The 230,686-nt window shown below is 73.4% G+C and carries 189 protein-coding genes and 4 pseudogenes (1 of these 193 cut by a window edge); 104 read left to right on the top strand and 89 right to left on the bottom strand.

Annotated elements, in window-relative coordinates:
* Together rfaE2 and PV343_RS09055 are read left to right on the top strand one after the other, a co-directional pair.
* Positions 1 to 539, top strand: a 539-nt coding sequence (gene rfaE2 / locus PV343_RS09050) for a D-glycero-beta-D-manno-heptose 1-phosphate adenylyltransferase (RefSeq protein ID WP_319146293.1), incomplete at its 5' end; no start/stop codon positions are given.
* Positions 536 to 1,528, top strand: coding sequence for a glycosyltransferase family 9 protein (locus PV343_RS09055; protein WP_319146294.1), 993 nt, complete (start codon positions 536 to 538; stop codon positions 1,526 to 1,528). The genes rfaE2 and PV343_RS09055, both read left to right, overlap by 4 nt.
* Before the next feature lie 271 nt (positions 1,529 to 1,799).
* Here the strand turns inward: PV343_RS09055 and PV343_RS40365 are convergent, their stop codons facing one another.
* Positions 1,800 to 2,165, bottom strand: coding sequence for a hypothetical protein (locus PV343_RS40365; RefSeq protein WP_415923471.1), 366 nt, complete (start codon positions 2,163 to 2,165; stop codon positions 1,800 to 1,802).
* 651 nt (positions 2,166 to 2,816) lie between these two features.
* Here PV343_RS40365 and PV343_RS09065 point away from each other — a divergent pair.
* Both PV343_RS09065 and PV343_RS09070 read left to right on the top strand, forming a co-directional pair.
* On the top strand, positions 2,817 to 4,073 hold the full coding sequence (locus PV343_RS09065; protein ID WP_319146295.1) for a GAF and ANTAR domain-containing protein: 1,257 nt from the start codon (positions 2,817 to 2,819) through the stop codon (positions 4,071 to 4,073).
* Between the two features lie 127 nt (positions 4,074 to 4,200).
* Entirely contained in the window at positions 4,201 to 4,656 is a 456-nt protein-coding gene (locus PV343_RS09070) for an RpiB/LacA/LacB family sugar-phosphate isomerase (protein ID WP_319146296.1), read from the top strand.
* 133 nt (positions 4,657 to 4,789) lie between these two features.
* Here the strand turns inward: PV343_RS09070 and PV343_RS09075 are convergent, their stop codons facing one another.
* Complete coding sequence (locus PV343_RS09075; protein ID WP_319146297.1) at positions 4,790 to 5,155, bottom strand: DUF6479 family protein; 366 nt, start codon at positions 5,153 to 5,155, stop codon at positions 4,790 to 4,792.
* A gap of 146 nt (positions 5,156 to 5,301) precedes the next feature.
* Here PV343_RS09075 and PV343_RS09080 point away from each other — a divergent pair, with 146 nt between their 5' ends.
* Positions 5,302 to 5,676, top strand: coding sequence for a ferredoxin (locus PV343_RS09080; RefSeq protein ID WP_319146298.1), 375 nt, complete (start codon positions 5,302 to 5,304; stop codon positions 5,674 to 5,676).
* Positions 5,677 to 5,801: 125 nt separating this feature from the next.
* Positions 5,802 to 6,980 (top strand): acyl-CoA dehydrogenase family protein, encoded by a 1,179-nt coding sequence (locus tag PV343_RS09085; RefSeq protein WP_319146300.1) that lies wholly within the window; start codon positions 5,802 to 5,804, stop codon positions 6,978 to 6,980.
* Between the two features lie 78 nt (positions 6,981 to 7,058).
* Here PV343_RS09085 and PV343_RS09090 read toward each other — a convergent pair whose 3' ends face one another.
* From PV343_RS09090 to PV343_RS09100, 3 genes are all read right to left on the bottom strand, one after another.
* Positions 7,059 to 9,236 (bottom strand): FUSC family protein, encoded by a 2,178-nt coding sequence (locus PV343_RS09090; RefSeq protein ID WP_319146301.1) that lies wholly within the window; start codon positions 9,234 to 9,236, stop codon positions 7,059 to 7,061.
* Between the two features lie 316 nt (positions 9,237 to 9,552).
* Positions 9,553 to 10,728 carry a glutathione-independent formaldehyde dehydrogenase gene (locus PV343_RS09095; RefSeq protein ID WP_319146303.1) on the bottom strand — a complete coding sequence of 392 codons (1,176 nt, stop codon included), beginning with the start codon at positions 10,726 to 10,728 and terminating at the stop codon, positions 9,553 to 9,555.
* Positions 10,729 to 11,024: 296 nt separating this feature from the next.
* Positions 11,025 to 12,116 (bottom strand): hypothetical protein, encoded by a 1,092-nt coding sequence (locus PV343_RS09100; RefSeq protein WP_319146510.1) that lies wholly within the window; start codon positions 12,114 to 12,116, stop codon positions 11,025 to 11,027.
* A 299-nt stretch (positions 12,117 to 12,415) separates the two neighbouring features.
* Between PV343_RS09100 and uvrA the strand changes: the two genes are divergently transcribed.
* The gene (uvrA, locus tag PV343_RS09105; protein ID WP_319146304.1) at positions 12,416 to 14,884 is read left to right on the top strand and encodes an excinuclease ABC subunit UvrA; all 2,469 of its coding nucleotides are present in this window, start codon (positions 12,416 to 12,418) and stop codon (positions 14,882 to 14,884) included.
* Between the two features lie 60 nt (positions 14,885 to 14,944).
* Here the strand turns inward: uvrA and PV343_RS09110 are convergent, their stop codons facing one another.
* The 4 genes from PV343_RS09110 to PV343_RS09125 all read right to left on the bottom strand — a co-directional run bounded on the left by PV343_RS09110 (position 14,945) and on the right by PV343_RS09125 (position 18,377).
* The gene (locus tag PV343_RS09110; RefSeq protein WP_319146305.1) at positions 14,945 to 15,511 is read right to left on the bottom strand and encodes a type 1 glutamine amidotransferase domain-containing protein; all 567 of its coding nucleotides are present in this window, start codon (positions 15,509 to 15,511) and stop codon (positions 14,945 to 14,947) included.
* 192 nt (positions 15,512 to 15,703) lie between these two features.
* Positions 15,704 to 16,051, bottom strand: coding sequence for a DUF1931 family protein (locus PV343_RS09115; protein ID WP_319146306.1), 348 nt, complete (start codon positions 16,049 to 16,051; stop codon positions 15,704 to 15,706).
* A 190-nt stretch (positions 16,052 to 16,241) separates the two neighbouring features.
* Complete coding sequence (locus PV343_RS09120; RefSeq protein WP_319146307.1) at positions 16,242 to 17,087, bottom strand: aldo/keto reductase; 846 nt, start codon at positions 17,085 to 17,087, stop codon at positions 16,242 to 16,244.
* A gap of 102 nt (positions 17,088 to 17,189) precedes the next feature.
* Positions 17,190 to 18,377 (bottom strand): MFS transporter, encoded by a 1,188-nt coding sequence (locus tag PV343_RS09125; RefSeq protein WP_319146308.1) that lies wholly within the window; start codon positions 18,375 to 18,377, stop codon positions 17,190 to 17,192.
* 266 nt (positions 18,378 to 18,643) lie between these two features.
* Here PV343_RS09125 and PV343_RS09130 point away from each other — a divergent pair, with 266 nt between their 5' ends.
* Positions 18,644 to 19,534, top strand: coding sequence for a LysR family transcriptional regulator (locus PV343_RS09130; RefSeq protein WP_319146309.1), 891 nt, complete (start codon positions 18,644 to 18,646; stop codon positions 19,532 to 19,534).
* Between the two features lie 30 nt (positions 19,535 to 19,564).
* Here the strand turns inward: PV343_RS09130 and PV343_RS09135 are convergent, their stop codons facing one another.
* Positions 19,565 to 21,346, bottom strand: a complete 1,782-nt coding sequence (locus PV343_RS09135) for a helix-turn-helix domain-containing protein (RefSeq protein ID WP_319146310.1) — start codon at positions 21,344 to 21,346, stop codon at positions 19,565 to 19,567.
* A gap of 286 nt (positions 21,347 to 21,632) precedes the next feature.
* Between PV343_RS09135 and dnaK the strand changes: the two genes are divergently transcribed.
* The 16 genes from dnaK (at position 21,633) to PV343_RS09215 (ending at position 41,926) form a co-directional block, all read left to right on the top strand.
* Complete coding sequence (dnaK, locus tag PV343_RS09140) at positions 21,633 to 23,543, top strand: molecular chaperone DnaK (RefSeq protein ID WP_319146311.1); 1,911 nt, start codon at positions 21,633 to 21,635, stop codon at positions 23,541 to 23,543.
* 8 nt (positions 23,544 to 23,551) lie between these two features.
* Positions 23,552 to 24,160: a nucleotide exchange factor GrpE gene (locus PV343_RS09145; RefSeq protein WP_319146312.1), complete on the top strand. Its 609-nt coding sequence runs from the start codon at positions 23,552 to 23,554 to the stop codon at positions 24,158 to 24,160.
* Between the two features lie 6 nt (positions 24,161 to 24,166).
* Positions 24,167 to 25,120: a J domain-containing protein gene (locus PV343_RS09150; RefSeq protein WP_319146313.1), complete on the top strand. Its 954-nt coding sequence runs from the start codon at positions 24,167 to 24,169 to the stop codon at positions 25,118 to 25,120.
* Entirely contained in the window at positions 25,117 to 25,524 is a 408-nt protein-coding gene (locus PV343_RS09155; RefSeq protein WP_319146314.1) for a chaperone modulator CbpM, read from the top strand. Before PV343_RS09150 ends, PV343_RS09155 begins: the two co-directional genes overlap by 4 nt.
* Positions 25,515 to 28,154 (top strand): ATP-dependent chaperone ClpB, encoded by a 2,640-nt coding sequence (clpB, locus tag PV343_RS09160; RefSeq protein ID WP_319146315.1) that lies wholly within the window; start codon positions 25,515 to 25,517, stop codon positions 28,152 to 28,154. Before PV343_RS09155 ends, clpB begins: the two co-directional genes overlap by 10 nt.
* Positions 28,151 to 28,597 carry a thioredoxin gene (trxA, locus tag PV343_RS09165; RefSeq protein ID WP_319146316.1) on the top strand — a complete coding sequence of 149 codons (447 nt, stop codon included), beginning with the start codon at positions 28,151 to 28,153 and terminating at the stop codon, positions 28,595 to 28,597. Before clpB ends, trxA begins: the two co-directional genes overlap by 4 nt.
* A gap of 5 nt (positions 28,598 to 28,602) precedes the next feature.
* On the top strand, positions 28,603 to 28,866 hold the full coding sequence (locus PV343_RS09170; protein WP_319146317.1) for a UBP-type zinc finger domain-containing protein: 264 nt from the start codon (positions 28,603 to 28,605) through the stop codon (positions 28,864 to 28,866).
* Positions 28,866 to 30,680: an FAD-dependent oxidoreductase gene (locus PV343_RS09175; protein WP_319146318.1), complete on the top strand. Its 1,815-nt coding sequence runs from the start codon at positions 28,866 to 28,868 to the stop codon at positions 30,678 to 30,680. Before PV343_RS09170 ends, PV343_RS09175 begins: the two co-directional genes overlap by 1 nt.
* 209 nt (positions 30,681 to 30,889) lie before the next feature.
* A complete protein-coding gene (locus tag PV343_RS09180) occupies positions 30,890 to 31,738 on the top strand; it encodes an oxygenase MpaB family protein (RefSeq protein ID WP_319146319.1) in 849 nt (282 codons plus the stop codon).
* Between the two features lie 121 nt (positions 31,739 to 31,859).
* Positions 31,860 to 34,079, top strand: coding sequence for a serine/threonine-protein kinase (locus PV343_RS09185; protein ID WP_319146320.1), 2,220 nt, complete (start codon positions 31,860 to 31,862; stop codon positions 34,077 to 34,079).
* Positions 34,080 to 34,359: 280 nt separating this feature from the next.
* On the top strand, positions 34,360 to 35,697 hold the full coding sequence (locus tag PV343_RS09190) for a S8 family serine peptidase (RefSeq protein ID WP_319146321.1): 1,338 nt from the start codon (positions 34,360 to 34,362) through the stop codon (positions 35,695 to 35,697).
* 9 nt (positions 35,698 to 35,706) lie between these two features.
* Positions 35,707 to 35,988 carry a hypothetical protein gene (locus tag PV343_RS09195; protein ID WP_319146322.1) on the top strand — a complete coding sequence of 94 codons (282 nt, stop codon included), beginning with the start codon at positions 35,707 to 35,709 and terminating at the stop codon, positions 35,986 to 35,988.
* 94 nt (positions 35,989 to 36,082) lie between these two features.
* Positions 36,083 to 37,666, top strand: a complete 1,584-nt coding sequence (locus PV343_RS09200; RefSeq protein WP_319146323.1) for an NAD(P)/FAD-dependent oxidoreductase — start codon at positions 36,083 to 36,085, stop codon at positions 37,664 to 37,666.
* Positions 37,667 to 37,720: 54 nt separating this feature from the next.
* Complete coding sequence (locus tag PV343_RS09205) at positions 37,721 to 38,833, top strand: nitronate monooxygenase (protein ID WP_319146325.1); 1,113 nt, start codon at positions 37,721 to 37,723, stop codon at positions 38,831 to 38,833.
* Positions 38,830 to 40,380 carry an acyl-CoA synthetase gene (locus PV343_RS09210; protein ID WP_319146326.1) on the top strand — a complete coding sequence of 517 codons (1,551 nt, stop codon included), beginning with the start codon at positions 38,830 to 38,832 and terminating at the stop codon, positions 40,378 to 40,380. The genes PV343_RS09205 and PV343_RS09210 overlap by 4 nt, the downstream gene beginning before the upstream one ends.
* Positions 40,381 to 40,423: 43 nt before the next feature.
* Complete coding sequence (locus tag PV343_RS09215; protein ID WP_319146327.1) at positions 40,424 to 41,926, top strand: acyl-CoA synthetase; 1,503 nt, start codon at positions 40,424 to 40,426, stop codon at positions 41,924 to 41,926.
* On the opposite strand, the gene paaK is transcribed toward PV343_RS09215, so the two are convergent.
* Positions 41,923 to 43,218, bottom strand: coding sequence for a phenylacetate--CoA ligase PaaK (gene paaK, locus PV343_RS09220; RefSeq protein ID WP_319146328.1), 1,296 nt, complete (start codon positions 43,216 to 43,218; stop codon positions 41,923 to 41,925). The two genes, PV343_RS09215 and paaK, sit on opposite strands and share 4 nt — an antisense overlap.
* Positions 43,219 to 43,469: 251 nt before the next feature.
* Here paaK and PV343_RS09225 point away from each other — a divergent pair, with 251 nt between their 5' ends.
* Positions 43,470 to 44,381, top strand: coding sequence for an alpha/beta hydrolase (locus PV343_RS09225; protein WP_319146329.1), 912 nt, complete (start codon positions 43,470 to 43,472; stop codon positions 44,379 to 44,381).
* Here PV343_RS09225 and PV343_RS09230 read toward each other — a convergent pair.
* A complete protein-coding gene (locus PV343_RS09230) occupies positions 44,350 to 46,158 on the bottom strand; it encodes a sulfatase (RefSeq protein ID WP_319146330.1) in 1,809 nt (602 codons plus the stop codon). The two genes, PV343_RS09225 and PV343_RS09230, sit on opposite strands and share 32 nt — an antisense overlap.
* Before the next feature lie 167 nt (positions 46,159 to 46,325).
* Entirely contained in the window at positions 46,326 to 47,945 is a 1,620-nt protein-coding gene (locus PV343_RS09235) for an acyl-CoA synthetase (protein ID WP_319146331.1), read from the bottom strand.
* Between the two features lie 198 nt (positions 47,946 to 48,143).
* Here PV343_RS09235 and PV343_RS09240 point away from each other — a divergent pair, with 198 nt between their 5' ends.
* The 6 genes from PV343_RS09240 (at position 48,144) to PV343_RS09265 (ending at position 53,175) form a co-directional block, all read left to right on the top strand.
* Positions 48,144 to 48,944, top strand: coding sequence for a crotonase/enoyl-CoA hydratase family protein (locus PV343_RS09240; RefSeq protein WP_319146332.1), 801 nt, complete (start codon positions 48,144 to 48,146; stop codon positions 48,942 to 48,944).
* 22 nt (positions 48,945 to 48,966) lie between these two features.
* Entirely contained in the window at positions 48,967 to 49,908 is a 942-nt protein-coding gene (locus PV343_RS09245; protein ID WP_319146333.1) for a Zn-ribbon domain-containing OB-fold protein, read from the top strand.
* Positions 49,905 to 50,954 (top strand): thiolase domain-containing protein, encoded by a 1,050-nt coding sequence (locus PV343_RS09250; RefSeq protein ID WP_319146334.1) that lies wholly within the window; start codon positions 49,905 to 49,907, stop codon positions 50,952 to 50,954. Before PV343_RS09245 ends, PV343_RS09250 begins: the two co-directional genes overlap by 4 nt.
* Positions 50,951 to 52,117: a thiolase domain-containing protein gene (locus PV343_RS09255; RefSeq protein WP_319146335.1), complete on the top strand. Its 1,167-nt coding sequence runs from the start codon at positions 50,951 to 50,953 to the stop codon at positions 52,115 to 52,117. Before PV343_RS09250 ends, PV343_RS09255 begins: the two co-directional genes overlap by 4 nt.
* 93 nt (positions 52,118 to 52,210) lie before the next feature.
* The gene (locus PV343_RS09260) at positions 52,211 to 52,453 is read left to right on the top strand and encodes a DUF397 domain-containing protein (protein WP_319146336.1); all 243 of its coding nucleotides are present in this window, start codon (positions 52,211 to 52,213) and stop codon (positions 52,451 to 52,453) included.
* 224 nt (positions 52,454 to 52,677) lie between these two features.
* Positions 52,678 to 53,175: a hypothetical protein gene (locus tag PV343_RS09265; protein ID WP_020938251.1), complete on the top strand. Its 498-nt coding sequence runs from the start codon at positions 52,678 to 52,680 to the stop codon at positions 53,173 to 53,175.
* A gap of 17 nt (positions 53,176 to 53,192) precedes the next feature.
* On the opposite strand, the gene PV343_RS09270 is transcribed toward PV343_RS09265, so the two are convergent.
* Together PV343_RS09270 and PV343_RS09275 are read right to left on the bottom strand one after the other, a co-directional pair.
* Positions 53,193 to 55,163 carry an N-acetylmuramoyl-L-alanine amidase gene (locus PV343_RS09270; protein ID WP_319146337.1) on the bottom strand — a complete coding sequence of 657 codons (1,971 nt, stop codon included), beginning with the start codon at positions 55,161 to 55,163 and terminating at the stop codon, positions 53,193 to 53,195.
* Positions 55,164 to 55,434: 271 nt separating this feature from the next.
* Positions 55,435 to 56,580, bottom strand: coding sequence for an aminoglycoside phosphotransferase family protein (locus tag PV343_RS09275; RefSeq protein ID WP_319146338.1), 1,146 nt, complete (start codon positions 56,578 to 56,580; stop codon positions 55,435 to 55,437).
* Between the two features lie 293 nt (positions 56,581 to 56,873).
* Between PV343_RS09275 and PV343_RS09280 the strand changes: the two genes are divergently transcribed.
* Complete coding sequence (locus tag PV343_RS09280; RefSeq protein WP_319146339.1) at positions 56,874 to 58,367, top strand: hypothetical protein; 1,494 nt, start codon at positions 56,874 to 56,876, stop codon at positions 58,365 to 58,367.
* A 45-nt stretch (positions 58,368 to 58,412) separates the two neighbouring features.
* Here PV343_RS09280 and PV343_RS09285 read toward each other — a convergent pair whose 3' ends face one another.
* Positions 58,413 to 59,849, bottom strand: a complete 1,437-nt coding sequence (locus PV343_RS09285) for a PP2C family protein-serine/threonine phosphatase (RefSeq protein ID WP_319146340.1) — start codon at positions 59,847 to 59,849, stop codon at positions 58,413 to 58,415.
* A gap of 345 nt (positions 59,850 to 60,194) precedes the next feature.
* On the opposite strand from PV343_RS09285, the gene PV343_RS09290 reads away from it, so the two are divergent.
* Positions 60,195 to 60,608, top strand: coding sequence for an SsgA family sporulation/cell division regulator (locus PV343_RS09290; RefSeq protein ID WP_319146341.1), 414 nt, complete (start codon positions 60,195 to 60,197; stop codon positions 60,606 to 60,608).
* A gap of 70 nt (positions 60,609 to 60,678) precedes the next feature.
* On the opposite strand, the gene PV343_RS09295 is transcribed toward PV343_RS09290, so the two are convergent.
* Complete coding sequence (locus tag PV343_RS09295) at positions 60,679 to 61,692, bottom strand: Gfo/Idh/MocA family protein (RefSeq protein WP_319146342.1); 1,014 nt, start codon at positions 61,690 to 61,692, stop codon at positions 60,679 to 60,681.
* A gap of 144 nt (positions 61,693 to 61,836) precedes the next feature.
* A complete protein-coding gene (locus PV343_RS09300) occupies positions 61,837 to 62,931 on the bottom strand; it encodes a chemotaxis protein (protein ID WP_319146343.1) in 1,095 nt (364 codons plus the stop codon).
* A 356-nt stretch (positions 62,932 to 63,287) separates the two neighbouring features.
* Here PV343_RS09300 and PV343_RS09305 point away from each other — a divergent pair, with 356 nt between their 5' ends.
* The 6 genes from PV343_RS09305 to asnB all read left to right on the top strand — a co-directional run bounded on the left by PV343_RS09305 (position 63,288) and on the right by asnB (position 85,905).
* A complete protein-coding gene (locus PV343_RS09305; protein ID WP_319146344.1) occupies positions 63,288 to 65,012 on the top strand; it encodes a fatty acyl-AMP ligase in 1,725 nt (574 codons plus the stop codon).
* 182 nt (positions 65,013 to 65,194) lie between these two features.
* On the top strand, positions 65,195 to 79,216 hold the full coding sequence (locus PV343_RS09310; protein ID WP_319146345.1) for an SDR family NAD(P)-dependent oxidoreductase: 14,022 nt from the start codon (positions 65,195 to 65,197) through the stop codon (positions 79,214 to 79,216).
* A gap of 33 nt (positions 79,217 to 79,249) precedes the next feature.
* The gene (locus PV343_RS09315; protein ID WP_319146346.1) at positions 79,250 to 81,808 is read left to right on the top strand and encodes a thioester reductase domain-containing protein; all 2,559 of its coding nucleotides are present in this window, start codon (positions 79,250 to 79,252) and stop codon (positions 81,806 to 81,808) included.
* Positions 81,805 to 82,944, top strand: coding sequence for an alpha/beta hydrolase (locus PV343_RS09320; RefSeq protein ID WP_319146347.1), 1,140 nt, complete (start codon positions 81,805 to 81,807; stop codon positions 82,942 to 82,944). The genes PV343_RS09315 and PV343_RS09320 overlap by 4 nt, the downstream gene beginning before the upstream one ends.
* A 62-nt stretch (positions 82,945 to 83,006) precedes the next feature.
* On the top strand, positions 83,007 to 83,786 hold the full coding sequence (locus PV343_RS09325) for an alpha/beta fold hydrolase (protein WP_319146348.1): 780 nt from the start codon (positions 83,007 to 83,009) through the stop codon (positions 83,784 to 83,786).
* A 277-nt stretch (positions 83,787 to 84,063) separates the two neighbouring features.
* Positions 84,064 to 85,905, top strand: coding sequence for an asparagine synthase (glutamine-hydrolyzing) (gene asnB, locus PV343_RS09330; RefSeq protein ID WP_319146349.1), 1,842 nt, complete (start codon positions 84,064 to 84,066; stop codon positions 85,903 to 85,905).
* Here the strand turns inward: asnB and PV343_RS09335 are convergent.
* Positions 85,898 to 86,437 (bottom strand): DUF4232 domain-containing protein, encoded by a 540-nt coding sequence (locus PV343_RS09335; RefSeq protein ID WP_319146350.1) that lies wholly within the window; start codon positions 86,435 to 86,437, stop codon positions 85,898 to 85,900. The two genes, asnB and PV343_RS09335, sit on opposite strands and share 8 nt — an antisense overlap.
* A gap of 129 nt (positions 86,438 to 86,566) precedes the next feature.
* Complete coding sequence (locus PV343_RS09340) at positions 86,567 to 88,201, bottom strand: alpha/beta hydrolase (RefSeq protein ID WP_319146351.1); 1,635 nt, start codon at positions 88,199 to 88,201, stop codon at positions 86,567 to 86,569.
* Positions 88,202 to 88,508: 307 nt separating this feature from the next.
* Between PV343_RS09340 and PV343_RS09345 the strand changes: the two genes are divergently transcribed.
* Together PV343_RS09345 and PV343_RS09350 are read left to right on the top strand one after the other, a co-directional pair.
* Entirely contained in the window at positions 88,509 to 89,198 is a 690-nt protein-coding gene (locus PV343_RS09345; RefSeq protein ID WP_319146352.1) for a chaplin, read from the top strand.
* A 195-nt stretch (positions 89,199 to 89,393) separates the two neighbouring features.
* On the top strand, positions 89,394 to 89,879 hold the full coding sequence (locus tag PV343_RS09350) for a DUF427 domain-containing protein (protein ID WP_319146353.1): 486 nt from the start codon (positions 89,394 to 89,396) through the stop codon (positions 89,877 to 89,879).
* 19 nt (positions 89,880 to 89,898) lie between these two features.
* Here PV343_RS09350 and PV343_RS40370 read toward each other — a convergent pair whose 3' ends face one another.
* Both PV343_RS40370 and PV343_RS09360 read right to left on the bottom strand, forming a co-directional pair.
* Positions 89,899 to 90,126 carry an acyl-CoA dehydrogenase family protein gene (locus PV343_RS40370; protein ID WP_387950512.1) on the bottom strand — a complete coding sequence of 76 codons (228 nt, stop codon included), beginning with the start codon at positions 90,124 to 90,126 and terminating at the stop codon, positions 89,899 to 89,901.
* A 35-nt stretch (positions 90,127 to 90,161) separates the two neighbouring features.
* On the bottom strand, positions 90,162 to 90,962 hold the full coding sequence (locus PV343_RS09360) for a crotonase/enoyl-CoA hydratase family protein (protein ID WP_319146354.1): 801 nt from the start codon (positions 90,960 to 90,962) through the stop codon (positions 90,162 to 90,164).
* 101 nt (positions 90,963 to 91,063) lie between these two features.
* Here PV343_RS09360 and PV343_RS09365 point away from each other — a divergent pair, with 101 nt between their 5' ends.
* Positions 91,064 to 91,576: a winged helix-turn-helix transcriptional regulator gene (locus PV343_RS09365; RefSeq protein ID WP_319146355.1), complete on the top strand. Its 513-nt coding sequence runs from the start codon at positions 91,064 to 91,066 to the stop codon at positions 91,574 to 91,576.
* A gap of 36 nt (positions 91,577 to 91,612) precedes the next feature.
* Here PV343_RS09365 and PV343_RS09370 read toward each other — a convergent pair whose 3' ends face one another.
* On the bottom strand, positions 91,613 to 91,867 hold the full coding sequence (locus PV343_RS09370) for a hypothetical protein (protein ID WP_319146356.1): 255 nt from the start codon (positions 91,865 to 91,867) through the stop codon (positions 91,613 to 91,615).
* A gap of 291 nt (positions 91,868 to 92,158) precedes the next feature.
* On the opposite strand from PV343_RS09370, the gene PV343_RS09375 reads away from it, so the two are divergent.
* On the top strand, positions 92,159 to 93,013 hold the full coding sequence (locus PV343_RS09375; protein ID WP_319146357.1) for a GNAT family N-acetyltransferase: 855 nt from the start codon (positions 92,159 to 92,161) through the stop codon (positions 93,011 to 93,013).
* A gap of 20 nt (positions 93,014 to 93,033) precedes the next feature.
* Here the strand turns inward: PV343_RS09375 and PV343_RS09380 are convergent, their stop codons facing one another.
* Positions 93,034 to 93,516, bottom strand: a complete 483-nt coding sequence (locus PV343_RS09380) for a nucleoside deaminase (RefSeq protein ID WP_319146358.1) — start codon at positions 93,514 to 93,516, stop codon at positions 93,034 to 93,036.
* Between the two features lie 147 nt (positions 93,517 to 93,663).
* Between PV343_RS09380 and PV343_RS09385 the strand changes: the two genes are divergently transcribed.
* Both PV343_RS09385 and PV343_RS09390 read left to right on the top strand, forming a co-directional pair.
* A complete protein-coding gene (locus PV343_RS09385) occupies positions 93,664 to 94,449 on the top strand; it encodes a GNAT family N-acetyltransferase (RefSeq protein WP_319146359.1) in 786 nt (261 codons plus the stop codon).
* A 198-nt stretch (positions 94,450 to 94,647) separates the two neighbouring features.
* Positions 94,648 to 96,102, top strand: coding sequence for a hydrolase (locus tag PV343_RS09390; protein WP_319146360.1), 1,455 nt, complete (start codon positions 94,648 to 94,650; stop codon positions 96,100 to 96,102).
* Positions 96,103 to 96,141: 39 nt separating this feature from the next.
* On the opposite strand, the gene PV343_RS09395 is transcribed toward PV343_RS09390, so the two are convergent.
* Both PV343_RS09395 and PV343_RS09400 read right to left on the bottom strand, forming a co-directional pair.
* The gene (locus tag PV343_RS09395) at positions 96,142 to 98,877 is read right to left on the bottom strand and encodes a glycoside hydrolase family 2 protein (RefSeq protein WP_319146361.1); all 2,736 of its coding nucleotides are present in this window, start codon (positions 98,875 to 98,877) and stop codon (positions 96,142 to 96,144) included.
* A gap of 148 nt (positions 98,878 to 99,025) precedes the next feature.
* Positions 99,026 to 100,210, bottom strand: a complete 1,185-nt coding sequence (locus tag PV343_RS09400) for an ROK family transcriptional regulator (protein WP_319146362.1) — start codon at positions 100,208 to 100,210, stop codon at positions 99,026 to 99,028.
* Positions 100,211 to 100,347: 137 nt separating this feature from the next.
* Here PV343_RS09400 and PV343_RS09405 point away from each other — a divergent pair, with 137 nt between their 5' ends.
* The gene (locus tag PV343_RS09405) at positions 100,348 to 101,805 is read left to right on the top strand and encodes an APC family permease (RefSeq protein WP_319146363.1); all 1,458 of its coding nucleotides are present in this window, start codon (positions 100,348 to 100,350) and stop codon (positions 101,803 to 101,805) included.
* A 96-nt stretch (positions 101,806 to 101,901) separates the two neighbouring features.
* Complete coding sequence (locus PV343_RS09410; RefSeq protein ID WP_319146364.1) at positions 101,902 to 102,669, top strand: metalloregulator ArsR/SmtB family transcription factor; 768 nt, start codon at positions 101,902 to 101,904, stop codon at positions 102,667 to 102,669.
* 306 nt (positions 102,670 to 102,975) lie between these two features.
* Here PV343_RS09410 and PV343_RS09415 read toward each other — a convergent pair whose 3' ends face one another.
* Positions 102,976 to 103,650, bottom strand: coding sequence for a sigma-70 family RNA polymerase sigma factor (locus PV343_RS09415; RefSeq protein ID WP_319146365.1), 675 nt, complete (start codon positions 103,648 to 103,650; stop codon positions 102,976 to 102,978).
* A gap of 93 nt (positions 103,651 to 103,743) precedes the next feature.
* Here PV343_RS09415 and PV343_RS09420 point away from each other — a divergent pair, with 93 nt between their 5' ends.
* Positions 103,744 to 104,913 (top strand): MerR family transcriptional regulator, encoded by a 1,170-nt coding sequence (locus tag PV343_RS09420; protein ID WP_319146366.1) that lies wholly within the window; start codon positions 103,744 to 103,746, stop codon positions 104,911 to 104,913.
* Positions 104,914 to 104,925: 12 nt separating this feature from the next.
* On the opposite strand, the gene PV343_RS09425 is transcribed toward PV343_RS09420, so the two are convergent.
* Both PV343_RS09425 and PV343_RS09430 read right to left on the bottom strand, forming a co-directional pair.
* The gene (locus PV343_RS09425) at positions 104,926 to 106,302 is read right to left on the bottom strand and encodes a deoxyribodipyrimidine photo-lyase (RefSeq protein ID WP_319146367.1); all 1,377 of its coding nucleotides are present in this window, start codon (positions 106,300 to 106,302) and stop codon (positions 104,926 to 104,928) included.
* A 105-nt stretch (positions 106,303 to 106,407) separates the two neighbouring features.
* The gene (locus PV343_RS09430; RefSeq protein WP_319146368.1) at positions 106,408 to 107,931 is read right to left on the bottom strand and encodes an SDR family oxidoreductase; all 1,524 of its coding nucleotides are present in this window, start codon (positions 107,929 to 107,931) and stop codon (positions 106,408 to 106,410) included.
* A gap of 195 nt (positions 107,932 to 108,126) precedes the next feature.
* On the opposite strand from PV343_RS09430, the gene PV343_RS09435 reads away from it, so the two are divergent.
* Entirely contained in the window at positions 108,127 to 108,303 is a 177-nt protein-coding gene (locus PV343_RS09435) for a hypothetical protein (RefSeq protein ID WP_020938223.1), read from the top strand.
* 44 nt (positions 108,304 to 108,347) lie between these two features.
* A complete protein-coding gene (locus tag PV343_RS09440; RefSeq protein WP_319146369.1) occupies positions 108,348 to 108,881 on the top strand; it encodes an HXXEE domain-containing protein in 534 nt (177 codons plus the stop codon).
* 272 nt (positions 108,882 to 109,153) lie between these two features.
* Here PV343_RS09440 and PV343_RS09445 read toward each other — a convergent pair whose 3' ends face one another.
* On the bottom strand, positions 109,154 to 110,254 hold the full coding sequence (locus tag PV343_RS09445) for an acyl-CoA dehydrogenase family protein (protein ID WP_319146370.1): 1,101 nt from the start codon (positions 110,252 to 110,254) through the stop codon (positions 109,154 to 109,156).
* 216 nt (positions 110,255 to 110,470) lie between these two features.
* On the opposite strand from PV343_RS09445, the gene PV343_RS09450 reads away from it, so the two are divergent.
* From PV343_RS09450 to PV343_RS09480, 7 genes are all read left to right on the top strand, one after another.
* Entirely contained in the window at positions 110,471 to 110,821 is a 351-nt protein-coding gene (locus tag PV343_RS09450) for a YciI family protein (RefSeq protein ID WP_319146511.1), read from the top strand.
* Positions 110,821 to 112,032, top strand: a complete 1,212-nt coding sequence (locus PV343_RS09455) for an RNA polymerase sigma factor (protein WP_319146371.1) — start codon at positions 110,821 to 110,823, stop codon at positions 112,030 to 112,032. The genes PV343_RS09450 and PV343_RS09455 overlap by 1 nt, the downstream gene beginning before the upstream one ends.
* 108 nt (positions 112,033 to 112,140) lie before the next feature.
* Entirely contained in the window at positions 112,141 to 113,046 is a 906-nt protein-coding gene (locus PV343_RS09460; protein WP_319146372.1) for an aldo/keto reductase, read from the top strand.
* Positions 113,047 to 113,259: 213 nt separating this feature from the next.
* A complete protein-coding gene (locus PV343_RS09465; protein ID WP_319146373.1) occupies positions 113,260 to 113,634 on the top strand; it encodes a BlaI/MecI/CopY family transcriptional regulator in 375 nt (124 codons plus the stop codon).
* Positions 113,631 to 114,557 (top strand): M56 family metallopeptidase, encoded by a 927-nt coding sequence (locus tag PV343_RS09470; protein WP_319146374.1) that lies wholly within the window; start codon positions 113,631 to 113,633, stop codon positions 114,555 to 114,557. The genes PV343_RS09465 and PV343_RS09470 overlap by 4 nt, the downstream gene beginning before the upstream one ends.
* Positions 114,558 to 114,656: 99 nt before the next feature.
* Positions 114,657 to 115,052 (top strand): VOC family protein, encoded by a 396-nt coding sequence (locus PV343_RS09475; RefSeq protein ID WP_319146375.1) that lies wholly within the window; start codon positions 114,657 to 114,659, stop codon positions 115,050 to 115,052.
* A 116-nt stretch (positions 115,053 to 115,168) separates the two neighbouring features.
* Positions 115,169 to 116,248 (top strand): adenosine deaminase, encoded by a 1,080-nt coding sequence (locus PV343_RS09480; RefSeq protein WP_319146376.1) that lies wholly within the window; start codon positions 115,169 to 115,171, stop codon positions 116,246 to 116,248.
* Here the strand turns inward: PV343_RS09480 and PV343_RS09485 are convergent.
* Both PV343_RS09485 and PV343_RS09490 read right to left on the bottom strand, forming a co-directional pair.
* The gene (locus PV343_RS09485; RefSeq protein ID WP_319146377.1) at positions 116,230 to 116,745 is read right to left on the bottom strand and encodes a mycothiol transferase; all 516 of its coding nucleotides are present in this window, start codon (positions 116,743 to 116,745) and stop codon (positions 116,230 to 116,232) included. The two genes, PV343_RS09480 and PV343_RS09485, sit on opposite strands and share 19 nt — an antisense overlap.
* Positions 116,746 to 116,801: 56 nt before the next feature.
* Positions 116,802 to 117,701, bottom strand: a complete 900-nt coding sequence (locus PV343_RS09490; protein ID WP_319146378.1) for a LysR family transcriptional regulator — start codon at positions 117,699 to 117,701, stop codon at positions 116,802 to 116,804.
* Between the two features lie 111 nt (positions 117,702 to 117,812).
* On the opposite strand from PV343_RS09490, the gene mgrA reads away from it, so the two are divergent.
* Complete coding sequence (gene mgrA, locus PV343_RS09495; protein ID WP_319146379.1) at positions 117,813 to 118,805, top strand: L-glyceraldehyde 3-phosphate reductase; 993 nt, start codon at positions 117,813 to 117,815, stop codon at positions 118,803 to 118,805.
* 229 nt (positions 118,806 to 119,034) lie between these two features.
* Here the strand turns inward: mgrA and PV343_RS09500 are convergent, their stop codons facing one another.
* On the bottom strand, positions 119,035 to 119,418 hold the full coding sequence (locus PV343_RS09500; RefSeq protein ID WP_319146380.1) for a nuclear transport factor 2 family protein: 384 nt from the start codon (positions 119,416 to 119,418) through the stop codon (positions 119,035 to 119,037).
* A 313-nt stretch (positions 119,419 to 119,731) separates the two neighbouring features.
* On the opposite strand from PV343_RS09500, the gene PV343_RS09505 reads away from it, so the two are divergent.
* From PV343_RS09505 to PV343_RS09520, 4 genes are all read left to right on the top strand, one after another.
* Entirely contained in the window at positions 119,732 to 120,142 is a 411-nt protein-coding gene (locus PV343_RS09505; protein ID WP_319146381.1) for a hypothetical protein, read from the top strand.
* A gap of 81 nt (positions 120,143 to 120,223) precedes the next feature.
* On the top strand, positions 120,224 to 122,560 hold the full coding sequence (locus PV343_RS09510; protein ID WP_319146382.1) for an FHA domain-containing protein: 2,337 nt from the start codon (positions 120,224 to 120,226) through the stop codon (positions 122,558 to 122,560).
* 8 nt (positions 122,561 to 122,568) lie between these two features.
* Complete coding sequence (locus PV343_RS09515) at positions 122,569 to 123,171, top strand: hypothetical protein (protein ID WP_319146383.1); 603 nt, start codon at positions 122,569 to 122,571, stop codon at positions 123,169 to 123,171.
* A complete protein-coding gene (locus PV343_RS09520; RefSeq protein ID WP_319146384.1) occupies positions 123,168 to 124,187 on the top strand; it encodes a serine/threonine-protein kinase in 1,020 nt (339 codons plus the stop codon). The genes PV343_RS09515 and PV343_RS09520 overlap by 4 nt, the downstream gene beginning before the upstream one ends.
* Before the next feature lie 69 nt (positions 124,188 to 124,256).
* Here PV343_RS09520 and PV343_RS09525 read toward each other — a convergent pair whose 3' ends face one another.
* Complete coding sequence (locus tag PV343_RS09525; RefSeq protein ID WP_415923472.1) at positions 124,257 to 125,537, bottom strand: streptophobe family protein; 1,281 nt, start codon at positions 125,535 to 125,537, stop codon at positions 124,257 to 124,259.
* Positions 125,538 to 125,705: 168 nt separating this feature from the next.
* Here PV343_RS09525 and PV343_RS09530 point away from each other — a divergent pair, with 168 nt between their 5' ends.
* Positions 125,706 to 127,235, top strand: a complete 1,530-nt coding sequence (locus tag PV343_RS09530; RefSeq protein ID WP_319146386.1) for a DUF6777 domain-containing protein — start codon at positions 125,706 to 125,708, stop codon at positions 127,233 to 127,235.
* Positions 127,236 to 127,359: 124 nt separating this feature from the next.
* Positions 127,360 to 127,809, top strand: a complete 450-nt coding sequence (locus PV343_RS09535; protein ID WP_319146387.1) for an ATP-binding protein — start codon at positions 127,360 to 127,362, stop codon at positions 127,807 to 127,809.
* A 47-nt stretch (positions 127,810 to 127,856) separates the two neighbouring features.
* On the opposite strand, the gene PV343_RS09540 is transcribed toward PV343_RS09535, so the two are convergent.
* Positions 127,857 to 128,744, bottom strand: a complete 888-nt coding sequence (locus tag PV343_RS09540) for an RNA polymerase sigma factor SigF (protein WP_319146388.1) — start codon at positions 128,742 to 128,744, stop codon at positions 127,857 to 127,859.
* Between the two features lie 235 nt (positions 128,745 to 128,979).
* Here PV343_RS09540 and PV343_RS09545 point away from each other — a divergent pair, with 235 nt between their 5' ends.
* Positions 128,980 to 129,375: a helix-turn-helix domain-containing protein gene (locus tag PV343_RS09545; protein ID WP_319146390.1), complete on the top strand. Its 396-nt coding sequence runs from the start codon at positions 128,980 to 128,982 to the stop codon at positions 129,373 to 129,375.
* Positions 129,376 to 129,447: 72 nt separating this feature from the next.
* Here PV343_RS09545 and PV343_RS09550 read toward each other — a convergent pair whose 3' ends face one another.
* The gene (locus tag PV343_RS09550; RefSeq protein WP_319146391.1) at positions 129,448 to 130,653 is read right to left on the bottom strand and encodes an epoxide hydrolase; all 1,206 of its coding nucleotides are present in this window, start codon (positions 130,651 to 130,653) and stop codon (positions 129,448 to 129,450) included.
* A gap of 122 nt (positions 130,654 to 130,775) precedes the next feature.
* On the opposite strand from PV343_RS09550, the gene PV343_RS09555 reads away from it, so the two are divergent.
* Positions 130,776 to 131,258, top strand: a complete 483-nt coding sequence (locus PV343_RS09555) for a VOC family protein (protein ID WP_319146392.1) — start codon at positions 130,776 to 130,778, stop codon at positions 131,256 to 131,258.
* A gap of 116 nt (positions 131,259 to 131,374) precedes the next feature.
* Here the strand turns inward: PV343_RS09555 and PV343_RS09560 are convergent, their stop codons facing one another.
* Genes PV343_RS09560 through PV343_RS09570 form a run of 3 tightly spaced genes read right to left on the bottom strand, consistent with a single transcriptional unit; the run spans position 131,375 to position 134,828 of the window.
* On the bottom strand, positions 131,375 to 132,274 hold the full coding sequence (locus tag PV343_RS09560; RefSeq protein WP_319146393.1) for a geranyl diphosphate 2-C-methyltransferase: 900 nt from the start codon (positions 132,272 to 132,274) through the stop codon (positions 131,375 to 131,377).
* Positions 132,275 to 132,316: 42 nt separating this feature from the next.
* A complete protein-coding gene (locus PV343_RS09565; RefSeq protein ID WP_319146394.1) occupies positions 132,317 to 133,369 on the bottom strand; it encodes a family 2 encapsulin nanocompartment cargo protein terpene cyclase in 1,053 nt (350 codons plus the stop codon).
* A 16-nt stretch (positions 133,370 to 133,385) separates the two neighbouring features.
* Positions 133,386 to 134,828, bottom strand: coding sequence for a family 2B encapsulin nanocompartment shell protein (locus tag PV343_RS09570; RefSeq protein ID WP_319146395.1), 1,443 nt, complete (start codon positions 134,826 to 134,828; stop codon positions 133,386 to 133,388).
* Positions 134,829 to 135,142: 314 nt separating this feature from the next.
* On the opposite strand from PV343_RS09570, the gene PV343_RS09575 reads away from it, so the two are divergent.
* Together PV343_RS09575 and PV343_RS09580 are read left to right on the top strand one after the other, a co-directional pair.
* Complete coding sequence (locus PV343_RS09575; protein WP_319146396.1) at positions 135,143 to 135,937, top strand: VOC family protein; 795 nt, start codon at positions 135,143 to 135,145, stop codon at positions 135,935 to 135,937.
* 79 nt (positions 135,938 to 136,016) lie between these two features.
* Positions 136,017 to 136,709: a ribonuclease H family protein gene (locus tag PV343_RS09580; protein WP_319146397.1), complete on the top strand. Its 693-nt coding sequence runs from the start codon at positions 136,017 to 136,019 to the stop codon at positions 136,707 to 136,709.
* 22 nt (positions 136,710 to 136,731) lie between these two features.
* Here the strand turns inward: PV343_RS09580 and melC2 are convergent, their stop codons facing one another.
* Both melC2 and melC1 read right to left on the bottom strand, forming a co-directional pair.
* Positions 136,732 to 137,553 (bottom strand): tyrosinase MelC2, encoded by an 822-nt coding sequence (melC2, locus tag PV343_RS09585; protein ID WP_319146398.1) that lies wholly within the window; start codon positions 137,551 to 137,553, stop codon positions 136,732 to 136,734.
* Between the two features lie 34 nt (positions 137,554 to 137,587).
* Positions 137,588 to 137,962, bottom strand: a complete 375-nt coding sequence (gene melC1, locus PV343_RS09590; protein WP_319146399.1) for an apotyrosinase chaperone MelC1 — start codon at positions 137,960 to 137,962, stop codon at positions 137,588 to 137,590.
* Positions 137,963 to 138,314: 352 nt separating this feature from the next.
* Here melC1 and PV343_RS09595 point away from each other — a divergent pair, with 352 nt between their 5' ends.
* From PV343_RS09595 to PV343_RS09615, 5 genes are all read left to right on the top strand, one after another.
* A complete protein-coding gene (locus PV343_RS09595) occupies positions 138,315 to 139,559 on the top strand; it encodes an FAD-dependent monooxygenase (RefSeq protein ID WP_319146400.1) in 1,245 nt (414 codons plus the stop codon).
* A 66-nt stretch (positions 139,560 to 139,625) separates the two neighbouring features.
* Positions 139,626 to 141,122 carry an MDR family MFS transporter gene (locus PV343_RS09600; RefSeq protein ID WP_319146401.1) on the top strand — a complete coding sequence of 499 codons (1,497 nt, stop codon included), beginning with the start codon at positions 139,626 to 139,628 and terminating at the stop codon, positions 141,120 to 141,122.
* Positions 141,119 to 141,709 (top strand): TetR family transcriptional regulator, encoded by a 591-nt coding sequence (locus tag PV343_RS09605; protein WP_319146402.1) that lies wholly within the window; start codon positions 141,119 to 141,121, stop codon positions 141,707 to 141,709. Before PV343_RS09600 ends, PV343_RS09605 begins: the two co-directional genes overlap by 4 nt.
* A gap of 211 nt (positions 141,710 to 141,920) precedes the next feature.
* On the top strand, positions 141,921 to 142,904 hold the full coding sequence (locus tag PV343_RS09610) for an aldo/keto reductase (RefSeq protein ID WP_319146403.1): 984 nt from the start codon (positions 141,921 to 141,923) through the stop codon (positions 142,902 to 142,904).
* Positions 142,905 to 142,956: 52 nt separating this feature from the next.
* A complete protein-coding gene (locus PV343_RS09615) occupies positions 142,957 to 143,490 on the top strand; it encodes a DUF6328 family protein (protein WP_319146404.1) in 534 nt (177 codons plus the stop codon).
* Here PV343_RS09615 and PV343_RS09620 read toward each other — a convergent pair.
* The 9 genes from PV343_RS09620 to PV343_RS09660 form a co-directional block, all read right to left on the bottom strand.
* Positions 143,487 to 144,155, bottom strand: a complete 669-nt coding sequence (locus PV343_RS09620) for a DUF2238 domain-containing protein (RefSeq protein ID WP_319146405.1) — start codon at positions 144,153 to 144,155, stop codon at positions 143,487 to 143,489. The two genes, PV343_RS09615 and PV343_RS09620, sit on opposite strands and share 4 nt — an antisense overlap.
* 74 nt (positions 144,156 to 144,229) lie before the next feature.
* Positions 144,230 to 144,658, bottom strand: a complete 429-nt coding sequence (locus PV343_RS09625; RefSeq protein WP_319146406.1) for an SsgA family sporulation/cell division regulator — start codon at positions 144,656 to 144,658, stop codon at positions 144,230 to 144,232.
* Positions 144,659 to 144,771: 113 nt separating this feature from the next.
* The gene (locus PV343_RS09630; protein WP_319146407.1) at positions 144,772 to 145,743 is read right to left on the bottom strand and encodes an LLM class F420-dependent oxidoreductase; all 972 of its coding nucleotides are present in this window, start codon (positions 145,741 to 145,743) and stop codon (positions 144,772 to 144,774) included.
* 49 nt (positions 145,744 to 145,792) lie between these two features.
* Complete coding sequence (locus PV343_RS09635) at positions 145,793 to 147,631, bottom strand: protein kinase domain-containing protein (protein WP_319146408.1); 1,839 nt, start codon at positions 147,629 to 147,631, stop codon at positions 145,793 to 145,795.
* A 198-nt stretch (positions 147,632 to 147,829) separates the two neighbouring features.
* Entirely contained in the window at positions 147,830 to 148,798 is a 969-nt protein-coding gene (locus PV343_RS09640) for a threonine/serine dehydratase (protein WP_319146409.1), read from the bottom strand.
* 82 nt (positions 148,799 to 148,880) lie between these two features.
* Positions 148,881 to 149,912 (bottom strand): polyprenyl synthetase family protein, encoded by a 1,032-nt coding sequence (locus PV343_RS09645; RefSeq protein ID WP_319146410.1) that lies wholly within the window; start codon positions 149,910 to 149,912, stop codon positions 148,881 to 148,883.
* The gene (locus PV343_RS09650) at positions 149,909 to 150,949 is read right to left on the bottom strand and encodes a tetratricopeptide repeat protein (protein ID WP_319146411.1); all 1,041 of its coding nucleotides are present in this window, start codon (positions 150,947 to 150,949) and stop codon (positions 149,909 to 149,911) included. The genes PV343_RS09645 and PV343_RS09650 overlap by 4 nt, the downstream gene beginning before the upstream one ends.
* Positions 150,950 to 151,100: 151 nt before the next feature.
* Positions 151,101 to 151,778, bottom strand: a complete 678-nt coding sequence (locus PV343_RS09655) for an AIM24 family protein (protein WP_319146412.1) — start codon at positions 151,776 to 151,778, stop codon at positions 151,101 to 151,103.
* Positions 151,779 to 151,871: 93 nt separating this feature from the next.
* Positions 151,872 to 153,071 carry a serine hydrolase domain-containing protein gene (locus PV343_RS09660; RefSeq protein WP_415923473.1) on the bottom strand — a complete coding sequence of 400 codons (1,200 nt, stop codon included), beginning with the start codon at positions 153,069 to 153,071 and terminating at the stop codon, positions 151,872 to 151,874.
* 337 nt (positions 153,072 to 153,408) lie between these two features.
* Here PV343_RS09660 and PV343_RS09665 point away from each other — a divergent pair, with 337 nt between their 5' ends.
* Entirely contained in the window at positions 153,409 to 155,172 is a 1,764-nt protein-coding gene (locus PV343_RS09665; RefSeq protein ID WP_319146414.1) for a M4 family metallopeptidase, read from the top strand.
* 200 nt (positions 155,173 to 155,372) lie between these two features.
* Positions 155,373 to 156,611: an SGNH/GDSL hydrolase family protein gene (locus PV343_RS09670; RefSeq protein ID WP_319146415.1), complete on the top strand. Its 1,239-nt coding sequence runs from the start codon at positions 155,373 to 155,375 to the stop codon at positions 156,609 to 156,611.
* A gap of 9 nt (positions 156,612 to 156,620) precedes the next feature.
* On the opposite strand, the gene PV343_RS09675 is transcribed toward PV343_RS09670, so the two are convergent.
* Genes PV343_RS09675 through PV343_RS09685 form a run of 3 tightly spaced genes read right to left on the bottom strand, consistent with a single transcriptional unit; the run spans position 156,621 to position 160,128 of the window.
* Positions 156,621 to 156,971 (bottom strand): UBP-type zinc finger domain-containing protein, encoded by a 351-nt coding sequence (locus PV343_RS09675; RefSeq protein ID WP_133920494.1) that lies wholly within the window; start codon positions 156,969 to 156,971, stop codon positions 156,621 to 156,623.
* Positions 156,968 to 158,452 (bottom strand): ATP-binding protein, encoded by a 1,485-nt coding sequence (locus PV343_RS09680; RefSeq protein ID WP_319146416.1) that lies wholly within the window; start codon positions 158,450 to 158,452, stop codon positions 156,968 to 156,970. The genes PV343_RS09675 and PV343_RS09680 overlap by 4 nt, the downstream gene beginning before the upstream one ends.
* Positions 158,449 to 160,128, bottom strand: a complete 1,680-nt coding sequence (locus tag PV343_RS09685; RefSeq protein WP_319146417.1) for an FAD-dependent oxidoreductase — start codon at positions 160,126 to 160,128, stop codon at positions 158,449 to 158,451. Before PV343_RS09685 ends, PV343_RS09680 begins: the two co-directional genes overlap by 4 nt.
* Before the next feature lie 190 nt (positions 160,129 to 160,318).
* Between PV343_RS09685 and PV343_RS09690 the strand changes: the two genes are divergently transcribed.
* Positions 160,319 to 161,185, top strand: a complete 867-nt coding sequence (locus PV343_RS09690) for a universal stress protein (protein WP_319146418.1) — start codon at positions 160,319 to 160,321, stop codon at positions 161,183 to 161,185.
* Positions 161,186 to 161,207: 22 nt separating this feature from the next.
* Here PV343_RS09690 and PV343_RS09695 read toward each other — a convergent pair whose 3' ends face one another.
* Positions 161,208 to 162,443, bottom strand: coding sequence for a DUF4032 domain-containing protein (locus tag PV343_RS09695; RefSeq protein ID WP_319146419.1), 1,236 nt, complete (start codon positions 162,441 to 162,443; stop codon positions 161,208 to 161,210).
* Positions 162,444 to 162,469: 26 nt separating this feature from the next.
* On the bottom strand, positions 162,470 to 163,099 hold the full coding sequence (locus PV343_RS09700; RefSeq protein ID WP_319146420.1) for an alpha-ketoglutarate-dependent dioxygenase AlkB: 630 nt from the start codon (positions 163,097 to 163,099) through the stop codon (positions 162,470 to 162,472).
* Between the two features lie 121 nt (positions 163,100 to 163,220).
* Here PV343_RS09700 and PV343_RS09705 point away from each other — a divergent pair, with 121 nt between their 5' ends.
* Both PV343_RS09705 and PV343_RS09710 read left to right on the top strand, forming a co-directional pair.
* Positions 163,221 to 163,847 carry a TetR/AcrR family transcriptional regulator gene (locus tag PV343_RS09705; RefSeq protein WP_319146421.1) on the top strand — a complete coding sequence of 209 codons (627 nt, stop codon included), beginning with the start codon at positions 163,221 to 163,223 and terminating at the stop codon, positions 163,845 to 163,847.
* 26 nt (positions 163,848 to 163,873) lie between these two features.
* Positions 163,874 to 165,556: an FAD-binding dehydrogenase gene (locus tag PV343_RS09710; protein ID WP_319146422.1), complete on the top strand. Its 1,683-nt coding sequence runs from the start codon at positions 163,874 to 163,876 to the stop codon at positions 165,554 to 165,556.
* A gap of 57 nt (positions 165,557 to 165,613) precedes the next feature.
* On the opposite strand, the gene PV343_RS09715 is transcribed toward PV343_RS09710, so the two are convergent.
* Positions 165,614 to 165,964 carry a DUF488 domain-containing protein gene (locus PV343_RS09715; protein WP_319146423.1) on the bottom strand — a complete coding sequence of 117 codons (351 nt, stop codon included), beginning with the start codon at positions 165,962 to 165,964 and terminating at the stop codon, positions 165,614 to 165,616.
* Positions 165,965 to 166,134: 170 nt separating this feature from the next.
* Between PV343_RS09715 and PV343_RS09720 the strand changes: the two genes are divergently transcribed.
* From PV343_RS09720 to PV343_RS09735, 4 genes are read left to right on the top strand one after another with little or no spacing between them, the layout of a single operon-like run.
* A complete protein-coding gene (locus PV343_RS09720; protein WP_319146424.1) occupies positions 166,135 to 167,562 on the top strand; it encodes a M1 family metallopeptidase in 1,428 nt (475 codons plus the stop codon).
* A 40-nt stretch (positions 167,563 to 167,602) separates the two neighbouring features.
* Positions 167,603 to 168,367: a L,D-transpeptidase family protein gene (locus tag PV343_RS09725; protein ID WP_319146425.1), complete on the top strand. Its 765-nt coding sequence runs from the start codon at positions 167,603 to 167,605 to the stop codon at positions 168,365 to 168,367.
* Positions 168,368 to 168,387: 20 nt separating this feature from the next.
* Positions 168,388 to 169,095, top strand: a complete 708-nt coding sequence (locus PV343_RS09730) for a response regulator transcription factor (RefSeq protein ID WP_319146426.1) — start codon at positions 168,388 to 168,390, stop codon at positions 169,093 to 169,095.
* Positions 169,092 to 170,939 (top strand): sensor histidine kinase, encoded by a 1,848-nt coding sequence (locus PV343_RS09735; RefSeq protein WP_319146427.1) that lies wholly within the window; start codon positions 169,092 to 169,094, stop codon positions 170,937 to 170,939. Before PV343_RS09730 ends, PV343_RS09735 begins: the two co-directional genes overlap by 4 nt.
* A 125-nt stretch (positions 170,940 to 171,064) precedes the next feature.
* On the opposite strand, the gene PV343_RS09740 is transcribed toward PV343_RS09735, so the two are convergent.
* Together PV343_RS09740 and PV343_RS09745 are read right to left on the bottom strand one after the other, a co-directional pair.
* Positions 171,065 to 171,316, bottom strand: coding sequence for a WhiB family transcriptional regulator (locus PV343_RS09740; RefSeq protein WP_319146428.1), 252 nt, complete (start codon positions 171,314 to 171,316; stop codon positions 171,065 to 171,067).
* A gap of 122 nt (positions 171,317 to 171,438) precedes the next feature.
* Positions 171,439 to 172,659 carry a saccharopine dehydrogenase family protein gene (locus tag PV343_RS09745; RefSeq protein WP_319146429.1) on the bottom strand — a complete coding sequence of 407 codons (1,221 nt, stop codon included), beginning with the start codon at positions 172,657 to 172,659 and terminating at the stop codon, positions 171,439 to 171,441.
* 146 nt (positions 172,660 to 172,805) lie between these two features.
* Here PV343_RS09745 and PV343_RS09750 point away from each other — a divergent pair, with 146 nt between their 5' ends.
* On the top strand, positions 172,806 to 173,519 hold the full coding sequence (locus tag PV343_RS09750) for a TetR/AcrR family transcriptional regulator (RefSeq protein ID WP_319146430.1): 714 nt from the start codon (positions 172,806 to 172,808) through the stop codon (positions 173,517 to 173,519).
* A 10-nt stretch (positions 173,520 to 173,529) separates the two neighbouring features.
* Here PV343_RS09750 and PV343_RS09755 read toward each other — a convergent pair whose 3' ends face one another.
* Entirely contained in the window at positions 173,530 to 174,414 is an 885-nt protein-coding gene (locus PV343_RS09755) for a LysR family transcriptional regulator ArgP (RefSeq protein ID WP_319146431.1), read from the bottom strand.
* A gap of 66 nt (positions 174,415 to 174,480) precedes the next feature.
* On the opposite strand from PV343_RS09755, the gene PV343_RS09760 reads away from it, so the two are divergent.
* Entirely contained in the window at positions 174,481 to 175,101 is a 621-nt protein-coding gene (locus PV343_RS09760; protein WP_319146432.1) for a LysE/ArgO family amino acid transporter, read from the top strand.
* Between the two features lie 138 nt (positions 175,102 to 175,239).
* A complete protein-coding gene (locus PV343_RS09765) occupies positions 175,240 to 176,547 on the top strand; it encodes an MFS transporter (protein ID WP_319146433.1) in 1,308 nt (435 codons plus the stop codon).
* A 61-nt stretch (positions 176,548 to 176,608) separates the two neighbouring features.
* Here PV343_RS09765 and PV343_RS09770 read toward each other — a convergent pair whose 3' ends face one another.
* Both PV343_RS09770 and PV343_RS09775 read right to left on the bottom strand, forming a co-directional pair.
* Positions 176,609 to 177,067, bottom strand: coding sequence for a cyclic nucleotide-binding domain-containing protein (locus PV343_RS09770; protein WP_319146434.1), 459 nt, complete (start codon positions 177,065 to 177,067; stop codon positions 176,609 to 176,611).
* A 258-nt stretch (positions 177,068 to 177,325) separates the two neighbouring features.
* The gene (locus PV343_RS09775; protein WP_319146435.1) at positions 177,326 to 177,583 is read right to left on the bottom strand and encodes a hypothetical protein; all 258 of its coding nucleotides are present in this window, start codon (positions 177,581 to 177,583) and stop codon (positions 177,326 to 177,328) included.
* A 124-nt stretch (positions 177,584 to 177,707) separates the two neighbouring features.
* Between PV343_RS09775 and PV343_RS09780 the strand changes: the two genes are divergently transcribed.
* The 3 genes and pseudogenes from PV343_RS09780 (at position 177,708) to PV343_RS09790 (ending at position 180,093) form a co-directional block, all read left to right on the top strand.
* Positions 177,708 to 178,142, top strand: coding sequence for an ATP-binding protein (locus tag PV343_RS09780; protein ID WP_319146436.1), 435 nt, complete (start codon positions 177,708 to 177,710; stop codon positions 178,140 to 178,142).
* Positions 178,143 to 178,379: 237 nt separating this feature from the next.
* Positions 178,380 to 179,228 carry an RNA polymerase sigma factor SigF gene (locus PV343_RS09785; protein WP_319146437.1) on the top strand — a complete coding sequence of 283 codons (849 nt, stop codon included), beginning with the start codon at positions 178,380 to 178,382 and terminating at the stop codon, positions 179,226 to 179,228.
* A 28-nt stretch (positions 179,229 to 179,256) separates the two neighbouring features.
* Positions 179,257 to 180,093 (top strand): annotated as a pseudogene (locus PV343_RS09790) (DUF1206 domain-containing protein).
* Positions 180,094 to 180,135: 42 nt separating this feature from the next.
* On the opposite strand, the gene PV343_RS09795 reads toward PV343_RS09790, so the two are convergent.
* The 4 genes from PV343_RS09795 to PV343_RS09810 form a co-directional block, all read right to left on the bottom strand.
* Complete coding sequence (locus tag PV343_RS09795; RefSeq protein ID WP_319146438.1) at positions 180,136 to 182,391, bottom strand: FUSC family protein; 2,256 nt, start codon at positions 182,389 to 182,391, stop codon at positions 180,136 to 180,138.
* A 60-nt stretch (positions 182,392 to 182,451) separates the two neighbouring features.
* Positions 182,452 to 183,831: an NAD(P)/FAD-dependent oxidoreductase gene (locus PV343_RS09800; RefSeq protein ID WP_319146439.1), complete on the bottom strand. Its 1,380-nt coding sequence runs from the start codon at positions 183,829 to 183,831 to the stop codon at positions 182,452 to 182,454.
* A gap of 239 nt (positions 183,832 to 184,070) precedes the next feature.
* Positions 184,071 to 184,505, bottom strand: a complete 435-nt coding sequence (locus PV343_RS09805; protein WP_133920470.1) for an ATP-binding protein — start codon at positions 184,503 to 184,505, stop codon at positions 184,071 to 184,073.
* A 132-nt stretch (positions 184,506 to 184,637) separates the two neighbouring features.
* Positions 184,638 to 186,542, bottom strand: a complete 1,905-nt coding sequence (locus PV343_RS09810) for an AMP-dependent synthetase/ligase (protein ID WP_319146440.1) — start codon at positions 186,540 to 186,542, stop codon at positions 184,638 to 184,640.
* Positions 186,543 to 186,693: 151 nt separating this feature from the next.
* On the opposite strand from PV343_RS09810, the gene PV343_RS09815 reads away from it, so the two are divergent.
* Positions 186,694 to 186,927 carry a DUF6480 family protein gene (locus PV343_RS09815; protein WP_319146441.1) on the top strand — a complete coding sequence of 78 codons (234 nt, stop codon included), beginning with the start codon at positions 186,694 to 186,696 and terminating at the stop codon, positions 186,925 to 186,927.
* Positions 186,928 to 186,939: 12 nt separating this feature from the next.
* Here the strand turns inward: PV343_RS09815 and PV343_RS09820 are convergent, their stop codons facing one another.
* The 6 genes from PV343_RS09820 to PV343_RS09845 all read right to left on the bottom strand — a co-directional run bounded on the left by PV343_RS09820 (position 186,940) and on the right by PV343_RS09845 (position 195,841).
* Positions 186,940 to 188,028: a glutamate--cysteine ligase gene (locus tag PV343_RS09820; RefSeq protein ID WP_319146442.1), complete on the bottom strand. Its 1,089-nt coding sequence runs from the start codon at positions 188,026 to 188,028 to the stop codon at positions 186,940 to 186,942.
* Positions 188,029 to 188,120: 92 nt separating this feature from the next.
* Positions 188,121 to 190,325: a 1,4-alpha-glucan branching enzyme gene (gene glgB, locus PV343_RS09825; protein ID WP_319146443.1), complete on the bottom strand. Its 2,205-nt coding sequence runs from the start codon at positions 190,323 to 190,325 to the stop codon at positions 188,121 to 188,123.
* A gap of 4 nt (positions 190,326 to 190,329) precedes the next feature.
* Positions 190,330 to 191,694 (bottom strand): maltokinase N-terminal cap-like domain-containing protein, encoded by a 1,365-nt coding sequence (locus tag PV343_RS09830; RefSeq protein WP_319146444.1) that lies wholly within the window; start codon positions 191,692 to 191,694, stop codon positions 190,330 to 190,332.
* A gap of 31 nt (positions 191,695 to 191,725) precedes the next feature.
* The gene (treS, locus tag PV343_RS09835; RefSeq protein ID WP_319146445.1) at positions 191,726 to 193,444 is read right to left on the bottom strand and encodes a maltose alpha-D-glucosyltransferase; all 1,719 of its coding nucleotides are present in this window, start codon (positions 193,442 to 193,444) and stop codon (positions 191,726 to 191,728) included.
* Positions 193,441 to 195,432, bottom strand: a complete 1,992-nt coding sequence (locus PV343_RS09840; protein WP_319146446.1) for an alpha-1,4-glucan--maltose-1-phosphate maltosyltransferase — start codon at positions 195,430 to 195,432, stop codon at positions 193,441 to 193,443. The genes treS and PV343_RS09840 overlap by 4 nt, the downstream gene beginning before the upstream one ends.
* A 109-nt stretch (positions 195,433 to 195,541) precedes the next feature.
* Entirely contained in the window at positions 195,542 to 195,841 is a 300-nt protein-coding gene (locus PV343_RS09845; protein ID WP_317441568.1) for a DUF5133 domain-containing protein, read from the bottom strand.
* A 303-nt stretch (positions 195,842 to 196,144) separates the two neighbouring features.
* Here PV343_RS09845 and PV343_RS09850 point away from each other — a divergent pair, with 303 nt between their 5' ends.
* Both PV343_RS09850 and glgX read left to right on the top strand, forming a co-directional pair.
* Complete coding sequence (locus tag PV343_RS09850) at positions 196,145 to 196,657, top strand: pep a2 (RefSeq protein WP_319146447.1); 513 nt, start codon at positions 196,145 to 196,147, stop codon at positions 196,655 to 196,657.
* Positions 196,654 to 198,798, top strand: coding sequence for a glycogen debranching protein GlgX (glgX, locus tag PV343_RS09855; protein ID WP_319146448.1), 2,145 nt, complete (start codon positions 196,654 to 196,656; stop codon positions 198,796 to 198,798). The genes PV343_RS09850 and glgX overlap by 4 nt, the downstream gene beginning before the upstream one ends.
* A gap of 160 nt (positions 198,799 to 198,958) precedes the next feature.
* On the opposite strand, the gene PV343_RS09860 is transcribed toward glgX, so the two are convergent.
* Positions 198,959 to 199,768 carry a VOC family protein gene (locus tag PV343_RS09860; protein WP_319146449.1) on the bottom strand — a complete coding sequence of 270 codons (810 nt, stop codon included), beginning with the start codon at positions 199,766 to 199,768 and terminating at the stop codon, positions 198,959 to 198,961.
* A 365-nt stretch (positions 199,769 to 200,133) separates the two neighbouring features.
* Entirely contained in the window at positions 200,134 to 200,925 is a 792-nt protein-coding gene (locus PV343_RS09865; protein ID WP_319146450.1) for an RNA polymerase sigma factor SigF, read from the bottom strand.
* A 242-nt stretch (positions 200,926 to 201,167) separates the two neighbouring features.
* Between PV343_RS09865 and PV343_RS09870 the strand changes: the two genes are divergently transcribed.
* The 4 genes from PV343_RS09870 to PV343_RS09885 all read left to right on the top strand — a co-directional run bounded on the left by PV343_RS09870 (position 201,168) and on the right by PV343_RS09885 (position 204,020).
* Entirely contained in the window at positions 201,168 to 201,638 is a 471-nt protein-coding gene (locus PV343_RS09870; RefSeq protein ID WP_319146451.1) for a MarR family winged helix-turn-helix transcriptional regulator, read from the top strand.
* Complete coding sequence (locus PV343_RS09875) at positions 201,635 to 202,480, top strand: ABC transporter ATP-binding protein (RefSeq protein WP_319146452.1); 846 nt, start codon at positions 201,635 to 201,637, stop codon at positions 202,478 to 202,480. Before PV343_RS09870 ends, PV343_RS09875 begins: the two co-directional genes overlap by 4 nt.
* Positions 202,440 to 203,297 carry an ABC transporter permease gene (locus PV343_RS09880; protein WP_319146453.1) on the top strand — a complete coding sequence of 286 codons (858 nt, stop codon included), beginning with the start codon at positions 202,440 to 202,442 and terminating at the stop codon, positions 203,295 to 203,297. The genes PV343_RS09875 and PV343_RS09880 overlap by 41 nt, the downstream gene beginning before the upstream one ends.
* Positions 203,298 to 203,486: 189 nt before the next feature.
* Entirely contained in the window at positions 203,487 to 204,020 is a 534-nt protein-coding gene (locus PV343_RS09885) for a hypothetical protein (protein WP_319146454.1), read from the top strand.
* Between the two features lie 76 nt (positions 204,021 to 204,096).
* Here PV343_RS09885 and hemC read toward each other — a convergent pair whose 3' ends face one another.
* Complete coding sequence (gene hemC / locus PV343_RS09890; protein ID WP_319146455.1) at positions 204,097 to 205,032, bottom strand: hydroxymethylbilane synthase; 936 nt, start codon at positions 205,030 to 205,032, stop codon at positions 204,097 to 204,099.
* Positions 205,033 to 205,098: 66 nt separating this feature from the next.
* Complete coding sequence (locus PV343_RS09895) at positions 205,099 to 206,073, bottom strand: ATP-dependent DNA ligase (protein ID WP_319146512.1); 975 nt, start codon at positions 206,071 to 206,073, stop codon at positions 205,099 to 205,101.
* A gap of 293 nt (positions 206,074 to 206,366) precedes the next feature.
* On the opposite strand from PV343_RS09895, the pseudogene PV343_RS09900 reads away from it, so the two are divergent.
* Positions 206,367 to 207,018, top strand: a pseudogene (locus PV343_RS09900) (TetR/AcrR family transcriptional regulator).
* Positions 207,019 to 207,112: 94 nt separating this feature from the next.
* On the opposite strand, the pseudogene PV343_RS09905 reads toward PV343_RS09900, so the two are convergent.
* Positions 207,113 to 207,700 (bottom strand): annotated as a pseudogene (locus PV343_RS09905) (EamA family transporter); the annotation flags it as partial.
* Between PV343_RS09905 and PV343_RS09910 the strand changes: the two are divergent.
* Positions 207,691 to 208,065, top strand: a pseudogene (locus PV343_RS09910) (LysR substrate-binding domain-containing protein); the annotation flags it as partial. The pseudogenes PV343_RS09905 and PV343_RS09910 sit on opposite strands and share 10 nt — an antisense overlap.
* A 678-nt stretch (positions 208,066 to 208,743) precedes the next feature.
* Here PV343_RS09910 and PV343_RS09915 read toward each other — a convergent pair.
* Together PV343_RS09915 and PV343_RS09920 are read right to left on the bottom strand one after the other, a co-directional pair.
* Complete coding sequence (locus PV343_RS09915) at positions 208,744 to 209,508, bottom strand: helix-turn-helix domain-containing protein (RefSeq protein ID WP_319146456.1); 765 nt, start codon at positions 209,506 to 209,508, stop codon at positions 208,744 to 208,746.
* Positions 209,509 to 209,696: 188 nt separating this feature from the next.
* A complete protein-coding gene (locus PV343_RS09920; RefSeq protein ID WP_319146457.1) occupies positions 209,697 to 210,107 on the bottom strand; it encodes an SH3 domain-containing protein in 411 nt (136 codons plus the stop codon).
* 256 nt (positions 210,108 to 210,363) lie between these two features.
* On the opposite strand from PV343_RS09920, the gene PV343_RS09925 reads away from it, so the two are divergent.
* The 3 genes from PV343_RS09925 to PV343_RS09935 are packed head-to-tail and all read left to right on the top strand — an operon-like array spanning position 210,364 to position 213,588.
* The gene (locus PV343_RS09925; protein ID WP_319146458.1) at positions 210,364 to 210,744 is read left to right on the top strand and encodes a hypothetical protein; all 381 of its coding nucleotides are present in this window, start codon (positions 210,364 to 210,366) and stop codon (positions 210,742 to 210,744) included.
* Entirely contained in the window at positions 210,741 to 211,208 is a 468-nt protein-coding gene (locus PV343_RS09930) for a peroxiredoxin (protein WP_319146459.1), read from the top strand. Before PV343_RS09925 ends, PV343_RS09930 begins: the two co-directional genes overlap by 4 nt.
* Positions 211,209 to 211,260: 52 nt before the next feature.
* The gene (locus PV343_RS09935; protein ID WP_319146460.1) at positions 211,261 to 213,588 is read left to right on the top strand and encodes a SpoIIE family protein phosphatase; all 2,328 of its coding nucleotides are present in this window, start codon (positions 211,261 to 211,263) and stop codon (positions 213,586 to 213,588) included.
* Here the strand turns inward: PV343_RS09935 and PV343_RS09940 are convergent, their stop codons facing one another.
* From PV343_RS09940 to PV343_RS09950, 3 genes are all read right to left on the bottom strand, one after another.
* A complete protein-coding gene (locus PV343_RS09940) occupies positions 213,589 to 214,023 on the bottom strand; it encodes a cupin domain-containing protein (protein ID WP_319146461.1) in 435 nt (144 codons plus the stop codon).
* Positions 214,024 to 214,162: 139 nt separating this feature from the next.
* Positions 214,163 to 214,774 carry a DNA polymerase ligase N-terminal domain-containing protein gene (locus PV343_RS09945; protein WP_319146462.1) on the bottom strand — a complete coding sequence of 204 codons (612 nt, stop codon included), beginning with the start codon at positions 214,772 to 214,774 and terminating at the stop codon, positions 214,163 to 214,165.
* 57 nt (positions 214,775 to 214,831) lie between these two features.
* Entirely contained in the window at positions 214,832 to 215,695 is an 864-nt protein-coding gene (locus tag PV343_RS09950) for an oxidoreductase (protein WP_319146463.1), read from the bottom strand.
* Positions 215,696 to 215,858: 163 nt separating this feature from the next.
* Between PV343_RS09950 and PV343_RS09955 the strand changes: the two genes are divergently transcribed.
* Complete coding sequence (locus PV343_RS09955; protein ID WP_319146464.1) at positions 215,859 to 216,734, top strand: helix-turn-helix transcriptional regulator; 876 nt, start codon at positions 215,859 to 215,861, stop codon at positions 216,732 to 216,734.
* A gap of 65 nt (positions 216,735 to 216,799) precedes the next feature.
* Here the strand turns inward: PV343_RS09955 and PV343_RS09960 are convergent, their stop codons facing one another.
* Entirely contained in the window at positions 216,800 to 217,291 is a 492-nt protein-coding gene (locus tag PV343_RS09960) for a hypothetical protein (RefSeq protein ID WP_319146465.1), read from the bottom strand.
* 161 nt (positions 217,292 to 217,452) lie between these two features.
* Here PV343_RS09960 and PV343_RS09965 point away from each other — a divergent pair, with 161 nt between their 5' ends.
* Positions 217,453 to 218,412 (top strand): TauD/TfdA dioxygenase family protein, encoded by a 960-nt coding sequence (locus PV343_RS09965; RefSeq protein WP_319146513.1) that lies wholly within the window; start codon positions 217,453 to 217,455, stop codon positions 218,410 to 218,412.
* A 1-nt stretch (position 218,413) separates the two neighbouring features.
* Here PV343_RS09965 and PV343_RS09970 read toward each other — a convergent pair whose 3' ends face one another.
* Entirely contained in the window at positions 218,414 to 219,451 is a 1,038-nt protein-coding gene (locus PV343_RS09970) for an LLM class flavin-dependent oxidoreductase (RefSeq protein WP_319146467.1), read from the bottom strand.
* 86 nt (positions 219,452 to 219,537) lie between these two features.
* On the bottom strand, positions 219,538 to 221,040 hold the full coding sequence (locus tag PV343_RS09975; protein ID WP_319146468.1) for a metallophosphoesterase family protein: 1,503 nt from the start codon (positions 221,038 to 221,040) through the stop codon (positions 219,538 to 219,540).
* Between the two features lie 306 nt (positions 221,041 to 221,346).
* Here PV343_RS09975 and PV343_RS09980 point away from each other — a divergent pair, with 306 nt between their 5' ends.
* Complete coding sequence (locus PV343_RS09980; RefSeq protein ID WP_319146514.1) at positions 221,347 to 223,713, top strand: M4 family metallopeptidase; 2,367 nt, start codon at positions 221,347 to 221,349, stop codon at positions 223,711 to 223,713.
* A gap of 74 nt (positions 223,714 to 223,787) precedes the next feature.
* Here PV343_RS09980 and PV343_RS09985 read toward each other — a convergent pair whose 3' ends face one another.
* The 3 genes from PV343_RS09985 to PV343_RS09995 all read right to left on the bottom strand — a co-directional run bounded on the left by PV343_RS09985 (position 223,788) and on the right by PV343_RS09995 (position 226,696).
* The gene (locus tag PV343_RS09985; protein ID WP_319146469.1) at positions 223,788 to 224,987 is read right to left on the bottom strand and encodes a glycoside hydrolase family 64 protein; all 1,200 of its coding nucleotides are present in this window, start codon (positions 224,985 to 224,987) and stop codon (positions 223,788 to 223,790) included.
* A 199-nt stretch (positions 224,988 to 225,186) separates the two neighbouring features.
* Positions 225,187 to 225,942, bottom strand: coding sequence for a dienelactone hydrolase family protein (locus PV343_RS09990; protein WP_319146470.1), 756 nt, complete (start codon positions 225,940 to 225,942; stop codon positions 225,187 to 225,189).
* A gap of 133 nt (positions 225,943 to 226,075) precedes the next feature.
* Positions 226,076 to 226,696 carry an L-threonylcarbamoyladenylate synthase gene (locus tag PV343_RS09995; protein WP_166662872.1) on the bottom strand — a complete coding sequence of 207 codons (621 nt, stop codon included), beginning with the start codon at positions 226,694 to 226,696 and terminating at the stop codon, positions 226,076 to 226,078.
* 333 nt (positions 226,697 to 227,029) lie between these two features.
* Between PV343_RS09995 and PV343_RS10000 the strand changes: the two genes are divergently transcribed.
* Positions 227,030 to 228,538 carry a helix-turn-helix domain-containing protein gene (locus tag PV343_RS10000; protein ID WP_319146471.1) on the top strand — a complete coding sequence of 503 codons (1,509 nt, stop codon included), beginning with the start codon at positions 227,030 to 227,032 and terminating at the stop codon, positions 228,536 to 228,538.
* Positions 228,539 to 228,773: 235 nt separating this feature from the next.
* Here the strand turns inward: PV343_RS10000 and PV343_RS10005 are convergent, their stop codons facing one another.
* A complete protein-coding gene (locus PV343_RS10005) occupies positions 228,774 to 230,024 on the bottom strand; it encodes a serine hydrolase domain-containing protein (protein WP_319146472.1) in 1,251 nt (416 codons plus the stop codon).
* 273 nt (positions 230,025 to 230,297) lie between these two features.
* On the bottom strand, positions 230,298 to 230,686 hold the 3' portion of the coding sequence (locus tag PV343_RS10010; RefSeq protein ID WP_319146473.1) for a hypothetical protein. Its footprint extends 79 nt past the window's final position; 389 of the gene's 468 nt are visible here — the last part of the coding sequence; its start codon lies beyond the right edge, outside the window; it ends in the stop codon at positions 230,298 to 230,300.

Consider the following 230,686-nt stretch of genomic DNA (forward strand, 5'->3'; position numbering starts at 1 on the left):
CACCGGAACCGCACCCCGAGCCGGCCGCAGGCCCGGACCCGGCGGGCGACCGGGACCCGACCGCCGACGCCCGCCGCACGGCCGCCCGGGTACGGGCGGCGGGCGGCACCGTCGTCGCCGCGGGCGGCTGCTTCGACCTGCTGCACGCCGGTCACGTCGCCCTGCTGCAGGCCGCGCGCCGGGCCGGTGACTGCCTGGTCGTCTGCGTCAACTCCGACGCCTCGGTACGCCGGCGCAAGGGCGACGGCCGCCCCCTCGTCCCGGTCGCCGACCGCGTACGCGTCCTGCGTGCGCTGGAGTGCGTCGACGCGGTCGCCGTCTTCGACGAGGACACCCCCGAACGCGTCCTCGGCGAACTGCGCCCGCACATCTGGGCCAAGGGCGGCGACTACGCCCGCACCCGGCTGCCCGAACAGCCGCTCGTGGAGAGCTGGGGCGGACAGGTCCTGCTGCTGCCCTACCTGGACGGCCGTTCCACCACCGGCCTGGCCCGCCGCGCCGCCCTGGCACCCGCACCCGCCGGGGGACCGGCCCGGTGACCCCCGCCCCGGACCTCCCGCGCGTGCTGGTGCTGCGCGCGCTCGGCCTCGGCGACCTGCTGGCCGGTGTGCCCGCGCTGCGCGGCGTCCGCCGCGCCTTTCCCGGCCACCGGATCCACCTCGCGCTGCCGCCGGGACTCGCCGAGGCCGCCCGGTCCACCGGGGCGGTCGACGCCGTGTTCGCGGCCGAGGCCCCCGGCCGGGCGGTGCCCTCCCTCACGCACTGGCCGGGGCCGCCGCCCGACGTGGCGATCGACCTGCACGGCAACGGCCCCGAGAGCCGCGACGCGCTGGCCGCCCTGCGCCCGCGCCGCCTGCTCGCCCACGCCCTCCCGGACGGCCCGCCCTGGCCGCCCCACGCCCACGAACGGGACCGCTGGTGCCGTTTCCTGCACGCCTACGGCATCCCGGCCGACCCCCTCGACCTGCGCATTCCGCGGCCCACCACGCCGTCCCCGGCACCGGGCGCCGTGGTGGTGCACCCGGGGGCCGCCTCGGGCGCCCGCCGCTGGCCCGGCGAGCGGTTCGCCGCGGTCGTCCGCTGCCTGCGCGCGACCGGGCACCGCGTGGTGCTCACCGGCGGCCCCGGCGAGGACGCCCTGGTGCGCTCGGTCGCCGAACGCGCCGGGCAGCCCGCCTCCGGCGTGCTCACCGGCGGCCTGCCGTACGCGGAGCTTTCGGCCCTGGTGGCCGGGGCGTCCCTGGTGCTCAGCGGGGACACCGGGCTCGCCCACCTCGCGGTGGCCCACGGCACCCCCTCGGTCACCCTCTTCGGACCGGTCTCGCCCCGGCTGTGGGGACCGCCGCCCTTCCCCGAACACCTGGCCCTGTGGAAACCCGGCCCGCCCGGCGACCCGCACGGCCGCACCCCCGACGCCCGGCTGCTGCGCCTGCGCACCGGCGAGGTCGCGGCCGCCTGTCTGACCCAGCTCCGCCGGCCGCGCACCCGGCCCCCGCGCGCCGCCGCCGAGGCAGCGCATGTCCACTGACCGGGCGCCCCGCACCGCCCGCGCGCCCACCACCGGACCCGACCCCCGGATCACGGTCGCCGTCATCACCCGCGACCGCTGCGCCTGCTGCGCACCCTCGACGCGCTGGCCGCGCTGCCCGAGCGGCCGCCCGTCATCGTCGTCGACAACTCCAGCTCCGACACGACCCGGCTGGCCGTCCAGGGCCACCCCGTGGTCACCAGGCTGCTGCGCCCCGGCACCAACACCGGCACCCTCGGCCGCAACCTCGCCGTCCGGCACGCACGCACCCCTACGTCGCCTTCAGCGACGACGACTCCCGGTGGACCCCGGGCTCTCCGCGCCGGGCGCCGACCTCCTCGACTGCCACCCACGGCTCGGCCTGCTCGCCGCCCGCACCCTCGTCGGCGAGGAGGCCGCCGACGACCCGCTGAACGCCGTGCTCGCCTCCTCGCCGCTGCCCCGCGAGCCCGACCTGCCCGGACGCCCGGTCCTCGGCTTCCTCGCCTGCGCCTCCGTGGTGCGCCGCGCGGCCTTCCTGGGCGCGGGCGGCTACCACCCGCTGCTTTTCTTCGGTGGCGAGGAGACCCTGCTCGCCTACGACCTCGCCGCCCGCGGCTGGGGCCTCGCCTACGAGCCCGCCCTCAGCGCCCGCCACCAGCCCGGGGTGCAGGGCCGTACCGGCCGCTCCAGCCTGGTCCGGCGCAACCGCGTGCTCACGGCCTGCCTGCGGCCGCCCCTGGCCCGTCGCCCTGCGCGCGGCCGCCGACCTGGCCTGGGCCGCCGCCACCGGTCGTCCCGGCGCCCGCCGCGCCCTGCGCGAGACCGTCGAACGCCTGCCCGCGGCCCTGGCCCGGCGCCACACCCTGCCCCCGCACGTCGAACAGGCCGCCCGGCTGCTGGACCGACGGGCGGCCCCGGGAGCCACGCGCTGAGCCGAGGTCACCCGGACGGCCGAACCACCGCCGTCCTCGTCACCCACCACCGCCGCGCCGCCCCGCACTGCTGCGGCGGCTGCCCGCGCGCCCGCGCGTCCCCGTCACCGACAACGCCCCGGCGGACGGCACGACCGAGGCGGTCGCCCGCGACTTCCCCGAAAGACCCTGCTCCGCCCGACCGCAACCTCGACGCCGTCGGCCGCGACCCGAGCGAACGGCCTGAGCGCAGCACGCTCACCGCCAGGCCGCCGGGGGCCCGGACCGCCGCGCGGTCACGTCCGGTTGAGAGACGGCCACGGAGCGTGCAAGGTGGTGCGACGGTCGGGAAGAGGCCGAACCGGTTCCGTGCGACATCCTCCTGTGGTGGTGCGATGAGATGCTCTTCCGGCCGCCAGGCCGCTCTGGCCCCCCTCGTCATCGAGTCGTCCGTCGTCGAGGCCGAGGGCCTGCCCGCCCAAGGCGCCGTGCTGCTGCGCATGTCCGGCAGCCTCGACCCGCTGGGGGCCGAGGCGTGGTCGGGCGAACTGGCCGGCCACCTGGAACGGGCCGACCTGGCGGGTCTGCGCCCCGTCCTCGACATGGGCCATGTACAACTGGGCGGCGCCGCCGTACTGCGCACGCTCAGGGAGACCACCCGGGCCCGCACCGGACGCCCGGACCTGATCGTCGTCCGGGCCCGCCCCGGCGTCCGCGAGGCGGTGCACCTCGCCCGGCTCGACGGTGTACGGCTCTTCGCCACCCTCGACGAGGCGCTCGGTGCCCTGGCCCGCACCGAGTCCCCGGCCGAGGAACTGCCCGTCTGGCGCTCCCAGATCGAGGACCCGCTGCGGCCCACGTACGAGGACCTGCACAGGGAGGTCCGGGCCCTGCGCGCCCGGGTGCGCACCGCGCCGGTGATCGGCATGGCCCAGGGCATGCTCATGGCCCGCTACGGACTGCCCGACTCCGGCACCGCCTTCCGCGAGCTGCGCGCGGTCTCGCAGCGGTGCAACGTGCCGCTGCGCGTCCTGGTCTCCGCTGTCGTCGCGGCCCGCCCGCCGGACGGGGCCGAGTGGTTCCCCGGGCGCCGGGCCCTGCCGGTGCCCGCGCTGCGCGTGCTCGGCCGCGGCGACCGCGACCCGCGCTGCCGCCGGCCGATGATCGACGCCGTGCTGCACGAGGCACTGGCCGCCGGGCGGGCCGCCGGCGGCTGGGTGCGGCTCGCCGACCCCGCGGTGAACGCCCTGGTGCCGGAGAGCCACCACGGCTGCGACGACGCGCTCCTGGACCATCTGCTGCGCGGCCGGGCCTCCGACACGGCCGACGGGACCGCGCGGAGCACCGGACGCCGGGTGGGCGTGCCCGACGTGGCCGGGGACCCGCGGCTGGGCGACGACGGCCGGCGCGCCCTGCTGGCCGCCGGCGTCAGCGCCCTGGTCACGCTGCCCGTCGTCTCCGCGGCCGGCTCCTGCGCCGGCGTGATCACCTTGCACTGGCCGGACGCCGGGCACCGGCCGACCGCCGCGCAGACGCGGGCCCTGGACGCACTGGCCGCCGAGACGGCGGCCTGGCTCGGCTGGTACCACCGCTCGGTGGTCATGGCCGCGCTGGAGGACCTGCACGGCACGCTGACCGGCGCGCCTGGCTGACCCGCGCCCGTACCACCCCCGACCCGGCCCGGACGGGTGCGCGAGGGGCCCGGCCCGGCCCCGGGAGGCGGCACCAGCCGCCTCCGGGGCCGCGTCGCGCCGTCCCGGGGGCGGCTAGGCTCGGGACATGCGGATCTCCGTCTCCTCCGACATGGACGAACCCGTCGCCCGTCTCCTCGTCGAGGAACTGCGCCGGCGCGGCCACGAGGTGAGCGCGCACGGCGCGTTGCGGCCGGGTGCCGACCCGCAGTGGGCGGTCTGCTCGGAGGCGGCCGCCCGTGAGGTCGCCGAGGGCGCGGCCGAGCAGGCCGTCGTGTGCTGCTGGACGGGTACCGGCGCCTCCATCGCGGCGAACAAGGTCAGGGGCGTGCGGGCCGCCCTGTGCACCGACGCCGCCACGGCGGAGGGCGCCCGCCGCTGGAACGACGCCAACGTGCTGGCGCTCAGCCTGCGGCTCACCTCGGCGCCGGTGCTGACGGAGATCCTCGACGCCTGGTTCGCGGCCGAGCCCAGCCGGGATCCGGAGGACCTGCGCAACGTGGCCCGCGTCGGCCGCCTCGACGCCGCCAGGGAGGACTCCTAGGGCGTGGGGCGGCCGACGCGGGCCGTACTAGGCACCGGCCGTTCGCCGGGTGCCGGTGCGTTGGGTGCGGATGTGTCGGATCTGTGGGCTGGTGGGTCGGTCGGTGGGCCGGTGGCTCGTGCGGTGGTGCCGGTCAGTGGGCGCCGAGTCCGCCGCCGCCGAACGAGCCGCTCGACCCCTTGCTCCAGCGCGGGCGCTTCTGGTTCTCGCTCGTTCTGGTGTGCATGTTGGTCAGCTCGTACGGGGTGAGGGCGCGGCCGCCCTTGGGCACCTGCGGAACCTCGTCGGGTTCTCTGTTCTCCTGTACCTCGTGCACCGCACCGTCCGGTGGCAGGTGCGGCTGCTCATCGGGGCGCGGGCGGGGGGGCTCGCGGTACTTGATGCGGGAGTTCATCCAGAAGCCACCGGCGAGCGTGGCCAGGAGCAACACCGCTATCAGGAAGAGCACGAGGCTCATCAGACCGCTCGCCGCGGCCAGCTGCGTCTGTGCGGTACTCATGACTCAGGGATACCCCGCCCAGACCGGGACGAACCGGACACCTTGTGTGACCGGGGGTCACACGCCGGCTCCGGCCCGCAGGGGGCCCGCTTCCAGTGCCTCGTCCGAACGCGTTTGCGGTGCCGCCGTCCGGCTACCCGGCGGGTGTGACCCCGTCGACTTCACCGCAGCAGCTCTACAGGTTCCTGGAGGACCGGTTCACCTGCGCCCAGGCCTGCACCGAGTGCGCCAGGGCCTGCGCGGTGCGCGCCAGCCTCCTGGATCCGGACGGCACCGAGCAGCAGGAGCGTGTCCGCCGCATGGGCATCATGTGTGCCGAGGTGTGCGACGCCACCTGCCGGATGCTGTCCGAACAGGACCGTCAGGACGAGGAGGGGATCAGAGTCCAGCTGGAGTGGTGCCGCTCGGTCTCGATGGACTGCGCGCACGCCTTCGACGGGCAGTCCGGCGCCGAGTCGGCCGCCGACGCCTGCCGAGTCTGCGCGGACGCGTGCACGGACTTCATGGTCACCCTCGGCTGACCGGCTGAGCCGATCCTTCCCGGCCGCGAGGAACCGATCCGACCCCCGGCTCGCCATTCCCTATTTCTGTAACACGTTCTACGGTGTGCGCCGTCAGGACCGCCCTTGGGGACCCTGGAGGCGCCGTGCACCTCGACCACACGCCCGAACAGCAGCGACTGCGCAGCGACCTGCGTGCGTACTTCGCCGAGCTGGTGCCCGAACACGCTTACGCGCGCTACGCCGACCGCGTCGCGCAGAAGCGGTTCTACCGCGAGACCATCCGCCGCCTCGGCGCCGACGGCTGGCTCGGCGTCGGCTGGCCGGAGGAGTACGGCGGGCGCGGCATGACGGCGATGGAGCAGTTCATCTTCTTCGACGAGGCCGCCCAGGCCGGCGTGCCGCTGCCGCTGATGGCGCTGAACACGGTCGGCCCGACGATCATGCGGTACGGCACCGAGGAGCAGAAGGCGTACTTCCTGCCCCGTGTCCTGTCCGGCGAGATCGACTTCGCGATCGGCTACAGCGAGCCCGAGGCCGGCACAGACCTGGCGTCCCTGAAGACACGCGCCGTACGGGAGGGCGACGAGTACGTCGTGAACGGGCAGAAGATCTGGACCACCAACGGCGACACCGCGGACTGGGTCTGGCTGGCCGTGCGCACCGACCCGGCGGCACCGCCGCACCAGGGCATCACCATGCTCCTGGTCCCGACCTCCGACCCGGGCTACTCGTGCACCGTCATCAACACCCTCGCCTCCCACGACACCACCGCCAGCTATTACGAGAACATCCGCGTCCCCGTCTCCCGGCGGGTCGGCGAGGAGAACCGGGGCTGGCGGCTGATCACCAACCAGCTCAACCACGAACGCGTCACCCTCGCCGCCCACGGCACCATGGCCATCCGCGCCCTGCACGACGTGCAGCGCTGGGCGATGGACACCAAGCTGGCCGACGGCCGGCGGGTGGCCGACCTGCCCTGGGTGCGCCGCCTGCTCGCCCGGACCCACACCCGGCTCGACGCGATGAAGCTCCTCAACTGGCAGATGGTCTCGGCGGTCCAGGAGGGCACGCTCACCCCGCAGGACGCCTCCGCCGTCAAGGTCTACGGCTCCGAGGCCCGTCGCGACGCCTATGCCTGGCTCATGGAGATCACCGCCGCCGCGGGCCCGCTGAAGGAAGGCTCGGCGGGAGCGGTCCTGCACGGCGAACTGGAGCGCGGCTACCGCTCAGCGGTGATCTTCACCTTCGGCGGCGGCAACAACGAGATCCAGCGCGAGATCATCTCCTGGATCGGCCTCGGCATGCCCCGGGTGCGGCGGTGAGCGTCCGTGACTGAGCACTTGACTTGACACGAAAGCGGGCTAGTAGGCGCCAAGATCACCGGTTGTCTCCTACGGCCGTCACCCACCCCGGTGCTCGGGTCCTGATCCGTCACCTTCCGTCGCCACGGCGGCCCGCACCCGCTGCTCCTCGCGAGCAGAGCCGACGTCCCGTTCCAGGGGGGTGCGGCTCACGGCCGTCGCGAGGTCCTCCAAGGCCCGTTTCTGCAGTTCCGCCTCGCGCCGCACGACCGGGCTCCCGGTGCCGGCGGCGGCGTCCTCCCACGCGTGGAGCGCCTCCTCCACGCGTCCCCAGACCGGATTCCTGTGCTCGCGCACGGCGACTGCCGCCTTCGCGGTGTCCGTCTCCAGGGCCTCGGCGAATCGCTCCGCCTCGGGGACGAAACGGCTGTCGGCCCGCGGGACGTGGCTCTCCATGAGCATCGCCGCCCGACCGAACCCCTTGAGCGCCTCCTGCGCCTCCTGCGCCTCGCGCGACGTCAGACCCCTGGGGCGGACCGGTTCCTGCCTTGCCCGGTCGTATGCCTCCTGCCAGGCGGCACGTGCCTCCCTGCTCTCCAGCAGTGCCCTGCGCATGCCGGCGTGATGCTCGCGGGTCGGTTCGGCGTAGTTGCGGAGCACCGCGGCCGCATAGCGGCCGTTGGCGGCGAGCCAGTCCGCAAGCCGACTCGGCAGTCGGGGTGTCTCCCATGCGGGGAACACCACGTACGCCAGCATGGCCAGGGCCCCGCCGAGCACGGTGAGCACCACCCGCTCCGGGACCGTCTGCTCCCATGCCTGGCCGCCCATGCCGAGCAGGAAGACGACGTACGCGGCGGTGAAGCACTGGGAGTAGGCGTAGCCGGTACGGTTCAGCGTGTACGACAGGCCCGCCGAGACCACCGCCAGCGCGCCGGACACATGGGCGTCCGGGCCCAGGGCCCGCACCGTGCCGGTGGCGAGCGCGACCCCCGCCAGGGTCCCGGCGAGACGGGCCACCGCACGCGCGTACGTCCGGTGGAAGTCCGGCCGCATCACCATCACCGAGGCGATGGGCGCCCAGTAGCCGTGGCCCAGGGGTAGCCGGGCGGCGATCAGATAGCCGAGCGTGGCCACCGCCGCCAGGCGGACGGCGTGCCGGAACACGGGCGAGTCCCGGCGGAGCTCACGGCGGACCGCCCGGACGACGACCGGGACCAGCCGGAGCATGGTCGGGCGCACCAGGAACTGGACGCCGGCGGGGCCGGGCCGCGTGACCGTCCTCCCGCGCGCGCAGCCGCTCCCGGCGATCTCCAACGCCTCGCCGAGCAGTTCCACGAGTCGCTCGGCGGTTTGCCGCGCGGGGCCCTCCAGCACCTCGTGCTCCTCGTCGACGCGCAGGACGTCCGTGCTCTCGCGCCGCACCTCGGCGGGAGTGCCGCGTCGGATCGAACGGGCGGCCGCGTCCAGGACGTCGGCGGCCGCGTCGAGCAACTCCCGCGCTCGGTCCCGCCCGGGTCCCTCCGCCGGGGCGCCCACGTCCGGGTCGGCGAGCGCCGCGACCACCGGCCGAATGCGCTCGGCGAGTCCCCGGGGGCCGTGCAGGACGGGGGGACGGGTGCGGGCCTGTGACGGCGTCACGGCGGCCGCGTCCCGGGCCGTCATCAACGGCTCCGGGTCGAACGGGGCGGTCGGGTCGTGCCGCAGCCGACGGGCGTAGTCCGCCACGGCGGCCAGGGCGTCGGCGAGTGCGTCACGATGCGCTCCCCAACGCCGGACCGGGAACAGCAAGATCAGCACGGCCTGCGTCACGCCCCCGAGCGCGATGACCCCGGCGTGCTCCAGTGCTCGCCCGACGCTCGTGGGCAAGGTGATGGTCACCAGCATGCTGCCCACGGTCGTCGCTGCGACGATCCCAGCGGTCGATCCGATGGCCCACGCCATTCCCGCGGCGAAGGCCCATACGGCCAGCAGCGGCAGGAACGTCACGAGTCGCCCCGCCGCCAGGTAGCCCACGAAGGTGCTGAGCGCCAGACCCGCGCCCGCGCCGAGCGCGACCACCTTGCGCGGACGCCAGCTGCGCTGGAAGGTGGCCCCACCCGCGGAGTAGGCGCCGAGGGCGGCGGACGCGGCATACGCAGGGGAGACCAGCCACAGCGTCGGCCCGATGACGATCGCCACCCCAGCGGCCGTGCGCAGCGCGAGCAGGGGCTCCAGCCGCGTCTCCTCGATCGTGAGCCCGGATCGTACGACCTCCCCGAAGGTCCGCAGCCACGTCACGGGTGTCCGCCTGGCCGAAACGCCCTGCCGGGTCGCGTCGGCCTGGTTGGGGTGCGGCAGCCGTCGGGCAAGGAAAGCCTCCCACGCGGCCCGCGAACCGGCCGGCGGCCGCAGCCGCTGAACGGGCTGCTGCCACTGCGGACACTGCTGAGCGTCCGCAGTCCGGCCTCCGGGCCGGAGCGCGGGCAATCGCTGTTGGTTCAAGTCCGGCCGGAGCGGCGATTGCCCCCAGCCCCGTCCGGCGGACGGGTAGATCGCCACCCGTCCCCCCGGGGCCGGTCCGGGGGAAACAGGTGGCACGGCGGCCCCGAGTCTCTTACCGCTTGTGGCCGTTCCCGTGTCCGTCGGGATGCAGGACCACCTTGGTCCAGCCTTCGTCACGGGCGTCGAAGTGCTCGTAGGCGGTGGGGGCCTCGTCCAGGCTGAGTTCGTGGGAGACGACGAAGCTCGGCTTCGCCTTCCCGCCGGCGATCAGATCCCGCAGCGCCCGGTTGTACCTCTTCACCGGCGCCTGCCCGGTGCCCATGCGCTGGCCCTTGAACCACATCATGCCGAAGTCGATCGGGACCTTGCCCTGAGCCTCCAGCTCCCCCTGGGCCTCGGCGCCGCCGGGGTCCTGGGGCAGGAACACGCCCACCACGCCGATGTTGCCCGTGAACCTGACCGAGTCGATCAGTCCGTTGAGCGTGAGGCTGGCGTCCTCGTGTCCCTGGGGGTCGTGCGCCTGGTAGCCGACGCACTCACAGCCGTTGTCGGCGCCCAGACCGAGGGTGGCCTCCTTGACGACCTCCGCCGGGTCCTGCTCGGCGGTGTTGATCGGGATGGCCCCGATCTCCTCCGCCTTGCGCAGCCGGTCGGGCTGGTGGTCGGCCGTCCAGACGCGGCCGGCGCCCTTGAGGAGGGCGGAGTAGGTCGCCATCAGCCCGACGGGACCGGCCCCGAAGACGATGGTCTGGTCACCCGGTTTGACGCCGGCCATCTCCGTGGCGTGATAGCCGGTGGGGAAGATGTCGGCGAGCATCACGTAGTCGGTCTGCCGCTCGGCGGCGTCCTCGCCCAGACGCAGCGCGTTGAAGTCGCCGTAGGGCACGCGCAGCAGCTCCGCCTGGCCGCCCTGGTAGGGGCCCATGTCGGCGAATCCGTAGGCGGCTCCGGCGAGGGCCGGTTCCGGCTGCATGGTCAGGCAGTAGTTGGTCAGGCCCTGCTCGCACTGCTTGCAGAAGCCGCAGGCGATGTTGAAGGGCAGGACCACGTACTCGCCGACCTGGACCTTGCGGACGGCCGAGCCGACCTCCACCACCTGGCCCATGTTCTCGTGTCCCAGGGTGCGGCCGGACTCGAACGAGGTGCGGCCCTCGTACATGTGCAGGTCCGAACCGCAGATGTTGGTGGTGGTGATCTTGACGATGATGTCGCAGGGGTGTTCGATCTTCGCGTCCGGTACGTCCTTCACTGTGACCGTTCGCGGTCCTTCGTATACCGCTGCTTTCATGGTGACTTCCCTCGATGTCGCGGCATGGCGGTGATGGAAAGGGCGCAAAAGAGCCTGACTCTCGGAAGTACTGCGACGGGGTCCGGGCTCCGGCACACCCTGAGGGCCGTTCACCTGGATCAGATGGAACGGTCATGTGCCGCCGGCCCGCCAGGCGGAGCTTCGGCGCTCCGGCGGCGTTGCGTCCGGGTCCCCGTCGGCCCCCGAGGCCAAACGATTACGCACTGACCGATCAGCGGAATCTCCGGACCCGGACGACCGCCGACCGACGGCACATCTCCGACTGAGGTCACCGGCTAGTCACCGGGGTCGTCCTGCAGCGCGCTGCGACGCTCCTGTTCGCGCTTGGAGTAGGCGGCTGCCCGGATCGCCTCGTCGCTCTCCAAGCCCGATCCCAGCGCGCCGCCCACCGTGGCGACCGAGGCGACGAACCAGGACAACGTCCAGTACTCCGTACCGTGCAGCGGGGTCCGTGTCATGGAAGCGAACACTCGGTCGTTGAGGATGAACAGCGCCCACACCAAGTTGACGAGCATCAGACCCACGTAGCAGACGAGCACCCCGATACCCACGGTCACGACCGTTGAGGTGTTGTAGAGAGCCGCCCTCTTCCTCGCCTCCGGCGATGCCTCATCCGTTCGATGCCACAGGTTCGCGTCCACGATCAACCAGCCGATCATGAGCGCGACGGACCCGACCATGGCGATCACGAGGCGCGGGGTGCTCAGGGACGCGGCCAGGCTCCAGATGGTGGAGTTCACGGTGGCGACCGCTCCCGTGGCGAGCGCGGCCGCCAGGGCTTTCGACAAGCCCGGCACCAAACGCCACGGCCGGTTGGCGCGGACCATACCGAGGAGCACCCTCAGGTAACCGCGCGGCCCGGTGACGACGTACCGAAGATCGGCGATCTCCTCCTCACTCACCTGGCCCGGACGGATGGGCGCGAGACGGCCGATGAAGGGCCCCCGCAGCGGCTGACTCCCCGCAGGCCCCTCAGCCTCAGGGGCCTGCGGGCCCACCAGACTGAGCACGGCTTCTTCCACGGCCTGCCGGGCCCTGGTCTGCAGCCGGAAGCCCCCCAGCGGGGGAAGAGACAGCAGCGCCAAGCCGTGTCCGTGACTCAGGTCCACCACGAGCTTGCGCCCATGTGAGTGCAGCGGAAGGTCGGTGAGGGCCACGACGATGTCCCAGTTCCCCTCACTTCCGCGGTCCATGATCCGCTGCATCAAGGTGGCCGGGTCCTCGGTCCCTGCGGTGAAGGGCTCACTGACCACCTCGACGTCGAACCGTCGCCCCTGGCCCGACTTGGCGGCGAGCCGATCAGGAAGTGTCAGGGCCATGCGCTGCGCGATCTCCGTCGGCGCATCCGGATCCGCCAGGAGAGTCACGACCGTCACGCCCTGAGACGACACCCGTGTGACTCCTTCTCGTCGGCTGCCCCCGCGCTCGCACGTGCCCACAGGATGCCCCCGAGGTAACGCCGAGGCCGCGTGACACGCTGGCCCCTGCCGGCAGGTGCGGGCGGTACGGTCAGATCTCCGCGTCCTCCCCGTGCGGGAGCTGCTCCACCGTGGGCGGTGCTGGGGCCGTTGTCGCCGAAGCCGGGATTCGCTGGACGCTCGTGTGAGCGAGGCCCGGTGACGGCGCCTGTCGCGCGGTTCCCGGCACGATCAGGTAATCAGGAACGGTGAACGAGGACACGACCGACCCCTTCGTGCATGTCCGGGGCGCCAGTGAGAACAACCTGCGGAACATCGATGTCGACGTTCCGCGGGACGCGATGGTCGCCTTCACCGGCGTCTCCGGTTCGGGCAAGTCCTCGCTCGCGTTCGGCACCCTCTACGCGGAGGCCCAGCGGCGCTACTTCGAGTCCGTGGCGCCGTACGCCCGAAGGCTGTTGCAACAGGTCGGCGCACCGCACGTGCAGGAAATCACCGGACTGCCACCGGCCGTGGCCCTGCAGCAGCGACGCGGGTCGCCCAGCTCACGCTCGACGGTCGGCACCCTCACCACACTGTCCAATCTGCTGCGCATCCTGTACTCCCGCGCCGGCACCTATCCGCCCGGGGCCGCACGGCTGGACGCCGAGTCGTTCTCACCCAACACCGCGGCCGGCGCCTGCCCGGAGTGCCACGGACTGGGCGTCGTGCACGACGTCGCCGAGGACCTGCTCGTCCCGGACCCCTCGCTGAGCATCCGCGAGGGAGCGATCGCCGCATGGCCGGGCGCCTGGCAGGGCGCCAACCTGCGCAGTGTCGTGAACGGCCTGGGGATCGACATCGACCGGCCGTGGCGCAGGCTCAGGAAGAAGGACCGGGACTGGCTGCTGTACACGGACGAACAGCCCTCCGTGTACATCGAGCCGGAGGAGGACCGCGTCGACTACGGCTACCAGGGCAAGTTCTGGAGCGCCCGCGCGCACGTCATGCACGTCCTCGCCGACTCCAAGAGCGAGAAGATGCGCGAACGGGCGCTCCGGTTCGTCAGGAGCGTGCCCTGCCCCGCCTGTCACGGCAGCGGACTGCGGCCCGAGGCGCTCGCCGTGACCTTCGCCGGACGCTCCATCGCCGAGCTCAACGCGATGCCGCTCACCGAGGTCGTGGCGCTGCTGCGGCCCGTCGCGGGGCGGTCCGAGGCCGACGCCACCACGTCGACCGCCCGATCCGGGGAGACGACCGAGGTCGCGGTCCGGATCTGCGGCGATCTGGTCGCGCGGATCGACGTACTGCTCGACCTGGGCCTCGGATATCTCAGCCTCGGGCGCCGCTCGACGACCCTGTCGCCGGGCGAGGCGCAGCGCCTGCGGATCGCCACCCAGCTCCGCTCGGGGCTGTTCGGCGTCGTCTACGTCCTCGACGAACCCTCCGCGGGCCTGCACCCGGCTGACGCCGAACCGCTGCTGGACGTGCTGGACCGCCTCAAGGCGGCGGGCAACTCGCTGTTCGTCGTGGAGCACGACATGGACGTCGTACGGCGGGCGGACTGGGTGGTCGACATCGGCCCCGCTGCGGGCGAGGGCGGCGGACGCGTGCTGTACAGCGGCCCGGTCGCCGGTCTTGAGCGGGTCGGGGAGTCGGCCACCAGCCGGTACCTGTTCGGGCGCGCCCAGCCGCTCGATCACCGCCCGCGCGCACCGCACGGCTGGCTGCACCTGCGCGGCGTCTCCCGCCACAACCTGCACGACGTGTCCGTCGACGTACCGCTCTGCGTACTGACGGCGGTGACGGGCGTGTCCGGTTCCGGGAAGTCGACGCTGGTGACGCAGGTCCTCGCCGAGGTCGTCCGCGGCCACCTCGGACTCGTACCCGAGGAGCCCGACGAGGCGCAGTTGGAGGTCGACGTCCAGGACGCGTCGGGGGTCGAGTCGTTCGACCGGCTGGTCCGGGTCGACCAACGGCCCATCGGCCGAACGCCCCGGTCCAACCTGGCCACGTACACCGGGATGTTCGACGCGGTGCGCAAGCTGTACGCGGCGACGGACGAAGCCAGGGCGCGCGGCTACTCGGCCGGGCGGTTCTCCTTCAACGTGCCCGAAGGGCGGTGCGAGACCTGCCAGGGTGAAGGATTCGTCGCGGTCGAACTGCTGTTCCTGCCCGGCACCTACGCGCCGTGCCCGACCTGCGAAGGCGCCCGGTACAACGCCGAAACGCTGGAAGTCACCTACCGCGGCATGAACATCGCGGACGTACTGGCGCTGTCCGTCGACGCCGCCGCCGAGTTCCTGTCCGCCGTCCCGGCGGCCTCCCGCAGTCTGGAGACGTTGCGCGAGGTGGGACTGGGGTACCTGCGGCTGGGCCAGCCCGCGACGGAACTCAGCGGCGGTGAGGCCCAACGCATCAAACTGGCCACCGAACTGCAGCGAGCCCGCCGCGGGCACGCGCTTTACCTGCTCGACGAGCCGACGGCGGGCCTGCACCCCTCGGACATCGCGCTGCTGCTGCGACAGCTGCACCGGCTCGTCGACGCCGGCAACACGGTCGTCCTCGTCGAGCACGATCTGGACACGATCGCCACCGCCGACTGGGTCATCGACCTCGGTCCGGGCGGCGGCGACGCGGGCGGGCGGGTGGTCGCGGCGGGCTCGCCGGCCAGGGTGGCGAGGGCCCGCCGCAGCGCCACCGCGCCCTATCTCGCGGCCCGGCTCGCGCGCTCCTGACGACGCCGCGAGGGGCTGAGCACCGGTGGTCGGGTTCGGCGCGCAGGGGCGCGCGCCGGGTCAGCCGGGCATGGGGTGGTGCGCCCGGGCGAACTGCTCCACGACGGCGGCGCAGAAGGCGGGCAGGTCGGACGGACCGCGGCTGGTGACCAGCTGCCCGTCGACGACCACCTCCTGGTCGGTGACCACCTCCGCGCCGGCGTTGCGCAGGTCGGTACGGATGCTGGGCCAGGACGTCAGGCGGCGGCCGCGCACGGCGTCGGCTTCCACCAGGGTCCACGGGCCGTGGCAGATCGATGCGACCGGTTTCCCGCTGGCCATGAAGTCCTTGACGAACTGCACCGCGTCGCGGTCCATGCGCAGCTGGTCAGGGTTCATGGTGCCGCCGGGTAGGAGCAGGGCGTGGTAGTCGTCGACGGAGGCGTCGGCGACCAGGCGGTCCACGGGGAAGGTTCCGGCCGCGTTGAGGTCGAACTGGCGGGCCTGGATCTCGCCGGGGTGGAGCGAGACGATCTCGGTCTTCGCCCCTGCGCCCTGCAACGCACCGCGCGGCTGGTCGAGTTCCACGCGCTCGACGCCGTCGGTGGCCAGAATGCACACCCGTATCTCCCGGAGTTCCTGTGTCATGGTGTGGCTTCCTTCACGAGTCGCTGGTTGTACGACGCGAGTGGTAGGGACACCCGGCAGAGCCTGAGCTTCGTCCAGCCTTCGTCGCAGGCGTCGAAGTGACTGGGCCTCGGTGAAGGTTCCCGGTCTCCACCTTCCGCCCCCCGTCCGGCATGCCAGTTCAGTCCGGCGACATGCACCGGGGCGCGACTGCTACAGCAGCCGGTCGAACACCGCGGTCACGCCCTCCCAGCGGCTGGTCCGCGGGTTCTTGACGTCCCGATACATGATTTTGAGCGTCCCGGCGAGGGCGACGCTGAGACCGCCGATGATCTCGGGATAGCGGTGGACGCTCTCCTGGAGGCCCTTGGTGATCGGTAGATCCCACGGTTCGACGCTGTCCCTGCCACTGGCCTTGGCCGACGCCCGGCCGACGACCAGGAGGTCGTAGAGCTTGGCGCCGACGAAGTCGCCGTACCGCTTCAGGTCGTTCTTGTCGACGTCGAGGCTTGCGGCGGCGCGGAAGAACCTCGCGAACTTCGACACACCCATCACGGTCACGCCTCCTCACCGGGAACGGACGGCTTCGTCCGCTCCCGCCCGCGCCGCCATCGGCTGCTACCCGGACGAGATTCGCAGAGCCCCCTGCCGAGCGCCTCCGCACCCCAGGCCGAAAAAGGGCGCTCCCTCTTCCCCTGGCAGAGCAGCACGAAGCGCCCAGACATCCCTCGGCCAGCCGTGCGGCCTTCCGTCAGAGCATTTCCAGGGGCGTGGGCCCGCTGGGCGGCGGGAACGCCTCGTCGAGAGCGTCGAGCGCCTCGGTGGGAAGGTGGAGGTCCACCGCGCCGCGGTTCTCCCGAACGTGGTGGGGTGATCCGGAACGCGGGATCGCGGCCACCCCCTGTGCCAGCACCCAGGCGAGTGCCACCTGGGTCGGCGTGGCTCCGAGGGCCCGGGCCACGGCACCCAGCGCCTCGACCTTCAGGAGCCGCCCCTGCTCGATCGGGGAGTAGGCCATGACCTTCACCCCGGCCTCGCGACACCAGGGTTGCAGATCCCACTCGGTGCCGCGCCGGGTCAAGTTGTACAACACCTGGTCGACGGCCACGGCGTCGCCGCCGGGGAGGGCGGTCAGCTCGGCCATGTCGGCTACGTCCAGATTGCTCACGCCCCAGTAACGGATCTTCTCGGCCTCCATCAGGTCGGTGAATCCCGCAAGGGTCTCCTCGAGTGGCCACCGTCCCCGCCAGTGCAGCAGGTAGAGGTCCAGCCGTTCCGCACGGAGCCGCCGCAGGCTGCCCTCGCAGGCGGCGACGGTGCCCTTCCGGTCGGCGTGGCCGGGCAGCACCTTGCTGACGAGGAAGATCTCCTCCCGGCGTCCCCGCAGGGCCTCCCCGACGAGCTCCTCGGCCGCGCCGTCGCCGTACATCTCCGCCGTGTCGACTACGGTCATGCCCAGGTCCACGCCCAGCCGCAGCGCGGTTATCTCCTGTTCACGCCGGGCCGGGTCCTCGCCCAGGTACCAGGTGCCCTGTCCGAGCGCCGCGATCTCCTCGCCGGAGGGGAGCGCGATCGTTCTGGCCGACTCCGCAGACATCTCGGGCCTCCCGTCCGCCGCGGATCCGTGTCACGCGTACCCGCACCGAGTGCCCGGGGCCGCGCCTCCCAGACAACCGGTGTCGCATGCGCCGCAGGGAGGTCAGTAGGGGCGAGCGGACTGCGCCGAGAGTTCGCCGGGACCGGGTGCGCGGTCGCGCAACGCGACGGCGACCGACACAACGGCGCCGCAGGAGAGGACCGCCGCGAATCCGATCATCGCGGTCTGCACGGCGAAGTGCCGCAGGGCGATGCTGAACAGGACGGAGGGCAGGCCCATTCCCAAGTACGCGACGACGAAGAACACGGCGAGGACCCCCGCGCGTGAGGCGGGCTCGGCCACTGAAACGGCACGTTCGACGCCTCCCTTGAACAGCAGCCCGGAGCCGGCTCCCGACAGGGACACGGCGACCAGGTAGAGCCAGAGCGCCGGGTGGTAGAGGGCGACGGCGCACAGGACCAGGCCGACCGGGAAGGCCACTGCTCCCACGGTCAGGAGCCGGGGCAGTGGGAGGCGGCCCAGCACCAGTTGGGCGGCCGCCGCGGAGCCGAACATGAGGAAGGCCGCCAGGCCGACCACGAGGTGCGAGTCGGTGTGCAGGGTGCCGTGGAGCACGCTCGCCCCGAGGGAGGAGATCAGGCCGAGGATCGCGAAGGCGGAGGCGCCCAGCGCGCCGGCCGCGCCGAACGCCCGCCGGCCGCCGGGGCGCAGGACGAACCTGGTGGGCGGTCGAGCCGCGGGCAACTCCAGGTCCACGGTCTCCGGGGTGCACAGCACCAGCGCCAGGCACACTGCCATGGCGAGCGTGAAGATCGCCTGGGTGGTGATCAGGGGCGCGGGAAGCCACTCGGCGGCGGCTCCGGCGACCAGGGGCCCTGAAGCCAGGCCGCCGAGGTTGGCGGCGGTGGCCACGATGCCGGGCAGCACCGAACCCGTCCGTTCCGGACGGACCTCGTGGTGCAGGTCGTGCAGGTACGTCGTCGCGGTCGAGGCCATCAGCCCCAGTCCGACACCGTTCAGGATCCTGCCCGCGATCAGCCCCGGCAGGTCCCGCCACACGATCAGTACGACCGACGCGACGATGCCGACCAGCAGCGCGGGGACGATGATGCGCCGCCGGCCGAGCCGGTCCGACAGATGGCCCAGTCCGAGGAAGGCGGCCGCTGCGCCCACGACCATCGAGGCGTACGCCACCGTGACCGTGGTCGCGCCGAAGTGGTCCCGGGCCTCGTACAGCGGCCACAGCGGAGTCGGCGCGGTGCCGAAGGCCATCAGCACGGTGAAGGCCACCGCCACGAACCAGAAGCCGGTCGCGTGTGAGGTACGGCGCCGGGCGGGGGCGCGGGGCGGCAGAGCGGCGGGAGCGGGTGCTGGGATCCGGTGGGTCGGGTCGCCGGCAGCGTCGGCTGTGGGACGGCTCAGCGGCGTCGGTACGGCAGGCAGGGGTACCCCTCCTCGGGCGGAAGCGGATGGCTCTTGCCATCTTCCTCACCAGCGAGGATCAGCGCCAACGAATGTTTTTGCTGGGGTCGAGCAATGCGAGTGATACTTCTCGGGTGGAGCTACGTCAGCTGGAGCACTTCGTCGCGGTCGCCGAGGAGCTGAGTTTCACGCGTGCCGCCCGTCGGCTGCACGTGGTGCAGTCGGGGGTGTCCGCCGCGATCCGCTCCCTGGAGCGCGAGCTCGGCTGCGCGCTGTTCGAGCGCACGTCGCAGCAGGTCCGGCTCACCGGGGCGGGCGCGGCGCTGCTGCCGGAGGCTCGGGCGACCCTGCACGCCGCCCAGGCGGCCCAGGACGCCGCACGCGCCGCACAGGGCACGCTGCGCGGCACGGTGAACGTGGGCGCCATGGCCTCGGTCGAGGTGGTGGACCTGCCTGCGCTCCTCGGGCAGCTCCACGCGCGGCATCCGGCGATCGACGTCCGGCTGCGGCTGGCGACGACCGGATCGGCGGGACTGGCGCACGCGCTGCTGAGCGGGGACCTGGACGTGGCCTTCCTGTCGCTGCCCGAGCACAAGCCCGCCGGGATCGACGCACGGGAGCTGGCCACCGTGCCGCTCGTCCTCGTGGTGAGCGCCGCCCATCCGCTCGCGCAGCGGGGGAAGGTGGCACTCGCGGACCTCGCGGGGGAGCCCTTCGTGGACTTCCCGCCGGGCTACGGCAACCGCGAGGTGGTCGACCGGGCGTTCGCGGCGGCGGGCGTCGTGCGCCGGGTGGCACTGGAAGTGCCCGACATCGACATGGGGGCGGCACTGGTCCGGCACGGTCTGGGCATCGCCTTCCTGCCGGCGTTCGCCGTTGCCCGCACCCCCGGCCTGCACGTCCTGGACGTCGACGGCACCACGCTCCGCTGGAGCATGCATCTCGGCACGTCGTCGACCCGGCGGCCCAGCTCGGCCCTGGGGGCGCTGCTCGACCTGGTCGGCCTCCACGTCATCGCCCTGTGACGTCCGGCCCCCCTGCGCTGCAGTGAGGCGTCAGCCCGGTCCGCCCAGCACGATCTTCCACACTCGGGTCGCCACCTGGAGGTTCAGCCGGTCCTCGACGTTCGCGAGGTCGTGGCCGCTGATCTCGCGGATGCGCTGGAGCCGATAGCGCAGCGTGCTGCGGTGGATCGCGAGGGAGTCGGCGGTCTCGTCGTAGTTGCCGCCGCTGTCGAAGTACCGGGACAGGGTCTCCACCATGGCCGCGTGGTGCCGCGAGTCGTAGTCGATGAGCTGCCCGAGCCACTCGTGGACGAACGTCTCCAGTTCCCGGTAATCGTTGCCGGGTCCCAGGATGCGGTAGAGGCCGAGCTCGTCGAAGAACGTCGTGCCGTAGCGCTCGCGGGAGTGGCGGCGCACGTCCAGGGCGCGCTGCGCCTCCCGATAGCGGTGGGGGATGTCGTCCAGGGAGTAGGAAGGGGCGCTCACCCCGATCGTCCCGGACCGTGTTCCGGTCTCCCGGGCGAGCGCCTCGTACAGCGCGCGAGCGTGCGGCCGGTCGTCGGCGATCAGGACCACGTGGTCGGAGCGTCGGGTCAGCATCGAGCGCATGCCCACCGCAGAGGCCACCCGCCCCACGGTCTGCGCGAAGGAATCGTCGGCGCTCCGGTTCGACCACTGCACCACGACGACGTAGTGGCTGCGGTGCAGATCGTGTCCGACCGCCTCGGACCGGGCGTAGGCGCTCGCAGCGCCCGTCCCTGCCAGGAGGTCGTCGACCAGCTCGCGGTGCAGCCTGAGCTCGACTTCGGCCAGATTACGCAGGTGCACCAGCTCCAGGGCGAGCGAGGTGGCGGCGTGCGCCAGCGCGAGCACGGTGTGCTCGTCGGCCTCGCCCCGGGCATCGACCAGGGCCAGCACGCCCAGGGTCTCACCGTGCGGGCGGACCAGACTGATCAGCCGGTCCTTTATCCGCACCGGGCCGACCTCCCGGGCGACGGTGTGCAGCATCTCCTCCTGGCGCACGGGATCCGGTTCCGGATAGGGGTCGGGACGGCTGGGGCCGGTCCAGGACCTCAGCCGACCGAAGCGGTCCTCGACCAGCGCGGGAAGTCCAGTGAGCCGGTGCAGTGCGCGGGTGATGGCTTCCTCGCCGCCGCCCGAGGCGGCGACGTCGGCCATGAGCGCGTGCACGGCCCGCTGGTACCCCAGCTCCGCCATGACGGAGATCAGCTGCCGCTGGAGGGCTGTGCGTTCCTCCCTCAGCCGGTGCAGCTCCAGCGCGTCCTCGCGTTGGCGACGGTGTGCGAAGGCGACCGACAGCGCGGCGGCGGTGTGCCGGACGAGCGTGGCGAGCTGGGATCGCTCGGCCGCGGTGGGCCGGGAGCGGGACGTCACCACGAGGTAGCCGTGGAGTCTCTCGAGCCCGCGCAACCCCAGGGCCCGGCCCCAGGGCGTTCCGGGTACGGTCACGGGGCCGTCCTGCCCGGCCAGCTCCCGCAGCCTTCGGCCCACGGCCGAGGCGTGCGTCTGCCTGTTCCTCGGGCTGGGGACCAGGTCGCCGTCCACCGTGAGGTATCCGGCCTCGGCGCGATATGGACCCGCGGCGGCTACGTGGTCCATGGCCAGGCGCAGGATCTCGCCTTCGTCCGGAATGTCGAACAGGGCGCGGGAGAGCGCCGGCAGGCCGCGGAGGGCATGGCGCCCCGGGGTGCGAGCGGGCGGGCGGGACCTTCTGAGCGCAGCCGTGCGGCGCCGCCCGGCGCTGCCCCGCGGAAGGCTGCCCTCCCGGTCGGAGCCGCGGTGGTACAGGTGGTGCGCCCGACTGCCGGCCATGGGATCACTCCGTTCTCCCCAAGCCCTCGGGGAGGCGAGCGGTACCTCGTGTACCCGCTCCTGGCCCGCTTATCTGAGATGTTCGGATTCTTTCTCTCGTACTCGTGGGGCGACCGGACCCGTGCATTCCTGACTCGCCAGGCGCAGGCGTGGAGCCACCCGGTTCGTCACCCTGGGGAGTGCTCGAGCTCGAGACCCTCCGTGCGCACCGGCGGAGGTCCCACCCCTGTCTGCACGAACGTGATCCGGAGAGTCGACGCAGGCGCCGCACCGGGAGGAGTTCCTCATGGCCAAGGCAGTGGGCATCGACCTGGGCACCACCAACTCGGTGATCGCCGTGTGGGAGGGCGGCGAGCCGTCCGTCGTGCCCAACAGCGAGGGCAACCGCACGACACCGTCCGTGGTGGCCTTCACCGACACCGGGGAACGTCTGGTGGGCCAGCTGGCCCGGCGCCAGGCGATCCTCAACCCCAAGGGCACCATCTACTCGGCGAAGCGGTTCATCGGCCGGCACTTCGACGAGATCTCCGACGAGGCCAGGGCTGTGGCGTACGACGTCGTCGAGGGCGACGGCGGGGCGGCCCGCTTCAAGGTGCGCGACAAGCTGTACGCGCCTGAGGAGATCAGCGCGCAGGTGCTGCGCAAACTCGCCGACGACGCGTCCAAGCAGCTGGGGGAGCGGGTCACGGAGGCGGTCATCACGGTGCCCGCCTACTTCAACGACGCGCAGCGCACCGCCACCAAGGACGCCGGACGGATCGCGGGACTGGAGGTGCTGCGGATCATCAACGAGCCGACGGCGGCCGCCCTCGCGTACGGCATGGACAAGAAGGAGCACGAGACCGTCCTCGTCTTCGACCTGGGCGGCGGCACCTTCGACGTGAGCATCCTCGACGTCGGCGACGGCGTGGTGGAGGTGCGCTCCACCGCCGGTGACAGCCACCTGGGCGGCGACGACTTCGACCGGCGGCTGGTGGACTACCTCGCGGATGACTTCCAGAAGGAGAACGGCATCGACCTGCGCAAGGACCCGCAGGCGCTGCAACGACTGTTCGAGGCGGCGGAGAAGGCCAAGACCGAGCTCAGTTCTGTGACGCAGACGCAGGTCAGTCTGCCGTTCATCACCGCCGACGCCTCGGGCCCCAAGCATCTCACCGACTCGATCATGCGGTCCACCTTCGAGCAGATCACCGGCGACCTGGTGGAGCGTTGCCTGGGACCGGTGCAGCAGGCGATGGCCGACGCCAAGGTCGGCGAGAGCGACATCGACGAGGTCATCCTCGTCGGCGGCTCCACCCGCATCCCCGCCGTCCAGGCGCTGGTGCGCCGGCTGACCGGCGGCAAGGACCCCAACATGAGCGTCAACCCCGACGAGGTCGTGGCGCTGGGCGCCGCGATCCAGGCCGGGGTGCTCAAGGGCGAGGTCAAGGACGTCCTGCTGCTCGACGTGACACCCTTGTCGCTGGGCGTGGAGACGCGCGGCGGAGTGATGACGAAGATCGTCGAGCGGAACACCACCATCCCGGTGCGCCGCAGCGAGACCTTCTCCACCGCCGAGGACAACCAGCCGGCCGTCGACGTGGTGGTCCTCCAGGGCGAGCGAGAGCGGGCCGCCGACAACCGGGTGCTCGGCCGGTTCCAGCTCACCGACATCCGGCCGGCGCCGCGGGGCGAACCACAGGTCGATGTCACCTTCGACGTCGACGCCAACGGCATCCTCAACGTCAGCGCGCGCGACAAGGACACCGGCAAGGAACAGGGCATCACCATCAGCGAGAGCTCCAACCTCGACCGGAGCGAGGTCGAACGCATGGTCCAGGAGGCCGAGCGCAACCAGGGCCAGGACCAGGCACTCCGCGAGGCCGTCGACGCACGCAACGAACTCGACGCCGTCGCGTACCAGGTCGAGAAGCGCCTCGCCGAACTGGGCGACGCAGCGCCCGCGCACGAGAAGGCACGCGCCGAGATGCTCGTGTCCGACGCCCGGGCGGCGGTCAAGGAGGAGGCGGGAGTGGAGCGCGTGCGGCCCCTGACCTCCGAACTCCAGCAGGTGCTCGCCGGGCTGGCGGCTCATCAGGGCGCGGCCGCCACCGGCGGTCCCGGCCAGGACACCACCGGGGGCGGCGCGACCGGTGACGGCCCGAGCGGCGGTGGCGGTGACGATGATGTCATCGACGCCGAGTTCGACAAGGGCTGAGGCGCGCCATGCCCACCCACCCCCAGGAACCCGACCGGGCCGCGTCGGATCCGGGCGCACGGGTCCCGGAAGGCGCCGGACCCGCTCCTCGCGGGGATCTGCCCCAGCCGGGCCCGCCCCGGCCCGAAGCGGCGAACGGCGAACCGGGGCCCGATGCCGCCGGCCCCGCGCTTGCCGAGGACGAGTACACGACCGCGATCCAGGAACTGGAGGACCGCTGGCGGCGCGCGCTCGCCGACCTCGACAACCTTCGCAAGCGTCACGCCAGGGAGCTGGAGCGCGAACGGGCGGCCGAGCGGTCCCGCACGGCGGCCGCCTTCCTGCCCGTCCTCGACAACCTCGAACTCGCCCTGACCCACGCCGGCGCCGATCCGGGCGCGATCGTGGAGGGCGTCCGGGCCGTACGCGACCAGGCGGTGAACGTCGTCGAACTGCTCGGCTACCCGCGGCATGCGGAGACCGGCGTCGCCTTCGACCCGGCCCGGCACGAGGTGGTCGGTGTCGTCCAGGACCCCGACGCGCCACCGGGCACGGTCGTCGAGGTGCTGCGCCCCGGCTACGGGGACGGCGAACGGCAACTCAGGCCCGCCGCCGTGACGGTCGCGAAGCGGGAGTGACCGGTCATGGCACGGGACTACTACGAGGTGTTGGGCGTGTCGCGGAGCGCGAGCCAGGACGAGATCCAACAGGCGTATCGCAAACTCGCCCGCAGGTTGCACCCCGACGTCAACAAGGACCCCGGTGCGGAGGAGCGTTTCAAGGACCTCAACGAAGCACACAGCGTCCTGTCCGATCCCAAGACCCGGGCCCGCTACGACCGCTTCGGCGAGGACTTCCGCAAGATCCCCGAGGACTTCGACGAACGGGTCGCGGCCGCAGCGGGCGGCGGCTTCCGCGGCCGGAGGACCGCGGGCGGGGGCGGTCCTCGCGTCCGGTACACCACTGGCTTCGGTGACGACTTCGGCGCGGAGGGCATCGACATCGAGGACCTGTTCGGCTCCATGTTCGGAGCCGGCGCCGCCCGAGGCGGCGTCCCGGGAGCGGACCAGGAGGCCGAACTGCCGCTCACTGTCGAGGAGGCGTACCGAGGCGGCCGTCGCACCGTCACACTGGCCGGCCCCACCGGGCAGCCGCGGCGGTACGAGGTCGACGTGCCGCCGGGCGTCACCGACGGGCAGCGCATCCGGCTGGCGGGCGAGGGCGGCCGGGGCAGTGGTGACGCCGCCGCGGGCGACCTGTACCTGCGGGTGCGTATCCAGCCCCACCCCCGGTTCCGGCTGGACGGCCGTGACGTGCACGTCCAGGTTCCGGTCGCCCCGTGGGAGGCGGCCCTGGGCGCGACCGTGCCGGTGCCCACGCCGGGCGGCGGCACGGCCAAGGTCACGGTGCCCGCGGGCTCGTCCAGCGGCCGGCGGCTGCGGCTGCGTGGCGAGGGCATGCCGAACCCACGCGGGGCGAACGGCGACCTGTACGCCGAACTCCGCATCATGGTGCCGCCCACCCTCGGCGACCGGGAGCGCGAACTGTTCGAGGAGCTCGCCGCCACTTCCTCGTTCGACCCCAGGAGGACGCGATGAACGACCGACCCGCGGGAACGGGAGGCTTCGGCCAGGCCGGGGTGGGTGGCCGTCCGGTACGAACGGGCGCCGACATCACCGCCTCGACGGCCGTCCGATACGCGCTCGTGCCCGCCCCCATGCTCTCCCTCGACGCCGTGGCCCGTCGCTCGGGCCTCCACCCCGATCTGATCCGCCGGTTCGTCGCCCTCGGCCTGGTCGACGCCGAACGCGACGGCGCAGGGCGCCTGGTGTTCGACCCCACGGCTCCGGCGGTCCTTGCCCGCATCCAGCGGCTGCGCACCGGGCTCTGCCTCAACTACGCATCCATCGGCCTGGTGCTCGACCTGCTCGACCGCATCAGCCTGCTCGAAGCCGCCCTGCGCGGCCGCGGCACGAGGAGTGAAACACCCCCATGGACATGAACCGTCTCACCCAGAAGTCCCAGGAAGCCCTCCAGGAGGCCCAGACCGCGGCCGTCGGCATGGGGCACACCGAGGTCGACGGGGAACACCTGCTGCTCGCACTTCTCGATCAGGAGGACGGTCTGATCCCGCGGTTGCTGCAACAGGCCGGTACCGAACCGAAGGAACTGCGCGCAGCCGTGCGGGAGGAACTCTCCCGCCGCCCGAAGGTCACCGGCCCCGGCGCGGCACCCGGTCAGGTCTTCGTCACTCAGCGCCTGTCCCGCCTGCTCGATGCCGCCGAGCGGGAGGCCAAACGCCTCAAGGACGAGTACGTGTCCGTGGAGCACCTCCTGCTCGCCTTGGCCGAGGAGGGGTCGGCGACCGCCGCCGGACGCCTGTTCAAGGAGCACGGCGTGACCCGGGATTCGTTCCTGAGCGCGCTCACCCAGGTCCGCGGCAACCAGCGGGTCACCTCCGCCAACCCTGAAGTGGCCTACGAGGCGCTGGAGAAGTACGGCCGCGACCTGGTCCTCGAGGCTCGGTCCGGGCGGCTGGACCCGGTCATCGGCCGTGACGCGGAGATCCGCCGCGTCACCCAGATCCTCAGCCGCAAGACCAAGAACAACCCCGTCCTCATCGGCGATCCCGGCGTCGGCAAGACCGCCATCGTCGAGGGCCTGGCCCAGCGCATCGTTCGCGGCGACGTCCCCGAGGGCCTGCGCGACAAGACGGTGTTCGCTCTCGACATGGGCTCCCTGGTCGCGGGCGCCAAGTACCGCGGCGAGTTCGAGGAACGCCTCAAGGCCGTGCTGTCCGAGGTGAAGGCCGCCCAGGGCCGCATCCTGCTCTTCGTCGACGAACTCCACACCGTCGTAGGAGCGGGCGCCGCCGAAGGGGCCATGGACGCGGGCAACATGCTCAAGCCGATGCTCGCCCGCGGCGAACTCCACATGATCGGCGCCACCACCCTCGACGAGTACCGCAAGCACATCGAGAAGGACGCCGCCCTCGAACGCCGCTTCCAGCAGGTCCTGGTCGACGAGCCGAGCGTGGAGGACACCATCTCCATCCTGCGCGGACTGCGCGAACGCCTGGAGGTCTTCCACGGCGTGAAGATCCAGGACACCGCGCTGGTCTCCGCGGCCACCCTCAGCCACCGCTACATCACCGACCGGTTCCTGCCCGACAAGGCCATCGACCTCGTCGACGAGGCGTGCGCCCGGCTGCGTACCGAGATCGACTCGATGCCCGCCGAACTCGACGAGATCACCCGCCGTGTCACCCGCCTGGAGATCGAGGAGGCGGCCCTGTCCAAGGAGACCGACCCCGCCAGCAAAGCCCGTCTGGAGGAGCTGCGCAGGGAACTGGCCGACCTGCGCGGCGAGGCCGACGCCAAACGCGCCCAGTGGGAGGCCGAACGGCAGGCCATCCGCCGCGTGCAGGAACTGCGGCAGGAACTCGAGCAGGTCCGCCACGAGGCGGAGGAGGCCGAACGCGCCTACGACCTCAACCGCGCCGCCGAACTCCGCTACGGCCGCCTCCAGGACCTGGAGCGCCGGCTGAAGGCCGAGGAGGAGCAACTGGCCGCCAAACAGGGGCAGAACCGGCTGCTGCGCGAGGTCGTCACCGAGGAGGAGATCGCCGAGATCGTCGCCGCCTGGACCGGCGTCCCCGTCGCCCGTCTCCAGGAGGGCGAACGCGAGAAACTGCTGCGCCTCGACGAGATCCTGCGCGAGCGCGTCATCGGCCAGGACGAGGCCGTCAAACTCGTCGCCGACGCCATCATCCGCGCCCGCTCCGGCATCCGCGACCCGCGCCGCCCCATCGGCTCGTTCATCTTCCTCGGCCCCACCGGCGTCGGGAAGACCGAGCTGGCCAAGACCCTCGCGGCGGCCCTGTTCGACTCCGAGGAGAACATGGTCCGCCTCGACATGAGTGAGTACCAGGAGCGGCACACCGTCAGCCGGCTCATGGGCGCACCACCCGGATACGTCGGCTACGAGGAAGGCGGCCAGCTCACCGAGGCCGTACGCCGCAAGCCGTACTCGGTCGTGCTGTTCGACGAGATCGAGAAGGCGCACACCGATGTCTTCAACACCCTGCTGCAGATCCTCGACGACGGCCGCATCACCGACTCCCAGGGCCGCACCGTCGACTTCCGCAACACCGTGATCATCATGACGTCCAACATCGGCTCCGAGCACCTCCTCGACGGCGCCACCGCCGACGGCGAGATCAAGCCCGACGCCCGCGCCCTGGTGATGGGCGAGCTGCGCGGGCACTTCCGCCCGGAGTTCCTCAACCGCGTCGACGACATCGTGCTGTTCAGACCGCTCGGCGAGCAGCAGATCGAGCGGATCGTGGAGCTGCAGTTCGACGAGCTGCGCCGCCGACTCGCCGAACGCCGCATCACCGTGGAACTCACCGAAGGGGCTCGAGAGTTGATCGCCCACCAGGGCTACGACCCGGTGTACGGGGCCCGGCCGCTGCGCCGCTACATCTCCCACGAGGTCGAGACGTTGGTCGGGCGCGCCCTGCTGCGCGGTGACGTCCAGGACGGCGCGACGGTCCGCGTCGACGCCGAGGCGGGGGAACTGGTGGTCACCTACGACCAGCCCGAGGACCTGAAGGGAGCGCAGGCGGCATGAGCACGATCCAGGCGACGACCGTCAGATGTCCGACCTGCGGGCGCACCAACCGGGTGCCCGTGGCCGCGGAGGGCCGCCCCAAGTGCGGCCACTGCAAGCAGCCCCTACCGTGGATGGTGGACGCGGGCGACGACGACTTCACCGAGGTCGCCGAGCGGGCCGACGTCCCCGTCGTGGTCGACCTGTGGGCCACCTGGTGCGGCCCCTGCCGCATGGTCAGCCCCGCACTGGAGAAGGTCGCCACCGATCTCGCCGGCCGGATCAAACTCGTCAAGGTCGACGTCGACAAGAACCCGCGACTGTCGCAGCGTTTCGAGGTCCAGGCCGTACCGACACTGCTGATCCTCGACCAGGGCGCGACGGTCGCCCGGCAGGCGGGGGCGGCGCCCGCACCCGCTCTGCGCCAGTGGGTGGAACAGTCGATCACCGCCCGGAAAGGGTGATCCGGATGACCCTGCACGCAGACCCCCACCTCGCGCTGGTCCGGCCGGTCCAGCCGCTGACGCCGGAAGGGTGCCAGGAGTGTCTGATGCTCGGCTCCCCGTGGGTCCACCTGAGGCTCTGCCTGACCTGCGGGCACGTCGGCTGCTGTGACTCCTCGCCGAACAAGCACGCGCGCGGGCACGCGGCTGCCGACGCCCATCCGATCGTGCAGTCGTTCCAGCCCGGCGAGGAATGGCGCTGGTGCTACGTGCACGAGGCGTTCGTCTGATGTCCGGCGACCAGTCGCTGCCGGGCGAGGAACCGGTGCCGAAGGAAGCGGAAGAGGCCGCCCCTTGGGAGACCCCGGACATCTACGGAGCGTATCCGCGCCTTACGGAGGACCAGACAGCACGTCTGGCGGAGCACGGGCAACGCCGGAGCATGGCTCCGAACGACGTGCTGATCCGGGAGGGGGAGCGCTGCGAGACGTTCTTCGTCGTCCTCAGCGGTACCGTCGCCGTCGTCGAGGACTACGGCACTCCGGAGGAGCACGTGCTGCGCGTGCACGGCCCCGGTCGCTTCATCGGCGAACTCGGGCTGCTGCACGGACAGGTGTCCTTCTACACCGCCGTCGCCAGGGAGCCGGGCGAGGTCCTCGTCGTCTCCTTGGACCAGTTGCGCCGCCTGGTGTCCCGGGACCCCGCCATCGGGGACATCGTGCTGCGCGCCTGTCTGTGCCGTCGCGCGCTGCTCGTCGGACAGGGCGCCGGCTTCCGCATCATCGGCTCGCGCTACTCGCCCGACACCAGACGGCTGCGCGAGTTCGCCGTCCGCAACCGGCTGCCGCACCGGTGGATCGACCTGGAGACCGACGAGGAGGCGGAGGAGCTGCTGCGCCGCTTCGGCGTCGGCCCGGAGGAGACACCACTCGTCATCTGGCGGGACACCACCCTGCTACGCAACCCCAGCAACGCGGAACTGGCGCGGCTCATCGGCCTGCCGTCGCTGCCCGCCGCAAACCGTCACGGCGACGTCCTCATCGTAGGCTCCGGACCCGCCGGCCTCGCTGCGGCGGTGTACGCCGCCTCCGAGGGCCTGAGCACCACGGTGGTGGAGGCGATGGCCACCGGCGGCCAGGCCGGCACGTCGTCCCGCATCGAGAATCTGCTCGGCTTCCCCTCCGGCATCTCCGGCGCCGAACTCACCGAACGCGCCGTGCTTCAGGCCGACAAGTTCGGCGCCAGGATCAGCCTTCCGCTGGAGGCGACCGGTCTCCATCCCAAGGACGAGGACCACTACGTGGTGGCGTTCGCCGACGGCAGCGAGATCGCCGCCCGCGCCGTCGTCCTGGCCATGGGTGCCCGCTACCGCCGGCTCCAGGTGCCCGGCATCGAACGCCTGGAGGGCACGAGCGTGCACTACTCGGCGACCGTCTACGAGGCCCAGCAGTGCCGCACCGAGGCGGTGGCCGTCGTCGGCGGAGGCAACTCGGCGGGGCAGGCGGTGCTGTTCCTCGCCGGGTACGCGCCGAAGGTGCACCTGCTGGTCCGAGGAGCCGGCCTTGAGGCCAACATGTCCCGCTACCTGGTCGACCAGGTCGAGCGCCATCCACGGGTGGAGGTCATGCTGCACACCGAGGTCACCGAGGTCATCGGCGAGGAAGTGCTGGAGGAGCTCGACGTGGTCGACAACCGCACGGGCGGGCACCGTCGGCTCGCGGTACGGAGCCTGTTCGTCTTCACCGGAGCCGACCCTCTCACCGAGTGGCTCGCCGGCACCATCGCCCTCGACTCCCGCGGCTTCGTCCTCACCGGGCCGGAGGCCCAGGAAGCCTGCGCCCACCCCGAGGTGTGGCACGGCCGTGGGCGCTCGTGCATGACCCTGGAGGCCAGCCTGCCCGGGGTCTTCGCGGTGGGGGACGTCCGCAGCGGCTCGGTGAAGCGGGTGGCCTCGGCGGCCGGTGAGGGCGCGATGGCCATCCACTTCGTGCACCGGCACCTGGGGCACTCGGCCGTACCCGGCACTGCGGGCACGTCAGCTGTCGCGGGCCACTCGGACGTCTCCCCAAACATACGTCACAAGGAGTCCGCATGGCTCGCATGACGAATGGCGCCCGTCCTGCGCCACGGCGGTGGCGCCCTTCGCGTTCCGTCACCACGGCCGCGCCGCCGGATCGGGCACCGTGCCCGGCTCCCGTGCTGAGCCGCACGCATCCCGATCACGGCCTTCGCGTCCCCTTCCGTCGCCCCTGACCCCTGCTACCGCTCCGCCCGGCGCCCGTGGCATCGTGGGCGCTGGGCGGAGGTGAGCGCATGGCCGATGGTGATCCCGGGCTGTTCGGGCCCTCCTCGGTGACCTGGCAGATGCACGGTGACCCGATGATGTGGGTCGCCGGGATCCGTGCGCTGTATCTGCAGGCCCTGCACCCGCGGGCCGTCCGTGGCGTGCTGCAGAACTCCGACTTCCGCCGTGACGCCTGGGGCCGGCTGATGCGTACCGCCGACTTCGTCGGCACCACGACGTACGGCACCACCGCGGCCGCCGAGCGGGCGGGCGCCCGGGTGCGCAGGATCCACCGGCTGCTCAGCGCGACCGACCCCGCGACCGGCGAGCGCTACGGCGTCGACGAGCCGGCGCTGCTGCTCTGGGTGCACTGCGCGGAGATCGACTCCTACCTCCACGTCGTGCGCCGCTCCGGCTTCCCGCTCGGCGACGCGGACGCCGACCGCTACATCGCCGAACACCGCGTCAGCGCCCGCCTGGTGGGCCTCGACCCGGACGCCGTTCCGGCCGACCGGGCCGAGCTGGCCCGGTACTTCGAGAAGGCGCGGCCCGCACTGGCCGCGGGACCCGAGGCACGCGAAGTGGACGACTTCCTCCTCCGCCCGCCGACGCACCCCCTCCTGCTCCCCGCGCGCGAGGTGCTGTGGCGGCGCGTGGCGCATCTGGCGTACGCCTCCCTGCCCCCGTACGCCCACGAGCTGTACGGCAGACCGGCCCCCGCGGCCGCCACCGTCACCCGCCGGCTCCGGGCCACGGGCGCCCTGCTGCGGTGCGTTCCCGCACGTCTGCGCTGGCAACTGCCGCCCAAACACGTCCTGCGCGCCATGGCGAGGCTCGGCCCCGGAGCCCGGCCCGCACCATACAAAGTGGGGCGATAGCCCGCCATACTGGACGGGCTGGGGGGTGTGTCACGGAACGGGTCGCGTCGCGCGCGGCCCGGGGGACCGTGGCGCTGTCCCTGAGGGGCGGGGCGGACGGCGACGGGGGCGACGGCGCGCGATGGGGGAGAACAGGCTGATCCAGGGCCGTTACCGGCTGCTCGACCTGATCGGGCGGGGTGGCATGGGCGAGGTGTGGCGTGCCCGGGACGAGTCGCTGGGGCGGCAGGTCGCGGTGAAGTGCCTCAAGCCGCTCGGCCCGCAGCACGACGCGTCCCTCAACCGGGTGGTGCGCGAGCGGTTCCGCCGGGAGGCCAGAGTGGCCGCGGCGCTCTCCCACCGCGGGGTGACCGTCGTCCACGACTTCGGCGAGGACGACGGCGTCCTCCACCTCGTCATGGAACTCCTGGACGGTCGCGACCTCAGCCGGCTCCTGGAGGACGCCGAGGGGCACCCGCTTCCGGTGGACGAGGTGATCGACATCGCGGAGCAGGTGGCGGCCGCCCTCGCTTACACCCACCGGCAGGGCGTGGTCCACCGCGACCTGAAACCCGCCAACATCGTCCGGCTGGCCGACGGCACCGTGAAGATCTGCGACTTCGGCATCGCCCGCCTCGGGCACGACATCGGCTTCACCGCCCGGCTGACCGGCACCGGCGTCGCGATGGGCACCCCGCACTACATGTCACCGGAACAGATCGCCGGCACCGAGGTCGACCAGCGCAGCGACCTGTACTCGCTGGGCTGCGTGCTCTACGAGATCGCCACCGGGACGCCCCCGTTCGACCTGGACGACGCCTGGGCGATCCTCGTCGGCCACCGCGACACCCCGCCGAGACCGCCGCGCGTCCGGCGCCCCGAACTGCCCGCGCCCTTCGAAAGGATCGTCCTCGACCTGCTGGCCAAGCGCCCCGAGGACCGGCCCCACGACGCCGAGGAACTGGGGGGCCGGCTGGCGGCGCGCCGCGCGGCGGCCGGGTACGTGCCGACGGTCCTGACGTCCTGGCCGCCGGCCGGCGGGGCGGCCGGGCGCGAGACCCCCCTGCCGTCCTGGACCCGGGGCATGACCACCGGCCACAAGGCGGTCGGCGCCGGACTGCGCCCCGCCCCCGCCGACCCCGGCGCGGCCCTCACCGGTGCCTGGACCCTCCCGGCCGCCACCGGTGCCGGGCCGGCGGTCCTGATCCGGCCGTCTCCGGACGCCGTCGCCGCCCTCGCCGCCCGGCACCACGAGGGGCTCGCCCTCGCCCGGCGCGGCCACTGGGCCGGGGCGCGCGAGATCCACCTGGCCGTCGCCGCCGAACGGGCGGCCCTGCTCGGCCCCGACCACCCCGACACCCTCGCCAGCCGCTACGAGGCCGCCTTCACCCTCAGCCGCACCGGCCGGGCCGCCGCCGCGCTGCGCGCCTACACTGGCGTCGCGGAGGCCCGGGAACGCGTCCTCGGCCCCGACCATCCCGACACCCTGGCCGCCCGCCAGGAGACCGCCTACGTCCTGGGCCGGCTGGGCCGCCACTTCGAGGCCCACCAGACCTACACCGCGGTGCTGGCAGCCCGGCTGCGGGTCATGGGGCCCGACCACGCCGACACCCTGCGCTGCCGGCACAACCTCGCCCTCAACCTCAGCCGGCTCGGCCGCCTGGAGGACGCGCACCGCATGGCGCTCGACGTGGCCGCCGCGCGGGCCCGGGTGCTCGGCCCCGACCACCCCGACACCCTGGTGACCCGGTACGAGGTGGCCTACACGCTGGGGCAGGCGGGCCGCTGGGAGGAGGCGCTGCGCACCTACCGGGAGGTGGCCGAGGCGCGCGCCCGTACCCTCGGCCCCGACCACCCCGACACCCTCGCCGCCCGCTACGAGGCCGGGATCAGCCTCGGCCGGCTCGGCCGCAGCGCGGACGCCCTGCGCGTCTACCGCGACCTCGTGGAGGACCGGAGCAGGGTCCAGGGCGCCGCCCACCCCGACACCCTGCGCGCCCGGCACGGCCTCGGCGTCAACCTCGGCCGGCTCGGGCGCTGGGAGGAGGCCCTGGCGGAGGCCCGCGACGTGTGCGCGCAGCGCGAGCGCGTCCTCGGCCCCGAGCATCCCGACACCCTGGTCAGCCGCCGCGAGATCGCCGTCGCCCTGGGCTGGCTCGGCCGCTGGACGGCCGCCCTCACCGAGTACGGCAGGGTCGCCGCGGCCCGCGAGCGCGTCCTCGGCCCGGACCACCCCGACACCCTCGCCAGCCGCCATGACGAGGCCCACTGCCTGGAGCAACTGGGCCGCGGCGCGGAGGCGGTGGAGCTGTACCGCAGGGTCGCGGTGCTGAGCCGGCAGCGGGTCTCCGGAGGCCGCTGACCGTCACCGGTACGGCGGCTCGGACGCCCGCTCGGGCTGCCTTTGGCATGTGCCAACGGTATTTCGCCTGATTGGCGGTGCCTCGGCAGGGGCGCGGCCTGAGATCGTGGCGCCAGTTTCCCGGTGGAGCGAACCCCGGTGACCGGCCACTCGGCCACAAGTGAGTCCCACCCCCCACGGACAGCGGCGCCCCCGCCGTTTCGCGCGTCGGCGCCGCGCGTCCCCCGCCCAGAGACACACCCAGAGACACACCCAGAGACAGGAGTCGAACGTGCGTGTCATGATCCAAATGCGCCCCGGGCCCGACGTCGTCGCGGCCGTCATCGATCCGGGCGTCACCACCACCGCCGCCGACGTCGCCGGCCCGATCCCGGGAATCGCACTGGACCCGGGCTTCGAGCCGGTGGCGGTGCCCAGGCCCCAGCCCGCGGCACCCGGCGCGGACCCGCTGTCCCTGGAGACCGCCAGGTTCTCCATGGCACCCGAGCACGCCAGTGTCCTCGTACGGGGCGAGATCCAGGACTACGACGTGGCCAGCCGCTACGCGATGCTGGCCCTGGCCCGTCCGGACATCGTGGGCATCTCCTCCGACCCGGCCATCGAGGCCCTGCCGACCTGCGGGGGCGACGGCCCGGTGGGCGACTGGCACGACGTACAGGCCAAGCTGACCGACCACCTGGGGTCGGAGGGCATGGACGGCGACGGAGTCGCCCTCGCCATCCTCGACACCGGCATCAACGTCGCCCACGTGTCCCGGATCCTCGGCCAGGACGTCACCGTCGACGCGGCCCGCAGCTGGAAGCCCGCCGGGGTCACCGGGAACTTCGGGCAGTTCCCGGTGGACCACGGCTCCATGTGCGCCTTCGACACCAGGATCACCGCGCCCCGCGCCACGCTCCTGGACATCCCCGTCCTGCGGCCGAAGCCGCTGCTCGCCCTGCTCTCCGACGCCGTCGCGGCCTTCGCCCACCTGCGCGGTGTCCTGGACGCGATGCCGGGGGACGGGCGTTCGCTGGTGGTCAGCAACAGCTGGGGGTCCTTCAGCCCCGCCTCGGACTTCCCGCCCGGCCACCCCGGCAACTACTCGGACAACCCCGCGCACCCCTTCAACCTGGCCGTCAGCGCTCTGGAGCAGGCGGGCGCGGACATCCTCTTCGCGGCCGGCAACTGCGGCCGGGAGTGCCCCGACGCCCGCTGCGCCTTTCCCGACCGGCCCCTCAACGGAGCCAACTCGCACCCGCGCGCGCTGTCCGTCGGAGGCGTCGACACCCGCGGCGCCCGGGTGGGCTACTCCTCCGAGGGGCCCGGGCGGCTCAGCCGGCGCAAGCCGGACGTCTGCACGTTCACCCACTTCGCCGGATCGCAGGCGTTCGGCCCGGACGAGCCGGACACCGGGACCTCAGCGGCCTGCCCCGTCGCCGCCGGTGTGGTCGCCGCGGTGCGCTCCCAGCTCTCCGCCACCGAGCTGCCTCCGGCCGACCTGCGCACGCTGCTGCGCCGTACGGCGGACGACCTCGGAATGGCCGGCTTCGACTTCAAGTTCGGGTACGGCATGGTGGACGCGGCAGGCATCGTCGAGGCGGTGCGCAGGCGCCGGAAGAACGGCCGTCGTCACTGAGGAGAAGCCATGACCCAGGGCCCCGCCGTCCTCGTCACGGTGACCCTGCCCGCCGGGGCGACGCTGGAGGACGCCCTGCGCCGGTACGGACTGACCCCCGACCAGGTCGACGAGGAGTACGGACTCGTCTCCGTGGACCCGGCCAAGGGCCTGTACGCCCTGCTCGTCAGCGAGGACGCGGCGGCCCGCCTCACCGGCGGCCCCGGCGCGTCCGGCCCGTACGCGAACCCGCGCATCGAGCCCTACGGCCCGCCGCGACCCGCACCCGGGACCGGCGAGGACGCACGCTGAGCGGCACGCCGGGGGCCGGTCCGGCCACCGCCGGTCCGGCCCCCGGCGCCGCGTACCTATGGCCCCGCTTGATCGTCTCGTGCTACGAAGAGGCATGCCTGCCGACGAGGGAACCCGCAGCTACGACGCCGTCATCGTCGGCGGCGGCCACAACGGTCTGGTCGCCGCCGCCTACCTGGCCCGGGCCGGCCGCAGTGTGCTGGTGCTGGAACGGCTGGACCACACCGGCGGCGCCGCCGTGTCCACCCGGCCGTTCGCGGGGGTGGACGCCCGGCTGTCGCGCTACTCCTACCTGGTCAGCCTGCTGCCCCGGAAGATCCTGCGCGACCTCGGGATCGAGGTCGGCCTCCGCGGCCGCACCATCTCCTCGTACACCCCCGTCGAGCGCGGCGGACGGCCCACCGGACTGCTCGTCGGCGGCGGCGAGCCGCGTACCCGGGCGGCCTTCGCCCGGCTGACCGGCGGCGAGCGCGAGTACACGGCCTGGCAGCGCTTCTACGGCATGACCCACGAGGTCGCCCAGCGCGTCTTCCCCACCCTCACCGAACCGCTGCCCACCCGGGACGAGCTGCGCCGCCGCGTCGACGACGAGGCCGCCTGGCGGGCACTGTTCGAGGAGCCCATCGGCGTCGCCGTCGAGGAGAACTTCACCGACGACCTGGTGCGGGGCGTGGTCCTCACCGACGCGCTGATCGGCACCTTCGCCGACGCCCACGACGCCTCCCTCGCCCAGAACCGCTGCTTCCTCTACCACGTCATCGGCGGCGGCACCGGCGCCTGGGACGTGCCCGTCGGCGGCATGGGCGCCCTGACCGACGCGCTGGCGGCCGCCGCGCGCTCGGCCGGCGCGGTGATCGCCACCGGACACGAGGCGCTGGGCATCGACACCGACGGGCGCACCGCCGAGGTCCGCTACCGCAGCGCCGACGGGGAGGGCGTCGCGGCCGCCCGGCACGTCCTGGTGAACGCCTCCCCACGCGAACTGGCCGTGCTGACGGGGGACCCGGCCCCCGAGCCCGCCGAGGGCGCCCAGCTCAAGGTGAACATGCTGCTCACGCGGCTGCCCAGGCTCCGCGACCCCGACGTCGACCCGCGTGAGGCCTTCGCGGGCACCTTCCACATCGCCGAGGGCTATCACCAGCTCGCCACCGCCCACGCCCAGGCCGCCGCCGGAGAGCTGCCCGGCGCGCCGCCCTCGGAGATCTACTGCCACTCGCTGACCGACCCCAGCATCCTCGGCCCCGACCTCGCCGGGCGCGGCTACCAGACGCTGACCCTGTTCGGCCTGCACACCCCCGCCCGGCTGTTCGCCCACGACAACGACGCGGTGCGCGAGGAACTGCTGAAGACCACCCTCGCCCAGCTCGACGCCCACCTCGCCGAACCCCTCGCCGACTGCCTGGCCACGGACGCCGACGGCCGCCCCTGCATCGAGGCGAAGACCCCGCTCGACCTGGAACGCGACCTGCGCCTGCCCGGCGGCAACATCTTCCACCGCGCCCTGTCCTGGCCGTACGCCCAGGAGGGCACCGGACGCTGGGGCGTGGAGACCCGCCACGCCAACGTGCTCCTGTGCGGCGCGGGCGCGGTGCGCGGGGGAGGGGTGAGCGGAGTTCCGGGACACAACGCGGCGATGGCGGTGCTGGCGGACCAGGCGACCGCTCCGCAAGTTATCTGACGGAGCATCAGAAAAAGTCTTCCGTCGTACGGGGGACTGCGGCATCCTGCGCCCATGCAGACGGAGCTGAGCAGGAAACTGGGCGTCGAGCACGCCGTCTTCGGCTTCACGCCGTTCCCCGCCGTGGCCGCCGCCATCAGCAGGGCCGGCGGCTTCGGAGTGCTCGGCGCGGTCCGCTACACCGCGCCCGACGAGCTGAAGCGCGACCTCGACTGGATCGAGGCGCACGCGGAGGGCCGGCCCTACGGCCTGGACGTGGTGATGCCCGCGAAGAAGGTCGAGGGCGTCACCGAGGCGGACGTCGAGGCGATGATCCCCGAGGGCCACCGCCGGTTCGTGCGGGACACCCTCGCCCGGTACGGCGTCCCGGAACTGGCCGAGGGCGAGGCGTCCGGCTGGCGCATCACCGGCTGGATGGAGCAGGTCGCCCGGAACCAGCTCGACGTCGCCTTCGACTACCCGATCAGGCTGCTCGCCAACGCCCTCGGCTCCCCGCCCGCCGACGTCGTCGCCCGCGCTCACGACCGAGACGTCCTGGTCGCCGCGCTCGCGGGCAGCGCCCGGCACGCCCGCAAGCACCAGGAGGCGGGCATCGACGTCGTGGTGGCCCAGGGCTACGAGGCGGGCGGCCACACCGGCGACATCGCCACCATGGTGCTGACCCCCGAGGTCGTGGAGGCGGTCGACCCGCTGCCCGTCCTCGCCGCGGGCGGCATCGGCAGCGGACAGCAGGTGGCGGCCGCCCTCGCCCTCGGCGCCCAGGGCGTCTGGCTCGGCTCCGTGTGGCTCACCACCACCGAAGCCGACCTCCACTCGCCCGCCCTCACCCGCAAGCTCCTCGCCGCCGGGTCCGGCGACACCGTCCGCTCCCGCGCCCTGACCGGCAAACCGGCGCGCCAGCTGCGCACCGAGTGGACCGACGCCTGGGACGGCCCGGACGGACCCGGCACCCTGCCCATGCCGTTGCAGGGCCTGCTGGTCGCCGACGCCGTCTCCCGGATCCAGAAGTACGAGATCGCCCCGCTGCTCGGCACCCCCGTCGGCCAGATCGTCGGCCGGATGACGAGCGAACGCGCCGTCCAGGCCGTCTTCGACGACCTCACCCGCGGCTTCGAGCGAGCCGTCGACCGTGTGAACCGCATCGCCGGAAGGAGCGGCCCGTCGTGACCACACCCCCCGCCGGCTTCTGGGCCCAGGCCGCCCAGGACCCCGAACGCACCGTCCTGATCGCCCCCGACGGCGAACCGTGGACCGCGGGCCGCCTGCACGCCGACGCCAACCGGCTCGTCCACGGGCTGCGCGCCGCGGGCCTGAACCGGGGCGACGCCTTCGCCGTCGTCCTGCCCAACGGGGTCGAGTTCCTCACCGCCTACCTGGCCGCCAGTCAGGCCGGGTTCTACCTGGTCCCGGTCAACCACCACCTGGTGGGCCCGGAGATCGCCTGGATCGTCTCCGACTCCGGCGCCAAGGTCCTCGTCGCGCACGAGAGGTTCGGCGAAGCGGCCCGCCGGGCCGCCGACGAGGCCGGGCTGCCCGCCTCCCACCGGTACGCGGTCGGCACGGTCGACGGCTTCCGGCCGTACGCCGAACTCCTCGACGGACAGCCCGCGTCCGCCCCCGGCGAGCGCACGCTCGGCTGGGTCATGAACTACACCTCCGGGACGACCGGACGCCCGCGGGGCATCCGCCGCCCACTGCCCGGCAAGGCCCCCGAGGAGGCCTACCTCGGCGGCTTCCTCGGCATCTTCGGCATCCGGCCCTTCGACGGCAACGTCCACCTGGTCTGCTCGCCGCTCTACCACACGGCCGTCCTGCAGTTCGCGGGCGCGTCCCTGCACATCGGCCACCGCCTGGTGCTCATGGACAAGTGGACGCCCGAGGACATGCTCCGGCTCATCGACACCCACCAGTGCACCCACACCCACATGGTCCCCACCCAGTTCCACCGCCTCCTGGCACTCCCGGAGGAGGTGCGGGCGCGCCACGACGTGTCGTCCATGCGGCACGCCATCCACGGCGCCGCCCCCTGCCCCGACCACGTCAAGCGGGCCATGATCGACTGGTGGGGCGACTGCGTGGAGGAGTACTACGCGGCCAGCGAGGGCGGCGGGGCCTTCGCCACCGCCGAGGACTGGCTGAAGAAGCCCGGCACGGTCGGCAGGGCCTGGCCCATCAGCGAACTCGCGGTCTTCGACGACGACGGCGACCGGCTGCCGCCCGGCCGGATCGGCACCGTCTACATGAAGATGAGCACCGGCGGCTTCTCGTACCACAAGGACGAGACCAAGACGCGGAAGAACCGCATCGGCGACTTCTTCACCGTGGGCGACCTCGGCTACCTGGACGAGGACGGCTACCTGTTCCTGCGCGACCGCAAGATCGACATGATCATCTCCGGCGGGGTCAACATCTACCCGGCCGAGATCGAGTCCGCGCTGCTCGCCCACCCCGCCGTCGCCGATGCCGCCGCCTTCGGCATCCCGCACGACGACTGGGGCGAGGAGGTCAAGGCCGTCGTCGAACCGGCACCCGGGCACGAGCCGGGGCCGGCCCTCGCCGCCGCCCTGCTCGACCACTGCGCGGACCGCCTCGCCGGCTACAAGCGGCCCAGGAGCGTCGACTTCATCGCCGAGATGCCCCGCGACCCCAACGGCAAGCTGTACAAGCGGCGGCTGCGCGACCCCTACTGGGAAGGCCGCGCACGTCCGGTGTGAGGGTTCTTGACCTGCGCGTCCGGCGGGCCGAGGATCGGCTGTCATGACGCAGGGACACGGCAGCACCGTAGACGGGGTGCTGCGGCGCAGCGCCCGCCGCACCCCGGCCCGCGTGGCGCTGGAGTACGGCGAACGCAGCTGGACGTACGGGGAACTCGACGACGCCGTCTCCCGGGCGGCGGGCCTCCTGCTCGCCGAGGGGCTCGTCCCCGGCGACCGGGTGGCCGCCTACGGGCACAACTCCGACGCCTACCTGCTCGCCTTCCTCGCCTGCGCCCGCGCCGGCCTGGTGCACGTGCCGGTCAACCAGAACCTGACCGGTGACGACCTCGCGTACCTCCTCGGCCAGTCCGGCAGCACCCTGGTGCTCACCGACCCGGACCTCGCCGGGCGGCTGCCCGACGGCGCCCGCGCGCTGCCCCTGCGGGACACCGCGGACTCCCTCCTGACCCGGCTGGCGGACGCGCCGCCGTACGACGGACCCGAACCGCGCGCCGAGGACCTGGTGCAGCTGCTGTACACCTCGGGCACCACCGCCCTGCCCAAGGGCGCGATGATGACCCACCGGGCCCTGGTGCACGAGTACCTGAGCGCGATCACCGCCCTCGACCTGAGCGCGGGCGACCGGCCGGTGCACGCGCTGCCGCTCTACCATTCCGCGCAGATGCACGTGTTCCTGCTGCCGTACCTCGCCGTGGGCGCGACGAACATCGTCCTGGACGCGCCCGACGGGGACCGCCTCTTCGACCTGATCGAGGCCGGCCGCGTGGACAGCCTGTTCGCACCGCCGACGGTGTGGATCGCCCTGGCGAACCGGCCCGACTTCGCCGCCCGGGACCTGGGCGGACTGCGCAAGGCCTACTACGGGGCGTCGATCATGCCCGTGCCGGTGCTGCGGCGGCTGCGCGAACGGCTGCCGGGGCTCGCCTTCTACAACTGCTTCGGGCAGAGCGAGATCGGCCCGCTGGCCACCGTGCTCGGACCCGACGAGCACGAGGGCCGCCTCGACTCCTGCGGCCGGACCGTGCTGTTCGTGGACGCCCGCGTCGTGGACGACAAGGGCGAGGACGTGCCGGCCGGCACCCCGGGCGAGATCGTCTACCGCTCACCGCAGTTGTGCGAGGGCTACTGGAACAAGCCGGAGGAGACCGCCGAGGCGTTCCGCGACGGCTGGTTCCACTCCGGTGACCTCGCAGTGCGCGACGAGGACGGCTGGTTCACCATCGTCGACCGGGTCAAGGACGTCATCAACTCCGGTGGCGTGCTGGTCGCCTCACGCCAGGTCGAGGACGTCCTCTACACCCACGAGTGCGTCGCCGAGGCCGCCGTGATCGGACTGCCCGACGAGCACTGGGTGGAGGCCGTGACGGCGGTGGTCGTCCCCCGCGGCGAGGTGACCGAGGAGCAACTCGTCACCCACGTACGGGAGAAGCTCACCGCCTTCAAGGCACCCAAGCGGGTCCTGTTCGTCGACGCGCTGCCGCGCAACGCCAGCGGGAAGATCCTCAAGCGGGAACTGCGGGACCACTTCGGCAACAGGCCCTAGCGGGGGCGCAGGTCCACGATCCGGCGGATCTTGCCGACGGAGCGCTCCAGCGACTCCGGCTCCACGATCTCCACGTCCACGGAGACCCCGACGCCGTCCTTCACGGCCGCCGCGATGGCCCGGGCCGCCTCCTGCCGGGTCTCGGGGGTGGCACCCGGGCGGGCCTCGGCCCGTACCGTGAGGGCGTCCATACGGCCGTCGCGGGACAGCCGGAGCTGGAAGTGCGGCGCGACTCCGGGGGTGCGCAGCACGATCTCCTCGATCTGGGTCGGGAACAGGTTGACCCCGCGCAGGATCACCATGTCGTCGCTGCGCCCGGTGATCTTCTCCATGCGCCGGAACACCCGGGCCGTGCCCGGCAGCAGCCGGGTCAGGTCCCGGGTCCGGTACCGGACGATCGGCATGGCCTCCTTGGTCAGCGAGGTGAACACCAGCTCGCCCCGCTCGCCTTCCGGTAGCACCTCGCCGGTGATCGGGTCGACGACCTCCGGGTAGAAGTGGTCCTCCCACACGTGCAGGCCGTCCTTGGTCTCCACGCACTCCTGGGCGACGCCCGGGCCGATCACCTCGGACAGCCCGTAGATGTCGACGGCGTCGATCCCGAACCGCTCCTCGATCTCCTGCCGCATCCGCTCGGTCCACGGCTCGGCCCCGAACACGCCCACCCGCAGCGAGGTGCCGCGCGGGTCCACGCCCTGGCGCTCGAACTCGTCCAGCAGGGTCAGCATGTACGAGGGGGTGACCATGATGACGCCGGGCTCCAGGTCCCGGATGAGCTGGACCTGCCGGGCCGTCATGCCGCCGGACGCCGGGACGACCGTGCAGCCCAGGCGCTCGGCGCCGTAGTGGGCGCCCAGGCCGCCGGTGAACAGGCCGTAGCCGTAGGCCACGTGCGCGATGTCACCGGGCCGCGCGCCCGCCGCGCGCAGGGAGCGGGCCACCATGTCGGCCCACATGGAGAGATCGTTCTCGGTGTAGCCGACCACCGTGGGCAGGCCCGTGGTGCCGCTGGAGGCGTGCAGCCGGCGGATGCGTTCGCGGGGCACGGCGAACATGCCGTACGGGTACTGCGACCGCAGGTCGGCCTTGGTGGTGAACGGGAAGTGCGCCAGGTCGTCGAGGGAGCGGCAGTCCTCGGGGCGGAGACCGGCCTTGTCGAAGGACTCGCGGTAGAAGGGCACGTTCTCGTAGGCGTGCCGGAGCGAGGCCCGCAGCCGCTCGAGCTGGAGCGCCCGCAGTTCCTCGGCCCCGAGCCTCTCGCCCGCGTCCAGCAGGTCCGTCGCATCCGCCATCGGGACTACTCCCTCGCCATCCACGCATTACGGACGACCGATCATTCGGTCGACCTCCTCGGGTCAGTAATTCAGGCCATCCGCTTCCAGGCAAGGGGTGTGCCCGAATTTTCCCGCCGGACCAGGGGCCGGACGAGGGCCCGGACCAGGGCTGCGACCAGGGCTCGGACCGTGCCCCGGCCGTGAGCCGGTCCGTGCCGGTGCTCGAAGGGCGTTGCGGGGCGGCCGTGCGGACCGGGATGATCGTCCGCATGCCGATCTTCAGCGCCCCGGACGGAACCCGGCTCGCCTACCACCTGCGCGGCTCGGGGGAGACCCTCGCCGTCCTGCCCGGCGGACCCATGCGCGCCTCCGAGTACCTCGGGGAGCTGGGCGGGCTCGCCGCCCACCGCCGGCTGGCGCTGCTCGACCTGCGCGGCACCGGGGACTCGGCGAAGCCGGCCGACCCGGCCACCTACCGCTGCGACCGGCAGGTGGACGACGTCGAGGCGTGGCGCGCGCACCTGGGCCTGGAGCGGATGGACCTGCTCGCGCACTCGGCCGGCGGCTGCCTGGCGACGCTCTACGCGGCCCGCCACCCGGAGCGGGTGCGGCGGCTCGTGCTGGTCACCGCCAACCCGTCGGCCCTGGGCATGCGGGCGACGGCCGAGGACCGGCTGGCCGCGGCCCGGCTGCGGTCGGGCGAGCCGTGGTTCGCGGAGGCGTTCCCCGCGTTCGAGTCATGGCTGACCGGCGGCGGAGACTTCGACGAGGTGTTCCTGCCGTTCTTCTACGGCCGCTGGGACGACGCCGCCCGGGCGCACGTGGAGCCCGAGGAGCGGCAGTCCAACGACGAGGCGGGTGAACGCTACTTCGGCGAGGGCGCCTTCACCCCGGACGCCACCCGCGCCGCGCTCGCCGCCCTGACCGCCCCGGTCCTGGTGTACGCCGGCGAGTGGGACGGCGGGCCCCGCCCCGAGCTGGCCCGCCGTACCGCCGAGGCCTTCCCGCACGCGACGCTCACCGTGCAGCCCGGGGCCGCCCACTACCCGTGGCTGGACGACCCGGAGCACTTCGTCGGCGAGATCGTCGCCTTCCTGGACGCGGACCGGGACGCGGACGGGGACCCGGGCGCCGCCCGGCCCGCGCAGGTCAGCGGGTCCCCGGGCCGTACGCCGTCATGAAGCGGTCGCGGAACTTGTCCATGCTCCACTCCGGGGCGTCGTGCGCGGGCTTGAGCCCCTCGGTCCAGCCCCAGCCGGCGACCCGGTCCAGCACCTTCGGGTCGCGGGCGACGATGGTCACCGGCACGTCCCTGCTCGCGCTGCCTCCGGTGACCGTCGGGACCGGCTGGTGGTCGCCGAGGAAGACGAGGACCGTGTCGTCGTCGCCATAGCGCTGGACCCACTGGGTCAGGCTGTCCAGCGAGTACTGGATGGCCTTGCGGTACTCGGTCCGCACCCGCTTCGCGCTCTTCCAGACCTCCGTGGGGTCCGTGCCCTCCTTCTTGATCCGGTAGAAGACCTCGCCGTTCCCGAGGTCCTTCCAGTCGATCATGTGGGCGATGGGGGACCAGGGGTTGTGGCTGGAGGCCAGGATGATCTCCGCCATGATCGGGTCCCGGTTCTTCTTCCCGTGCTCCAGCTTCTGGAAGGCCTCCAGGCTGAACTGGTCCGGTACCGGCGTCCAGCTGAAGTACGGGCCCCGGTACCCGAGGTGCGTGGAGTCGTAGATGTGGTCGAGGCCGAAGTACCTGCCCTCGGGCCAGGACTTGCGCACGCCCGGCACGATGCCGACCGTGCGCCAGGCGCCGGTCTTGCGGAAGTAGCTCGTGAGCGTGGCGCGGTCACCGGTGGTCAGGCTCCGGTACCGCTGCTGGTTCTTGACCCAGGTCCCGGACAGGAACGTGGAGTGGGCGAGCCAGCTGCCCGCGCCCGTCACGGGCGACCTGAGCCAGCCGCTGCGCGCCGAGAAGCCGGCCGACCTGAGCCTGGCGTCGCCCGCCCTGAGCGTCGCGTCGATCTGCGGTGCCATCGCCGGATCGTCGATCGCCACCCGGCCGTAGCTCTCGATGAAGGTGAGCATCACGTCCTTGCCGCGCAGCCCCGTCAGCAGCCGGTCGGGCGGGGTCTTGGCGAAGGCGTCGACGGCCATCTCCTTCTTGTACACGTCGGCGTCCCCGAGGCCGTCGCGGACGTACTGCACCCGGTTGGACAGGTACTGGGCGTAGCCCTTGGTGGCGAAGGTGACGCCGCCGAACTGCACCCCCAGGGTGAAGCAGATGACCCACACGATGCCGAGGACCAGGGTGGTACGCACGGCCACCGGACGGTGCCGGCCCAGCTCGTCGGCCAGCCGGACCGTCGCCAGCGCGCTCACCGCGAGCACGACGACCACCAGGACGAGCACCCCGATCACCGCGAGCAGCTCTCCCGAGCGGCCGAACGAGTCCTTCGTCCAGTCCGCCGCGTCGCTCAGCAGCACCCAGTCGAAGACCAGGTCGAACGGGCGGGCCAGCGTCTGGCGGAAGCCCATGTCGAGGCACTTCAGGACGGCCGACAGGCCGAGGAACACCCCCAGGGCCGCCGCCGCGGTCCGCCGCGGCCGCGGTGGCAGCGCGAGCAGGAGCGCCGCGAGCAGGATCGCCTCGACGGGGAGACGGAGGAACGACTGGACCGTGATCCAGTCCAGGCGGTTGGGCACCAGCAGCACGACGAGCACCAGCGCGGCGGCCAGCAGACTCGTGCCGACCCGCACGGCCCGCGCGGCCCGGGGGCTGCGCCGCCGCCACCCGAACCAGCCGGGACGGCCCGACGGCGCGGCCGCGGGGCCGGCGCCCTCCGCCGGTTCGGTCACAGCCGTGTCGTCCGGTGTCGCGGTGGCGTCGGGGTCCGCCACGGCGTCGGGGTCGGCCCCCGCCGCGGTGTCCGGCCGTTGACGAGGGGGCGTGAGGTGCGGCACCCGTAGGTCCTTCCGTGCGAAACCCGGTGATGGCACGGCGGACCGGGCCCGCGGGCGCCGGGCCGCCGACCTCCGTACGGCCCCGCTTCCCCCTCCGTTCAACGTCCCGGGTCAACCGTGCGCAAAGACTGTGCCGGTCACCCCGCCCCGCGGCTATGAGAGGGCGGCTACGAGAGGGAGGAGTCCGCCGCCACGGCCACCTCACGGGCCCACCGGTAGTCCGCTTTTCCGCTCGGCGAGCGCCGGATGCCCTCCGTGAGCACGAGCTGGCGCGGGATCTTGTACCCGGCGAGATGGGCGCGGCAGTGGTCCTGGAGGTCGCCGAGGGACAGCCGCCGGGCCCCCGAGCGCAGTTGCACCACGGCCGCCACATGACTGCCCCAGGTGGCGTCGGGCACCCCGGCGACGAGGGCGTCGTACACGTCCGGATGTGCCTTGAGCGCCTGCTCGACCTCCTCCGGGTACACCTTCTCGCCCCCCGTGTTGATGCACTGCGAGCCCCGGCCGAGGACGGTGACCACGCCCTCCTCGTCCACCGTGGCCATGTCGCCGAGCAGCACCCAGCGCTGCCCGTCCAGCTCGAAGAACGTCTCGGCGGTCTTGCGGGGGTCGTTGTAGTAGCCGAGCGGCACGTGGCCGCACTGCGCGACCCGGCCGATCGCTCCCACGGCGACGGGCTCGTGCGTCGCCGGGTCCACCACGCGGGTGCGGGAGTTGACCCGGATGCGGAAGCCCCGCTCGGGCCCCGCATCCTCCGTCGCGGTGCCGTTGAAGCCGGACTCCGAGGAGCCGAAGTTGTTCAGCAGCAGGGCGTTCGGCACCAGGTCCCGGAACTGCCGGCGCACCGTCTCCGACATGACGGCGCCCGACGAGGAGACGCTGAACAGCGCCGAGCAGTCCGTGCCCTTCAGCGGCCCGGCGAGCGCGTCGATCAGCGGCCGCAGCATCGCGTCGCCGACCAGCGAGACGCTCGTGACCTTCTCCCGCTCGACGGTCCGCAGCACCTCCTCCGGCACGAACTTGCGGTGCAGGACGACGCGCTGGCCGAAACCGAAGCCGATGAACGCGGTGAGGGTGGAGGTGCCGTGCATCAGCGGGGGAGTGGGGAAGAAGGTGATCCCCGACCCGCCGGCCGCGACCCGTTCGGCCAGTTCCCCGGGCGTCTTCACCGGCTCGCCCGTCGGCGCGCCACCGCCGAGGCCCGCGAAGAACAGGTCCTCCTGGCGCCACATGACGCCCTTGGGCATGCCGGTCGTCCCGCCGGTGTAGATGATGAACTGGTCGTCGCCCGAGCGCGTCGGGAAGCCCCGCTCCGGGGACGCGGCCGCCTCGGCCTCGGTGAACGGTGTCGCGCCGGGCACCGCCGCCGCCGTGCCCACCCGCAGCAGCAGCCGCAGCTTCGGCGCACGCGGCAGCGCCGCCGCCACCCGGTCGGCGAACTCCCCGTCGAAGACCAGCGCCACCAGGTCCGCGTCCCGGTAGAGGTACACCAGCTCCTCTTCGACGTAGCGGTAGTTGACGTTGACCGGGACCACCCGTGCCTTCAGGCAGCCGAGCACCGTCTGGAGGTACTCGACGCCGTTGTACAGGTGCAGGCCCAGGTGCTCGCCGGGCCGGATCCCGCTGTCGATCAGGTGGTGGGCGACGCGGTTGGCGGCCGCGTCCAGCTCCGCGTACGTCAGGCGGCGCTCCGCGCCGGTGCCGGGGTGGTCGAGGTAGACGAGCGCCTCACGGTCCGGGACCACGTCGACGACCGACTCGAACAGATCGGCAAGGTTGTACTCCACCGCTCCTCCTGACCTGTGAGGGCCTGGCGATCCACCGGCTCGCCGGTCATCAGAGCAAAGGGCGCCACAAGTGGGAAGGGCCCGCACCAGAAAATCTGACTGCCTGTCAGAAAATGGTCGGAGTTCCCTTGAAGTGCCTCCCCGCCTACTGCAACCTGTTCTCGTTCTTACCGAGGGGAACCGAGGGGAGATGGGCAGATGGGTGGGACCGAACACCTCACCGTGCGGCGTGAGGGCGCCACACTGGTGCTCACGCTCAACAGGCCCGGCGCCAGGAACGCGCTCTCGCTCCCGATGCTCGTCGGCCTCCACGACGGCTGGCTCGAGGCCGACGCCGACGACGGCGTCCGCTCGATCGTGCTCACCGGCGCCGGTGGCGCGTTCTGCGCGGGCATGGACCTCAAGGCCCTCGCGGGCCGGGGTATGGCCGGCGAGGAGTACCGCGACCGCCTCAAGGCCGACCCCGACCTGCACTGGAAGGCGATGCTGCGCCACCACCGCCCACGCAAGCCGGTCATCGCCGCCGTCGAGGGCCCCTGCGTGGCGGGCGGCACGGAGATCCTCCAGGGCACCGACATCCGGGTCGCGGGCGAGTCCGCCACCTTCGGCCTCTTCGAGGTCCGGCGCGGCCTGTTCCCCATCGGCGGCTCGACCGTCCGGCTCCAGCGCCAGATCCCGCGCACCCACGCCCTGGAGATGCTGCTCACCGGACGGCCCTACAGCGCCCGGGAAGCCGCGGCCGTCGGGCTGATCGGACGCGTGGTCCCCGACGGGACGGCCCTCGCCGCCGCGCTGGAGACCGCCGAGCGGATCAACGCCTGCGGGCCGCTCGCCGTGGAGGCCGTCAAGGCGTCGGTCTACGAGACCGCCGAGATGACCGAGACCGACGGACTCGCCGCCGAACTCGCCCGCGGCTGGCCCGTCTTCGACACCGCCGACGCCAAGGAGGGCGCCCGCGCCTTCGCCGAGAAGCGGCCCCCCGTCTACAAGCGCGCCTGACCCACCGAAGGAGCCCTCAGGCATGCCCGAAGTCCTCAAAGCCCCCCTCGTCGTCGAGTTCCCCTTCACCCGCTCCCTCGGCCCCGTCCAGAGCGCCTTCCTCACCGGACTGCGCGAACGCGTCGTCCTCGGCGTACGGACCACCGACGGCCGCACCCTCGTCCCGCCCGTCGAGTACGACCCCGTCACCGCCGACGAGCTCCGCGACCTGGTCGAGGTCGCGCCCACCGGCACGGTCACCACCTGGGCCTGGAACCACGAGCCCCGCCGCGCCCAGCCCCTCACCACCCCCTTCGCCTGGGTCCTGGTCCGGCTCGACGGCGCCGACACCGCCCTCCTGCACGCCCTCGACGCCCCCGGACCCGACGCCGTGCGCACCGGCATGCGGGTGCGCGTCCGCTGGGCCGCCGAACGCACCGGAGCCATCACCGACATCGCCTGCTTCGAGCCGTACGGCGGCGCCCCCGTGGAACCCGGAGGCCACACCGGCGCGTTCGCCGACCCGCTCACCGGCATCGTCGCCCACGCCCGCCTCGACTACACCTACTCGCCCGGCCGCGCCCAGTCCGCCTACCTCGCCGCCCTGAGCGAACAGCGGACCGTCGGCGAGCGCTGCCCCGCCTGCCGCAAGGTCTACGTCCCGCCCCGGGGCGCGTGCCCCACCTGCGGCGTCGCCACCTCCGAACAGGTCGAGGTGGGCCCCCGCGGCACCGTGACCACCTTCTGCATCGTCAACATCAAGGCGAAGAACCTCGACATCGAGGTGCCCTACGTCTACGCCCACATCGCCCTCGACGGCGCCGACCTCGCCCTGCACGCCCGCATCGGTGGCATCCCCTACGACCAGGTGCGCATGGGGCTGCGCGTCGAGCCGGTGTGGACGCCGGGAGCGCGCCACCCCGACCACTACCGGCCCACCGGCGAACCCGACGCCGCCTACGACACCTACAAGGAGCTGCTGTGACCAGGCAGATCGCGGTCGTCGCCTTCGCCCAGACCGACCACAGGCGCTCCACCGAGGAGTCCTCCGAGGTCGAACTGCTCATGCCGGTACTGCACGAGGTGCTGCGGCGGACCGGACTGCGCACCGCCGACATCGGCTTCACCTGCTCCGGCTCCAGCGACTACCTCGCCGGCCGCGCCTTCTCCTTCACCCTCGCCCTCGACGGCGTCGGCGCCTGGCCGCCCGTCTCCGAGTCCCACGTCGAGATGGACGGTGCCTGGGCCCTGTACGAGGCATGGACCAAGCTGCTGACCGGGGACGCCGACACGGCCCTCGTCTACTCCTACGGCAAGTGCTCACCCGGCTCGGTGCGCGACGTCCTCACCCGGCAGCTCGACCCCTACTACGTCGCCCCGCTCTGGCCCGACTCCGTGGCGCTGGCCGCCCTCCAGGCGCAGGCCCTCATCGACGCCGGGGACACCGACGAGGCCGCCCTCGCCGCCGTCGGCGCCCGCAGCCGGACCGACGCGGCCGCCAACCCGCACGCGCAGCGCACCGGCCCGCTGCCGCACGACGACCACGTCGTACGCCCGCTGCGGACCGGCGACTGCCCGCCGGTCGGCGACGGCGCCGCCGCCGTGATCCTGGCCGCCGGGGACCGGGCCAGGGAACTGTGCGAGCGGCCCGCCTGGATCCGGGGCGTCGACCACCGCATCGAGGCCCATGCCCTGGGCGTGCGCGACCTGACCGACTCGCCCTCCGCCCGGCTGGCGGCCGAGAAGGCCGGCGCCTTCGAACGGCCCGTCGACACCGCCGAGTTGCACGCCCCCTTCAGCTCACAGGAGATCGTGCTGCGCAAGGCCCTGCGACTCGGCGACGACGTCCGCGTCAACCCCTCCGGCGGCGCCCTCGCCGCCAACCCGGTCATGGCCGCCGGGCTCATCCGCGTCGGCGAGGCCGCCGCCCGCATCCACCGCGGCGAGTCCGACCGCGCCCTCGCCCACGCCACCTCCGGACCCTGCCTGCAGCAGAACCTGGTCGCCGTACTCGAAGGGGATCCACGATGAGCAAGGAGCCCGTGGCCGTCGTAGGAGTCGGCCAGACCAAGCACGTGGCCGCCCGCCGGGACGTCTCGATCGCCGGACTCGTCCGCGAGGCGGCCCGCAGGGCCCTCGACGACGCCGAGCTGACCTGGGCGGACGTCGACGCCGTCGTCATCGGCAAGGCGCCCGACTTCTTCGAGGGCGTGATGATGCCCGAACTGTACCTCGCCGACGCCCTCGGCGCCGTCGGCAAGCCCATGCTCCGGGTGCACACCGCCGGCTCGGTCGGCGGGTCCACCGCCCTCGTCGCCGCCAACCTCGTCGCGGCCGGCGTCCACGGCACCGTCCTCACCCTCGCCTTCGAGAAGCAGTCCGAGTCCAACGCCATGTGGGGACTGTCCCTGCCCATCCCCTTCCAGCAGCCGCTGCTCGCCGGGGCCGGCGGGTTCTTCGCCCCGCACGTGCGCGCCTACATGCGGCGCAGCGGCGCCCCCGACACCGTCGGCTCCCTCGTCGCCTACAAGGACCGCCGCAACGCCCTGAGGAACCCCTGGGCGCACCTCCACGAGCACGACATCACCCTGGAGAAGGTCCAGGCGTCGCCCATGCTGTGGGACCCCATCCGCTACTCCGAGACCTGCCCCTCCTCCGACGGCGCCTGCGCGATGGTGCTGACCGACCGGGCGGGGGCGGCCCGCGCCCCGCGGCCGCCGGCCTGGATGCTCGGCGGCGCCATGCGCAGCGAGCCGACCCTCTTCGCGGGCAAGGACTTCGTCTCGCCGCAGGCCGGCAAGGACTGCGCCGCCGACGTCTACCGGCAGGCCGGCATCGCCGACCCGCGCCGGGACATCGACGCCGTCGAGATGTACGTGCCGTTCTCCTGGTACGAGCCCATGTGGCTGGAGAACCTCGGTTTCGCCGAGGAGGGCGAGGGCTGGAAGCTCACCGAGTCCGGGGTGACGGAGCTGGACGGGGACCTGCCCGTCAACATGTCGGGCGGGGTGCTCTCCACCAACCCCATCGGCGCCTCCGGCATGATCCGCTTCGCCGAGGCCGCCCTCCAGGTGCGCGGACTCGCCGGGGAACACCAGGTGGACGGCGCCCGGAAGGTGCTCGGGCACGCCTACGGCGGCGGCTCGCAGTTCTTCTCCATGTGGCTCGTGGGGTCCGAGCCGCCCAACTCCTGAGCGGCCCGCGAAAGTCCTCCTCACGTGGCCTGTCGGCGGTAGGAAGCGGTCGCTAGGCTGGCCCGCGGACGACGAACCGGGAGGAGCACGGACGTGGCCGAGAGCACCATCCAGCAGCAGCCGCTCGCGGGCTGGGACAAGCCGGAGCTGGACCTCAGCAGCGCCGAGTGGCAGTCCAGCAGCCGAGGACTGGGCGATGTCCAGATCGCCTTCGTCGAGGGATTCATCGCGATGCGCAACAGCGACCGGCCGGAAAGCCCCTCCCTGATCTTCACCCCGGCGGAATGGGGCGCCTTCGTCTCCGGCGCGCGCGACGGGGAGTTCGACCTCACCTGAGCGGGGCGCCCCACCGCCGGTCGCCCGCATGGCGGCCCGGGTCACCCGGGCGGCCCTGCCGTGGCCCCGCAGGGCGGACCGGGGCCCGCCGGCGGCCTCGCCCGTGCGGCACGCGGCGGCCCGCCGCGCGGGGCTCACCCACCGTGGCGGAGGCGGCGAACCGGGGCCGCCGGGCGGCTCGCCCGCGCGTCACCTGTCGGGCGCCGGGCACGTACCATGGCCGCATGTCGTTCCTCCGCCGCCGCAGCGCCACCCCCGCCGGACCCGACTTCGACGTGCTGGCCATGGACCCGGGTGACTGGCCCGGCAACCTCGGCGCGGGCCTGCTGCCCGCCCCCGACGGCACCTGCCAGGGTGTCTTCCTGCGGTACGACCTCTTCGGCGGCCGCGGCCCCGCCATGATCATCGGTAACCTGCCGGAGGGCTCACCGGCCCGGGACGTCACCGAGGGCGAGATCCCCTTCGAGGTGGCCCAGCTGCTGCTGGCACTGGAGAACGAGGAGGAGGTCACCGTCGTGGGCACCGAGGACACGCCGGTGCTCCAGGGCGACAACCTCCTGATCGTGCGCCGGCTCAAGCTCTCCGAGAGCCGGATCTCCTGCGTCCAGTTCGACCGCAGCGACGGCGTCCTCGTGACCATCGCGGCCTGGGACCGCCCCATCACCGACGACCTGTACGCCCTGCTGAAGCCGCTCCCGGCGGAGCTGTTCCAGCAGGGCTGACGGACGACCGGCCCCGGCTAGCGGCCGGAACCCACCAGGCGGACGTCCGCGGCGCGCACGAACGCCACCCGGTGGCCGTACTGGATCTCGTAGTACAGGTCCTTGCCGACCACCACCCGGTGCGAGTCGGTGGTGAAGGTGACCGCGTAGTAGTACTCGCCCGGCATCTCGTCACCGACCACGTACGACTGCCCCGCGGGGATCGTGTAGGGCAGCGGGACCACCGACTGCGCGGGTACCCCCGCCGGGTACGCCTCCTTCTCCGGGTACGCCCTGCCGTACACCGGCACGCTCGCCGCCCCGTCCTCAGGGGTGACGACCGGCCCGGACGCCCGCACCGCCGTGGGGTCCTTGCGCGGGTTCTCGAACCAGGCCTTCTGCCCGAGGTACCAGATCGCCGTCCAGTCGCCCCAGCGGTCGGCGACCGCGTACTGCTGACCGGTGGAGACCCGGGAGGAGAGGTCGTTCACCCCGGCGGTCGGGTCGGTCTTCAGGCCGATGTCCTTGACCAGCGGCGCGTTCACGTCGTGGTCGGTGTACAGCCGCACCTCACTGGAGCCGTGCGCCGTGCAGGGCTCGCCCTTGGTGGTGCAGCCGGTGTACACCGGCTGGTTCGACGCGTAGTCCGGCAGGATCGTCACCAGCGGTGAGCCCTTGCCGCCCGTGCGGTGGAACGGGCGCCCCAGCAGCTGGAAGTAGTGCGCCCAGTCCCAGTACGGGCCCGGGTCGGTGTGCATCCCGGGGATGGTGGACGTGGTCGGCCCCGGCACGTTGTCGTGGCCGAGGATGTGCTGCCGGTCCAGCGGGATGTCGTAGGCACGGGACAGGTACCGCACCAGCCGGGCCGAGGAGCGGTACATCGCCTCCGTGTACCAGGCGTCCGGCGCGGCGAGGAAGCCCTCGTGCTCGATGCCGACGGACCGGGCGTTGACGTCCCAGTTGCCCGCGTGCCACGCCACGTCCTTCGCCTTGACGTGCTGGGCGATCAGACCGTCGGTCGACCGGATCGTGTAGTTCCAGGACACGTAGGTCGGGTCCTGGATCAGGTTCAGCACGCCGTCCCAGGCGCCCTCGGTGTCATGGATGACGATGTACTTGATCCGCTGCGACGCCGGCCGGTCGCCGAGGTCGTGGTTGCCGTAGTCGTCGTTCCCGAACTGGGCGTACGGCGCCGGGATCCACTCGCAGGACACCGACCGCGGGCACTCGGTGTCGGCCGCCGGGGCCGTGCGCAGGCCCGTGCGCCGCAGCTGGGAGGTGTCGGCGCTCAGGTGCGGCCGGGCGGCGAGGGCGACCCGCTGGCCGTCGTCCGTGACGCGCTCCTCGCCGGTGCGCAGCACGTCGTACACGTCGTTCGCGTACGCCGCCGCGGTCGCGGTGTCGTCCGCGCCGGAGAAGCGGGCCACCGCGCCGTACCAGGCCGCCGGGTCCGCGCTCGCCGGCTCGCCCAGCTCCTTCTGCGCGGCGGCCAGCAGGGCCGCGCCGCCGGCGACGTTGGCGGCCGGATCGGTGCGCAGCTCCGCCGCCGGACGCCCCGTCAGCTCCGCCGCCCGGGGCAGCGTCCGCAGACGGGCCGGCAGCGCCCGGTCCGCGGGCACCTCGACGCGGGGGTGCAGGGCCGCGCGGGCGCTGTCGCCGCGGGCGTCCTCCGTGCCCTCGGCGAAGTGCTCGGTCGTGGCGAGCGCGGTACGGGCGTCGGTGAGGTGCATCGGGCCGTAGCCCCCGGTCACGCTGGGCGCGCCGGCGTGCGAGTCCCAGCGGGACTGGAGGTAGGAGACGGCCAGCAGGACACTCTGCGGCACGTGGTACTCGGCCGACGCCGTGGCGAAGGCCTGCTGGAGCCGGCCGGCGGAGGGTTCCGGGGCGCTCTGGGCCGGGGCCGCGCCGAGCAGCGGCAGCAGCAGGGCCGCCGAAGCGAGCGTGCCGGCCGTCCGCCTCCGGTGTCTGTGGCCAGGGGTGGTCGTGGGGTCGGTGGCGGATCCTCGCAATGCGGCCTCCTGTGACGGGCGGGGCGTGGCGGGACGGGGCGGCGCCGAGCTGGACCAGTGGTACCGGCTTGCCGACGATCCGTCAATGATGCCCCGGGGCACGAGATTTCCCACGTCACGAAGGGGTTCGGCGAGTTTCGCCACGGCGGCGCGCGGGCCTGCGGGGCGTCAGTGGAGTACACCACTGGGCACCGGGAAACGGCATGTGCCCGCACATACGAAGGTCCGCGGTGCGCCGCCGCTCTGGCGCACCGCGGAGCCGTCGTCCCCGTCAGCGAGTGCCGACCGCCGCTCGCACGGCCCGGCGGGCCAGCTGGCAGTCGTCGTGCAGCCGCCTGAGCAGCAGCCGCTGTTCCTCGCCGGACGGCGCAGCACCCGGGTGGGCCGTGCCCGGTGCCGCCGGGGCCGTATCGTGCATCGAACGCTGCACGGCCGTCTCGTAGGTGCGGATCTCCCGGGTCAGCAGCAGCATCAGGTTCACCAGGAAGGCGTCCCGGGAGGCCGGGCCCGCCGACTGGGCGATCTGGCTGATCTGGCGTCGGGCGACCGGTGCGTCCCCCAGCACCAGCCACAGCGTCGCCAGGTCGTACCCCGGCAGGTACCAGCCCGCGTGCTCCCAGTCCACCAGCACTGGACCGGCCGGTGAGAGCAGGATGTTCGAGAGCAGGGCGTCGCCGTGGCAGAACTGGCCCATCCCCTGGCGGCCCGCCGCGTGCGCGATGCCGTGCAGCAGCTTCTGCAGGTCGCCCAGGTCCCGGTCGGTCAGCAGCCCCAGTTCGTGGTACCGCGCGATTCGGGCCGCGTAGTCCAGGGGCGCGTCGAAGGTGCCCGCCGGGGGGCGCCACGCGTTCAGCCGGCAGATCGCACCGAGCGCGGCCCGGATGTCCGGCCGGGGCGGTGCCTCCAGCGGATGCCGCTGCAGCGCCGCCGCACGGCCCGCCATGCGCTCGATCACCAGGGTGCAGTTGTCCGGGTCCGCCGCGATCAGCCTCGGCACCCGCACAGGCGGCCGGTGCCGGACGAACGAGCGGTATGCGGCTATTTCGTGGCGGATCCGGTCCGCCCAGGCGGGCGACGGGTCGAGGAGACACTTGGCCACGGCCGTACTGCGTCCCGTCGTCCCGACCAGCAGGACGGTGCGTCCGCTGCGGCGCAGCACCTGCACCGGAGCGAACTCCGGGCAGATCCGGTGCACCGAGGCGATCGCGGCGCGCAGCTGCGCGCCCTGGGGCCCGGACAAGTCGAGTCTGCCGCTGACCGGTTGGGGACCGGCCTGGCCCGGAACGCGCCGCAGCCGGCCCGCGCCCAGCACGGGGGCCGCCGGCCGCGCCGCCGGGTCGAGGTACGGCCCGCCGCCCGCCGGGCGGGAACGCAGGGGCCGGGGCGGAGCGGACACGGAGGACGATGCTGCGTACATGGGAGATACAGATCCCTTCGTGTGCCTGCGGTGCCTGCCTGTAAGTCTGTGCGCGGAACACCTGTCCAGCCGCGTGTTCCGAGCGTGCGCCCACCCGCCCCGGCCGCCCGGGCACATCCTGGGGAATGTGCCCGTCGCATAGGCCAGAAGCCGGGTCGGGGTGGCGCGTTCCTACTCGACACCCGATGACCAGTGGCACACCATCTGGCGCACCCTGGCGAACCCTGGCGAATAGTCGCTCGGCAACCTCCACGGGTCTACTGTCAACTCAGCCGAGAACCTGGGGGCTTGACGTGAGCGGACAACCCAACACCCGCCTGGCGGACCTGTTCGGCCTGGCCGGCTGGTCCAAAGGGGAACTCGCGAGGCTGGTCAACAAGCAGGCGGCGGCCATGGGCCACCCCCAGCTGTCGACCGACACCTCCCGGGTGCGGCGTTGGATCGACACGGGAGAGATCCCGCGCGATCCGGTGCCACGGGTGCTGGCGGCTCTGTTCACCGAGCGTCTCGGCCGTGTCGTGACCATCGAGGACCTAGGTCTGGTGCGGCACGGGCGTGCGGGGAAACGGCAGGGCGACGGGGTGGAGGAACATCCCGACGGCGTGCCGTGGGCGCCCGAACGGACCGCCGCGGTCCTCACCGAATTCACGGGAATGGACCTCATGCTCAACCGACGCGGCTTGGTGGGCGCGGGTGCCGCGCTCGCCGCGGGATCCACACTCAGCAGCGCCATGCACGACTGGTTGCACACCGACCCGACACTGAAGGCCGACGCCCCCGTCGTCCACGACCCCCTGCACGCCGACCCCGCTGGGTTCGACCGCTATGAGGCCGCCCCCATCGGGTCGCAGGAGATCGAGGAACTGGAGCGCTCGGTCGAGGTGTTCCGCGCCTGGGACGCGGCCCGCGGAGGCGGGCTCCAGCGCAAGGCGGTCGTGGGCCAGCTCAACGAGGTGGGCGGCATGCTCGCCTACCACCACCCACCCCATCTCCAGCGGCGCCTGTGGGGCGTCGCCGCCAACCTGGCCGTCCTCGCGGGCTGGATGTCGCACGACGTCGGCCTGGAACCCACGGCGCAGAAGTACTTCGTCATCGCCGCCCACGCCGCGCGCGAGGGCGGTGACCGGCCGCGTGCCGGTGAGGCCCTGTCCCGGGCGGCCCGGCAGATGGTGCACCTGGGCCGGCCCGACGACGCGCTGGACCTGATGAAGCTCGCCCAGTCCGGTGCGGGGGAGCAGCTGCAACCGCGCACGAAGGCGATGTTCCACACCATCGAGGCCTGGGCGCAGGCGTCGATGGGCAAGGGGCAGGCGATGCGCCGCACGCTCGGTCAGGCGGAGGACCTCTTCGTCTCCGACCGGCAGGACGCGCAGGCGCCGGACTGGATGCAGACCTTCAAGGACGAGGATCTGTACGGCATGCAGGCCCTCGCCTACCGCACGCTCGCGGATTTCGACCCCGCGGCGGCCGCGCACGCCCAGTACTACGCGGAGAAGGCGCTGGCGCTCCGGGTCGACGGACGGGAGCGGTCGAAGATCTTCGACCATCTGTCCATGGCCTCGGCCTGCTTCATCGCCGACGACCCGGAACAGGCCGACCGGTACGCGAGACTGGCCCTGATGTCGATGGGGTCCAACTCCTCCCGGCGCACCTGGGACCGGCTGCGGGAGATGTACCGGCTGACCGCGGAGTACGCCGGCTATCCGCGGATCCACGAGCTGCGGGAGGAGATCAGGTTCGCCCTGCCGAAGCCGAGGAGCGGTCGCGACAGCGGCGCACCGGCCTGAGGGCTGGTGCGTGGTCCGGCTTCCGGTTCGGGCCGTGGTGCTGCTTCAGGCCGTGACCCTGGCGACGAGCACACAGGCGTGGTCCTCGCGCTCGGCTCCGCCGAACTCCTCCACGACCGACCGCACGCAGTCCTGTGCGGCGCGTGCCGCACCGAAGCGGGGGGCGAGGTCGAGCAGGCGGTCGACGGCGGTCGTCCCGGCGTGCCCGGACACCAGAGCGTCGGTGTGCAGCAGGAGCAGGTCGCCGGGTTCCAGGGTCACCTCCGCCTGCCCGTAGGCGGCGCCCGTGGTGGCGCCGAGCAGGACGCCCTCAGGTGCGTCCAGCGTGCGCCCCGTCCCGTCGCGGTACAGCAGCGGGGCGGGGTGTCCCGCGCGCGCCCATGTCAGGGTGCGGGTCTCGGGCCGGTACCGGCAGCAGACGGCGCTGCCGAGGGCCGGTTGCACGGTGGCGTCGAGTAACTGGTTGAGCAGGGATAGCAGTTGGCCGGGCTGGGTGCCGGCCATCGCCATGCCGCGCACGGCGCCGAGCAGCATCGCCATCCCGGAGGTGACGGCCACCCCGTGGCCGGTCAGGCCGCCGACGCTGAGCAGCGTCGCGCCGTCCGCCAGCTCCAGCGCGTCGTACCAGTCGCCGCCGACCAGGGCGTTCGTCGCGGCGGGCAGGTAGTGGGCGGCCAGGTCGAGGGCCGGGGCTCCCCGGTGGGGGAGCCGCAGGGAGCCGCGCCATGGCGGAAGCACGGCTTCCTGCAGCTCGACCGCCAGCCGGTGCTCGGTCTGTTCCTGCCGCCGGTGGAGCCGGAGCGAGTCACGGGTCTCGCTCACCTCCCGCCGGTGGCGGCGCAGTTCGCTGACGTCGCGGAGCACGGCCCACATCGAGGCGGTGCCGCCGTCGGCGCCGAGCACCGGCTCGCCCATCATGTGCACGGTCCGCGCCGAGCCGTCGGGCCGTACGACGCGGAACTCGCCGTCGATCGGCCTGCCGTCGACCAGGCAGTCCGTCACCATCGTGGTGAGCTTCGGCCGGTCCTCCGCGAGGACCACGGAGGGCAGTTCGTCGAGGGTGAGTGCCGGACCCGCCGGGTCCAGGCCCAGGATCTGGTACAGCTCGCCGGACCAGCTCGCCTCGTCCGTGAGCAGGTTCCACTCCGCGCTGCCGACCCGGCTGAGCAGCGAGCCGCGCGCGGCGCCGGGCGCCGGCGCCGGGGGAGCGGGGGGAGAAGCGGCGGGCGCTGCGGCCGGGACGGGCTCCGGGCCGTCCCGAAGCTGCGCCAAGTGGCCGTCCAGGTCGTCGAGTTGGTGGAGGGCGAGGTCGTACAGAGCCCGTTGCCAGCGCTCCTCGGGCTCCGAGCCGTCGCTCCGGGTGTCCCGGCGTACGGCGTCGACGTCGCCCTTGAGCCGCCGTGTCTGCGTGATCAACGCCTCGACCGAGCCGCGCCCGGGCGGCTGGGCGGCTGAGCGGTCCGCGGAGACTGGGGACGGCATGACGCACTCCGGTGGGATGGTACGGCCAGGGAGGACGGGGGGACCGCTACGACTGTCGCACAGCCCGCGACGCCCTGTAAGGGATTCGGCGACACACGATACGGTGGTGCTTCAGGCATATGCCAGAGTCTTCCCGGCGTGCTTCGCGCACCTGTCATGTGTACGCGTTCGGGAGCTCAAGTCGTAGTCGCCGTACGGGATTTGGCCGAGGGGCGAGGGCTCCGGAGTAGCGCTCAGTCGCCTGTTCGACGCTCAGGTGTTCCATGATGCGTCGAACAGCCGACGCGCACCAACTCTGTCCGGAATCAACGTCCTGGGAACGGCACCCGGCGACTCCTTACAAGCATGGACCTCATCATCGAGCAGCCCGCCCATGCCCGGCTCATCACACCCGACGACGTGGAGCTCCCGGTGTCGGCCGTCCTGCGCTACACGGCGGACGATCCGCTGGCCGTCTTCGTGGTCTTCCCGCCCGAGGCCACCCTGGCGGGCGACGAGGTCACCTGGACCTTCGCCCGCACGCTGCTGGACCAGGGACTGCGGAGCCCGGCCGGACACGGGGACGTGCAGATCTGGCCCTACGGCCGGACCCGCACGGTCCTGGAACTCCACTCGCCGTGCGGCCTCGCCCTGCTCCAGTTCCCGACCTCGGCGCTGCGCCGCTTCCTGCTGCGCACCTACGCCGCCGTGCCGGCCGGCCTCGAGGACGTCGGGGCGGTCGTGGAACGCGGACTGAGCGCGCTGTTCGGCGGGGTGTGAGCCATGGGCACCGACCTCGACCGCCAACGCGTGCTCCGCGGCGCGGCCGGGACCGCGGCGGCCGGCGCGCTCAGCGGTACAGCGCCGGGCGCGGGGCCAGGTCGACGGCCACCCGGCCGCCGTTCTCCAGCGACCGGACCCCCGCCTCGGCGACGACGGAGGCCGCGTAGCCGTCCCAGACGCCCGGCCCGGTGACCAGGCCACGCCGGGTGGCGTCGACCCAGCTCTGCACCTCGCGGTCGTAGGCGTCGGCGAACCGGACCAGGTAGTCCTGCGCCACCTCCTCGGTGGCGCCGCCCCCCGCGGTGACCACCATGGTGTGCCCGTCACCGATCCGGGCGCTGCCCGCCTCGCACACGGCCTCGCAGCGCACCTGGTAGCCGAAGCCGCAGTTGACGAACACCTCCACGTCGACCAGGGCGCCGCGCTCGGTCTCGAAGAGCACGAACTGCGGGTCGGCCAGGCCCCGCGGCGCCCCCGCCGAGGGCGCCGGGCGCAGCACGGTGACCGCCGTCAGCTCCTGCCCGAGCAGCCAGCGGGCCGCGTCGATCTCGTGCGACACGGAGCTGTTGATCAGCATCGCGCTGGTGAAGTGCTCGGGCGAGGAGACGTTGCGGTGGGTGCAGTGCAGCATGAGCGGGCGGCCGAGGCGGCCCTCGTCCAGCAGCGCCTTCAGCCGCTGGTACTCGGCGTCGTAGCGGCGCATGAAGCCGATCTGCGCCAGCCGGCGGCCGAGCCGGGCCTCGGCCTCCAGCACCCGCAGGGCGCCCGCGGAGTCCGGCACCATGGGCTTCTCGCACAGCACGGGCAGCCCGCGCGCGAAGGCGGCGAGCAGCGCCGCCTCGTGCGCGGGGCCCGGAGAGGCGATCAGGACGGCGGACACACCGGGCGCGTCGAGCGCGGCCACCGGGTCCGTGTGTACGACGGCACCGTCCACTCCGGCCACCGCCTTCCGGGCCCGGTCGGCATCGGGGTCGGCGACGGCGGCCACCCTGGCGCCGCTCACCACCTGGTCGAGGCGCCGGACATGGTCGGCGCCCATGTGCCCGGCACCCAGTACGGCCACACCCAGCAGGTCACCCACGCGCGTGCTCCCTCTCGCCGACGATCTCGCCGTAGCGTACGCCGCCGGAGGGAGCGCCCCCGGGCGCCTGCGCGGCGCCCGTGGGGAGTGCCTGACCCGGGGGTTGCCCGGGGCTGCCGGCCCCGGGCCCCGGAAGGAGGTGCCTCAGTAACGCAGCACCCCCGCGAGCCCGTCGGCGTCGCCCAGGGCGCCGTCGGGGACGAAGCGGACCTCGGCGCCCGTCTCCAGGCACTGCTCGACGATCTCGTCCACGATGTCGTCGCGGGCGTCCAGATCGCCGGGCTCGGCGGGCATGATGTGCTCACCGAGGTCGTGGACCGCGGCGCGGAAGTTCTCCTCCACCGCCAGTAGCCGGATGCGGCCGTCCCGGGCGCTCTGCCACAGCTCGTCCAGCCCGGCCGCGTACGTCCGGCGGCCGCGCGCCGCCGTCAGCTCCCGGAGCACCGAGGCCGTGCTTCTGCGCGTCTCGGCCTCCAGCACCGGCGCGATGGCCTGCCACACGGCCTCCGGGCCGGCGTTGGCCAGGCCGCCGTGCCGTACGTGGACGGCGTCCCCGGCGGCGCCGCCGACCTCGTCGAGCAGGGCCAGCGCCGCCTCCTCGCCGGTGATGTAGATCCGGCGGGGCTGGTCGCGCAGGACCGTGCCGAGTGCGGTGTCCGCCTCGCGCAGGAACTGACGGGTGCCCTCGTCGCGGAAGGTGCTCGGCAGGTCGCCGATGCGCTGCTGGCGCTCGGCGTCGAAGTTCTCCCGGACACGGATCAGCGGGAACCCGCCGGTGCGCGCCTCGACCACCCCCTCGGTTCCGCCGCTCCACAAAGTGATGCGGTCGGCGGAGAGTGCCAGCACCCAGAAGGGATGCTCGGCGGCCTGTGCGGAGACCAGGTTGCGGGTGAGGAAGGTGTCGGACAGGACGACCCGTTCGGGAACGCTGCGGGACAGCGACCAGACCTGGTGCTCACCCGGGGCGGCGAAGATCACCAGGCCGTCCTCGGCGTGCGCCAGGTCCACCTCCGACAGCGCGCGGTCGAGCTGTGCCACGACGTCGGCGCGCCGCTCCCGGCTGACCGCGGGATCGGATTCCAGCCGCTTCCTGGCCTCGGCCACCACGTTGCGCAGGCGGACCGGATCCTGGCCGTTCTCGGGTTCGCGGCGGTGCGTCGGTGTCAGTACGGACACCGCCGGGTAGGGACGCGGGCGCCGCAGTTCGGCGAGGGTTGCGGGACTGAGTGCGTGCTCCATGACAGCACGATAGGGCGGAATCATCTCTCCGGCATTCGGGGCGGAACGGACGACCGAACGCACTGTGTCGTAGATCGCATGCGCTGTGTGCACGCTGGTCCAACTCCCTTGGACACACGGCGTTCACCTACGTCCGGCCTTCCGGCCGAACGGACTTGCTATGGTGCTACTCGTTGGTAGCGGAGCGCTGCGGGGGGATCACGCGCAGCTGCCGACGCGCGGCTCCCCGGGCGGGAGCCGAACACAACAACCCGGCAAGGGGGCCGGGTTGGCCACGGCCGGCGACCCGCCCGTGCGGTCCGGGTTCTCGAACTCACTTTCCGCGCCCGCCTCTTCAGACAGGTGTGACTCGTCCCATGGCACGTTCCCTGGTCGATTTACTGACCGCCCATGCCTCGAACCATCCCGAGCGCGTCGCGTACCGCCACCTCGTCACCGGTGACTGCGACGGAGAGATCCAGGAACTCACCTACGGCCGGCTCGCCACCCGGGCCCGCGCGGTCGCCGCCTGGCTGCAGGAGCGCGGGCTGGCCGGATCCCGCGCCATGCTGCTCCACCCGCCCGGCCTGGAGTTCGTCTGCGCCTACCTCGGCTGCCTGTCGGCCGGCGTGATCGCCGTACCGGGCGTGCCCCCGCAGGGCCGCGCGCAGAACCACCGCGCGCTGACCCGGATGAAGCGCCTGGTCGCCGACGCCGACGCCAAGGTCATCCTGGGCGGCCGCGAGGTGATCGCCGCGCTCGACGACATGGCCGAGCACCTCCCCGACCTCGACGGGATCGCCCGCGTCGCGACCGAGGACATCACCGACGACGCGGCCGCCGGCTGGCGGGAACCCGAACTCACCGCGGACTCCGTCGCCTTCCTCCAGTACACCTCCGGCTCCACCTCGGCCCCGCGCGGCGTCGCGGTCACCCACGGCAACCTGCTCGACAACGAGCGGGTCATCACCGAGCGCATGGGCCACACCCCCGAGGCGCTCGCCGAGCACGGGAACGAGCTGTTCGTCAGCTGGCTGCCGGTCTACCACGACATGGGGCTCATCGGCCCCGTCCTGAACACGGTGTACCTCGGCGCCACCGCCACCCTCTTCTCCCCCCTGCACTTCCTGCAGCGGCCGGACCGCTGGCTCACCGCGGTCAGCCGCTACCGCCCGCACACCAGCGGCGGCCCCAACTTCGCTTACGAGCTGTGCCTGAAGCAGGCGGGCCCCGACCTGATCGACCGCCTCGACCTCAGCTCCTGGAAGCTCGCCTTCAACGGCGCCGAGCCGGTCCGCGCGGCCACGCTGCGCCGCTTCGCCGACACCTTCGCCCCGGCCGGCTTCCGCCGCGAGGCCCTCTACCCCTGCTACGGCCTCGCCGAGGCCACCCTGATGGTCACCGGCGGCGACGTGGACACCGCGCCCACGCTGCTCGCCGCGGCCGAGGGCACCCCGAACGCCGGCGAGGCCGACGCGGCCACCGTCGGCTGCGGCCGACCGGGGCCCGGCGTCACCGTCGCGATCGTCCACCCCGAGTGGCACAAGGAGCTCTCCGACGGCGAGGTGGGCGAGATCTGGGTGGGCGGCGCGAGCGTCGCCAAGGGCTACTGGCGCAACGCCCTCGCCACCCGCGAGACCTTCCGCGCCCAGCTCCCGGGCCGCGACGGCCGGTTCCTGCGCACCGGCGACCTCGGCTTCCAGCGCGACGGCGAACTCTTCGTCACCGGCCGGCTCAAGGACCTCCTCGTCGTCGACGGCCGCAACCACTACCCGCAGGACCTGGAGCTGACCGCCGAACTGTCCCACCCCGCGCTGCGCCCCGGCTGCACCGCGGCGTTCTCCGTGGACGCCGGAGCCGACGGCGAACAGCCCGTCCTGGTCGCGGAGATCGCCCCGGACGACGCCGGCGAGGCCGAGAAGATCACCGACCTGGTGCGCGGCACGGTCGGGGAGGCCCACGGACTGTCCGTGCGCGAGGTCGTCCTGGTGCGGCCCGGCACCATCCCGAAGACCTCCAGCGGGAAGATCCAGCGCCGCGCCACCCGGGCGGCGTACCTCGACGGCACCCTCGCGGTGGTCACCGGTCCCGCCGTGCCGTGACACCGCCCGCCTCCGGCGCGCCCGACCGCGCCGGAGGCCCCCTCACCGTCACGCGGGCCGCCCCGGCACACCGGCCGCGCGGTCCGGCCGCGCCGTGCCGCACCACCCGTCGCCCCCCGCCGTACCGAGCGCCCGTCGCCCGGCGGGGAACCGAGACCGAGTTCACGAGGACACCTGCCCCCATGCCTGCGAACGAGTCCCCGAAGCAGACCCCCGAGCCGTCCCTGACGACCTCCGAGGGGGCCCGGGCCTGGCTGGCATCGGCCGTCGCCGAGGCGGCCGGCACCGACCCGGCCCGGATCGACCCGGACCGGCCGCTCACCGAATTCGGCCTGGGCTCACGTCACTTGGTCGCCCTCGCCGCCGAACTCGGCACGCTGACCGGCCGCCCCGTCGAACCGTCCCTCGTCTTCAACCACCCCACGATCGCCGCCGTCGCCGAGGCCGTGTTCGCCCCGGCACCGGCCCCCGCATCGGCGCCTGCCCCGTCACCGGGCCCGGGCGCGGCCCGCGGCGGCTCCGGCGACGAAGTGGCGATCATCTCCATGGCCTGCCGCTTCCCCGGCGGCGCCGACGACCCCGAGGCGCTGTGGCGGCTGCTGGCCGCGGGCGAGGACGCCGTCCGCGAGGTGCCGGCCGGGCGCTGGGAGACCAACGGCCTGTACGACCCCGACCCCGAGGCCACCGGCAAGGCGTACACCCTGCGCGGCGGCTTCCTCGACGGCGGCATCGACCGCTTCGACGCGGCCTTCTTCGGGATCTCCCCGCGCGAGGCCGCCGCCATGGACCCGCAGCAGCGGCTGCTCCTGCAGACCACCTGGGAGACCGTCGAACGCGCCGGGATCCTCCCGCAGTCCCTGAACGGCAGCTCCACCGGCGTCTATCTCGGCCTCTACGACAGCGGCTACCTGGCCGCCGCCCCGCTCGGGCAGCTCGACGGCCACGTCGGCACCGGGTCCGCGGCCAGCGTGGCCTCCGGACGCATCGCCTACACCCTCGGCCTGCAGGGGCCCGCGGTGACCGTCGACACCGCCTGCTCCTCCTCGCTGGTCGCCCTGCACCTCGCCGCGCGCGCCCTGGCGAGCGGCGAGTGCGACCTCGCGCTGGCGGGCGGGGCCACGCTGCTGGTCACCCCGCGCGGACACGTCGAGTTCAGCCGGCTGCGCGGGCTGTCCCCGTCCGGCCGGTGCAGCCCCTTCTCCGCCGACGCGGACGGGGTCGTGTGGGCCGAGGGCTGCGGTCTCGTGCTGCTGAAACGGCTCGCGGACGCACGCCGGGACGGCGACCGGGTCCTGGCCGTCGTCAAGGGCTCGGCCATCAACCAGGACGGCCGCAGCCAGGGCCTCAGCGCCCCCAACGGCCCGGCGCAGGAACGGGTGCTGCGCGCCGCCCTCGACGCGGCCGGGCTCACCCCGCACGACCTGGACCACGTGGAGGCCCACGGCACCGGCACCCCGCTCGGCGATCCCATCGAACTGCGGGCCCTCGCCAACGTGTTCGGTCCGGACCGCCCCGCCGAGCGCCCCCTCGCCATCGGCTCACTCAAGTCGAACATCGGCCACGCCCAGGCCGCCGCCGGCATCGGCGGTGTCATCAAGACCGTCCTCGCCCTCGGCCACGAGGAACTTCCGGCGTCCCTGCACGCCGACCGGCTCACCGACCACCTCGACTGGACCGGCAGCGGCCTGCGCGTGCAGAGCACCGGCGGAGCCTGGCCGCGCACCGCCGACCGGGTGCGCCGGGCCGGCGTCAGCGCGTTCGGGATCAGCGGCACCAACGCGCACGTGATCCTGGAGGAGCCCGAGGGGGCGGAGAGAACCGAAGAATCCGAGGAGTCCTCGCGGCCTCCGGCCGGGCTCGGCAGCGCAGGCCGGGCCGGCTCCGGCCGCGACCTGGCCGCGCGCACCGACGCTGCTGCACCCACCGACCTCGCCGCACCGGCTGACCTCGCCGCACCGGCTGACCCCACCGCACCAGCCGCCCCTGCCGAGGAGCCCGGCCTCACCGACCCCGCCGAGGAGCCCAGCCCCACCGGCCCCACCGCACCGGCCGACCTCGCCGAGGAACCCGGCTCCGCCGGACAGCGCGATCCCGCCGGGCAGGGCCCCGCGGACCTGCCCGCCCCCACCCTCTTCCCGCTGTCCGCCCGCAGCCTCACCTCCCTGCACGGCCAGGCCGCCCGGCTGCTCGGCGCGCTGGAGGCGGACCCGGCGGCGCCCCTCGCCGCGGTCGCCGCGACCCTCGCCCATCACCGCACCCACTTCGACCACCGGGCCGTGCTCCAGGCGGCCGACCGCGACCGGCTCCTCGACGGCCTGCGCGCCCTCGCGGACGGGCGGCCCGACCCCGACCTCACCGCGGGCCCCCAGCAGGCGGGCCCCACCGGGAAGCTGGCCTTCGTCTTCCCGGGACAGGGCAGCCAGTGGGCCGGCATGGCCCGCGACCTGCTGGACCGGGACCCCGTCTTCGCCGACGAGCTGGACCGCTGCGACGCCGCCCTTCGCCCGTTCACCGAGTGGTCCGTGACGGCCGTACTGCGCGGCGACGCCGGCGCCCCGCCCCTGGACCGGGTGGACGTCGTACAGCCCGCCCTGTTCGCCGTGATGGTGTCCCTGGCCGCAGTCTGGCGGGCCCGGGGCATCCGTCCGGACGCCGTGATCGGGCACAGCCAGGGCGAGGTCGCCGCCGCCTGTGTGGCCGGCGCGCTCAGCCTCAACGACGCGGCCGCCGTGGTCGCCCTTCGCAGCCAGGCCCTGACCGGACTGTCCGGCAGCGGCACCATGGCCGTCATCGCGCTGCCTCACACCGAGGTGGCGGACCTCCTCGGCGACGACGTCTCGGTAGCCGCCGTCAACAGCGGCCGGGCGACCGTCGTCGCCGGTGCCGTCGAACCGCTGGAGGACCTGCTCACCGCCCTCGAAGCACGCCAGGTCTTCGTCCGCCGCCTCGACGTCGACTACGCCTCCCACAGCGCCCGGGTGGAACCGGTCAGGGACCGGATCGTCGACGAACTCGACGGCGTCGTCACCCTCCCCACCGGCACCGCCTGGTACTCCACGGTCACCGGCGAACCGGTCACCGAGGAACTGGACGCGGGCTACTGGTACACCAACCTGCGCGAGACCGTCCGCTTCGCGCCCACCGTCGAGCGCATGCTCGCCGACGGGTACCGCCACTTCGTCGAGCTGAGCCCGCATCCCTCCCTGCTCACCGCCCTGCGCACGGTGGGCGAGGACACCGGCCAGGATCTGACCGCGGTCGGCTCACTGCGCCGCGACGAGAGCGGCCCCGCCGGCCTGGACCGGGCCACCGCAGAACTCCACGTGCACGGGCGGCGCGTCGACTGGCGGCGGCTGGTCCGGGACGGAGCCACCGCCGACCTGCCGACCTACGCCTGGGACGCGCCGCGCCACTGGATCGAGCCCGAGACCGCGACCGCCGGGCCCGCCCTGTTCGACCGGGCCGCGCACCCGCTGCTCGGCGTCCAGCTCCAGTCCGCCGACGAGACCCGCTGGACCTTCCGCGACGAGTGGTCACCGGCCACCGCCGCCTGGCTGGCCGACCACACCGTCTTCGGCCGCACCGTCGTCTCCGGCACCACCCTGCTGGAACTGTGCCGCGCCGCAATCGCCGTGGCCCGCCCGGACGAGCCCGCCGACGTCGCCGACCTGCTGCTGCTCGCGCCCCTGGTGCTCCCCGCGACGGGCACCGTCGAGGTCTCCGTCGAGGTCGTCACCGCCCCGCCCGGCGCCGAGGTGACCGTACACAGCCGCCCGCGCGGCCAGGACGCCCCCGGCTGGACCCTGCACGCCACCGCCACCGCTTCGGCCGGGGAGCCCGTATCGGACACGGCGGGCGGCCCGCCGGTGCGGCCGGACACCGCCGAGGAGGCATGGACCGAGCAGACCTACGCACGGCTGGCCGCCCTCGGCCTCGGCTACGGACCCGCCTTCCAGGCCGTACGGTCGGCGGTCACCACCGGCGACGGAGAGCTCCTCGCCCGCATCGCCCTGCCCGCCGCCGCCCGAGACGTGACCGACCCGTACCCGGTGCACCCGGCCCTGCTGGACGCCGCCCTCCACGTGACCGCCGCCCTGGCACCGGCCGACGGGCGCGCCCTGCTCCCCGTCGCCGTGGGCCGCGTGGTCCTGCCACCCGGCGGCGGGCAGGAGCTGACCGCACGGGTGCGGCGCACCGGCGGCTCCGGCACCGACCTCACCCTGGACGTCACCCTGTGGGACGCCGACGGCCTGCCCGCCGGCCGCCTGGAGAACGTACGGCTGCGCGCGGCGGACCCGGCCGACCTCGACGCGGGCTCGGAGAACGCGCGGCACCTGTACGAGGTGGCCTGGACGGCGGTCGCCGAGGAGACCGCGGCCGAACGGGCCGAGCCGGGCGCCGACGTCGTCGTACGGGTCTGGCCGGACGCGGCGGCGGACGAGGAACCGGCTTGTGCGGCCGACGAGTTGGCGGCCACCGCGCTCGCCGAACTCCAGCGGCTCATCGCTCTGCCCGAGGACCGGGCGCCCCGGCGGACCGTGTGGGTGACCCGTGGCGCGGTCGCCGCCGCCGACGGCGACGCGGTGCCCGGCTACGCGCGGTCGGTCCTGTGGGGCCTGGCCCGCAGCGCCCGGGCCGAACACCCGGACCTCGGACTGACCCTGCTCGACATCGACATCGACATCGACATCGACATCGAAGTCGACCTGCCGGGCGGCGTCCCCGCTTCGGTGCTCGCGACCGCCGCCGCACTGGCTGACGAACCCGAACTCGCCCTCCGTGCAGGCAACTTGCTGGCTCCCCGGCTGGTGCGCGCCCGTCCGGCGAACGCCCCGGACGCGGCGGAGCACGCGGGCCCCGCGGCCCCGGCCCTGCCCACGGACGGCACCGTCCTGATCACCGGCGGTCTGGGAGCCGTCGGCCGGCACATCGCCCGTCTGCTCGCCGAGCGCGGGGTTCCCCGGCTGGTGCTGACGGCCCGCCAGGGCGCCGACGACCCCCGCGCCGCCGTCACGGTCGAGGAGCTGGCCGCGCTCGGCGCCGAGGCGGAGGTGGTCGCCTGCGACGTCACCGACCCGGCCGCCGTGGCCGAGGCCGTCGAGCGCGCCGGGGAACGGCTGCCCCTGCGCGGTGTCGTGCACTGCGCCGGGGCCCTGGACGACGGCGTGATCGCCGAGCTGACGCCCGAGCGTCTTGCGCGGGTCCTGCGGCCCAAGGCCGACGGCGCCCTCCATCTGCACAGGCTCACCGCGGGCGTCCCGCTCGACCTGTTCCTGCTCGTCTCGTCGGCGGCGGGTGTGGTCGGCAACGCCGGACAGGGCAACTACGCGGCCGCGAACGTGCTGCTCGACCAACTCGCCCACCACCGGCGGGCCCAGGGCCTGCCCGCGATCTCCGTGTCCTTCGGCGCCTGGGCCGGTGAGGGACTGGCCGCCGCCCACGCCGACCTGGACCGCATGGCCCGGATCGGGCACCGCGCGCTCACCCCGGACCAGGGCCGCGACCTGGTGGCGCTGGCCCTGCGGCGCAATGCCCCGCACGTCGTCGCCTGGGCGCTCGACCTGCCCCGCCTGCGCGCCTCCGGCGCCGCCTCGACCGCCCTGTGGCGGTCGCTGCTGCCGGCACCGCGCACCCCGGGCGCGGCGGACGCCCTCGCCGACCGCCTGGCCCGGCTGCCCGAGGCCGAGCGGGCCGCACGCGTCCTCGCCCTGGTCCGCGACGAGGCCTCGCGCGCCCTCGGGCTGCGCTCGGCCGAGTCCGTCCGCCCCGACCAGCCGCTGCGCGACCTCGGCATGGACTCCGTCACCGCCGTCGAACTGCGCAACCGCATCGGTGCCCGCCTCGGCGCCCGGCTGCCCGCCACCCTCCTCTTCGACCACCCCACCGTCGACCGGCTGGCCGCGTACCTGCTGAACCAGGTGCTGGGCGGCACGCCCGGCACCGCCCGGCAGGCCCCCGCCGCCCCCGTCACGGCCCCCGCCGCCACGGCCGACGAGCCGATCGCCGTCGTGGCGATGGCCTGCCGGCTGCCCGGCGGTGTCACCGACCCGGACGGCCTGTGGCGCCTGGTCGCCGAGGGCCGGGACGCCGTCGGCCCGTTCCCGGCCGGACGCTGGGACGTCGAGTCCCTGTACGACCCCGACCCGGACGCCCTCGGCAAGTCCTACGCCCGCGAGGGCGGCTTCCTCGACGACATCGAGTCCTTCGACGCGGGCTTCTTCGGCATCACGCCCAGGGAGGCCGCCGCCATGGACCCCCAGCAGCGGCTGCTGCTGGAGACCGCCTGGGAGGCCCTGGAGCGCGCCGGCATCGTGCCGGCCAGGCTCGCGGGCAGCACGACCGGCGTCTACGTCGGCATGTTCGGCAGCGACTACCTCGCCGGTTCCCGGCTCGACCAGCTCGACGGCTACGTCGGCACCGGTTCGGCCCTCAGCGTCGCCTCCGGCCGGCTGGCCTACGCGCTCGGCCTGCACGGCCCCGCGCTGACCGTGGACACGGCCTGCTCCTCCTCCCTGGTGGCGACCCACCTGGCGGCCCAGGCGCTGCGCGCCGGGGAGTGCGACCTGGCCCTGGCCGGCGGGGTGACGCTGATGGTGACCCCGCAGACCTTCGTGGAGTTCAGCCGGCTGCGCGGTCTGTCCCCGACCGGCCGCTGCCGCTCCTTCTCCGACGACGCCGACGGCGCGATCTGGGCCGAGGGGGCGGGCATGCTCGTCCTCAAGCGGCTCTCCGACGCGGAACGCGACGGCGACGAGGTGCTGGCCGTGCTGCGCGGTACGGCCGTCAACCAGGACGGCCGCAGCCAGGGCCTGTCCGCGCCCAACGGCCCGGCCCAGGAGCAGGTGATCCGCCGCGCCCTCCGGCAGTCCGGGCTCGACCCCGCCGACATCGACTACGTCGAGGCCCACGGGACCGGCACCACCCTCGGCGACCCGATCGAGGCCAACGCCCTGGCCGAGGTCTTCGCCGGCACCCGCCCCCAGGACCGCCCGCTGTACCTGGGCTCCCTCAAGTCCAACATCGGTCACGTCCAGGCGGCTTCGGGCGTCGCGGGACTGATCAAGGTCGTGCAGTCGCTGCGGCACGGGACCCTGCCGCCCACTCTGCACGCCGGCACTCCGAGCCGGCACGTCGAGTGGGACGGCAGCGGCCTCAGCCTGCTCCAGGAACCGGTCGCCTGGCCGGCGACGGGGGAGCGGGTGCGCCGGGCCGGGATCAGCGCGTTCGGCATCAGCGGGACCAACGCCCACATCGTCGTGGAGGAAGCTCCGGCCACCAGGCGGGCGCAGGCGCCGGAGGAGTCCGAACTTCCCGGTGGCAAGCGGCTGTTCGTGCTGTCCGCACGCAGCGAGGCAGGGCTGCGCGGGCAGGCGTCCCGGCTCGCCCGGCACCTCACCGCCGGAACCGACCCGTCGGACGTCGCCCGCACCGACCTGTCGGATGTCGCCCGCACCCTTGCCACGCACCGCAGCCACTTCGAGTGGCGCACGGCGGTCGTCGCCGGGGACCGGGAGGAACTGCTCGCGGCGCTGAAGCCGCTCGACCCGGCGAGCGGCGGGCGCAGGCCCCTGCCCGCTCCCCGCGAGGACCAGACCGGCAAGGTCGCCTTCGTCTTCGCCGGGCACGGCGGCCAGTGGACCGGCATGGGACTGGAACTGCTCTCCCAGTCGGAGGCGTTCCGCGCGGAACTGACCCGGATCGACGCCGCCGTCGAACGGCACGCCGGCTGGTCGGTGCTCAACGTGCTGCGCGCGCCCGAGGAGTTCTCCCCGCTCGACCGCACCGAGTACCTCCAGCCCGTGCTGTTCGCCCTCAACGCGGCCCTGGCCGCCGCCTGGCGGGAGCTCGGCGTCACCCCGGACGCCGTCGTCGGGCACAGCCTCGGCGAGATCGCCGCCGCGTACTGCGCGGGCGCCCTCACCCTGGACGAGGCGGTGACCGCCGTCACCGCCCGGGCCGCGGCCGTCGTCCCGCTGGTCGGGCACGGCGGCATGCTCGCCGTGGAACTGCCGGCCGCCGACGTCGAGAAGCTGCTGGAGCCCTACAGCGGCCGCCTGTTCACCGCGGCCGTCAACAGCCCCGGCGCCACCGCCGTCTCCGGCGAGGCCGAGGCGCTCGCCGCGCTCCGCCGCGAACTGGGGGAACGGGGAGTCCCCGCCCGCGTCCTGTCGACGCCGTTCGCCTCGCACACGCCGCTCATGGAGCCGCTGCGCGACGAACTCCTCGACCGGTTCTCCGGCATCGGCGGCGCCCGTACGACCACCCCGCTCTACTCGTCGGTGCGGGCCGAACCGGTCGACGGCGCCGACCTGGACGCCGCCTACTGGTTCGCCAACCTGCGCCGGCCGGTCCGCTTCGCGGAGACCATCGCCCGGATGCTGCACGACGGCTACCGCTACTTCGTGGAACTCAGCCCGCACCCTTCGCTCACCTCGGCGATCGAGGCGGTCGCCGCCGGAACCGGGACCGACGCGGTCGGCATCGGCTCGCTGCGCCGCGGCCGGGACGGGCACGACGTCCTGCTCGGCAGGCTGGGGGAGCTGTACACGGCCGGGCACACCCCCGACTGGACGGCGCTCTTCCCGCACGGCCGCCGCGCCGACCTGCCCACCTACGCCTTCGCCCGCGAACGCCACTGGCTCGCCCCCGTCCGGACCGGCACCACGGGCGCCTCGCCGCTGCTCGGCACCCACGTCCAGGCCAGCGACGAACCCGGCCGCGACCTCTTCCAGAGCGAGATCGACCTGGCCGACAGCCGCTTCGCCTACCTGACCGACCACCGGGTCACGGGCGAGGTGTGGCTGCCGGGCGCCGCCTTCCTCGACCTGGTGCTGGAGGCCGCCGCCTCGCTCTCCGACGGCGCGGAGACACGGCTGGCCGACGTCCGGTTCGTCCAGCCGCTGCGCCTGGACGCGGGCGGCCCCGTACGGCTGCAACTCGTGCTGCGGCCCGCCGAGGACGGCTCCCGGGACTTCTCCGTCGCCTCGGCCGCCGCCGGTGAGCGCCGGTGGGAACGGCACGTGACCGGGCGCCTGCTGACCGGCCCCGCCGCACCCGACCCCGGCCACGAGCCGGACCTGGCCGCGCTGCGCGCCCGGTGCGCCGAGCCGGTCGACCTGCCCGCCGTCTACGCCGGCCTCGCCGCCCTCGGCATCGACTACGGCCCCGCCTTCCGCGGCCTGACCGACGGTCACCGCGACGGCGGCGGCACGGCCCTGGCCCGCCTCGCGGCCCGGCCGGCCGCCGGTCACCTGCTGCACCCCGCCACGCTCGACGCCGCCTTCCACACCGCCGCGCTGCCCGCGACCGCCCCGCAGGGCCGGGCGTTCGTGCCGGCCGGCGCCGGACACCTGCGGTTCACCGGACTGCGCACCACACCCGCCTGGGCCGCCTGCGACCTGCGCGCCGTGGACGGCGACACCGCCGTCCTCGACCTGCGCCTGTGGGACGAGGACGGCCGGCTCGTGCTGGCGGCGGACGCCTTCCGGCTCGCCGCGCTCTCCCCGCTGGACGGCGCTCTCTTCGAGACACGGTGGCAGCCCCGCCCCGAGGCCCAGGCGCCGCCCGCCGACGGCGGCTGGCTGATCCTCGCCGACGGCACGGGGGCGGCCGACGAACTCGCCCGGCGGCTCGGCGACTCGGTCCCGCACGTCGTCGTCCGCCAGGGCAGCGCGTACGGCACCGACGGCCCCGGCCGCCACGTCCTCGACCCGGCCGACCCGGCCCAGTGGTCACGCCTGCTGGACGAGGCGTTCGCGGACGCGCCGCCCGCGCGCGTGGTCCAGCTCACCGCGCTCGACGCCCCGCCCGTCACCGACGCCCGCGCCGCCGAGGAAGCCGCCCGGCACTGCTGCCTCACCACCCTGCACCTGGTCCGCGCCCTCACCGGGCACCGGCGGCCCGAGGCCCCGGCACCGCGCCTGTTCGTCGTCGTACGCGGCAGCCAGCCCGCGGGCGACAGCACCGAGGTGACCCGCCCCGAGCAGGCACTCGCCTGGGGCTTCGGGCTGACCGTGGCCCAGGAGCACCCGGAACTCGCCACCACCCTGGTCGACCTGCCCGCCGAAGGCGGCGAAGACCAGCTGTGGACACAGCTCAGGCACGCCGACGACGAACGCCTCGTCGCCCTGCGGGGCACCGGCCGCCTCGTCCCGCGGCTGGCCCGCACCCGGCCCGACCTCGACGGCGCCGACCCCGGGCAGCCGGACGGCGTGCACCTGATCACCGGCGGTCTGGGCGGCCTCGGCCGCGTCGTCGCCGAACGGCTGGTACGCCAGGGCGCACGCCGGCTCGCCCTGCTGAGCCGAGGGACACCCGACGCGGCCGCCGCCGCCTTCGTGCGGGACCTGGAAGAGCGCGGGGTCAGCGTGCACCTGGCCCGCGCCGACGTCGCCGACCGCGCCGCGCTCGCCGCCGCCCTGGACGGCGTGCGCGCCGCCGGCCCCGTCGTCACCGTGGTCCACGCCGCCGGTGTCCTGGACGACGCCGTCCTGGCCAACCTCACCGAGGAACGCGTCCGGCGCGTCCTCGCGCCCAAGGTCCTCGGCACCGCCCTGCTCACCGAACTGGTCCCGGAGGCCCGGAACCTGGTCCTGTTCGCCTCGGCCGCCGGTCTGCTGGGCTCGCCGGGCCAGGGCCCCTACTCCGCCGCGAACGCCTTCCTCGACGCGTGGGCCCACCACCTCTCCCTGACCGGCCGCCGGGCGCTCAGCCTGGACTGGGGCGCCTGGTCGGGCGTCGGCATGGTCGCCGGGTCCGGCACCCGCGCCGCCGAGACCGGCCGCTCGGGACTCGTCGCGTTCTCGCCGCAGGACGGCGGTGAGCTGTTCGAACGGGTGCTGGCCTCGGGCCGCCGCCAGCTCGCCCCGATCGCCCTCGACTGGGACCTGCTCGCCCTCGACCCGGACGCGGCACGCGGCCGCCCCCTGCTCGCCGACCTGATCACCGTCCCGGCCGGCGGCGCGGACACCGACGACCTCGTGCGGCGGGTGTTCGGCGCCACCTCCGGGCAGGAGCGCGCCGAGTGGCTGGAGACCTACGTACGGGACCGCGTCGGTGAGGTGTCCGGGGGTGCCGTGGACGTGTTCGCCACGACCGCCCTGAAGGAACTCGGCCTGGACTCGCTCATGCTGGTCCGGCTGCGCAACGCCTTCGCCCGCGAACTGGGCGTCGAACTGCCCGCCGCCGACGTGTTCTCCGCCACCGACGTCCGCGGCCTCGCGCGCACCCTGGCCGCCGCCCTCCCCGAGCGCGCCGCGGCGGCCGAGCGGACCGCACCGGCCGAGCGGACCGGCGGCGCCGGAGCCGGGCAGGACGTCCCGGAGAGCGAACTGCGCCCGGCCACCCGGGACGTCGTACGCCTGCTGCGCAGCGCCCAGCCGGACATGCCCGACGCCGCCCACGGCGTCGGCCTGGCCGTCCGGCTCACCACGCCGACCACCCGCGACGCCCTCACCGGTATCCTCGACCGGCTCGCCGCCCGGCACGCGGCCCTGCGCACGGCCGTCGTCACCGGCGACGAGGGCGGCCGGCAGCTCCGTGTCGACCGGCGGCCTCCCACCCCGCTGCTGCGCTGGAGCGAGGCCGCGGAGGCGGACGCCGCCGAGCGGCTGCGGCTGCTGCTGGAACCGCCGTTCGACCTCACCGTCCCGCCGCTGTGGCGGTTCGAACTCGTCGACGGCGACCCGCGGGGGCAGATCCTGGTCTTCGGCGCCCACCACGCCGTCAGCGATCTGCAGTCCCTGCTCCTCGTGGCCGCGGAGATCGACGCCGAACTGTCCGGCACCCCGCTCGACGCCACCGTCACCAACCGGGACATCGACCTGCTCGTCGAGGCACAGCAGGGCGGCGGCACCGGCCCCGGCGACGACTGGCGCGCGGCCTTCGAGGGCAGCGAACGCCTCGACCTGACCCTCGCCCACCCGCGGCCGCCCGTCCGCTCCTACCGGTCCGGAAGCGTCACGGTCGCCCTCCCCGAGGGGCTGACCGAACGGGTGTCGGCGGCCGCGGGCGCCCTCGGCGTCACCCCCGCCGCGTTCTGCCTCGGCACCCTCACCGTGCTGCTGGCCCGGGAACGGGAGCGGGAGCGGTTCGTGCTCGCGGTGCCCGTCGACACCCGTATCCACGCCGACGCGTACGGCGCGGTGGGCTTCTTCGGCGTCCCCGTGCCCTTCCCCGCCCAGGCGGCCGCCCACGAACGGGTCGCGGACGTGCTGACCCGCACCGACCAGCGGCTGCGCCAGATCCTGGCCAAGGGCGCCATGTTCTCCGACGTCCTCGCCACGCTCGCCCGCCAGGGCCTGCACCGCGCCGACGCGCCGCTCGTCGAGGTGTACTTCAACTACGTACGTTTCTCCGGCGAGTTGAAGCGCATGGAGGTGCTGCCCGCCGGGGTCGGGCACACCGACCTCGACCTGATGGTCACCATGACCCCGGACGCCGGGACCGTCCGCCTCGACCACAACACCGACATCCTGGACGCCGACACCGCCACCGCGCTCGGCGAGGAGTTCCTGCGCCTGCTCGCGGAGACGGCCGAGGACGCGACGGCACCGGTGCGGACCGCGCTGCCGGCTCCCGTTGAGGAACCTGCGGAGTCCGTGAGCACCGTCCCGCCGGTTCCCGTCGCGGGACCCCGGGTCGCCCTCGCCGCCACCTTCGCCCTCGGCAACCTGCCGCTGATGTGCGGGGCGGCGCTGGAGGACGAGCGGGCCACCGTCGCCGAGGCGCCCTACCACCAGGTCCTGGCCGCCCTCCAGGACCCGTCCGGCGTCCTCGCCGACCCGGCCACCGACGTCCGCGTCGTCCTGCTGCGGGCCGCCGACCTGGAACGGTTCGGAGCCGTGGACGACACGGTCCTCGCCGAACTGCGCGCCGCCTACCCGGCCGCCCTGAAAGCCCTCGCCGAGCGCACCCGCGGGCCGCTCGTGGTCGGCGTCCTGCCGACCGCCCGGGCCACGGACCGCTTCCACGCGTGGGAACGCGCCGTCGCCGCCGACCTGACCGGACTGCCCGGCATCGCCGTGCTCGGCCCCGACGAGTGGACCCGGTACCACAGTGTCGACCACCGCTTCGACGAACGCACCGAGCGGCTCGCCCACCTGCCCTTCACCCCCGAGTTCCAGGCCGCCGTCGCGCTGCGTCTGGCCGAGACGGTACGGGCGGTGCGGCGTCCCGTGCCCAAGGTGATCGCCGTCGACGGCGACGAGACCCTGTGGGGCGGAGTGGCCGGCGAGATCGGCCCGGACGCCGTGGACCTCACCGGACCCCGCGCCTCGCTGGCCCGCAGGCTGCTGCGGTGGCGGGCCGCCGGCGTGCTGCTCGCGCTGGTCAGCAACAACGACGAGGCCACGGTCCGTGCCGTCCTCGACCGCCCCGACAGCCTGCTGAAGGCCGAGCACTTCAGCGTGGTCTCCGCGGCCTGGGGTCCCAAGCCGGGACGGCTCGCCGACGCGGCCGGGACCCTCGACCTGGGCCTGGACAGCTTTCTGTTCCTCGACGACAACCCGGCCGAGATCGCCAAGATGCGCGCGGCGCTCCCGCAGGTGCTGTCCGTGACCTGCCCGCCGGCCGGCGGACTCGACGCGTTCCTGGACCGGCTGTGGCCGCTCGTCCCCGCCGCGGCGACCGCCGAGGACGCCCTGCGGGCCCGGTTCTACGCCCAGGAGCGCGAGCGGGACGCCGTCCGGGAGACCGCCGGGTTCGAGGAGTTCCTCGCCGACCTGGACCTGGTGGTCGACATCCGCGAGCTGTCGGACGCGGACGCGGAGCGCGGTGAGCAACTGGTGCGCCGCACCAACCAGTTCACCCTGCGCGCCCGGTCCGCCGACGGCGGCGACCTGGCCCGGTGGCGCGAGCGGGGCGAGGTGTGGACGGCGTCGGCCCGGGACCGGTTCGGCGACTACGGCCAGATCGCGCTGCTCGCCGTCGGCGCCGACGGCGACCGGCTCGACGTCCACGCGTGGCTGATGAGCTGCCGGGCCCTCGGCCGGGGCGTCGAGGAGCGCCTGCTGGCCTGGCTCGCCGACCGGGCCGAACGGCTGGGCTGCGCCGAGGTCCGGATCGCCGCGGAGCGCACCCCGCGCAACGCGCCCGCGCGCCGTCTGCTGGCCGCGCTCGGCGGCGGCGACCCGGACGGCGAGCGGCTGGACGTCGTGACCGACCCCGAGCGACTGCGGGCGTTCCGCTCCTGGGAGCAGGCGTGAGCAACAAGACCGAGCACAACCTGAAGGGCTCTCATGCGTGACGTGAACGAGGAAACGGCGGCCGGCGGCCGGCGGGCGCTCGCCGAGTCGATCGAACAGGGCGGCGGCGGACTCGGCGTGGCCGACCTGCTGGCCAGGGTGCGGACGGCGACGGCCGTGCCCGAGGCCGCCCCGGCCGCCGCGCCCGACCTGGACGGCCTGGCGGCCACCGTCGCCGCCGCGGCCGGCCGCCACCTGCCCACCGGCCGCCTGTCACCGGACGCCGACTTCTTCGACGCGGGCGGCACCTCCGTCGACGCGGTGGAACTGGCCGCCGAACTGGAAGCCGAACTGGGCATCGAGATCGACCTCGACGAGGTCTTCGCCGACGCCCGCCCCCTCAGCCTGGCCCGCCGCTGGCTCCCCTTGCTGCCCGACCGACCGCCCAGCCATCCGTCCGCCGGCACGGCCCCGTCCGCAGGCACGGCCCCCGGCACCGAAGCCCCCCGGACCGCGGCAGCGGGCGTAGCCGACGCCGGGCAGCCGGTCGCAGCTCCGGGCACCCCTCACGGGGGCGCCCCGACCACGGCTCCGGCAGCCGCGACCGCGCGCCCCCCGGCCGTACCGCCCCTCTCCCGAGGCGCGGAGCCGGTCTCCGCACCCGCGCACCTGGCCTTCCCGGGCCCGGCCCCCGCCCCCGGCACCCTCCCGGTCCCGTCCCCCCGCACTCCGCCCGCCGCCGTCGCAGGCGCCCTCCACCGCGCCGGTGCCCCGGACGCCCGGGCCCGGCAGGAGGACCTCGACCAGATCCTGGCCGACCTCGCCCTGGCCGACCGGCTGCCCTTCACCGACGTACCCGAGCCGCTGCCGCCCCGCCGCGTCCTGCTGACCGGGGCGACCGGGTTCCTCGGCGGTCACATGCTGCTCGACCTGCTGCGGCACAGCGACGCGCACGTGTACTGCCTGGTCCGTGCGGCCGACCAGGAAGCGGCGACCGAACGGCTCGGCGCCCAGCTGCGCAGCTACCGGCTGCCGTGGTCGTCGGAGGTGCGCCGGCGCATCACCGTGCTGCCCGGCGACATCCGCCGCCCGCGCCTCGGCCTCACCGAGGAGCAGTGGCTCACCCTCGCCCACGAACTCGACAGCATCGTGGGCGTGGCGGCCGCCGTGGACTTCCTGCGCGGCTACCAGTCACTGCGCACCAGCAACGTCCTCGGCACCCTCACCCTCGCCGAACTGGCCGCCACCGGCCGCCCCAAGCCGCTGCACCACATCTCGTCCGTCGCCGTGTTCAACGAGGTGGGCATCACCTCCATGGGCGAGGACGACCCGCTCGCCCACGTCGACCGGCTGGTCTCCGGTTACGACCAGTCCAAGTGGGCCGCCGAGGTAGCGCTGCGCCGCGCCCGCCACCACGGACTCGTCGTCACCGCCCTGCGCCCCGGCGGCATCGGCGGTCACACGAAGACCGGCGCCTACAACCCGCAGGACCTCAGCAGCGGCCTGATCTCCGCCTTCGGCCGCTTCCGCACCGTACCGGCGTTCCGCTATCTCAACGCGGCCCCCGTGGACTGGGTCAGCCGGGTCGCCGTCGCCACGGTCTGCCAACCCGACGCCTGGGGCTTCGACTACAACCTCACCGGCGTGCCCAACACCCTCGACGACGTGGTGCGGGACATGGCCCTGGGCGGCATGCACGTACGCGTCCAGGACTGGGACGAGTGGCGCGCCGACGCGCTCGGCCGGCTGAAGGCCGAGCCGGTGCCCGAACTCGCCTTCCTCTCCCGGGTGCTGCAGAGCCCCACGGCGCTGAAGCTGTGCGAGGCCACCCTCCAGGGCCCGGCCGCCGAGGCGCAGCGCACCGACACCCTGGTCGCCGCCCTGGGCCTGCCGCCGGCGGCGCGCTACGACGCCCAGGCCCAGCTGAAGACCTTCGAGAAGCTCGCCGGCGACGGCCTGGCCCGGCTGCCCCACCGGGACGACCAGCCCTACCTGTGGTTCGCCGAGACGACCGAGGGCACCGTGGGACCGGTCGGCGCGACCGCGACCACCCCCTGCTCGATGGCGCTGACCCTGTCGATCGCGAGCATGTACCAGCTGGTCAAGGAGCGCCGGGTGGACGTCCGCGGCGAGGTCACCTGCCCGGCGGTGCACGCCGAGCCGCTGACCGTGGAGCGCGGCGACGTCTGGGTCCGCCCCGAGGAGGGCATCCCGCAGCGGCACGGACTGCGCCACCAACTGCTGCGCTACCGGCTCACGCTGCGCGACGCGGACGGCGGCGTGTGGTGGCTGGAGGGCCGCAAGTACGCGCGGGCCCGCCGGGACCTGTGGCGGCAGACCCGCGCGCTCACCGTGGAGATCGGCCGCGACGGGGAGGCCGCGAGCCTGCTCGGCGAGGTCGTCGTGCCCGCCGACTCCTACGTCCGCGACCAGATCGACGGCATCCGGGTCGACCCGCGTCTGACCGCGCAGGAGAAACGGGCCGCCAAGCTGACCTGGCTCGCCTGGTTCGGGGTGGAGATGGGCCGCGGACTGCTCGCCCCCTTCGCCCGGGCCGCCGCGGACCTGCTCGACCTGCGCCGCACCACGACCCTCACGGAGCCGAACCGATGATCTTCAGGACCAAGCCCTCCAGGACGGCCCGGCCGGTGCTCCGCAGGGTCCGCACCACCGTGGCGCCGCGCCCGCTGCGCCACCGCCTCGACCCCGCCCGGATCGAGGAGATCCCGTTCCGCACCGGTGACGGCGTCCGGCTCGGCCTGACCCGGGTCGACAGCGGCGACCCGGGCCGGCCCGCCGTCCTGCTGCTGCACGGGCACACCGCGTCCGCCGACATGTTCCTGCTGCCCGAGACCCGCAACCTGGTCGACGTCCTGCTCGACGACGGCTACGAGCCCTGGCTGCTGGACTGGCGGGGCAGCAGCAGGCTGCCGTACAACGAGACGGGCCGCCGCTACACCTACGACGACGTGGCGCTCCACGACATCCCCGAGGCCGTCGCCCACGTCCGGCAGCGCATCGGAGACCGGCCGCTGTTCGTGGTGGCCCACTGCATCGGCTCCCTGACCCTCTCGCTGAGCCTGGCGGCCGGGCTGGTGCCGGGGCTCGCGGGCGTGGTCTCCCAGGGGGTCTTCCTGACCCCGAAGCTGGCGGGCCGGACCTCGCTGCGGATGTCGGTGGCGGGGGAGCTGCTGAAGTCCCGGATCGACCACGTCCCGGTCGACTTCCGCGGAGTCGGCCTGTGGTCGAAGTACACCCCGCTGTTCGCGCTGGCCTCCCGCGGGGCGGGCTGCCCGGACCCGACCTGCCAGATCCTGCACAACTCGGCCTGGGGCAGCGGGGCCTCCCTGTTCGTCCACGAGAACCTGCACCGGACCACCCACGACCGGCTCGCCGAACTGCTCGGCCCGGCCCCGCTGTGGATCCTGCCCCACCTGCGCCGGATCGAGCTGGCCCGCAGCGTGGTGCGGTGGAACGACACCGACCTGCGCTACCGGGCGCTGCCGCCGAACGCGCTGGACGCCGCCGACCGCATCGACACCCCCGTCCTGCTGCTCTCGGGCAGCGAGAACGGGCTGTGGCTGGACTCGCAGCGGCTCTGCCACGAGGTCCTGGCCCGCCGGCAGCCACAGCTCGACGTCTCGTACGCCGAGATCCCGGGCTACGGCCACCTGGACACGTTCCTGGGGCGCGGAGCGGCGCTCGACGTCTTCGGGCACATCCTGGAATTCCTCGGCGAACGCCGGTGACGGCGGGTCCCGCGGCCCGTTACCGTACCGGTCAGTAACCCGAACGCACCCAGGAGGCCCCCATGCCGCAGCTCGACGTCGACGGCGCCGTACTGACGTACGACGACGAGGGCCCCCGCGACGCCGTGGACGTGCCGCTGGTGTTCGTCCACGGCTGGACCGCGAACCGGCACCGCTGGGACCACCAGCTTGAGCACTTCCGGGCCGGCCGGCGGGTGATCCGGCTCGACCTGCGCGGGCACGGGGAGAGCACGGGGGCCGGGGTGCGCACCATCGCGGAGCTGGCGACGGACGTCCTCGCCCTCCTCGACCACCTCGGGGTCGAGCGGTTCGTGCTGGTCGGCCACTCCATGGGCGGGATGATCTCCCAGACCATCGCCCTCGCCCACCCCGAGCGGGTGGAGCGCATGGTGCTGGTCAACTCCATCGGCCGGATGACCTACAGCCGCGGCCGTGGCCTGCTCATGGCCGCCTCCACCCTGGTGCCGTACAAGCTGTTCGTGGCGACCAACATCCAGCGGGCCTTCGCCCCCGGCCACCCGCGCGAGGAGATCCGGGAGTACATCCGCTCCTCCGCCGGGACCCCGCGCGAGGTCGTCATGACCCTGTACGGCGCCATGCGGGCCTTCGACGTCCTGGACCGGGCCGGGGAGATCCGCACGCCCACCCTGATGGTCCACGGCTACCATGACGTCCAGCTCCCGGTGCGGCAGATGCTGCGCATGGCCAAGGCCTACCCGGACGCCGAGGTCCGCATCATCGACGCGGGCCACGAACTGCCGGTGGAGAAGCCGGCCGAGCTCACCGCCGCGCTGGACCGCTTCCTCGCCGTGAAGGGCTGACCCCGGCGCCGCTTGGCGAAGTTTTTGCCCGTGGCCTGTTCCCGGCGCCCGAGACCCGGTGCCGGGGCGCTCCCTCTCCCTCGTCCGGGCAAAACGCGGCCGAAACCACGGGGGAGCGCGGGCCGCCCCGGACGCGCCCGCGTTGACCGCCGCCCGAGCCTGACGGACGCTCGTCATATAGGTGCTCGATACAACTGGTTCGGCGGCCGTCCTCCCCGCACCCCGGTTCACCCACGTGAGCGAGGGCCCGCCGCCGGCCGGAGGCAGGAGGCAGGGCATGTGCGGCATCACCGGATGGGTCTCCTTCGACCGCGATCTGACCGCCGAGGCCGGCGCGCTGGACGCCATGACCGAGACCATGGCCTGCCGCGGACCCGACGACCGGGGCACCTGGGCCGAGGGCCCCGCCGCGCTCGGCCACCGCCGGCTCGCCATCATCGACCTCCCCGGCGGCCGCCAGCCCATGTCCGTCCGCACCCCCGAGGGGGCCGTCGCTCTGGTCTACTCCGGGGAGACGTACAACTTCACCGAGCTGAGGCGCGAGCTCACCGGCCGGGGGCACCGCTTCACCACCGACTCCGACACCGAGGTCGTGCTCCACGGCTACCTGGAATGGGGCGACGCCGTGGCCGAGCGGCTGAACGGCATGTACGCCTTCGCCGTCTGGGACGGCCGCCACGACCGGCTCGTGATGATCCGCGACCGCATGGGCATCAAGCCTTTCCACTACCACCCCACCGCCGACGGCGTGCTGTTCGGCTCCGAGCCCAAGGCGATCCTCGCCCACCCGCTGGCCCGGCCGCGCGTCGGCCCGGACGGCCTGCGCGAGCTGTTCACCATGATCAAGACACCTGGGCACGCCGTCTGGGACGGCATGCGCGAGGTCGAACCCGGAACCGTCGTCACCGTCGGCCGCGCGGGCCTGACCACCCGCGTCTACTGGCGGCTGCGCACCCGGCCGCACACCGACGACCGCGACACCACCGTCGCCACCGTGCGCACGCTCCTCGACGACATCGTGCGCCGCCAGCTCGTCGCCGACGTCCCGCGCTGCACCCTGCTCTCCGGCGGCCTCGACTCCTCCGCCATGACCGCGCTCGCCGCCCGGCAGCTCGCCGAGCGCGGCGAGAAGGTGCGCAGCTTCGCCGTCGACTTCGTCGGCCAGACCGACAACTTCGTCGCCGACGAACTGCGTGGCACCCCCGACACGCCCTTCGTGCACGACGTGGCGGAACTCGCCCGCACCGACCACCAGGACATCGTCCTCGACGCCCAGGCACTCGCCGACCCCGCGGTGCGCGAACGGGTGATCCGCGCCCGTGACCTGCCGGCCGGGTTCGGCGACATGGACACCTCGCTGCTGCTGCTCTTCCGCGCGATCCGCGACCAGTCGACGGTCGCGCTGTCCGGCGAGTCCGCCGACGAGGTCTTCGGCGGCTACCTGCAGTTCTTCGACGAGGAAGCCCGCCGCGCCGACACCTTCCCGTGGCTGGTGCGCTTCGGCCGCCACTTCGGCGACGACACCGACGTGCTCCGCCCCGACCTCGCCAAGTCCCTCGACCTGGAGGGCTACGTCGCCGACGGCTACCGCACCGCCGTCGCCGGCATCCAGCGCCTGGAGGGCGAGAGCGACTTCGAGTACCGGATGCGGCAGATCTGCCATCTGCACCTGACCCGCTTCGTCCGCGTCCTGCTCGACCGCAAGGACCGGATGAGCATGGCCGTCGGCCTGGAGGTCCGGGTGCCGTTCTGCGACCACCGGCTCGTGGAGTACGTCTACAACACGCCCTGGTCGCTGAAGTCCTTCGACGGCCGGGAGAAGAGCCTGCTCAGGGAGGCCACCGCCGACGTCCTCCCGCGCTCGGTGTACGAGCGGGTGAAGAGCCCGTACCCGTCCACCCAGGACCCCCGCTACGCCCGCGCCCTCCAGGACCAGGCCAGGGAACTCCTGGCCCGGCCCTCCCACCGCGTCTTCGACCTCGTCGACCGCGAGCGGGTCCGGGCGGCCGCCGAACGCGAGGCCCCGGTCAGCACCCAGGTCGGCCGCCGCGCTCTGGAACGCACCCTCGACCTCGCCCAGTGGCTGGACCTCTACGCGCCGGAGCTGGTCCTCAGCTGACCTTCAGGGCGCGGTCGGCGGCCGCCGCCGTCGGCTGCCACCAGGTCGTCACCGGCTCCCACACCCGCACCCGGCTCCCGGTGCCGAGCCGCGCGGCGGTGAAGGTGGCACCCCACTGCGAGGAGGACGCGGCCACCGTGACCGAGTCCGCCCGGCGGGCCTCCGGGTCCGCCGGGTCGGCGATGGTGCGCACGGCCGCGTGGGCGGTGGCGCCCGGCCGCAGCAGGTACGTCCCGCCGCCGCCTCGCGGCAGCGGCACCGGCAGCGCGGCCCCGTCCAGGCCGCCGAAGGTCACCGTGGGGACGCGGTCCACCACACAGGCGCGGGAGCCCCGGTTGGTCACGCCGACGCGCACCACCGACGGATCGCCGGGTACCGCCTTCGCCCGGATCGTCAGCGCCTTCTCCGCGCAGCGCGGGGGCGTGGCACGGGCCGGCGCCGCCAGGGCCTGCGGCGCGGCCAGCAGCAGCGCGGCAGCGCAGACCGCGGGTACGGCGATGGCGGGTGCGGCGAGAGTGGAGCGGATACGCATGAGGGGTTCCCCCTGTCGCGGTCGCGTGCGGAGACGGCGGGCCGGGGCGCGCCTGCCCTGTGTGACGTCCGGGCCGGCCGGGAGGTTTCCGGGACGCGCGCCTGTCACCCGTTCGCACCACACGTGCGGTCAGTCCGACGCGTCCGTGGTGGAGCTCCAGCCGTCGCGGTCCGCCGGGCAGGAGCTGCCGCCGGCCGGCAGGGAGCCGTAGAGCAGGAAGTCGTCGACCTTGCGGTGCACACAGACCGACGACGAGTAGCCGGTGTGCCCGTCGCCCTTGTTGTCGAGCACCACGGCCGACGGGCCGAGGCGTGCGGCCGTCTCCACCGTCCAGCGGTACGGCGTGGCCGGGTCGCCGCGCGTGCCCACCAGCAGCATCCTGGCCGACTTCACGTTCTTCACCTCGTCCCGGATGTACTTCGTGCCCTTGGGGCGGCCGTAGCACATCAGCAGCTGGGACAGCCGGAAGCGCCCGAAGACCGGTGACGCCTGCTCGTAGGCGGCCCGCAGGTCCTTGAGGTCCTCGGTGATCCGCGCCTCGCCCGGCCGGTCCGGGTCGTCCGCGCAGTTGATCGCCATCAGCGCGGCCGGCAGGTTGTCCGCCGGTACGTCCTCGGCGTCCACCAGACCGCCGTCGGCGCGCCGCCGGTCGCCGCCCACGCCGGTCACCGGCTGCCGCGGGGGCGGCGCCGAGCCGATGCCGGTCGTGAGGCCGAGCACGCCCCGGGTGTCACCGTCGTTGACCAGCGAGGCCAGCGCCCGCTCCAGCGTGGGCCACAACTCCTTGCTGTACAGGGCCTGCCCGATGGCGGCCACCAGGTCCTGTCCGGAGAAGGCGCCGCCGAAGTCCGAGGGCACCGGGTTCTCGTCGAGCGAGCGCACCAGCCGTACGACCTGGTTCCCGGCCGCCCGCCGGTCCTGCCCGAACGGACAGCCGATGTCGGTCGCGCACCAGTCCAGGAAGTCGTCCAGCGCCGTCTGCTGGCCCTGGGCGCCCGCCACCCCCTGCTCGGACAGCGGCTCGGTCAGGGTGTCCACCCCGTCCAGGACCATCCGCCCCACCTGGTGCGGGAACTGCGCGGCGTACACCGCGCCGAGCCGGGTGCCGTAGGAGAAGCCCAGGTAGTTGAGCTTCTTGTCGCCGAGGGCCGCGCGGATGACGTCCATGTCCCGGGCGGCGTCCACGGTGCCTATGTGGCGCAGTACCGGCCCGGAGTTCCGGGCGCACTCGGCGGCGGCCTGCCGCAGTTGCTTGAGCACCCCCTGGGGACGGTCGAGGTCGACGCTCTCGCCCGCCACCGGCAGGCCGCGGTCACCGCCGTCGCCGCAGCTGACGGGGGAGGAGCGCCCGACGCCCCGGGGGTCGAAGCTGACCACGTCGTAGCCGTTGGTCAGGTCCATGAAGTCCTTGCCCCCGGTGGCGAGCGCGTTGACCCCCTGGCCGCCGGGACCGCCGAAGTTCAGCAGCACCGAGCCCCGAGAGGGGCCGGTGGCGCGGTAGCGGGCCACGGCGAGATCGAGGGTGCCGGCGGCGGGGTGCGCGTAGTCGATCGGGACGGTCACCTTCGCGCACCTCAGGTCGCGCGGCATGTCCGGGCCCTCGCAGGCCGTCCAGACCGGCTTCTGCAGGTAGAAGCGCGTCAGGTCGGGCCGGGGCGCGTCCGCGGCCGCCGTGGGCAGCCCGGCCCCGAGCAGGGCCAGAGTGAGGACCCCGGCTCCCGCGCACCGCCGTATGGCGGGCCGTGTGGAGAGCTTGGCCAGCATCGATCGCCTCCCGGGGCCCACCCGTCGCGGACCGGGGCGGCGCCCTCGCTCACCATAAGCGGGCCCGATACGGGTCGCCTCCGGAGGAGCGGGACCGCGCCCGGCGATCTACACTTCGCCCCTTCCGATGTGATCAATGATTATTCGACACCTTTACAGGTGTTTCGAAGAAACATGTCGCCCGATGGGGTGAAAGATGGATTGGCCATAACTTGGGCGGTTCGCCTGCGTTGTAGCGGATGCGGGTGAGTGCCCGCGACGTTGTCTGGAAGGCAGGAAACCTATGAGACGGGCTACCCGAAACGGTGTGTTCGCCATCGTCGCGGCCTCCGGCGCGATGGCCGTGGCCATGCCGGTGACCGCCGCTTTCGCGGCTGACGGAGCCTCCGCCGACGGTGCGGCCGCCGGCTCGCCCGGAGCGGTCTCCGGGAACACCGTCCAGCTCCCGGTCCACGTTCCGGTGAACGTGTGCGGGGACACCGTGAACGTGGTGGGGCTGCTCAACCCCGCGTTCGGCAACCGCTGCGCCAACGGCGGCGGGTCCGGGACGGCCGGTTCGGCCACGTCCGGCTCCGTCACCAAGGGCGGCTCGTCGGCACACGGGACCTCCACGGGCTCGGCCGGGGCGGTCTCCGGCAACGGCGTGCAGCTCCCGGTCCACCTGCCGGTGAACGTCAGCGGCAACAGCGTCGACGTGGTCGGGGTGCTCAACCCGGTCTTCGGCAACCACTCCGTCAACAACCCGGTCGACGAGCCCACCCCGCCGACGACCGCGACGCCGACGCCTCCGCCGACCCGGAAGCCGCCGGTCCCGACCCGGTCCCACCCCGTTCCGCACACGCCGCGGCACGTCACGCCCCCGGCCCCGCGGCCGTCTGTGGAGACCCTCGCCCACACCGGGGCGGACCTGACGGCGCCCGCGGTCGCCGGCAGCGCCGCGCTCGTGCTCACGGGTGCCGCCCTGTACCGGCGCTTCGGCTCCCGCCGGACCCGCTGACCGCTCCCTCGTGACACGACGGCCCCACCGGACACCAAACCGATGGGGCCGTCGGCATGTGCGGGAGAGCTGGACGCCCGGGCCGGACAACGGCCCGGGCCGTGCGCGCGCCTGACGTCCGGGAGACCGCATCCGCGCGAGGTGTCCGCGCCGAAAGGCGGGTGTACGCGTCGTGCTCTGCGAGGAGGGGCCTCCATGCCGTCGCACCGGACCACCCCGAGGGAGTCGGTGTGGGACTACCCGCGCCCGCCTGCTCTGCGCCGCGACCCGCGGCGGCTCGTCGTCGAGTGCGCGGGTGAGGTTCTCGCCGACACGACCGGCGCGCTGAAGATCATGGAGACAAGCCACCCGCCGGTCTTCTACGTGCCCCCGGCCGACGTCCGCATGGACCTGCTGCGGTCCGCCTCCCACCACACCTGGTGCGAGTGGAAGGGCAGCGCTGACTACTGGGACGTCCTGGTGGGATCCGACATCCGCGCCCTCGCCGCATGGAGTTATCCCGAGCCGCGGTCGCCCTACGAGGAACTCGCGGGTCACTTCGCCTTCTACGCCGGGAGAGTCGACCGCTGCACCGTCGACGGCTACACGGTGCGGCCGCAGCAAGGCGACTTCTACGGAGGCTGGATCACGCCCGAGGTCCGTGGCCCTTTCAAGGGAGGGGCTCACACCCACGGCTGGTGAGCGGACCAGGAACGCCCGCTCACGCGCACGTGGTGACGGCCGCAGGTGCTGGGCCGGCCCGACGAGGCGCCAGGGGTAGACCGACCTTGGCGGCTTCCTCGCTGACCGCCCAGGGCATCGCCTCACGTTCGTCGTACTCGGCGGCCACCGGGCGGACGTACTTCTCGGCGAAGCCATGGGCCCGTGCGCGGGCCTCGGTGATCTCGGGCGGCAGGTCGAACAGGGAAGGTGTGGTCGCGGTGGTCACGGCATATCTCCTGGCAGAGGTGGCGGGCGGGCTGGTCAGCGGCCGGTGAAGACGGCGTCACGGCGCTCGCTGAACGACTGGATTCCCTCGGCGCCGTCGGCGGTCGAGAACAGCCGTGCGATGTCCGGGCGCAGACGCTCGATCGCGGCGCTCTCGCCGTGCTCACGGGCCAGGTGGGCGGAGGCGAGGACGGTGCGCACGCCCAGGGGTGCGCACTTCCCGGCGATGAGGGTGGCGATGTCGGTGGCCCGGGCGAGGGCGGCCGGTCCGTCGGCGGCCAGTTCCTGCACCAGTCCGATGCGGTGGGCTTCAGCGGCGTCGAACTCCTCGCCGGTCAGGATCCAGCGCATGGCATCGCCCCACCCGGCCTGCCGGGGGAAGCGGAAGGTGGCCCCGCCGAAGGGGTAGATGCCGCGGCGGATCTCGTACTGGGCGAACCGTGCGTCGCGGGCGGCCACGCGGATGTCGGCGGCCAGGAGCAGTTCGATGCCGAGCGTCATCACCCAGCCGTGTGCGGCCGCGACGACGGGTTTCGACCACGGTCCGTCGAGGCGCCACGGGTCACGGCCGCCCTCGGGGGCGTCGAACCGGCCCGAGGCCAGCTCGGCGCCGACGTCGAGCATGTCCAGGCCACCGGTGAAGTGGTCGCCGTGGGCGAACAGGACTCCGCACCACAGGTCGTCGTCGGATTCCAGCAGGCCGTAGGCGGCCGACAGCTCGCTGAGCATCCGCCGGGTGAAGGCGTTGCGCTTGGCGGGACGGTTCAGGCCCATCAGCAGCACATGGCCGTCCCGTTCAACGGTGACCGCGGGCGTGCTCGCAGGTGTGGGACTCACTGGGGCTCCTTGTGAGTTGCATGATGAGACTCGTCGGACGCTAGTGCGATGGGGTGCCGAGGGCAAGTGAATCTCATGATGAAACTGATAAGGTCGCTGCCATGAGACGGACCTCGTTCGACAACTGGCCCTGCTCGATCGCCCGTACCGTGGACATCCTGGGCGACGGCTGGACGCTGCTGGTCCTGCGAGAGGTCTTCTACGGCGAGTCGCGCTTCGACGGCTTCATCGACTCGCTCGGCATCGCGCGCAACACCCTCACCGACCGGCTCCGCCGCCTGGAGGACGCGGGCCTCCTGCGGCGCCGCCCCTACCAGAGCGAACCGGTCCGGCACGAGTACCTGCCGACGGACAAGGGCCGGGATTTCTTCGGCGTGCTCGCCGCGATCAACGCCTGGGGCGACCGGTGGCTGGCCGGTGACGACGGCGTGCCGGTGGTCATGCACCACACCGCCTGCGGCCACGACACCCGGGCCGAGGTCGTCTGCTCCTCCTGCGGTGAACCGCTGCACGACGAGGATGTCGCGGTGCGGACCGGACCCGGCTACCCGGCCCGACTCCTCGACGCCCCCGAGGTACGAGTGCGCTTCGCGGCGAACGAACACCGCGAATGAGCCCCGTCTCGTGTCCGCGAAGAAGCGGCGGGTGACTCATCGGCCGAGTCCCGTGAGGCCGTCACCGAGGATGCCGGCGCCCGGAAGCACGAGTACCACCGCGGTGATCACGGCACGGTTGGTGCTGCCGGGGTCTTCGGCCTCGCCGTAGACCAGCACGACGACGGTCGCCGCGACGCTGAGGTCGGCAACCCATCCGGCAGCGAAGAGCGGACCGACGCGACGACCTCGCTCACCGGCCAGGATCAGCACGATACCGACCACGGGGAACGGACTCAGCGCGACGGCCATGGCCGCGGGCAGCATCCCCCCGATCGCTTGCACCAGCGCAACGATGACCCCGCGAGGTGGAGCAGGCGTGAGCTTCGGCGCCGGCCACCACTCGCACGCCCGATCGGAGAGTTCCCCCGCACGGCCCACCGAGCGATTTCGAGGCGCACAACGGCCGAAGCGCCCATGGTGCGGCCCCCGGATGATCGGCGAGGATGCTGCGGTGCGGCCCCCGTGCGGGTGCCGCGCGGCACGCCCGAAGCCGACGGGCCGGATTCTTCCCGGCCCGAAGTCCCCCCATGGAGCGCACCGATGACCCACCCGGCCCCGCAGGACCTCGTCGTCACCCAGGCCACCCTCGCCGACTGGCCGGTGATCAGCGGGTGGGCGGCGGCGGAGGGCTGGAACCCGGGGCTCGGCGACGGTCCCGCCTTCTTCGCCCAGGACCCCGACGGGTTCTTCCTGGGCCGGATCGACGGTGAACCGGTCTCGGCCGTCTCCGTCGTCACCTACGGCTCCGACTACGCCTTCCTCGGCTGCTACCTGGTCCGCCCGGACCTGCGCGGCCGCGGCCACGGCATCACCACCTGGAAGACCGCCCTGGCCCACGCGGGTGAGCGCACCGTCGGCCTGGACGGCGTCGTCGCCCAGCAGGACAACTACCGGCAGTCCGGGTTCGAACTCGCTCACCGCACCATCAGGTTCACCGGCGTCGCCGCCGGGGGCGCCGCCCCCACGGGCGTGCGTCCCGCCGGCCCCGGCGACCTCGCCGCCGTCACCGCCTACGACAGCGCCTGCATGCCCGCCGACCGCCCGCGCTTCCTCGCCGAGTGGCTGACCCGCGACGGCCACCGCGCCCACGTCCGCCACGACGGCGGCCGTCTCACCGGCTACGGCGTGATCCGGCCCGGCCACGACTGCCTGCGCATCGGTCCGCTCTTCGCGGACACCGCGGAGGACGCCCGGGCGCTGTTCGCCGCGCTCACCGCCGACGCCGTCGGCCGCGAGATCGCCGTCGACGTGCCCGAACCCAACGCCGAGGGCGTGGCGCTGGCCCTGGAGGCGGGACTGGCCGCCTCGTTCGAGACAGCCCGGATGTACACCGGACCCGTCCGCGACCACGCCCGGGAACGGGTCTTCGGGGTCACCACGCTCGAACTCGGCTGAGCCGGCCGGGGGCCGGACCGTCAGCGGGCGCCCGCGTGGAAGCGGCGGTGCAGCTCCCGCACCTCCTCGACCAGCTCGGGCACCGGCCCCTCGACGGCCGTGCCGGGAGCCACCTCGTGCACCGGCAGCGGCCGCACCGGAGCCTCCGGAACACCCAACTCCGACAACCAGGCGACCAGTTGCCCGGACGAGGCGATGTACACGATGCGGCCGAGCCCCACCCAGGCGTGCGCCGCCGCACACATCGGGCAGTGCTCGCCCGAGGTGTAGACGGTGGCGCCGGCCCGCTCGCCGGGCGTGAGGTGGGCGGCCGCCCAGCGGGCGAGCTCGAACTCCGGGTGCCGGGTACGGTCCCCGGCGGCCACCCGGTTGCGGTCCTCGGCCCGGACCGCGCCGTCGGCCGTGACGAGCACCGAGCCGAAGGGCTCGTCACCCGCGTCGAGCGCCTCCCGCGCCAGCTCCACGCACCGGCGCAGAAAGTCCGGTTCACTGTCCTTCACCATGACTCACCGGCCTCCTCGCAGGACGGTCCCCGGCGGCCCGGGGCACGGGGACCGAGGGTGGCACAACCACCGGAGTCCGGACGGGCGCCGCACCGGCCCGCGGGTAATTCCGTTGCCCGGCCCGCGGGCGGATGCTGGAGTGAGGGCATGGATCACGCCGCGGTGCTCGCCCTCTACGACCGGGACATGCGGGAGGGCGCCGCTCCCGACGGGCCGGGAGCCCGCGTCGAACGCGCCGGCGCGGTCGTCCGGCAGACCGCCGGCGCGCAGGGCTGGAACGGGGTCGTGTGGTCCGCGCTGGACGAGCGGTCGGCGGACCGGGCGATCCAAGAACAGATCGCGTACTTCGACGGCCTGGGCCACGGCTTCGAGTGGAAGCTCTACGGCCACGACCGGCCGGTGGACCTGGGCGCCCGGCTGACCGCCGCCGGCTTCCGGGCCGAGCCCGAGGAGACCCTCCTGATCGGGGAGACCGCCGAGGTCGTCCGGCTCTCCCCGGACACCCGGCCGCCCGACGGCATCCGGATCGTCAGGGCCACCGATCCCGCCGGTGTCGACCTCGTCGTGCGCGTGCACGAGCAGGCGTTCGGCGCCGACGGCACCCGGCTGCGCCACCGGCTCCTCGCCCGGCTGGCCGCCGATCCGGGCACGGTCGTCGCCGTCGTCGCGCTCGCCGGGGACGAGCCGGTCAGCGCCGCCCGCATGGAACTGGTGCCCGGCACCCGCTTCGCGGGTCTCTGGGGCGGCGGCACCGTCGAGTCCTGGCGCGGCCGGGGCGTCTACCGCGCCCTGGTCGCCCACCGCGCCCGAGTCGCCGCCGCCCACGGCCACCGCTTCCTCCAGGTCGACGCCTCGCCCCTGAGCCGGCCGATCCTGGAACGGCTCGGCTTCCGGGCGCTCAGCACCACGACCCCGTACCTGTACGGGAGTTGACGGCCGCCCCGGCGGCCGCCCCGGCGGCGGGCCCGAGGGGCCTGCCCGGGGACGAGATTGCCGGGACTTGATGTTCACCGGCCGGACATGCCATGTACCTTTCAACCAGTCGACGCGTGTAGAAACCTCAACCCCGTTCTACGCGCGCAGATTTGGGCGCCCCACTGCCTCTCCCCACCCCACATGGAGGTTCGCCGGATGCTTGGATCCTGGAGATCCCGACGCAGACTCACCACCGTCCTGGCCGGACTCGGGCTGTTCGTCACCTCGGCAGCCCTGCAGGTCGGCACGGACGCCACCCCCGCGCACGCCGCCACCACGCACCGCGTCCTGTTCGACAACGCCCACGCCGAAACGGCGGGCAACGCGGACTGGATCGTCTCCACCAGCCAGCCCGACCCGCTCGGCCAGAACTCCTCCCCGTCCGCCGAGACCGACTGGACGGGCGCCCTGTCCTCCTGGGGCGTGGCCCTGCAGAAGGCCGGCGGCTACAGCCTGAAGACGCTGCCCTCGGGCTCCAGCCTCAGCTACGGCGGCTCGTCCGCCACCGACCTGTCGAACTTCGACACCCTGGTGCTGCCCGAGCCCAACACGCTGTTCACGACGGCGGAGAAGACCGCCATCATGACCTTCGTGAAGAACGGCGGCGGCCTGTTCATGATCTCCGACCACACCGGCGCCGACCGCAACAACGACGGCCAGGACGCGGTCGAGATCCTCAACGACCTGATGACGAACAACAGCGTCGACTCCACCGACCCGTTCGGCTTCTCCATCGACTCGCTGAGCATCGGCTCCGACTACCCGTCTGCCATCAGCGACAGCACCGACCCGGTGCTGCACGGCTCCTTCGGCACCGTCACCAAGAGCCTGATCGCCAGCGGCACGACCGCCACGCTCAAGCCCGCCGACAACTCCGCCGTCAAGGGCCTGCTCTACCGCACCGGTTACTCCGGCAACACCGGCGCCTTCTTCCTCACCAGCGCCTTCGGCAGCGGCCGCGTCGCCTTCTGGGGCGACAGCTCGCCGATCGACGACGGCACCGGCCAGTCCGGCAACACCCTGTACGACGGCTGGAAAGACTCCGGCGCCACCAACGCCGCCCTCGCGCTCAACGCCACCGCCTGGCTCGCCGGTTCCGGCACCACCGGCGGGGGCGGCGGTGGCGGTGGCGGCACCTGCACCGCCGCCCAACTGCTCGCCAACCCCGGCTTCGAGTCCGGCGCCGGCTCCTGGACCAGCTCCAGCGGGGTCATCACCAACGACTCCGGCGAGGCGGCCCGCACCGGCTCCTACAAGGCATGGCTGAACGGCTACGGATCGGCCCACACCGACACCCTGTCCCAGTCGGTGACCATCCCGGCCGGCTGCACCACCGCCAACCTGAGCTTCTACCTCCACGTCGACACCGCCGAGACCTCCACCTCGACGGCGTACGACACCCTGAAGGCCCAGGTGCTCAACAGCGGCGGCACCGTGCTGTCGACGCTCGCGACCTACTCCAACCTGAACGCGGCGAGCGGCTACACCCGGCGCAGCTTCAGCCTCGCGAGCTACGCGGGCCAGACGGTCACGGTCAAGTTCACCGGCACCGAGGGCTCGACCCTCCAGACGTCGTTCGTCCTCGACGACACCGCGCTCGACGTCGGCTGACGCCGAGGGGGGGTGGGCCCAGGGCCCACCCCCGCCGGGTCAGGCCGCCGGGACCGTCCGCTCCGGCGTGTTCCAGCCGGAGACCCGCACCCGCGGCGCCGAGCCGTGCAGATCGGCGGTCCGGTAGGTGGCCGTCAGCGTGGCCGACTCACCCGGCCACAGGCTGACCTCGTTGTCCGACCAGCGCACCGGCAGCACCGGCTTCCCGTGCGCGTCGACCAGATGGACGTCCGTCAGCAGCGAGGGCGTCCGCCCGTCGCCGGTGTTGCGCACGGTCACCGTGGTCGTCGAGGTGTCCCCTGAGCTCACGGTCGACGCGCTCGCCGACACCGGCACCCGGTCCATCGAGGTCAGTCCCCGGAGATCGGCGTAGCCGGTCACCGGCGTGTAGTACCAGTCGGTGTGCGCCCAGTCGAGCTTGTCCGTCCGGGTGGAGAGCCAGTACACGTTCCGGCTCACCTCCCTGCCGTCCGCGTCGGTCAGCGTGAGGCGCAGCAGGTACGTCGGCGGCAGCCCGCTCACCGACGACGGCAGCGTGAGCGCGGTGCCGTGCGCGCCGTCGCCGTCCACCCTCATCCCGGTGACCGTCCGGTCGTACCGCTGGGTGCCGTCGGGGTCGAACAGCGTGGCGCGCGCGGTGAGCGGACCGGTGGAGCCGTGCCGGTTGTTCACGACGACGACCGAGCGGTCGTCGTAGGAGTACTGGATGTGCAGCGGCTCGTTCGCCTTCTTCGCGCCGAAGTAGGCGCCGCCCTGGTCCAGGTACCGGTCCACGAGCTGCCAGTGCAGCGACGTCCAGCCGCTGTTGAACATCCAGTAGATCACCCCGGTGGCCGGCTTGCTCGCGTCCGTCGCGTTGCGCCCGTAGGCCTCGTACTGGGCCCGCACGTTCTCGTACTGGGCGAGCTGCGCCTTGCGCACGTAGTCGGTGAGCCCGGCCGGTGCGCCGTAGCGGCCGGTGAGCGCGGCGTCGTAGATCTTGAGGGTGCCGAAGACGGTGGAGGGCGAGCGGTGGTACTGCCGGGCGGCGGGGTCCTTCCAGAGCGTGTCGAGTTCGGCGGGCGTCATCATCCGACGCAGGGTGTCCAGGGTCGGGATGTCGGGGCCCGCGCTGGTCTCGGAGTTGAAGCCGGTGGCGCCGCCCTCGCGCTTGGCGTACCAGTAGTCCGGCGGGACCCATTCGTAGGGCCCGGTCATCTTCATGCCCGACCGGCCGAGCTGCGGTGAGGACTTCTCGGAGGCGGCGGGCACCACCGGGGCGGGCCAGTCGGCGCCCCTGAGGGCGTGCAGGTAGTCCTTCTCGATCCTCGCGTCGGGCGCGGCGTCGCTGCCGATCAGGAAGGAGATCACGCTCGGGTGGCGGCGCAGCCGGGCGGCCTCGGCGGCCATGGAGGCCCTGGCGACCGGGTAGTCGGCCTCGGTCCACTTCTCGCCGGACTCGCTGCCCCCGTTGACCTGGCCCTCCCACTTGTCGCAGCACTCCCAGCCCGGCAGGGTGAGCACACCGAGGCGGTCGGCGAGGTCGAAGAACTCGTCCGGCTCGATGTGCCCCTCCAGGCGGATGGTGTTCAGGCCGAGGTCGAGGGCGTACCGCAGCCGGTCCTCCACGTAGCCGGCGTCCCAGCGCAGGAACTCGTCGGGCGACCAGCCGCCGCCCTTGATCAGCAGCTGGCGGCCGTTGATCCGGTACTGGCGGGCGCCGTCGGAGTTCAGCGGCGCCCGCACGTCGCGGATGCCGAAGCGCTCGTGGGCCGTGTCCGAGACGGCGCCGGACACCGAGACGGCGAGGTCGAGGTCGTACAGCGGCTGCCCGCCCATGCCCGCCGGCCACCACACCTTCGGGGAGGTGAGGTGCAGCCCGGGGACGTCGGCGGGGGAGAAGGTGACGGCCTTCGTCTCGTGCGCGGCGAGCGGCACGCTCCTGGTGAGGCGCGTCCCGGCGACGCTGCCGGTGACCTCGGCGGTGACCGGGGCGTCGGAGTCGTTGCGGGCCTGCGCCCTGACGGTCAGGTCGGCGGTGTCCAGCGCGGGCACGGACAGCTCGCTCACCACGTGCGCGTCGCGCAGCACGACCGGGCCGTCCCGGCGGACCAGGACGTCGCGCACGAGGCCCATGTTGCGGTCGGGCGGCGGCTGGAGCCAGTCGAGCCAGCCCATCGTGAGGTGCTTGTTGGGGTCGTTGGGCCGGACCCGGAAGGCCACCGTGTTGGTGCCGGACCGCACCAGGGAGGTGATGTCCAGCTCGTGGCGGGTGTAGGCGCCGGTCACGTCCGCGGCCCCGGCCACCTGGTGACCGTTGACGTAGACGTCGGCGGCCGAGACGACACCGCTGAAGTCGAGACGGGTGCGCGGCCCCGTGTCCTCCACGGTGAAGTCGGAGCGGTACCACCACGGCACCTGGAAGTCGTCCCGGGGGATCTTCTGCTGGTCGGTGGAGTGGAACGGGTCGGGGTACACGCCGTCGGCGAGCAGCGCGGCCAGCACGGTGGAGCGGGGTCCCGCCGGGTACCAGCGGTCCGCCCGGTAGCCGGGGGAGGAGACGGCCGCCGCGGAGTCGGTCACCTCGGCGGTGGACCGGATCGAGTAGCCGGACAGCGGAGTGGCGGACCCGGCGGTGGCCGGGACATGGGTGACACTGGGCCTGTGCCGGTGCTCGTGCGGCTCCGGCCGCTGGTCCCGGGGCCCGGCCCAGGCACCGGTGGTGAGCGTGCCGAGCAAGCTCAGGAGCACGGTGCCCGTGGCGAGCCGGCGTCCGGGGGCGGGGCGAGGGAACACGCTGGTCTCCAGCCTCGTAAAGTTAGGAAACTTTACTAACCTGGCTCAAGGTAGGGAACGCGGAGGGGCATGTCAACGACCGTCGCCGTCACGGCCCTTGACGGCTGGTGCGATCGGGTCAGCGCCGGCCGGGCCGGTGCCTACCGGGTCAGCCCTCGCCCGCCCGGCGCTCGAACACCAGGTCGCGCGCCGTGCCCAGCGCCGTCGCCACCGCGCCCAGCAGCACCGCGTCCTCGCCCAGCCGGCTGGGCGCGAGCCGCGGCCGCAGCGGGGTCAGGGCGCGCAGGTGTTCACGGACCGGGCCGAGCAGCAGGTCCACCCTGTGCCCCACCCCGCCGCCCAGCACCACGAGGTCCGGGTCGAGCACCGCGGCCGCGGCCGCCACGGTGTGCGCGATCCGTTCGCCCTCCAGCTCCACCGCCCGCACCGCGGCCCGGTCGCCGCGCCGGGCCGCGTCGAACACGGCCTTCGCCGTGAGCTGCCCGTCCATCCCGAACCGCCGGGCGGCCTCCACCACGGCCTCCCCGGACACCGCGTCCTCCAGCCGCTCCGGCTTGTTCCGGCCCGGCCACGGCAGGAAACCTATCTCCCCGGCCAGTCCGTGCGCCCCCGTGAACAGCCGGCCCTCGCTGACCACCCCCATGCCGAGGCCCGTGCCGATGAGGATGTACGCGAAGAGCCGGCTGCCGGCACCGACGCCGTACGTGTACTCGCCGAGCGCGGCCAGGTTGGCGTCGTTGTGCACCTCCAGCGGGACGCCCAGCTCCTCGCGCATCCGGTCGAACAGGCCGGCGCGGCCCCAGCCCGGCAGATGCATCGCGTACCGCACCCGGCGCCGCTCCTCGTCGTACACGCCCGGCGTCCCCACCACCCCGTGCACCACCTCGGCCGGGTCCACGCCCGAGTTGCCGATCACCTGGCGGGCGGTCGCCACCACCAGCTCGGCCATCGCGGCGGAGGCGCGGGCCCGGTTGCGCACGTCGGCGCGGGCGACCACCGTGCCGTCCAGGTCGACCACGGCCACCCGCAGCCAGCCGCGGCCGATGTCCACCCCGAGCGCGTACCCGGCGGCCGGGTCGGGGGCGTACAGCACCGCGGTGCGGCCCCGTTCGGGCGCCCGGGTGCCGACCTCGCGCACCAGCCCCGCCGTCTCCAGCGAGGCCAGCGCGCTGGACACCGTCGGCTTGGACAGGCCGGTCTCACGGGCGAGTTGGGCGCGCGAGGCGGCGCCCAGGACGCGCAGCCGGTCCAGCAGCAGCCGCTCGTTGGCGCTGCGCAGACGGCGGCGGCTCCAGGGCTGGTCCGGCGGGGCTGCGGCGTCTCGGGCGGGCATCGCACCATTCTCATGCATTCCCGGCGCCTACTTGACGCCTCTAGTAAGGCTCCTTAACTTTATCGGCCAGTCAGCCCGGCCGGGCGGGTTCCCCGCCGGGCACGCGGTCCGTCCGGCCCGTCGCGTCAGGAGTCCCCATGTCCGGTAGCCCGCCACCCACCGGTGGCTTCGTCCGTCGGGTCGGCCCGTTCCAGGCCACGGCCATCAACATGAGCCAGATGTGCGGCATCGGGCCGTTCGTGACCATCCCGCTGATGGTCGCCGCGTTCGGCGGCCCCCAGGCGGTCATCGGATTCGTCGCGGGCGCGGTGCTGGCGCTGTGCGACGGTCTGGTGTGGGCCGAACTGGGCGCCGCCATGCCCGGTTCCGGCGGCAGCTACGTCTACCTCCGCCAGGCGTTCCAGTACCGCACCGGCCGGCTGATGCCGTTCCTGTTCGTGTGGACGGCGATGCTCTTCATCCCCCTGATCATGTCCACGGGCGTGGTCGGCTTCGTCCAGTACCTGGGCTACCTCGCCCCCGGCCTCGGCCGGACGCAGGGCGACCTGATCGGCCTCGGCGTCATCGCCCTGGTGGTGCTGCTGCTGTGGCGCGGCATCGAGCACATCGCCCGCCTCACCGCCGTGATGTGGGCGGTGATGATCGCGTCCGTCGTGCTGGTGATCGCGGCCGCGGCCACCGACTTCAGCCCCCACCTGGCCTTCGGCTACCCCGCCCACGCCTTCGACCTGACGAGCGACCGCTTCTGGCTCGGCTTCGCCGCGGGCCTGACCATCGGCGTCTACGACTACCTGGGCTACAACACCACCGCCTACATGGGTGCCGAGATCAAGGAACCGGGCCGCACCCTGCCGCGGTCCGTCATCTTCTCGATCCTCGGCATCATGGCGATCTACCTGCTGCTGCAGATCGGCACGCTCGGCGTCGTGGACTGGCACCGCATGACCGATCCCAAGGACATCGCCTCCACCTCGGTGGCCTCGGCGGTGCTGGAGAAGACCTGGGGCACCGGCGCCGCCGACATCGTCACCGTGCTGATCCTCATCACCGCGTTCGCCTCGGTGTTCACCGGACTGCTCGGCGGCTCCCGGGTGCCCTACGACGCCGCCCGCGACGGCGTGTTCTTCCGGCCGTACGGCAAGCTGCACCCCCGGCACCGCTTCCCGATGCTGGGCCTGGCGACCATGGGCGTGATCACCGCGATCGGCTTCCTGATCGGCCGCCACACCGATCTCGCCACCCTGATCCAGCTGCTCACCACGGTCATGGTGATCGTCCAGGCGCTCGCCCAGATCGTGGCGCTCATGGTGCTGCGCAGGCGCCGGCCCACCCTGCACCGCCCGTACCGGATGTGGCTCTACCCGCTGCCCGCCCTCGTCGCCTTCGTCGGCTGGTGCGTGATCTACGGGTACGCCGACGAGAACTCTCCCGGCCGCCATCCCATCGAATGGTCCCTCGCCTGGGTCGCTCTCGGCTGCGCGGCCTTCTTCGTCTGGGCGCGGCTGGAGCGGGTGTGGCCGTTCGGGCCGAAGGAGATCAGCGAGGAGTACACGACGGCGGACCGGGACCCGGACGCGGAGCCGGTGGCGGGCTGATCACGGCGGCGTACCCGGCCCGGCGCTTCTTCCCGGATTGACATGCAAGAGATTGCCTGCATAACGTTGGGTGTGCGATCAGCGGACGACAGCGGGATGGACAGGGTCTTCAAGGCGCTGGCCGACACCACGCGCAGACGGCTCCTCGACCGGCTGCACGAACACAACGGCCAGACGCTGGGCGAGCTGTGCGAGCACTTCGCCATGACCCGCCAGTCGGTCACCCAGCACCTCTCCGTGCTGGAGGCCGCCAACCTGGTCAGCACGCTGCGGCGGGGGCGGGAGAAGCTGCACTACCTCAATCCCGTACCGCTCCACGAGATCCAGGAGCGGTGGATCGACAAGTTCGAGCGTCCGCGCCTCAACGCGCTCGGCGCCGTGAAGCGACGAGCCGAGGAAGCCATGGCCGACAAGCCGAGTTTCGTGTACGTCACCTACATCGCGAGCACCCCCGAGAGGGTCTGGGAGGCGCTCACCGACGCCGACCTGACCGCCGCCTACTGGGGGCACCGCAACGTCTCCGACTGGCAGGTCGGCTCCCGCTGGGAGCACGTCCGCACCGACGGCTCCGGCGTCGCCGACGTGGTCGGGCGCGTGATCGAGAGCGAACCGCCGACCCGGCTGGTCGCCACCTGGGCGGCGCCCGACGACGAGGGCCGGGAGGACCGGCACTCCCGGGTCACCTTCGAGATCCGGCCGCACGAGGACATCGTGCGCCTGACCGTCATCCACGAGGACCTCAACGACGAGGGGGAGCGCGGCGACGTCGCCTACGGCTGGCCCGCGGTGCTCTCCAACCTCAAGTCGCTGCTGGAGACGGGGCGCGCCATGCCCCAGGCGCCCTGGCAGGTGCCCGGCCGCTGAGCCGCGGACACGGGGAGGACGGTCCGCCCGGGCGGACCGTCCTCGCGTTCTTCGTGGCCTTCACTTTCTTCGCTGGGTCCTCCCTTCCTCGGACTTCTCTTTCATGGTCTTCGGGCGCTGCCGCTCGGGGTCCGGGGATGCTCCTGTCCCCTCCTGTCCCGTCGTACGGCCCCGACCGCGTCGGGAGCGGTGCGCGAGAACGCCGCTCACCCAGTCTGCCCTTATTGGCGGCTTATGTGTAGGGGGTGGGGCTGATCCTTGCCGGCGCCGCCCCCTACTTCCGGTGGCTCACCCACCCGCTCCCCGTCAGTGCACTGTTTCCGCATCGATTGCACCCGCCTGCTGCCCCAGCGAGTCCCGCAGCCGGTGCAGGCCGCGCCGCGCGTGACTCTTCACGGTGCCGAGCGGCCACCCCGTGCGGGCCGCGATCTGCGTCTGGGTGAGGTCCTCGAAGAAGGCCAGCCGCAGCACCTCCCGCTGGGGGACGGGCAGCCGGGCCAGCGCCTGCCGGACCACCACCCGGTCGAGCACCGCCTCGGGCCCCGGGGCGACGGTGCCGCCGGTGAGCAGCAGCGCCGAGCCGGCCGCCGCGACCAGGTCGGCGCGCCGGGTCCGGGCGGACAGGGCGTCGACGATCCGGCGCCGGGTGATGCCGACGATCCAGCCGGCCAGCGAGCCGCGGTCGGGCCGGTACCCGTGCCGGCCCCGCCACACGCCGAGGAACACCTGCTGTGTCACGTCCTCCGCCTCCCGGGCGTCGCCCAGCGAGCGCCGGGCCAGGCCGTACACCAGGCCTGACCAGCGCCGGTGCACCGCGATCAGGCACGCCTCGTCGCCCGCCACCAGGCCACGCGCCAGTTCCTCGTCGCCGTACGGGCCGCCGTACGCCTCGCCGTCCGCGACGGGGCGCGCCGTTCCGGTGGCGGCCTCCGGCGCGGAGCGCTCGACGACGACGCTGCTGGGGGCCGGATTCGAGCACATGCCGCGGCTCCTCGGGTAGGTACGGTCCCTCATGGTCGGAGCCGGGCGCCCACCCGTTCAACACGCATCGATTTTGCATCGTATAGTCGTGCCATGGACGTCACGCATACCGAGCCGGCAGCGCCGGCCGAGGCGGGGCTGACCACCGGTGCCCTGGCCCGCCGGCTCGGGGTCTCGCCCACCACCCTGCGCTCCTGGGAGCGCCGCTACGGCATCGGCCCCGCCGAGCGCGCGGCGGGCCGGCACCGCCGCTGGACGCCCCGGGACGTGGCCGTGCTGGAGACGATGTGCCGGCTGACCTCGGCCGGCGTGGCCCCGGCGGAGGCGGCCCGGGCCGCACGGAACGAGCTCACCGCGGCCGCACCACCGCCCGTCGCGGCGGGGACCTCCGGCACGGCCGCGGCGGGCGCCGGTACGGGTGCCACCGGCGCGGGGACCGCGGATACGGGGGCGGGTGTCGTCGGCGCGCGGGGCGGGTCGACCGCGGCCGGGCATGCGTCGGCGTCCGGGTATGGGTCTGCGTCCGGGTCCGGGTCCGGGTCTTTGTCGGCGTCGATGCTGCTGTCGTCGTCAGCCGCGGCGGTGGCGACGGCCGGTCCGCCGCCGGAGGACGACATCGGACAGGAGCTGCGCGGCCTGGCCCGCGCGGCCGTGCGCCTGGACGCGCCGGCCGTCGAGGAACGGCTCGCCGCGGCGGTGGCCCGCCACGGCCTGGCCCGCGCCTGGCAGGAGGTGATGGTGCCCTCCCTGCACGCCGTGGGCCGCAAGTGGGCCTCGGCAGGCGACCGTTACGTGGAGGTGGAGCACCTGCTGTCCTGGCACGTGTCCACCGTCCTGCGCCGGCACACCCCGCCCCCCGTGACGCCACCGGACCCCGCCGCCCCGGGACCGGTGCTGCTGGCCTGCGTACCAGGCGAACAGCACACCCTGCCGCTGGAGGCGCTCAACGCGGGGCTGAGCCAACTCGGTATCCCCACACGGATGTTCGCCGGCGCCGTCCCGGCCGAGGCGCTGTCGGCCGCGGTACGGCGCCTCGGCCCGGCCGCCGTGGTGCTGTGGGCCCAGGCCCGCTCCACCGCGAGTCTGGCGCTGGCCCAGCACGTGGCCGCCACGGAGTGGGGGGTGAAGGGGGCACGGTCACAGCCGCTGGTCGTGCTCGGCGGCCCCGGCTGGGCGGGGCACACCGGCCGCGGCATGCTGCGCCCGACCGGCCTCGCCGAAGCCCTCGACGTACTGTCGGCGGCCCACCGGCACCGGTCCTAGGACCGGCGCCTCTCACTCCTTGCCGCGTGCCTGGCGGAAGCGGGCCAGTCCGTCGGAGAGGGTGATGAGCGGTTCGGGGTAGTCGCCGGCGGCAGCGCGTTCCAGCCCCTGGAGTTTCCAGGGCTCGTGGATCGCGCCGCCCTGGACGTCCCGCAGTTCGGGCACCCAGCGCCGTACGTAGGCGCCGGCGGGGTCGTACCGCTTGGCCTGGGTGACCGGATTGAGGACGCGGTTGGGCCGGGTGTCCGTGCCCGTCCCGGCCACCCACTGCCAGTTGAGCTGGTTGTTGGCCACGTCCCCGTCGACCAGCAGGTCCAGGAAGTGCCGGGCGCCCACCCGCCAGTCGACGTACAGCGTCTTGGTCAGGAAGCTCGCCGTCAGCAGGCGGCCGCGGTTGTGCATCCACCCCTCGTGCCGCAGCTGGCGCATCGCCGCGTCGACCACCGGATAGCCGGTACGGCCCTCCCGCCACGCCTCGATGTCCGCGCGGGCGGTCCGCTCCGACCGCCAGCGGTCGCGCTTGGTGCGGTAGTCGGCGGTGGACGCCCCGGGCCGCGCCGCCAGCAGCTGGCGGTGGAAGTCCCGCCAGGCCAGCTGCCGTACGAACGCCCGCGCGCCCGGGTTGTCGGCCGCGCCGGCCCGCTGGACCACCTCGACGGGGGACAAGGTGCCGAAGTGCAGGTGCGGGGAGAGCCGGGAGGTCGCGTCGTCGCCCAGGTCGTCGCGCCCCTCCTCGTAGGCGTCCGCACCCGAGCGCAGCCAGGCGGTCAGCCGCCGCCTCGCCTCGCGCTCGCCGCCGGTCGCCAGCCCGGGGGACACCCCCGGCACGGCGGCGCGGGACGGCAGTTCCTCGGAGCCGATGCCCTCGGGCACGCGGATCGTCCGGGGCACGCCGAGGGCGTCCCGCAGCCGCTGGGTGGACCAGTGCCGGAAGTACGGCGTGAACACGGCGAAGTGGTCCGACGAGGTCGGGGTCACCGCACCGGGCGCCACCGCCGTGGTCACCGTGTCGTGGAAGTGCACCCGCCGTCCCTCCGCCTCCAAGGCCCGGCGCAGCCGCCGTTCGCGTCGCTGGGCATAGGCGCTCACGTCCGCCGCGAGATGCACTTCGTCGGCGTCGGCCTCCGCGGCCACCCTGCACACCTCCTCGACCACGTCGCCCGAGCGCACCACGAGCCGCCCGCCCCGCTCGCGCAGCTCGTCGTCCAGGTCACGCAGGCAGTCGGCGAGGAACGCCATCCGGTTCGGCACCGCGAACCCCGCGTCCGCCACACCACGGTCGTGCACGAAGAGCGGGACCACCTGCCGGCCGCCCTGCAGCGCCGCCCGCAGCGGCGGATGGTCGTGCAGGCGCAGATCGGCGGTGAACAGGACGACCGAGACGTACATGGTGCGGCTCCGGGGGGATCGGTGCGGACGCGGACCTCTTCCGGCCCGCGGGGCCGGGCGGATGCGCGTCGGACCGCCCGGTCCACTTCATTCGCCCGGGACGCGTCACCGGCCGGGCGACCGCGGCCCGGCCGGGGCCGGCCGGGCCGCCGCCCGCGCGATGTTGCGGGCCATGCCGCCGAACACGACGGCGTGGAAGGGGGAGATGCCCCACCAGTAGGCCTGGCCGAGCAGCCCGCGCGGATGGAACAGCGCGCGCTGGCGGTAGCGGCTGCGGCCCGGCCCGGCCGGCTCGGCACACATCTCCAGCCAGGCGAGGCCCGGCAGCCGCATCTCGGCGCGCAGCCGCAGCAGGTGCCCGGGCTCGATCTCCTCCACCCGCCAGAAGTCCAGCGAGTCGCCGACCCGCAGCCGCTGCGCGTCCCGGCGGCCCCGGCGCAGCCCGACCCCGCCGGCCAGCCGGTCCAGCAGACCGCGCAGGTTCCAGGCGAGCGGGAAGGAGTACCAGCCGTTCTCGCCGCCCACGCCCTCGATCACTCGCCACAGCTCCCCCACCGACGCGTCCACCATGGCCTCGCGGTGGTCGGTGCACAGGCTGCCGCCCGCCCAGTCGGGGTCGGTCGGCAGCGGATCGCTCGGGGCGCCGGGCACCGAGGCGGTCGACCAGCGCGTGTCCACCTTCGCGTCCCGCACCCGGCGCAGGGCCAGCCGGACCGCGAAGTCGAAGCCCAGCGGATGCCCCGGCGGATCGGGGACGTACCGGGCGATGTCGTGCTCCTGGCAGACGACCTCGTGCCGCAGCGACTCGGTCAGCGGCCGGGCGATGGACGCGGGGACGGGCGTGACCAGGCCGACCCAGAGGCTGGACAGCCGTGGGGTGAGGACCGGCACGGGCACGATGACCCGCCGGGGCAGTTCCGCCACGCGCGCGTACCGCATCATCATGTCCCGGTACGTCAGCACGTCGGGACCGCCGATGTCGAAGGCACGGTTGACGTCGTCCGGCAGGCGGGCGCAGCCGCTCAGCAGGCGCAGGACGTCCCGGACGGCGATGGGCTGGATCCGGGTGCGCACCCAGCTCGGGGTGATCATCACCGGCAGCCGCTCGGTGAGGTAGCGCAGCATCTCGAAGGAGGCCGAGCCCGAGCCGATGATGACGGCGGCCCGCAGCACGGCGGTGGGCACCCCGGACGCCAGCAGGATCCGGCCCACCTCGGAGCGGGACCTCAGGTGCGGGGACAGGGCATGGTCGGGCACGCCGGCGGGGGTGAGGCCGCCCAGGTAGACGATGCGGCGCACCCCGGCCGCTTTCGCCCGCTCCCCGAAGATCCGGGCCGCGCGGCGGTCCGTCTCCTCGAAGCCGTCGCCGCTGCCGAGGGCGTGCACCAGGTAGTACGCCACGTCGACGTCCCGCATCGCCTCGCCGACCGCCGCGGCGTCGGTGACGTCGCCGCGCGCCACCTCGACCTCGGCCGCCCAGGGGACGTCACGCAGTTTGCCGGGGGAGCGGGCCAGACAGCGCACGCGGTATCCGGCGGCGAGCAGTTCGGGCACGAGCCGTCCGCCGATGTAGCCCGTGGCGCCCGTCACCAGGCAGCGCGGACCCGCAGCCCGCTCGTCGTCGTCCATCACCGATGTCCTCCGCGTCGCCGGTCCCTGCGTTCCGGTCCCCCTTCCGGTCACTTCCCGCGGCGGGCGGCCGGCGGATGCGGCTCGCGCCGTCCGTACCCGGTCGGGTGACATGTCCGCAGCGATCCGGGGCAGCCGCTCCGGTACAGGACGTACATTCCGTGCGACCGTCCGCGTTGGAGGTGACCGGCCGTCATGAGTGCGAAGGTGTTGGAGCGGTTCCCCGCCGGGGCCCCGCGAGGTTCGTGGCCCGCGGAGGAGTTCGCGGCAGCGCGCCGCGCCGAGGGGGAGGCGGCGACCGTGGTGATGGATCTGCAGTCGGACGCGTTCCTCGTCGTGGTGGAGGGCCCGGAGGACGACAGCCGCGCCTGACCCGCCCGCGCGTCGCCCAACTGCGTTTGCCAGACTGCGGTTTCATGAAGAGAGAAGCAGCGGTGGACGCGTCGGTGACCTTCGGTCTGCTGGCCGCCTGGGCCGTGCACGACTCCGAGGAACTGGCCACGGTGCCCCGCTGGGTGCGCACGCGGCTCCCGGAGCTGCGCGAGAGGTTCCCCCGGGTGCCGGAGGCCGTGTGGCGGCAGGTGGGGTCGGTGGACGCCCGTGAGTTCACGACGGCCGTCGCCGCGATGGCCGCCGTGGTCGCGGCGGCCGCGGCCGACGGGCACCGCACCGGCGGCCGCTCCGCCGTCTACCAGACCGCGCTCGACGCCTTCGGCCTGCACGGAGTGGTCCATCTGGCGCAGGCGGCCGTGCTCCGCGGCTACACACCCGGCTCCGTGACCAGCCCGCTCGTGGTCATCCCCTTCACCCTGTGGGCCCGTGCCCGCCTGCGCCGCGCCGGCGTCCTGCGCCCCACCCGCCCCCGCGACCTGGCCCTCGCCCTGGCCTTCGCGACAGCAGCGGCGACAGGCACCCACGCCCTGGCCCGCAGCCTCCAACGGTCACGCTGACCCCCTGGGCTCGCTGCCCGGGGCCTCTCCACGGCTCCGCCGGGCTTGTTCCCTCGGGCCGGCCGTCTCAGGCAGCCCTGTCGACGCTGCGGGTCTCGCTGCCCCTGGGCCCGCTTCACGGCTGCGCCGGGTGGGTGCTCGCGGGGCCGGCCGTCTCCGGCAGCCCTGCTGACCCGGCCGGCCTCGCTGCCTGGGGGCGGGCTCCACGGCTCGGCAGGGCTCATGCTCCGAGCACGGTCGCCTCCGCCGGCCGCGCTGCCCCGGTGGCGGCTCTACGGTTCCGCCGGGTCCGTGGTCCCGGGCTGGTTCGTTGCCCCCACCCCATCCGCGGAGCGGCCCCGCTCCGCGGTCAGGGCGCGCAGGTGGGCCCGGCGGGTTTCCGTCGTCTGGCCCTGCACCAGGAGGAACAGGCCCTCGCGGGCCAGGCGCTGAGGGCGGCTGGTCAGCGACATCGCGCGCCCGCCGCCCGCCGTCACCGCCGCCGTGGTGGCGGCGCCCAGCACCTCGTACGCCTCCGCCCGTACCGCCAGCCGCTCCGCGACCCACTCCAGCGGCGCCGGCTGGTCGGCCAGGGCGTAGGCCCGGCGCCGGACGTCGGTGAGGCGGGCGGCCAGCGGCCCGGCGAACTCCTCGTCCAGCAGGGAGAGCGCCGCCCGCGCGACACCGAAGACGGCCGGGTTGGCGTTGAGCGTGCGGGCCCGGTCCCCGGGCGCCCACCGCTCGTACGGCGTCCGCAGGGCCACCGCCTCCTCCGGCACCCGCAGGCCGTCCAGTTCGAGCGACACCGTGGATGCGGCGGTGAGTGCCGCGAGCCGCAGGGGCCGTGACGCCCGCAGCCCCGGCTGGTCGCGCGCCTCGACGAAGGCGAACACCGCCTCTCCCGCCTCGCTGACCCCCGCGAGCAGCATCACGTCGTTCAGCCCCCAGCCGGTGTACCAGGGGACGGTCCCGTCGAACCCCAGGTCGTCGCCCTCGCGCCGCACCCGCACGGGGACGCGTGGATACGCCCGCAGGTGCGCGTAGGCCACCCCGGACAGCAGCTCGCCCCGCGACAACGGCCCCAGCAGACGTTCCCGCACCGGGCCCTCGCTCTGTGCCAGGGTCTGCACGGGCGTGTGATGCTGCGTCTGCACGAACCAGGTCGAGCAGCAGGCCCCGGCCAGGATCTCCGCGGTCTCCCGCAGCACGGCCGGCGGCGCCCCCGAGCCGCCGTACGCGACCGGCGCGACCACCCCGAGCAGCCCCGACCGCTTCACCGCCTCGACGTGACCGCGGGGCATGCCCTCCCGGTCCACCCGCTCGGCCTCGGGCAGGAGCAGACCGTCGGCCAGCCGGTGTGCGGTGCGGACGAGCGGATGCGCGGTGTCGGTCATGAACAGGATTCTTCCGAAGACCCCCGCCGGGGGGACTTTCCGAAGCCCCGCCGCCCCTTCCTCGAGCGACCGGAGGAGACTTTTTCACGCGTCCGCCCGGCCCGGTGTCGATCCGGGCCCCCGCCGTTCGTGTAGGAGGTGACAGACACCGCCGGGCACGACAGACCCCAGCTCCCGGGGCCGGAGGACACCCGGCAGGACGCCGAGGAGGACGTCATGAAGCACTACCTGCTCAGTGTGGTCCAGCCCGCCGACGGACAGCCGCCGGCCCCCGACGTGCTCGCCGGGATCATGCGGGACGTCGAGGCCTTCAACGACGAGCTGCGCGCGGCCGGGGCCTGGGTCTTCGCCGGCGGACTGCACGCCCCGGAGACCGCCACCATGCTCCGGCCCGAGGGCGGCGACGTCCTGATCACCGACGGCCCCTACGCCGAGGGCAAGGAGTACCTGGGCGGGCTCTGCCTGATCCGGGCCGCCGACCTGGACGAGGCGCTGGAGTGGGGCCGCAAGGCAGCCCTCGCGACCACCCTGCCCATCGAGGTGCGGCCGTTCGTGGACCAGCACTGATGACCCCGGCGCCCGGCGTCGAGGCCGTCTTCCGGGCCGAGTACGGGCGCGCCGTGTCCGTCCTCGTCCGCTTCCTCGGCGACATCGACCTCGCCGAGGAGGCGGTGCAGGACGCCTTCGCCGTCGCCGTGCGCACCTGGCCGGAGGCGGGCGTGCCGCCGAGCCCGGCCGGCTGGATCATCACCACCGCCCGCAACCGGGCGGTCGACCGGCTGCGCCGCGAGTCCTCCCGACAGGCCCGGCACGCCGAGGCCGCCCTGCTGTACGCGCCCGACGCACCGCGCGAGGAGGGCCCCGTGCGCGACGAACGGCTCCGTCTGATCTTCACCTGCTGCCACCCCGCCCTCGCCCCCGCGGCCCGGGTGGCCCTCACCCTGCGCCTGGTCGGCGGGCTGAGCACCGCCCGGATCGCCCGCGCCTTCCTGGTCCCCGAGCCGACCCTGGCCCAGCGGCTGGTGCGGGCCAAGGCCAAGATCCGCGACGCGGGCATCCCGTACCGCGTGCCGCGCGACGCCGACCTGCCCGACCGGCTCGGCGGCGTCCTCGCCGTCGTCTACCTCGTCTTCAACGAGGGCTACACCGGCGATCCCACCCTGTGCGCGGAGGCGCTGCGGCTCGGCCGGCTGCTCGCCGCGCTGATGCCGGACGAACCCGAGGTCACCGGTCTGCTGGCCCTGATGCTGCTGATCGACGCGCGCCGCCCGGCCCGGCGGGACGCGGACGGCGCCCTGGTGCCCCTGCCCGAGCAGGACCGCGCCCGGTGGGACCGTGAGCTGATCGCCGAGGGCCAGGACCTGGTCCGCCGCTGTCTGCGCCGGGGCCGCCCGGGGCCGTACCAGATCCAGGCCGCCGTCAACGCGGTGCACAGCGACGCCGGAACCGCGGGCGCCACCGACTGGGGGCAGATCCTGCGCCTGTACGACCAGTTGACGGCCGTGGCGCCCTCGCCGGTCGTCGCGCTCAACCGTGCCGTCGCGGTGGCCGAGGTCGAGGGCCCAGCCGAGGCGCTGGAGCTGGTCGACTCCCTCACCCCCGGCACCCTTGGCCGCTATCACGTCCTGCACGCGGTCCGGGCCGACCTGCTGCGCCGCCTCGACCGGCCCGCCGAGGCGGAGGGGGAGTACCGGGCCGCGATCGAATTGGCCGACGGCGAGGCGGAGCGGGCGTATCTGCGCCGGCGCCTCGGGGAGCTCCACCTCGATGCGACGTGACCCCGTCCGGCCGTCGCCCGGTTGTCCCCGGCGCGGTCGTCCCTCGCGTGGCGGCCGGCCGGGGCCGCGAACTCCATTGCTGCGCAAGGGATGTGTCAGACTCCGCCGATGACCACTGAGACGATCAACGCGGCCGCCTCCGGCACCTTCGTACTCGGCGACCTGCCCGTCCACCGCATCGGCTTCGGTGCCATGCGGCTGACCGGCGACGCCGCCTTCCACCTGGGCACTCCCAGCGACCGCGAGCGCTCGATCGCCGTCCTGCGCAGGGCCGTGGAACTCGGCGTGAACCACATCGACACCGCCGCCTTCTACTTCTCCTCGCTGCGCTCCGCCAACGAACTGATCAACTCCGCGCTCGCCCCGTACCCCGACGACCTGGTCATCGCCACCAAGGTCGGCCCCTTCCGGGACTACTACGGCGAGTGGGGCCCCGCGGCCCGCCCCGACCAGCTGCGCGGGCACGTCGAGGAGAACCTGCGCCAGCTCGGCCGGGACCACCTCGACGTGGTCAACTTCCGCCGCCAGCAGCAGGACTCCATCGCCGAGCACTTCGGCGCCCTCGCCGAGCTGCGGGAGGCCGGCCTGATCCGGCACCTCGGCGTCTCCGGCGTGCAGCCCCGCCACCTCGCCGAGGCGCTGGAGATAGCCCCGGTGGTGTGCGTGCAGAACCGGTACGCCATCGACCGCCCCGACCCCGTCGACGACGAGGTGCTGCGCATCTGCGGGGAGCGTGGCATCGCGTTCGTGCCCTTCTACGCCGTCGCCGGCGAGGCCGGACCGCGCCGGGCGGACACCGCCCACGACGACGAGGTGCTGGCCGTCGCCCGCGCGCACGGGGTGAGCCCCACCCAGGTCCGCGTCGCCTGGACCCTGCACCAGGGCCCCCACGTGCTCGCCATCCCCGGCACCGGCAACCCCGACCACCTCGCCGAGAACGTCGCCGCCGGCGCCCTGCGGCTGACCCGGGAGGAACTGGACCGGCTCGACGCGCTGCACACCACGGCCGGCTGACACCGCTCGACGCGCTGCACACCACGGCCGGCTGACGGCCGTAACCGCCGGGGCACCGCCCGCCCGTGTCCCGGTCATCCGTTCCCTCCCATAATGGACGGGGCGCACGCCGGTACGACGGGCGCCAGGTTGACTACACTCATGTAGACGGCCGACTGTGAGCGCACGGAAGGCCCTCCGGGCCGCGCACGAGGACGGGTGAGGGACGTTCCCATGACCGACGCCAAGGACGAACGCCGGCCGGCCGGCGAGCTCGAAGCGAGTGTCATGGCCGCGCTCTGGGCCGCCGGCGCTCCCCAGACGCCGGGCCAGGTGCAGCTCACCCTGGGCGCGGACCTCGCCCGGACGACGGTGACCACGATCCTCACCCGCCTGCACGACAAGGGCATGGTCGAGCGGCGCCGCCAGGGCCGCGGCTACGCCTACATCCCGCTCCAGGACGCCCACGGCCTCACCGCCCGCCGCATGCACAGCGAGCTGAACCGGGACAGCGACCGCGAGACGGTCCTCGCCCGCTTCGTCGCCCAGCTCAGCGCGGACGACGAGCGCATCCTGCGCGACCTGCTCGAATCCGACGACGACCGATGACCGCGCTGCTCCTGCTGCCCCTGCTGCTGCCGTTCGCCCTCCCGGCGCTCGCCCGGCGGGCCGCGGACCGGCTCGCGCCCGTCGCCGCGCTGTGGGCGGTCACCGGGTGCGCGGTCGTCCTCGCCGGCTGCTCGCTGGCCGCGCTCGGCGCCTTCGTGCTGACCGGCCTGCTCAAGCTGCCGGTGTTCGCCGCCCTCGGCGAACTCGTCCACCCGCTGCACACCGCCTCGGACCTCGTCGTCCTCCCGGCCGCCGCCACCTCCGTGGGCGCCCTCGCCGTGTGCGGCTGGACACTCGTCCGCTCGGTGCTGCGCCAGACCCGCGCCTTCCGGGCCGCCCGCTCGGAGGCCGGGCGCGGTCCGCGCGCCGGCGACCTGTGCGTCGTCGAGTCGTCCCGCCCGGACGCCTACGCGCTGCCCGGCCGCCCGCACCGCATCGTCGTCACCACCGCCATGCTGCGCAGTCTCGACGGCGCCGAGCGCGAGGCGCTGTTCGCGCACGAGCGGGCGCACAACGCGGGCGGCCACCACTATTTCCTCGCCGCCGCCGAGGTCGCGGCGCACTGCCACCCCGCCCTGCGGCAGGTCCGCGACACCGTCCGGCTCGCCGCCGAGCGGGCGGCCGACGAGGTCGCGGCGGTCTCGGTCGGCGACCGGCGGCTGACCGCCCGCGCCATCGCCCGCGCCGCCCTGGCCGCCCAGGCCGTCCACTCGGAGCGCCCCGGCTTCGCCGCCGCCGCGACCACGGGCCCGGTCCCGCGCCGTGTCCAGGCCCTGCTGTCCGCCCCCCGGCCGCGAGGCCGCGCCGGCCGCCGGGTCGCCGCCCTCCTGCTCGCCTGTGCCGCCGTCTCCTGCGTCGCCTCGGTGACCGGGATGGCCGACGTCCACCACCGGGTCGAGGTCGCCCAGGGCGAGCGGCCCTGACCTTCCCCGTCCTCCGCCCGCTCCGCCGCCGGAGCGACTGGCGCCCTCTGGGTTTTACGTATAACCTCTCCGGCTAACCACCCCCACCGGAAGGTCCCGATGCGACGCGTTGCCCTGGTCACCCTCGTCGTGGACGACTACGACGAGGCCATCCGCTTCTACACCGACGCGCTCGGATTCCGGCTGGCCGAGGACGCGCCCCGCCCGGACGGCTCCCGCTGGGTGGTCGTCGAGCCCGGTACCGAAGGGGCCGGCACCGGCCTGCTGCTCGCCCGGGCCAAGAGCGAGGAGCAGCGCGCCCGGATCGGCGACCAGACCGGTGGCCGGGTCGGCTTCTTCCTGCACACCGACGACTTCGCCCGCGACCACGCCCGGATGACCGCCGCCGGCGTGACCTTCCTGGAGGAGCCGCGCCACGAGCCTTACGGCAGCGTCGCCGTCTTCCAGGACCTCTACGGCAACCGCTGGGACCTGCTCCAGCCCGCCGACGGATAACCCGCACCGCCGTACCACCGCATCACCGCACGCCGCTCCCGCGCCGCACGCTCCGCCCCCGGGACCCGCGTACGCCCCCTGCCTCTCGGAACCGCTCGCCCAAGGAAAGACGCACTATGAACGCTACGCGCGTAGACGCCGACGTGATCCGCCGCCTGCCCAAGGCCGTCCTGCACGACCACCTCGACGGCGGCCTGCGCCCCGCCACCGTGGTCGAGCTCGCCGCCGCGGTCGGCCACACCCTGCCGACCACGGACCCCGACGAGCTGGCCGCCTGGTACTACGAGGCCGCCAACTCCGGCGACCTGGTCCGCTACATAGCCACCTTCGAGCACACCCTCGCCGTGATGCAGAACCGCGAGGGCCTGCTGCGGGTAGCCGAGGAGTACGTGCTCGACCTGGCCGCGGACGGTGTCGTCTACGCCGAGGTGCGCTACGCCCCCGAGCTGAACACCCGGGGCGGGCTGTCGCTGAGCGAGGTCGTGGAGACCGTCCAGGAGGGCCTCGCCGCCGGCATGGCCAAGGCGGCCGCCGCCGGGACCCCCGTCCGCGTCGGCACCCTGCTCTGCGGCATGCGCATGTTCGACCGGGTCCGCGAGGCCGCCGACCTGGCCGTCGCCTACCGTGACGCCGGTGTCGTCGGCTTCGACATCGCCGGTGCCGAGGACGGCTTCCCGCCCGCCGACCACCTGGCCGCCTTCGAGCACCTGCGCCGCGAGAACGTGCCCTTCACCATCCACGCCGGCGAGGCGCACGGCGTGCCCAGCATCCACCAGGCCCTCCAGGTGTGCGGGGCCCAGCGCATCGGCCACGGCGTGCGCATCACCGAGGACATCCCGGACCTCGCCGCCGGCAAGCTCGGCCGGCTGGCCGGGTGGGTGCGCGACCGCCGCATCGCCCTGGAGATGTGCCCGACGTCCAACCTGCAGACGGGCTGCGCCACCTCGATCGCCGAGCACCCCATCACCGCGCTGAAGGACCTGGGCTTCCGGGTCACCCTCAACACCGACAACCGTCTGGTCTCCGGCACGACGATGACCCGGGAGATGTCCCTGCTGGTCGAGGAGGCGGGCTGGGGGATCGAGGACCTGCGCACGGTCACGGTGAACGCCCTCAAGAGCGCGTTCATCCCGTTCGACGAGCGCAACGCCCTCATCGAGGACGTGGTCCTGCCGGCCTACGCGGCCGCGCTCTGAACCAGCCCCCGCAGGTAGGCGGCCTGTCCGATGTGCTGAAGGTCGTCGGACAGGACGCTCACCAGGCGCACCCCCAGGGTGACCGGCGGGTCCCAGCGCTCGTCGACGACCCGTTCGAGGTCCTTCGCGGCGAGCGCGCGCAGGGCGCCCAGCGTCTGCTCGTGCACGGCGTCGTGGTAGCCGGTGAGCAGGTCGGCGGAGTCGACCCGCACCTTCGCGACCTTGGCGGGACTGTGCCCGTACCCGGTGTCGTCGTGCGGCAGGTCGAGGCCGAAACGTTTGTCCCAGCCCTGTGAGTGCCACACCTGGTCGAGGTCGAAGGCGGCGGCGACATGGTCGTCCTGCACCCGGGTGAGGTGCCAGACGAGCCAGGCGAGGGAGTTGGCGTCGGGTGCCGGGCGGGAGTGCAGCTCGTCCGGTCCGAGGCCGTCGAGGGCGGCATGGACTTCTTCCTGGATGCGGCCGAAGCCGTCGATGAGGATGTCCTTCGCATGCATGCGTCCACCATCGCGCATCGCACGCGCTCGTGCGTCCGGAATCGGCGGGCCCGGAATCACTCGCAGGGTGCTTCCGGGTCGCCCGGCTCCAGGAGGGCGACCAGTGCGCGGGCCGCGGGGCTGGTGGCGCCGTCCGGCGGCAGCAGGGCCACCGTCTCGTACTGCGGCTCGCCCGCGTCCTTCATCGGGAGCGCCGTGAGCGAGGGCCGCTTGTGCCGGAAGTGCCGGGGCACGACGGCGATGCCGAGGTTCTCGTCGACCAGGTCCAGCAGGCTGTGCACGTCGTTGACCTCCAGCGCGACCGTGCGCCGGACGCCCGCCGCGGCGAAGGCGGCGTCCGTGGCGCGGCGCGGTCCCCAGTCCGGGTGGAAGTCCACGAAGACCTCACCGGCGAGGTCGTCCGGCGTGAGCACCGCGCCCGCCGCGGCGAGCCGGTGGCTGGGATGGCACAGGACGGTCGGCGGCTCGCCGGCCAGCGACACCGAGCGCAGCTGGTCGCTGTCCGCCTGGGTGCGGTAGGCGAAGGCCAGGTCGAGCCGCCCAACCGCCACCTCCTCGGCCAGCGCTCCCGAGCCCGCCTGCCGCAGCCGGATCTCCACGTCCGGATGCCGCCGCCGGAAACCCGCGAGCAGCCGTGCCACGTGGACTCCGGCGATGCACTGCTCGGTCCCCAGCGCCAGCGTGCCGCGCAGCACGCCCTGTACCGCCGCCACCGCCTCGTGCGCCGAGCGCACCTGTGCCAGGATCCGTTCGGCCTCCACCAGCAGGGCGCGCCCCGCCTCGGTGAGCGTCACCCGCCGGGTGGTCCGCACGAACAGCGGAGCCCGCAGCTCCCGCTCCAGGGCCCGGATGGAGGCGGACAGCCCTGACTGGGACACCATGAGGCGCTCGGCGGCCCGGGTGAAGTGCTGGTCCTCGGCGACCGCGACGAAGTGCTGGAGATGGCGCAGTTCCATGATTGAGCAGCCTAGCCGCACAATTCCATCGGATTCTTCTGTTGGACCGCTGTACGCGACCCGGGGAACAGTGGATCCGGTAGATCGTGTGCCAACCCCTCTGGAGTCGCGTTGTACACCGCACACCCCGACCGCTACGCCGACATGCCCTACCGGCGCACCGGACGCAGCGGCCTGAAGCTCCCCGCGCTGTCGCTCGGCCTGTGGCACAACTTCGGGCCCGACCGGCCCGTGGAGACCCAGCGCGCCATCCTGCGCCGCGCCTTCGACCTCGGCGTCACCCACTTCGACCTCGCCAACAACTACGGCCCGCCGCCCGGTGCCGCCGAGGCCGCGCTCGGTGAGGCCCTGAAGGCGGACTTCGCCGCCCACCGCGACGAACTGGTCGTCTCCACCAAGGCCGGCTACCTCATGTGGCCCGGCCCGTACGGCGAGTGGGGCTCGCGCAAGTACCTGCTGTCCTCGCTCGACCAGAGCCTCGCCCGGCTCGGCCTTGAGTACGTCGACGTCTTCTACTCGCACCGCCCCGACCCGGACACTCCGCTGGAGGAGACGATGGGCGCGCTGCACTCGGCGGTGCAGCAGGGCAAGGCACTCTACGTGGGCGTCTCCAACTACTCGGCGGAGCAGACCCGGGAGGCCGCCCGCATCCTCGGGGAGCTCGGCACCCCGCTCCTCATCCACCAGCCGCGCTACTCGATGCTCGACCGGCGCCCCGAGGACGAGGGCCTGCTCGACGCCCTGGACGAGCTCCAGGTCGGCTCCATCGCCTACTCCCCGCTGGAGCAGGGCCTGCTCACCGGCCGCTACCTCGACGGCATCCCCGAGGACTCCCGCGCCGCGAGCGACAGCCCCTTCCTGAACTCGGACGCGGTGACCGAGGACCTGGTCGGCCGGCTGCGCGCCCTGAACGAGATCGCCGGGTCCCGTGGCCAGACGCTCGCCCAGCTCGCCCTGGCCTGGGTGCTGCGCGGCGGCCGGGTGACCTCCGCCCTGGTCGGCGCGAGCGGCCCGCGGCAGCTGGAGGACAGCGTCGGCGCGATCCGCAACCTGGACTTCGACGCGGAGGAACTGGCGCGGATCGACGAGATCGTCAAGATCTGAAACCCTCGGCCGCGGTCACCGGGCAATTCGGTGACCGCGGCCGGAAACACATTGTGCATCCGCTTTTCCGGGGGCTTTTCGGCGGGGCCCCGGGAATTCCCGGCCCGCTTTCCCGCCGGGCCTCCCGGTCCCTCGCGGTGATCCCTTGTCCGGTTCTCGCCCGAGGACCGGGAGACCCTTTCCCGTTCCGGATCACCGCGAGCGGCTGAGATCGCCGCGACGGGCGTTCTCACGCCTGGGCGGGCACCCGGTCGAGGAAACCGAGGACCTGCCGGATGCGGCCCTCGCCGTCCAGGGTGATCACGTCGAACCCGGCCACCGGCGCCGAACCGTCCGCCTCGTTGACCAGCTCCCAGCCGAACCGCGCGGTGTCGTGGTGCCCGTCCACCGCGCCGTGCAGACGGAACGAGAATCCCGGGAACTGCTGGTGGGCCCCCGCGATCACGGCCGCGATCTGCTCGTGCCCGCGGACGTCGGCGAGCGGGTCGGTGTAGCTGCCGTCCGCGGTCCAGGCCGCGGCAACCGCCTTCGCCAGGGCCTCCGGCTCGCCGGCGTTCCAGGCCTCCAGGTAACGGGCGACGGCGCTGTCGTAGTCGTAGATGTTCCCGGTCATGGCGAATCAGCCTCCATCGAGGTCGTCACTGCTGGTCAGGAGCCGGATCCGGGCTCTCGCCGATCCGGTGTGACCACCATGCCCGAGCGGCGTGCCTCGGGTCGATTACCTGCCGGGTAATGACGGGGGCGCCGTATGCCCTGCGCATTTCGGCCAGAACGGGCGGTGAATATGCCAAGAGACTGGCCGGAAAGTCATGGTGACAGTGTTTCGGGAGAGACGATACTCGAACGTCAGAGGCACTTTACCGCGCAACAAACGCACGGAAAGCGAGGCCGGGCCGGCACACCAGCGAGGCTGCGGGGGAGTGATCGTGCACGACGAATTCCTGTGCCATGTCACGGCGTACGGCATGTGCGGCGGGCGGCGCATCGGCGTACCGCTCGGCACCTATCGCGCGCCGACGCTGGCACTGGCCCTGTGGTGGTTACGGGACCGCGCGTCCTGGATCGCCGAGCGGCTCGATCCGAGCCCGCAGGACCCCGCCTTCCCGGCGGGTGCGCTCGTCCCGGTCGCGGACACGGTGGCCGACGTCCCCGCGCTGCTGCGCGCCTGGTGCGCCGACGACGCCGGGCAGGAACGGGTCGCGGAGGAGCTGGCGGGCGGACGCATGGTGCGGGTCGCCGCCAGCGACGACACCACCGAGTACGAACTGCTCGCCGAGTCCGTCGACGCGCTGCGCATGCAGCGCACCCTCCCCGCCCTCGTCGTTCCCGTCGCCTGACACGTGCCCCGCAGGGCCCGGACGGCGGTGACGTCCGGAGCGCGCGGGCGAACAAAAGGGTGAATCGGTAGAATTCAGGCCATGGCGGAGCGACGGGTCGCCCCGACGGCGCTCGCCCTCGTCCTGGAGTCGGACACGGGTTCCACGGTGCTGAGCCCCGGTCACGACTACCAGGTGGGGCGCGATCCGTTGAGCGACATCGTGTTCGACGATGCCCGCGTCTCGTGGCACCACGCGGTCCTGCACTGCGACCACGACCGCTGGACGCTCGAGGACGCCCGGAGCACCAACGGCACCTACGCCGACGGCCTGCGCGTCAACGAGTGGGAGGTCCGCCCCGGCAGCGTCATCCGCTTCGGCAACCCCGACGACGGCCCCCGGCTCGTCCCGGTCGCTCCGGAGGAGAGCACGGAGCGGCCCTCGGCGGTCTCCCACCCCGAACTGACCGGAACCTTCCGCAGCCCCAGCAGCGTACGGCCGCTGCCCCGGCACACCGTCCGCATCGGCCGCGCCGACACCAACGACCTCGTCGTGGACGACCTGACCGTCTCCCGCCACCACGCCGAACTGCGCGCCGACGCCGACGGCGGCCGCGAGATCGTCGACCTGGGCAGCCACAACGGCACCTACCTCAACGGCCGGCCGGTCGACCGCGCCCCGGTCCGCCCCGGCGACATCATCGGCATCGGGCACGTCACGTACTGCCTGGTCGGCGACGAACTGCGCGCGTACCTCGACACCGGCGAGGTCTCCCTGGACGTGCAGGACCTCACGGTCACCGCCGACGGCGGCAGCAGGACCCTGCTCGACCACGTCTCCTTCCCGGTGGGGCAGAAGTGCCTGCTCGCGGTGGTCGGCCCCAGCGGTTCCGGCAAGTCCACCCTGCTCAACGCCCTGACCGGGCAGCGGCCCGCCGACCACGGCACCGTCCTGTACGACGGCCGCGACCTGTACCACGACTACGCCGAGCTGCGCGGACGCATCGGCCTCGTCCCGCAGGACGACATCCTGCACCCCCAGCTCACCGTCCACGCCGCCCTGACCTACGCGGCCGAGCTGCGCTTCCCCGAGGACACGGCGAAGGCCGAACGGCGTGACCGGGTGGACGAGGTGATCCGGGAACTCGGCCTCGAGCAGCGCGCCGGACAACCCGTGCACAGCCTCTCCGGCGGACAGCGCAAGCGGGTCAGCGTCGCCCTGGAACTGCTCACCAAGCCGTCGCTGCTGTTCCTGGACGAGCCGACCTCCGGCCTCGACCCCGGGATGGACCGCTCGGTGATGCACATGCTGCGCGGCCTGGCCGACGACGGCCGTACCGTCGTCGTCGTCACCCACAGCGTGCTCAGCCTCGGCGTCTGCGACCGCCTCCTGGTCCTCGCGCCCGGCGGCCGGATCGCCTACTACGGCCACCCGGACGACGCCCTCGCCTTCTTCGGCTTCGACCAGTGGCCGGAGGCCTTCGAGGCGTTCGACCGCGACCAGGACCGGGACTGGGCGGGGGAGTACCTCGACTCGCCGTTCCACCGGCACTACGTCACCGAGGCCACCACCCAGCCCCGCCACCCGGACTCGGCACCCATCGCCCCCGCGCCGCCGCCCCGCCCCCGGAGCCGGCACGCGCAGCTGGCCACCCTCGTCCGCCGCTACACCGCCGTCCTCGCCGCCGACCGCACCTTCCTCGCCGTGATGATCGCCCTGCCCTTCCTGATGGGCGCGATGGACCGGGCGCTCGCCGGCGGCAGGCTCACCCAGGACACCGCGATGAACGCGCTCCTCATCCTGTGCGTCGGCGGCGTGCTCACGGGCGCGGCCAACGCGGTGCGCGAACTCGTCAAGGAACGCGCCGTCTACCGGCGCGAACGCGCCGTCGGCCTGCCCAGAGGCGCGTACCTCATGTCCAAGATCGTGGTGCTCGGCACGGTCACGGTGGTCCAGGCCGTCGTCCTCACCCAGGTCGCCCTGCTCGGCGTGGACCTCAACGCCCCCGGCGGCCACGGCGTGCTGCTGCCGCCGCTGGCGGAGATCACCCTGGCCGTCGCCCTGCTGTCCTTCACCGCCATGATGCTCGGCCTGCTGGTCTCCGCGCTGGTGCGCAAGGAGGAGGTGACGATGCCGCTGCTGGTGCTGCTCGCCATCGTCCAGGTCGTCTTCTGCGGCGCCCTGCTCCCGCTGCACGGCGTACCCGTGCTCGAACAGCTGTCCTGGCTGGTGCCCTCGCGGTGGGCGTTCGGCGCCATGGCGAGCACGGTCGGACTCGCCCGCCTCGTGCCCGGGGATCTCACCGCCGACCCCCTGTTCCGGCACTCGACCGGGGTCTGGCTGCTCGACCTCGCCATGCTCCCGGTGCTCTGCGTGGTCTACGGCCTGCTGGTCGCCCGGCTGCTGCGTCGGCACGAACCCGCCGTGATGCGGAAGTAGGCGAGGCCATGTCGCGACCGAAGCAGCCGGGCACCGGGTTCCGACCCACCCACGTGGTCCCGCCGGACGGCATGCCCGCGTGGGAGGCGCCGGACCCCGGCCGGCCCACGGTGCCCCTCGACGCGCTGCTGCCGGTCGAGCTCGTGGAACGGCTCGGGGACTGGGGCCACATCCGCTGCGCCAACGGCTGGGCCGCCTGGGTCGACGGCCGCCTGCTGGTCGCCGTGCCCCAGGACCCGCCCGCGGGCGACGGCCCGCCGGCCGGCACGGACGACCCGCGCCCCCTGCTGGCCCGCGCCGAACAGGCCCTGGCCGCCTACCGGTCCGCCCTGGAGGAGCTGGCCGACGGAGGTCTGGACGGCCAGTCCTTCGAGGACCGGACGGAGGGACTGCGGATCGGGATCGTGGTCGACGGGGAGGCCGTGTGGGTGTACGACCACGAGGAGGGGCGCTGGATGTACGGCGAGGGGCGGCGGATGGCCCCCTACGCCACCGACCGGCCGCCCGCGCACCGGGGCACCGGTCACGCGGACGAAGGGCACGAGCGCGCCGGGCACGAGGACAGCGGGCACGCCGCCACCCGGATGGCAGCCCCGAAGGGTGAGCTGTGACGGCGCGCCAGGCGGGCCTCTCCTTCGGCCGGCCCTCGGAGCTGATCGGCTGCCAGGTGGCGAGCTACCTGGTCGAGAGCGAGGTCGGGCGCGGCGGCATGGCCGTCGTCTACCGCGCCCGCGACCTGCGCCTCGACCGCACGGTCGCGCTCAAGCTGCTGGCCCCCGAACTCGCCCGCAACGACACCTTCCGGCAGCGCTTCACCCACGAGTCCCGGGTGGCCGCGGCGATCGACCACCCGCACATCGTGCCCGTCTTCGAGGCCGGCGAGACGGACGGCGTGCTCTACATCGCCATGCGGTACGTGCCCGGCCGGGACCTGCGCCACCTCCTGGACGAACGCGGGCCGCTGACGTTCGACGCGGCCGTGCGCATCGCCGCCCAGGTGGCCTCCGCGCTCGACGCGGCCCACGAGCACGGCCTGGTCCACCGGGACGTCAAGCCCGGCAACGTGCTGGTCGCCCGGGGCACCGACAGCGACCATCCCGAGCACGTCTACCTCACCGACTTCGGGCTGACCAAGAAGTCCCTGTCCCTGACCGGGTTCACCAGCGTCGGCCAGTTCGTCGGCACCCTCGACTACGTGGCACCGGAACAGATCTCCGGCCGCCCCGTCGACGGCCGCTGCGACGTCTACGGCCTCGCCTGCGTCGTCTACGAGACCATGGCCGGCCGCCCGCCCTTCCAGCGCGAGGACGACATGGCCCTGCTGTGGGCCCACCAGTACGACGAACCGCCCCCGCTCACCGAAACCCGCCCGGATGTCGCCCGGAGCGTCGACGCCGTCTTCGCCAGGGCGCTGGCCAAGAGCCCGGACGCCCGCTACGACACCTGCCTGGACTTCATCTCCGCCCTGCGTGCCGCCCCGGCCGGAGAAACGGCCGACGAAGCGGCCGGCCCGGTCGGCGAAGCGGCCGGCGGTCACCCGGTCACGGAGGCCGGCCACAGGGCGCCGCTCCAGCCCCGGCAGCCGCCCCCGTGGGCCCGGCCGGTCTTCCGCCAGGGCTCCTGCTAGGCGCGCTCCCGCCAGGCGCCGGCCGGGGCCGTGACGCGGGTCCCGCACCGGCCCGCCCCCGGTCCCGGGTCAGGGCTCCGGCTCCGATGCCCCGATCCGGCCCCGCCGGTGCAGCGGCCGGGCCGGCAGCGCGCCCAGGAAACCGGCCGCCAGGCCCCACAGCGCGCCGAGCCCCACGGCCTGCCACAGCCGGGGCCTGAGGAAGACCTCCCCGGACAGGCCGCCCCCCAGGTCGCCGATGCCGAGCAGGGACAGGCCGTAGTGCGCCGACATGCGGCACAGCAGGCAGACCATGAGCACGGTGAGGGCCAGCGCGACGGCCAGCCGTACGGCGTGCCGCCAGGCCGGGAGGCGGTCGGGGGTCCGCATCGCCATCAGGAAGGCGACCGCCAGGAGCAGCACCACGTCCGTGACCAGCAGCCACCACATCCGGCTGTCGTACGCGGTGAGCGTGCGCAGGTTCAGCGTGGCGATGCCGGGGGTGCGCAGGATCTCGTCCAGCACGTGCGGCACCGGGAGGCCGAACGGGCCGTCCACCCGGCCGTGCCAGGTGGCGCCCTGGCCCAGGGTGAGGGCGAGCCAGGCCAGGTTGGGCAGGCCGAGCAGGATCACCGCGAAGGTGTCGCCGCCGTGCCCGCGGTTCGCCGCCGACACCAGCGCGACGACCAGGCCCAGGGCGACGTACGCGAGGAGCAGGACGACCATGGCGTGCGCGGCCGGCCGCACCGACGCGTGGCAGCGCAGCAGCCGCCCCGGCAGCGGGGCGCCGGACGCGACCAGCAGGGCCAGGACCAGCACCCCGGCGAGCCACAGCAGCCCGAACAGGACGGTCAGCGGCACGTTCGTGGTGAACCCGACCGTGGGGGCCGCGTCGAACAGGCCGGTGAGGTCGTCGAGCGTCCCGTCGCCCAGGTCCACGGCGAACGTCTGCCGGGCGGCGAACGCGAGACCGGTCAGCGCGAGCAGCCACAGCACCGCGAGCCGGGCCGCCCAGCCCGCCAGTTCCCCGGCCGACGCGACCGCGCGGTGCCGCAGCGGCCGCAGGAATCCCGCGCCGATCACCAAGGCCCCGGCCAGGGTCACCGACAGGGGCATCACCGTAAGGCCGGCCCGGGTCCGCGCCAGCGCGCCCGCGTCGCCGGAGAGTTCGAGGGTGCCGCCGACGGCGGTCACCACGGTGGCCGTCACCACCCGGGCGAACGCACCGTCCGGCAGGTCCGCGGCTCCCGCCGCCCACAGCCCCAGCGCGGCGGTCACCAGCATCACGACCAGCCCGGCCAGCACCGTGACGAGGGCCCGCACCCAGCCGTGACGGGCGGCGGGCCGCGCGGGGACGGGGGGAGCGCTCACCTTTGTCACGCTAAGCAGGACTGGGCCACCCCGCCCGCCGGGAGGCCCGTACGCGTCGGCTTGCGGGGCCCCCGGGACCCGGGCACACAATGGGCTCGAAGTGTCGAAAACACACAAAACGGGACTTTTCTTGATATAAGCCGCGCATTGCGACGGGAAGAAGGCCTCGTGAGCGTCGACCCTCCGTCCTCCGGCCGTCCGACCGGGCCTCCCTCGGGCCCCTTGTCGGGACCCTCCCAGCCCCCCGCCGGACCTCCAGCGCCGCCGCCCGGCGGCGGCTCCGGAGCCGGTTCCAGAGGGGGGCCCGGAGGCGGCTCAGGAGCCGGTTCGGGCCCCGGGGAGCCGCACCCGCCGTGGTGGCGGAACACCCCCCGGATCGCCGCCGTCACCGCCGTCGTGGTCGCCGCGGCCGTCGTCGCGGTCGTGCTCACCCGCCCCGGAGGCGGCTCCTCGGCCAAGGGCGGCGAGGTCTTCCTGCAGGCCGCGAACCAGACCGGCCCCGACCCCTTCACGGACTCGACCGCCACCGGCGGCACCACCCCGCCGAGGTCCTCCTCCGGCGTGCCCACCGTTCCGGGCACCTCCACCTCCCGGGGTGCCGCCACTTCCTCGGGCACCGCGTCCGCGCCGGCCAACGAGGTGCGCGCCGTCCAGGGCAGCGCCCCCGGCCTCTACAGCGGCACCCGGAACCGTCCGAGCTGCGACGTCGAGAAGCAGGTCAAGGCGCTGCAGGCCGACCCGGCCAAGAACCGCGCGTACGCCTCCCAGGTCGGCGTCCAGCCGTCCGCCGTCCCCGCCTACCTGCGCTCGCTGACCCCCGTGACGCTCCGCGCCGACACCCGGGTGACCAACCACGGCTACCGGGGCGGCGGCGCCACCAGCTACCAGGCCGTCCTCCAGGCCGGCACCGCCGTGCTGGTCGACGCGCACGGCGTGCCCCGCTCGCGCTGCGTCTGCGGGAACCCGCTGACGCCGCCGGTCGCCCAGCGCGCGCCCCGGACGACGGGTGACCACTGGGCGTCCTACCGGCCCTCGAACGTCATCGTGGTGACCCCGGCGCCCAGAGTCGTCAACGTCTTCGTGATCTACGACCCCCACCACGACGACTGGTTCCACCGCCGCCGCGGCGACGACACCGCCCGCTACGACCGGCACACCGAGCCGCCGAGGGACACCCGCCCCTGGAACCGGCCCGTCTCCTGCCTGTCCAGCCCCGGCACGACGGGCACGCCGGGCGTCTCCGTGGGGCCCTGCCCGCCGACCCCCGCCGCGACGACGACCGGGCCCTCGAAGTCGTCCACGTCGCCGAACCCGTCGTCGCCGACGCCCTCCGGCTCGACCTCGCCCGGTTCGAGCGGGAAGTCGCCGTCCGGATCGTCGTCCGAGTCGCCGTCCGGGTCGTCCTCCAAGTCGTCGTCGTCCGAGTCCCCCTCGAAGTCGCCGTCGTCCGAGTCGCCGTCCCCGTCCTCCGAGTCGCCGTCGAAGACCGGGTCCGGCTCCTCCGAGGCACCGTCGTCCCCGACCCAGGCCCCCACCTCCTCTCCGGCCCCGACCTCGCAGGGCACCACGTCCGGCTCCTCGGCCGCGACCTCCTCCGCGCCGCAGAGCTCGGCAGGCCCGGAAACCTCCACGCGGGTCGGTCAGCCGGACACCGGGAGCGCCCCCGGACAGCCCCCCGCCGGTACCCCCGCGACCTGAGAAACGGCCCGGCGAGCCCCGTGCGCGGTGGGCGAACACACTGGGGGGACTGCCGTGGCCGCCTGTGGGTACGAGGATGGGTGCGAACACGATCGGCCGGACCGGGATTCCGAGAGAGACAGGCATGAGCGAACACCTGGGCGGGGCAGTGATACCGACTGGTTTCGACGTACCCGTGGAGCCGCTCCGACGCGCGGCGCATTACACCGGCGAACCCGGATGCATCGCCGAAGCACGCGGTTTCGCCGCCCAGTTCCTCGAACAGCTGAGGACCGAGTGGTGCGCGGACATCGACAGCCGGACCGACGGTGAACTGCTCCTCGTCGTGAGCGAGCTCGTCACCAACGCCGACCAGCACAGCAACGGCCCCTACATCCTGGAGCTCGAGGGGACCGACACCGCCGTCGAGGTGGCCGTGTACGACAGCAACGTCGCCCTGCCCCGCCGGTTCCCCAAGAACCCCGAGCGCGTCGGCCGTCATGGCCTGGAGATCGTGCACGCGGTCGCCTCCCAGGTGACCGTGCAGCGCGTCCCCGTCGGCAAACGCGTGTGCGCGCGGGTGGACCTCAACTGATCCCGGAGCCCGGGCGCGCGGTGCGCCCGGGCGTCCGTTCGGAACGGTCAGGCGCAGCCGAGCTCGCCCAGCATCCCCTGGCGCAGCCGCGCGATGATGCGCTTGATCAGGCGGGACACGTGCATCTGGGAGCAGCCGAGCCGCTCGCCGATCTCCGCCTGGGTCGCCTCCTCGACGAACCGCATGTGGATGATCTGCCGGTCGCGGTCGCTGAGCTCGGCCATGAGCGGGGCCAGCGCGTGGAAGTCCTCGACGAGCCTGAGGCCCTCTTCCTCGACCCCGATGAAGTCCGCGAGCACGGCCTCGCCGTCCTCGGGGCCGTCCCCGGTGAGAGCGGCGTCCAGGGAGGAGGAGTTGTACCCGTTGGAGGCGAGCTGGCCCTCGACCACCTCGTCCTCGGAGATGTTCATGAGCGTGGCCAGCTCGGCGACGGTCGGGTCCCGGTCGAGCCTGCTGGACAGCTCCTCGCGGGCCTTGGCCAGCTCCACGCGCAGCTCCTGCAGCCGCCTCGGCACGTGCACGGCCCAGGTGGTGTCCCGGAAGAACCGCTTGATCTCGCCCACGATGTACGGCAGCGCGAAGGAGGTGAACTCGACCTCGCGCGCCAGCTCGAACCGGTCGATCGCCTTGATCAGGCCGATCATGCCGGTCTGGACGATGTCCTCCATGTCGTCGCCGCGCCCCCGGAACCGGCCGGCCGCGAAGCGGACGAGCGACATGTTCATCTCGATGAGGGTGTTGCGCGCGTACTGGTACTCGAGCGTGCCCTCTTCCAGCTCGGTCAGGCGGCGGAAGAACTGGCGGGACAGCTCACGTGCGTCACGCGGCGCGACGGAGGCCGGGTCCTCGATACCGGGCAGCGCCCGCTCGCCCGTCCCGGCCTGCGCGGACTCTCCGACGAACCCTGCTTTCGACCGGATCCCGGCAGTTTTCATTACCTCTCCCACGAAAGTCACGGTGCGACGGCCGCCTCCGCGGCCCTGCTGTCTCCGACTCCACGCCCAGGTGACTGTTCCCGGGTACCCGGAATTCGGGCTGCCATGCCTACCCCGCTGCTTCGTTCACGTCACGCGTACCCGCGGTGACGCCCCGCATGCTCACCGCCTCCGGCACTGGCCGGAATTCGTCGTTCTCCGGTGGGACGGCGTGCCCGGGTCCTAGGGTGAGGGGATGACCGACCAGGTGAGCGACGAAGCCCAGGTGATCCCGCTGCGCCCCGGGCCCGCCCGTCCGCAGGCGCCGGAGCCCGCGCCCCGGGAGCCGTTGTGGCGCGATCTGGTCGGTGAGGTGCTGCGTCGCGAGCGGCTGGCGCAGGAGCGCACCCTGCGGGACGTGGCCGAGGAGGCCCGGATCTCGCTCCCCTACCTCTCCGAGATCGAACGCGGCCGCAAGGAGGCGTCCTCCGAGGTGCTCGCCGCCGCGGCCCACGCGCTCGGCATGGGCCTCGGCGACCTGCTGTCCCGCACGCACGGCGAGCTGACCCGGCACACCGGGGTGCGACGCCGGCCGGCCGGGGCGCCCGGCCACCAGGGCCGGCGGTACGACGGGCTGTGCCTGGCGGCCTGAGGGCCGCCCGCCGGCCCGGCCGGTCCTCGAACCGGGCGTCGTCCGCGCCGTGTCCCCGCCTCGGTCGACGCCTCAGTCCACACCCTTGTCCCGTAGCTGCCGGAAGAAGGTCCGGACGTCGGTGACCAGCAGGTCCGGCTCCTCCAGGGCGGCGAAGTGACCGCCCCGCTCGAACTCGGTCCAGCGCACGATGTTCTCCGTCCGCTCCGCCCGGTGACGCAACGGGATCTGGGGCTCGGCCGGGAACAGGGCCAGGGCCGTCGGCACCGTGGACGGTTCGCCGGGCCGGGCGGTCCGGCCCCGGGCGTGCGCCCGCTCGTAGTAGAGGCGCGCGGACGAACCGGCCGTGCCGGTCAGCCAGTACAGTATGACGTTCGTCAGCAGCCGGTCCCGGTCGACGGCCTCCTCCGGCACTTCGGCGCAGTCGCTCCACTCCCGGAACTTCTCGACGATCCACGCGAGCTGACCGACGGGGGAGTCCGTCAGCGCGTACGCCAGGGTGTGCGGCCTGGTCGACTGCAGCACCGCGTACCCGGTGCCCTCGCGCGACCACTCGTCCCACCGCCGCCACGAAGCGAGCGTGTTCTCCCGCTCCTGCGGCCCCAGCCGGTCCAGCTCCTCGGCGCCCGGCTCGGCCGCCGCCTGGGCGCCGGGCAGCAGGGTCAGGTGCACGCCGGTCACCCGGCCGGGGTGGGCGCGGCCCAGCTCCCGGGAGACGGCCGCGCCCCAGTCGCCGCCGTGCGCCCCGAACCGCTCGTAGCCGAGCCGGCGCATCAGCTCCGCCCACGCGTCGGCGACCCGGCCCGCCTCCCAGCCGGACTCCTCCGTCGGCCCGGACAGCCCGAACCCGGGGATGCCGGGGACGACCACGTGGAAGGCGTCGGCCGCCTCACCACCGTGCGCCACCGGGTCGGTGAGCGGCCCGACCACGTCCAGGAACTCGACGATCGAGCCGGGCCAGCCGTGGGTGAGGACCAGCGGGGCCGCGTCCGGCTCGGGCGAACGCACATGCGCGAAGTGGACGTGCGCCCCGTCGATCGTGGTGGTGAACTGCGGCCACTCGTTGAGTCGCGCCTCGGCCGCCCGCCAGTCGTAGCCGTGCCGCCAGTACCGGGCCAGGCTCCGCAGGTAGCCGCCGGGGACCCCGTACTCCCAGCCCGCCCCGGGCAGCTCGGCCGGCCAGCGGGTGCGGTCGAGGCGGTCGTGCAGATCGTCCAGGTCGCTCTGCGGGATCGCGAGGCGGAACGGCCGGATGGTCTCGGTGGACGCAGACGTCATGGCGCGGATGCTAGTGGGCACCGCGCCCGCCGCCCGGGAGGCCGGTCGGGGGCCGGCCGATGAGTTCGACCGCGTTGCCGAGTCGATACCGATGACCGTGTTCCCCAGCCCAGGAGGTGCTCATGACCACCGACGCATTCACCACGTGTCTCTGGTTCGACGGCCAGGCCGAGGAGGCCGCCGAGTTCTACGTGTCCGTCTTCAAGAACGCCAGTCTCGGCCGGGTCAGCCGCTACACCGAGTCCGGGTACGGCGAGACCGGTGCCGTGCTCACCGTCGAGTTCACCGCGGGCGGCCAGCGGTTCATCGCGCTCAACGGCGGCCCCCAGTTCAAGTTCAGCGAAGCCGTCTCCTTCCAGATCCCGTGTTCCGACCAGGAGGAGATCGACCACTACTGGAGCAAGCTCACCGAGAACGGCGGCGAGCCAGGCCCCTGCGGCTGGCTCAAGGACCGGTACGGCGTCTCCTGGCAGGTCGTCTACGACCGGCTGGGCGACATGATCCACGACCCCGACCCGGCGAAGGTCGAGCGTGCCACCAAGGCCATGATGGCGATGGGCAAGCTCGACGTCGCCGCGCTCGACAAGGCGTACGCGGGGGAGTAGAGGACCACCACGGCCGTCGCCCGGCCCCGGCGGGACCCCGGCGCTCACGCGCCGGGAGCCGTCCGCCAGGGCCGGGCCGGTGGACCCGGGGGTCCTGGTTCGGCCGTGCCTGCGGGCTAGACCCGGTCGGCCACGATGAGCAGGTACTGGAAGCTGCCGTTGCGGTACGCGGACAGGAACGTGTCCTCGATGCCCGTGACCAGGTGGTCGGCCTCCCGGCGCAGCTCCCAGTACGGGATCGCCGCCTCCGTCAGGTCCTCGACGTGCACCGGCACCAGCCGGTTGCGGGCCATGGCCCGGAAGTACGCCGAGCGCGGGTGGATGTCGCAGATGTAGTGCGCGTTGATCAGCGAGACCTCGCGCGACGCCTGCCCGTAGGTGTCGTTGTAGCAGCCGGTGATGGTCACGTACCGCCCGCCCCGGCGCAGCAGCCGGGCGTGTTCGGCGAAGAGCAGGTCCAGCTCGACGTACATCGTGGACTCGTTGTTCCACGACGCCGCGTACGCCCCCGACGTGAAGCCGGTGTCGAGCATGTTGCGGTGGTGGTAGCGGACCTTGTCGCCGATGCCCCGCCCCCGCGCCTGCTCGTTGGCGAAGTCGGCCTGCTTGGTGGAGAGGGTCACGCCGTCCGCGTGGCAGCCGTACCGCAGATGGGCCACGACGCTCCCGCCGCCGCGGCCGCAGCCGGCGTCGAAGACCCGGTCGGCGGGGGAGAGCGGGCCGAGGTGCCGGGCGAGCAGCTCGGCCTGGGCGTGCTCCAGGCGGTGCAGCTCGGTGGTGAGCAGCTCCCGGCGCAGGGCGGCGTCGGGCTCGTCGAGCACGGAGCGGTCGGCGGCGCCGATGCCGTAGTGGTGGTGGTACAGGTCGTCGATCTTCCCGAGGTCGAGGTTGACCGGGTTCTCCTCGGCGTTCCAGTAGTCCGCGACACGGCTCTGGTACGTGGACTGGGCCGGCACCGGGGCGGGCGCGGTCCGGGCGACGGGGACGGTCGTCAACGGTGACTCCTCGTTGCTCATGTGACGGTTCTCGTGTGGTTCTCGTTCGTTGGCGCGGGGTGGTTACCAGTAGTCGGGCAAGTGGTAGCGGTGGGTGTTGGTGGCGTGCCACTCGTGGTTGCCGGACACCCAGGCGGCGAGCCCCTGGGCGTAGCGCTCCACGGGGGGCGAACCGGCGGAGAGGAGGGCCGACTCCTCCTCGAAGGCGTCCATGATCCGGTTGTGGATCTCGACGGACCGCAGGTAGGCGGCCTTGAGGCCGCACCGCTCGTTGGCGGCGACGACCTGCGGCAGGTTGAGGTGGTCGGGATCGCTCGCCAGCTCCTTGGTGAAGGAGTACAGGTCGTTGACGATCGTGGTCGCGTTGCAGGCCAGAGCGGTGATCCGCTGGATCTCGGGGCGGGCGTAGAGCTGCTCGGGCAGTTCGTAACCGTCCACCGCGTCGACGATCGACAGGCAGGGGCGGAAGTTGTTGAACTGCCGCATCACCAGGTACTCCCACACCCGGGGCACGTACCGGGTCTCGGCCCAGGCGGCCTCGGCCAGGTAGCCCAGGTGGAGCCGGGCGATGTCGTGCACGAACCGGGTGGTCTGGCTGGGCGTGGCGAACGCGGCATAGTCGGTGAGGGCGAAGTGGTACGAGCGCAGCGGACCGTCGGCCCGCATGCCCTGGCGCCACTCCTCCTCCAGTTCAGGGATGCCGTGGTACGGGTCGAGCGCCGACTGGGCCATGATCAGCCGGCCGCCGAGGCCCCGGCGCGCGCCGCCCCGGCCCTCGTCCTCCTCGCAGTAGCAGGAGTCGACCACGTTCTCGGCGAGCAGCAGCTGGCCGGCGACCGTCAGGCGGTCCAGGTCGAGCGCGCCCGGGTGCTGCAGGGCGACGGCCCGGCCGAACTGGAAGCCGGAGAAGTCTCCCTTCCAGGCCTCGGGGAACAGGTCGAGACCCCGGGCCCAGGTCTCCAGGCGGCGGTCGATCTCGGCGGCCTTCTGCGGGTCGGCGGGCGCGGCCGGCCGGTGGCGCAGCCCGGGGATCGCCCCGGTGCGCCGCTCGCGGCGCATGCTCCCGGCGATGTCCGGCGGTCCGGGCAGGGTGTAGGACGCGGGGGGTGTGCTCATGGCGTGCTCCCGGCCGTCACTCGGCAGTCCGGCCGATCTGGACGTTCTCCAGGATTCCCGCCGCGTCGGGGACCAGGATGGCCAGCGAGTAGTAGGCGGTGACGAGGTAGTTGACGATCGCGGCGGTGTCGATGCCCATGAAGCGGACGTTCAGGCCCGGCTGGTACTCCTCCGGGATGCCGGTCTGGTAAAGGCCGACGACTCCCTGGTCGGCCTCGCCGGTGCGCAGCGCGATGATGCTGCTGGTGTGGTCCTCGGTGACCGGGATCTTGCTGCACGGGAAGATGGGCACCCCCCGCCAGGCGGGCACCTCGTGGCCGTCGACGCTCGCCGTGCCGGGCACCAGGCCGCGCTTGTTGCACTGGCGGAAGAAGGCCGCGATGGCCTTCGGGTGGGCGAGGAAGACCTTCGTCTTGCGCCGCATGGACAGCAGTTCGTCCATGTCGTCCGGGGTCGGCGGCCCCGTCCAGGTGCTGATCCGCTGGCCGTAGTCCACGTTGTGCAGGAGCCCGAACTCCCGGTTGTTGACCAGCTCCCACTCCTGCCGCTCGCGAATCTCCTCGACGGTGAGCCGGAGTTGCTGGGCGGTCTGGTCCATCGGGTCGTTGTAGAGGTCGGCGACCCGGGTGTGCACCCGCAGCACGGTCTGGGTGAGCGACAACTCGTACTCGCGCGGGTTGAGTTCGTAGTCGACGAAGCCGCCCCGCAGCGTCGGCTCGCCCACGTGGCCGGCCTGGACCGGGACCTCCGCCTCGCCCTTGCGGTTCATCGGCCTGCGCTGCCGTTCCACGTAGGCCTGGAGATGCGCGGCGAGGGACGGCGCCCGCTCGGTGACCTCGCGCACCACGGCCCAGGGGAGTGCCAGCACCACTCCGGCGGTCTCGGCCCGCACCGAGGTCAGCCAGAGCGGGTCGGACTGGCCGGCCGCCTCGTCGCCCATCTGGTCGCCGTCGGTGACGACGCCGACGACCTCCTCCTCGCCGTACTTGCCGCGGGTGTAGCGGGTGAACCGGCCGTGCACGACGAGATAGGTCTCGGTGACCGGCTGCCCGGCCTCGAACAGCACCTGGCCGGCGCGCACCTCGCGGGGCCGGAACCGGCCGGCGAGCTCCCGCAGTACGTCGGTGTCGGGATAGCCGCGCAGGACCGGCAGTTCGGTGAGCGTCTGCGGGATCACCCGGATGTCGTCCGCGCCGTTCTGCTCGAAGTGGACGCGGCCGCGGCCGGTGCGCAGTTGCAGACGCCGGTTGACCCGGTAGGCGCCGCCCTTGACGTCCACCCACGGCAGTGACTTCAGCAGCCATCGCGAGGTGATGGCCTGCATCTGCGGTTCGGTCTTGGTGGTCGTGGTGAGCTGGCGGGCCGCCTGGGTGCTCAGGCTGGTGAGCTGCCCGTCGGCCGCGGGCCCGGGGGCGGGTTCGTCGACTGCGGTGCCGGTGGCGATGTCCGGAGTGGACACATTCCCTCCTGCGGAGAGGCGAACACGGGTGATGCGGATCGGTCGGTGGTGCGCGGGGTGCTGGTGCGCTTCGACCAGCGAAACAGGACGCGTGATCTCCCGGTACCGCGTGAAAGGGGCGGTTTTGATCATTGCGGGGTGCAAACCCGGCAACGAGAGCGCGCCGCGGTGGTGGGGAAGATCGCGCGCCGGTGGATCACCTCCGCGCCCCCGGTGACCCGGGGTTTCGGCACCGGACGCCTCGGCGCGCGGGCGGGCGGCTGGGTGGTTAGCGTGATGTACCGGGACGCACCATTCGACCGGGAGGGCCGGACATGGCCGTGCAACCTGAAGGAACGCCCTGCTGGGCCGACGCGATGTTCGGTGACCTCGAGGGCGCCAAGGCGTTCTACGGCGACGTCCTCGGCTGGACGTTCGGCGAGTCGACGTCGGAGTACGGCAACTACACGCAGGCCTACGCGGACGGCAAGGCGGTGGCCGCGGTCGTGCCGCCGATGTCGGGGCAGGAGGGGCATTCGCAGTGGTGCCTGTACCTCGCCTCGCCGGACGCCGCCGCGACGGCGGGGAAGATCCGCGACAACGGCGGCGAGGTGCTGATGGAGCCCATGCGGGTCGGCGACTTCGGCACCATGTGCCTGGCCCGGGAGCCCAGCGGAGCCGTGTTCGGCGTCTGGCAGGGCGGTGTGCACGAGGGCTTCGAGGCCACGGGGGTGCCGGGCGCCTACTGCTGGGCCGAGGTCTTCACCCGGGAGCCCGAGCGGACGGACGCCTTCCTGACCGCCGTCTTCCCCTACCGGGCGAAGCGGATCGAGGACGACGCGGTCGACTTCGGCATGTTCGACGTGGGGGAGGAGACCGTCCTCGGCCGGATGCGGATGACCGACGACTTCCCGCCCGAGGTGCCGTCGTACGTCAACGTGTACTTCACCGTCGAGAACTGCGACGAGGCCGTGGCCCGGGCCGTCAAGCTCGGCGCCGTGCTCCGCTTCGGTCCCATGACCAGCCCCTTCGGCCGGTTCGCGGCACTGACCGACCCGCAGGGGGCGAACTTCTCGGTGATCGACGTCACCACCACCGAGGGGGAGATGCCGAGGACCGCGGACGCCTGAGCCGCCCCGCGGTCCCGCCGCGGCCGCGGGCGTCGGCCGGCCGCCCCCCGGCGGCACCGGGCACCGGTGCGGTCATGGCATGATCGGGCGCATGCGTGAACGTGTGGTGGCCGCGTGCGACGGGGCTTCGAAGGGAAACCCCGGACCGGCCGGATGGGCGTGGGTGGTCTCGGACGACGAGCGGACCCCCGCCCGCTGGGAGTCGGGCCCGCTCGGCCGGGCCACGAACAACGTCGCCGAACTCACCGCGCTGGAGCGGCTGCTGACCGCCGTCGAGCCGGACGTGCCGCTGGAGATCCGGATGGACTCCCAGTACGCCATGAAGGCCGTCACCACCTGGCTGCCGGGCTGGAAGCGCAACGGCTGGAAGACGTCCGCGGGCAAGCCGGTCGCCAACCAGGACCTGGTGGTCCGTATCGACGCGCTGCTCGACGGCCGCTCCGTCGACTTCCGCTACGTCCCCGCCCACCAGGTCGACGGCGATCCGCTGAACGACTTCGCCGACCGCGCGGCCAGTCAGGCGGCCTCGGCGCAGGAGGCGGCGGGCAGCGCGCTCGGCTCGCCGGAGCCGCCGGCGTCGCCCGACACCCCCAAGGCGGCGCCCGCGCGGAAGAAGGCGCCCCGCCGCACCGGAGGCGGAGCGTCCTCGCGCACCATCAAGGCGAAGTTCCCCGGCCGCTGCCTGTGCGGCCGCTCCTACGCCGCCGGCGAGTCCATCGCCAAGAACGCCGAGGGCTGGGGCCACCCGGAGTGCCGTACGGCCGACGCCTGACCGGGAGCCGGCCGACGCCTCGTCAGGCGTCGAACGTGTAGAACTTCGTGTGGTCCAGCAGGTCCGCCGGGCGCACGTCGTTCCACGGCTTCATCGTCTCGTTCAGGTCGACGACGTCAGGCGTCCCGCCGCCCGGCACGTAGCCGGAGTCCGGGTGCCGGCGCTGCCACTCGGCCCACAGCTTGTCGACGTAGGCGTGGTGCAGCCAGAACACGGGGTCGTTGGGGGAGACCCCGGTGCCCATCTGCCCGCCGACCCACACGTGGACCCGATTGTGCAGGTTGACCCCGCGCCAGCCCTCCAGGTTGTTGCGGAACCCGTCGGAGGAGCTGTTGTACGGCGCCGCGTCGTACGTGGACATGGCCAGCACCGACTCCACCTCCGCGCGCGTGGGCAGCTCGCGCACACCCACGCCCAGGGCGCGGCGCAGGAACGTACGGCCGTCGACGCGTATGTTCATCGGCCAGTTGCCCGAGGAGGCCGCGAACGGGCCGTCCATCACCCGGCCGTCGGTGGCGCGCCCGGTGCCGCCGAGGAAGTCCGGCGCCCACAGCGCGGCGCGCACCGTGCGGTCGGTGCTCCAGTCCCAGTAGGGCAGCGCCACCGAGGAGTCCACCGCCTGCAGCGCCCGCTCGAAGTCGAGCAGGAACCTGCGGTGCCAGGGCAGGAAGGACGGGGAGCGGTGGCCGGTCCGCTCGCCGGTGTCGGTGTCGGCCATGATGAAGCCGTTGTGCGTGCGGACGAACTCGTCGTAGCGTCCGCTGCGCTTGAGTTCGAGGACGGCGTTCACGAACCGGCGCTTCTCGTCGGCGGTCAGGGCGGCCTGGTTCTTGCGTACGGTCATGTGCGCGGTGCTCCGGAAGTCCTTGGCTGGGCGGTCAGTTGGCGGGGAAGGGCAGCAGCGGGGCGCCCTGCAGCTCGTCCACCGCGGCCCGGGCGGCGGCCCGCGGGGTGGGCACCGGGTCGTAGTGGCTGACGACGCTGATCCAGCTGCCGTCGGCGTTGCGCATCACGTGCAGTTCCACCCCGTCCACGAACACGGACCAGCCGCCGCCGTGTTCGTGGTGGTGACCGCCCATGCCCGAAGCGCGGCCCTGTATCCGGCGGCCCTTGTAGACCTCGTCGAAGGACTCCGGGGAGCCGTGCTGGTGTCCGGCGGCCGACGCGGCGGGCGCGACGAGGCCGGCGGCGCCCGCCGTGGCGGCGAGCGCGGCCGCCGTGGTCAGCGCGCGGCGCCGGGTGAGTTCGGGCATGCGGGTCCTCCAGGAAAGGTGTTCGAGTGGTGACCCCGCATGCCTACCGGGCCGCCCGGGACAGGAGGAAATCACCCGGAACCGGTTGGCTGTGATCCGGACAATTGCCCACATGTCGTGCAAGGTTGAACAAAGATGATCTTGCTCGCGCAGGGGTGGCGTACGCGGCGGAACAGGGAATTCCTTGCCGGTGCGCGCCCCGTTCCGGTGATCCTTCTCCCGCACCGCCCGCCCGAGTGGCGCGGATCACCACGGAAGGCTGACGCGATCCCGGAGCCACGCGCCGCCTCCTCGTCCCCTGCTACCGTGCGGTGCCGTTCGGGCACGTTCGGTGAGCGGGAAGGGTGCACGCGTGAAGGTCGTCTGTGTCGGGGGAGGCCCGGCGGGCCTGTACCTCGCCATCCTGCTCAAGCGGCAGAACCCCGCCCACGACGTCACCGTCCACGAACGCGACCCCGAGGGCTCGGCCTACGGCTGGGGCGTGACCTACTGGCGCGCCCTGCTCGACCGGCTGCACACCCACGACCCCGACTCCGCCCGCGCCGTCGCGGAGCACTCGGTGCACTGGAACCAGGGCGTGGCCCATGTGCGCGGCCAGGTCACCCGGCAGCCCGGCGACGAGGGCCACGGCATCAGCCGCCACCGCCTCCTCGCGATCCTCGCCGACCGCGCCCGCTCCCTCGGGGTGCGGCTGGAGTTCGGGTCCGAGGTCACGGCCGACGACCTGCCGGAGGCCGACCTCGTCGTGGCGGCCGACGGCGTCCACAGCGCCCTGCGCACCCGGCACGCCGACCACTTCGGCGCCCGGCTCCAGGAGGGCCGCAACCACTACGCCTGGCTCGGCACCGGCAAGGTCTTCGACGCCTTCACCTTCGCCTTCGCCGAGACCGGCCACGGCTGGATCTGGGCCTACGGCTACGCCTGCGGCGACGGGCGGAGCACCTGCGTGGTGGAGTGCTCCCCGCGGACCCTCACCGGCCTCGGCCTGGACCGCGCGGACGAGGGCGAGGCACTCGCACTGCTGGAGAAACACTTCGCCGAGATCCTCGACGGCCACCCGCTCACCGGCCGCTCCCCGGCCGGCGGCCCCCTGCCCTGGCCGAGGTTCCGCACCCTCACCAACCGCACCTGGCACCGCGGCAACCTCGTCCTGCTCGGCGACGCGGCCCACACGACCCACTACTCCATCGGCGCCGGCACCACCCTCGCCCTGGAGGACGCCATGGGCCTGGCCGCCGCCCTGCGCGAGCACACCGGCCTGCCCGACGCCCTGGCCGCGTACGAGCACCGGCGCCGGTCCGAACTGCTCGGCGCGCAGAGCGCGGCCCGCCACAGCGCCCGCTGGTACGAGGACCTGCCCCGCTACATCGACCTGCCGCCGCACCGCATGTTCGCGCTGCTCGGCCAGCGCCACTCGCCCCTGCTGCCGTACGTCCCGCCCCAGCTCTACTACGGCCTCGACAAGGCCGCCGGCCGGGTCGACGCCCTGCGCACGATCAAGCGCCGGCTCGGGCCCCGGGTCGCCCGCGCCCTCCAGTCCCGGTCGGCGGACGAGCGTGGCCGGCACGGGCGCACACCGCCCCGGCCACCTTGGTGAATGGTCATTCACCGGATAAGGCGAATTGTTATTCACCGCCATTCCGTGCTGCCCGCAGGAGCGTCGATGGACCAGGATCCCGCCCCGATATCACCGCCGCCCGGCACCACCCCGGAGGCGCTCCCCCTGCGGGACCGCCTCACCATTCCGGTGCTGGCGTCGGGCGGCATTCTCATGGCGGTCATGCAGACCGTGGTCGTCCCGCTCCTGCCGGACCTGCCCCGGCTCACCGGGGCCTCGGCGGCGACGGTCTCCTGGATGGTCACCGCGACCCTGCTCTCCGGCGCGGTCCTCACCCCGGTGCTCGGCCGGGCCGGCGACATGTACGGCAAGCGCCGCGTCCTCACGGCGGCCCTCGTGCTGATGACCGCCGGCTCGGTCATGTGCGCGCTCTCCTCCGACATCGCCGTGCTGATCGCGGCCCGCGCGCTGCAGGGCGCCGCCGCCTCCGTCGTCCCGCTGTCGATCAGCATCCTGCGCGACGAACTCCCGCCGGAGCGGCGGGGTTCGGCGGTGGCCCTGATGAGTTCCACGGTCGGCATCGGCGCCGCCCTCGGCCTGCCGCTCGCCGCGCTCGTCGTCCAGTACGCCGACTGGCACACCATGTTCTGGCTGACAAGCGCCCTCGGCGCGGCCGGCGTGACGGCCACCTGGTGGGCGGTCAAGGAGTCGCCCGTACGCGAACCGGGCCGCTTCGACGTGCCCGGCGCGCTCGGCATCGCCGTCGGCCTCACCTGCCTGCTGCTCGCCGTCTCGCAGGGCGGCACCTGGGGCTGGGGCAGCCCGCGGGTCCTCGGCCTGTTCGGCGCGGCCGTCGCGGTCCTCGCCCTGTGGTGGTGGCAGCAACTGCGCACCCCACGCCCGCTCGTCGACCTGCGCCTGGTCACCCGGCCCCGGGTCGGCCTGTCCCACGTGGCCGCCCTGCTCACCGGGTTCGCCTTCTACGCCAACTCGCTGGTGACCGCCCAGCTCGTCCAGGCGCCGAAGGCGACCGGCTACGGCCTCGGGCTCTCGATCGTCGCCACCGGCCTGTGCCTGCTGCCCGGCGGCGTCACCATGCTGCTCTTCTCACCGCTGTCCGCCCGCATCTCGGCGGCGCGCGGCCCCCGCATCACCCTCGCGCTCGGCGCCGCCGTCATCGCCTGCGGCTACGCGCTGCGCATCGCCGACAGCCGCGACCTGTGGATGATCATCCTGGGCGCCACCGTGGTCGCCACCGGCACCACCCTGGCCTACTCGGCGCTGCCCACCCTGATCCTGCGCGCCGTCCCGGCCGGCCAGACCGCCTCCGCCAACGGGGTCAACGTCCTGATGCGCACCATCGGCCAGGCGACCTCCAGCGCCGCCGTCGCCGCCGTCCTCGTGCACCACAGCAGCCCGCTCGGCGGCCTCGCGGTGCCCACGCTGCACGGCTACCTGCTGGCGTTCGCGATGGCCGGCGCGGTCGCCCTGGCCGCCTGCGCCGCGGCCCTGTCGATCCCGGGCGACCGGCCCTCCGACGACACCCGGGCGGCCCGGGGCGCCACCCGGGGCGCGCGCGACGGGGCGATGGAGGGAGCATGAGTGCCGTGAGCACTCCGTCCGGTCCCGCGCCGACCGCCACGGGCCGCCGCGACGCGGAGGCCACCAAGACCGCCATCCTGAAGGCGGCCCGATACCTGCTGGCCCGGCACGCGCACGCCGACATCACCCTGCGCGCCGTCGCCGAACGGGCCGGTGTCAGCCCGCCGTTGATCCTGAAGTACTTCGGCAACAAGGACACCCTCTTCGCCCGCGTGATGTCCTTCGACACCGACGCCGACGACCTGCTCGACGCACCCCTGGAGGAGCTGGGCCGGCACATGGTCCGCCACGTGCTGGCCAGCCAGCGCGAGCGCGGCGCCGACCCGCTGCTGCGCATCGCCTTCGCCCCCCTGCACGGCGACCACGGCGACGTCCTGCGGGCCAACTTCCGCGCCCAGGTGACCGAACGCCTCGCCGGCCGGCTCCCGGGCCCCGAGGCGGGCCTGCGCGCGGAACTCGCCGTCGCCGCACTCCTCGGCCTCGGCGTCATGTACGGCATCGCGCGCGGGCCGCATCTGCGCGAGACCGGCACCGACGCCATCGCGGACCGCTACGGCCCCCTCGTGCAGGCGCACTTGACGCCCTGACCGGGCCTCCACCGTCCCTCCGGCCTCTCCCCCCGGACCCACCCCGCCCACCCGTGCCCCCGGACCCGGCGCCGGCCCGCGCGCGCGGACGCGCGGACGGGCGGGCCGGCGGGCCGGCGGGGCAGGGCATCCGGCCGCGCGGGCGACGCACCGGTGCTCCGGCGGAGCGCCCCGTTCCGCGTCAGGCGCGCCCTGATGACACACTGGCGCCATGGACGAACGCGTAATCGGCAGGTCGGGTCAGTGGGCATCGGTCGTCGGTCTCGGCACGTGGCAGCTGGGCGCCGACTGGGGCGCCGTGGACGACAAGGAGGCCGAGTCCGTCCTCGAGGCGGCGGCCGAGGCGGGCGTCACCTTCTTCGACACGGCCGACGTGTACGGCGACGGGCGCAGCGAGTCGACCATCTCCACCTTCCTGAGCAGCCGGCCCGACCTGCACGTCCTGGTGGCCACCAAGATGGGCCGCCGGGTGGAGCAGCTCCCCGCCAACTACGTCCTGGACAACTTCCGCGCCTGGAACGACCGGTCCCGCCGCAACCTCGGCGTCGACCGCATCGACCTCGTGCAACTGCACTGCCCGCCGACCCCCGTCTACTCCTCCGACGAGGTGTTCGACGCCCTCGACACCCTGGTGGAGGAGCAGCGCGTCGCCGCGTACGGCGTGAGCGTGGAGACCTGCGCCGAGGCGCTCGCGGCGATCGCCCGCCCGAACGTGGCGAGCGTGCAGATCATCCTGAACCCGTTCCGCATGAAGCCCCTGTACGAGGTGCTCCCGGCGGCCCGTGAGGCGGGCGTCGGCATCATCGCGCGCGTGCCGCTCGCGTCCGGACTGCTGTCGGGCAAGTACACCAAGGACACCGTCTTCGCCGCCGACGACCACCGCACCTACAACCGGCACGGCGAGGCGTTCGACCAGGGCGAGACCTTCTCCGGGGTCGACTACGCGACCGGCGTCGAGGCCGCGGCCGAGTTCGCCGCGCTCGCCCCCGAGGGCTTCACCCCGGCCCAGCTCGCGCTGCGCTGGATCATCGAGCAGCCCGGCGTCACCACGGTCATCCCCGGCGCCCGCAACCAGGACCAGGCCCGCGCCAACGCGGCCGCCGCCAAACTGCCGCCGCTGCCCGAGGAGACGTTCACCGCGATCCGCGACCTGTACGACCGGCGGATCAAGGAGCAGGTCGAGCACCGCTGGTGAGGCCCGGAGCACCAACCGTTTGAACGAACGTCCCGACGGTTACACGCACCGCATGACGCAGGAGGGACGGCGCACGGGGCGCGACGAGACGGAGGAGGAGCGGGCCGACCGGATGTGGGTCGAGCTGATCCAGGAGGTCCGGGTGGCCCAGACGGGCGTCCAGATCCTCTTCGGGTTCCTGCTCACCGTCGTCTTCCAGGCGAAGTACGCCACCCTCGCCCATCTCGACCAGGTCATCTACATCGTGACCGTCGTGCTGGGCGCCTGCGCGACGGGCGCCCTCATCGGCCCGGTCTCGCTGCACCGTCTGGTCGCGGGCCGCCGGGTCAAGCCGCAGGCGGTGCGGCTGGCCTCCCGGATGACGTTCGTCGGTCTGCTCCTGCTGCTCGCCACCATGACCTCGTCCCTGCTGCTCATCCTGCGGGTGGCCACGCACGACCCCTACGTGCCCTGGCTGGTCGCGGGGGTGGTCACCTGGTACCTGGTGTGCTGGTACGGCCTTCCCCTGTGGGCACGTCGGCGGCACACCAGCGGGTCGCACGAGGCGCCCGCCCGGCCGGACCGGCCCGCCGAACCGCACCACTAGGCGGCCGGGCGCCGGGCGGCGGCGCGAGCCTCCAGGGCCGCGAGTTGACGGTCGTGCACCCTGCTCAGCACCAGCAGCGACAGCACCGAGCCGATCAGGGCGCAGAGCATGTCCCACTGCGTGTCCCACACGTCCCCCTGGGTGGCGAGGAAGGCGTCCGCGCCGTGCCCGCCGATCTCGGCGGCCGCCCATTCCAGCAGCTCGAAGAAGGCGCTGAAGGCGAGGCAGGCGCACACGGTGAGGGGGGCCAGCCAGCGGCTGCCGCGCAGCGGCGAGGTACGGGTGAGCAGTTCGCGCACCAGGACGGCCGGGACGAAGCCCTGCATGAGGTGCCCGAACCGGTCGTACGGGTTGCGGGAGAGCCCGAACGCGTCCCGCGCCCAGTCACCCGCCGGCACCTGCGCGTACGTGTAGTGACCGCCGACCGCGAGCACCAGGGTGTGCGCGGCCAGCAGCCCGCACAGCAGCCCGGTGAGCGGGAAACGCCGCCAGAGCAGCACCACCAGGGGCAGCCCGGCCAGCGCCCAGAACGTCTCCAGGAACCAGGTCGTGCGGTCGCGCACGTCCCACGCCGACACGGCGAGGCCCACGGCGGCCACGCCCGCGAACACGGCGGGTGGCACGCGGCGTGGCAGGGACGGTGCGAGGGAGTGCGCTGCGGTCATGGCGGGGCTCCTTGGCCTCGGCGTCGAAGGAACCCCATCGTGGTGCCGGCCGTCGGGCGCGGGCATGAGTACCGCTACTCAGCCCCGCTGAGGATGTCCGCGAGCAGTTCGTCGACCGGGACCTCCTCCTGCCCGGGCGCCACCACCTGGTGCGTCGCGCGCAGGAACGCGGCGACGGCGGGCGCCCAGGCGAACACCACCGCGTGGTGCCGGCCGCCGTCCGGGCGGGTGTCGCCGAGGAACTCCATGCGCAGCTCGCGCGACATGCCGGTGTCGACCGGGCGCAGCCGCACGTCCCCGACGCCTACCCTCTCCACCAAGCCGTCGCCGAGCATCTCCCGGTCCAGCCGCCAGCGGGCCAGCACATGGCCGTCGTGACCGAACACGACGGTGACGGCGAACGGGTCGTCGGCGTCGTAACTCAGGTGGGCGAGCACCGGACACCGGCCGGTACCGCCGGCCTGGAGCTGTACCACCAGCGTCCTGTGCACGAATGGGTTCACGCGAAGGCCTCCGAGACGATCGGCATAGAGCCCTCTAGTACCCCCTTCACGCCAGCAATGCTCACCCGGCCGACTGAATTTCCGGGGGCGGGGCCCCGGCGCGGCCTCACGGGTCAGCCGAGCGCCTCCCGCAGGGCGGGCAGCAGCGTCTTGGCCGACCAGTCGAGGAATTCAGGCTGCGAGTCGCCGCCGATCTGCACCAGGGCGATCTCCTCGAACCCGGCCTCGGCGTAGGGGCGCACGGCCTCCACGAAGGCGTCCGGGTCGTCGCCGCAGGGGATCGAGGAGGCGACGTCGTCGGTGGTCACGAACTGGGTGGCGGACTCGAAGGAGTCGGGGTGCGGCAGCTCGGCGTTGACCTTCCAGCCGAGGCCGAACCAGCGGAACTGGGCGTGCGCCCGCTTCACCGCCGTCTCCCGGTCCGGGTCGTAGCACACCGGCAGCTGCCCCACTCGCCCCTTGCCGGTCCCGCCGTGCCGGTCGAAGGCGTCCAGCAGTCCCTTCTTCGGCTCGGTGGCGATGACCAGGTCGGCCAGCTCGCCGGCGAGCTTGCAGGACCGCTCGCCGGAGACCGCGAGGCCGATCGGGGTCGGCTCGTCGGGCAGGTCCCACAGCCGGGCCGACTCCACGTCGTAGTGCGTGCCGTGGTGCGTGACGTGCCCGCCCTCGAACAGGGAGCGGATGATGTGCACGGCCTCCTCGAGCATCTCGTGGCGGACGTCCACCGGGGGCCAGCCGCCGCCGACCACGTGCTCGTTGAGGTTCTCGCCGGCGCCCAGCCCGAGCCGGAACCTGCCCTCGGCGAGCAACTGCATGGTCGCCGCCTTCTGCGCCACGACCGCCGGGTGGTAGCGGATCAGCGGGCAGGTCACGTACGTCATCAGCCCGATCCGCGACGTGGCCTGCGCGGCGGCGCCCAGCACACTCCACGCGTACGGGGCGTGGCCCTGAGCCCGCAGCCAGGGGAAGTAGTGGTCGGAGGTCACCGAGAAGTCGAAGCCCACCTCCTCGGCCCGCACCACGTGGTCCACCAGGTCACGGGGACCGGCCTGCTCGGTCATCATCGTGTATCCGATTTGCACCATGGGAGGCGAGTCCCCGGCCTGCGGGACCGAAAACGGCCGGCCGTGCGGATCAGCCCCCGGCCGGGCGGAAGGTCCCCAGGAAGGTCCGCAGCGCCAGGCGGTTCGCGGCGGTGTCCCAGGCCGCCGCCGGTGTGGTGAAGCGCAGGGAGAAGCCCTGTCCGCCGCCGAGCAGGAAACCGCGGCCGAAGGTGTGCGCCCGCGCGTCCCCGGTCCCGGACAGCCACTCCAGGTCGGCGGCCCGGTGCCCCTGGTAGGTGGTGGGCACCGCACCGGCCACCCGCTGGTAGCCGGGGAGCCGCCTGAGCTGCGGCTCCACGTCGTCGCGCCACACGGCGGCCGGGTCCGGGCCGACCCGGTCGCTGTGGGTGACGGCGAGGGCCGGGGAGTCGTCTCCGGTACCGAAGGTGACGCGGTAGACCAGTGCGGAGGCGCGCACGGTGCTCAGCCGCTTCCAGCCGTCCGGCAACGCCACGGAGAAGCCCTCGGGAGCGGTGTAGCGGCGGTAGCCGGCCGGGAGGGCGGCGGCCCCGCCGGGGGTGGTGGACGGGCCCGGGGTGGTGGACGGGCCCGGGGTGGTGGACGGGCCGGGTCCGGCGCTCCGGCCGGGCGTGTGCCGCGCGGTGCCCTCGGCCGGCGGGGCGGAGGCGGCGCCGGGCCGGCCGGCCGTCCCGCCGGCCGAGAGACCGGGCAGGTGGTGGGTGGCGGCCAGCACGGCGGTGGCGACGGTGACGACAGTGAGCGCGGTGCCGACCGCCATCAGCCGGCGCCCGCGGCCCGTCCTCCGCCACCGCGGTGCGGTGTGCCCGCCGTGCGGCCCGGGGGTGCCGTCGTCGGGCTCGGCGGCGGCCGCGGTCTCGGGCCAGGGCTCGGCCGAGGCATCAGGCCACGGCGCGGGTGAGCCATCGGGCCAGGGCGTGGGCGCGTCGCCGGTCCAGGGCCCCGGTGCGTCGTCGGCCCAGGGCGCGGCCGCAGCGTCCGGCCTCGGTGCGGTCGCGGCATCGGGCCAGGGCGCCGGTGGCGGTGCGGGCGCCGGTTCCGGCGCGGGGGAGGGGGCGGGGTCCGTGGCGGTGTCGTCGTCGAGGGCGCGGGTCAGTGCCGCGCGGACCACCGGCCGGGTCAGCCGCTCCCGGGAGTTCTTGCGCAGCAGGCCCTGCACGGCCTGGGTGAGTTCGCCGGTGCGCAGCGGGGCGCGCAGCGGCAGCCGGTCCACGGCCCGCAGGGTGGCGTCGGGCCGGCCGCGGTCGCGGAACGGCGGGCGTCCCTCGACCGAGGTGTAGAGGACGGCGCCCAGGGCCCACAGGTCGGCGGCCGGCCCGATGCGTTCGTCGCGGGCCTGCTCCGGCGAGGCGTACGACGGCGCGGTGAGCCTCGGCACCAGGGTCGTGCCCGCCAGACCGAACCCGGCGACGACGGCCGGGCCCGAGTCCGGGACGAAGATCTGGCCGGGGCTCAGCTCGCCGTGGGTGATGCCCTCGTCGTGGGCGGCCTGGAGCACGTCGAGCACGTCGAGGCCGATCCGCGCCGCCCGCGCCGGGCCGAACGGGCCCGTCCGGTCGAGGAGTTCGCTCAGGGGGGTGCCGTCGATCCGCTCGGCGACCGTCCACAGGTCGCCCGCCTCCACGACGGCGTCCACCACGGTGGCGACCCGGCCGGGGCACAGCAGCCGCATGATCTCCGAGGTGCGCACGACCCGGGCCGTGGCGCGGCGCAGGGTGTCGGCGTCGCAGTCCGCCGGGAGGGCGACCTGCGACGCCAGCAGGGGCCGGTGCGCCGTCACGTCCTCGGCGTGCCACCACAGACGGTTCGTCTCCCGCGCGACGACCTCGAGCAGCCGGTACCGGCCGGCCACCGGCCCGGATGGGTGGACGTGCGGCTCGACCATGGTCATACCTCGCTGAAACCCCCGACTCGTCCTTTCCCAGAGGTACGCGCGGCCCGTGGGGGTGCGTTCAAAGAATCTTCAACTCGGGCCCGCTTCTTGCCTTTTATTCAAAACCTGCGGTGGTCAGGGGGTTTGGGGAACGGATGTGCGGGCCGGGATCCACCTGCGGGTAACCGACGGTAAACATGGGGTGGGGGGACGTGTTCAGAGCAGCCCGAAGCGGTCCGCCCAGCCGAACAGCTCGGCGGGGGTGGTGTTCCCGCCGCACACCACGAACCCCAGCCGGGCGCCGTCGCCGACCCGCTCCACGACCTGCCGGGCCGCCGGCACCAGACAGCCGGCGGCCGGCTCCGTCCACAGCTTGGCCCGGTCGGCGAGGTCGAGGCAGCCCCGCACGGCCTCCCGGTCCGGCACCACCAGCACCTCCTCGACCAGCGCCGACACATGGTCGTAGGTCAGCCGGGACACCGAGGGCGCACTCAGCGTCGTGACGAGCGAGGACACCGGGACCTGCACCGGACCACCCGCCCGCAGCGCGGCGGCCATGGCCTCGGCGCCCTCCGTCTCCACACCCCACACCCGCACGTCCGGCCGGCGGGCCCGCAGTGCGGCCGCCACTCCGGCGATCAGGCCCCCGCCGCCGACGCTGACCAGCACGTCCGTCGGCTCGTCGCCGTCCGGCACATCCTCGGCGAGCTCCAGGCCCACCGTGCCCTGCGCGGCGACCACGACCGGGTCGTCGAAGGGGTGGACCAGGGTGAGCCCCTCGTCCCGCAGCCGGAGCACCAGCTCGAAGGCGCTGCCCATGCCGTCGGTCAGCCGCAGCGACGCCCCGGCCTCCTCGACCAGCTCGATGGAGCGGGCCGGCGCGGTGCGCGGCATGACCACGGTCGCCTTCACGTCGAGGGCCGCCGCCATCACCGCGAGGGCGACGCCGTGGTTGCCGCCGCTGACCGCGACCACGCCGGCCGCCCGCTCGGCCTCGCTCAGCGACAGCAGCTTGGCCGTCGCCCCGCGCGCCTTGAACGAGCCGGTGCGCTGGAGCAGTTCCAGCTTGGCGGTGACCGGGACACCGAGCAGCGTCGTGAGCCCCGGGCTCGGTACCGTCGGCGTCCGTACGACGTGTCCGGCGATCCGCCGGGCGGCGGCTTCGATGTCCGAGATGCCGATCAAGGTGGTTCACCTTCCCGGCGCGGGGCTGGGGACCGCACCGCCTGCACCCTGACCCGCCGGACCGGCCCGGGTCAACACCGTTTCACCAGGGGCGCTCGGCCAGCCGGTCGAGCAGTCCCAGCAGCTCGGCGACGGGTCCGGCGGCCAGCGTCGGCCGGGCGAGCAGGGCCCGTGCGGCGACGGTGTGCGCGTGGGCCTCGGCCAGCGCCGCGGCACGGCCGCCGGCCTGTTCGACCAGCGCCGCCGCCTCCTCGGCGCGGTCCGGTCCGGCCAGCAGCGCGGGCAGGTGACGGGCGGTGGGCGAGCCCAGGGCGGCCAGGACCGGGAAGGTCTTCTTGCCCTCGCGCAGATCGCCGCCCACCGGCTTGCCGGTGACGGCCGGGTCGCCCCAGAGGCCGAGCACGTCGTCCACCAGCTGGAAGGCGACGCCCAGATGGCGCCCGGCCCGGTCCAGCGCGGCCACGTCCGGCCCGCACGCCCCGCCGAGCGCCGCGCCCAGCGCCACCGCGCAGCCGAGCAGCGCGCCCGTCTTATGCTCGGCCATCACCCGGTACTCCTCGGGCGTCACCCGCTGCGGACCCGTCCAGGGCCGCGCGGCGAACAGCAGGTCGTCGGCCTGCCCGCGGACCAGGTCGGCCAGCGCGGCGGACAGCAGCCGCACCGCGCCAGGGCCGCCGGGCGCCGTCGCGAGGGTCTCCACCGCCAGGGCGAACAGCGCGTCCCCGGCGAGCACCGCGGGACCGGTGCCGTACGCACGCCAGAGGGCCGGGCGGCCCCGCCTGGTCGCGTCGCCGTCCATGATGTCGTCGTGCAGCAGGGAGAAGGCGTGCACCAGCTCCACCGCGACCGCCGCCGGGACCCCGGCCCGTGCGTCGGCCCCGGCCGCCCGCGCGCCCAGCAGCGCCAGCGCCTGCCGTACGCCCTTGCCGCCGGACGCGTCGGCCGGAGCGCCGCCGACCTCGCACCAGCCGAACGCGTACCCGGCCATCTCGGCCACCCACGGGTGCAGCCGCCCCACCGCCTCGGCGAGGGCGGGCCGCACCAGTCCCCGGCAGTCGTCGAGGAGTCCGGACGCGAGGGGCGGTGCCTGCACCGCCGAGGGGAGGGCGGTCACCGTACGGCCTCCGCCACCAGGCCGAACTCCTCCTGGGCACGGGCCACCATCTCCCGCGCGTGCCGCAGCCCGCAGCGCTCCAGGATGCCCGCCAGATCGGCGAGTTCGGCCGCCGTCTCGGCGCGGTCGTGGCCGAGGCGGGCCAGCGACTTGGCGAGTCCGAGGCGGGACAGCGCCTCACCGCGCGGCTCGCTCATCGCGCGGAACTCCTCGAGGGCCAGCCGGTACAGGTCCCGCGCCTCGGGGTAACGGCCCGCGCGGTACAGCACGTTCCCGCGCATCTTGTGGTTGTAGGCGAGCGCGCTGGACAGGTTCATCGCCCGGCAGGACTCCTCGGCCCGGGCCAGCAGCTCCAGCGCCCGCTCGGTGTCCCCGTCGCGGACCGAGAGGACGTCGGCGAGCCCGCGCAGGGCCCAGGCGTGCCCGCGCCGGTCCTCGGCCCGCTCGGCTATCTCCGCCGCCTCCGCGAAGAGCGCGTACGCCCGGTCGTGGTCGCCGGTGTTGCGGTGGATCTGGGCGATGCCCTCCAGCGCCCACACGGTGTGCCGGGCCTCCCCGCGCCTGCGGGCCTCGGCCAGCAACTGCTCGTGGAGGCGGGCCACGGCGGCGTAGTCGCCCTGGATGCGGCCGGTCTCGGCGAGTCCGGCGAGCGAGTAGCCGCGCACCACCACGTCGCCGCCCCGCTCGCCGAGTTCGGCGGCGAGCCCGAGCAGCCGCCAGGCCAGCGGGAAGGCCCCGCGCTGGCGGGCGAGGGTGCCGCCGCTCCACAGCGCCCAGGCCATCGCGGCCGTGTCCCCGGCCTCGCGGGCCGCCCGGTAGCTCGCCTTCCAGGCCCGGTCGGCGTCCTGTACCCGGCCGAGCCGCCGGTGCGCCTCCGCGACGGCCAGCCCGCAGCGGGCCGCCTCGCCGGGGCTGCCCGAACGCTCGGCCTCGCGCAGCCGTTCGGTGCCCTCGGCGAGCACGTCGGTCAGCGAGGAGTTCACGGACAGGGTGGTCAGGGCGCCCTGGTACTCGGGGGCGAAAGCCTTGCCGTACATGCGTACCTTTCTATACACGACGTGTATACACAGCGTGTATAGCACGCCGAAAGCACGCCCTGACCCAGGGGGCCAGGGCTCGGTCTGCTGTCGGACAAGACGCGGGAACGGACTGCGGGGTTGCCTCGCGCGGATCACCGCGCGGGGCGGGTCAGTGCTGCTGTGCCTTCTGGGGTGTCGCCTCGCTCGGCCGCACCACGACGAACCCCTCGCCCTGGAGCATGAGTTGCACCGCCTCACCGGAACCGCCGCGCAGCATCGAGCCGATCGACTGCGAGCGGTGCAGGGAGGTCTGCAGGTGCGCGGTCCAGCCGACCACCGCGTCCGTGTCGACGTAGACCGGCTGCTGCGCCGACACCGGTATGACCAGCGGGTTGCCCTCGCACACCAGCCCGAGCCGGCCCTGTCCGCTGAACACGCTGTTGAACAGGCCGCCGCCGGCGATGCCCGAGCCCTTGACGGTCCTGATCTCGTACGACAACGACGGGTCGAAGCACAGGACGTTGCGGCCGTTGACGGTGAACTGGTCGCCCTGCTCCACCTCGACGATGAAGCAGTTCTGCGCCTCGTGCGCGAACCAGACCTCGCCCTGGCCGCGGACCGCCATCAGGGGCAGGCCCTCGCCGGTGACCGCGCGCTTGAGCATGCCGCCCACGCCCTGGCCCTTGCGCTCGAACTGCAGGTTGCCGCGGTGCGCGATCATCGCGCCCTGACGGGCGTACATCTCGCCGCTGACCGCGTACTTGATGCACTTGGCGTTCTCGACGGACATCCCCGGCTCGACGGCGGGCGCGACCATGTGCTGACTGGAAAAGAGATCACCCTTCATGCGGGGCATCGTGTCCCGGACGGTGCCGTTCCGCCAAGATCACGTCATGTCCCGGTTCCGTCACGCCCGCCCGGTGCGCCGCCGCCCGCGCCGCTACTGGGTCAGGTCCCGTGTCCCGGCCGCGGGGAGACTCCGGGACCTGGCCTGCTTGCCGCAGAACGCCGACTCCAGAACGCCGGCCAACGTGGTGAGCACCTTGCCGTTGTTCGACGTGGTGGCCGCGGCGGTGACGCTGCGCCTGCCGTCCTTCGTGGCGAACGCGTACGTGTAGTAGCCCTGGACCGCGCCCGTGTGGCCGTACACCGAGACACCGCAGGACAGGTCGCGGCGGCGCAGCCCGAGGCCGTACGACGTCTTCGCGTCGACCCGGGTGAAGCGCTCCATCTCCGCGAGCCGTGCCGGGGACACCAGCTTGCCGCCCAGCAGCGCGGAGAAGAAGGTGTTCAGGTCCCGGGCGCTGGAGATGAGGGCACCCGCGCTCTGCGCCCAGGACGCGGTCTGGGCCGTGGCGTCGACCAGCGGGGCACCGGCGGTGTCGGGGGTGAGGTAGCCGCGGGCGTACCGGCCGGGGATCCGGGTGTCGGGGTGGACGTAGAACGTGTCGGTCAGCTTCAGCGGCTTCAGGATGCGGTTGTCGTACTCGGTCTTCACCGGGTGTCCGGTGAGCTTCTCGATGAGCATGCCCGCCACGACGAAGTTGGTGTTGGAGTAGGCGTAGGCCGCGCCGGGCTCGTTGGTGCGGGGCTTGGCGAGCGAGAGCCGGACCAGCTGCCCGTAGGTGAAGACCTTGTCGCGCACCGCCTCGAAGCCGGTGACGCTCCGGGCGAACATGTCGTTGGTGTAGTCGTACAGGCCGCTGCGGTGGCTCAGCAGGTGCCTGACCGTGATCCGGTCGTCAGGGAGCAGCCCCGGCAGGTAGCGGTCGACCGGGGCGTCGAGGTCCAGCCGGCGCTCGTCGGCCAGTTGCAGCAGGACCACGGTCGAGAACGTCTTGGTGACGCTGCCGATGCGGAAGTGGTCGTCGGTGCTGATGAGTTGCCGGGTGCCGCGGTCGGCCACACCGCGGGCCAGCCGGTAGCTGCTGCCGTCGTCGTCGACCTCGGCCAGCGCTCCGGGCGCGCCCTGCGTCACCGCTGTGCGCAGCACCTGGACCATGCCGGTGGCGTCGGGCGCCGGGAGTGTCGCCGACGCCTCCGGGTTGGTGTGCGGGCCGGCCGCCCGGGCCGGGACCGCGAACAGGGACAGCACGATGGTCCCGAGTACCGCACTCTTGCCCACCATTGATGAGATCATCTGCTTTCCACGTCCGTTCCGGCGGTCCTTGATGCGACATGGGTCACATTCCGGCCTGGGAACCTAGGGGATGGGGACGGCGTCTCCACAGCCGACACACGGTGGGTCGGCGGGTGATCACCCAGTGGCAGGCATATGTAAAGGATTGTCATAGAAACCCGCGAAATGGATCATTCCGGCTTTACGTGCGCATGACTGATCCGTAAGGGTTACCCCCCGGGGGCCAGACCAGCTCCCGGTGGCCCTCAACAGGGCCACGTCTCAAGGCGGTTGGTGCTTCCGACTGCCTTCGAACGAAGGAACCCTGATCAGATTGCGTAGACCGCACATACGTACCGTGGCGGTCGCCGTCGCGGTGACGACGGCTGCCACGGGCCTGGCCGGTACGGCCTTCGCGGGTCCCTCCACGGGGGTGGAGCGGTCCGCCGCGTCCGCCACCTCGACCGCCACGGTGGTGGTGGAGGCGGCGCGCACCGCGGCCTTCGCCCACGCTTCGGCGACGGGTGTCTCGCACGGTGACGAACTCCACGCCCAGGACGTGCTCCTCGACCCCGAGGGCGCGCGTCACGTCCGCTTCGTCCGTACGCACAACGGACTCCCGGTGCTCGGTGGCGACCTCGTCGTCCACCTGAACCGGCAGCTGGCCTACGCGGGTGTCACCCGCGCCGCCGGCCACGCCGTGAAGCCGGCCGCGACCAGCGCCAAGCTGACCGCCGGTCAGGCCGCGGCGAAGGCCGCCCAGGCCGCCAAGGGCGACGCGAGCAGCGCCCAGCTCGTCCTGGACGCCCGTGACGGCGCCGCCGCCCTGGCCTACCAGGTGACGGTGACCGACAAGGGCACCGCCAGCACCGTCGTCGTCGACGCCGTCACCGGCAAGGTGCGCAGCAACACCCCCGTCGCCGACGAGTTCCTGTCGCCGAAGCTGATCGACACGCTGCGCAAGCGCGGCGAGACGGCCGACCCGGCCACCGGCACCGTCTCCGCCTCCGGCTCCGCCGGCCTGGTCGGCTCGGGCGCCTCCGGCGCGACGAGCTACCCGGCCACCGCCCACGGCACCGGCAAGACCCTCTTCGTGGGCAACGTCGGTCTCACCACCACGGCGACCTCGCGCGGCCACTACCAGCTCAAGGACCCGACCCGCTACGGCACCGAGGTCCGGGACGCCAAGGGCCGGCAGACGGAGAGCTTCGGCTCCGGCACGAAGTTCACCAACACCACCGACGTGTGGGGCAACGGCAAGACCACGAGCCGGGCCAGCGCCGCCGCCGACGCCCAGTTCGGCATCACCAAGACGCTGGACTTCTACAAGAAGACCTTCAACCGCAAGGGCATAGCCAACAACTCCAAGGCTGCCCGCGGCATGGTCCACTGGGGCAGCAAGGTCGGCAACGCGTTCTGGGACCCGACCTGCAACTGCATGCTGTACGGGGACGGTGACGGCCGCGTCTTCAAGAAGCCGCTCGTCGTCCTCGACGTCACCGGCCACGAGCTGACCCACGGCGTGGTGGAGGCGACCGCGAAGCTGGAGCCGACCTTCGTCGACGACCGCGGCAACCAGTACGGCGAGCCCGGCGCGCTCAACGAGTCCCTGGCGGACATCTTCGGCTCCAACGTGGAGTTCTACGCGAAGAACACCAAGGACACGCCGGACTACCTGATCGGCGAGAAGCTGGGCCTGGACCAGAAGTTCCTGCGCCGCCTCGACCACCCCTCGCTCGACAAGCTCGAGGGCACGGTCGACTACTGGTCGACGGACACGTACTACACCGAGGTGCACGCCGGTTCCGGCGTCTCCTCGCACGCCTACTACCTCCTCGCCGAGGGCAGTGGCAAGAAGACGATCAACGGCGTGAACTACAACTCGCCGACGTTCCACGGCGTCACGGTCAAGGGCATCGGCCGCACCAAGGCCACCGCCATCTTCTACCGTGCGCTGACCCGCTACATGGTCTCCACCACCGACTTCCACGACGCGCGTGTCGCGACGCTGAAGGCGGCCAAGGACCTGTACGGGGCCACCAGCACCGAGTACAAGACGGTGGACAAGGCGTGGGCCGCGGTCAACGTGACCGCCGCCAACACGCCGGCCGCCCGCCACTGACGGACGGCAGCACCACACCGCTCCACCGGATGCCCCGCCCCGTGCGGGGCATCCGCGCGTCCGGCCCGACCCGGCCGGGCGCGGGCGGAGGTGCGCCCGCGCGGCATCGGCGGGACGATGGCCTCCGTGGAACACGCAGGCCCGTCCCGGACGGCCCGCCCGGAGCCCGGCGGGTCCGTCACCGTCAGGGGAGACCACCGGTGAACGGCCGGGTGCGGTGCGTGTGCCGCGTCGCCGCCGTCCTGCTGCTCTCCCTGGCCTGCGAGTCCGTACCCGCCCGGGCCACCGCACCGCCCGCCCGGCCGGCCCCGGCCGTCCCCGCCCCCGCCGGCTCCGGGGTGGTCACCTGGGCGGCGAGCGCCGACCGACCGGGCGACGGCGGCGCCGACCGCGGCTACCGGCTCGTCGTACGCACCAGCGTCGGCGGCACCGATCTGCGCGTGCGCCTGTCCAACGCCTTCGGCGACCGCCCGCTCACCTTCGACAGCGTCTACGCCGGGCTGCGGGCCCGGGGCGCCGCACTGCGTCCGGGCAGCAACCGCCCGCTGACCTTCTCCGGATCCCGTACGGTCACCGTCCCGGCCGGCGCGCTCGTGTGGAGCGACCCGCTGCCCGGGAACGTCCCCGCCGCCGTCGACCTGGCCGTCAGCGTGCACACCCCGGACGCGGCGGGACCGGCCACCGGTCACGGGATGGCCTTGCAGACGTCGTACCTCGCCCAGGGCGACCACAGCGCAGGGGAGGGCGCGGCCGCCTGGCGGCGCACGACCGGCTCCTGGTGGTACCTCGACGCCGTCTCCGTGCGCCCGGCGGACCGCGCCACCGGCGCCGTGGCGGCGCTCGGCGACTCCCTCACCGACGGCTGGCAGTCCAGCACCGACCTGGACCGGCGCTGGCCCGACTACCTGGCCAGACGTCTGAGCCGAGCAGCCGGTACGACGGTCAGGGGCGTCGCCGACGCGGGGATCTCCGGCAACAAGGTGCTCGCCGACGGCTCCGGACCGAGCGCCCTGCACCGCCTCGACCGGGACGTCCTCTCGCTGCCCGGCGTACGCACCGTCGTGCTCTTCGAGGGCGTGAACGACCTCAAGGCCCACACCGGCGTCACCGCGGCCGACCTGATCGCCGGATACCGGCGCATCGCCCGGCGGGTGCACGCGGCCGGCAAGTGCCTGGTGGTCGCGACCGTGACCCCGTTCAAGAGCTGGCCCGAATGGGACCCGGCCGCCGAGGCCGTACGCCGCGACGTCAACCGATTCCTGCGCACCAGTGGGGAGTTCGACGCGGTCGCCGACTTCGACCGCGCCCTGCGCAGCCCCCACGACCCCGCACGGCTCAGGCCTCACCTCGACAACGGCGACCACCTGCACCTCGACGACCAGGGCATGCGCGCCCTGGCCGACGCCGTCCCCACGCGCAGCCTCGACTGCCGGCGCTGACCGGTGCCCTCAGCGCAGCGTCTCCGCCCAGTTCGCCGGTACCCGGCCCGCCGGGCCGGGGGCGGGCTGGTCGGCGGGGTGGCACTCCGGTGGGGCGAGTTCGGGGCCCGAGGCGTACAGCTCGTCCGTGGCGAAGTTCCAGAACCAGGCCTCACCGGGTTCGAAGCTGCGGATCACCGGATGCCCCGTCTCCCGGTAGTGGGCGGTGGCGTGCTTGGCGGGAGAGTCGTCGCAGCAGCCGATGTGGCCGCAGCTGGCGCACCGGCGCAGGTGGAACCACCAGCCGCCGGCCTCCTCGCACTCCACGCACCCGGTGCCGCTCGGCGGCACCCCGGGGTCGATCGCGGACTCGTCGCTCATGCTGCCTCCTCGGGGGTCGGGGCGGACATCTCGGCCGGCACCTCGGCCGGCACCTCGGCGGTCAGCGGCAGCAGCACCTGGAACCGGGTGTCGCCGGGCACCGACTCGACCTGCAGCGTGCCGTGGTGCTTGTTGACGACGATCCGCCAGGAGATGTCCAGGCCGAGACCGGTGCCCTGGCCGACCGGCTTGGTGGTGAAGAACGGGTCGAAGATACGGCTCCTGATCTCCGGCGGCACCCCGGGCCCGGTGTCACGGAACTCGACCAGCACCCGCTCGTGGTCCAGCGCCGTCCGCACGGTCAGCGTGCCCTCGCCGCCCGCGCCGTTCATGGCGCACACCGCGTTGTCGATGAGGTTGGTCCACACCTGGTTCAGTTCCGCCGGGTAGCCGGGGACCTGCGGAAGCGTGCGGTCGTACTCCTTGACCACCTGGATGCGCGAGCCGATCTTGCCGGACAGCATCAGCAGCGTGCTGTCGAGGAGTTCGTGGACGTCCACCACCCGGTAGGGCGCCCGGTCCAGCTGCGAGTACTGCTTGGCCGCGTCGACGAGGTGCGAGATCCGGGTGGTGGAGTCGTCGATCTCGTTCATCAACAGCTCGGTCTCGACGGTGTAGTTGAGCCAGCCGACCGCGCCCGGCAGGATCTCCGCGTCCACCGCGGCGGCGACCTGCTCCAGCCAGTCGACGTCGAGCCCCGCCTGCACGAACGTGGGCGCGAGCTGCCAGCCGTGGTCGATGCCGTGGTCCTCCAGCCAGTCCGTGAGCGTGTCCTCCCGGTCGGAGGCCTCCAGCGGACTGAGCGCCGGGGCCTTCGCGACCCGCTCGGCGGTGCGCTCCTGGATCTCGATCAGACTCGCCAGCGCGTCCCGGGAGAACGGGCCCTCGGCGATGACGGCGAGCTTGTGCCGCATCTTCGCCACCCGCTCCCGCAGGGTGGCGGTGGCCCGGACGGCGGCCGCCGCCGGGTTGTTCAGCTCGTGCGTGAGCCCGGCGGACAACGAGCCGAGCGCCAGCAGGCGTTCCCGCTGCCCGATCGCCGCCTGGGTGCTCTTCGAACCCCAGAACAGCCCCTCCAGCAGGTGCACGGCCATCGGGAACCACTCGCTCATGACCTCGGCGAAGGTGTCCGAGGGCAGTACGAAGAACCGGGTCGGCTCCGTCACCCGCATCGAGTTGTTGTACACCTGGCGCACCCGGTCCCCGAGGTACGCCTGCATGGCACCCGCGTACACCCCCCGCTGCGAGGTCCGGGTCACCTCCACGTCGTCGTTGCCCACCCGCCGCGACAGCACGACCGTGCCCTCGACCATCACGAAGAAACAGGTGGCGGGGTCACCCTCGGTGTACACCTGACCGGGCTGGAACAGCTCCACCCGGCCCTCGCTGCACAGCCGCCCGAGCTGTTCGGGCGCCAGCTTCTCGAAGAGGAACAGGGAGCCGATCTCCTGGGGGTTGCACGGCATCACCTGCCCGCTCATGACTGCTCCAGATACCGGTGGACGAGCATGACGGCCATGGCTCCCTCTCCGACGGCGGACGCGACGCGCTTGGCGGACTCGGCGCGCGCGTCGCCCGCGACGAACACGCCGGGAATGCTGGTCTCCAGGTGGTACGGCGGCCGGTCCAGCTCCCAGCCCGCGGGCGGCCGTCCGTCGGCGGTCAGGTCGGGCCCGGCCAGGATGAACCCGCGGCCGTCGCGCACCACCGTGTCGCCCAGCCAGTCGGTCAGCGGGGCCGCGCCGATGAACACGAACATCCACTGCGCCTCGACCTGTTCGGTCTCCCCGCCGGCCACGTGGCGCAGCGTCAGGCGCTCCAGGCGGTCGGTCCCGTGCGCCGCGTGGACCACCGTGTGGCTGCGCACCGCGATGTTCGGCGCCTCCTCGATCTGCTGGATCAGGTAGTGCGACATCGACGCCGACAGGTCGGCGCCGCGCACCAGCAGCGTCACCGACTTGGCGAACCTGGACAGGTACATCGCCGCCTGCCCGGCCGAGTTGGCGCCCCCGACGATGTACACGTCGTGTCCCTGGCAGGAGGACGCCTCCGTCAGGGCCGAGCCGTAGAACACCCCGCAGCCGGTCAGGTCGGTGCAGCCCTGGGCCTCCAGCTGCCGGTACTGCACGCCCGTCGCCAGGATGATGCTGTGCGCCGCGATCGCCGAGCCGTCCGCGAACCGCACGACCCGCGCCGCCCCGTTCACCTCCAGGGCCGTCACCTCGCGCGTGGTGAGGATCTCGGCGCCGAACTTGGCGGCCTGCCGCCGCGCCCGGTCGGTGAGCTGGGCACCGGACACGCCGTCAGGGAAGCCCAGGTAGTTCTCGATCCGGGAGCTCTGCCCGGCCTGGCCGCCGGTCGCCGAGCGCTCCACGAGCACCGTGCGCAGCCCCTCCGAGGCCCCGTAGACGGCGGCCCCGAGCCCGGCCGGGCCGCCGCCGATCACGACGAGGTCGTAGAAGTCGGCCGTCGGCATCGTCGCCAGGCCCACCCGCGCGGCCAGTTCGGGCGCCTCGGGCTCGACCAGCACCGTGCCGTCCGGGGTGATCACCAGCGGCAGCCGCTGCCCGTCCTGCCCGGCGGCGGCCAGCAGCCGCTGCCCCTCCGGTTCCTCGACCGAGTACCAGCGGTACGGCACCTGGTTGCGGGCCAGGAACTCGCGCACGTCCGAGGAGCGCGCCGACCACCGGTGCCCGACGACCTTGGTGCTGGGCACGGGCCGGTAGGCGCTGGTGCGCCAAGCCTCCAGCAGATCGTCCAGCACCGGGTAGAGCTTCTCCTCCGGCGGGTCCCACGGCTTGAGCAGGTAGTGGTCCAGGTCGACGACGTTGATCGCGTCGATCGCCGCGTTGGTGTCCGCGTACGCGGTCAGCAGCACCCGGCGCGCCCCCGGGTACACGTCCAGGGCCTCTTCGAGGAACTCGATGCCGTTCATCTGCGGCATCCGGTAGTCGGCGAGGATCACGGCGACCAGGTCGCCGCGGAGCTTCAGCTCGCGCAGCGCCTCCAGCGCCGACTCGCCGGACTCGGCGCGCACGATCCGGTACGACTCGCCGTAGCGCCGTCTGAGGTCACGGGCGACGGCGCGGGAGACCCCCGGGTCGTCGTCCACGGTCAGGATGACGGTCCGCGCTGTGTCGGCGGCGGCTTGTGCCATGCCTCTCCCACCCCGAGCGATCGGTTCCCGCGGCGCGGTGTCGCTGGGCCCACCGCACCGGTTCCCGCCCATCGTATGTTCGATCGCCCGGGTCCGCTCCGGTACAGGGCGGGCACCCGGCCCGAAGGACCCGGTCCCCCGCGTGGTGAAGACTGGCAGCGGGAAAGCGGAGAACGAGGAGGCCCGACGCATGACACGCCCGATCACGGCAGGGGTGGACGGTACCGAGGAGAGCCTGGCGGCGCTGGACTGGGCGGCCAGGGAGGCCGTACGGCGGAGGCTGCCCCTGCGCGTGGTGCACGTGTGGCGCTACGAGGAGTCGCTGGCCACGGCCGACCGGGGCACCCAGCACGGCTGGGCCTCGCAAGGGGTGCGGGAGGCCGTGCGCACCGTCTCCGGGCGGCACCCGGAGCTGGAGGTGGCCGTGGACGTGCTGGAGGACGGGGCCGCCCGGGCGCTGGCAGGCGCTGCGGCGGAGGCCGAGATGCTGGTGCTCGGCTCGCGGGGACACGGCCGCGTGGTCGGGTTCCTGGTGGGCTCCGTAGGGCAGCACGTCATCACCGAGGCGGCCCGTCCCGTGGTGCTGGTGCGCGCCGAGGACCGGCCCGCCGCCGAGGCGGCCGGGCGGGACGTGGTCGTGGGCCAGCACGGCAGTCCGGAGGACAGTGCGGACGTCCTGCGGTTCGCGTTCGAGACGGCGGCCGCGCGGGGCGCCGCCGTGCGGGCGGTACGTGCCTGGACGCTGCCGCCCGTGTTCGCCTACAGCCCCGGCTCGCTCAAGCTGCTGGACGACGAAGGCGGCCTCCAGCCCTACGAGCGGCAGGCCCTGGCGGACGCGCTCGCACCCTGGCGTGAGCGCTTCCCCGAGGTTCCGGTGGCCGAGCAGGTCGAGATGGGCAGCGCGGGGCAGGTGCTGCTGGAGACGGCCGCGCAGGCGCAGCTCCTGGTCGTCGGACGGCGGGCGCGCCGCACGGCGGTCGGCACCCGCATCGGCTCGGTCGCGTACGGCGTCCTGCACCACGCTCCGTGCCCGGTGGCCGTCGTCCCGCACGAGTGACCCGGCCACGGCCCGCGGCCCGTTACTCCGGGCCGGTCGGCTCCAGGGTGGCGCGGGCCCTGGGCAGGACGTTGCGGATGTAGTCCGCGACGGCGGTGTCGAGGCCGATGTCGTGCCGGGCGTGCTCGGACAGGTACCAGCGGTGTTCGAGCAGCTCGTGGTAGATCTCGGCCGGATCCATGGTGCCGCGCAGCTCCGGCGGGACCGCGCGCACCGTGGGCCGGAACACGTCCCGCACCCAGCGGTGGGCGAGCACCTCGGGCCGGGCAGCGAGGGGGTCGCCGGGCGCGTGGTCGTCCTGGGTGGCCATCCAGCTCTCCAGGTCGTTCAGGAGGCGCCGCGCCTGGTTCTCCTCGGCGTCGAGGCCGGTCAGCCGCAGCAGCTGGCGCTGGTGGTGGCCGGCGTCGACGACCTTGGGCACGAAGGTGACCGTGTCCCCCTGGGCGGAGTGCTCGATCTGCATCTCGGCCACGTCGAAGCCGAGGTCGTTGAGCCGGCGTATCCGGCGTTCCATGTAGTGGGACTTGCCCGCGGGGTACACCGACGTGCGGGTCAGCTCCTGCCACAGGCCGCCGTAGCGGGTGCAGATCTCGTGCCCGAACTCCACCGGGTCCACCGACGGGTGGAGCGCGCCGGACGCCTCCAGGTCCAGCAGCTCGCCGCTGATGTTCACCCGGGCCAGCTCCAGGTCGTACTCCCGCTGCCCGGTGCTGAGCCGCGGGTGCAGGTCGCCGGTCTCGGCGTCGACCAGGTAGGCCGCGTAGGCGCCCGCGTCCCGCCGGAACAGGGTGTTCGACAGCGAGCAGTCGCCCCAGGCGAACCCGGCCAGGTGCAGCCGGACCAGCAGGACGGCCAGGGCGTCCATCAGCCGGTGCATGGTCGCCGGCCGCATGGTCGTCTCGAACATCGAGCGGTACGGCAGTGAGCCGCGCAGATGCCGGGTGACCAGGACCGGTTCCAGCGGTGCGCCGGAGCGGTCGGTGCGGCCGGTGACCACGGCGAGGGGGTCGACCGCGGGGATGCCCAGCCGGTCCAGGTCGCGCAGCAGCCCGTACTCGCGCAGCGCGGGGCGCTCGGCCAGCTCCTTGACCGCGGTCACCTCGTCGCCGGCCCGCGCGTAGCGCACCACGTGCCGGGAGATGCCACGCGGGAGCGGCACCAGGTACTTCTCGGGCCACTCCTCCAGGGGCGTGTCCCAGGGCAGTTCGAGCAGGAGCGCGGGGTGCTCCGGGTTCGTGGCGCTGATCTGCAAGGCCATGGGAGGCACCCTAAGCCCGGGTGGTCTCACTGCACGCCGCGCGGTCGGAACTGGACGCTGATGCGGGGACCCGCGGCGCGGGTGGTCTTGGGGACGCAGTGTTCCCAGGTCCGCTGGCAGGAGCCGCCCATCACGATGAGGTCGCCGTGCCCGAGCGGCCGCCGGACCGTCGCGCCGCCGCCTCCGGCCGGCCGCAGCAGCAGGTCCCGGGGCGCGCCGACGGACAGGATGGCGACCATCGTGTTCTCCCGGGCGCCGCGTCCGATCCGGTCGCCGTGCCAGGCGACACTGTCGCGGCCGTCGCGGTAGAAGCACAGCCCGGCGGTGGTGAAGGGCTCGCCCAGTTCCTCGGCGTAGTGCGCGGACAGGGCGGCGCGGGCCTCGTCGAGGACGGTGTGCGGCAGCGGGTCGGCCGCCTTGTAGAAGGCGAGCAGCCGCGGTACGGCCACGACGTTGTCGTACATCTTGCGGCGTTCCGCCCGCCAGGGGACCTCGGCCGCGAGCTGTTCGAACAGGACGTCGGCACCGGCCAGCCAGCCCGGCAGCACGTCGATCCAGGCGCCCGCGCCCAGCTCGGTCCGGCGCAGTCCGCCGAGCGGTCCGAGCCGCAGTTCGTCGGTCTGGTCGAACAGGGAGGCCTGGAGGTGCGTGGACATGAGCCCAGCGTACTCCTAAATCGAAAATGTGTTCCCTTGAGGGTTGCCCGCCAGTCCTCGCCGGCCTCTTTCGATACATCGGTGTATCGGATACATTGCCGTATCGAACGGGGGTCGCCACATGACACCGCAGGACACGGCACGACGCGTCACCCGGCGCCGGGCCCGGACGCGCGCCAACCTGTTGGACGCCGCCTTCGCGGTGTTCGCCGCCAAGGGCTTCGGGCGCGTCTCCATCGAGGAGGTCTGCGAGGCCGCCGGCTACAGCCGGGGCGCCTTCTACTCCAACTTCGCCACCCTGGACGAGCTGTTCTTCGCGCTCTACCGGGACCGGGCCGACCTCATCGCCGCCCAGGTGGCCGACGCCCTCGCCCAGGACGGCCCCGGACTCGACGTGCCGGCCGCCGTGGACCGGGTCACCGAGGTGCTGCTGCTCGACGTGGACTGGCTGCTGGTGAAGACCGACTTCCTGGTGCACGCAGCCCGCGACCCGGCCGTCGCCCAGGCCCTCCTGGACCACCGCGCCCGGCTCCGGACGGCCGTCGCCGACCGGCTGTCCCGGGCCCGCGGCCACACCGCGCTCCCCGCCGTGCTCGGCGACGCCGAGGGCGCCGCCCACGCGGTGGTCGCGGCCTACGACGGCGTGACGACCCAGCTGCTGCTGGACAAGGACGTCGACGCCGCCCGCACCTGGCTGGGCCAACTGCTCACCGCCCTGCTGACCGACGGCAGCGGCACCCCCGCATGAGTCGCAGACGGAAGGAAACGGACACCATGGCCGCCACGGACGCGGACGTCATCGTCGTCGGAGCCGGTCTCGCCGGCCTGGTCGCGGCGCACGAACTCACCAGCCGGGGCAGGCGTGTCGCCCTGGTCGACCAGGAGAACGCCGCCAATCTCGGCGGCCAGGCGTTCTGGTCCTTCGGCGGGCTCTTCCTCGTCGACTCGCCCGAGCAGCGGCGCCTCGGCATCAAGGACTCCTTCGACCTCGCGTGGAACGACTGGCGCGGCAGCGCGCAGTTCGACCGTCTCGACGACGAGGACTCCTGGGCCGTGCGCTGGGCCCGCGCCTACGTCGAGTTCGCGGCCGGCGAGAAGCGCTCCTGGCTGCGGGGGCACGGCATCGAGCTGCTGCCCACCGTCGGCTGGGCCGAGCGCGGCGACCTGCGGGCGGACGGGCACGGCAACTCCGTGCCCCGCTTCCACATCGCCTGGGGCACCGGCACCGGCGTGGTCGAGCCCTTCGTCCGCTACGCCCGCCAGGCCGCCCGCGACGGGCTGCTGACCTTCCACCACCGGCACCGGGTGGACGAACTGGTCGTCGAGGACGGCGCGGCACGCGGCGTGCGCGGCACCGTCCTCGCCGAGGACCACGCGCCGCGCGGCGTGGCCTCCAACCGCGACCGCGTCGGCGAGTTCGAACTCACCGCCCAGGCCGTCATCGTCACCACCGGCGGCATCGGCGCCGACCACGACATCGTCCGCCGCTACTGGCCCGAGCGGCTGGGCACGCCCCCCGCCGAGATGGTCACCGGCGTCCCCGCCTACGTCGACGGCCGCATGCTCGACATCAGCGCCGAGGCGGGCGTGCGCCTGGTCAACCGGGACCGGATGTGGCACTACACGGAGGGCCTGCAGAACTGGGACCCCGTCTGGCCGGGCCACGGCATCCGCATCCTGCCCGGCCCGTCCTCCATCTGGCTCGACGCCCTCGGCCGCCGGCTGCCCGACCCCTGCCTGCCCGGCTACGACACCCTCGGCACCCTCCGGTACCTGCGCACCACCGAGGACATCGCCGGCCACGACCACTCCTGGTTCATCCTCACCCGGAAGATCATCGAGAAGGAGTTCGCGCTCTCCGGCTCCGAGCAGAACCCCGACATCACCGCCAAGGACCGCAAGGCCGTGCTGCGCGACCGGCTGCTCGGCAAGGGCGCCCCCGCACCGGTGCGGGCGTTCCTCGACAAGGGCGCGGACTTCGTCACCGCGGGCACCCTCGAGCAGCTCGTCGAGAAGATGAACGGCCTCACGGACAAGCCGCTGCTGGACGCGGCCGAGGTGCGCCGCCAGATCGAGGCCCGCGACCTCCAGATGGCCAATCCGTACAGCAAGGACTCCCAGGTCCAGGGCATCCGCAACGCCCGCCGCTACATCGGCGACCGGCTCGGCCGGGTGGCCGGACCGCACCGCATCCTCGACCCCGAGGCGGGCCCCCTGATCGGCGTCCGGATGCACGTGCTGACCCGCAAGACCCTCGGCGGCATCCAGACCGACCTGGACTCGCGCGCCCTGGGCACCGACGGCGAGCCCCTCACCGGCCTGTACGCGGCCGGCGAGGTGGCCGGCTTCGGCGGGGGAGGCGTGCACGGCTACAACGCCCTGGAGGGCACCTTCCTCGGCGGCTGCCTCTTCTCCGGCCGCGCGGCGGGCCGGGCGGCGGCACGGCAGACCGGCTGAGCCCCGGCGCGTCCCGTGGGCGCGTCGGCGGGACGCGCCCGCACCGGGGAAGGGCGCTCAGCGCCCCAGCAGCTCCGCCAGCACCGAGGCATGGCTCTGCTCCGGCGTTTTCGACGCCGTGAGCAGCGTCACCGGCCCCTTGCGGGCCGACTCCCTGAGGCCGTCGAGGAGTTCGGCGGCCTCCGGGCCGTCGAGCTCCGCCTCGTAGCGGCCGCGGAAGTCCTCGAACGAGCCCTCGCCGGAGTGGAACCAGCGGCGCAGCTCCGTGGACGGGGTGATGTCTTTCGGCCACTCGTCGATCCGTGCCGCCTCCTTGGCGAGACCGCGCGGCCACAGCCGGTCCACCAGCACCCGCAGACCGTCACCGGACTCGGGCGGATCGTAGATCCGGCGCACGCGGACACTCACGTTCGGCCTCACCTTCGGGTCGCGGACGGCTCCGTGAGCGTACGTCGGCCGGCCGCCCGCCGCGGGCGCCGACGCGGTGTGACTTGACCAGATCGAGGGGGAAACGGGACGCCATCCGCGCCTAGTCTGTCGGTGAAACGATCATTCACCACCCCCCAGGAGGAGCGCCCGTGACGCCACCGCACAGACAGGCCCCAGGACGACGTACCGCGGTTCTGCGCCGCGAGGCGGTGCTCGCCACCGTCCCCTTCGCCGTGGCCGCGATGCTCGCCGCCGCCGGCCCGGCCGCGGCCGGCACCATCGGCGCGTCCGGAGCGGGCGACCCCTACTTCCCGCTCAGCGGCAACGGCGGCTACCACGTCAAGCACTACGACCTGACGCTCCGTTACGACACGACCGGCCGGCACCTGGACGGCAAGGCCGTCCTCACCGCGCGCGCCACGCAGCGGCTCACCAGCTTCGACCTCGACCTCAAGGGCCTGAAGGTCACCCGCGTCACCGTGGACGGCACCGCCGCCGGCTTCCGCCGCAGCGGCCAGGAACTCGTCGTCACCCCGCGCCACGCGCTGCGCAAGGACCGGGAGTTCCACGTCACCGTCAGCTACTCCGGCACGCCCAAGCCGGTCAGCGACCCGGACGGCTCCGCGGACGGCTGGATCCCCACCGACGACGGCGCCTTCGTCGCCGGCGAGCCGCAGGGCGCGATGACCTGGTTCCCGGCGAACAACCACCCCAAGGACAAGTCGTCGTACGACTTCACGATCACGGTCCCCAAGGGGCGCACCGCCGTCGCCAACGGTGTCCTGCGCGGGGTGCGCACCGCGAACGGGCGCACCACCTTCCGCTGGCACCAGGCCGAGCCGATGGCCGCCTACCTGGCCACCGCCACCGTCGGCAAGTTCAAGACCGAGCAGTACACCACCAGTGACGGCATCCAGGTGTACAACGCCGTCGACTCCCGTGAGGCGCACGCGGCGGCGCCCGTGCTCAAGAAGCTGCCCTCCGTGCTGAAGTGGGAGAGCAAGCTGTTCGGCCCGTACCCGTTCCGTGCCGCCGGCTCGATCGTCGACCACGCGCCGGACGTCGGCTACGCCCTGGAGACCCAGAGCCGGCCCCTGTACGACTCGGCGCCCGACGTGAGCACCCTCGTCCACGAGAGCGCCCACCAGTGGTTCGGCGACTCGGTGTCGCTGACCGCCTGGAAGGACATCTGGCTCAACGAGGGCTTCGCCACGTACGCCGAGTGGCTCTACAGCGAGCAGCACGGCGGGGACAGCGCCCAGAAGGCATTCGACGCGCTCTACGCCCGCCCGGCGGGCAACGAGCTGTGGGCCTTCCCGCCGGGCGACCCCGGCAGCGGCAAGAACATCTTCGACACGCCGGTCTACGCCCGGGGCGCGATGACCCTGCACGAGCTGCGCAAGGCCGTCGGCGACCACGACTTCTTCCGCATCCTGCGCGCCTGGGCCACCGAGCACCGGGGCGGACACGGCACCACGGCCCAGTTCGTGAAGCTCTCCGAGCGGATCTCCGGCAAGGACCTGAGCGGCCTCTTCCACACCTGGCTCTACGCGCAGGGCAAGCCGTCCAAGGCCTGAACCTGACAAGTTCCACACATGTGTCGGCCATCGTCGACCCGTGATCCAACGCAGAACCGCCGTCGGCCTCGGCCTCGGTCTCCTCGGTTCCCCGCTGCTGCTCACCGGCTGCGGCGGCGGAGCCGAGGCGACCGAGCGCCGGGCCGGCGTCCCCCGCCCGGCACCGACGGCCACCGCCCCCGGCGCCCGCCCCCCGGAGATCCGGGCGGAGGCGGCACCGCGCGGCCTCTCGGGCCTCGGCCCCCGGACGACCGCCGCGCTACCCGACCGCTGCCGGCAGGCCGTCGTCGTCACCGGACGCGGCAGGAACTCCCCGCGCTGCACCGTCGTCGTGCACGAGCGCACCGCCACCGGCTGGCAGGCCGGTCCCGCGTGGCCGGCCCACAACGCTCTGCGCGGCTGGAGCGCCCACCACATGGCCGGGGACCTGCGCTCCCCGCTCGGCGTCTACACCCTCAGCGACGCCGGCGGTCTGCTGCCCGACCCCGGCAGCAGGCTCCCGTACCACCGCTCAACCGGGTTCACCACGCGCGGCACCGGCTTCCGGGGCGAGCCGCTGGCCGGGGCCTTCGACTATGTCGTCGCCATCGACTACAACCGGGCGCGGGGCACCTCGCCGCTGGACTGGACCCGGCCGCTCGGGCCCGGACGGGGCGGCGGTGTCTGGCTGCACGTCGACCACGGCGGCCCCACCCACGGCTGCGTCAGCGTCGCCCGGCCGCACATGCGGGAACTCCTGCGCACCCTCGATCCCCACCGGCACCCGGTCGTCGTCATGGGGTACGCCGACTGGCTCGCCCGCTGAGCCGCCTAGGATCCGAACTCGTGTGCGCACATGTGCTGGTCGCCGAGGACGACGAGAAGCAGGCCGAACTGATCCGCCGCTCCCTGCTGGCCGAGGGACACACCGCCACGGTGGTGCACGACGGAGCAGCCGCGCTCGACGCGGTCCGCCGGCTCAGGCCCGACCTGCTGGTGCTGGACCTGATGCTCCCGGTGATCGACGGCTTCGGCGTGTGCCGGGTGCTGCGCGCCGACGCCGAGGACCCGGACCTCCCCGTCGTGATGCTCACCGCCCGGTCGGCCGAGGACGACGTGCTGCTCGGCCTGGAACTGGGCGCCGACGACTACATGACCAAGCCGTACAGCCCGCGGGAGCTGATGGCCAGGATCCGCACCGTCCTCAGACGCGGCGGGCGGGGCGCGAGCGCCCGCGAGGACGACCCGGTCGTCCGCGCCGGCGGCATCACCGTCCACCCGGTGCGGCACGAGGTGCGCTGCGACGGCACGCCGGTGGAGTGCACCCCGGCCGAGTTCCAGATCCTGCTGGCCATGGCGGCCGAACCGGACCGGGTGTTCTCCCGGCGGCAACTGCTGCAGTGCACCCGCGGCTTCGACCGATCCTCCACCGAACGGGCCGTCGACGTGCACATCATGAACCTGCGCCGGAAGATCGAGGCCGACCCGCGGCGGCCGGTCCGCCTGGTGACGGTGTTCGGTGTCGGCTACAAGCTCAGCGGCGGCCGGCCGTGAGACGCGGGACGGCGGCCGCGCGCCGGACACCGCTGCGCCAACGGCTGCTCGTGCGGCTGCTGTCCGTCTCCGCCCTCATCGCCGTCTGCTCGGTCGCGGCCACCGCCTGGCTCGCCGTCACGACCACCACCAGCGCCCTGAAGGAGGAACAGGGCCAGGACCTCGCGGCCGACAACAGCATCCTGGCCCGGCTCAGCGGCTACGCCGCCACCCACACCGACTGGACGGACGTGCGCCACACCGTCCGCGACCTCGCCGCGAGCACCGGCCGCCGGATAGCCCTGACCACCGCCGACCGCACCGTCGTCGCCGACTCCGCGCCCCGCGGCACCCCGCTGCCGCCGCGCCCCGCCGCCACCGTCGACCCGCTGCGCACCGACACCTGGACCGAGACCGGCGCCCAGCTCAGCGGCATCGACCCGCGCGCGGTCGGACCGTACCGGGTCACGGCCGCCGAGCGGGCGAAACTGGACACGCTGGCCGCCGAACGCAGGCGTTGCTACGAGCGCTTCGGGGTCGAGTCCACCGTGGAGCGGACCCCCAGCGGGCGCCCCGTGCTCAGCGGCCCCGAGGGCACCGACACCTCCTACGCCGCCGAACAGTGCGCGGACGGCCGGCTGAACACCCCCACGCCGACGGAACGCAGGGCCCTGGACGAACTCTCCGAGCTGACCCGGCCCTGCCTGCGGCACGCGGGCCTGGACATCGAGGGACCCGTGTTCCTCACCGTCGACCCCGGCGGCCGCGACCCCGTGGGCGGCGGCTTCCCGCTGTACAAGTACGCCCGGGCCGGCACCCGGCTCGGCCAGGCCGCCCAGGGCTGTGTGCAGAGCGCCCGCCGCACCCAGCTGGAGCCCTATGTCGCCCCGGTGGCCGAGCTGTTCCTCGGCATCGGCGACCAGAACCCGTCCCGGTTCGACATGTCACCGGCCAACAAGGCCAAGGTGGTCGGCGCGGCCGGACTGGTGCTCGCCGTCACCGTCGCCGTCACCGCCCTGGTCGCCCTCCGGCTCTCCCGTCCGCTGCGCGCCCTCACCGAGGCCGCGCAGCAGCCGCCCGAACTGCACGTCCGGGTGCCCGTGGCCACCCGGGACGAGATCGGCATTCTCGCGGAGGCGTTCAACGACCTGACCGAGCGCCGGGAACGCCTGGAGGCCCAGCGCAAGGCCATGGTCAGCGACATCGCCCACGAACTGCGCAGCCCGCTCACCAACATCCGCGGCTGGCTCGAGGTGGTCCGCGACGGCGTCGTCGACCCGGACCCGGAGCTGCTCGCCTCCCTGCACGAGGAGGCACTGGTGCTCCAGCGGATCATCGACGACCTCCAGGACCTCGCCGCCGCCGACGCGGGCACCCTGCGCGTGCACCGCGAGCCGCTGCGCGCCGCCGACCTGCTCGACCAGGTCGCGGCCGCCCACCGGGTGGCCGCCCGCACCGCGGGGGTCGCCCTGCGCGCCGACGCCGACGGCACCGCCTGGCTGGACGCCGACCCGGTCCGGATGCGCCAGGCCCTCGGCAACCTGGTCTCCAACGCGCTGCGGCACACCCCCGCCGACGGCACGGTCACGCTGGCCGCCCGCCGGGACGCCGAGGAGGTTGTCCTCACCGTCGCCGACACCGGCAGCGGCATCGCCCCCGACGACCTGCCGCACGTGTTCGACCGGTTCTGGCGCGCCGAGAAGTCCCGCAGCCGCCGTACCGGCGGCAGCGGACTCGGACTGCCCATCGTCCGGCACCTCGTCGCCGCCCACGGCGGCACCGCCCGGGCCACGAGCGAACCCGGCACAGGCACCGTCTTCACCCTGCGGCTGCCCGCGGCCGTACCGCCCGGCGACGCCCCCTGAGAGCGCAACCGCCCGTGCGTGCGCCTGGGCCCACCTGCCGCACGACAAGGGCCCCGGCCCGTCTCCCCGGATCCCTCAGGACCAGGAGACGGGCCGGGGCCCCGACGGCGAGCCGCTCGCCCGCGTCAGCCCGAGCGTGGCCGGGAGCGGGCGCGGCGCCGCAGGGCGCGCCGCTCCGTCTCCGTAGTACCGCCCCAGATGCCGATGCTCTGTCCCGTGTCCAGCGCCCAGTCGAGACACTGCTCACGGACCGGGCAGTGCCCGCAGACCTTCTTCGCCTGCTGGGCCTGCACCTGAGCGGGGCCGGTGGTGCCGATCGGGAAGAACAGGTCGGGGTCCTCCTGACGGCACGCGGCATGGTCGCGCCAGTTCTGCATGGAAGTCTCCTGCTGTCGTGTCGTGCGCCCTGTCGAATGCGTGCTTCGGGTTCGGGTGACCGCTCGGAGCCGCATGAAACAGCGGAACCGGCAGGGATCGGACGACGGCGACCGCGCCCCGGTCACTGCTCGCGCAGACCCCACGGGGAGTCGTACGCGGTCAGCAGGTCGAGGAACGGACGCGCGGGGAAGGCCTCGGGGCCGAGGACGCCCGTGCCCGACCAGGCACCGGTGGCGAGGAGTTCGAGGGCGACGACCGGATTGACCGCCGTCTGCCACACCACCGCCTGACAACCGTACTCCGCCATGGACCACTCGTTGTCGACCACGTGGTACAGGTACACCTCGCGCGGCGTCCCGTCCTTGGTGCCGCGCACCCAGGTGCCCGCGCACGTCTTGCCGCGCATCCGGTCGCCCAGCGTCGCCGGGTCGGGCAGGCACGCCGCGACCACGTCCCGCGGCGAGACCGCCACCGGTCCGTCCGGGCCCGGCACCGTCACCGGTGACGTGCGGTCAAGTCCCAGCCGGTGCAGGGTCTTCAGGGTTTCGATGAACTCCGCGCCCAGGCCGTACTTGAAGGTGACGCGCCGCGCGCCGACCCAGCGGGGCACCAGCAGAACCTCCTCGTGCTCCACGTTCACGCACTCCACCGGCCCGATGCCCGCGGGGAAGTCGAACACCTCGGGCTCGCTGAACGGTTCGGTGGTGAACCAGCCGCGCTCCTCCTCGTAGACGACCGGCGGGTTCAGGCACTCCTCGATGGTGGTCCAGATGCTGAAGGACGGCGCGAAGTCGTAGCCGTCGACGGTGAGGTTCGCGCCGTCGCGGATGCCGATCTCGTCGATGGTGTCGAAGAGCTCGTCGGCCGCGTAGCGGGCGAAGACGTCCGAGAGGCCGGGCTCCACGCCCATGCCGACCAGGGCGAGCGCCCCCTCCTTCTCCCACTCGGCGGCCAGCGCGAACTGCTCGTCGCCGAGCATGACCCCGCACTTCTCGTAGGGGTGCTCGGGATGCGGCCGGGACAGCGACATCGCCATGTCGACATAGCCGGCGCCGGCCGCCCGGGCCGCGCGGAACAGCGGCATCACGAACCGCGGGTCGGTGGCGTTCAGCAGCACGTCGCAGCCGTACCGGGCGAGCAGCCGGGCCACCCCGGCCTCGTCGCCCGCGTCCACGCGCTCGGCGCGGAACCGGTCCGAGGCGTCGCCGAGCGCCGCGACCGCCGCCTCGGCGCGGGCGGGGTCGTAGTCGGCCACCACCATCAGGTCCAGGAACGGGCGGCGGGCCGCGATCCGGGTGATGGCGGTACCCACACCGCCGGCTCCCACGAGCAGTACACGCATGACGGAATCTCCCTGCATGTCACGGTACGAACGAAACGGGTCGGGCGCGTCCTGGCCCGTATGCAACGCCCCGGCCGGGTGTAAGGTCAATGGCGTTGGCATAAGGTTCGGGGCACGAGGACGCAGGAGGACCGGGAGGACCCGCCGTGCCCAAGCCCGTGGTACCCGAGGAGAACCGCCGCCGGCGCCGTCCGACACGCGGCGGGACCGTGCTGTCGGAGCCGCTGATCGTCGAGACGGCGCTGCGCCTGCTGCGCGAGCACGGCAGCGCGGGTCTCACCGCTCGCCGTCTGGGCCTCGCGCTGGACTGCGACCCGAGCACCCTGTACCGGTACTTCCGGGGCATGGACGACCTCACCCTGGCCATCGGCGACGCGCTGATCGGGCAGGCGCTGGACGGCTGGCGGCCCACGGGGCGGTGGCGGGCCGACCTGCGCGCGATCGGGCTGCGCATCCACGCCGCGTACGTCGCGCACCCGCAGGCGGCGCTGCTGACCGCGAACCGGGTCACCGGGCGGGCCCATGAGCTGGCGGCGGACGAGGCGGTCCTGGACGTGCTGCGCACGGGCGGGTTCTCCCTGCCGGAGACCGTCGCCGTCTACCACGCCTTCATCGACCAGACGCTGGCGTTCGCCGCTCTCGACGCCGCCTCACTGGCCCTGCCGAGCGCCTCCCAGCGGGCCGACGAGGACAAGTGGCACTCGACCTACGCCCGCCTGCCCCGCACCACCCACCCCCGCATCGCCGAGGCGGCACCCCTGCTGGCCAGGCGCATGGTGACCAGCGCCTATCCCACGGCACTCGACATGCTGCTGGAGAGCGCGGAACGCCGCCTCGCGGACGCGGGCGACCGCGGCTGAGCAGGCCGGTTCAGGGGCGCAGGGTCTCCGCCGCCGTCGCCGCCACCGCGTCGGCCAGTGTCGCGAGGGCGGAGGAGTCGAGCTTCCACTGCTGCCAGTACAGCGTGACGTCCATCCACTCGCCGGGCGCCAGCAGGACGAGGCGTCCGTCGCGCAGCAGAGGGCCGGCCTGGGCCTCGGGGACCATGGCCCAGCCGAGCCCCGCGGCGACCGCGGTGACGAAGCCCTCCGAGGTCGGTACGGAGTGGCGCAGCGGTCCGGCGCCGGTGCCGCCCAGCCGGCGCACGAAGCCGTCCTGGAAGTCGTCCTTGCGGTCGTAGACGATCACGGGAGCCGCCCGCAGCACGTCCGGCAGGGGGCCGTCGAGGTGGCGCCCGGCGAACTCCGGCGAGGCCACCGGCAGATAGCGCATCCGGCCGAGGGCGCGGACCGAGCAGCCAGGCACCGGGTCGGGGGAGGACATCACCGCCGCCATCACCCGGCCCTCGCGCAGCAGTTCCACCGTGTGGTCCTCGTCCTCCCGGTGCAGCTCGAAGCAGATTCCGCGCAGGCGGGTCAGCGCCCCGAAGAACCAGGTCGCCAGCGAGTCCGCGTTCACCGCCACCGACACCCGGGTCGGCTCCCCGGTGCCGCTCAGCCCCAGCTCGCCGCGCGCGTCCCGCTCAAGACGGGCCAGCTGCCGGGCGAACCGCACCAGCACCGCGCCCGACTCGGTGGGGCGCACCGGCTTGGTGCGCTGGAGCAGCACCCGGCCGGTGCGCTGCTCCAGCGCCTTGACCCGCTGGCTGACCGCCGACGGCGTCACGTGGAGGGCCGCGGCCGCCGCGTCGAAGGTGCCCTCGTCGACCACGGCCAGCAGCGTGCGCACCTGGTCCAGGGGAAGCTCCGCCATCACGAGAGCTAAGGATACGTAAGAATCTTTAGCTGTACCTGCGGCGGCGGTCTCCCTACCGTCGAGGACATGGACCACGCCCTGACCGCAGCGGCCGCCGGATTCGGCGCCGGCCTCTCCCTCATCGTCGCCATCGGCGCCCAGAACGCCTTCGTCCTGCGCCAGGGGGTGCGCCGCGACGCCGTCCTCGCCGTGGTCGGCATCTGCGCCCTGTCCGACGCGCTGCTCATCTCGCTCGGCGTCGGCGGGGTCGGCGCGGTGGTGGTGGCGTGGCCGGGCGCGGTACGGGCCGTGGGACTGGTGGGCGGCGCGTTCCTGCTCTGTTACGGCGTGCTCGCCGCCCGCCGGGTCGCCCGCCCCGGCACCGGCCTGCGCGCGGCCGCCGGGGGGACGGCGCCGGGCTCGCGCCGACGGGCGGTGCTGACGTGCCTGGCCATGACCTGGCTGAACCCGCACGTGTACCTGGACACCGTGTTCCTGCTGGGTTCGCTCGCCGCCGACCGCGGCCCGCTGCGCTGGACCTTCGGACTCGGCGCCGCGCTCGCCAGCCTGTGCTGGTTCGCCGCGCTCGGCTTCGGCGCCCGCCTCCTCGGCCGCGTGCTCGCCGGTCCCACCGCCTGGCGCGTCCTGGACGGACTGGTCGCCCTGACCATGCTGGGCCTCGGCCTCGCGCTGATCACCGGGGCCTGAGACCCCCGTGCGGTCGATCCGGCCACCGCCGCACCTCGGTCCGGTAACCGGTTCCATCGGCCCAGCGGGGTGCTGGGATAGTGGGGCCCGAGATCGAAAGATGTATCGAGCAACCTCTGTCGAGCGACCAGGAACCCCGTGGACACGAGCGAGAGCAGCAGTACCGAACCCGCAACCGGCCTCCCGGCCGATCCGGCGCCGGCCACGCCCCGGCGCGGCTGGCGCCGCTGGGCCATGGACACCCGGCCCCTGCGCATCCCGGCCTACCGGCGGCTGTGGTCTTCGACCGTCGTCACCGCCGTGGGCAGCCAGCTGACCGCCGTCGCCGTGCCCAAGCAGATCTACGACATCACCCACTCCTCGGCCTGGGTGGGTTACGCCAGCCTCGCCGGCCTGGTGCCCATGGTGGTGTTCGCGCTGTGGGGCGGAGCCGTCGCCGACACGGTGGACCGGCGCAAGCTGCTGCTGGTCACCAACACCGGTATCGCCCTGACCTCGGTGCTGTTCTGGGCGCAGGCCGCGACCGGCCTGGACTCCGTCGTCGTGCTCATGGTGCTGCTCGCCCTCCAGCAGGCGTTCTTCGGCCTGAACTCCCCGGCCCGCAGCGCCTCCATCGCGCGGCTCGTGCCGGCCGAGGAACTGCCCGCGGCCAACGCCCTGGGCTCGACCGTCATGCAGACCGGGCTGGTCGCGGGGCCGCTGCTGGCCGGTGTCCTGATCCCCGTCATCGGGCTGCCCGAGCTGTACCTGATCGACGCGCTGGCCCTGTGCGTGACCGTGTGGGCGGTGTTCCGGCTGCCCGCCCTGCCGCCGCTCGGCGAGGGGCCGGCCCGCCGGGCCGGGGTGCGGGAGATAGCCGCCGGGTTCCGGTACATCGCCGGGCGCAAGGTGCTGCTGCTGTCGTTCCTCGCCGACATCGTCGCCATGGTCTTCGGCATGCCCCGCGCCCTGTTCCCGCAGCTCGCCGCCCAGACGTACGCCCCCTGGGGCGAGGGGCTGGCGCTCGGTGTGCTCTTCGCCGGGATCCCGGTCGGCGCGGTGCTCGGCGGGCTGTTCTCCGGTGTCTTCTCCCGGGCGCGGCGGCACGGCTGGATGGTGGTCTGGTCGGTCGTCGGCTGGGGCGCGGCCATCGCCGGGTTCGGGCTGAGCGGCAACCTGTGGCTGGCCGTGGCCTTCCTCGCCGCCGCCGGAGTCGCCGACATGATCTCCATGGTGTTCCGCGGCGCGATCCTGCTCTCCGCGGCGACCGACGAGATGCGCGGCCGGATGCAGGGGGTGTTCACGGTGGTCGTCGCGGGCGGCCCGCGCCTGGCCGACGTGCTGCACGGCACGGCCGGGGCGGTGTTCGGCCCGCGGGCCGCGGTGGCGGGCGGCGGTGCGCTGGTGGTGGTGCTGATGCTGGCCCTGGCCGCCGCGATCCCGGCCCTGCGCCGCTACCGGATCTGACCGCCCCCAGGATGCTTTCCGTGACGCCTTCCGTGCCCGGCCCGCGGGCCGGAGGGCGCCCCTACAGCGGGCCGCTGCGCCTGCGGATCGCGTACTGGTCCATCAGCTTGCCGCGGGTCGCCTCCAGCCGGTGGGCGAGGATCTCGGCCACCGTGCGCACCAGCGACAGCCCGAGCAGCGGGTCCTCCACGCTCAGCGCCAGCACCGAGGGCCCGTCGAACTCGTAGGCCCGTACGTTGCTGAAGGCCACCGCGCCGAAGTCCCACTGGTAGGGCGGGAACAGCCAGGACCAGCCGAGCATGTCGCCCGCGCCCAGGGTGGCCACGGTGACCCGCTGCCGTGAGGTGACCTGCTGGTCCAGGTGGACCGCCCCCGACCGGATCACCCAGAAGCGGTCGGCGGTGCCGCCCGGCTCGAAGATCCGGGTGTCCTCCGGGAAGGACACCTCCTTGGCGAGCTCCATCAACCGCTCGCGCTGGGCCTGTGGCAGAGCGGTCAGCAGTTTTATCGCTTTGGTCATGGCGCGGGACTCCTCGCCGGCAGCGGTTCGGGTGGTTTCCCCAAGCCCATTTCAGCCGCTGCCGCCGTCCCGGGCACCTCGTGGGGATCGGGTGCGCGCCGGAGAACCGGCCGCGGACAGTAAAAAGCCCTGGCTGGACGGGGGAGGCCAGCCAGGGCCGTACAGGGTGGAGAGGGAGGACGGTCGCGGTCAGACTCCGTCACCACGTATGTATGAACGATAAACCATCTCTGCGGAATTCACCCAATCGAGTGCCGGTCAGGTGACCCGTTTCACTCCGGGCCCCGTCGCGGACGCTTCGCCCGGATCGGCTCCGCCCGGATCGACGATCTCCTCCAGCGCCCGCTGTACCGCCTCGAAGGCCAGCGCCCGCACCGCCGCCTCCCGCGCCCCGTCCGGATCGGTCGCCGTCAGGCTCCGCGCCCGCTCCTGCCAGGCCCGCTCCTCCTCGGCCGCCCGGTCCCGGCCCCGCCGGATGCGCCGCAACAACTCGTCCGCGTCCACCACATGGGTCATGCGGTCCGGGTACCCGCTCCGCGTCCGGTGATGGCAGCGACACCGACGGTGTTTGAAGGCGCCCGAAGGGGTCAGCCGGAGAACAGAGACACCGGAACCACCGGCACCGTCCAGGGAGGGAAGGATGCGTGAGACGTACGGGACCCATGCCTCGGCCGGTCTGAGGGAGGTCCGCCGGACGCTGCCGTGCCGGCCGGCCGACGCCCGCAGAACCGTACGGCAGGCGGTCGCCGAACGCTGCGGCGCACGCGCCGTCCCGTGCGACGACACCGCCCTCGAGGACGCCCTGCTGGTCACCTCGGAACTGACCACCAACGCGATCCTGCACGGCGGCGGGATCACCGGCTTCGACGTCGACGTCGACCCCGGCACCGTGAGCGTCACCGTCTGCGACCGCAGCGACGACGTCCCGGTGGTCCACGACCCCGTGGACGAATGCGGACGATCCCGGCTCGGCGGCCGTGGCTGGCCCATAGTGTGCCGGCTGGCCCGGGACGTCAGCGTGGCCGGCCTGCCGTGCGGCGGCAAGCGGATCACGGCCGTGGTACCACTGGGCTGAGGCCGGTACCCGAAGTTCCGTATCGCGGCGTTTGCCGCTACGGCGGGCGGGCAGACGGACTCTCGTGCTTCGGACCGGAGGCGCGCGCCCAGCGGGACGACGAGACCGCCGAGGCTGCCACTTCCGGCGGGCCCGGTGACATTCCCGCAGCGAACCCTGACAGCACCGTTCGGGCCAGGACCCGGAACCCCCGAGTTCCGTCTCCGCCCCGAGACAACCGTTCAGGAGCGATTCCGCATGCTGACCGACATGTCGACAAGCCGTCCCGGCGCGCCCGACACCGCCTCCGCCGCCCCCGCGCGGCGTACCCATGACGACGCCCCCGACACCATGGCCCTCTTCGCCCGCATGGCGGAGCTGGAGGAAGGCCCCGAGCGGGACGAGCTGCGGGACGAGCTGGTGACCGCGTGGCTTCCGATGGCGCACCGGATCGCGGGCCGCTTCCGCGACCGCGGCGAGTCCGTCGAGGACCTGCGCCAGGTGGCCGCGCTCGGGCTGGTGAAGGCAGTCGACCGGTTCGACCCCTCACGCGGCGCCTTCGAGAGTTACGCCGTGCCCACCATCACCGGTGAGGTCAAGCGGCACTTCCGGGACCGCATGTGGGCCCTGCGGGTGCCCCGCCGGGTGCAGGAACTGCGCAACCGGGTGCGCGTCGCCCGCCGTGAACTCACCCAGAACCCGGGCACCCCCGAACCCACCACCGCCGACATCGCCGAGCACACCGGCCTCACCGAGGAGGAGGTGGCGGCGGGCATGGAGGCGCTGGAGAGCTTCAGCACCCTCTCGCTGGACGCCGAGCTGTCCTCCGGCGAGGACGGCTACAGCCTGGCCGACACGCTCGGCGCCACGGACACCTCCTACGACGTCGTGGTCGACCGGGAGGCGGCCAAGGAGGGTCTGCGCCGGCTGCCCGAGCGCGAGCGGGCCATCCTCTACATGCGCTACTTCGAGGACATGACCCAGAGCCGCATCGCGGACCAGCTGGGCATCTCCCAGATGCACGTCTCCCGGCTCATCAGCCGTAGCTGCGCCCGGGTGCGGGACGAGGCGCTGGGGCAGCGGCCGGGTGGCCGGACCACCCCGTGACGAGGCAGAGGGGGGAGTGACGAGCGCGGTGGACACGAGTGCCCCGCCGGGGCGGGCAGGACGCACCGGGCGGCCCGAGGGCACGGTCACCGCGACCCGCTGGGCCGCCCGGGCCGGTCTGCTCGCCTGGGGCTTCAGCTACGTGCTCGTCGGTCTGCTCGCGCTGCGGGTCGCCGTCGGCGACCGCAAGCAGCAGGCCGACCGCAGCGGCGCGCTCGCCGAACTCGCGGACCACCCGTACGGCTCGGTCCTGCTGTGAGCGCTGGGCATCGGCCTCGTCGGCATGGCGCTGTGGCGGCTGTCCGAGGCCTGCTTCGGCGCGGCCGAACGCGACGGCCACACCGTGCGCAAGCGTCTGCTCTCCGTCGGGCGCTGCGTCTTCTACGCGGCCTTCGCCTGGTCGGTGCTCGCCTTCGCGGCCGGCACCGCGGGCGGCGGCCGGTCCAGCGACACCCAGTCCCGGGACGTCACCGCGCGGGTCATGCGGCTGCCCGCCGGACAGTGGCTCGTGGCGGCGGCCGCCGCCACCATCGTCGTCATCGGCGTCTGGATCGGTGTGCAGGCGGTGCGGCGCGCGTACCACGCCGAGCTGAAGCTCGGTGAGATGTCCCGGCGGGTGCGGCGGGTGGTCGACGTGGCCGGCGTCGGCGGCGGGGTCGCCCGCGCGCTGGTGTTCGTCGGCGCGGGTGTCTTCGCGTTCCGCGCGGCCGTCGACTTCAGCCCCGAGCGGGCCAAGGGCATGGACGACACGCTCAGGGCCTTCGCCGCCACCCCGGCCGGACCCGGGCTGCTGGGCGCCGTCGCGGCCGGACTCGTGCTCTACGGCCTGTTCGCCTTCGCCCTGGCCCGCTGGCGCCGGGTGTGAGGCACCGGCACCCCGCCCGAGGCCCCGCCGTGTGTACGCGCGTCACGACTTCGGCCGCTCCGGGGCCATCCCGAGCGGCCGGGCCAGGCCCGAGACCGCCTCGTCCAGGCGCTGCAGATGCCGGAGCACCCGGTCGGTCACCCTGCCGTAGCGCGGGGTGCGCAGGGAGCCGGGCTCCAGGAGCGACGCGATGCTCGGACCCGACTCCACGGTGCCGGCGGAGCGCGGGTCGTGCACATGCGCGGCGAGCGTCTCGATGTTGTGCACGATCCGCCCGCAGGCGGTCCGCAGCCGGGGGTCCGCCGCGATCGAGGGGTGCGTGGGCAGCAGCTCGGCCGTCGCCGCCAGCGAACGCCCGTGGTACGCGCACGTCTCCAGCAGCGCCACCACGTACCGGACGGTGTTCCGGCGCGAGCGCAGCGGCGTGATCGGGTGGGTCAGCGGCTGGGTCGCGGCGCGCAGGTCGGCCAGCGCCTGGTCGAGATCCCGCGCCCGGTCCACCAGATCCGCCGACACACCGCCGCTGAGCTGGTCCACGGCGGTCCGGGTGACGTCCGCCAGCTTGTCGAGGACGGCCACCAGGAGCTCGTCGGTGCGCCGGTCGGTGCGGATCGGCAGCACCACCGCCGCCGCGATCACCCCGCAGGCCGCGCCCAGCGCGGTCTCCTCCACCCGCAGCACCAGCACCGACATGCTGTAGGTGTTCAGCAGCGTGTACAGCAGCCCGAGCATCGCGGTGACGAAGAACGACATCAGCGTGTACGACAGCGGCGCCGTGTAGAACATCGCGAAGACGAACAGCAGCACCAGCGCGAACGCCGTCCACGTGTGGTGCCCGACCAGCCCGGCGAGCAGGATGCCCGCGACCACCCCGAGGACCGTGCCGAGCAGCCGCCGGTAGCCCTTGACCAGGATCTCCCCGGTGGACGTGGTGTTGATGAACACGATCCAGCAGGTCAGCACCGCCCAGTACCAGCGCTGGGCGGACAGCAGCTCACCGCCCGCGATGGCGAGCGCCGAACCCACGGCCACCTGGACGGCGGCGCGCGTGGTGGGCCGTTCCAGCCCCCGCGCCTCCGGCTCACCGGGCTCGCCGCCCTCGGCCTCGCCGCTCTCGATGGCCGCGTCCTCGGCGTCCAGCTCCTCGCGGGAGCGCGCCGTGGCCGGGGTGTCGTCGGACTCGTCCTGCGGCCCGTCCAGTGCGACCCGCAGCCCGAGCACCGCACGCGCCGCCTCGCCGAGGCCCCGGAAGACGTCCTGCACGGCCGGGGAGGCCAGGGGCAGGTTCTCCTCGTCGCGGTAGCCGAGCAGCCGGTTGCGCAGGTGTGCCAGCGCCGTCCCCGAGGCCTCCCCGGCCGGGCGCAGCACCAGCAGGCGCAGCGCCTCCAGGTCCCGGCGCAGCACGGCCGTGGCCTCCTCCCGCACCGGCAGTTCGAGGCCCGAGGGGAGTCCCGCGCCCGGCAGGTGCAGGGTGAGGGTGTCGGTCCGTTCGGCGCTGCGCGCGGTGAGCAGCAGCAGTCCCAGCCGCTCGGCGGTGATCTCGGCGTCCGCGATACGGCGCTGCAGCAGCCGGGCCGTGGCCTCGTCGGCGGTGCCGTCCGCCAGCCGGCCCTGGATCAGCAGCGCCGTCTCGTGCAGCCGGGCGGTGCCGGTGCGCAGGTCCTCCAGCACCTTCTCGACGTCGTCGGGACCGGCGTCGAGCAGCTCGATCTGGGTGGCGACCAGTTGCCCGAGGCGGGCTCGGAAGGCCCGGCGCAGCCGGTCGAGGATGCCCGCAGGGGTCTGCGGCAGCAGCACGAACCGGGCGGTGGCGCTGGACAGGAAGGCCACCGTCAGCACGCCGTACAGGGCGGGCAGCACGGGCGGGACCGCGTGCACGAACAGCGAGAGGAAGTAGACCTGGAACCCGATCAGGCCCAGGGCCGTGCCACGGTCGCCGAACCGGCGGCCGTAGACGGCACAGAAGATCAGGACGACGAAGAACAGATCGCCCGCCACCACGTGCCGGCTCAGCAGCGCGGCCAGCGTCACGGAGGCGAACGCCACGGGCAGGCCCAGCGCCAGGGTGATCGCCTGCTGGGCGGGCTGCTTCTCCCGGACGGCGAAGGTCGCGGCCATCGCCGCGATGGCGCCGGCGACGAGTTGCGGCACCGGGACCCGCAGCAGACCGAGCACGGCGAGCGTGAGCGCGATGGCGGCCACCGTGCGCAGCCCCGCGGTGAGCCTGAGCAGGCCGGGATCGAACGCGGCGAGCCGGTCCCACGTCCGCGACCACGCCGACCGAACCGCTTCCCTCACACCGCCGCGCTCTCTGTCGTGCCTGTACCGGTGGGCGGCCCCGGCGCCGCCCCGCTCACCTCAGGGGCTCTCGAGGGCCGGTTTGCCCTCCACCCGCGCCCTGACCTGTTCCTGGGTCAGGTACGAGTCGGTGTACTCGAAGTCCTTCAGCCGGGCGGGCTTGCGCGCCTGGAAGCCGGTGCGCACGAAGTCGTCGCCGGCCACCGCGTTCAGCAGCCAGTTGGTCGCGACCCGGGCCTTGGCGACGTTGGTGCGCAGCGCCGACCAGTGGTAGCCGCGGGCCACCGCCTGCGCCGGCAGACCCCGCAGCTCGATGCCCAGCGGCTTGGACACGGCGTCCTTGCCGCCGAGGTCGACGACGAGCCCCAGGTCCTTGTGCTCGTAGGGGCTCAGCGGCTGGTTGCGCAGGGCGGCGATGACGTTGTCGGCCACCACCTTGCCCTGCCGCATGGCGTGCTGGGCGGTGGGCGGGCAGACCGCGCCCTCCTCACCCTTGGCCAGGTCGGGCACGGCCGCCGAGTCGCCGAGCGCGAAGACGCCGTCGTGGCCGGGCAGGGTCATCTCCGCGTCGACCGCGAGCCTGCCGCGGACGGTCTCCGCGCCGAGCGTGGCGATCAGCGGGCTGGCGACGACGCCGGCCGTCCAGATCAGCGTGTGGGTCGGCACCACCCGGCCGTCGGTGAAGGTGACCTCCTCCGGGCCCGCCTTGTCGATCGACACGCCCAGCGACACCTCGATGCCGCGCCGCGCGAGGATCTCCTGCGCGCTGCGGCCGAGCTTGTCGCCCAGCTCCGGCATGAGCTTGGGGGCGATGTCGATGAGATGCCAGCGGATCAGCTTCGGGTCGAGCCGCGGGTAGCGCTTGACGGCCGCGTGCGTGAGCCGCTGCAGACAGGCCGCGGTCTCGGTGCCCGCGTAGCCGCCGCCGACCACCACGAACTGCAGCCGCGCGGCCCGCTCGGCCGGGTCGTCGCTGGCGTCCGCGAGGTCGAGCTGCGAGATGACGTGGTCGCGGATGTAGGCGGCCTCCGCGAGGGTCTTCATCCCGAAGGCGTGCTCGGTCAGCCCCGGGATGTCGAAGGTACGGGTCACGCTGCCCGGCGCGAGCACGATGTAGTCGTACCGCTCGTTCACGATCTTGTCGGTGATCGTGCGGACCACGCAGACCTTGGACTTCAGGTCCACGCCGATCGCGCCGCCCGGGATGATCCGGGTGCGGTACTTCCGGCTGCGGCGCAGCGAGAGGGCGATCGACTGCGGCGTCAGCACGCCGGAGGCGACCTGGGGGAGCAGGGGGAGGTAGAGCTGGTAGGCGAACGGCGTCACCAGGGTGACGTCGGCCTCGTCGACGGAGAGTTTGCGCTCCAGACGGCGGACGCACCCCACTCCGGCGAAGCCGGCGCCCACCACCAGGATCCTGGGTCGTGTCACGGTGTCCATCCCTTTCTGCGGCTCCAGGCGGTCCGACAGGACGCCGTTCGTATGCCCCGGATCGCTGCGACCAACATCGATATCACCCTGCCCCGGGCCGTCCCGCCAGCCCAGTGCGACAAGCAGACCAACGCATGGGCACGAGCATGCCCCCCGCAGAGCCCGGAGTAACCGGATCTCGTACACCTACACGTCGCACTCACGGACGACAGCCGCGCGGGCGCCCGTCACCGGTCAACGGTGGGCGGTCACCAGGGCAGGAACACGTGGATGTCCTTGCCGCGGTCGTCCACCACGACGCTCACCTGCGTGCAGAGCGTGTGCACCAGGTGCCAGCCGATGCCGCCGCCGCCCGCGCTCGGGTGGAACGGCCGCGGCGCGGGCTCGGTCGTGCTGGTGTCGCGCATCGTCACGTGCACCCCGTCGAACGTACGGCGCATCCGCAGGTCGAAGGGTCCTGGCGCGTACTGGATCGCGTTGGCGGCCAGCTCGGTGACCACCAGCAGGATGTCGTCCCAGTACTCGGGCGTGCCGGGCGGCGCGTCGCGGGCGAGGGCACACAGGAACTGCTCCGCGGCGAGCCGCGCGCCCGTGACGTTGCGCAGCTCGCCGGGGAAGGAGAACGATCGCTCGTGCCTCTCCTCCGACGGGGGTGTCTCGTCCCAACGCGGCTCCGTCGCCATCTCGCAATCCCCGGCCCCGGCGGACGGCCCGCGGCTCGTCCGGTCAGGGCGGTCGTCGTTACTCGATCAGTGCACAGCAGCGGGTTCCCCAGGCGGGGCCGGGTTATCCGTCCCTCACCGGACCGGTGCCGTTCAGCGGAAGACGTTGTCCGCCTCGTCCCAGTCGGCCGGGTCCTCCGGCCCCGGGCGGCGCACCGTCCGCGGCCGCGTCTCGTACATCGCGTCGATCTCGTTGGCGTAGTGGCGCGCTATGGCGTCCCGGCGCAGCTTCATGGACGGGGTCAGCAACCCGTTGTCCGGGGCGAACGGCTGCTGCAGGACGCGGTAGACCCGGATGGACTCGGCCCGGGACACCGCACTGTTCGCCGAGGCGACGGCGCGCGCCAGTTCCTCCCTGAGCGCGTTCTCCTCCCGCGCCTCCCGGCCCGCCGACTCGCCCTGGAGGGCCAGGGCGTTCCGCCAGTGGGCGAGGAAGTCCGGGTCCAGGGTGATCAGGGCGCCGACACAGGGCCGGTCGTCGCCGACGACCACCGCCTGGTGCACCAGCGGATGCATGCGCAGCCGCTGCTCCAGCGCGGCCGGGGCCACGCTCTTGCCGCTGCTGGTGACGATGACGTCCTTCTTGCGCCCGGTGATCGTCAGATAGCCCTCGGAGTCCAGCCGCCCGATGTCCCCGGTGGCCAGCCAGCCGCCGCGCAGCGCGGCCCGCGTGCGCTGCTCGTCGCTGATGTAGCCCTGGAACACCGAGGGGCCGCGCACCAGGATCTCCCCGTCGTCGGCGACCTGGACCTCGGTGCCCGGCAGCGGCAGGCCCACCGTCCCGGACTTCTCCCGCCCGAGCGGCTGCATGGTGATCCCGCCCGAGGTCTCGGTCAGCCCGTAGCCGTCGTGGATGTACAGCCCGATGCCTTCGTAGAACAGGGACAGTTCACGGTTGAGGGACGAGCCGCCCGAGGTGCCCCGCAGGGCGCGGCCGCCGAGCGCGCCCCGCAGCCTGCGGTAGACCGTCCGCTCGTACAGGGCGTGCTGCACCCGCAGTTCGAACCCGGGGCCCGGGCCGAGGCCGAGCCGGCGGCGCTCCTCCGCCTCGGCGAAGTCCCGCGCGGTCTGTGCCGCCCGCTCGAACAGGGCGCCCCGGCCGGACTGCTGCGCGGTCCGCAGGAACGTCTTGTACAGCTTCTCGAACACCGACGGCACGCCGTACAGATAGGTCGGCCGGAAGGTGCCCAGCGCGGAGGCGAGGGCCGCCTCGCTCATCTCCGGCTCGTGCGCCATCAGGATCCCGCCGCGCAGGCACATCAGCTGGATCATGAGCCCGTACACGTGGGAGAAGGGAAGGAAGGCCAGGACGGACGGCTGTTCGCCGGGCGGGGCCGCGGTGTGCCGCCAGCCGGCGAGCAGCACGTCGCACGGGTAGGCCAGGCCCCGGTGGCTCAGCGCGCAGCCCAGCGGGCGCCCCGAGGTTCCCGAGGTGTAGGCGATCACCGCCGTGGAGTCCGGCAGCACGATCCGGCGCAGCGAGTCCACCGTGGTCTGCGGGACGATCGCACCCTGCTCGGCCAGCCGGGTCAGCGCGTCCGAGTCGAGCTGCCAGACGTGCTTGAGCCGGGGCAGCGCGGCGCACACCGTGCCGACGGTCATGACGCCCTGCTCGTCCTCCACCACGACGGCAACGCACCCCGCGTCCCGCAGGATCCACTCGACCTGGTCCCGCGAGGACGTCGGGTGGATCGGCACGACCTCGGCGCCGACGGTCCACAGCGCGTGCGCGAACACCGTCCACTCGTAACGGGTCCTGGCCATCAGGGCGACCCGGTGGCCGGGCGAGATGCCCGCCGCGATCAGCCCCTTGGCCAGGTCGACGACCTCGTCCCGCAGCTCCACGGCCGTCACCTCCTGCCAGGTGCTCGCCGCCGGGTCGGCGCGGCGGGCGAGCAGGGGGAGGGTGGGGCTGCGCTCCGCGGTCCCGAAGACGGTGTCGGCGAGACCGCCGGTCAGCGGGGGTACGGCTGCTGGAGCGAGGGCGACGTCGCGCATGCGCTGCTCCCGTGGTCTACGGAGGGTCACTCCGCCGGTCGGCTCGGTGCCGGCGGTGCTCGAATGTAGCCCAGGGAAGCGGTTTCGGTGCCAGGATCAGGCAAGTCGTGATCGGCTGATGATCTGGGCGTGTCCGGGGGACTCGGAGCGCATGAGTTACGTCAATCCCGATCCCGATCCCGAGCGGACCACCGGTCTCGAGCCCGGAGGTGGTGTCCCGCCCGGTGAGACCCCGCCCGCCGAGAGCAGCATGCCCGAGGCCGGGCCGCACGAACCCGACATGCGCGGCCGCGGCTGGGCCTGGACGCCGCTGACCTTGATCCTCCTCCTCGTGCTCCTGCTCGCCGTAGGCTTCCTGGCCTACGCCCTGGCGCTGATCTTCTGACCGGGGCGCCCCTCAGCCCTGCGTGTGCTGCACGCAGGCCCGGACGACGTCGCGCAGACTGCCGGTCTCCTCCATCAGCCGGCGCTGCGCCCGGGAGCCGTTGCCCTTCCGCAGCAGCGTCTTCACGCCCTGCTCGGCGCGTTCCGCGTCCCCGCTCGCGGTGAGCGCGTCGGCGGTGTGCTCCAGCAGCGCGCGCAGCACCCGCTCGGCGGGCACCGGCCGCATCGTCGCCGGGTCGAGCAGGTTCTCCTCGATGCCGAACCGGGCCGCCTGCCAGTCGGCGAGCCGCAGCAGGCTCACACCGGGGTCCGGCGCGGGCCGCCCCGCCCGCCAGTCCCGCGCCGCCGTCTCCACCAGCGCCCGGCACAGCGTCGCGACCAGCACGGCGGTCTCCGCGCTCAGGCAGACGTCCGCCACCCGGATCTCCACCGTCGGGTAGCGGGCGGACAGCCGGGCGTCGAAGTAGACCATCCCCTCGTCCAGGACGGCTCCGGTGGCCACCATGTCCGCCACCTGCCGGTGGTAGCGCTCGGCCGACCCGAACAGCTCGGTCGGCCCGGCCGACGGCCAGCGGTTCCACACCCGGCTGCGGTAGCTCGCGTACTCGCTGTCCCGACCCTGCCAGAAGGGGGAGTTCGCGCTGACCGCGCGGAGCACCCCGAGCCACGGCCGGATCCGGTCGAGGACCTCGACGCCCTCCTCGTCCGAGTCCACCGACACATGGACGTGGCAGCCGCACACCAGCTGCTCCCACGTGGGCACGCCGTACCGCTCGGCCAGCCACCGGTAGCGCTCGTTCATGCTCAGCGAGGGGCTGACCGCGAGGGGCGAGGTGGCCAGGGCGACGACCGCGCAGCCGATCTCGCCCGCGTGCCGGCCCGCCTCCTTGCGGCAGCGGACGATCTCCTCGCGGAGGGCCGCCATGTCCGACTGCGGATGCGTGGCGAACTCCAGCATCTGCCCGAACAGCTCCTTTTCGAACACGTCCTGCGCCGGATCGTCCTTGGCCGCGCGGGCCAGCACGGGTGCGGCGAGCGCCTTCGGGTCGCCGCTCTCCGGATCGACGAGAAGGAGTTCCTCTTCCACTCCGACAGTGCGCACGCGGTGCCGCCCTTCTTTCATGCCACATGGGGCAGTCCGGGTCTCTTCACGACCCTGACTGCCCCTGGGGCGGCCTTCGACACCTGCGGACCTCAGCGCAGGGGCGAGAGGAACACCGTCGCCAGCGGGGGCAGCGTGACCCGCAGGGCCCCGTCCTCCGGCTTGAGCGCACCCGGCGCGCCGACCGCGACACCGCCGCCGCCGTAGCGGACGTCGTCCGTGTTCAGCTCCTCCTGCCAGGCCGGCACCTCCTCGGGCACCCACAGCCGGTAGTCCTCCCGGACCACGGGGGAGAAGTTCGACACCGCGAGCAGCGGGGTCCCGTCGGCGGCGAAGCGCAGGAACGCGAAGACGTTGTCGTCCGCCGCGTCGCACAGCACCCACCGGAAGCCGCCCGGGTCGGTGTCCCGCTCCCAGAGCGCGGGCGTCGCCCGGTACAGGCCGTTCAGGTCCCGCACCAGGTGCTGCACGCCCCGGTGGTCACCCGCGGAGGCGTAGTCGTCGCCCAGCAGCCACCACTCGGGGCCGTGGTCCGCGTTCCACTCGGCGCCCTGCGCGAACTCCTGCCCCATGAACAGCAGTTGCTTGCCCGGATGCGCCCACATGAAGCCGAGGTAGGCCCGGTGGTTCGCGCGCCGCTGCCACCAGTCGCCCGGCATCTTCGACACCAGCGCCTGCTTGCCGTGCACGACCTCGTCGTGCGAGATCGGCAGCACGTAGTTCTCGCTGTACGCGTACACCATCGAGAAGGTCATCTCGTGGTGGTGGTACTTGCGGTGCACCGGCTCCTTCTGCACGTACTCCAGCGAGTCGTGCATCCAGCCCATGTTCCACTTCAGCCCGAACCCGAGCCCGCCGCCGTCCGTCGGCCGGGTCACCCCGTCCCAGGCGGTGGACTCCTCCGCGATCGTCACCACCCCGGGGCAGCGCCGGTAGACGGTGGCGTTCATCTCCTGCAGGAAGGCGACGGCGTCCAGGTCCTCGCGCCCGCCGAAGACGTTCGGCACCCACTGCCCGGAGTCCCGCGAGTAGTCGAGGTAGAGCATGGAGGCGACGGCGTCCACCCGCAGACCGTCGATGTGGAACTCCTCGCACCAGTACACGGCGTTGGCGACGAGGAAGTTGCGCACCTCGATCCGCCCGTAGTCGAACTCGTACGTCCCCCAGTCCGGGTGTTCGGCCCGCCGGGAGTCCCCGGGCTCGTACAGCGGCTCCCCGTCGAAGCGGCCCAGCGCCCAGTCGTCCTTGGGGAAGTGGGCCGGCACCCAGTCCATGATCACGCCGATCCCGGCCCGGTGGCAGGCGTCGACGAAGTACCGGAAGTCGTCCGGGCTGCCGAGCCGGGACGTCGGCGCGTAGTAGGAGGTGACCTGGTAGCCCCAGGAACCGCCGAAGGGATGCTCGGCGACCGGCATCAGCTCCACGTGCGTGAACCCCATCTCCGTGACGTACGCGGGCAGCTCCTCCGCCAGCTCGCGGTAGGTCAGGCCGCCCCGCCAGGAGGGCAGGTGGACCTCGTACACGGACAGCGGCGCCCGGTGCACGGGCGTGTCGCCGCGGTGCGCCATCCACTCCGCGTCGTTCCACTCGTACCGTGAGGCCGTGACGACGGAGGCGGTCGCGGGCGGCAGCTCCGTGCGGCGGGCCATCGGGTCCGCCTTCAGGAACCGGCCGCCGTGCCGGGAGGTGATCTCGAACTTGTACCGGGCGTCCTCGCCGATGCCGGGCAGGAACAGCTCCCACACACCGGACGCGCCGAGCGACCGCATCGGGTACTGCGTACCGTCCCAGTACGTGAAGTCGCCCGCGACCCGCACGCCCCGCGCGTTCGGCGCCCACACGGTGAAGCGGGTCCCGGCCACGCCCTGGTGCGTCATCGGCTCGGCGCCGAGCGCCCGCCACAGCTCCTCGTGCCGTCCCTCGCGGATCAGGTGCAGGTCCAGCTCGCCGAGCGCGGGCAGGAACCGGTAGGGGTCCTCGACCTCCTGCTCACCGCCGTCGTAGGTGACCCGCAGCGTGTACGCGGGGATCGTCTCGTACGGCAGCACGGCGGAGAAGATCCCGCCGCCCTCCGACGCCAGCTCGCCGGACACCCCGTCGACCACGACAGCCACCGCGCGGGCGTTCGGGCGCAGCGCGCGGAACAGCGTGCCGCCCGGGACGGGGTGGGCGCCCAGCAGGGCGTGCGGATCGTGGTGCGCGCCGCCGAGCAGGCGGTCGCGGTCGGCCTCGTCGAGCGCCGTCACCGGCGCAGCCGGTCCGGCCGCCTCGGGACGTGAAGTGTCGCGCAGTGCCATGACGTCATCCTCCCCACACGGCGAGCCGCTCGATCGCGGCCATCGGAACCGGCAGCCAGTCGGGCCGGTGTCTCGCTTCGTACAGCACCTCGTACACCGCCCTGTCCGTCTCGTGCGCGCGCAGCAGCGCGTGCTTCTTGCGGGGGTCCCACCCGGCGCGGGCCGCGTAGCCCGCGCAGAACGCCTCCCGGCAGCGGCGCGCCCATTCGGGCCGCCAGGGGCGGCGCTGCCGGGCCGCGTAGTCGAAGGAGCGCAGCATCCCGGCCACGTCACGCACCGGGGACTGCGGCGCCCGCCGCTCGGCGAGCGGCCGGGACGGCTCACCCTCGAAGTCGATCACGAACCAGTCGCGTCCGGCCCGCAGCACCTGCCCGAGGTGCAGGTCGCCGTGGATGCGCTGGGCCGGCGGACCGGTGTCGCAGGTGGCCAGCGCGCCGAACGCGGCCCGCAGCCCCGGGACGAAGGGCCGCAGCGCGGGCACGGCGTGCGCGGCCGCGTCCAGCCGCGCGCACATCGCCTCCGCCGTGCGCCCGTTCTCGCCCGGGCCGGCCGGCGGGAAGGCCTCGGCCAGCGCGAGGTGCACCTCGGCCATGGCCCGGCCCAGCTCCCGGGCCTCGGCGGTGAAGTCGTCGCCGGTGCCGAGCGCCCGCAGGGCCAGCGTCCAGCCGTCGGTGGCGTCGGGCAGGAACGGCTGCAGCACGCCCAGGGTGGCCGGCCGCGGAGCGGTCGTGCTGAACCAGGCGACCGGCGCGGGCACCCGCGCGCAGCCCTGGGCGGCCAGCGCGCCCGGCACCTCCAGGTCGGGGTTGACGCCCGGCTGGATGCGGCGGAACACCTTCAGGATGCAGGCGTCGCCGTACACGATCGACGTGTTGGACTGCTCGGCGTCCAGCAGCCGCGGCGGCAGCCCGCCGGGCAGCTCGGCGCCCGGGGCCGCCTCGAAGCGCAGCGGACCGGTGCTGCCGGGCCGGCGCAGCCGCTCCAGCAGCAGATGCGCCGAGCGCGGGTCGTACAGGGCGTCGTACACGGCGAGACCGGCCAGCGGGCCCTCCTCGGCGCGGCCGATGTACGCCCGCTCCAGCCTCGGGGCCAGCCGCTCGCGCACCCCGAGCAGCAACTGGTAGCAGTCGCCGGGCGGAGATGTGCCGCCGGGCGTGGGCACCGGCGCGTGCGAGGCGTGGACCAGCAGGTGCAGGCACCCCGGGAACAGCTCGGTCACGGACAGCACCGACAGGTCGGTGACGGGCCGGTCCTTGCCCGCGAACCAGCGTTGCTTGGGCAGCCAGTCGCGCAGCAGCCCGCCCAGCGAGGCCAGCGGCCGGTCGACGCCGGCCGCGGTTCTCGGCCGGACGGTGATGGTCTTCGGCATGGTGACGCGTCCTTTCCTCGGCGCCGTGCGGTCAGCGGCGGCGGCCGATGCGGGATGCGACTCGGGTGAGCCGGAACCAGTAGAAGCCGTGGCCCGCGAGGGTCAGCAGGTAGGGCAGTTCACCGATGGCGGGGAAGCGCACGCCGCCGATCAGCTCGACGGGGTGCCGTCCGTCGTAGGTCCGCAGGTCGAGCTCGGTGGGCTGCGCGAACCGGGAGAAGTTGTGCACGCACAGCACCAGGTCGTCGCCGTACTCGCGCAGGAAGGCCAGCACCGCCGGGTTGGACGACTGGAGCTCGGTGAACGAGCCCAGTCCGAAGGCGGGGTTCTGCTTGCGGATCTCGATCATGCGGCGGGTCCAGTGCAGCAGGCTGGACGGGGAGGACATGGACGCCTCGACGTTGGTGACCTGGTAGCCGTAGACCGGGTCCATGATCGTGGGCAGGTAGAGCCGTCCGGGGTCGCTGGAGGAGAAGCCGGCGTTGCGGTCGGGGGTCCACTGCATGGGGGTGCGGACCGCGTCGCGGTCGCCGAGCCAGATGTTGTCGCCCATGCCGATCTCGTCGCCGTAGTAGAGGATCGGCGAGCCGGGCAGCGACAGCAGCAGGGCGGTGAACAGCTCGATCTGGTTGCGGTCGTTGTCGAGCAGGGGGGCGAGACGGCGGCGGATGCCGATGTTGGCGCGCATACGCGGGTCCTTCGCGTATTCGGCCCACATGTAGTCGCGTTCCTCGTCGGTGACCATTTCGAGGGTCAGCTCGTCGTGGTTGCGCAGGAAGATGCCCCACTGGCAGTTGGAGGGGATCGCCGGGGTCTTGGCGAGGATCTCCGAGACGGGGTAGCGGGACTCGCGGCGCACGGCCATGAAGATGCGCGGCATGACCGGGAAGTGGAACGCCATGTGGCATTCGTCGCCGCCGGACCGGTAGTCGCCGAAGTAGTCGACGACGTCCTCGGGCCACTGGTTGGCCTCGGCCAGCAGCACCGTGTCGGGGTACTGGGCGTCGATCTCCTTGCGCACCCGCTTCAGGAACTCGTGCGTCGCGGGGAGGTTCTCGCAGTTGGTGCCCTCCTCCGCGTACAGGTACGGCACGGCGTCCAGACGGAATCCGTCGATGCCCAGGTCCAACCAGAACTTCAGCGCGGCCAGGATCTCCTCCTGCACGGCCGGGTTCTCGTAGTTGAGGTCCGGCTGGTGCGAGAAGAAGCGGTGGAAGTAGTACTGGCCGCGCACGGGGTCGAAGGTCCAGTTGGAGACCTCGGTGTCCACGAAGATGATCCGCGCGTCCTCGTACTGCTTGTCGTCGTCGGCCCACATGTAGTAGTCGCCGTAGGGGCCGTCGGGGTTCGTGCGGGACTCCTGGAACCACGGGTGCTGGTCGCTGGTGTGGTTCATGACGAAGTCGATGATCACGCGCATGCCGTGCTGGTGCGCGGCGTCCGCGAACTCCACGAAGTCGGCGAGGTCGCCGAACTCGGGCAGTACCGAGGTGTAGTCGGAGACGTCGTAACCGCCGTCACGCAGCGGCGACTTGAAGAACGGCGGCAGCCACAGGCAGTCGACACCCAGCCATTGCAGATAGTCGAGTTTCGAGGTCAGGCCCTTGAGATCGCCGATGCCGTCGCCGTCGCTGTCCTGGAAGGAGCGGACCAGGACCTCGTAGAAGACGGCGCGCTTGAACCACTCCGGATCCCGGTCCTTGGCGGGGGTGTCCTCGAAGGTGTCCGGCACGGGGTCGTTGACAGTCATGGCGCTGAGGGCCCTCCGATCTGTGGCGTCGATCGCCCGACATGGAGCACGTGCGCCGGCGTCCGGCCGGGCGTGAGGCGCACGTAGTTGGTCCTGCCCCAGTGGTAGGTCTCCCCTGTCAGTTCGTCGCGCGCGGACAGGGTGTCGTCCCATTCCAGGCCGAGTTGCGGCATGTCCAACGAGACCGTGGCCTCCTGGGTGTGGTGCGGGTCGAGATTGACGACCACGATGACCGTGTCCGGGCCCGTGCTCTTGCTGTAGGCGAGCACCTGCTCGTTGTCGGTCGGGTGGAAGCGGAGGTTCCGCAGGCGCTGTAGCGCGGGGTGCTCCCGCCGGACGGTGTTGAGCCGGGTGATGAGGGGGGCCAGGGTGCGGCCCTCGCGGGCGGCGGCTTCCCAGTCGCGGGGTTTGAGCTGGTACTTCTCCGAGTCGAGGTACTCCTCGCTGCCTTCGCGCAGCGGGGTGTTCTCGCACAGTTCGTAGCCGCTGTAGATGCCCCAGGTGGGGGAGAGGGTGGCGGCGAGCACGGCCCGGACTTCGAAGGCGGGCCGGCCGCCGTGTTGGAGGTAGGCGTGCAGGATGTCGGGGGTGTTGGCGAAGAAGTTCGGCCGCATCCAGGCCGCCGACTCACCCGAGAGCTCGGTCAGGTACTCCGTGAGCTCCCGCTTGTCGTTGCGCCAGGTGAAGTACGTGTACGACTGCTGGAACCCGACCTCGGCCAGCGCGCGCATCATCGCCGGCCGGGTGAACGCCTCCGCCAGGAAGATCACGTCCGGGTCCCTGCGGTTGACCTCGCCGATCACCCGCTCCCAGAACACCACCGGTTTGGTGTGCGGGTTGTCCACCCGGAAGATCCGCACCCCGTGGTCCATCCAGTGCCGCAGCACCCGCACCGTCTCCGCGACCAGACCGTCCATGTCCGCGTCGAAGGCGATGGGGTAGATGTCCTGGTACTTCTTCGGCGGGTTCTCCGCGTACGCGATCGTGCCGTCGGGCCGGTGGTGGAACCACTCCGGGTACTTGTGCACCCACGGATGGTCCGGCGAACACTGCAACGCGAAGTCCAGCGCCACCTCCAGACCCAGCCGGGCGGCCTCACCCACGAAGTGGTCGAAGTCCTCCAGCGTGCCCAGCGCGGGATGCACGCTGTCGTGGCCGCCCTCGGGCGAACCGATCGCCCACGGCACCCCCACATCGTCCGGGCCCGCGGTCAGCGAGTTGTTGGGCCCCTTGCGGAACGTGGTGCCGATCGGATGGATGGGGGGCAGGTAGACGACGTCGAAACCCATCTCCGCGATCGCCTCGAGCCGCCTCGCCGCCGTCCGGAACGTGCCGTGCGGCTGTTCGGCGGTGCCCTCCGAACGCGGGAAGAACTCGTACCAGGAACCGAACAGCGCCCGCTCCCGCTCCACCAGCAACGGCATCGCGTCCGACGCCGTCACCAACTCCCGCAGCGGATACCGCGCCAGCACCGCCTCCACCTCCGGCGACAACGCCGCCTTCAGCCGGTGGTGCACCGTCAGCGTGTCGTCGCCGAGGGCGCGCGCGGCGTCCAGCACGAGCTGCCGCTCCGGGCCCTTGGGCACACCGGCGGCGGCACGCTCGTAGAGCTCGGCGCCCTCCTCCAGGACCAGGCCGGTGTCGATGCCGGCCGGCACCTTCACGGACGCGGTGTGCCGCCAGGTCGCCAGCGGATGGCTCCAGGCCTCGACGCGGAAGGACCAGCGCCCGGTGACGTCCGGGGTGACGTCCGCGCCCCACAGGTCGCTGCCGGGCGACAGCTCGCGCATGGGGGTCCAGGGGCCGCGGCGGCCCGCCGGATCCCGCAGGACCACGTTGGCGCCTACGACGTCGTGCCCCTCACGGAACACGGTGGCCGTGACCTGGAACGTCTCCCCGGCCACCGCCTTCGCCGGGCGCCTGCCGCACTCCACGGCCGGCCGGACATCACGTACCGGTACACGGCCGATGGCCGGGGTCCTGCGCATGGTTCTCACCTCCGCCGCGCGCGAAGCCGGGCACCGGGCCCGGCTTCACGATCCGAGAAAACGGTCCGGCTGCTGCCGTCCCGTGGGGAACGCCGTGTGCGGTGCCGGGTCAGGTGCGCGGCGCCGCGGAACGACGTTCCGAGGGTGGTGCCCGCCGGGCCGCCCGGCCCGGTTGCGGCCGCCCGTCCTGCTCGCGCAGGTAGCCGGCCAGGCTGGAGCGCAGATAACGCTCAGCCGCGTCCGCTGCCTCCCGGGCGCAGCGCTTTCCCATCAGCACGCACAAGGTGTAGCCCGAGTCCTCGAAAGTGGCCCGGACCGTGCGGTCGTGGGGCGAGGCGAGCATGACGCGCTCCCACGCCCGGTAACGCCGCAACTGCCGGGCCACTTCGGCCTTGGCGGGTAGCAGCATGACCCTCTTCACCTTCCACGCTCTCGACTGGGCGCGTTCCCGACGGTCGGGTGGTGGCCGCGCAGGGGTGGGCGCGGCACCGTTACGGCGATCGAGGCTTTCACTCATGGTGCACGTAGGGACACGCAACGTCCTGTTGGACCTTCAACCATCCCGCCGTTAGAGAGCCTCGTGTTGCACGAATGGCGTAGTGGGCTCAGTGTGGAGGTGACTCAGAAGCGATCACCGCTCACGCTCAGTGTCCGGGATCCCTCCCGGACGGGCGAGGGGAGCGTGGGCTTCGCGGGTGAGGAGCAAGCGACGATGAAGACCGCAGTGCCCCGCTACTACCACCTGGACGTGGAAGTCAGCCCGGAACGGGTGGAGCAGGTCGGCCGCATCCTGGCCGCCCACCTCCACTACTGGGACCTGGACAACCTCGTGGACCCCGTCTGCCGCGGCGCCGAGCTGCTGCTGCGGGCGATCGACGAACACGCCACGGTCAAGGACACGTCGATCGAGATGTGGTGGAACGGTCAACACCTCATCACCGCCGTGGGCGGCGGCGACCGAGATCTGCGCCCCGATCAGGACCTGCGGGCGTGCCTCGCCGACATCGCCGCCATGAGCGACGGCTGGGGATGCTGTGCGGCGGAGACCGGCAGCAAGATCATCTGGTTCTCGCAGCGCGCCCGCTCCGGTGAGCGCGTCCCGCTGGTCCCGACCGCCCCGGCGCCCGACATGAGCGAGGGGCTGCAGGTGCCCCGCGCACTGCCGCTGGTCGCCCTGGCCGCCCCGGCAACCGTCTCCCGCGACACGCTGGAGGCCGCCCGGTGACGGCTCGCAAGTCCCGAGCAGGGGTGCCCGTGTGGAGCGGGCACCCCTACCCGTTGGGCGCCGTTTTCGACGGACAGGGCACCAACTTCGCCCTGTTCAGCGAGGTCGCCGAGCGCGTCGAGCTGATCCTGGTCGCCGACAACGGCACCCACACCCGCGTCCCGCTGAACGAGGTCGACGGGTTCGTCTGGCACGCGTACCTGCCCGGGGTCGGTCCGGGGCAGCGCTACGGCTACCGCGTGCACGGCCCCTGGCAGCCGTCCCTCGGCCACCGGTGCAACCCGGCGAAGCTGCTGCTCGACCCGTACGCGCGGGCCGTGGACGGCCAGATCGACAACCACGCCTCCCTCTACGAACGCGCGCCCGACGGCCCCTCACGGGGCAACAGCGCCGGGCACTCGATGCTGGGCGTCGTCACCGACCCGTCCTTCGACTGGGGCGACGACCGCCCGCCGGACCGGGCGTACGCCGACTCCGTCATCTACGAGGCGCATGTGCGCGGTCTGACCCGCACCCATCCCGAGGTGCCCGAACGGCTGCGCGGCACCTACGCCGGCCTCGCCCACCCCGCGGTCCTTCAGCACCTGACCTCGCTCGGGGTCACCGCGGTGGAGCTGATGCCGGTCCACCAGTTCGTCCAGGACGGCGTGCTGCAGGACCGGGGCCTGGCCAACTACTGGGGCTACAACACCATCGGCTTCTTCGCCCCGCACAACGGCTACGCCGCCTTCGGCAGCCGGGGCGAGCAGGTGAACGAGTTCAAGACCATGGTGAAGGCGCTGCACGAGGCCGGCCTCGAGGTGATCCTCGACGTGGTCTACAACCACACCGCCGAGGGCAACGAGCGGGGCCCCACGCTGTCCTTCCGGGGCATCGACAACGCCTCCTACTACCGCCTGGTCGACGGCGACTGGGGGCACTACTACGACACCACGGGCACCGGGAACAGCCTGCTGATGCGGCACCCGTACGTACTTCAGCTGATCATGGACTCGCTGCGGTACTGGGTCACCGAGATGCACGTCGACGGCTTCCGCTTCGACCTCGCGGCGACGCTGGCCCGGCAGTTCCACGAGGTGGACCGGCTGTCCGCGTTCTTCGACCTCATCCAGCAGGACCCGGTGATCAGCCGCGTCAAGCTGATCGCCGAGCCCTGGGACGTGGGGGAGGGCGGCTACCAGGTGGGCAACTTCCCGCCGCTGTGGTCGGAGTGGAACGGCCGCTACCGGGACGCCGTACGGGACTTCTGGCGAGGCGAACCGGGGTCGCTCGGCGAGTTCGCCTCCCGGCTGACCGGGTCCTCCGACCTGTACCAGCACAGCCGGCGGCGGCCGCGCGCCAGCGTGAACTTCGTGACCGCCCACGACGGGTTCACGCTGCGTGACCTCGTGTCGTACAACGACAAGCACAACGAGGACAACGGCGAGGACAACCGGGACGGCGAGAGCACCAACCGGTCCTGGAACTGCGGCGCCGAGGGCGACACCGACGACCCGGCCGTCCTCGAACTGCGCGCCCGCCAGCAGCGCAACCTGCTCGCGACGCTGCTGCTGTCGCAAGGCATCCCGATGCTCTGCCACGGCGACGAACTCGGGCGCACCCAGCGCGGCAACAACAACGCCTACTGCCAGGACAACGAGATCTCCTGGGTGGACTGGGAGCTGACGGACGAGCAGCGCGCCCTCGCCGACTTCACCCGCCGCCTGATCGGCCTGCGGGCCGGTCACCCCGTGCTGCGCCGGCGCCGCTTCTTCCGCGGCGAGACGGTGACCAACGCGAAGCAGCCGCTGCCCGACCTGATGTGGCTGCGGCCCGACGCCCGGGAGATGACCGACCGGGACTGGCAGCGCGGCGACGCCCACTCGGTCGGGGTGTTCCTCAACGGCGACGCCATCGCCGAACGGGACGCCCACGGCGGGCGGGTGATCGACGACTCGTTCCTGCTGCTGCTCAACGGCTACTGGGAACCGGTCGACTTCCGGCTGCCCGACGGCTCCTTCGGCGAGCGCTGGACGACCCTGATCGACACCGCCGACCCGGACGGCGTCCCCGACGAGCGCGAGCGCAAGGCCGGCACCCGGCTGCGCGTGGAGCGCCGCAGCACGGTCGTGCTGTCCCGGCCGTCCCGGGGCGGCCGCTAGGCGGGGGGCCGCCGGGGCGGGGGGCCGCCCGCGCGGCCCGCGTGAGACCGCCGGGCACCCGCGACATGAACGCGGGTGCCCGGCGACGTCGTGCGGGCGGGCGGGCGGGCGGGGTGAGCGTGGCCAGGTGAGCCAGGGGGACCCGGGCCCACCCGACGGGTCAGCGCAGGGTGCGGGACGTGACCGTGAACTGCGCGCCGTCCGGGTCCCGCAGGATCGCCTCCGTCTCGTCCTCGCTCAGGACGCTGCCGCCGTGCTTCTCGGCCGACCGGGCACAGCCCGGCACGTCCTCCACGGTGAAGTGGATCTGCCAGTGCGGCCGTACGGAGGGGTCGGGGGCCGCCTCCACCGCTCCGGAGTCGATGCGCGCGACGACGTCGCCCCCGCTGCGCAGCACCACCTCACCGCCCGCGTACTCCACCTCGCAGCAGCCCTGCGTGCCGGAGGCCCAGCCGAGGATCTCGCCGTAGAAGATCGCCGAGTCGAAGGCGTTGCGGGTGTGCAGCCGGATGAAGGTCGGAGCGGCCCGGCGCCACGTCTCCCAGTTGGAGACGAGTTCGCCCTGCCAGATACCGAAGGTGGCCCCGTCGCGGTCGGCGAGCAGCGCGGCCCGACCCGGCGGGAAGGACAGCGGCCCCACCGCCGCCGTGCCCCCGCGTTCCCGGGCCCGCGCCACGGCCACGTCGGCGTCCGGCACCGCGAAGTACGGCGTCCAGGCCACCGCCATCTGCCACATCGAGGCGACCGCGGCGATCCCGGCCACCGGCACCCCGCCCGCCAGCGCTATCCGGAAGTGCTCGCCGAGCTTCGCGCCGCGCCAGCGCCAGCCGAGCAGGGCCGAGTAGAAGTCCTGGGTGGCCTCCAGATCACGGCTGGTCAGGCTCACCCAGCAGGGGGCGCCGAAGACGGAGTGCGTCGAGACGACGTCCCTCGTCCTCGGTCCGACGCCGGCAGGGGTGTCATGGTTCATGGCAGTCGCGTCCTGGTCTCGGGGCCGGGCGGCCACCGGTTCTTCTTCAGTGTCCAACCGGAGCGGGGTGGGGTGCTCGTCGAGTACCCCACTGGCGCGCGGCCAGGCGGGTGAGCAGCATGGAGCCATGCCGGAGAGCGACGCGGACCTCATCGCGGAGCTGCGGGCGGAGGTCACGCAGGTGCGGGAGGCGTGGCCTCCCACGCCGTCGTCGACCAGCCACCGGGATGATGGTCGCCCTCGGCACGCGGGTCCCCGGCTCCGACCCCGGCCCGTGGCCGGCTCGGGGCGCCGGACCGGCCGCCGAGGACCCCCGCCCGTCCGCCTCGCAGACCCCCCGCGCCTCGCGCGGGGGGCGAGGCGGTTCAGCCGGTCTCCGCGAGCAGCTCCTCGCGCAGCCGGTCGAAGCAGCCGCTGAGCAGCCGGGAGACGTGCATCTGCGAGATGCCGAGCTGCTGGGCGATCCGGCTCTGGGTCATCCCTCCGAAGAATCGCAGGTAGAGGATGGTGCGCTCGCGTTCCGGCAGGGCCTCGAGGAACGGCTTGACCGCCGCGCGGTCGACCACCAGGTCGAAGCCGGGGTCCGGCTCCCCGAGCGAGTCACCGAGCGCATAGCCCTCCGTCCCGGCCACCTCGGCGTCCAGGGACAGCGCGGAGAAGCACTCCAGGGCCTCCATGCCGGTGCGCACCTCGTCCTCGCTGAGCCGCGTGTGCGCGGCGATCTCGGAGACCGTCGGCGCCCGGCCGGGTGTCGTCTGCGCCAGTTCCTTGGCCGCGTTGCGGACCCGGTTGCGCAGGTCCTGCACCCGGCGCGGCACGTGGAGGGTCCACATGTGGTCGCGAAAATGGCGTTTGATCTCGCCGGTGATGGTGGGCACCGCGTACGCCTCGAAGGCACGGCCACGCCCCGGGTCGTAGTGGTCGACGGCCTTCACGAGGCCGAGCGCGGCCACCTGGTACAGATCCTCCAGGGACTCCCCGCGACCGCGGAACCGCACGGCGATCCGCTCGGCCATGGGCAGCCAGAGCCGGACCAGTTCGTCCCGCAGCATCTGTCGCTCGGGGCCCTCGGAAAGGAGGGCGAGTCGCTCGAAGGTCTCGCCGGTGTCGGGGGCGTCGTCGTGGGGGTGGGTTCTCGTGCTGCCAGTGACAGGCATCGCGCACCTCTCTCAGCAGGTGCTGGATCACAGCCACCGCGGGAGACGCGCCGGGACGGAAAGACCACCGCGGCGCCCGGCCGCAGCCGGTTCCCACGGATGTGCCTCCTGTCCGAAGCACATACATGCACTTTCCCGTTCTGGGACATAAACAAACAATATGGTCGTTAAAGGACGGGGCTGAGTCAAGTCTTGACTCTCCCCGAGGAGAGTTACCTCTTAAACAGAGGTAATCTCCTGGAGTGGAGACGGAACCCGCTGGACCCGCTGAATTCTCAGAGGAGCTGGCCGACGCCCTCGTCCGGATCCAGCGGCTCATCCGGCGCCGACTGCGCGGCGGCCTGGCCGGGCCGCGGCTGCGCGGCGCCGAGGTCGAACTGCTCCGGCTGGTCGAGGGCCGGCCCGGCGTCCGCGTCTCGGACGCAGCCCGCGCCCTGCACCTGGCGGGCAACTCCGTCTCGACCCTGGTCAACCGGCTCGTACGGGAGGGGTACCTGATCCGGGAGACCGACCCCGCCGACCGGCGGGCCGCCCGCCTGCTGCTCACCGAGGCCGCAGAGAAGCGGCTCGGGGACTGGCGCAGGCGCCGGGCCGAGCTGGTCGGCCGGCACGTGGCCCGGCTCGGCCCGGTGGACCTGGAAGCGCTGCGCGCCGCCCTGCCCGCCCTGCGCGAGCTGGCCGTCACCCTGTACGAGGAGGCCGACGAGACATGACGAGCGACACCCCTGCCCCGCCCGCCGAAGCCGTCACCTGCACCGGCCTCACCTACGCGTTCGGGGAGACCACCGCGGTCGACGGATTCGACCTCGCCGTCAGCGAGGGCGAGGTGTTCGGGCTGCTCGGCCCCAACGGCGCGGGCAAGACCACCGCCATCCGCTGCATCACCACGCTGCTGCCGGTCCCGGCCGGCACGGTCCGGGTCTTCGGGCGCGACGCGGCCGGGGAGCGCATGGCGGTGCGCCGGCTGCTCGGCTACGTCCCGCAGCAGCTCTCCGCCGACAGCGGGCTCACCGGACGGGAGAACGTCGCCCTGTTCGCCCGGGTCTTCGACGTACGGCGTCGCGAGCGCGCCGAGCGGGTCACCCGAGCCCTCGCCGCCGTCGGGCTCGCGGACGCCGCCGACCGGCTCGCCAAGACCTACTCCGGCGGCATGGTCCGCCGCCTCGAACTCGCCCAGGCCCTGGTCAGCGCGCCCCGCCTGCTGATCCTGGACGAACCCACCATCGGCCTCGACCCGATCGCCCGCACCGACGTCTGGGACCACATCAACGCCGTCCGCGCCGCCACCGGCATGAGCGTCCTGGTCACCACCCACTACATGGACGAGGCCGACCAGTACTGCGACCGGGTCGGCCTGATGCACCGCGGGCGCGTACGCGCGCTGGGCACCCCGGCCGAACTGCGGCGCGGGCTCGCCGAGCGCCGCGGCACCGACACCCTGCCCACCCTGGAGGACGTCTTCCGGGACGTCGCGGGCAGCGGTCTGCAGGACCCGTCAGGAGGAGGTTTCCGCGATGTCCGAAGCACCCGCCGCACCGCGCACCGCGTCGGCTGAGATGCCGCCCGGCGGCACCGCCGCGCTGCTCGGCCCGCCCTCCCCGCGCCCCGGCTGGCGCGTGCTGCCCGCCCGGGTCGCCGCGATGTGCGCCGTCGAGCTGCAGAAGCTGCGCCACGACCGCACCGAGCTGTACACGCGGGCGGTCCAGCCCGCGCTCTGGCTGCTGATCTTCGGCGAGACCTTCACCCGGATCCGCGCGATACCCACCGGCGGCATCCCCTACATCGACTACCTGGCGCCCGGCATCATCGCCCAGTCGGCGATGTTCATCGCGATCTTCTACGGCATCCAGATCATCTGGGAGCGGGACGCCGGCGTCCTCAACAAACTGCTCGTCACGCCGACCCCGCGCTCGGCGCTGATCACCGGCAAGGCGTTCGCCGCCGGGGTGAAGTCGCTGATACAGGCCGTCGTCGTCGTCCTCATCGCCGCCGTGCTCGGGGTCGCCCTCACCTGGAACCCGCTGCGGCTGCTCGGCGTCGCCCTCGCGGTGGTCCTCGCCTCCGCGTTCTTCTCCTGCCTGTCGATGACCATCGCGGGCATCGTGCTCAGCCGCGACCGGCTCATGGGCATCGGGCAGGCGATCACCATGCCGCTGTTCTTCGGCTCCAACGCCCTCTACCCCGTCGCGGTGATGCCGGGCTGGCTCCAGGCCGTCAGCAAGGTCAACCCGCTCAGCTACCAGGTCGACGCACTGCGCGGGCTGCTGCTCGGCACACCGGCCCACCTCGGGGCCGACTTCGGGGTGCTCGCGGTCGCCGCCGCCCTCGGCGTCACCGCGGCCTCCTCGCTGCTCGGCCGGCTGGCCCGGTGATCTTGCGCCGGACGTGATGTGCGGCACGCACCCCCACCCGGTCCGGGACCCCCGAACGGGATTCTTCCTGCGCAGCGCTTGATCAACGATCAAAGCGGGCGAACCCCCTGGCCACAGCGCATTCCACTCATTTGACAGTGCGCTGAGCACACAGATAGACAGCAGCTCTCGAAGGGCGAGAGGGGCACTGTGTACGAGCCGAACGTGGTCGGGGACTGGCAGGAGTACGACGAGCATGCCGGTCTGCGTGTCCGCGTCCATCGCCTGGAGGCGGCCGAGCCGCCGCGCGGGCGCGACGACGCCGCGGCGGGGCTGACGTACTTCAGCGTCCGCGTGACGGTCGAGAACCGCGGCCCGCGGCACTACGGCATCCACCTGGAGGACGGCCAGATCGACGTCCGGGTCGGACCGGACGGCGAGGGCGCCTTCATCGACTGGCGCAACTCCCAGTTCATCGAGGGCTTCGACGTCTATCCGCTGCGCCGGGCCACCGCCGTCGTCTTCGCGGCCGCCCCGGAGGCCGCCCTGACCCACGTGGACGTGCAGGTGCAGCTGCGGGTGGACGAGGAGTGGGCCGAGCGCCGGCTCTGGGCGGGCGGCATCGGCGTCCTGGAGACGACCGCGACGGCCGCCCCGGCCGGCACCGCGCAGGGCGGCCTGGCCCACCAGGTGAGCGCCTTCCTCAAGGAGCGGACGGAGCGGACGGAGCCGGGCGGGGCCTGAGCCCCGGTCCCGGCCGCCGCGGGGCCCGCCCGTGCGGGATCCGGTCAGTCGGGTTCACGGTCAGTCGGGCTCACGGTCAGTGCGGGATGCCGTCGATGATCTCCCGCGCGCCCTGCCGCAGCAGCGACACCGCGACCGAGGTGCCCAGCGTCGCCGCGTCGAGCCGGCCCGCCCACTCGTGGGCGTTCAGCCGGGTCTTGCCGTCCGGCGTGAACACACAGGCCCGCAGGGACAGTTCACCACTCCGGTCGACGCGCGCGTAACCGGCGATGGGGCTGTTGCAGTGCCCCTGGAGCACATGCAGGAACATCCGCTCGGCCGTGGCCTCCCGGTGCGTCGCGGGGTGGCCGAGGCGGCTCACCGCGTCGATCAGCTCGCTGTCGCCCTCCCGGCACTGCAGGGCGAGGATGCCCGCGCCGATCGGCGGCATCATGGTCTCCGGGGACAGCACCTCGCTGATCACGTCCCGGCGGCCGATCCGCTCCAGCCCTGACACCGCGAGCAGCAGCGCGTCCGCCTCGCCGGCGGCCAGCTTCGCCAGCCTGCGATTGGCGTTGCCGCGGAACGGCACGCACTCCAGGTGCGGGTGGGTGGCGGCCAGTTGGGCGATGCGGCGGACCGCGGAGGTGCCGATCCGGGTACCGGCCGGGAGTTCGTCCAGGGTGAGCCCGTCCGGGTGCACCAGCGCGTCCCGGATGTCGTCCCGCTCCAGGAACGCGGCGAACACCGTCCCCGCGGGCAGCGGCCGGTCGGCGGGCACGTCCTTGACGCAGTGCACCGCGAGGTCCGCCTCCCCGGCCAGCAGGGCCGCGTCCACCTCCTTGGTGAACGCCCCCTTGCCCTCCACCTGGGAGAGATCGCCGAGCCACTTGTCGCCCGTCGTCTTCACGGGCACGACCTCGGTGCGGACTTCGGGGTGCAGCACGGCCAACTCGGCGCGTACGCGCTCGACCTGTGCGAGGGCCATCGGCGAGTCACGGGAGACGATGCGAATGAGTTCCGGCACGGACATGGGGGACACGATAGACCCTCGCGCGGTCCGTTCCGTCCCGTTCGGCCGTCCGGAACCGGCCGCCCCTCAGGGGTCCTCGGGCAGGTCCGCCGCCGACTCCTGCGGGGTGAGGTCCGGGCGCAGCCGCTGCCAGGACGGCTGGCGCAGCATCCCGTCCCTGGTCCGGGTGGAGTAGCTGACCTCGCCGACCAGCCGGGGCAGCACCCAGCGTGCCTCCGGGATCCTGGGCACGGGATCGAAGGGGCAGGTGCCGGTGGCCGCGGCCGCCAGCAGGGCGGCCAGATCGGCCCGTTCCGCGGTGCTCCAGCCGGTGCCCACGCCACCGACGTACCGCAGCCGGCCGCCGGCGCGCTGGCCGACCAGCACCGCGCCGGGCAGTCCGGCCAGCCGCCCCTTGCCGGGCAGCCAGCCGCCGACGATCACGTCCTCGCTGCGCATGTTGCGGATCTTGATCCAGGCACGGGAGCGCACCCCGGGCTCGTACACCGAGTCCAGCCGCTTGCACACCACCCCTTCCAGTCCGTGCTCCCGGGTGGCGCGCAGCGCCTCGGCTCCGTGCCCGGTCACCGCCGCCGGCGTGGACCAGTGCGGGCCCGCGAGCCCCAGCTCCTCCAGCCGGGCCCGCCGCCGGGCGTAGGGGAGCCGGAGCAGCGGCTCCGCCACGTAGGGCGCGTCGAACAGCACCAGGTGGACCGGCACCTGGGCGGCCCGGCGTGCCGCGCGGGCCGGGGCGTGCGCGAGGCCCATCCGGCCCTGGAGCAACTGGAAGTCCGCCCGGCCCCGCGCGTCCAGGGCCAGCACCTCGCCGTCCAGCACGGCGGCGGTGCCGCCCAGCACGCCACCGAGCGGCCGGAGTTCGGGATAGGCGGCGGTGATGTCCTCCCCGGAGCGGGCGCGCAGCAGCACGGTGCCGTCGCCGGGCAGGTACACCATCACCCGCTGGCCGTCCTGCTTGGTCTCGTACGCCCACCGCTCGTCCTGTGCGGCGGTCGGCAGCGAGCCGGGGGTGGCGAGCATCGGCGGGATGAACGGCAGCGTCACGGGGGTCACGGCAGAAGGTGTCGACCGCCGCCCGCCCCGGCACGCGCCTTTCGGGAGCGGTTCCCCTGAACGGGGCGGCGTCCGGCCAGCCGGACCGCCGCCCCGGGGCCGCCTTCCCCCCGGCGTCGCCGTCGCTCAGGCCACCGCCTCGGCGGACGGTTCGGCCGCCGCCGGGGCGGCGGGGGCGCCCGCCGGGCGGTGGCGGGGCAGGAACGAGGCGAGGAGGAAGGCCAGGACGGTGCGTGGGACTGGCCGTCCCGGGGCGGTGCGCAAGTCCCGGAGCGGTGGTGAGCATGGCGCGCAGGACGGTGCGGGCGGAGCAGGTGAACGCGACGCGGGAGGCGATCCTGACCGCGGCGGAACGGCTGTTCGCCGAGCACGGCGTGTACGCCGTCTCCAACCGCCAGGTCAGCGAGGCGGCCGGCCAGGGCAACAACGCCGCGGTCGGCTACCACTTCGGCACCAAGGCCGACCTGGTCCGCGCGGTCGCCCGGCGGCACGCCGAACGCATCGAGACGCTGCGCGAACGGGCGCTGGCGGCGGCGGCCGGCTCCACCGACATGCGCGACTGGGTCGACTGCCTGGTGCGCCCGGTCACCGAGCACCTGGCCGGACTCGGCGACCCCACCTGGTACGCCCGGTTCTGCGCCCAGGTCATGACCAACCCGGCGATGCACCAGATCATGGTCGAGGAGTCGCTGGCCTCCCCGGCCCTGCGGGCAGGCCGTCGAGGGGCTGAACCGCACCCTGTCCGACCTGCCCGCGGCGGTGCGCGCCGAGCGCGGGCAGATGGTCCGCATCCTGATCCTGCACACCAGCGCCGAACACGAGCGTGCCCTGGCCGAGGGCACCCCCACGCCGCACGCCACCTGGAGCGAGGTCGCCACGGGCCTGGCCGACGCCATCAGCGGCCTGTGGCCGGCCCCGGTCACCGGCCCCCGCTGACGCCCGCGCGCGGCGTCGGCCTCGTGGCGCCGCCCGGCCGGCCGGCGCGTCCCGGCGTGCCAGGTCGCCCCAGGCACCGCTCGACCGGTGGTCGTCAGTCGCGCGTCGTCGCGATGCTCAGCGTGTTCGCCGCCACGACCGCGCCGATGGCCGCCCACTCCGGGCCGCCGAGGGACTGGCCGAGCACGAACCAGCCGACCACGGCGGCGAGCACCGGGTTGACGCTCATGAAAAGCCCGAAGGTCTGCGCCGGGACGCGGCGCAGGGTGAGCAGGTCGGCGAGGTAGGGCACCGCGGAGGAGAGCACCCCGGCCGCGACGGCGCACAGCACCGCGCCCGCGCTCGGAGGATGCCGTACGGCCACCACGATCCCCACCGGCAGGAAGGCGAGCGCCGACAGCGTCGCGGCCGCGGCGGAGCCCTGCACCCCGGGGACGCGTCGCCCGACGACCCGGTTGAGCAGGATGTACGCCGCCCAGCAGCACGCGGCCACCAGCCCGAGCGCCATGCCCGGGTAGTCGGCCGACGGCCTCGGGCGCATCAGGACGACGACCCCGGCCGCCGCCAGCATCGCGCACCCCGCGTCCAGCCGGCGCCGGGAGCCGGCGAGCGCGACGGCGAGGGGGCCGAGAAACTCCAGCGTGACGGCGAGCCCGAGGCCGATCCGGTCCACGGCGGTGTACTCTCGCCGCCGACGACCCCCTGGCCCGGCGCCGCTCGGTCCGGCTCGCCGACCTCACCGGCCGCACGCTGCTGGTGGACCGCCGCACCGGTACGGCCACCCCGGAGCTGTGGCCCGCCGAGGCGCGGCCGGCGGTCGAGGAGACGTACGACGTGGACGACTGGCTCACGGTCATCGCCGCCGGCGGCGGTATCGGCGTGACGGCCGAGTCGACCGCCAACCAGTACCCGAGACCCGGCATCGTCTACCGGCCGGTGCGCGACGCCGAACCCGTCGCGGTGCGCCTGGCCTGGTGGCGGGACGATCCGCACCCGGTCCGGCAGACGGTGCTCGAACTCCTGACGGAGCTGTACCGGTCGGCCTGACCGGCACCGGCCGCCCGGAACGACGCAGCGTGCGCCGGCCACCCGCTACGGGGTCGGACTCCCCGCCGAGCCCGCGCGCGAGGCCCCGGCCGAGCGCCTCGGCGCCGTGCTCGACCTGTTCCGCCGCGGCGAGTGGCCGCAGACCCTGCTCCACTGGCCGGCCTCCTTCGGCGGACTCCTCCTCGTCCACGGCGTCGCCACCTGGCTGCCCACCCTGATGCGCGGCGAGGGCTACGACCTCGGCTCCGCCCTCACCTTCGTCGTCCTGGTCAGCGTCGGCGGCAGCGTCGGCATGCTGATCGCGGGCCGCGCCTCCGACCGGTTCGGCGCGCCCCGCATCTCCGCGATCGACGCGACCGTCACCCTCCGCTCCGTCCCGGACCACCGCGCCACCGCCGTCGGCTGGACCTCCGGCCTGGGCCGTTACGGCGCCGTCTTCGGCCCCTGGCTCGGCGGCCGGCTGCTCGCCTCGGGTCACGGCGACTGGGGCTCCACCGCCTTCGCGCCGGCGAGCCTGTCGTCGATGGTCCTCATCGGCATCGCGGCACTGCGCACCTCCCGCCGCCCGGCCCCCAGCGGCGCCGAACAGACCCCCACGCCGCCGCGCCCGGGCCCCGGGCGCCGCGGCGGTGTTCCCGGAGCATCGGCGCCGACGGCCTGCTCCCAGGCCGCCCGTGGTCAGCCCTCGTCCGGGAAGTCCACGTCCAGGCCCGTGCAGGCCAGTTGGTCATGGACCTCGGCGCAGGCCTCCACACCCCGGGGGGAGCGCACGGCGAGCATCGGGCTGGTGTCACCACTGGTGTCGCCCGCCGGGTAGCTCGCCGACAGGACGTCCTGGCCGGCCCGTACCGAGATCTCCCGGGCCGGCGCCGAGCGCAGCCGTACCTGGGACCAGGCGGTGCCACAGGTGGGGGAGTAGCGGAGCAGGACGTCGTAGTCGGGGTCGGCCACCCTGCTCCTCGTCTGCGCGTCCCGGGCGCACACCGAGGCGTCGGGCAACCGGCCCTGGCAGGAACGCGCGTGGCAGCGGGGCATGGTCACCAGGGTCTGCGCGGCCGGTGCGGGGGCGCCCGGGCGTCCGGAGACGGTGACCGCGGCGGCCACCGCCGCGGCCGAGGCGAGCAGCGCGAGCGCCGACAGGGGGAGCCACCGCCGGCGGCGGCGGCGCTCCGGCCCGTCCGGCGGGTTCGGCGCGGGCGCCGGCTCGGCGGTCTCCCATAGGGCCATTACGGGGGCGGGATCGACGCCGGCCAGCCGGCTGAGCGCCTCCACCGCGGGCCGCGGCGGCCGCTTGGCGCCTGTCAGATAGCGGTGCCAGGCCGACTTGCTGTACGGAGTGCGCGCGGCCAGCGCCGCGAGACTCAGCCCCGTGCCGTCCTTCAGCTCGCGCAGTCTCGCCGTGAGCGACTCGTCCGGCGTGGCCGATCCTTCGGGATGCCGCATCGCGCGTCCCTCTACTCCCATTCCGCTATGGGCGCTTTCGCCCCTGATGCCGGAATGGCTTCCCGGAAGATCGCGATCCGCAACCCCCGGCAGGTATGAGGAAGGTGAGGCGCGTGCGTGCGCCGAAGGCCTGTTCGGGGGTCGTCGAACAGGCCTTCGGCAGTCAGGGTTACGGCGTCGCGGAGCCGTCAGCACCAGGGCACGGCGCGGTGGGTGACGACGTAACGGGCCGCGACGTAGCCCCGGTGGTGGGGCAGCCGGTACCAGAGGTGGTTGCCCCGGACCGCGGTGCCGTACGTCTCGCAGGCGACCGTCAGCAGCCGGTTCTTGTACCGGTGCCCCACGACCCGGTACACGGTGCCCGGTCCGGAGCGGACGTTCAGCCGGGCACGGCGGGTGGCGACCCGGCCGAGGACGGGGTAGGCGCGGCGGTGCGAGACGTGGGCGCGGTGCTTCGCGTGGTGCCCGGGGTACGGGGCGGTGGTGGGTGCGGGGCGCGGGGCCGTCGCGGCGCTCGCCGGCGCCGCCCCGGCCGTGGGCAGGAACGCGAGCACCGCGACCGTGGCCAGCAGACCGCTCTTGAGAGTCCGTCGGATCATGGAAACCTCCGGCTGTCGTTCTCGTGACCACGAACGGTGATCACGACAGCCAGCGTTGCCGTGCCGGGCCGCCCGGATGCCGTCCCCGCGTCCCGTGGGACGCCGGGGACGTCCCCGGGCACGCACCACCCGGCCCACCTGGCCCTCCACCGCCGGGTGTGCCCGCGTCCGGCCGTCCCCGTGAACGGCCCGGCACGTGTCCCCCGGCGGCCTACCGTCGAGTAATATCCGGCGGCAGGTCACCAGAGGAGGAACCGTGCCCCGGTCCGAACGCTCACCCCTGCTGCTCGCCGGCCTACTGGCCGCCGCGGGCGTCGCCCACTTCGCCGCCCCCCGCCAGTTCGACCACACGATCCCGAAGGCCCTGCCGGGCTCGCCCCGGACGTGGACGTACGGCAGCGGTGTCGTGGAGCTGGCGCTGGCGGCCGGCATCGCCTCCCGCCGGACACGGCCCGTGGCCGCGAAGGCGGCCGCGGCCTTCTTCGTCGGCGTCTTCCCGGCCAACGTCAAGATGGCCGTCGACTGGCGGCACCGGCCTGCCCCGCAGCGCAACGCGGCCCTGGCCCGGCTGCCCCTCCAGGTGCCCCTGGTGCTGTGGGCGCGCGGTGTCGCCCGCGGCGGGGAGGGACGGTCATGAGCGAGCGCGTCGAGGTCGGCCACCAGGTCGAGGACTTCGCCCTGCCGGACGAGACCGGCACCACCCGGCGGCTCACCGAGCTGCTGGCCGAGGGCCCGGTGGTGCTGTTCTTCTACCCCGCCGCCCTGACGCCGGGATGCACCGCCGAGGCCTGCCACTTCCGTGACCTCGCCGCGGAGTTCGCCGCCGTCGGCGCCCGCCCGGTCGGGATCAGCGGGGACGACGTGGACAAGCAGCGGGAATTCGCCGGCCGGCACACCCTCGGCATGCCGCTGCTGTCCGACGCGGACGGCGCGGTCCGCGAGCGGTTCGGGGTCAAGCGGGGCTTCACGCTCGCCCCGACCAAGCGGGTCACCTTCGTGATCGCCGAGGACCGTACCGTCCTGGAGGTCGTCCGCAGCGAGCTGCGGATGAACACCCACGCCGACCGCGCGCTGTCCGTCCTGCGGGCGCGAAAGCCCTGAGGCGGCGCCGCCGCGGTTGAGGCACCGGCCCGATCGGATCATCCTGGGGGCTATGGAGCGTCTCGCGGCCGCGGCGATCATCGATGCCCAGGGCAGGGTGACCGGGTGGAGCGAGGGCGCGCGACTGCTGACCGGCCACGCGGCGCACGAGGTCGTCGGCCGCCCGGCGGGCGACCTGCTCGCCGGGTACGTGCCCGCGGGTGCCCTCGCCGCCCGGACCGGGACCGTCGTCCTGCGGCACCGCGACGGCCACCCGGTCGAGCTGACCCTGACCGCCTGCCCGGTCCTCGGCCCCGACGGCGCGCCGGCCGGGCACGTCGTCACCGCCGAACCGCCCGGGACCATGGTGGCCGCCCAAGCCTTCGAACAGGCGTCCATGTCCATGTCGGTCTTCGACCTCCGCCAGCACTACGTACGTTCCAACAGCGCCGCGTGCCGGACGATGGGCGTGACCGAGGAGTCGCTGCTCGGCCGGTTCGTCCTGGAGACCGTGGGGGACGCCGGGGACAGCCAGGGATTCGTCAGCCACCTCCGTCAGGTCGCCGAGACCGGCAGCCCCGTCCGCTACGAGAGCACCGAGGTCCCCGCCCCGAACGGGGCGCACGCCTGGAGCATCGAGATGTGGCCGCTGCGCGACGGCTCCGGCGAGCTCACCGCCGTCGCCCTCGCCGCCTTCGACAGCAGCGAGCAGTACTGGGCCCGGCGTCGCCTCGCCCTGCTGAACGAGGCCGCCACCGGCATCGGCACCACCCTGGACGTGGTGCGCACCGCCGAGGAACTCGTAGAGCTGCTGGTGCCGCAGTACGCCGACTTCGCCAGCGTCGACCTGCTCGACTGGGTCCTCGGCGACGAGGAACCGCCGATGATCCCCGACGGCGGTGTCCTGCTGCGCCGCGTCGCCCACGGCTCCACCCGGCCGGGCAACCCGGGCGCGGCCGTGAACCTGGGCGAGACGGAGGTCTACCTGCCGCTCTCGCCCCCGGCCCGGGCCCTGCGCGAGGGCCGCGCCGTACTGGGCCAGGCCGGCGAGCCGACGTTCAACGACTGGCTCGCCGAGCGCAACGCGCGCTCGCCCGAGGGACGCCGCTTCCGCGAGGCCGTCCACTCCATGATCGCGGTGCCGCTGCGGGCCCGCGGCACCACCCTCGGCGTCGCGGTGTGCGTCCGCGCGGCCCACCCGGACAGCTACGCCCCCGACGACGCCGTCCTCGCCGAGGAACTCGCCAGCCGCGCCGCCGTCTGCGTCGACAACGCCCGCCGCTTCGCCCGCGAACGCAGCACCGCCCACGCCCTCCAGCACAGCCTGCTGCCCCGGGGACTGGCCCGGCAGGCAGCGGTCGACGTGGCCCACCGGTACCTGCCGTGCGGCTCGCTGGCCGGGATCGGCGGAGACTGGTTCGACGTCATCCCGCTCTCCGGCAGCCGGGTCGCCCTAGTCGTCGGCGACGTGGTCGGGCACGGCATCCGCTCCTCGGCCACCATGGGCCGGCTGCGCACCGCCGTGCGCACCCTCGCCGACGTCGACCTGTCCCCGGACGAACTCCTCACCCACCTCGACGACCTGGTCACCCACCTGGCCTCCGACGACAGCGGCGAGGAGGTCGCCGAACTCGGCGCGACCTGTCTCTACGCGGTCTACGACCCCGTCTCCCGCCGGCTCTGCACGGCCGCCGCCGGCCACCCGGCCCCGGTCCTCGTACTGCCCGGCGGCACACCCGAGTTCGTGCCCATGACCGCCGGACCGCCCCTCGGCGTCGGCGGACTGCCGTTCGAGGCCACGCAGATCCAGCTACCCGAGGGGTCGGTCGTCGCCCTCTTCACCGACGGTCTCGTCCAGGGCCGCGACCGCGACGCGGACCGGGCCACCGACGAACTGTGCCGCGCCCTCGGCGCACCGGCCGACTCCCTGGAGGCGCTCAGCGACAACGTCCTCAAGGCCGTCCTGCCCGAGCAGCCCACGGACGACGTCGCCCTCCTCCTGGTACGCACCCGCGCCCTCGGCGGCGATCGGGTCGCCACCTGGGACGTCCCGCCCGACCCCGCCCAGGTGGCCGCCTTCCGGCAGGCGGCCACCGAACGGCTGGCCGCCTGGGGCCTGGAGGAGATGGCGTTCGTCACGGAACTCGTCGTCAGCGAACTCGTCACCAACGCGATCCGCTACGGCGAACCGCCCATCCAGCTACGGCTGATCCGCGACCGCGCGCTCATCTGCGAGGTGTCCGACGCCAGTTCCACCTCACCGCACCTGCGGCGGGCGCACGCCTACGACGAGGGCGGACGCGGTCTGCTGCTCGTCGCCCAGCTCACCCAGCGCTGGGGCAGCCGGCAGACCGGCGGCGGCAAGACGATCTGGGCGGAACAGCCCCTGCCCGGAGGCTGATCACTGGAACGGGCATCCCGGGTTCGGCGCGTCCTCCGAGAACGGGGCGCCGTGCGGCAGCACGTAGAGGACGTCCAGGACGACCGGGGTGTCGCCCAGGTTGCGCCCGATGTGGACGTTGCCGGGACCGGCCGGCTCCTTGATCGGCGCGCCCTGCCGGTAGACGCCGTCCGAGGCGCAGCCGGAGTCGAAGTGGCTGAGGGTACCCCGCTTCACGACGCCGTACAGCGGACCGTCGTGGTAGTGCCAACCGGTGCTCTGACCGGGCGGGATGGTGATCTCCCGCAGGGTGTAGTCGGTGCCGCCGACGGTGGTCCGGCTGATGAGCCGTGCGGTCACGCCGGGCCCCGCCGGGGTGGCCCCCGCGGTGCCGCAGGTCAGGACGGTGGCGGCGGTCACGGCGCCGGTTATGGCGGTGCGGAGTGCGATGCGCATGCGGAAGCCTCCAGGAGCGCGGGCCGGTGTCGCCGCGAACATAGAGGCATCTCAGCCACGTCGGGGCCGGAACGTCGTGATCCGGATGCGGCCGGACGGGTGCCCGGCCCCCGGGGCGTCGGCGTCCCGGCGCCGCCCGTCACTCCCGTCGGTCGTCGGCCAGGACCTGGGCGAGGGTTCGGCCGGTGCGCACCGAGCGGGCCCGGCGCGGGTCCGGGGTGCCGTGCCCGGCCGTCCGGGCGGCGCCCTTGTGCACCAGCAGCCAGGCCTCCTCCTCGTCCGCGCCGCCGCGGAACCGGGTGAGCGCGTACTCGCCGTGCAGCTTGGAGCCGTGCAGCCGGAAGGAGGCGTGCCCCCGCTCCAGCGACTCCGCGAAGTCCACCGGGCGGCCCCGGCGGTCGTGGCTGAGCGGCTCGTACGTGCCGCGGTCCCAGACGATCACGGTGCCGCCGCCGTACTCGCCCTTCGGTATCACGCCCTCGAAGTCCTCGTACGCCAGCGGATGGTCCTCGGTGGGCACCGCCATCCGCTTGTCCCCGGGGTCCGCCGACGGACCCTTGGGCACGGCCCACGACTTGAGCACGTCGCCCACCTGGAGCCGGAAGTCGAAGTGCATCCGGCGCGCGTCGTGGATCTGCACCACGAACCGGGGCCGCTCGGCCGGGGCGGCCGCCGCGTTCCCCGACGGCTCGCGGGTCCGCTCGAAGTCGCGCTTGCCGCGGTAGGTCCGCAGCCGGTCGTCCGTGGCCACGTGCCGCTCCTTCCGTCCGTCTGCCCGAGGGCCCCGGGTACCCGGGCGGGCCGCCCCTCAGCCGCCGATCGCGTCCAGCTCCGCGACCGCGTCCGCCGGGAGGTCCAGCGCCGCGGCGGCGATGTTCTCCCGCAGGTGGTCGGGCGACGAGGTGCCCGGGATCAGCGCGATGTTCGGCGACCGCCGCAGCAGCCAGGCCAGGGCCACCTGCTGCGGAGAGGCGCCCAGCCGGGCGGCGACCTTGGACAGCGCCTCCGACTGCAGCGGGCCGAAACCGCCCAGCGGGAAGTACGGCACGAAGGCGATGCCCTCGGCGGCCGTGCGCGCGACCAGGTCGTCGTCCTCCCGGTGGGCCAGGTTGTACAGGTTCTGCACGGTCACCACGGGAGCGATCGCCCGCGCCTCGTCCAGCTGCGCCGCGGACGCCGCGCTGAGCCCCAGATGCCGGATCAGGCCCTGGCGCCGCAGGTCCGCCAGCGCCCCGAACTGCTCGGCCACGGAGTCCTCGTTCGGGGTGTCCATGTCGCCGAGCCGCAGATTGACCACGTCCAGCGCCTCCACACCCAGGCTCCGCAGGTTGTCGTGGACCTGCGCCCGCAGGTCGTGCGGGTGCCGGGAGACGATCCAGCCGCCGTCGGCGCCCCGCCGCGCCCCGACCTTGGTCACGATGTGCAGCCCGTCCGGGTAGGGGTGCAGGGCCTCCCTGATGATCTCGTTGACCACCACCGGCCCGTAGAAGTCGGCAGTGTCGATGTGGTTGACGCCCGCCTCCACCGCCGCGCGGAGCACCGCCACGGCGCGTGCCCGGTCCGCGGGCGGTCCGAACACGTGCGGACCGGCCAGCCGCATGGCGCCGTAGCCCATACGCGCCAGGGCCGGTCCGCCGGCCGGGGTGAAGGTGCCGCCGAGCTGTGCAGTCATGTCGTACCTCACGTACCTCTCGCGCTCTGCCGGGCCACCCGTTCCCCGGTGACCCGTCCTCGCTCTCCACGGTGCGCCGGACGGCCGCTCGGCGGCAGTGCCCCCGCGTTCCTGGGAGTGACAGGGCCAGTCACGGCCACCGCGACGGCCGTACGGTGGGGTCATGGACGGTACGAACGCGCTCGGCGAGTTCCTGCGCGCCCGCCGGGCGCAGGTCAGGCCCGAGGACGTGGGACTGCCAGGCTCGGGACTGCGCCGGGTGCCGGGGCTGCGCCGCGAGGAGGTCGCGATGCTCTCCGGCATCAGCTCCGACTACTACCTGCGCCTGGAGCAGGGCCGCGACCGCAATCCGTCCGCGCAGGTCCTGCGGTCCCTCGCCCGGGTGCTGAGGCTCGACGCCGGGGCCACCTCCTACCTCCTCGGACTGGCCCGGGAGCGGCCCGCGACGGCACCGGCCGGGACCCGGGCACGGGTTGGCGGCAGGCGGGAGCGGGTGCCGGAGAGCCTGCTGGGGCTGATCGACGGCTGGCCGCGCAACCCCGCCTACCTCCAGAACCGCTACACCGACTGCCTGGCCGCCAACTCCCTCGCCGGCGCCCTCACGCCGAACTACCGGCCCGGCGTCAACCTGCTGCGCGCCGTCTTCCTCGACCCGGCCGAGCGGGCCCTGCGCCGGGACTGGGAGGACCTCACCGAGGAGGGGGTGGCCGCCCTGCGCGCCCACGCCGGGCCCGACCCGGACGACGCGCGGCTGCGGGACCTGGTCGGCGACCTGTCCCTGCGCAGCGACCGCTTCCGGACGCTGTGGGCCCGGCACGACGTGCGGCCCCGGCGGGCCCGTACCAGCCACCTCAGCCATCCGCAGGTCGGCGACCTGGACCTGGAGTCCAACAAGCTCGCCGTCGAGGGCGCCGAGGGCCTGACGCTGGTCGTCTTCCACGCCCGGCCCGGCAGCCGCGACGCCGAACTCCTGGACATCCTCGGCAGCCTCAGCGCCTCCCGGCCCGGCGCCAGGCAGGAGCGGGTCGAGGAGGGGTAGCGCGCCGCGTGGCGGCCGCCGGGCTCATGGGTCGCCAGGCTTGAGTCGCCAGGCTTGCGTCGTGCTCAGGCGCCGTCGGGCAGCAGGGCCAGGAGCTGCTTCGTGTGGCCGGGCAGCTCCGTCTCCGCGAGCCCCGTCAGCAGGTCCCGCAGCGACAGCGGCTGGTCGACCAGCAGCGTGCCGTTGGACAGCAGCACGGTGGGCACCGGTGTGTCGAGTTCGGCCTCGCCGAGCGCGGGCCCGCCGAGCGTGCACAGCGCGTCCCCCTGGAGGCGGACGCGCTCGCGCAGCCCGACGTTGCCACCGGCGAGCGTGACGGTGCGGTCGATGGTCCAGGTGTCGAGCGCGAGGCGGTTGTCGTACGTCGTGCGGGCCCCCGAGGCGACGGCGGAGACGGCCGCGACGGTGGTGGCGGTGACGAGGGAGACGTGCGCCAGGATCCGGTCGGCGTCCCACTCACCGGCCGGGGGTACGGGGGCGGGTCCGGCGGAGCCGGCGACCGTGGCGGCGGCGTCGAGCAGCGCGCGGTAGGCGTCCCGGAGCGGGGTGGTGTCCATGGCGTCGGCCTCTTTCCCTCTTCGTCCCTGTGGTCCCACCTCGATTACGCAGGTGATTGCCTGCATATTGTCAACGGCGGCCCGGACGACGTCGCACCGGCGTTCTTCTGGGTAGGAATGGGGCGGTGGAGACGACGCGACGGACGAGCGGCGGAGTGCGCATGGCGGCGGACAAGGGCACGGACATCGAGGGCGTCGAAGTGCGGCCGGTGGCCGGGCACATCGGGGCGGAGATCACCGGCGTCGACCTGGCCGGACCGCTCGGGGACGCCGTCGTTTCCCTGATCAGGCAGACGGTGCTGCGCTGGAAGGTGGTGTTCTTCCGCGGCCAGCGCCTGGATCACGCCGGGCACGTCGCCTTCGCCCGCCGGTTCGGTGAACCGGTCGTGCCCGGCCGGCGCGGCAGCGCCTCACCGGCCGGCTTCCCCGAAGTGGAGACCACCGCCGACCGGCTGGAGCTGGGCGGGCGCTTCGGCATGGAACACGAGGAATGGCTCCAGCGCCGCCGGCACACCCTGCTGCGCGGCTGGCACTGCGACCACGGCGCCCGCGTGGACCCGCCGGCCGCGACCGTCCTGCGCGCGGAGACCGTGCCGCCCTACGGCGGCGACACCACCTGGGCCAACCTGGCCGCCGCCTACGCCGGGCTCTCCGCGCCCGTCCGCGCCTTCGTGGACGGCCTGCGCGCCGAGCACCGGCTCGGTGTCGGCTACCAGCCCCGGCCCGGCGACGACGCCTACCTCCGCCACCTGCTCGGCCACCAGGTCGCCTCCGTGCACCCGCTGGTCCGCGTCCACCCGGAGACCGGGGAACGCGTGCTCTTCGTCAACGGCTACTACCTGGAGCAGATCAGCGACGTCTCGAGGCCCGAGAGCGCGGCCCTGCTGGAGATGCTGCTCGAACAGGCCGTACGGCCCGAGTACACGGTCCGCTTCCGCTGGGAGCCCGGCAGCGTCGCCTTCTGGGACAACCGCGCCACCATCCACCTGGCCCCCGGCGACGGCGCCCACCTCGGCTCCCCGCGGATCATGCACCGGGTGATGCTCACGGGTGACGTGCCGGTGGGCGTGGACGGCAGGCCGTCCGAGCCGGTCACCGGCACCGAGGCGGGCCGCTGGTGAGTCAGCCGGCCGGCCGCCACCCCAGCGCGGGGCCCAGCCTGGTCGCCATGTCCGTCAGGATCTGCACGTAGTCCTCGTGCGCGAACGAGAACGGCAGGGCGAACGCGACCTCGTCGACCTCGCGGAACGCGGCGTCCGCGTGCAACCGCTCGGCGAGCTCGTCGGAGGTGCCGACCAGGTCGGGGGCGAACAGCAGCCGCGCCGGGCCCTGCGGAGAGGCGGTCCGGGGCAGGCGCTCGGCCGCGTACCGCTCGTACCTGGCCCGCTGCGCCGGGCTCGCGGAGTCGGTGGGGATCACCACCAGGCCCTGGGAGACGCGGGCCGCCTCCCCGTCGGGGTGGTGGGCGCGGAACGCGCGGATGTGGGAGAGCTGGATCCCCGCGAAGTCCGGCGGCCCTGCGGCGTCCTGCGGGCCCTCGGCCTTCACCACGCTGCTGGTCAGCAGGTTCATGCCGAGCTCGCCGGCCCGGCGCGCCGAGTCGAGGCTGCCGCCGCCGTACCACAGCCGGCCGCCGAGACCGGGGGAGTGCGGCTGGACCACGTCCGAGAACACCTCGAAGCCCTCCGTCCCGCTGAAGGCGGTGGCCGGCTTGCCGCGCACCAGGTCCAGCAGCCGCCGCAGCCGCTCGGGGCCGAAGTCCTCACGGTCCGCCGTGTCCGGGTAGAGGGCCTCGCGCACGTGCTCGAAGTGCATCGGCGGGCCCACGCTGACGCCGGGGTTCAGCCGGCCACCGGACAGGATGTCCACGGTCGCCAGGTCCTCGGCGAGCCGCAGCGGGTTCTCCCACCCCAGCGGGATCACCGCGGTGCCCAGCTCGATCCGCCGGGTGCGCTGGGAGGCGGCCGCCAGCACGGCGACCGGGGACGAGATGCCGTACTGGAGGTGCCGGTTGCGCACCCACGCGCTGTCGAACCCCAGCCGCTCGCCCAGCTCGATGATCTCCAGCGTGGACGCGTGACCCGGGCCCGGGTCGGACCCGTCGAACAGGCCGATGGTGAGGAAGCCCAGCCTGCGCAGCGGGCGGGGAGTGGACGGCACGGGCTCCTCCGGCGGTCGTACGGCGGTTCCGCCGGTTCCGGCGGCTCCGTCCCCGATTCTCGCAGCCGGATGTGACAACCGTGTGATCAGTTCAGCGGGATGGTGACCTCGTCCTCCACCGGCGGATCGATCTCCTGCTCCCGGTTGCCGGTGGCCGCGAAGCAGCGCAGCCGCACCGCGTCCGGGGTGACGTCCAGGCGCAGGAAGGACTTGAAGAACGGCGGGCTGTAGGTGGCCGAGCCGGGCGAGAACAGCTGGGTGTAGATCTTGCGCACCGGCAGCCGGAACCGGGAGGCGCGGTCCGGCCGGCCGCCGGCCCCCAGCAGGCTCGCGACGAGACGGGTGCGCCGGGTGACCCGGGCGTCCGGGCCGGGCGCCCTGCCGGGCTCGATGCCGAGCCGTTCGGCGACGACGGCCGTCGCCTCGGACTCGGTGAGGGTGAAGAAGCGGCGCAGCCGCGAGCGGTGGCCGTACACGCGGCTGTAGAAGGCCAGCGAGTCGCCGCGCAGCGGATAGCAGCGGAACTCCCGCTCGGTGACGTCTCCGACCGACACCCGCGGGATGGTGTGCGTGGCGTGCATGAACGCGCCGCCGCCGCCCGCCACCACGTACTGGACGGTGCGCCCGTCCACGTCGACCGGGTAGCGCTGGTAGTTGTGGATGTCACCGCCGATCGCGGCCACGTAGTGGTGGTCCGGGTCGCGCACGATGTCGTCGACCGTGCCGCCCCCTTCGACGGGGCAGGGGTGGTGCTCGCCGTCCACGTACAGCGGGGAGCCGGTGACCAGGATCTTCGGCCGGGGTCCCCGGGAGACCTCCCGCAGCCACGCGCCCTGTTCCGCGTCGATCGTGCCGAGCAGCCCGGTGTCGATGCCGACGATCCGCACCGGCCCGGCGTCGATCGCCCAGTAGGGGCCCGGCTGCACGGCCTGCTGTCCCGGCGCGGACCGCAACCGCCGTGCCTGCTCAAGGCGTTCCTCGTCGCCGGGGCGCGGCCGGTGCCAGAGCAGGGCGCGCCACCAGGCCCGGGTGAGCGGGCGGGGCGCGGGCTCCGAGCCGAGCGGCGCGGGGTCGGCGCAGAAGATGCGCATGAACGCGCCGAGGTCCTCGTACCAGTCGTGGTTGCCGGGTATCGCGTAGATCGGTGCCGGGTAGTCCTGGTACGGCCGGAAGAACTTGTCGCGGTAGTCGTCCGCGTGGCCCACCGGGTAGATGACGTCGCTCGCGATCACCGCGAACTCGGTGTCCTGACCGGCTTTCAGGAAGCCGGGCACCACGGCGTACTGGGACTCACCGCCCTCGCCGGTGTCCCCGACGACCATGAAGGAGAACCGGTCGGGCACCTCCCGCCGGATCACCCTGTCGGCGGGCGCCCCCGCCTCGGCCCGGCGCGCCACCCAGCGGCCGCGGGTCCGGCCGGTGGGGTCGCCGAACCACGACGCCAGCACACCGTTGCGGGCGGCCCACAGGATCCTGGGGTTCAGCCAGGACAGCCTCTCGACGTGGTCGGGCATCAACTGCCGGTAGACGCCCGGTCGGGAGCTTCCCCAGCCGGCGCCCTGCGCGGTATCGCGTGACGATTCAGACACGCGGTGCACGGTAACAACCGGCCTGTCCGAGACCCAATGGCCTGCCCCGCGGGCCGCGTTGCGGATCGGTCTCGGGGGCATAGGGAAAACCCTCGAATGCCCGTCAACTCGCTGACATGTGCGGGACAAAGCTGAAATCCTCCCCCCGCTACACAGCACCTCCCCATGTGCACACGGATCACGGTCCCCGCGCACAGCTCAGCTCGCCCCGGGCAGCACACCCGTCTGCCCGGGTCTGTCACCGGCCGCGACCCGGCGGCCGCAGCAGGAGGAGTACGAGTGAGACGTCTTCCCCACAGACGCGCCATGGTCGGAGCCGCACTGGTCTCCACCGCGGCCTTCCTCGCCGTCGGTATTCAGGCGGGCCCGGCCACGGCCAAGCCCGCAGGCCCCCACCCCAGCCCGCTCCGCAGCGGCGGCCTCGAGGCCAAGCTCACGCCCGCACAGCACTCGGCGCTGGTCAAGAGCGCCCAGTCGCGGACCGCGGCGACCGCCCGCACCCTCGGGCTCGGCGCCAAGGAGAAGCTGGTCGTCAGGGACGTCGTCAAGGACAACGACGGTACCCTGCACACCCGTTACGAGCGCACCTACGCGGGGCTGCCCGTCCTCGGTGGCGACCTGGTCGTGCACACCCCGCCGGCCTCCCTGGCCGCCGGCACCGTGAGCACGACCTTCAACAACAAGCACACGATCAAGGTCAGCTCCACCACCGCGACGTACACCAAGTCCGCCGCCGAGACCAAGGCGCTCAAGGCCGCCAAGGCGCTCGCCGGGTCCAAGGCCACCACCGACAGCGCCCGCAAGGTGATCTGGGCCGGCAACGGGACCCCGAAGCTCGCCTGGGAGACGGTGATCGGCGGCTTCCAGGACGACGGCACGCCCAGCCGGCTGCACGTCGTCACCGACGCCACCACCGGCAAGGAGCTGTACCGCTACCAGGCGATCGAGACCGGTGTCGGCAACACCCAGTACAGCGGCCAGGTCACGCTGACCACGACCCAGTCGGGCTCGACGTACACGCTGACCGACGGGACGCGCGGCGGTCACAAGACGTACAACCTGAACCGCGGCACCTCGGGCACCGGCACGCTGTTCTCGCAGACCAGCGACACCTGGGGCAACGGGACCACGTCCAACGCGGCCACCGCGGGTGCGGACGCCGCCTACGGCGCCCAGGAGACCTGGGACTTCTACAAGAACACCTTCGGCCGCAGCGGCATCAAGAACGACGGTGTCGGCGCCTACTCCCGCGTCCACTACGGCAACGCCTACGTGAACGCGTTCTGGGACGACAGCTGCTTCTGCATGACCTACGGCGACGGCTCCGCCAACGCCGACCCGCTGACCTCGCTCGACGTGGCCGGCCACGAGATGAGCCACGGTGTCACCTCCAACACCGCGGGGCTGGAGTACTCCGGGGAGTCCGGCGGCCTGAACGAGGCCACGTCCGACATCTTCGGCACCGGCGTGGAGTTCTACGCCAACAACAGCTCGGACCCCGGTGACTACCTCATCGGCGAGAAGATCGACATCAACGGCGACGGCTCCCCGCTGCGCTACATGGACAAGCCCAGCAAGGACGGCGGTTCCGCCGACAGCTGGTACTCCGGCGTCGGCAACCTGGACGTGCACTACTCCTCGGGTCCCGCCAACCACATGTTCTACCTGCTCTCCGAGGGCAGCGGCACCAAGGTCATCAACGGCGTGACCTACAACAGCCCGACCTCGGACGGCGTCGCCGTCACCGGCATCGGCCGGGCCGCCGCACTGCAGATCTGGTACAAGGCGCTGACGTCGTACATGACGTCCAGCACCAACTACGCCGCCGCCCGCACCGCGGCCCTGAACGCGGCCACCGCGCTCTACGGCGCCAACTCCACCCAGTACGCCGGAGTGGCCAACGCGTTCGCCGGCATCAACGTCGGCAGCCACGTCACCCCGCCGGGCAACGGCGTGACGGTGACCAACCCGGGCAACCAGTCCTCCAAGGTGGGGACCTCGGTCAGCCTGCAGGTCCAGGCGAGCAGCACGAACAGCGGCGCGCTCACCTACAGCGCCACCGGCCTGCCGGCCGGCCTGTCGATCAACAGCTCGACCGGCCTGATCTCCGGCACGCCCACCACGGCCGGCACCTCCAGCACCACGGTGACGGTGACCGACTCCACCGGCGCGACCGGCACCGCGAACTTCACCTGGACGGTCAGCACGACCGGCGGCGGATGCACGTCGACCCAGCTGCTGGCCAACCCCGGCTTCGAGTCGGGCAGCACCGGCTGGAGCGCGACCAGCGGTGTCATCACCACCGACACCGGTGAGGCGTCCCACGGCGGGTCCTACAAGGCATGGCTGGACGGCTACGGCTCCACGCACACCGACACCCTGTCCCAGTCGGTGACGATCCCCGCGGGCTGCAAGGCGACCCTGACCTTCTACCTGCACATCGACACCGCGGAGACCACCGCCAGCACCGCGTACGACAAGCTGACGGTGACCGCCGGTTCGAAGACCCTGGCCACCTACTCGAACCTGGACAAGGCCTCGGGCTACAGCCAGAAGTCCTTCGACCTGTCCTCCCTGGCGGGCTCGACCGTGACGCTGAAGTTCAACGGCGTCGAGGACTCCTCGCTCCAGACCAGCTTCGTCGTGGACGACACCGCCCTGACGACCGGCTGATGTGACACACCGCGGTCCCGCACCCCGAGTCCGGGGTGCGGGACCGTCGGCATGTCCGCTCGGTTCGGCTCCGCTCAGTTCAGCGGATCGAGCGTCAGATAGGCCTGCTGCGGATTGCCGTCGTTCACCAGCGACTCCTGGTTGCCGACGTCGTCGAAGGCGAACGCGTACGCCTTGCCGTCGGCCGTCTGCGCGTGGATCTTCCGCGCGTACTGGTTGGTCACGGCGTCCTGGTAGAAGTTCGCCGCCGAGGTGTCCGGCTGGTTGGGATTGGTCAGCAGCGTCGAGCGGTTGAAACCGGCGCACAGCGTGCGGGAGATGGGCCCGCGGACGTTGTCGTTGGGCGCGTCCAGCAGCTTGTGGCAGCCGAACACGCTGTCCGCGTCCGGCTTCTGGAAGCTCGTGACCACGGCGCCGGCGGAGTTGGTGAAGTTCATGACGTTCCCCGAGACGCGGCCGAAGTACTTGGTGTTCGGCTGGTCGGTGAACGGCGTGACCGTCAGGGTGGACGTCGCGTACTTCTGCCAGACCCGGTTGACGTAGTCGTCCATGACGTTCGCCGGGAGCGCCCCGGTCTCCACGCCGTAGAGCGGGGAGAGAGCCCGCAGCACGGTGCCGTCGGAACGGGTCTGGATCAGGTTGGCCCAGCCGCCCGGCTGCCCGCGCAGCGCGTTGAAGAACCCGTTGTAGCCGCCGGACTTCAGGTGTCCGGTGGTGCTCACGCTGCCGTCGGACCGCTGCACGCCGACCGCGTAGGGCGCCGAGAACATGTCCACCTGGGTGCTGTTGAGCCACAGCCCGCCGTCGTTGAGCGTGTACTCCGACCAGTTGAACAGGATGTTGCGGTTGGGGTCGGACGGGTTCTGCACGGCCGGCTGCACCAGCCCGCCCGTGGTCAGCCGGAAGTCGAGCTTCTGGCCGTAGGAGAAGTAGATCCGCCCGGAGAACTTCGGTATGCGGATCGTCTTCGACTGTCCCGCGGAGGGGCCGGCGATCGACGCGTCGGGTGCCGGGGTCGGCGGGTTGCCGCCCGCCGGCCAGGCGTGGAAGGTGCCGTTGGCGTCGGCCCAGCCCTGCCGCCCCGAGGACAGCTGGGTGCCGAGGTCGTAGACGTACACCGGCTCGGAGCGGCCGGAGTTGTTGGTGATCTTCAGAGGGATGGTGTCCGGTACGGCGGCTCCGGCGCGGTCGGGCGTGGCCAGCGCGACGAGGCCGCCGGCCAGGACCGCCGCGGCCGTGAGGGGCAGCGCCGGGCGGGTGATGCTGGGGAGCACTCTCCACCTCCGTGTGGGGTCGGGGTCGTACGGAAATTGGTCCGTACCTGCTTGAGAGCGCTCTCAGCGTCATGTCGAGGCGCGTGCATGTCAATACGTTGGACACGATCCGCCCTGGCGCCCGCCGTGCGGCAGGCGCCCGGACGCGGCGCCGGAATGCCTGTCAGAAGGGGTGTCGCCGGGGGCACCGGACGGTGTGTCAGAAGGTGCGTTCGAGCAGAGCGAGCAGGGCCGCCCAGTGCCGCTCGTCGGCCGCGCGGTCGTAGGCGGGGGTGTCCGCCTGGGTGTAGCCGTGCTTCGCGTGCGCGTAGACCTCGCACGTGTGCCGGACCCCGGCCTCGGTGAGGGCTTCCTCCAGGCGCCGGACCTGTTCCTCGGGCAGCGAGGCGTCGTCGCCGGCGTGCCCGAAGTACAGCTCGGCGGTGATGGAGCCGACCACCCGGTGCGGGCTGCGCGGGTCGTCGGTGGCCAGCCGCCCGCCGTGGAATCCGGCCGCCGCGGCGACCCGGTCGGGATGCGCGGCCGCCGTCCACACAGCGAGCCGGGCGCCCATGCAGTAACCGGTGATCGCGACCGGTCCGTCCGCGGTGAGCGGACTGTCGGCCAGCCAGCGCAGATAGGACTCCGCGTCGCGCTCGATCAGGTCCGGCGTGAGGGACGCCACGATCGGGCCGAGCCGCTCCCAGATGGTCGGGTCGGCGCCCGGGTCGATGAACTCGGGCAGCTCGGTCACCGGGGCCCGGCCGAGCCGGTAGAACACGTTCGGCACCAGGACGGTGTAGCCGGCGCCGGCGAGCCGGTCGGCCATCGACCGCAGATACGGGCGCGGGCCGTAGGCGTCCTGGTAGAACAGAACGGCCGGTCGGGGGTTCCCGTCGGCGGGGTGGGCGAGATAGGCGTCGGCGACGCCGTCGGCCGCCGGGACGTCGACTGCCGTTCCCTGTACGTCGGTCATGGGGAGAAGGCCCTCCTCGCAGGAATGGGGGCCGGGCGGAGGGGCCCGCCCGGCACCGCGGGTGCCGCCCATGCTGCCACGCAAGATCCACCGCGCGGCGGCGGCCCGCTCCGGCCCCCCCCCGCGCCCGCCCTCACTCGAAGCGGCTGGTGTCCCCGGCGCCGCGCCGCACGATCTCGACCTCACCGCCGGAGAAGTCGACCACCGTGGTCGGCTCGGTGCCGCAGTCGCCGGAGTCGACCACCGCGTCCACCGCGTGGTCGAGCCGGTCCTTGATCTCCCAGCCCTGGGTCATCGGCTCCTCCTCGTCCGGCAGCAGCAGCGTGCTGGACAGCAGCGGCTCGCCCAGCTCGGCCAGCAGCGCCTGGGTGACCACGTGGTCCGGGATGCGCACCCCCACGGTCTTCTTCTTGGGGTGCAGCAGCTTGCGCGGCACCTCGCGGGTGGCGGGGAGGATGAAGGTGTAACTGCCCGGCGTCGACGCCTTCACGGCCCGGAACACGTCGTTGTCGACGTGCACGAACTGCCCGAGCTGCGCGAAGTCTCGGCACATCAGGGTGAAGTGGTGCCGGTCGTCCAGCCGGCGGATCGAGCGGATCCGGTCCATGCCGTCCCGGCTGCCCAGCCGGCAGCCCAGGGCGTAGCAGGAGTCGGTCGGGTATGCGATGAGCGCACCCTCCCGGACCGCGTCGGCGACCTGTCCGATGCTGCGCGGCTGGGGGTTCTCGGGGTGCACGTCGAAGTACTTCGCCATCCGCCGAGCTTAGTCCCGTCAGCGGGGGACACGCGCGCGGCACCGGCACGGCCCGGCGTTCGGGGCGCGTCCGGCGGGGCGGGAACCGGCTCCGGCACCCGTCGAAACTCGTCAGGTGTACGTCGTTGAATCCAGGGCAACCGACCGGTGAGGCACCCGGGGCCGTCCCCCCGCCCCGGGGTCGCGGTGTCTTCGCCGGCGGTCCACCCCCCCAGGGCCGTCGGCGGAGCCGTGTCTTCCGGTAGGTGGGCAGGTGGCGGGCACTTTCGGGGCCTGGGGTAACGTCCAGAGACGAAAGCCGGGGTCGACCCCAGGACTTCCGAGGACGAGGAGATGGGTGACGTGGCCGGCCGAGCCGACGAGGCCCCCGACACCCGGCGGCCGCACGACACCGACGGCGCGTGGGCGGAGCAGCTGCTGAGCCACCTGCGCCCCGCGGGCCGTGAACCGCGCCGGGTCGTCGGCTGGCTCGGACCCGCCGTGGGGGCCACGGTCTGCCTCAGGGACGCGCAGGGCGGCCTCCTCGCCGGCGCACCCCTGGCCCTCGACGAGACCGTCCTCGCCGACCTCGTCACCGGCCGGATCTCCGCGGCCGCCCTGGAGTACGGCGGACGCCATGTCCGCATGGTCGGGATACCGCACCCGCAGCAGGGCCCGGCCGCCGGCGCGGTGCTCGCGGTCTCCCGCCCCGAACCCTTCGACCGGCGCGCCGCCGAGATCGTCAACCGCACCGCGAGCGTCCTCGAACTGCTGCTGCGCGAGCGGGAGCTGACGGAGGCCGGGCGACGGCTGCGGCGCGCCACGGCCGATCTGCGCCTCGCCATCCTGCAACTGCTGATGGTGGAGGACACCGTCTCCGCCCGCCGGGTCGCCGCGGGCCTGTGGCCCGGGCTGCTGGAGGCCGACGCGGCCCGGGTCTACGTCCTGGAGGGCTCCCCGGCGGACCGGGACCGTCTCGCCGAGGACTGCGCCGACGTCACCGGCGGCGAGGCCCTCGTCGTGCGCTGCCCCGCGATGGACGGCCACGTCATCGTCGTCACCCCCCGCCCTGCGGCGGGGGAGCGGCTGCGCTCCCTGGTCGACGGCCGGCCCGGCGTCTTCCTCGGCGGCAGCCTCCGCCAGCGCCTCGCCCGGACCGCCACCGCCTACGCCCAGGCCATCAGCGCCCTCGCCGTCGCCCGTTTCCGCCCCGACCAGACGGCCGTCTTCGCCGAACGCACCCGCCCCGCCCGGCTCATGGAGCCGGCCGTGCTGCGCGCCTGGTCCGCCGGCGTACTGCGGCCCCTGGACCGGCTGCCCCACCACATCCGCGCCGAACTCCTCGCCACCACCCGGCTGGGCCTGGAGTTCACCGCGGTCAACGCGGCCAAGGTGCTCGGCGTCAGCCGCAACACCGTCCGCGCCCGCATGGACCGGGTCGAGACCCTGCTCGGCACCGACTTCTCCGACCTCGCCACCCGCGCCGCCGCCCACCTCGCGCTCAACACCGAGGCGGCGCGGGAACCACAGGACTCCGACGAGCCGCCCCCGCCGGCCCCCGCCCGCCTGGGCGACCTGCTCACCTCGGCCGCGCTGCGCAGCTGGGCGGACGACCTCCTCGGCCGCCTCGACGGCGACGGCCGTGACCTGCGCGGCACCCTGCGCGCCTGGCTCGCCGCGGACTCCAACGCCGAGCGCACGGCCCGTGACCTGGGCGTCCACGCCCAGACCGTGCGCGAGCACGTCCGGGCCGCCGAACCCGTCCTGGAACGCCAGCTGCTGGCCATGGGCAGCGACCTGTACGAGGTCGTCCTGGCCCATCTGTCCACCGGCGCCCTCGCCGTACCCGCACTCGGCAGGTGAACCGGGACGAACCGGACTCACCTGTGCACGAGTGAGTCCTCGCCGCTCCCGGGAGGGCACCGGCGCGATACCCGCCGCCCTGTCCCCCCGCGTAGATTCATCGCGCCGCGGGGCACGACCGGAACGGGGGACCGGTCGGAGCCCCGCGCGCCTCAGCCGGATCCCGCCGGAGCCCCGGCCACCCGGCCACCCGCACACCCGGCCGGCCGGCACGCGCCGTCGGCCGGGCCGCGGCTCACCTGGCGGCGGGCTCGGCCGGCAGGTCGAAGACGTGGGCCGGGGACACGATCCTGGTGATCGCCTCGCCGAACAGCGTGCTCGGCTCCTGGCCGTCGTGGTCGACGTCGGTGTTGAGCAGTACCACGAGCGTGGCCCGCGCCGACGGGAGGTAGACGGTCAGGGACTCGTACCCCGGCAGCGAACCGTTGTGGCCGATCCAGCCCTGCACGTCGAAGATGCCCAGGCCGTAGCCCGCGCCCGGGATCGGTGTCGGCGGCGTGATGAGCCGCTGCCGCTGGGTGGCCGGGCTGACCATCCAGCTCCCGTCCGGGAACTGGCCGGTGGCCACCGTGCGGGCCCACACCCGCAGGTCGTCCTGGCGGGAGATCATCGCGCCGGCCGCCCACGCCCAGGACGGGTTCCAGCCGGCCGTGTCCGCGATGCGTCCGTCGGCCGTCTGGTTCGTGTAGCCCTGCGCGTGCGGGGCCGGGAACTCCTTGCCGGCCGGGAACAGCGTGTGCGTCATGCCCGCCGGGTCGAGGATGCTCCGCTGGATGTAGTGGCCGAGCGACTGCCCGGTCTCCTTCTCGACGACGAGGCCGAGCAGGATGAGGTTGGTGTTGGAGTAGAAGAACTTCTCCCCGGGCCGGAACATCACCGGGTGCTTGAAGGAGTAGGCGAGCAACTGCCGGGGCGTGAACGTACGGTTCGGGTCGGACGTGAACGCCTTGTAGAAGCCGTCGTCCTCCGTGTAGTTGAACAGGCCGCTGCGCATGCCGGCCAGGTCCCGCAGTGTGATCGTGTCCCCGTTCGGCACGCCGTCCACGTACGTGCCGATCGGGTCGTCCAGGCCGACCTTGCCCTGGTCCACCAGTTGCAGGAGCGCCGTGACGGTGAACGTCTTGGTCTCGCTGCCGATGCGCATGTACAGGTCCGGCGTCATGGCCCGGCCGTCGCTCTTGTCGGCGACGCCGAACGAGCCCACGTAGCTGCCCCGGTCCGGTGTCCAGAGGCCGACCGTGACGCCGGGCACGTTCGCCTCCCGCATCACCTTCTGTACGGCGGCGTCCAGTTGGCGTGCCACGTCCGGGGTGATCACGCGGACGTCCGGCCCGGTCGGTGAGGGGCTGGGGGAGCCGGCGACGAGGACGGCGGGCACCGTCGCCGGAACCGCCCCGGCGGGAGCGCCGGTGAGCAGTACGGCCAGTGTCCCCACCACTACGACGAGCGCGGCCCCCCTGCGACGGCGTGCGGACGAGAGCGACATGGGCTGCCTCCAGGCACGTGTGGGGCGGCACACGGTGGGCGAGACGTCGGAGCCCGGTCTCTCAGCATAGGAGCGCCCCTCGCACCCCGCCTGTCGGCCGCGGGCGCGCGAGCCGCCGGGCCCCGGCGGACCGCCCCGCCCGGCCGGTGCACGCCCAACTCGTCGCGGGGCGGCGGGCGCAGGGGCGGCCCGTGGCCGTGCAGCGGCCGGGGCCGGGCCGCGTCCACGGCGCGCCGGGGAAGGTCCGGCCGGGGGCCGGGCGTCCCCGAGCCGTCACTGGCCGCACAGCGGGGCGAGGACCGCCAGGGTGCCGTTGGCCTCCCGCAGCGCCTCCTCCAGGGTGCCGGGCGCGTGCAGGGCGCCGGTGCCGTCGGGCGGGATCAGCCACTCCAGTGAGCGGGCGGGCCGGTACGGGGGAGGGACGGACACCCAGGAGCCCTTGGTCGCGTACCGCAGGCCGGCGCCGACCCAGGCCGCGGACGGGTCCGGCGGCAGCAGGAACCCGACCCGGCCCGCCTTGGTGTCCACCAGCGTGGGCCCCGGCACCGGGAGCCCGGGCCGCCACAGGAGGTCCAGGGTGAGCAGTCCGAGCCGCTCGGGCACGCTCAGGACGTCCCAGAACCGGCCCGCCTCCAGCAGCGCGATGCCCTCGCCGTGGTCCC

The organism is Streptomyces sp. WI03-4A, from assembly GCF_033792105.1.
GTDB classification, from domain to species: domain Bacteria; phylum Actinomycetota; class Actinomycetes; order Streptomycetales; family Streptomycetaceae; genus Streptomyces; species Streptomyces collinus_A.

Coding starts and splice junctions, on each gene's coding strand:
- PV343_RS09065 (WP_319146295.1), top strand. CDS start 2,817: ATGAGATGCTCTTCCGGCCGCCAGGCCGCTCTGGCCCCCCTCGTCATC.
- PV343_RS09070 (WP_319146296.1), top strand. CDS start 4,201: ATGCGGATCTCCGTCTCCTCCGACATGGACGAACCCGTCGCCCGTCTC.
- PV343_RS09075 (WP_319146297.1), bottom strand. CDS start 5,155: ATGAGTACCGCACAGACGCAGCTGGCCGCGGCGAGCGGTCTGATGAGC.
- PV343_RS09095 (WP_319146303.1), bottom strand. CDS start 10,728: ATGAAAGCAGCGGTATACGAAGGACCGCGAACGGTCACAGTGAAGGAC.
- PV343_RS09110 (WP_319146305.1), bottom strand. CDS start 15,511: ATGACACAGGAACTCCGGGAGATACGGGTGTGCATTCTGGCCACCGAC.
- PV343_RS09120 (WP_319146307.1), bottom strand. CDS start 17,087: ATGTCTGCGGAGTCGGCCAGAACGATCGCGCTCCCCTCCGGCGAGGAG.
- PV343_RS09135 (WP_319146310.1), bottom strand. CDS start 21,346: ATGGCCGGCAGTCGGGCGCACCACCTGTACCACCGCGGCTCCGACCGG.
- dnaK (WP_319146311.1), top strand. CDS start 21,633: ATGGCCAAGGCAGTGGGCATCGACCTGGGCACCACCAACTCGGTGATC.
- PV343_RS09145 (WP_319146312.1), top strand. CDS start 23,552: ATGCCCACCCACCCCCAGGAACCCGACCGGGCCGCGTCGGATCCGGGC.
- PV343_RS09150 (WP_319146313.1), top strand. CDS start 24,167: ATGGCACGGGACTACTACGAGGTGTTGGGCGTGTCGCGGAGCGCGAGC.
- PV343_RS09155 (WP_319146314.1), top strand. CDS start 25,117: ATGAACGACCGACCCGCGGGAACGGGAGGCTTCGGCCAGGCCGGGGTG.
- clpB (WP_319146315.1), top strand. CDS start 25,515: ATGGACATGAACCGTCTCACCCAGAAGTCCCAGGAAGCCCTCCAGGAG.
- trxA (WP_319146316.1), top strand. CDS start 28,151: ATGAGCACGATCCAGGCGACGACCGTCAGATGTCCGACCTGCGGGCGC.
- PV343_RS09170 (WP_319146317.1), top strand. CDS start 28,603: ATGACCCTGCACGCAGACCCCCACCTCGCGCTGGTCCGGCCGGTCCAG.
- PV343_RS09175 (WP_319146318.1), top strand. CDS start 28,866: ATGTCCGGCGACCAGTCGCTGCCGGGCGAGGAACCGGTGCCGAAGGAA.
- PV343_RS09180 (WP_319146319.1), top strand. CDS start 30,890: ATGGCCGATGGTGATCCCGGGCTGTTCGGGCCCTCCTCGGTGACCTGG.
- PV343_RS09185 (WP_319146320.1), top strand. CDS start 31,860: ATGGGGGAGAACAGGCTGATCCAGGGCCGTTACCGGCTGCTCGACCTG.
- PV343_RS09190 (WP_319146321.1), top strand. CDS start 34,360: ATGATCCAAATGCGCCCCGGGCCCGACGTCGTCGCGGCCGTCATCGAT.
- PV343_RS09195 (WP_319146322.1), top strand. CDS start 35,707: ATGACCCAGGGCCCCGCCGTCCTCGTCACGGTGACCCTGCCCGCCGGG.
- PV343_RS09200 (WP_319146323.1), top strand. CDS start 36,083: ATGCCTGCCGACGAGGGAACCCGCAGCTACGACGCCGTCATCGTCGGC.
- PV343_RS09205 (WP_319146325.1), top strand. CDS start 37,721: ATGCAGACGGAGCTGAGCAGGAAACTGGGCGTCGAGCACGCCGTCTTC.
- PV343_RS09215 (WP_319146327.1), top strand. CDS start 40,424: ATGACGCAGGGACACGGCAGCACCGTAGACGGGGTGCTGCGGCGCAGC.
- paaK (WP_319146328.1), bottom strand. CDS start 43,218: ATGGCGGATGCGACGGACCTGCTGGACGCGGGCGAGAGGCTCGGGGCC.
- PV343_RS09225 (WP_319146329.1), top strand. CDS start 43,470: ATGCCGATCTTCAGCGCCCCGGACGGAACCCGGCTCGCCTACCACCTG.
- PV343_RS09240 (WP_319146332.1), top strand. CDS start 48,144: ATGGGTGGGACCGAACACCTCACCGTGCGGCGTGAGGGCGCCACACTG.
- PV343_RS09245 (WP_319146333.1), top strand. CDS start 48,967: ATGCCCGAAGTCCTCAAAGCCCCCCTCGTCGTCGAGTTCCCCTTCACC.
- PV343_RS09255 (WP_319146335.1), top strand. CDS start 50,951: ATGAGCAAGGAGCCCGTGGCCGTCGTAGGAGTCGGCCAGACCAAGCAC.
- PV343_RS09265 (WP_020938251.1), top strand. CDS start 52,678: ATGTCGTTCCTCCGCCGCCGCAGCGCCACCCCCGCCGGACCCGACTTC.
- PV343_RS09275 (WP_319146338.1), bottom strand. CDS start 56,580: ATGTACGCAGCATCGTCCTCCGTGTCCGCTCCGCCCCGGCCCCTGCGT.
- PV343_RS09285 (WP_319146340.1), bottom strand. CDS start 59,849: ATGCCGTCCCCAGTCTCCGCGGACCGCTCAGCCGCCCAGCCGCCCGGG.
- PV343_RS09290 (WP_319146341.1), top strand. CDS start 60,195: ATGGACCTCATCATCGAGCAGCCCGCCCATGCCCGGCTCATCACACCC.
- PV343_RS09300 (WP_319146343.1), bottom strand. CDS start 62,931: ATGGAGCACGCACTCAGTCCCGCAACCCTCGCCGAACTGCGGCGCCCG.
- PV343_RS09305 (WP_319146344.1), top strand. CDS start 63,288: ATGGCACGTTCCCTGGTCGATTTACTGACCGCCCATGCCTCGAACCAT.
- PV343_RS09310 (WP_319146345.1), top strand. CDS start 65,195: ATGCCTGCGAACGAGTCCCCGAAGCAGACCCCCGAGCCGTCCCTGACG.
- PV343_RS09315 (WP_319146346.1), top strand. CDS start 79,250: ATGCGTGACGTGAACGAGGAAACGGCGGCCGGCGGCCGGCGGGCGCTC.
- PV343_RS09320 (WP_319146347.1), top strand. CDS start 81,805: ATGATCTTCAGGACCAAGCCCTCCAGGACGGCCCGGCCGGTGCTCCGC.
- PV343_RS09325 (WP_319146348.1), top strand. CDS start 83,007: ATGCCGCAGCTCGACGTCGACGGCGCCGTACTGACGTACGACGACGAG.
- asnB (WP_319146349.1), top strand. CDS start 84,064: ATGTGCGGCATCACCGGATGGGTCTCCTTCGACCGCGATCTGACCGCC.
- PV343_RS09335 (WP_319146350.1), bottom strand. CDS start 86,437: ATGCGTATCCGCTCCACTCTCGCCGCACCCGCCATCGCCGTACCCGCG.
- PV343_RS09340 (WP_319146351.1), bottom strand. CDS start 88,201: ATGCTGGCCAAGCTCTCCACACGGCCCGCCATACGGCGGTGCGCGGGA.
- PV343_RS09350 (WP_319146353.1), top strand. CDS start 89,394: ATGCCGTCGCACCGGACCACCCCGAGGGAGTCGGTGTGGGACTACCCG.
- PV343_RS09365 (WP_319146355.1), top strand. CDS start 91,064: ATGAGACGGACCTCGTTCGACAACTGGCCCTGCTCGATCGCCCGTACC.
- PV343_RS09370 (WP_319146356.1), bottom strand. CDS start 91,867: ATGGCCGTCGCGCTGAGTCCGTTCCCCGTGGTCGGTATCGTGCTGATC.
- PV343_RS09375 (WP_319146357.1), top strand. CDS start 92,159: ATGACCCACCCGGCCCCGCAGGACCTCGTCGTCACCCAGGCCACCCTC.
- PV343_RS09380 (WP_319146358.1), bottom strand. CDS start 93,516: ATGGTGAAGGACAGTGAACCGGACTTTCTGCGCCGGTGCGTGGAGCTG.
- PV343_RS09385 (WP_319146359.1), top strand. CDS start 93,664: ATGGATCACGCCGCGGTGCTCGCCCTCTACGACCGGGACATGCGGGAG.
- PV343_RS09390 (WP_319146360.1), top strand. CDS start 94,648: ATGCTTGGATCCTGGAGATCCCGACGCAGACTCACCACCGTCCTGGCC.
- PV343_RS09400 (WP_319146362.1), bottom strand. CDS start 100,210: ATGCCCGCCCGAGACGCCGCAGCCCCGCCGGACCAGCCCTGGAGCCGC.
- PV343_RS09405 (WP_319146363.1), top strand. CDS start 100,348: ATGTCCGGTAGCCCGCCACCCACCGGTGGCTTCGTCCGTCGGGTCGGC.
- PV343_RS09410 (WP_319146364.1), top strand. CDS start 101,902: ATGGACAGGGTCTTCAAGGCGCTGGCCGACACCACGCGCAGACGGCTC.
- PV343_RS09415 (WP_319146365.1), bottom strand. CDS start 103,650: ATGTGCTCGAATCCGGCCCCCAGCAGCGTCGTCGTCGAGCGCTCCGCG.
- PV343_RS09420 (WP_319146366.1), top strand. CDS start 103,744: ATGGACGTCACGCATACCGAGCCGGCAGCGCCGGCCGAGGCGGGGCTG.
- PV343_RS09425 (WP_319146367.1), bottom strand. CDS start 106,302: ATGTACGTCTCGGTCGTCCTGTTCACCGCCGATCTGCGCCTGCACGAC.
- PV343_RS09430 (WP_319146368.1), bottom strand. CDS start 107,931: ATGGACGACGACGAGCGGGCTGCGGGTCCGCGCTGCCTGGTGACGGGC.
- PV343_RS09435 (WP_020938223.1), top strand. CDS start 108,127: ATGAGTGCGAAGGTGTTGGAGCGGTTCCCCGCCGGGGCCCCGCGAGGT.
- PV343_RS09440 (WP_319146369.1), top strand. CDS start 108,348: ATGAAGAGAGAAGCAGCGGTGGACGCGTCGGTGACCTTCGGTCTGCTG.
- PV343_RS09445 (WP_319146370.1), bottom strand. CDS start 110,254: ATGACCGACACCGCGCATCCGCTCGTCCGCACCGCACACCGGCTGGCC.
- PV343_RS09450 (WP_319146511.1), top strand. CDS start 110,471: ATGAAGCACTACCTGCTCAGTGTGGTCCAGCCCGCCGACGGACAGCCG.
- PV343_RS09455 (WP_319146371.1), top strand. CDS start 110,821: ATGACCCCGGCGCCCGGCGTCGAGGCCGTCTTCCGGGCCGAGTACGGG.
- PV343_RS09460 (WP_319146372.1), top strand. CDS start 112,141: ATGACCACTGAGACGATCAACGCGGCCGCCTCCGGCACCTTCGTACTC.
- PV343_RS09465 (WP_319146373.1), top strand. CDS start 113,260: ATGACCGACGCCAAGGACGAACGCCGGCCGGCCGGCGAGCTCGAAGCG.
- PV343_RS09470 (WP_319146374.1), top strand. CDS start 113,631: ATGACCGCGCTGCTCCTGCTGCCCCTGCTGCTGCCGTTCGCCCTCCCG.
- PV343_RS09475 (WP_319146375.1), top strand. CDS start 114,657: ATGCGACGCGTTGCCCTGGTCACCCTCGTCGTGGACGACTACGACGAG.
- PV343_RS09480 (WP_319146376.1), top strand. CDS start 115,169: ATGAACGCTACGCGCGTAGACGCCGACGTGATCCGCCGCCTGCCCAAG.
- PV343_RS09485 (WP_319146377.1), bottom strand. CDS start 116,745: ATGCATGCGAAGGACATCCTCATCGACGGCTTCGGCCGCATCCAGGAA.
- PV343_RS09490 (WP_319146378.1), bottom strand. CDS start 117,701: ATGGAACTGCGCCATCTCCAGCACTTCGTCGCGGTCGCCGAGGACCAG.
- PV343_RS09500 (WP_319146380.1), bottom strand. CDS start 119,418: ATGACCGGGAACATCTACGACTACGACAGCGCCGTCGCCCGTTACCTG.
- PV343_RS09510 (WP_319146382.1), top strand. CDS start 120,224: ATGGCGGAGCGACGGGTCGCCCCGACGGCGCTCGCCCTCGTCCTGGAG.
- PV343_RS09515 (WP_319146383.1), top strand. CDS start 122,569: ATGTCGCGACCGAAGCAGCCGGGCACCGGGTTCCGACCCACCCACGTG.
- PV343_RS09535 (WP_319146387.1), top strand. CDS start 127,360: ATGAGCGAACACCTGGGCGGGGCAGTGATACCGACTGGTTTCGACGTA.
- PV343_RS09540 (WP_319146388.1), bottom strand. CDS start 128,744: ATGAAAACTGCCGGGATCCGGTCGAAAGCAGGGTTCGTCGGAGAGTCC.
- PV343_RS09545 (WP_319146390.1), top strand. CDS start 128,980: ATGACCGACCAGGTGAGCGACGAAGCCCAGGTGATCCCGCTGCGCCCC.
- PV343_RS09550 (WP_319146391.1), bottom strand. CDS start 130,653: ATGACGTCTGCGTCCACCGAGACCATCCGGCCGTTCCGCCTCGCGATC.
- PV343_RS09555 (WP_319146392.1), top strand. CDS start 130,776: ATGACCACCGACGCATTCACCACGTGTCTCTGGTTCGACGGCCAGGCC.
- PV343_RS09560 (WP_319146393.1), bottom strand. CDS start 132,274: ATGAGCAACGAGGAGTCACCGTTGACGACCGTCCCCGTCGCCCGGACC.
- PV343_RS09565 (WP_319146394.1), bottom strand. CDS start 133,369: ATGAGCACACCCCCCGCGTCCTACACCCTGCCCGGACCGCCGGACATC.
- PV343_RS09575 (WP_319146396.1), top strand. CDS start 135,143: ATGGCCGTGCAACCTGAAGGAACGCCCTGCTGGGCCGACGCGATGTTC.
- PV343_RS09580 (WP_319146397.1), top strand. CDS start 136,017: ATGATCGGGCGCATGCGTGAACGTGTGGTGGCCGCGTGCGACGGGGCT.
- melC2 (WP_319146398.1), bottom strand. CDS start 137,553: ATGACCGTACGCAAGAACCAGGCCGCCCTGACCGCCGACGAGAAGCGC.
- melC1 (WP_319146399.1), bottom strand. CDS start 137,962: ATGCCCGAACTCACCCGGCGCCGCGCGCTGACCACGGCGGCCGCGCTC.
- PV343_RS09600 (WP_319146401.1), top strand. CDS start 139,626: ATGGACCAGGATCCCGCCCCGATATCACCGCCGCCCGGCACCACCCCG.
- PV343_RS09605 (WP_319146402.1), top strand. CDS start 141,119: ATGAGTGCCGTGAGCACTCCGTCCGGTCCCGCGCCGACCGCCACGGGC.
- PV343_RS09610 (WP_319146403.1), top strand. CDS start 141,921: ATGGACGAACGCGTAATCGGCAGGTCGGGTCAGTGGGCATCGGTCGTC.
- PV343_RS09615 (WP_319146404.1), top strand. CDS start 142,957: ATGACGCAGGAGGGACGGCGCACGGGGCGCGACGAGACGGAGGAGGAG.
- PV343_RS09620 (WP_319146405.1), bottom strand. CDS start 144,155: ATGACCGCAGCGCACTCCCTCGCACCGTCCCTGCCACGCCGCGTGCCA.
- PV343_RS09630 (WP_319146407.1), bottom strand. CDS start 145,743: ATGGTGCAAATCGGATACACGATGATGACCGAGCAGGCCGGTCCCCGT.
- PV343_RS09635 (WP_319146408.1), bottom strand. CDS start 147,631: ATGACCATGGTCGAGCCGCACGTCCACCCATCCGGGCCGGTGGCCGGC.
- PV343_RS09650 (WP_319146411.1), bottom strand. CDS start 150,949: ATGTACGGCAAGGCTTTCGCCCCCGAGTACCAGGGCGCCCTGACCACC.
- PV343_RS09655 (WP_319146412.1), bottom strand. CDS start 151,778: ATGAAGGGTGATCTCTTTTCCAGTCAGCACATGGTCGCGCCCGCCGTC.
- PV343_RS09660 (WP_415923473.1), bottom strand. CDS start 153,071: ATGATCTCATCAATGGTGGGCAAGAGTGCGGTACTCGGGACCATCGTG.
- PV343_RS09675 (WP_133920494.1), bottom strand. CDS start 156,971: ATGAGCGACGAGTCCGCGATCGACCCCGGGGTGCCGCCGAGCGGCACC.
- PV343_RS09680 (WP_319146416.1), bottom strand. CDS start 158,452: ATGAGCGGGCAGGTGATGCCGTGCAACCCCCAGGAGATCGGCTCCCTG.
- PV343_RS09685 (WP_319146417.1), bottom strand. CDS start 160,128: ATGGCACAAGCCGCCGCCGACACAGCGCGGACCGTCATCCTGACCGTG.
- PV343_RS09690 (WP_319146418.1), top strand. CDS start 160,319: ATGACACGCCCGATCACGGCAGGGGTGGACGGTACCGAGGAGAGCCTG.
- PV343_RS09695 (WP_319146419.1), bottom strand. CDS start 162,443: ATGGCCTTGCAGATCAGCGCCACGAACCCGGAGCACCCCGCGCTCCTG.
- PV343_RS09700 (WP_319146420.1), bottom strand. CDS start 163,099: ATGTCCACGCACCTCCAGGCCTCCCTGTTCGACCAGACCGACGAACTG.
- PV343_RS09705 (WP_319146421.1), top strand. CDS start 163,221: ATGACACCGCAGGACACGGCACGACGCGTCACCCGGCGCCGGGCCCGG.
- PV343_RS09710 (WP_319146422.1), top strand. CDS start 163,874: ATGGCCGCCACGGACGCGGACGTCATCGTCGTCGGAGCCGGTCTCGCC.
- PV343_RS09740 (WP_319146428.1), bottom strand. CDS start 171,316: ATGCAGAACTGGCGCGACCATGCCGCGTGCCGTCAGGAGGACCCCGAC.
- PV343_RS09745 (WP_319146429.1), bottom strand. CDS start 172,659: ATGCGTGTACTGCTCGTGGGAGCCGGCGGTGTGGGTACCGCCATCACC.
- PV343_RS09760 (WP_319146432.1), top strand. CDS start 174,481: ATGGACCACGCCCTGACCGCAGCGGCCGCCGGATTCGGCGCCGGCCTC.
- PV343_RS09770 (WP_319146434.1), bottom strand. CDS start 177,067: ATGACCAAAGCGATAAAACTGCTGACCGCTCTGCCACAGGCCCAGCGC.
- PV343_RS09775 (WP_319146435.1), bottom strand. CDS start 177,583: ATGACCCATGTGGTGGACGCGGACGAGTTGTTGCGGCGCATCCGGCGG.
- PV343_RS09780 (WP_319146436.1), top strand. CDS start 177,708: ATGCGTGAGACGTACGGGACCCATGCCTCGGCCGGTCTGAGGGAGGTC.
- PV343_RS09785 (WP_319146437.1), top strand. CDS start 178,380: ATGCTGACCGACATGTCGACAAGCCGTCCCGGCGCGCCCGACACCGCC.
- PV343_RS09800 (WP_319146439.1), bottom strand. CDS start 183,831: ATGGACACCGTGACACGACCCAGGATCCTGGTGGTGGGCGCCGGCTTC.
- PV343_RS09805 (WP_133920470.1), bottom strand. CDS start 184,505: ATGGCGACGGAGCCGCGTTGGGACGAGACACCCCCGTCGGAGGAGAGG.
- PV343_RS09810 (WP_319146440.1), bottom strand. CDS start 186,542: ATGCGCGACGTCGCCCTCGCTCCAGCAGCCGTACCCCCGCTGACCGGC.
- PV343_RS09815 (WP_319146441.1), top strand. CDS start 186,694: ATGAGTTACGTCAATCCCGATCCCGATCCCGAGCGGACCACCGGTCTC.
- glgB (WP_319146443.1), bottom strand. CDS start 190,325: ATGGCACTGCGCGACACTTCACGTCCCGAGGCGGCCGGACCGGCTGCG.
- PV343_RS09830 (WP_319146444.1), bottom strand. CDS start 191,694: ATGCCGAAGACCATCACCGTCCGGCCGAGAACCGCGGCCGGCGTCGAC.
- treS (WP_319146445.1), bottom strand. CDS start 193,444: ATGACTGTCAACGACCCCGTGCCGGACACCTTCGAGGACACCCCCGCC.
- PV343_RS09840 (WP_319146446.1), bottom strand. CDS start 195,432: ATGCGCAGGACCCCGGCCATCGGCCGTGTACCGGTACGTGATGTCCGG.
- PV343_RS09845 (WP_317441568.1), bottom strand. CDS start 195,841: ATGCTGCTACCCGCCAAGGCCGAAGTGGCCCGGCAGTTGCGGCGTTAC.
- PV343_RS09850 (WP_319146447.1), top strand. CDS start 196,145: ATGAAGACCGCAGTGCCCCGCTACTACCACCTGGACGTGGAAGTCAGC.
- PV343_RS09860 (WP_319146449.1), bottom strand. CDS start 199,768: ATGAACCATGACACCCCTGCCGGCGTCGGACCGAGGACGAGGGACGTC.
- PV343_RS09865 (WP_319146450.1), bottom strand. CDS start 200,925: ATGCCTGTCACTGGCAGCACGAGAACCCACCCCCACGACGACGCCCCC.
- PV343_RS09875 (WP_319146452.1), top strand. CDS start 201,635: ATGACGAGCGACACCCCTGCCCCGCCCGCCGAAGCCGTCACCTGCACC.
- PV343_RS09880 (WP_319146453.1), top strand. CDS start 202,440: ATGTCCGAAGCACCCGCCGCACCGCGCACCGCGTCGGCTGAGATGCCG.
- hemC (WP_319146455.1), bottom strand. CDS start 205,032: ATGTCCGTGCCGGAACTCATTCGCATCGTCTCCCGTGACTCGCCGATG.
- PV343_RS09915 (WP_319146456.1), bottom strand. CDS start 209,508: ATGCGGCATCCCGAAGGATCGGCCACGCCGGACGAGTCGCTCACGGCG.
- PV343_RS09920 (WP_319146457.1), bottom strand. CDS start 210,107: ATGATCCGACGGACTCTCAAGAGCGGTCTGCTGGCCACGGTCGCGGTG.
- PV343_RS09930 (WP_319146459.1), top strand. CDS start 210,741: ATGAGCGAGCGCGTCGAGGTCGGCCACCAGGTCGAGGACTTCGCCCTG.
- PV343_RS09935 (WP_319146460.1), top strand. CDS start 211,261: ATGGAGCGTCTCGCGGCCGCGGCGATCATCGATGCCCAGGGCAGGGTG.
- PV343_RS09940 (WP_319146461.1), bottom strand. CDS start 214,023: ATGCGCATCGCACTCCGCACCGCCATAACCGGCGCCGTGACCGCCGCC.
- PV343_RS09950 (WP_319146463.1), bottom strand. CDS start 215,695: ATGACTGCACAGCTCGGCGGCACCTTCACCCCGGCCGGCGGACCGGCC.
- PV343_RS09955 (WP_319146464.1), top strand. CDS start 215,859: ATGGACGGTACGAACGCGCTCGGCGAGTTCCTGCGCGCCCGCCGGGCG.
- PV343_RS09960 (WP_319146465.1), bottom strand. CDS start 217,291: ATGGACACCACCCCGCTCCGGGACGCCTACCGCGCGCTGCTCGACGCC.
- PV343_RS09965 (WP_319146513.1), top strand. CDS start 217,453: ATGGCGGCGGACAAGGGCACGGACATCGAGGGCGTCGAAGTGCGGCCG.
- PV343_RS09980 (WP_319146514.1), top strand. CDS start 221,347: ATGGTCGGAGCCGCACTGGTCTCCACCGCGGCCTTCCTCGCCGTCGGT.
- PV343_RS09990 (WP_319146470.1), bottom strand. CDS start 225,942: ATGACCGACGTACAGGGAACGGCAGTCGACGTCCCGGCGGCCGACGGC.
- PV343_RS09995 (WP_166662872.1), bottom strand. CDS start 226,696: ATGGCGAAGTACTTCGACGTGCACCCCGAGAACCCCCAGCCGCGCAGC.
- PV343_RS10000 (WP_319146471.1), top strand. CDS start 227,030: ATGGGTGACGTGGCCGGCCGAGCCGACGAGGCCCCCGACACCCGGCGG.
- PV343_RS10005 (WP_319146472.1), bottom strand. CDS start 230,024: ATGTCGCTCTCGTCCGCACGCCGTCGCAGGGGGGCCGCGCTCGTCGTA.